Annotated in this window: 228 protein-coding genes, 10 tRNA genes, 3 rRNA genes, 2 other RNA genes, 2 pseudogenes and 1 CRISPR repeat array (2 of these 246 only partly in view); of the genes and pseudogenes, 191 read left to right on the top strand and 54 right to left on the bottom strand. The window is 48.3% G+C overall.

Going from position 1 to position 229,993, the window contains the following annotated elements:
• A protein-coding gene (locus tag SEML1_RS00265; protein ID WP_376754070.1) for an ABC transporter ATP-binding protein crosses the window boundary here: on the bottom strand, window positions 1-873 show its 5' portion. 63 nt of this gene lie to the left of the window's left edge; 873 of the gene's 936 nt are visible here — the first part of the coding sequence; it begins with the start codon at window positions 871-873; the stop codon falls past the left edge of the window.
• Window positions 874-989: 116 nt separating this feature from the next.
• Between SEML1_RS00265 and SEML1_RS00270 the strand changes: the two genes are divergently transcribed.
• From SEML1_RS00270 to SEML1_RS00295, 6 genes are all read left to right on the top strand, one after another.
• Window positions 990-1,079: transfer RNA gene (locus tag SEML1_RS00270), tRNA-Ser, on the top strand.
• 421 nt (window positions 1,080-1,500) lie between these two features.
• Window positions 1,501-2,166, top strand: a complete 666-nt coding sequence (locus tag SEML1_RS00275; RefSeq protein WP_376754071.1) for a hypothetical protein — start codon at window positions 1,501-1,503, stop codon at window positions 2,164-2,166.
• On the top strand, window positions 2,163-2,462 hold the full coding sequence (locus tag SEML1_RS00280; RefSeq protein ID WP_376754072.1) for a hypothetical protein: 300 nt from the start codon (window positions 2,163-2,165) through the stop codon (window positions 2,460-2,462). The genes SEML1_RS00275 and SEML1_RS00280 overlap by 4 nt, the downstream gene beginning before the upstream one ends.
• Window positions 2,463-2,491: 29 nt before the next feature.
• Entirely contained in the window at window positions 2,492-3,043 is a 552-nt protein-coding gene (gene orn, locus SEML1_RS00285) for an oligoribonuclease (RefSeq protein ID WP_376754073.1), read from the top strand.
• A gap of 3 nt (window positions 3,044-3,046) precedes the next feature.
• Window positions 3,047-3,925 carry a magnesium transporter CorA family protein gene (locus SEML1_RS00290; protein WP_376754074.1) on the top strand — a complete coding sequence of 293 codons (879 nt, stop codon included), beginning with the start codon at window positions 3,047-3,049 and terminating at the stop codon, window positions 3,923-3,925.
• Complete coding sequence (locus SEML1_RS00295; protein ID WP_376754075.1) at window positions 3,907-4,263, top strand: MmcQ/YjbR family DNA-binding protein; 357 nt, start codon at window positions 3,907-3,909, stop codon at window positions 4,261-4,263. Before SEML1_RS00290 ends, SEML1_RS00295 begins: the two co-directional genes overlap by 19 nt.
• Here SEML1_RS00295 and SEML1_RS00300 read toward each other — a convergent pair whose 3' ends face one another.
• A complete protein-coding gene (locus tag SEML1_RS00300) occupies window positions 4,264-5,247 on the bottom strand; it encodes an AI-2E family transporter (protein WP_376754076.1) in 984 nt (327 codons plus the stop codon).
• A 56-nt stretch (window positions 5,248-5,303) separates the two neighbouring features.
• On the opposite strand from SEML1_RS00300, the gene dnaG reads away from it, so the two are divergent.
• Window positions 5,304-7,046: a DNA primase gene (gene dnaG, locus SEML1_RS00305; RefSeq protein WP_376754077.1), complete on the top strand. Its 1,743-nt coding sequence runs from the start codon at window positions 5,304-5,306 to the stop codon at window positions 7,044-7,046.
• On the top strand, window positions 7,033-8,031 hold the full coding sequence (gene rpoD / locus SEML1_RS00310) for an RNA polymerase sigma factor RpoD (RefSeq protein ID WP_376754078.1): 999 nt from the start codon (window positions 7,033-7,035) through the stop codon (window positions 8,029-8,031). The genes dnaG and rpoD overlap by 14 nt, the downstream gene beginning before the upstream one ends.
• 94 nt (window positions 8,032-8,125) lie before the next feature.
• On the opposite strand, the gene SEML1_RS00315 is transcribed toward rpoD, so the two are convergent.
• Both SEML1_RS00315 and SEML1_RS00320 read right to left on the bottom strand, forming a co-directional pair.
• Window positions 8,126-8,563, bottom strand: a complete 438-nt coding sequence (locus SEML1_RS00315; RefSeq protein ID WP_376754079.1) for a hypothetical protein — start codon at window positions 8,561-8,563, stop codon at window positions 8,126-8,128.
• A 49-nt stretch (window positions 8,564-8,612) separates the two neighbouring features.
• Window positions 8,613-9,185 (bottom strand): AAA family ATPase, encoded by a 573-nt coding sequence (locus SEML1_RS00320; RefSeq protein ID WP_376754080.1) that lies wholly within the window; start codon window positions 9,183-9,185, stop codon window positions 8,613-8,615.
• Between the two features lie 30 nt (window positions 9,186-9,215).
• On the opposite strand from SEML1_RS00320, the gene polA reads away from it, so the two are divergent.
• The 6 genes from polA to holA all read left to right on the top strand — a co-directional run bounded on the left by polA (window position 9,216) and on the right by holA (window position 15,702).
• A complete protein-coding gene (gene polA, locus SEML1_RS00325; protein WP_376754081.1) occupies window positions 9,216-11,747 on the top strand; it encodes a DNA polymerase I in 2,532 nt (843 codons plus the stop codon).
• 105 nt (window positions 11,748-11,852) lie between these two features.
• The gene (locus SEML1_RS00330) at window positions 11,853-12,518 is read left to right on the top strand and encodes a hypothetical protein (RefSeq protein ID WP_376754082.1); all 666 of its coding nucleotides are present in this window, start codon (window positions 11,853-11,855) and stop codon (window positions 12,516-12,518) included.
• A 35-nt stretch (window positions 12,519-12,553) separates the two neighbouring features.
• On the top strand, window positions 12,554-13,168 hold the full coding sequence (locus SEML1_RS00335) for a hypothetical protein (RefSeq protein WP_376754083.1): 615 nt from the start codon (window positions 12,554-12,556) through the stop codon (window positions 13,166-13,168).
• Between the two features lie 13 nt (window positions 13,169-13,181).
• Complete coding sequence (locus tag SEML1_RS00340; protein ID WP_376754084.1) at window positions 13,182-13,757, top strand: HAD-IA family hydrolase; 576 nt, start codon at window positions 13,182-13,184, stop codon at window positions 13,755-13,757.
• Window positions 13,750-14,631, top strand: coding sequence for a bifunctional DNA-formamidopyrimidine glycosylase/DNA-(apurinic or apyrimidinic site) lyase (gene mutM, locus SEML1_RS00345; RefSeq protein WP_376754085.1), 882 nt, complete (start codon window positions 13,750-13,752; stop codon window positions 14,629-14,631). Before SEML1_RS00340 ends, mutM begins: the two co-directional genes overlap by 8 nt.
• Before the next feature lie 108 nt (window positions 14,632-14,739).
• On the top strand, window positions 14,740-15,702 hold the full coding sequence (gene holA, locus SEML1_RS00350) for a DNA polymerase III subunit delta (RefSeq protein WP_376754086.1): 963 nt from the start codon (window positions 14,740-14,742) through the stop codon (window positions 15,700-15,702).
• Between the two features lie 59 nt (window positions 15,703-15,761).
• Here the strand turns inward: holA and rpsT are convergent, their stop codons facing one another.
• Window positions 15,762-16,145: a 30S ribosomal protein S20 gene (rpsT, locus tag SEML1_RS00355; RefSeq protein ID WP_376754087.1), complete on the bottom strand. Its 384-nt coding sequence runs from the start codon at window positions 16,143-16,145 to the stop codon at window positions 15,762-15,764.
• Between the two features lie 164 nt (window positions 16,146-16,309).
• Here rpsT and SEML1_RS00360 point away from each other — a divergent pair, with 164 nt between their 5' ends.
• On the top strand, window positions 16,310-18,121 hold the full coding sequence (locus SEML1_RS00360) for a DHH family phosphoesterase (protein WP_376754088.1): 1,812 nt from the start codon (window positions 16,310-16,312) through the stop codon (window positions 18,119-18,121).
• Between the two features lie 71 nt (window positions 18,122-18,192).
• Here SEML1_RS00360 and SEML1_RS00365 read toward each other — a convergent pair whose 3' ends face one another.
• On the bottom strand, window positions 18,193-18,441 hold the full coding sequence (locus SEML1_RS00365; protein WP_376754089.1) for a hypothetical protein: 249 nt from the start codon (window positions 18,439-18,441) through the stop codon (window positions 18,193-18,195).
• A 124-nt stretch (window positions 18,442-18,565) separates the two neighbouring features.
• Window positions 18,566-18,763, bottom strand: coding sequence for a hypothetical protein (locus SEML1_RS00370; RefSeq protein WP_376754090.1), 198 nt, complete (start codon window positions 18,761-18,763; stop codon window positions 18,566-18,568).
• An 88-nt stretch (window positions 18,764-18,851) separates the two neighbouring features.
• On the opposite strand from SEML1_RS00370, the gene SEML1_RS00375 reads away from it, so the two are divergent.
• Window positions 18,852-19,604: a tRNA pseudouridine synthase B gene (locus SEML1_RS00375; protein WP_376754091.1), complete on the top strand. Its 753-nt coding sequence runs from the start codon at window positions 18,852-18,854 to the stop codon at window positions 19,602-19,604.
• Between the two features lie 79 nt (window positions 19,605-19,683).
• On the opposite strand, the gene SEML1_RS00380 is transcribed toward SEML1_RS00375, so the two are convergent.
• Window positions 19,684-20,631, bottom strand: coding sequence for a hypothetical protein (locus tag SEML1_RS00380; RefSeq protein WP_376754092.1), 948 nt, complete (start codon window positions 20,629-20,631; stop codon window positions 19,684-19,686).
• A 212-nt stretch (window positions 20,632-20,843) separates the two neighbouring features.
• Here SEML1_RS00380 and SEML1_RS00385 point away from each other — a divergent pair, with 212 nt between their 5' ends.
• The 9 genes from SEML1_RS00385 (at window position 20,844) to SEML1_RS00425 (ending at window position 29,485) form a co-directional block, all read left to right on the top strand.
• Entirely contained in the window at window positions 20,844-21,599 is a 756-nt protein-coding gene (locus SEML1_RS00385) for a YveK family protein (RefSeq protein ID WP_376754093.1), read from the top strand.
• Between the two features lie 23 nt (window positions 21,600-21,622).
• Window positions 21,623-22,237 (top strand): sugar transferase, encoded by a 615-nt coding sequence (locus SEML1_RS00390; protein ID WP_376754094.1) that lies wholly within the window; start codon window positions 21,623-21,625, stop codon window positions 22,235-22,237.
• An 11-nt stretch (window positions 22,238-22,248) separates the two neighbouring features.
• Complete coding sequence (locus tag SEML1_RS00395) at window positions 22,249-23,355, top strand: glycosyltransferase family 4 protein (protein WP_376754095.1); 1,107 nt, start codon at window positions 22,249-22,251, stop codon at window positions 23,353-23,355.
• Window positions 23,352-24,614 (top strand): hypothetical protein, encoded by a 1,263-nt coding sequence (locus SEML1_RS00400; protein ID WP_376754096.1) that lies wholly within the window; start codon window positions 23,352-23,354, stop codon window positions 24,612-24,614. The genes SEML1_RS00395 and SEML1_RS00400 overlap by 4 nt, the downstream gene beginning before the upstream one ends.
• The gene (locus SEML1_RS00405) at window positions 24,607-25,416 is read left to right on the top strand and encodes a glycosyltransferase (RefSeq protein WP_376754097.1); all 810 of its coding nucleotides are present in this window, start codon (window positions 24,607-24,609) and stop codon (window positions 25,414-25,416) included. Before SEML1_RS00400 ends, SEML1_RS00405 begins: the two co-directional genes overlap by 8 nt.
• A 3-nt stretch (window positions 25,417-25,419) precedes the next feature.
• Window positions 25,420-26,856, top strand: coding sequence for a lipopolysaccharide biosynthesis protein (locus SEML1_RS00410; protein WP_376754098.1), 1,437 nt, complete (start codon window positions 25,420-25,422; stop codon window positions 26,854-26,856).
• 103 nt (window positions 26,857-26,959) lie between these two features.
• Window positions 26,960-27,571: an NYN domain-containing protein gene (locus SEML1_RS00415; RefSeq protein WP_376754099.1), complete on the top strand. Its 612-nt coding sequence runs from the start codon at window positions 26,960-26,962 to the stop codon at window positions 27,569-27,571.
• 52 nt (window positions 27,572-27,623) lie between these two features.
• Window positions 27,624-28,073: a VanZ family protein gene (locus SEML1_RS00420; RefSeq protein WP_376754100.1), complete on the top strand. Its 450-nt coding sequence runs from the start codon at window positions 27,624-27,626 to the stop codon at window positions 28,071-28,073.
• 2 nt (window positions 28,074-28,075) lie between these two features.
• Window positions 28,076-29,485 carry an LCP family protein gene (locus tag SEML1_RS00425; protein WP_376754101.1) on the top strand — a complete coding sequence of 470 codons (1,410 nt, stop codon included), beginning with the start codon at window positions 28,076-28,078 and terminating at the stop codon, window positions 29,483-29,485.
• A 133-nt stretch (window positions 29,486-29,618) separates the two neighbouring features.
• On the opposite strand, the gene SEML1_RS00430 is transcribed toward SEML1_RS00425, so the two are convergent.
• The 4 genes from SEML1_RS00430 to SEML1_RS00445 all read right to left on the bottom strand — a co-directional run bounded on the left by SEML1_RS00430 (window position 29,619) and on the right by SEML1_RS00445 (window position 31,433).
• A complete protein-coding gene (locus SEML1_RS00430; protein WP_376754102.1) occupies window positions 29,619-30,083 on the bottom strand; it encodes a hypothetical protein in 465 nt (154 codons plus the stop codon).
• A gap of 156 nt (window positions 30,084-30,239) precedes the next feature.
• A tRNA-Arg gene (locus SEML1_RS00435) sits at window positions 30,240-30,316 on the bottom strand.
• Between the two features lie 54 nt (window positions 30,317-30,370).
• A complete protein-coding gene (locus tag SEML1_RS00440; RefSeq protein ID WP_376754103.1) occupies window positions 30,371-31,252 on the bottom strand; it encodes a hypothetical protein in 882 nt (293 codons plus the stop codon).
• Between the two features lie 88 nt (window positions 31,253-31,340).
• Window positions 31,341-31,433: transfer RNA gene (locus SEML1_RS00445), tRNA-Ser, on the bottom strand.
• 80 nt (window positions 31,434-31,513) lie between these two features.
• On the opposite strand from SEML1_RS00445, the gene SEML1_RS00450 reads away from it, so the two are divergent.
• Complete coding sequence (locus SEML1_RS00450) at window positions 31,514-31,672, top strand: hypothetical protein (protein WP_376754104.1); 159 nt, start codon at window positions 31,514-31,516, stop codon at window positions 31,670-31,672.
• 36 nt (window positions 31,673-31,708) lie between these two features.
• Window positions 31,709-32,266, top strand: a pseudogene (locus tag SEML1_RS00455) (GNAT family N-acetyltransferase); the annotation flags it as partial.
• Window positions 32,267-32,321: 55 nt separating this feature from the next.
• On the opposite strand, the gene SEML1_RS00460 reads toward SEML1_RS00455, so the two are convergent.
• Window positions 32,322-32,801: an NUDIX domain-containing protein gene (locus SEML1_RS00460; RefSeq protein ID WP_376754105.1), complete on the bottom strand. Its 480-nt coding sequence runs from the start codon at window positions 32,799-32,801 to the stop codon at window positions 32,322-32,324.
• 211 nt (window positions 32,802-33,012) lie between these two features.
• On the opposite strand from SEML1_RS00460, the gene pnp reads away from it, so the two are divergent.
• The 10 genes from pnp to SEML1_RS00510 all read left to right on the top strand — a co-directional run bounded on the left by pnp (window position 33,013) and on the right by SEML1_RS00510 (window position 45,077).
• On the top strand, window positions 33,013-35,133 hold the full coding sequence (gene pnp / locus SEML1_RS00465; RefSeq protein WP_376754106.1) for a polyribonucleotide nucleotidyltransferase: 2,121 nt from the start codon (window positions 33,013-33,015) through the stop codon (window positions 35,131-35,133).
• 43 nt (window positions 35,134-35,176) lie between these two features.
• Window positions 35,177-36,067 carry a hypothetical protein gene (locus tag SEML1_RS00470; protein ID WP_376754107.1) on the top strand — a complete coding sequence of 297 codons (891 nt, stop codon included), beginning with the start codon at window positions 35,177-35,179 and terminating at the stop codon, window positions 36,065-36,067.
• Window positions 36,068-36,284: 217 nt separating this feature from the next.
• On the top strand, window positions 36,285-38,399 hold the full coding sequence (locus SEML1_RS00475; protein ID WP_376754108.1) for a ribonuclease J: 2,115 nt from the start codon (window positions 36,285-36,287) through the stop codon (window positions 38,397-38,399).
• A gap of 91 nt (window positions 38,400-38,490) precedes the next feature.
• Window positions 38,491-40,716, top strand: coding sequence for an FtsK/SpoIIIE family DNA translocase (locus tag SEML1_RS00480; RefSeq protein WP_376754109.1), 2,226 nt, complete (start codon window positions 38,491-38,493; stop codon window positions 40,714-40,716).
• 100 nt (window positions 40,717-40,816) lie between these two features.
• The gene (rpsF, locus tag SEML1_RS00485; protein WP_376754110.1) at window positions 40,817-41,176 is read left to right on the top strand and encodes a 30S ribosomal protein S6; all 360 of its coding nucleotides are present in this window, start codon (window positions 40,817-40,819) and stop codon (window positions 41,174-41,176) included.
• A gap of 25 nt (window positions 41,177-41,201) precedes the next feature.
• Window positions 41,202-41,657 carry a single-stranded DNA-binding protein gene (locus SEML1_RS00490; protein WP_376754111.1) on the top strand — a complete coding sequence of 152 codons (456 nt, stop codon included), beginning with the start codon at window positions 41,202-41,204 and terminating at the stop codon, window positions 41,655-41,657.
• 12 nt (window positions 41,658-41,669) lie between these two features.
• Window positions 41,670-41,870: a 30S ribosomal protein S18 gene (gene rpsR, locus SEML1_RS00495; RefSeq protein WP_376754112.1), complete on the top strand. Its 201-nt coding sequence runs from the start codon at window positions 41,670-41,672 to the stop codon at window positions 41,868-41,870.
• A gap of 79 nt (window positions 41,871-41,949) precedes the next feature.
• Complete coding sequence (efp, locus tag SEML1_RS00500) at window positions 41,950-42,510, top strand: elongation factor P (RefSeq protein ID WP_376754113.1); 561 nt, start codon at window positions 41,950-41,952, stop codon at window positions 42,508-42,510.
• 13 nt (window positions 42,511-42,523) lie between these two features.
• The gene (locus SEML1_RS00505; RefSeq protein WP_376754114.1) at window positions 42,524-44,320 is read left to right on the top strand and encodes a serine hydrolase; all 1,797 of its coding nucleotides are present in this window, start codon (window positions 42,524-42,526) and stop codon (window positions 44,318-44,320) included.
• A 16-nt stretch (window positions 44,321-44,336) separates the two neighbouring features.
• Window positions 44,337-45,077: a TlyA family RNA methyltransferase gene (locus tag SEML1_RS00510; protein WP_376754115.1), complete on the top strand. Its 741-nt coding sequence runs from the start codon at window positions 44,337-44,339 to the stop codon at window positions 45,075-45,077.
• On the opposite strand, the gene ychF is transcribed toward SEML1_RS00510, so the two are convergent.
• Window positions 45,061-46,143 (bottom strand): redox-regulated ATPase YchF, encoded by a 1,083-nt coding sequence (gene ychF, locus SEML1_RS00515; RefSeq protein ID WP_376754116.1) that lies wholly within the window; start codon window positions 46,141-46,143, stop codon window positions 45,061-45,063. The genes SEML1_RS00510 and ychF overlap by 17 nt on opposite strands.
• Before the next feature lie 77 nt (window positions 46,144-46,220).
• Between ychF and pilM the strand changes: the two genes are divergently transcribed.
• The 13 genes from pilM (at window position 46,221) to SEML1_RS00580 (ending at window position 57,789) form a co-directional block, all read left to right on the top strand.
• A complete protein-coding gene (pilM, locus tag SEML1_RS00520) occupies window positions 46,221-47,273 on the top strand; it encodes a type IV pilus assembly protein PilM (protein WP_376754117.1) in 1,053 nt (350 codons plus the stop codon).
• Window positions 47,270-47,992 carry a hypothetical protein gene (locus tag SEML1_RS00525; protein WP_376754118.1) on the top strand — a complete coding sequence of 241 codons (723 nt, stop codon included), beginning with the start codon at window positions 47,270-47,272 and terminating at the stop codon, window positions 47,990-47,992. The genes pilM and SEML1_RS00525 overlap by 4 nt, the downstream gene beginning before the upstream one ends.
• Window positions 47,993-47,994: 2 nt before the next feature.
• Window positions 47,995-48,681 carry a hypothetical protein gene (locus SEML1_RS00530; RefSeq protein ID WP_376754119.1) on the top strand — a complete coding sequence of 229 codons (687 nt, stop codon included), beginning with the start codon at window positions 47,995-47,997 and terminating at the stop codon, window positions 48,679-48,681.
• Window positions 48,678-48,905 carry a hypothetical protein gene (locus SEML1_RS00535; RefSeq protein ID WP_376754120.1) on the top strand — a complete coding sequence of 76 codons (228 nt, stop codon included), beginning with the start codon at window positions 48,678-48,680 and terminating at the stop codon, window positions 48,903-48,905. Before SEML1_RS00530 ends, SEML1_RS00535 begins: the two co-directional genes overlap by 4 nt.
• Window positions 48,906-48,920: 15 nt before the next feature.
• Window positions 48,921-50,687, top strand: a complete 1,767-nt coding sequence (locus SEML1_RS00540; RefSeq protein ID WP_376754121.1) for a GspE/PulE family protein — start codon at window positions 48,921-48,923, stop codon at window positions 50,685-50,687.
• Window positions 50,688-50,702: 15 nt separating this feature from the next.
• Window positions 50,703-51,773, top strand: coding sequence for a type IV pilus twitching motility protein PilT (locus SEML1_RS00545; protein ID WP_376754122.1), 1,071 nt, complete (start codon window positions 50,703-50,705; stop codon window positions 51,771-51,773).
• A 3-nt stretch (window positions 51,774-51,776) separates the two neighbouring features.
• Window positions 51,777-52,985 (top strand): type II secretion system F family protein, encoded by a 1,209-nt coding sequence (locus SEML1_RS00550; protein WP_376754123.1) that lies wholly within the window; start codon window positions 51,777-51,779, stop codon window positions 52,983-52,985.
• Window positions 52,986-53,067: 82 nt separating this feature from the next.
• Window positions 53,068-53,532 (top strand): type II secretion system protein, encoded by a 465-nt coding sequence (locus SEML1_RS00555; protein WP_376754124.1) that lies wholly within the window; start codon window positions 53,068-53,070, stop codon window positions 53,530-53,532.
• Between the two features lie 139 nt (window positions 53,533-53,671).
• Window positions 53,672-54,547 carry a prepilin peptidase gene (locus SEML1_RS00560; protein WP_376754125.1) on the top strand — a complete coding sequence of 292 codons (876 nt, stop codon included), beginning with the start codon at window positions 53,672-53,674 and terminating at the stop codon, window positions 54,545-54,547.
• A gap of 36 nt (window positions 54,548-54,583) precedes the next feature.
• On the top strand, window positions 54,584-55,321 hold the full coding sequence (locus tag SEML1_RS00565; protein ID WP_376754126.1) for a type II secretion system protein: 738 nt from the start codon (window positions 54,584-54,586) through the stop codon (window positions 55,319-55,321).
• On the top strand, window positions 55,321-55,950 hold the full coding sequence (locus tag SEML1_RS00570; RefSeq protein WP_376754127.1) for a hypothetical protein: 630 nt from the start codon (window positions 55,321-55,323) through the stop codon (window positions 55,948-55,950). The genes SEML1_RS00565 and SEML1_RS00570 overlap by 1 nt, the downstream gene beginning before the upstream one ends.
• A complete protein-coding gene (locus SEML1_RS00575) occupies window positions 55,934-56,638 on the top strand; it encodes a PilW family protein (RefSeq protein WP_376754128.1) in 705 nt (234 codons plus the stop codon). The genes SEML1_RS00570 and SEML1_RS00575 overlap by 17 nt, the downstream gene beginning before the upstream one ends.
• The gene (locus tag SEML1_RS00580; RefSeq protein ID WP_376754129.1) at window positions 56,635-57,789 is read left to right on the top strand and encodes a hypothetical protein; all 1,155 of its coding nucleotides are present in this window, start codon (window positions 56,635-56,637) and stop codon (window positions 57,787-57,789) included. Before SEML1_RS00575 ends, SEML1_RS00580 begins: the two co-directional genes overlap by 4 nt.
• 49 nt (window positions 57,790-57,838) lie before the next feature.
• Here the strand turns inward: SEML1_RS00580 and xerA are convergent, their stop codons facing one another.
• Window positions 57,839-58,768, bottom strand: coding sequence for a site-specific tyrosine recombinase/integron integrase (xerA, locus tag SEML1_RS00585; protein WP_376754130.1), 930 nt, complete (start codon window positions 58,766-58,768; stop codon window positions 57,839-57,841).
• A gap of 135 nt (window positions 58,769-58,903) precedes the next feature.
• On the opposite strand from xerA, the gene SEML1_RS00590 reads away from it, so the two are divergent.
• The 9 genes from SEML1_RS00590 to SEML1_RS00630 all read left to right on the top strand — a co-directional run bounded on the left by SEML1_RS00590 (window position 58,904) and on the right by SEML1_RS00630 (window position 66,438).
• Window positions 58,904-59,410 carry a nucleoside-diphosphate kinase gene (locus SEML1_RS00590; RefSeq protein ID WP_376754131.1) on the top strand — a complete coding sequence of 169 codons (507 nt, stop codon included), beginning with the start codon at window positions 58,904-58,906 and terminating at the stop codon, window positions 59,408-59,410.
• A gap of 68 nt (window positions 59,411-59,478) precedes the next feature.
• Window positions 59,479-59,555, top strand: a tRNA-Arg gene (locus tag SEML1_RS00595).
• Window positions 59,556-59,580: 25 nt separating this feature from the next.
• Window positions 59,581-60,084, top strand: coding sequence for a PH domain-containing protein (locus SEML1_RS00600; RefSeq protein WP_376754132.1), 504 nt, complete (start codon window positions 59,581-59,583; stop codon window positions 60,082-60,084).
• A complete protein-coding gene (locus SEML1_RS00605) occupies window positions 60,038-61,123 on the top strand; it encodes a peptidylprolyl isomerase (RefSeq protein WP_376754133.1) in 1,086 nt (361 codons plus the stop codon). The genes SEML1_RS00600 and SEML1_RS00605 overlap by 47 nt, the downstream gene beginning before the upstream one ends.
• Before the next feature lie 44 nt (window positions 61,124-61,167).
• Window positions 61,168-61,245: transfer RNA gene (locus tag SEML1_RS00610), tRNA-Asp, on the top strand.
• 74 nt (window positions 61,246-61,319) lie between these two features.
• Window positions 61,320-61,395, top strand: a tRNA-Thr gene (locus SEML1_RS00615).
• Window positions 61,396-61,403: 8 nt separating this feature from the next.
• Complete coding sequence (locus SEML1_RS00620; protein ID WP_376754134.1) at window positions 61,404-61,784, top strand: hypothetical protein; 381 nt, start codon at window positions 61,404-61,406, stop codon at window positions 61,782-61,784.
• A complete protein-coding gene (locus tag SEML1_RS00625; protein ID WP_376754135.1) occupies window positions 61,781-63,475 on the top strand; it encodes a glycosyltransferase family protein in 1,695 nt (564 codons plus the stop codon). Before SEML1_RS00620 ends, SEML1_RS00625 begins: the two co-directional genes overlap by 4 nt.
• 695 nt (window positions 63,476-64,170) lie before the next feature.
• Entirely contained in the window at window positions 64,171-66,438 is a 2,268-nt protein-coding gene (locus SEML1_RS00630) for a hypothetical protein (RefSeq protein WP_376754136.1), read from the top strand.
• Between the two features lie 51 nt (window positions 66,439-66,489).
• On the opposite strand, the gene SEML1_RS00635 is transcribed toward SEML1_RS00630, so the two are convergent.
• Window positions 66,490-66,566, bottom strand: a tRNA-Val gene (locus tag SEML1_RS00635).
• Window positions 66,567-66,808: 242 nt separating this feature from the next.
• On the opposite strand from SEML1_RS00635, the gene thrS reads away from it, so the two are divergent.
• From thrS to SEML1_RS00660, 5 genes are read left to right on the top strand one after another with little or no spacing between them, the layout of a single operon-like run.
• The gene (gene thrS, locus SEML1_RS00640; protein WP_376754137.1) at window positions 66,809-68,620 is read left to right on the top strand and encodes a threonine--tRNA ligase; all 1,812 of its coding nucleotides are present in this window, start codon (window positions 66,809-66,811) and stop codon (window positions 68,618-68,620) included.
• A gap of 37 nt (window positions 68,621-68,657) precedes the next feature.
• The gene (locus SEML1_RS00645; protein WP_376754138.1) at window positions 68,658-69,002 is read left to right on the top strand and encodes an MGMT family protein; all 345 of its coding nucleotides are present in this window, start codon (window positions 68,658-68,660) and stop codon (window positions 69,000-69,002) included.
• Window positions 68,984-69,868, top strand: a complete 885-nt coding sequence (gene miaA / locus SEML1_RS00650) for a tRNA (adenosine(37)-N6)-dimethylallyltransferase MiaA (protein WP_376754139.1) — start codon at window positions 68,984-68,986, stop codon at window positions 69,866-69,868. The genes SEML1_RS00645 and miaA overlap by 19 nt, the downstream gene beginning before the upstream one ends.
• 33 nt (window positions 69,869-69,901) lie before the next feature.
• The gene (locus SEML1_RS00655) at window positions 69,902-70,498 is read left to right on the top strand and encodes a transcriptional regulator (protein ID WP_376754140.1); all 597 of its coding nucleotides are present in this window, start codon (window positions 69,902-69,904) and stop codon (window positions 70,496-70,498) included.
• Between the two features lie 10 nt (window positions 70,499-70,508).
• Window positions 70,509-71,144: an MBL fold metallo-hydrolase gene (locus SEML1_RS00660; RefSeq protein WP_376754141.1), complete on the top strand. Its 636-nt coding sequence runs from the start codon at window positions 70,509-70,511 to the stop codon at window positions 71,142-71,144.
• A gap of 87 nt (window positions 71,145-71,231) precedes the next feature.
• Here SEML1_RS00660 and rpmB read toward each other — a convergent pair whose 3' ends face one another.
• Complete coding sequence (gene rpmB, locus SEML1_RS00665; protein WP_376754142.1) at window positions 71,232-71,438, bottom strand: 50S ribosomal protein L28; 207 nt, start codon at window positions 71,436-71,438, stop codon at window positions 71,232-71,234.
• A gap of 90 nt (window positions 71,439-71,528) precedes the next feature.
• Between rpmB and SEML1_RS00670 the strand changes: the two genes are divergently transcribed.
• On the top strand, window positions 71,529-72,164 hold the full coding sequence (locus tag SEML1_RS00670; protein ID WP_376754143.1) for a site-2 protease family protein: 636 nt from the start codon (window positions 71,529-71,531) through the stop codon (window positions 72,162-72,164).
• A 176-nt stretch (window positions 72,165-72,340) separates the two neighbouring features.
• Window positions 72,341-72,693, top strand: an RNA gene (gene rnpB / locus SEML1_RS00675) — RNase P RNA component class A.
• A 47-nt stretch (window positions 72,694-72,740) separates the two neighbouring features.
• Here rnpB and rplT read toward each other — a convergent pair.
• From rplT to SEML1_RS00695, 4 genes are read right to left on the bottom strand one after another with little or no spacing between them, the layout of a single operon-like run.
• Window positions 72,741-73,088 (bottom strand): 50S ribosomal protein L20, encoded by a 348-nt coding sequence (rplT, locus tag SEML1_RS00680; RefSeq protein ID WP_376754427.1) that lies wholly within the window; start codon window positions 73,086-73,088, stop codon window positions 72,741-72,743.
• A 1-nt stretch (window position 73,089) separates the two neighbouring features.
• On the bottom strand, window positions 73,090-73,284 hold the full coding sequence (rpmI, locus tag SEML1_RS00685) for a 50S ribosomal protein L35 (protein ID WP_376754144.1): 195 nt from the start codon (window positions 73,282-73,284) through the stop codon (window positions 73,090-73,092).
• Window positions 73,284-73,865 (bottom strand): translation initiation factor IF-3, encoded by a 582-nt coding sequence (infC, locus tag SEML1_RS00690; RefSeq protein WP_376754145.1) that lies wholly within the window; start codon window positions 73,863-73,865, stop codon window positions 73,284-73,286. Before infC ends, rpmI begins: the two co-directional genes overlap by 1 nt.
• A 3-nt stretch (window positions 73,866-73,868) precedes the next feature.
• Window positions 73,869-75,383, bottom strand: coding sequence for a YifB family Mg chelatase-like AAA ATPase (locus SEML1_RS00695; RefSeq protein WP_376754146.1), 1,515 nt, complete (start codon window positions 75,381-75,383; stop codon window positions 73,869-73,871).
• Window positions 75,384-75,449: 66 nt separating this feature from the next.
• On the opposite strand from SEML1_RS00695, the gene ssrA reads away from it, so the two are divergent.
• From ssrA to SEML1_RS00715, 4 genes are all read left to right on the top strand, one after another.
• Window positions 75,450-75,846, top strand: a transfer-messenger RNA (tmRNA) gene (gene ssrA / locus SEML1_RS00700).
• A gap of 2,372 nt (window positions 75,847-78,218) precedes the next feature.
• On the top strand, window positions 78,219-78,596 hold the full coding sequence (locus SEML1_RS00705; protein ID WP_376754147.1) for a hypothetical protein: 378 nt from the start codon (window positions 78,219-78,221) through the stop codon (window positions 78,594-78,596).
• A gap of 53 nt (window positions 78,597-78,649) precedes the next feature.
• Window positions 78,650-79,069 (top strand): hypothetical protein, encoded by a 420-nt coding sequence (locus tag SEML1_RS00710; protein WP_376754148.1) that lies wholly within the window; start codon window positions 78,650-78,652, stop codon window positions 79,067-79,069.
• A 12-nt stretch (window positions 79,070-79,081) separates the two neighbouring features.
• A complete protein-coding gene (locus SEML1_RS00715) occupies window positions 79,082-82,141 on the top strand; it encodes a TraM recognition domain-containing protein (RefSeq protein ID WP_376754149.1) in 3,060 nt (1,019 codons plus the stop codon).
• Window positions 82,142-82,261: 120 nt separating this feature from the next.
• Here SEML1_RS00715 and SEML1_RS00720 read toward each other — a convergent pair whose 3' ends face one another.
• The gene (locus SEML1_RS00720) at window positions 82,262-82,843 is read right to left on the bottom strand and encodes a hypothetical protein (protein WP_376754150.1); all 582 of its coding nucleotides are present in this window, start codon (window positions 82,841-82,843) and stop codon (window positions 82,262-82,264) included.
• A gap of 27 nt (window positions 82,844-82,870) precedes the next feature.
• Window positions 82,871-84,478 (bottom strand): hypothetical protein, encoded by a 1,608-nt coding sequence (locus tag SEML1_RS00725; protein ID WP_376754151.1) that lies wholly within the window; start codon window positions 84,476-84,478, stop codon window positions 82,871-82,873.
• Between the two features lie 164 nt (window positions 84,479-84,642).
• Between SEML1_RS00725 and gyrB the strand changes: the two genes are divergently transcribed.
• The 4 genes from gyrB (at window position 84,643) to SEML1_RS00745 (ending at window position 91,277) form a co-directional block, all read left to right on the top strand.
• Entirely contained in the window at window positions 84,643-86,637 is a 1,995-nt protein-coding gene (gyrB, locus tag SEML1_RS00730) for a DNA topoisomerase (ATP-hydrolyzing) subunit B (protein WP_376754152.1), read from the top strand.
• A 1-nt stretch (window position 86,638) separates the two neighbouring features.
• Window positions 86,639-89,179 carry a DNA gyrase subunit A gene (gyrA, locus tag SEML1_RS00735; protein ID WP_376754153.1) on the top strand — a complete coding sequence of 847 codons (2,541 nt, stop codon included), beginning with the start codon at window positions 86,639-86,641 and terminating at the stop codon, window positions 89,177-89,179.
• 8 nt (window positions 89,180-89,187) lie between these two features.
• Window positions 89,188-89,616: a divergent PAP2 family protein gene (locus SEML1_RS00740; RefSeq protein WP_376754154.1), complete on the top strand. Its 429-nt coding sequence runs from the start codon at window positions 89,188-89,190 to the stop codon at window positions 89,614-89,616.
• A gap of 185 nt (window positions 89,617-89,801) precedes the next feature.
• Window positions 89,802-91,277: ribosomal RNA gene (locus SEML1_RS00745) — 16S ribosomal RNA — on the top strand.
• A 232-nt stretch (window positions 91,278-91,509) separates the two neighbouring features.
• Here the strand turns inward: SEML1_RS00745 and SEML1_RS00750 are convergent.
• Window positions 91,510-91,749 carry a hypothetical protein gene (locus SEML1_RS00750; protein WP_376754155.1) on the bottom strand — a complete coding sequence of 80 codons (240 nt, stop codon included), beginning with the start codon at window positions 91,747-91,749 and terminating at the stop codon, window positions 91,510-91,512.
• 76 nt (window positions 91,750-91,825) lie between these two features.
• Between SEML1_RS00750 and SEML1_RS00755 the strand changes: the two genes are divergently transcribed.
• The 6 genes from SEML1_RS00755 to SEML1_RS00780 all read left to right on the top strand — a co-directional run bounded on the left by SEML1_RS00755 (window position 91,826) and on the right by SEML1_RS00780 (window position 96,660).
• A tRNA-Ala gene (locus SEML1_RS00755) sits at window positions 91,826-91,902 on the top strand.
• Window positions 91,903-91,911: 9 nt separating this feature from the next.
• A tRNA-Ile gene (locus SEML1_RS00760) sits at window positions 91,912-91,988 on the top strand.
• Between the two features lie 24 nt (window positions 91,989-92,012).
• Window positions 92,013-92,089: transfer RNA gene (locus SEML1_RS00765), tRNA-Val, on the top strand.
• Window positions 92,090-92,479: 390 nt separating this feature from the next.
• Window positions 92,480-95,589, top strand: a 23S ribosomal RNA gene (locus SEML1_RS00770).
• A 179-nt stretch (window positions 95,590-95,768) separates the two neighbouring features.
• Window positions 95,769-95,877, top strand: a 5S ribosomal RNA gene (gene rrf, locus SEML1_RS00775).
• Together the 16S, 23S and 5S rRNA genes with 3 tRNA genes alongside form the textbook arrangement of a ribosomal RNA operon.
• Before the next feature lie 558 nt (window positions 95,878-96,435).
• Entirely contained in the window at window positions 96,436-96,660 is a 225-nt protein-coding gene (locus SEML1_RS00780) for a con-10 family general stress protein (RefSeq protein WP_376754156.1), read from the top strand.
• 35 nt (window positions 96,661-96,695) lie between these two features.
• On the opposite strand, the gene SEML1_RS00785 is transcribed toward SEML1_RS00780, so the two are convergent.
• Together SEML1_RS00785 and SEML1_RS00790 are read right to left on the bottom strand one after the other, a co-directional pair.
• Window positions 96,696-97,184: a hypothetical protein gene (locus SEML1_RS00785; protein WP_376754157.1), complete on the bottom strand. Its 489-nt coding sequence runs from the start codon at window positions 97,182-97,184 to the stop codon at window positions 96,696-96,698.
• Window positions 97,144-97,971, bottom strand: a complete 828-nt coding sequence (locus SEML1_RS00790; protein WP_376754158.1) for an ROK family protein — start codon at window positions 97,969-97,971, stop codon at window positions 97,144-97,146. Before SEML1_RS00790 ends, SEML1_RS00785 begins: the two co-directional genes overlap by 41 nt.
• A gap of 81 nt (window positions 97,972-98,052) precedes the next feature.
• Here SEML1_RS00790 and SEML1_RS00795 point away from each other — a divergent pair, with 81 nt between their 5' ends.
• From SEML1_RS00795 to SEML1_RS00820, 6 genes are all read left to right on the top strand, one after another.
• Complete coding sequence (locus SEML1_RS00795) at window positions 98,053-98,655, top strand: hypothetical protein (protein ID WP_376754159.1); 603 nt, start codon at window positions 98,053-98,055, stop codon at window positions 98,653-98,655.
• 136 nt (window positions 98,656-98,791) lie between these two features.
• On the top strand, window positions 98,792-99,862 hold the full coding sequence (locus SEML1_RS00800; RefSeq protein ID WP_376754160.1) for a 30S ribosomal protein S1: 1,071 nt from the start codon (window positions 98,792-98,794) through the stop codon (window positions 99,860-99,862).
• A gap of 61 nt (window positions 99,863-99,923) precedes the next feature.
• A complete protein-coding gene (infB, locus tag SEML1_RS00805) occupies window positions 99,924-101,696 on the top strand; it encodes a translation initiation factor IF-2 (RefSeq protein ID WP_376754161.1) in 1,773 nt (590 codons plus the stop codon).
• Between the two features lie 176 nt (window positions 101,697-101,872).
• A complete protein-coding gene (locus tag SEML1_RS00810) occupies window positions 101,873-104,161 on the top strand; it encodes an AAA family ATPase (protein WP_376754162.1) in 2,289 nt (762 codons plus the stop codon).
• Between the two features lie 13 nt (window positions 104,162-104,174).
• Entirely contained in the window at window positions 104,175-104,603 is a 429-nt protein-coding gene (locus SEML1_RS00815) for a hypothetical protein (RefSeq protein ID WP_376754163.1), read from the top strand.
• Between the two features lie 44 nt (window positions 104,604-104,647).
• On the top strand, window positions 104,648-105,082 hold the full coding sequence (locus tag SEML1_RS00820) for a DUF5663 domain-containing protein (protein WP_376754164.1): 435 nt from the start codon (window positions 104,648-104,650) through the stop codon (window positions 105,080-105,082).
• Window positions 105,083-105,151: 69 nt separating this feature from the next.
• On the opposite strand, the gene fmt is transcribed toward SEML1_RS00820, so the two are convergent.
• The 3 genes from fmt to priA are packed head-to-tail and all read right to left on the bottom strand — an operon-like array spanning window position 105,152 to window position 108,562.
• On the bottom strand, window positions 105,152-106,072 hold the full coding sequence (gene fmt / locus SEML1_RS00825) for a methionyl-tRNA formyltransferase (protein ID WP_376754165.1): 921 nt from the start codon (window positions 106,070-106,072) through the stop codon (window positions 105,152-105,154).
• Window positions 106,041-106,616, bottom strand: a complete 576-nt coding sequence (def, locus tag SEML1_RS00830) for a peptide deformylase (RefSeq protein ID WP_376754166.1) — start codon at window positions 106,614-106,616, stop codon at window positions 106,041-106,043. The genes fmt and def overlap by 32 nt, the downstream gene beginning before the upstream one ends.
• A gap of 11 nt (window positions 106,617-106,627) precedes the next feature.
• Window positions 106,628-108,562 (bottom strand): replication restart helicase PriA, encoded by a 1,935-nt coding sequence (priA, locus tag SEML1_RS00835; protein WP_376754167.1) that lies wholly within the window; start codon window positions 108,560-108,562, stop codon window positions 106,628-106,630.
• A gap of 51 nt (window positions 108,563-108,613) precedes the next feature.
• Here priA and SEML1_RS00840 point away from each other — a divergent pair, with 51 nt between their 5' ends.
• The 18 genes from SEML1_RS00840 (at window position 108,614) to SEML1_RS00925 (ending at window position 124,110) form a co-directional block, all read left to right on the top strand.
• On the top strand, window positions 108,614-109,270 hold the full coding sequence (locus tag SEML1_RS00840; RefSeq protein ID WP_376754168.1) for a phosphoribosyltransferase: 657 nt from the start codon (window positions 108,614-108,616) through the stop codon (window positions 109,268-109,270).
• A 92-nt stretch (window positions 109,271-109,362) separates the two neighbouring features.
• The gene (locus tag SEML1_RS00845; protein ID WP_376754169.1) at window positions 109,363-109,677 is read left to right on the top strand and encodes a winged helix-turn-helix domain-containing protein; all 315 of its coding nucleotides are present in this window, start codon (window positions 109,363-109,365) and stop codon (window positions 109,675-109,677) included.
• Window positions 109,674-111,308: a single-stranded-DNA-specific exonuclease RecJ gene (recJ, locus tag SEML1_RS00850; RefSeq protein WP_376754170.1), complete on the top strand. Its 1,635-nt coding sequence runs from the start codon at window positions 109,674-109,676 to the stop codon at window positions 111,306-111,308. Before SEML1_RS00845 ends, recJ begins: the two co-directional genes overlap by 4 nt.
• A 43-nt stretch (window positions 111,309-111,351) precedes the next feature.
• Window positions 111,352-111,567 carry a hypothetical protein gene (locus SEML1_RS00855; protein ID WP_376754171.1) on the top strand — a complete coding sequence of 72 codons (216 nt, stop codon included), beginning with the start codon at window positions 111,352-111,354 and terminating at the stop codon, window positions 111,565-111,567.
• A gap of 3 nt (window positions 111,568-111,570) precedes the next feature.
• Window positions 111,571-112,026 carry a GatB/YqeY domain-containing protein gene (locus SEML1_RS00860; RefSeq protein WP_376754172.1) on the top strand — a complete coding sequence of 152 codons (456 nt, stop codon included), beginning with the start codon at window positions 111,571-111,573 and terminating at the stop codon, window positions 112,024-112,026.
• Window positions 112,027-112,048: 22 nt separating this feature from the next.
• Window positions 112,049-112,600, top strand: a complete 552-nt coding sequence (locus SEML1_RS00865) for an adenylate kinase family protein (protein WP_376754173.1) — start codon at window positions 112,049-112,051, stop codon at window positions 112,598-112,600.
• The gene (map, locus tag SEML1_RS00870; RefSeq protein ID WP_146424966.1) at window positions 112,588-113,352 is read left to right on the top strand and encodes a type I methionyl aminopeptidase; all 765 of its coding nucleotides are present in this window, start codon (window positions 112,588-112,590) and stop codon (window positions 113,350-113,352) included. The genes SEML1_RS00865 and map overlap by 13 nt, the downstream gene beginning before the upstream one ends.
• A 35-nt stretch (window positions 113,353-113,387) precedes the next feature.
• Window positions 113,388-114,608, top strand: coding sequence for a cell division protein FtsA (ftsA, locus tag SEML1_RS00875; RefSeq protein ID WP_376754174.1), 1,221 nt, complete (start codon window positions 113,388-113,390; stop codon window positions 114,606-114,608).
• A gap of 60 nt (window positions 114,609-114,668) precedes the next feature.
• On the top strand, window positions 114,669-115,874 hold the full coding sequence (gene ftsZ, locus SEML1_RS00880; protein WP_376754175.1) for a cell division protein FtsZ: 1,206 nt from the start codon (window positions 114,669-114,671) through the stop codon (window positions 115,872-115,874).
• A gap of 15 nt (window positions 115,875-115,889) precedes the next feature.
• The gene (gene nrdR / locus SEML1_RS00885; protein WP_376754176.1) at window positions 115,890-116,345 is read left to right on the top strand and encodes a transcriptional regulator NrdR; all 456 of its coding nucleotides are present in this window, start codon (window positions 115,890-115,892) and stop codon (window positions 116,343-116,345) included.
• The gene (locus SEML1_RS00890; protein ID WP_376754177.1) at window positions 116,345-116,611 is read left to right on the top strand and encodes a hypothetical protein; all 267 of its coding nucleotides are present in this window, start codon (window positions 116,345-116,347) and stop codon (window positions 116,609-116,611) included. The genes nrdR and SEML1_RS00890 overlap by 1 nt, the downstream gene beginning before the upstream one ends.
• On the top strand, window positions 116,595-117,206 hold the full coding sequence (locus tag SEML1_RS00895) for a vitamin K epoxide reductase family protein (protein ID WP_376754178.1): 612 nt from the start codon (window positions 116,595-116,597) through the stop codon (window positions 117,204-117,206). The genes SEML1_RS00890 and SEML1_RS00895 overlap by 17 nt, the downstream gene beginning before the upstream one ends.
• Window positions 117,207-117,249: 43 nt before the next feature.
• The gene (locus tag SEML1_RS00900) at window positions 117,250-117,912 is read left to right on the top strand and encodes a LiaF transmembrane domain-containing protein (RefSeq protein ID WP_376754179.1); all 663 of its coding nucleotides are present in this window, start codon (window positions 117,250-117,252) and stop codon (window positions 117,910-117,912) included.
• Window positions 117,913-118,178: 266 nt separating this feature from the next.
• Window positions 118,179-121,115, top strand: a complete 2,937-nt coding sequence (ileS, locus tag SEML1_RS00905) for an isoleucine--tRNA ligase (RefSeq protein WP_376754180.1) — start codon at window positions 118,179-118,181, stop codon at window positions 121,113-121,115.
• Between the two features lie 42 nt (window positions 121,116-121,157).
• Entirely contained in the window at window positions 121,158-121,970 is an 813-nt protein-coding gene (locus SEML1_RS00910) for a sugar phosphate nucleotidyltransferase (protein ID WP_376754181.1), read from the top strand.
• A 78-nt stretch (window positions 121,971-122,048) separates the two neighbouring features.
• Entirely contained in the window at window positions 122,049-122,354 is a 306-nt protein-coding gene (gene rplU, locus SEML1_RS00915) for a 50S ribosomal protein L21 (RefSeq protein WP_376754182.1), read from the top strand.
• A 117-nt stretch (window positions 122,355-122,471) separates the two neighbouring features.
• On the top strand, window positions 122,472-123,236 hold the full coding sequence (locus SEML1_RS00920) for a ParA family protein (protein WP_376754183.1): 765 nt from the start codon (window positions 122,472-122,474) through the stop codon (window positions 123,234-123,236).
• Window positions 123,226-124,110 carry a ParB/RepB/Spo0J family partition protein gene (locus SEML1_RS00925; RefSeq protein WP_376754184.1) on the top strand — a complete coding sequence of 295 codons (885 nt, stop codon included), beginning with the start codon at window positions 123,226-123,228 and terminating at the stop codon, window positions 124,108-124,110. Before SEML1_RS00920 ends, SEML1_RS00925 begins: the two co-directional genes overlap by 11 nt.
• Before the next feature lie 2 nt (window positions 124,111-124,112).
• Here SEML1_RS00925 and lepB read toward each other — a convergent pair whose 3' ends face one another.
• Window positions 124,113-124,721 carry a signal peptidase I gene (gene lepB / locus SEML1_RS00930; RefSeq protein ID WP_376754185.1) on the bottom strand — a complete coding sequence of 203 codons (609 nt, stop codon included), beginning with the start codon at window positions 124,719-124,721 and terminating at the stop codon, window positions 124,113-124,115.
• A gap of 97 nt (window positions 124,722-124,818) precedes the next feature.
• On the opposite strand from lepB, the gene SEML1_RS00935 reads away from it, so the two are divergent.
• From SEML1_RS00935 to SEML1_RS00945, 3 genes are read left to right on the top strand one after another with little or no spacing between them, the layout of a single operon-like run.
• Complete coding sequence (locus SEML1_RS00935) at window positions 124,819-126,531, top strand: LCP family protein (RefSeq protein ID WP_376754186.1); 1,713 nt, start codon at window positions 124,819-124,821, stop codon at window positions 126,529-126,531.
• Window positions 126,532-126,561: 30 nt separating this feature from the next.
• A complete protein-coding gene (locus SEML1_RS00940; RefSeq protein WP_376754187.1) occupies window positions 126,562-127,341 on the top strand; it encodes a hypothetical protein in 780 nt (259 codons plus the stop codon).
• A 50-nt stretch (window positions 127,342-127,391) separates the two neighbouring features.
• The gene (locus SEML1_RS00945; RefSeq protein ID WP_376754188.1) at window positions 127,392-128,621 is read left to right on the top strand and encodes a S1C family serine protease; all 1,230 of its coding nucleotides are present in this window, start codon (window positions 127,392-127,394) and stop codon (window positions 128,619-128,621) included.
• A 2-nt stretch (window positions 128,622-128,623) separates the two neighbouring features.
• Here SEML1_RS00945 and prmC read toward each other — a convergent pair whose 3' ends face one another.
• A complete protein-coding gene (prmC, locus tag SEML1_RS00950) occupies window positions 128,624-129,451 on the bottom strand; it encodes a peptide chain release factor N(5)-glutamine methyltransferase (protein WP_376754189.1) in 828 nt (275 codons plus the stop codon).
• A 44-nt stretch (window positions 129,452-129,495) separates the two neighbouring features.
• Complete coding sequence (gene prfA, locus SEML1_RS00955; protein WP_376754190.1) at window positions 129,496-130,563, bottom strand: peptide chain release factor 1; 1,068 nt, start codon at window positions 130,561-130,563, stop codon at window positions 129,496-129,498.
• An 80-nt stretch (window positions 130,564-130,643) separates the two neighbouring features.
• On the opposite strand from prfA, the gene SEML1_RS00960 reads away from it, so the two are divergent.
• The 4 genes from SEML1_RS00960 to SEML1_RS00975 all read left to right on the top strand — a co-directional run bounded on the left by SEML1_RS00960 (window position 130,644) and on the right by SEML1_RS00975 (window position 132,016).
• Window positions 130,644-131,090, top strand: a complete 447-nt coding sequence (locus SEML1_RS00960; RefSeq protein WP_376754191.1) for a hypothetical protein — start codon at window positions 130,644-130,646, stop codon at window positions 131,088-131,090.
• Window positions 131,091-131,129: 39 nt separating this feature from the next.
• Window positions 131,130-131,363: a CYTH domain-containing protein gene (locus SEML1_RS00965; RefSeq protein WP_376754192.1), complete on the top strand. Its 234-nt coding sequence runs from the start codon at window positions 131,130-131,132 to the stop codon at window positions 131,361-131,363.
• Window positions 131,364-131,369: 6 nt separating this feature from the next.
• Entirely contained in the window at window positions 131,370-131,714 is a 345-nt protein-coding gene (locus tag SEML1_RS00970; RefSeq protein ID WP_376754193.1) for a CYTH domain-containing protein, read from the top strand.
• A gap of 86 nt (window positions 131,715-131,800) precedes the next feature.
• Window positions 131,801-132,016: a hypothetical protein gene (locus SEML1_RS00975; RefSeq protein ID WP_376754194.1), complete on the top strand. Its 216-nt coding sequence runs from the start codon at window positions 131,801-131,803 to the stop codon at window positions 132,014-132,016.
• Window positions 132,017-132,202: 186 nt separating this feature from the next.
• Here SEML1_RS00975 and SEML1_RS00980 read toward each other — a convergent pair whose 3' ends face one another.
• Together SEML1_RS00980 and SEML1_RS00985 are read right to left on the bottom strand one after the other, a co-directional pair.
• Window positions 132,203-132,610: an IS30 family transposase gene (locus SEML1_RS00980; RefSeq protein WP_376754195.1), complete on the bottom strand. Its 408-nt coding sequence runs from the start codon at window positions 132,608-132,610 to the stop codon at window positions 132,203-132,205.
• Between the two features lie 434 nt (window positions 132,611-133,044).
• Window positions 133,045-133,140 carry a helix-turn-helix domain-containing protein gene (locus SEML1_RS00985; RefSeq protein WP_376754196.1) on the bottom strand — a complete coding sequence of 32 codons (96 nt, stop codon included), beginning with the start codon at window positions 133,138-133,140 and terminating at the stop codon, window positions 133,045-133,047.
• A 333-nt stretch (window positions 133,141-133,473) separates the two neighbouring features.
• On the opposite strand from SEML1_RS00985, the gene SEML1_RS00990 reads away from it, so the two are divergent.
• Together SEML1_RS00990 and SEML1_RS00995 are read left to right on the top strand one after the other, a co-directional pair.
• Window positions 133,474-133,848, top strand: a complete 375-nt coding sequence (locus SEML1_RS00990) for a hypothetical protein (RefSeq protein ID WP_376754197.1) — start codon at window positions 133,474-133,476, stop codon at window positions 133,846-133,848.
• A complete protein-coding gene (locus tag SEML1_RS00995) occupies window positions 133,782-134,453 on the top strand; it encodes a uracil-DNA glycosylase (RefSeq protein WP_376754198.1) in 672 nt (223 codons plus the stop codon). Before SEML1_RS00990 ends, SEML1_RS00995 begins: the two co-directional genes overlap by 67 nt.
• Window positions 134,454-134,460: 7 nt before the next feature.
• Here SEML1_RS00995 and SEML1_RS01000 read toward each other — a convergent pair whose 3' ends face one another.
• On the bottom strand, window positions 134,461-134,862 hold the full coding sequence (locus SEML1_RS01000) for a type B 50S ribosomal protein L31 (RefSeq protein ID WP_376754199.1): 402 nt from the start codon (window positions 134,860-134,862) through the stop codon (window positions 134,461-134,463).
• Between the two features lie 159 nt (window positions 134,863-135,021).
• Between SEML1_RS01000 and SEML1_RS01005 the strand changes: the two genes are divergently transcribed.
• From SEML1_RS01005 to SEML1_RS01085, 17 genes are all read left to right on the top strand, one after another.
• On the top strand, window positions 135,022-135,987 hold the full coding sequence (locus SEML1_RS01005; RefSeq protein ID WP_376754200.1) for a hypothetical protein: 966 nt from the start codon (window positions 135,022-135,024) through the stop codon (window positions 135,985-135,987).
• Window positions 135,988-136,128: 141 nt separating this feature from the next.
• On the top strand, window positions 136,129-137,190 hold the full coding sequence (locus SEML1_RS01010) for a hypothetical protein (RefSeq protein WP_376754201.1): 1,062 nt from the start codon (window positions 136,129-136,131) through the stop codon (window positions 137,188-137,190).
• A gap of 614 nt (window positions 137,191-137,804) precedes the next feature.
• Window positions 137,805-138,173, top strand: a complete 369-nt coding sequence (locus SEML1_RS01015; protein ID WP_376754202.1) for a hypothetical protein — start codon at window positions 137,805-137,807, stop codon at window positions 138,171-138,173.
• 142 nt (window positions 138,174-138,315) lie between these two features.
• Entirely contained in the window at window positions 138,316-139,011 is a 696-nt protein-coding gene (rpsB, locus tag SEML1_RS01020) for a 30S ribosomal protein S2 (RefSeq protein ID WP_376754203.1), read from the top strand.
• A gap of 9 nt (window positions 139,012-139,020) precedes the next feature.
• Window positions 139,021-139,617 (top strand): translation elongation factor Ts, encoded by a 597-nt coding sequence (tsf, locus tag SEML1_RS01025; RefSeq protein WP_376754204.1) that lies wholly within the window; start codon window positions 139,021-139,023, stop codon window positions 139,615-139,617.
• 61 nt (window positions 139,618-139,678) lie between these two features.
• On the top strand, window positions 139,679-140,386 hold the full coding sequence (locus SEML1_RS01030) for a hypothetical protein (RefSeq protein ID WP_376754205.1): 708 nt from the start codon (window positions 139,679-139,681) through the stop codon (window positions 140,384-140,386).
• Between the two features lie 25 nt (window positions 140,387-140,411).
• Window positions 140,412-140,966, top strand: coding sequence for a ribosome recycling factor (gene frr, locus SEML1_RS01035; protein ID WP_376754206.1), 555 nt, complete (start codon window positions 140,412-140,414; stop codon window positions 140,964-140,966).
• Window positions 140,967-141,662, top strand: coding sequence for a polyprenyl diphosphate synthase (gene uppS / locus SEML1_RS01040; RefSeq protein WP_376754207.1), 696 nt, complete (start codon window positions 140,967-140,969; stop codon window positions 141,660-141,662).
• Window positions 141,663-142,823, top strand: a complete 1,161-nt coding sequence (locus SEML1_RS01045) for a M50 family metallopeptidase (protein ID WP_376754208.1) — start codon at window positions 141,663-141,665, stop codon at window positions 142,821-142,823.
• Window positions 142,820-143,554: a CPBP family intramembrane glutamic endopeptidase gene (locus SEML1_RS01050; protein WP_376754209.1), complete on the top strand. Its 735-nt coding sequence runs from the start codon at window positions 142,820-142,822 to the stop codon at window positions 143,552-143,554. Before SEML1_RS01045 ends, SEML1_RS01050 begins: the two co-directional genes overlap by 4 nt.
• A 49-nt stretch (window positions 143,555-143,603) precedes the next feature.
• Window positions 143,604-144,842, top strand: a complete 1,239-nt coding sequence (locus SEML1_RS01055) for a proline--tRNA ligase (RefSeq protein ID WP_376754210.1) — start codon at window positions 143,604-143,606, stop codon at window positions 144,840-144,842.
• A 94-nt stretch (window positions 144,843-144,936) separates the two neighbouring features.
• Complete coding sequence (greA, locus tag SEML1_RS01060) at window positions 144,937-145,392, top strand: transcription elongation factor GreA (RefSeq protein WP_376754211.1); 456 nt, start codon at window positions 144,937-144,939, stop codon at window positions 145,390-145,392.
• A 97-nt stretch (window positions 145,393-145,489) separates the two neighbouring features.
• Window positions 145,490-146,995 carry a lysine--tRNA ligase gene (locus tag SEML1_RS01065; RefSeq protein WP_376754212.1) on the top strand — a complete coding sequence of 502 codons (1,506 nt, stop codon included), beginning with the start codon at window positions 145,490-145,492 and terminating at the stop codon, window positions 146,993-146,995.
• Window positions 146,996-147,150: 155 nt separating this feature from the next.
• Window positions 147,151-147,642: a Maf family protein gene (locus tag SEML1_RS01070; RefSeq protein WP_376754213.1), complete on the top strand. Its 492-nt coding sequence runs from the start codon at window positions 147,151-147,153 to the stop codon at window positions 147,640-147,642.
• Window positions 147,643-147,832: 190 nt separating this feature from the next.
• Window positions 147,833-148,315 (top strand): NUDIX domain-containing protein, encoded by a 483-nt coding sequence (locus tag SEML1_RS01075; RefSeq protein ID WP_376754214.1) that lies wholly within the window; start codon window positions 147,833-147,835, stop codon window positions 148,313-148,315.
• Window positions 148,302-148,787 (top strand): hypothetical protein, encoded by a 486-nt coding sequence (locus SEML1_RS01080; protein WP_376754215.1) that lies wholly within the window; start codon window positions 148,302-148,304, stop codon window positions 148,785-148,787. The genes SEML1_RS01075 and SEML1_RS01080 overlap by 14 nt, the downstream gene beginning before the upstream one ends.
• A 16-nt stretch (window positions 148,788-148,803) precedes the next feature.
• Entirely contained in the window at window positions 148,804-149,388 is a 585-nt protein-coding gene (locus SEML1_RS01085) for a non-canonical purine NTP pyrophosphatase (RefSeq protein ID WP_376754216.1), read from the top strand.
• A 91-nt stretch (window positions 149,389-149,479) separates the two neighbouring features.
• Here the strand turns inward: SEML1_RS01085 and SEML1_RS01090 are convergent.
• Window positions 149,480-150,512 (bottom strand): annotated as a pseudogene (locus SEML1_RS01090) (zinc-dependent alcohol dehydrogenase family protein).
• Window positions 150,513-150,645: 133 nt separating this feature from the next.
• On the opposite strand from SEML1_RS01090, the gene SEML1_RS01095 reads away from it, so the two are divergent.
• From SEML1_RS01095 to SEML1_RS01110, 4 genes are all read left to right on the top strand, one after another.
• Window positions 150,646-152,493, top strand: a complete 1,848-nt coding sequence (locus SEML1_RS01095) for a DUF2207 domain-containing protein (RefSeq protein ID WP_376754217.1) — start codon at window positions 150,646-150,648, stop codon at window positions 152,491-152,493.
• 158 nt (window positions 152,494-152,651) lie between these two features.
• Complete coding sequence (locus SEML1_RS01100; protein WP_376754218.1) at window positions 152,652-153,053, top strand: PadR family transcriptional regulator; 402 nt, start codon at window positions 152,652-152,654, stop codon at window positions 153,051-153,053.
• Window positions 153,050-154,387: a PspC domain-containing protein gene (locus SEML1_RS01105; protein WP_376754219.1), complete on the top strand. Its 1,338-nt coding sequence runs from the start codon at window positions 153,050-153,052 to the stop codon at window positions 154,385-154,387. Before SEML1_RS01100 ends, SEML1_RS01105 begins: the two co-directional genes overlap by 4 nt.
• Before the next feature lie 39 nt (window positions 154,388-154,426).
• Window positions 154,427-155,263, top strand: a complete 837-nt coding sequence (locus tag SEML1_RS01110; protein WP_376754220.1) for an undecaprenyl-diphosphate phosphatase — start codon at window positions 154,427-154,429, stop codon at window positions 155,261-155,263.
• A gap of 89 nt (window positions 155,264-155,352) precedes the next feature.
• On the opposite strand, the gene SEML1_RS01115 is transcribed toward SEML1_RS01110, so the two are convergent.
• The 4 genes from SEML1_RS01115 to SEML1_RS01130 all read right to left on the bottom strand — a co-directional run bounded on the left by SEML1_RS01115 (window position 155,353) and on the right by SEML1_RS01130 (window position 157,008).
• Window positions 155,353-155,658, bottom strand: a complete 306-nt coding sequence (locus SEML1_RS01115) for a DUF5663 domain-containing protein (protein WP_146555271.1) — start codon at window positions 155,656-155,658, stop codon at window positions 155,353-155,355.
• A gap of 105 nt (window positions 155,659-155,763) precedes the next feature.
• A complete protein-coding gene (locus tag SEML1_RS01120; protein WP_376754221.1) occupies window positions 155,764-156,096 on the bottom strand; it encodes a hypothetical protein in 333 nt (110 codons plus the stop codon).
• A 50-nt stretch (window positions 156,097-156,146) separates the two neighbouring features.
• Window positions 156,147-156,296 carry a hypothetical protein gene (locus tag SEML1_RS01125; protein ID WP_376754222.1) on the bottom strand — a complete coding sequence of 50 codons (150 nt, stop codon included), beginning with the start codon at window positions 156,294-156,296 and terminating at the stop codon, window positions 156,147-156,149.
• Window positions 156,265-157,008, bottom strand: coding sequence for a hypothetical protein (locus SEML1_RS01130; RefSeq protein ID WP_376754223.1), 744 nt, complete (start codon window positions 157,006-157,008; stop codon window positions 156,265-156,267). The genes SEML1_RS01125 and SEML1_RS01130 overlap by 32 nt, the downstream gene beginning before the upstream one ends.
• Window positions 157,009-157,125: 117 nt before the next feature.
• On the opposite strand from SEML1_RS01130, the gene serS reads away from it, so the two are divergent.
• The 15 genes from serS to SEML1_RS01205 all read left to right on the top strand — a co-directional run bounded on the left by serS (window position 157,126) and on the right by SEML1_RS01205 (window position 173,766).
• Window positions 157,126-158,370 carry a serine--tRNA ligase gene (gene serS, locus SEML1_RS01135; protein WP_376754224.1) on the top strand — a complete coding sequence of 415 codons (1,245 nt, stop codon included), beginning with the start codon at window positions 157,126-157,128 and terminating at the stop codon, window positions 158,368-158,370.
• 3 nt (window positions 158,371-158,373) lie between these two features.
• Window positions 158,374-159,501: a quinone-dependent dihydroorotate dehydrogenase gene (locus SEML1_RS01140; RefSeq protein ID WP_376754225.1), complete on the top strand. Its 1,128-nt coding sequence runs from the start codon at window positions 158,374-158,376 to the stop codon at window positions 159,499-159,501.
• A gap of 77 nt (window positions 159,502-159,578) precedes the next feature.
• Window positions 159,579-159,953 carry a ribosome hibernation-promoting factor, HPF/YfiA family gene (gene hpf / locus SEML1_RS01145; RefSeq protein WP_376754226.1) on the top strand — a complete coding sequence of 125 codons (375 nt, stop codon included), beginning with the start codon at window positions 159,579-159,581 and terminating at the stop codon, window positions 159,951-159,953.
• 147 nt (window positions 159,954-160,100) lie between these two features.
• Window positions 160,101-162,728 (top strand): preprotein translocase subunit SecA, encoded by a 2,628-nt coding sequence (gene secA / locus SEML1_RS01150; protein WP_376754227.1) that lies wholly within the window; start codon window positions 160,101-160,103, stop codon window positions 162,726-162,728.
• A 1-nt stretch (window position 162,729) separates the two neighbouring features.
• Window positions 162,730-164,010 (top strand): M16 family metallopeptidase, encoded by a 1,281-nt coding sequence (locus tag SEML1_RS01155; protein ID WP_376754228.1) that lies wholly within the window; start codon window positions 162,730-162,732, stop codon window positions 164,008-164,010.
• A 244-nt stretch (window positions 164,011-164,254) separates the two neighbouring features.
• Complete coding sequence (locus tag SEML1_RS01160; protein ID WP_376754229.1) at window positions 164,255-164,863, top strand: hypothetical protein; 609 nt, start codon at window positions 164,255-164,257, stop codon at window positions 164,861-164,863.
• Window positions 164,864-164,951: 88 nt separating this feature from the next.
• The gene (gene murD / locus SEML1_RS01165) at window positions 164,952-166,259 is read left to right on the top strand and encodes a UDP-N-acetylmuramoyl-L-alanine--D-glutamate ligase (RefSeq protein ID WP_376754230.1); all 1,308 of its coding nucleotides are present in this window, start codon (window positions 164,952-164,954) and stop codon (window positions 166,257-166,259) included.
• 196 nt (window positions 166,260-166,455) lie between these two features.
• On the top strand, window positions 166,456-167,502 hold the full coding sequence (locus SEML1_RS01170; RefSeq protein ID WP_376754231.1) for a M48 family metallopeptidase: 1,047 nt from the start codon (window positions 166,456-166,458) through the stop codon (window positions 167,500-167,502).
• Window positions 167,502-168,584 carry a peptide chain release factor 2 gene (gene prfB, locus SEML1_RS01175; protein WP_376754232.1) on the top strand — a complete coding sequence of 361 codons (1,083 nt, stop codon included), beginning with the start codon at window positions 167,502-167,504 and terminating at the stop codon, window positions 168,582-168,584. The genes SEML1_RS01170 and prfB overlap by 1 nt, the downstream gene beginning before the upstream one ends.
• Window positions 168,585-168,591: 7 nt before the next feature.
• Window positions 168,592-169,077, top strand: coding sequence for a hypothetical protein (locus SEML1_RS01180; RefSeq protein WP_376754233.1), 486 nt, complete (start codon window positions 168,592-168,594; stop codon window positions 169,075-169,077).
• 74 nt (window positions 169,078-169,151) lie between these two features.
• Window positions 169,152-169,835, top strand: coding sequence for a cell division ATP-binding protein FtsE (gene ftsE / locus SEML1_RS01185; RefSeq protein WP_376754234.1), 684 nt, complete (start codon window positions 169,152-169,154; stop codon window positions 169,833-169,835).
• Complete coding sequence (locus SEML1_RS01190; RefSeq protein ID WP_376754235.1) at window positions 169,835-170,827, top strand: cell division protein FtsX; 993 nt, start codon at window positions 169,835-169,837, stop codon at window positions 170,825-170,827. The genes ftsE and SEML1_RS01190 overlap by 1 nt, the downstream gene beginning before the upstream one ends.
• A 73-nt stretch (window positions 170,828-170,900) precedes the next feature.
• On the top strand, window positions 170,901-172,055 hold the full coding sequence (locus SEML1_RS01195; protein ID WP_376754236.1) for a CHAP domain-containing protein: 1,155 nt from the start codon (window positions 170,901-170,903) through the stop codon (window positions 172,053-172,055).
• Between the two features lie 61 nt (window positions 172,056-172,116).
• Complete coding sequence (locus tag SEML1_RS01200; RefSeq protein WP_376754237.1) at window positions 172,117-173,334, top strand: S41 family peptidase; 1,218 nt, start codon at window positions 172,117-172,119, stop codon at window positions 173,332-173,334.
• A 42-nt stretch (window positions 173,335-173,376) separates the two neighbouring features.
• Window positions 173,377-173,766 carry a response regulator transcription factor gene (locus tag SEML1_RS01205; RefSeq protein WP_376754238.1) on the top strand — a complete coding sequence of 130 codons (390 nt, stop codon included), beginning with the start codon at window positions 173,377-173,379 and terminating at the stop codon, window positions 173,764-173,766.
• A 130-nt stretch (window positions 173,767-173,896) separates the two neighbouring features.
• Here SEML1_RS01205 and SEML1_RS01210 read toward each other — a convergent pair whose 3' ends face one another.
• Window positions 173,897-174,169 (bottom strand): 50S ribosomal protein L27, encoded by a 273-nt coding sequence (locus tag SEML1_RS01210; protein WP_376754239.1) that lies wholly within the window; start codon window positions 174,167-174,169, stop codon window positions 173,897-173,899.
• 135 nt (window positions 174,170-174,304) lie between these two features.
• Complete coding sequence (locus tag SEML1_RS01215) at window positions 174,305-175,531, bottom strand: TRM11 family SAM-dependent methyltransferase (RefSeq protein ID WP_376754240.1); 1,227 nt, start codon at window positions 175,529-175,531, stop codon at window positions 174,305-174,307.
• A 50-nt stretch (window positions 175,532-175,581) separates the two neighbouring features.
• Between SEML1_RS01215 and SEML1_RS01220 the strand changes: the two genes are divergently transcribed.
• The 42 genes from SEML1_RS01220 (at window position 175,582) to SEML1_RS01425 (ending at window position 211,938) form a co-directional block, all read left to right on the top strand.
• Complete coding sequence (locus SEML1_RS01220; protein ID WP_376754241.1) at window positions 175,582-176,658, top strand: lysylphosphatidylglycerol synthase transmembrane domain-containing protein; 1,077 nt, start codon at window positions 175,582-175,584, stop codon at window positions 176,656-176,658.
• A complete protein-coding gene (gene xseA, locus SEML1_RS01225) occupies window positions 176,609-177,727 on the top strand; it encodes an exodeoxyribonuclease VII large subunit (RefSeq protein ID WP_376754242.1) in 1,119 nt (372 codons plus the stop codon). The genes SEML1_RS01220 and xseA overlap by 50 nt, the downstream gene beginning before the upstream one ends.
• Complete coding sequence (xseB, locus tag SEML1_RS01230; RefSeq protein WP_376754243.1) at window positions 177,708-177,914, top strand: exodeoxyribonuclease VII small subunit; 207 nt, start codon at window positions 177,708-177,710, stop codon at window positions 177,912-177,914. The genes xseA and xseB overlap by 20 nt, the downstream gene beginning before the upstream one ends.
• Complete coding sequence (locus SEML1_RS01235) at window positions 177,883-178,434, top strand: class I SAM-dependent methyltransferase (protein ID WP_376754244.1); 552 nt, start codon at window positions 177,883-177,885, stop codon at window positions 178,432-178,434. The genes xseB and SEML1_RS01235 overlap by 32 nt, the downstream gene beginning before the upstream one ends.
• Window positions 178,435-178,458: 24 nt before the next feature.
• Window positions 178,459-179,121, top strand: coding sequence for a hypothetical protein (locus SEML1_RS01240; protein ID WP_146424820.1), 663 nt, complete (start codon window positions 178,459-178,461; stop codon window positions 179,119-179,121).
• 55 nt (window positions 179,122-179,176) lie between these two features.
• Complete coding sequence (locus SEML1_RS01245; RefSeq protein WP_376754245.1) at window positions 179,177-179,884, top strand: sensor histidine kinase; 708 nt, start codon at window positions 179,177-179,179, stop codon at window positions 179,882-179,884.
• On the top strand, window positions 179,881-180,246 hold the full coding sequence (locus SEML1_RS01250) for a response regulator (protein ID WP_376754246.1): 366 nt from the start codon (window positions 179,881-179,883) through the stop codon (window positions 180,244-180,246). Before SEML1_RS01245 ends, SEML1_RS01250 begins: the two co-directional genes overlap by 4 nt.
• Window positions 180,243-180,917: a DNA repair protein RecO gene (gene recO / locus SEML1_RS01255; RefSeq protein WP_376754247.1), complete on the top strand. Its 675-nt coding sequence runs from the start codon at window positions 180,243-180,245 to the stop codon at window positions 180,915-180,917. The genes SEML1_RS01250 and recO overlap by 4 nt, the downstream gene beginning before the upstream one ends.
• A gap of 35 nt (window positions 180,918-180,952) precedes the next feature.
• A complete protein-coding gene (locus tag SEML1_RS01260; protein ID WP_376754248.1) occupies window positions 180,953-182,305 on the top strand; it encodes a glycine--tRNA ligase in 1,353 nt (450 codons plus the stop codon).
• A gap of 258 nt (window positions 182,306-182,563) precedes the next feature.
• A complete protein-coding gene (locus tag SEML1_RS01265) occupies window positions 182,564-183,664 on the top strand; it encodes a hypothetical protein (RefSeq protein ID WP_376754249.1) in 1,101 nt (366 codons plus the stop codon).
• 55 nt (window positions 183,665-183,719) lie between these two features.
• Window positions 183,720-184,001: a hypothetical protein gene (locus SEML1_RS01270; protein WP_376754250.1), complete on the top strand. Its 282-nt coding sequence runs from the start codon at window positions 183,720-183,722 to the stop codon at window positions 183,999-184,001.
• 17 nt (window positions 184,002-184,018) lie between these two features.
• Window positions 184,019-184,306, top strand: a complete 288-nt coding sequence (locus SEML1_RS01275) for a hypothetical protein (RefSeq protein ID WP_376754251.1) — start codon at window positions 184,019-184,021, stop codon at window positions 184,304-184,306.
• Between the two features lie 5 nt (window positions 184,307-184,311).
• Window positions 184,312-184,635, top strand: a complete 324-nt coding sequence (locus SEML1_RS01280) for a hypothetical protein (protein WP_376754252.1) — start codon at window positions 184,312-184,314, stop codon at window positions 184,633-184,635.
• Between the two features lie 15 nt (window positions 184,636-184,650).
• Entirely contained in the window at window positions 184,651-185,466 is an 816-nt protein-coding gene (locus SEML1_RS01285; protein ID WP_376754253.1) for a hypothetical protein, read from the top strand.
• 199 nt (window positions 185,467-185,665) lie between these two features.
• Window positions 185,666-186,253 carry a hypothetical protein gene (locus SEML1_RS01290; protein ID WP_376754254.1) on the top strand — a complete coding sequence of 196 codons (588 nt, stop codon included), beginning with the start codon at window positions 185,666-185,668 and terminating at the stop codon, window positions 186,251-186,253.
• Between the two features lie 101 nt (window positions 186,254-186,354).
• Complete coding sequence (locus SEML1_RS01295) at window positions 186,355-187,197, top strand: hypothetical protein (RefSeq protein ID WP_376754255.1); 843 nt, start codon at window positions 186,355-186,357, stop codon at window positions 187,195-187,197.
• Between the two features lie 146 nt (window positions 187,198-187,343).
• The gene (locus SEML1_RS01300; RefSeq protein WP_376754256.1) at window positions 187,344-188,099 is read left to right on the top strand and encodes a glutamine amidotransferase; all 756 of its coding nucleotides are present in this window, start codon (window positions 187,344-187,346) and stop codon (window positions 188,097-188,099) included.
• Between the two features lie 132 nt (window positions 188,100-188,231).
• Complete coding sequence (locus tag SEML1_RS01305) at window positions 188,232-188,660, top strand: Hsp20/alpha crystallin family protein (protein ID WP_376754257.1); 429 nt, start codon at window positions 188,232-188,234, stop codon at window positions 188,658-188,660.
• Between the two features lie 199 nt (window positions 188,661-188,859).
• A complete protein-coding gene (locus tag SEML1_RS01310) occupies window positions 188,860-189,801 on the top strand; it encodes a hypothetical protein (RefSeq protein WP_376754258.1) in 942 nt (313 codons plus the stop codon).
• Window positions 189,786-190,727, top strand: a complete 942-nt coding sequence (locus tag SEML1_RS01315; protein WP_376754259.1) for a PHP domain-containing protein — start codon at window positions 189,786-189,788, stop codon at window positions 190,725-190,727. Before SEML1_RS01310 ends, SEML1_RS01315 begins: the two co-directional genes overlap by 16 nt.
• A 256-nt stretch (window positions 190,728-190,983) precedes the next feature.
• Complete coding sequence (locus SEML1_RS01320; protein WP_376754260.1) at window positions 190,984-191,565, top strand: hypothetical protein; 582 nt, start codon at window positions 190,984-190,986, stop codon at window positions 191,563-191,565.
• Between the two features lie 16 nt (window positions 191,566-191,581).
• Entirely contained in the window at window positions 191,582-192,001 is a 420-nt protein-coding gene (locus SEML1_RS01325) for a ribonuclease H family protein (RefSeq protein WP_376754261.1), read from the top strand.
• Window positions 192,002-192,188: 187 nt separating this feature from the next.
• Window positions 192,189-192,569, top strand: a complete 381-nt coding sequence (locus tag SEML1_RS01330) for a hypothetical protein (protein ID WP_376754262.1) — start codon at window positions 192,189-192,191, stop codon at window positions 192,567-192,569.
• A 33-nt stretch (window positions 192,570-192,602) separates the two neighbouring features.
• Window positions 192,603-194,132: an ATP-dependent DNA helicase gene (locus SEML1_RS01335; protein ID WP_376754263.1), complete on the top strand. Its 1,530-nt coding sequence runs from the start codon at window positions 192,603-192,605 to the stop codon at window positions 194,130-194,132.
• Between the two features lie 100 nt (window positions 194,133-194,232).
• Window positions 194,233-195,246 (top strand): Kiwa anti-phage protein KwaB-like domain-containing protein, encoded by a 1,014-nt coding sequence (locus tag SEML1_RS01340; protein ID WP_376754264.1) that lies wholly within the window; start codon window positions 194,233-194,235, stop codon window positions 195,244-195,246.
• 63 nt (window positions 195,247-195,309) lie between these two features.
• Window positions 195,310-196,587 (top strand): glycoside hydrolase family 1 protein, encoded by a 1,278-nt coding sequence (locus tag SEML1_RS01345; RefSeq protein ID WP_376754265.1) that lies wholly within the window; start codon window positions 195,310-195,312, stop codon window positions 196,585-196,587.
• Entirely contained in the window at window positions 196,574-197,575 is a 1,002-nt protein-coding gene (locus SEML1_RS01350; protein WP_376754266.1) for a gluconeogenesis factor YvcK family protein, read from the top strand. The genes SEML1_RS01345 and SEML1_RS01350 overlap by 14 nt, the downstream gene beginning before the upstream one ends.
• A 217-nt stretch (window positions 197,576-197,792) precedes the next feature.
• The gene (locus tag SEML1_RS01355) at window positions 197,793-197,972 is read left to right on the top strand and encodes a hypothetical protein (protein ID WP_146425423.1); all 180 of its coding nucleotides are present in this window, start codon (window positions 197,793-197,795) and stop codon (window positions 197,970-197,972) included.
• Between the two features lie 325 nt (window positions 197,973-198,297).
• Complete coding sequence (gene rsmH / locus SEML1_RS01360; protein WP_376754267.1) at window positions 198,298-199,188, top strand: 16S rRNA (cytosine(1402)-N(4))-methyltransferase RsmH; 891 nt, start codon at window positions 198,298-198,300, stop codon at window positions 199,186-199,188.
• A 240-nt stretch (window positions 199,189-199,428) separates the two neighbouring features.
• Complete coding sequence (locus SEML1_RS01365) at window positions 199,429-199,779, top strand: hypothetical protein (RefSeq protein WP_376754268.1); 351 nt, start codon at window positions 199,429-199,431, stop codon at window positions 199,777-199,779.
• 4 nt (window positions 199,780-199,783) lie between these two features.
• Entirely contained in the window at window positions 199,784-201,532 is a 1,749-nt protein-coding gene (locus SEML1_RS01370) for a peptidoglycan D,D-transpeptidase FtsI family protein (RefSeq protein ID WP_376754269.1), read from the top strand.
• Between the two features lie 19 nt (window positions 201,533-201,551).
• The gene (gene mraY, locus SEML1_RS01375) at window positions 201,552-202,586 is read left to right on the top strand and encodes a phospho-N-acetylmuramoyl-pentapeptide-transferase (RefSeq protein ID WP_376754270.1); all 1,035 of its coding nucleotides are present in this window, start codon (window positions 201,552-201,554) and stop codon (window positions 202,584-202,586) included.
• Window positions 202,514-203,899, top strand: coding sequence for an FtsW/RodA/SpoVE family cell cycle protein (locus tag SEML1_RS01380; RefSeq protein ID WP_376754271.1), 1,386 nt, complete (start codon window positions 202,514-202,516; stop codon window positions 203,897-203,899). Before mraY ends, SEML1_RS01380 begins: the two co-directional genes overlap by 73 nt.
• Window positions 203,832-204,992: a UDP-N-acetylglucosamine--N-acetylmuramyl-(pentapeptide) pyrophosphoryl-undecaprenol N-acetylglucosamine transferase gene (locus tag SEML1_RS01385; protein WP_376754272.1), complete on the top strand. Its 1,161-nt coding sequence runs from the start codon at window positions 203,832-203,834 to the stop codon at window positions 204,990-204,992. The genes SEML1_RS01380 and SEML1_RS01385 overlap by 68 nt, the downstream gene beginning before the upstream one ends.
• 16 nt (window positions 204,993-205,008) lie before the next feature.
• On the top strand, window positions 205,009-205,977 hold the full coding sequence (locus tag SEML1_RS01390) for a cell division protein FtsQ/DivIB (RefSeq protein ID WP_376754273.1): 969 nt from the start codon (window positions 205,009-205,011) through the stop codon (window positions 205,975-205,977).
• A 556-nt stretch (window positions 205,978-206,533) separates the two neighbouring features.
• Entirely contained in the window at window positions 206,534-206,764 is a 231-nt protein-coding gene (locus tag SEML1_RS01395) for a hypothetical protein (RefSeq protein WP_376754274.1), read from the top strand.
• Window positions 206,765-206,916: 152 nt separating this feature from the next.
• The gene (locus tag SEML1_RS01400; RefSeq protein WP_376754275.1) at window positions 206,917-207,099 is read left to right on the top strand and encodes a hypothetical protein; all 183 of its coding nucleotides are present in this window, start codon (window positions 206,917-206,919) and stop codon (window positions 207,097-207,099) included.
• A 723-nt stretch (window positions 207,100-207,822) separates the two neighbouring features.
• Window positions 207,823-209,502 carry a hypothetical protein gene (locus SEML1_RS01405; protein ID WP_376754276.1) on the top strand — a complete coding sequence of 560 codons (1,680 nt, stop codon included), beginning with the start codon at window positions 207,823-207,825 and terminating at the stop codon, window positions 209,500-209,502.
• The gene (locus tag SEML1_RS01410; protein WP_376754277.1) at window positions 209,499-209,768 is read left to right on the top strand and encodes a hypothetical protein; all 270 of its coding nucleotides are present in this window, start codon (window positions 209,499-209,501) and stop codon (window positions 209,766-209,768) included. The genes SEML1_RS01405 and SEML1_RS01410 overlap by 4 nt, the downstream gene beginning before the upstream one ends.
• 57 nt (window positions 209,769-209,825) lie before the next feature.
• A complete protein-coding gene (locus SEML1_RS01415) occupies window positions 209,826-210,134 on the top strand; it encodes a hypothetical protein (RefSeq protein ID WP_376754278.1) in 309 nt (102 codons plus the stop codon).
• A complete protein-coding gene (locus tag SEML1_RS01420) occupies window positions 210,073-210,852 on the top strand; it encodes a zonular occludens toxin domain-containing protein (protein ID WP_376754279.1) in 780 nt (259 codons plus the stop codon). The genes SEML1_RS01415 and SEML1_RS01420 overlap by 62 nt, the downstream gene beginning before the upstream one ends.
• A 132-nt stretch (window positions 210,853-210,984) precedes the next feature.
• Window positions 210,985-211,938: a hypothetical protein gene (locus SEML1_RS01425; protein ID WP_376754280.1), complete on the top strand. Its 954-nt coding sequence runs from the start codon at window positions 210,985-210,987 to the stop codon at window positions 211,936-211,938.
• A gap of 1,031 nt (window positions 211,939-212,969) precedes the next feature.
• Here the strand turns inward: SEML1_RS01425 and SEML1_RS01430 are convergent.
• From SEML1_RS01430 to dprA, 12 genes are all read right to left on the bottom strand, one after another.
• The gene (locus tag SEML1_RS01430; protein ID WP_376754281.1) at window positions 212,970-213,809 is read right to left on the bottom strand and encodes a DNA damage-inducible protein D; all 840 of its coding nucleotides are present in this window, start codon (window positions 213,807-213,809) and stop codon (window positions 212,970-212,972) included.
• A gap of 83 nt (window positions 213,810-213,892) precedes the next feature.
• Window positions 213,893-214,588: direct repeats of the CRISPR family, unit length 36 nt; unit sequence GTTTCAGTACCATTCAATATAACACTACTGTAAAAC.
• 53 nt (window positions 214,589-214,641) lie between these two features.
• On the bottom strand, window positions 214,642-215,331 hold the full coding sequence (gene csn2 / locus SEML1_RS01435; protein ID WP_376754282.1) for a type II-A CRISPR-associated protein Csn2: 690 nt from the start codon (window positions 215,329-215,331) through the stop codon (window positions 214,642-214,644).
• A complete protein-coding gene (gene cas2, locus SEML1_RS01440; protein ID WP_376754283.1) occupies window positions 215,328-215,648 on the bottom strand; it encodes a CRISPR-associated endonuclease Cas2 in 321 nt (106 codons plus the stop codon). The genes csn2 and cas2 overlap by 4 nt, the downstream gene beginning before the upstream one ends.
• 2 nt (window positions 215,649-215,650) lie before the next feature.
• A complete protein-coding gene (gene cas1, locus SEML1_RS01445; protein ID WP_376754284.1) occupies window positions 215,651-216,529 on the bottom strand; it encodes a type II CRISPR-associated endonuclease Cas1 in 879 nt (292 codons plus the stop codon).
• A gap of 1 nt (window position 216,530) precedes the next feature.
• On the bottom strand, window positions 216,531-220,550 hold the full coding sequence (gene cas9 / locus SEML1_RS01450; protein WP_376754285.1) for a type II CRISPR RNA-guided endonuclease Cas9: 4,020 nt from the start codon (window positions 220,548-220,550) through the stop codon (window positions 216,531-216,533).
• Between the two features lie 129 nt (window positions 220,551-220,679).
• On the bottom strand, window positions 220,680-221,123 hold the full coding sequence (locus tag SEML1_RS01455; RefSeq protein WP_376754286.1) for a GNAT family N-acetyltransferase: 444 nt from the start codon (window positions 221,121-221,123) through the stop codon (window positions 220,680-220,682).
• 141 nt (window positions 221,124-221,264) lie between these two features.
• On the bottom strand, window positions 221,265-224,030 hold the full coding sequence (locus SEML1_RS01460) for a type IV secretory system conjugative DNA transfer family protein (RefSeq protein WP_376754287.1): 2,766 nt from the start codon (window positions 224,028-224,030) through the stop codon (window positions 221,265-221,267).
• A gap of 155 nt (window positions 224,031-224,185) precedes the next feature.
• Window positions 224,186-225,235: a sigma factor-like helix-turn-helix DNA-binding protein gene (locus SEML1_RS01465; protein WP_376754288.1), complete on the bottom strand. Its 1,050-nt coding sequence runs from the start codon at window positions 225,233-225,235 to the stop codon at window positions 224,186-224,188.
• A gap of 315 nt (window positions 225,236-225,550) precedes the next feature.
• Window positions 225,551-226,648 (bottom strand): alpha/beta hydrolase, encoded by a 1,098-nt coding sequence (locus SEML1_RS01470; RefSeq protein ID WP_376754289.1) that lies wholly within the window; start codon window positions 226,646-226,648, stop codon window positions 225,551-225,553.
• Between the two features lie 138 nt (window positions 226,649-226,786).
• Window positions 226,787-229,171 carry a type I DNA topoisomerase gene (topA, locus tag SEML1_RS01475; protein WP_376754290.1) on the bottom strand — a complete coding sequence of 795 codons (2,385 nt, stop codon included), beginning with the start codon at window positions 229,169-229,171 and terminating at the stop codon, window positions 226,787-226,789.
• A 51-nt stretch (window positions 229,172-229,222) separates the two neighbouring features.
• Window positions 229,223-229,810 carry a CDP-alcohol phosphatidyltransferase family protein gene (locus tag SEML1_RS01480; protein WP_376754291.1) on the bottom strand — a complete coding sequence of 196 codons (588 nt, stop codon included), beginning with the start codon at window positions 229,808-229,810 and terminating at the stop codon, window positions 229,223-229,225.
• Window positions 229,811-229,859: 49 nt separating this feature from the next.
• Window positions 229,860-229,993 carry the end of a DNA-processing protein DprA gene (dprA, locus tag SEML1_RS01485; RefSeq protein WP_376754292.1) on the bottom strand. Its footprint extends 736 nt past the window's final position, so only the last 134 of its 870 coding nucleotides appear in the window; its start codon lies off the right edge, out of view; the stop codon is at window positions 229,860-229,862.

Raw genomic sequence — 229,993 nt, forward strand, 5'->3', positions numbered from 1 at the left:
GCCGTCTGGCTCAGATGGCTCAGGGTCGTTTGCAGCAGGCTGATCGTCGTTTTTTGCCTCTTTCGCCAGCTTCTTTTTTGCGGAGCGCGTTTCGCTCTTTTCTTCTTTGGCGGCGCGGCGCGCGTTGAGCGAGACTTTTACCGGTTTCTCGCTTTCATTGCCGCTCGCGATACGTATTTTGGTGTCGCTCGCGATTTTACCATCAAGCATATTGATAACGCGGCTAGCGTAACTCGTGAGATTCGGATTGTGCGTCACCATGATAATCGTGTTGCCTTGCTTGTGAAGCTGCGCTAATTCTTCCATGATGACATGGCTGGAGCGGCTGTCTAGGTTGCCTGTCGGTTCGTCTGCGAGAATAATGCTTGGTTTGCTGACGAGTGCCCGCGCGATCGCAACGCGCTGCATTTGTCCACCAGACAATTGCCACGGCATGTAGTACTCGCGTTCTTGCAGATGAAACGTCTTCAAAATTTCACTTGCGCGCTCCAATCGTTTTACGCGGGAAACGCCTTGATAGGTGAGGGGAAGCGCAACGTTTTCGAGTACCGTCAGGCGGTTTATTAAATTAAAACTTTGAAAGACGATGCCGATTTGCGTCGCTCGCGCCCGCGCACGCTGTGCACCCGACAACCGCGCCGCCGATGTGCCGTTCAAAGAATATTCGCCGCTATCAGGCCGGTCAAGCAGGCCGATAACATTAAGTAATGTCGTCTTGCCGCACCCAGATGGACCCATAACGGCGATAAATTCGCCCTGCTCAATTTTCAGGTTCACCGAGTCGAGAACATCGCGCGCCGTGTCGCCGATACCGTAACGCTTAGTGAGCCCTTTCAATTGAATGACGGGCGCTGTGCCAGTTTTCGCAATCATCTCCTTTATTATAAAAGCGTCATGCAAGATAAGGCAACCGTTAAATAATGTATAAAATACAACTTTACGCGGAGAACGGGCGATCCATAGCGTAATGCGTTATACTAAAAATACGCGGAGAGGTGACCGAGCGGTTGAAGGTGCACGCCTGGAACGCGTGTGTGCGAGCAATCGTACCCAGGGTTCGAATCCCTGTCTCTCCGCCAGGGCTTCTATCTGTATGCTCAACCCATAATTTAATTGACTAATTATCATTGTTTCTTAGTAATTATTGGTTTTATTATGGACGCGAAAAATATTATACTATTGAGATGCGTTCCGCAGTATAATACACAGCGGTTATGTGCGAGGTGGGTCGTGTAAGCGAAACACAGGTTACGCATAATATTTAACGTTGCGGGATGGTAAACATACGCTGGAACAGCAATTATTAACTGCATAGCATTTTGGTCATATTGCTGACGATTTTTGGTGCATATCAAACTAAAACGAAGCACCTAGTAAAAATACATATACGTAATGGCTAATTTGAGAGGAGATGGTTCGTTTTAGCTTACTGAACTTTAGTGCATCCAAGACAAAACTTATTATTTGACATATATGCCATTTAGTGTTATCATATAATCTATGCCTCTTACGCTCAATCACATTCCAAGCCCAAAAGACGCAATGCCATATTGGCTACGTCAATCCGCAGATAAAATGCTTATTGAACAAGCAGACTGCTCGCACGAAGGTTTATGCCAGATTACTCTCAACGAGGAGACACTTGAGCGTGCTAACCTGGGAGTCAATCTTGATGATATTCCTGTTTCTGGTGGCTTCCGAGGGGGAGCGGGGCGCAACGTGCTGCTGGCAGCGTTGTATGATGGATGCAGAACACGCCGTCCGCGCGACGTTGACTTTATACAAGTTTTACAAGCAGCTGACAGCGACTCCTCGCATGGTGCGTACGATACTCTTGAATTATTAGCAGAAAGATTATCTCCAGATGATTACTCGCATGGTCATGGCGTTAGTGTTGCAGAGACGCCGGAGCAGTACATTAACCGGCAGGATTTTACAATGAATCAGCTGCTCGTTTGCAGAGAAGGCGCGGATCAGTGGAATCTCTATACTACCGAACAGGCAGTATACGATACGGCAAATAATATCATTCGCCCGACACTGTACGAATTTAACGAGGATAGGGGATACCAATTAAGCTCTAAATTAGCACTTAAGGCGCTGCGATTATTATCGCAGATGGAAGTTGACGGTCTATCTGATGCGAGGATTGTGGTATTGATTTGAAAGATTTGCGCAATTTTTACCGCGATCCCGCGTGTGATTATTTCATGCAGCTGCTTCAGCTTGATAAGGCGCTCGAAAATGGGTATGACGTGGCGGAGCGATACTTGCAAAACCTACGTACATTTGACCTGCATCCATACAACAGCAGCTCAGAGGATGTTACCGTTGAAGAACTATACGAAGGGCTGTTACAGACAGTTGACGATTTCAATATGTCGGACGGCGCACGCTGCGCACTTGATAGAGGACATTGTATGGCGCGACTAACTCATAAGGTTGGCGACTATGCACCCTGAGCGTGTAGATAAAATGATATAATACAATCATGAAACACGCGTTTAAGCCGCAACGAATTTTGTGGGTTGATTTGGAAATGACAGGACTTGATCCGGTACACGATGAGATTTTAGAGGTGGCGGCGATTGCAACTGATTGGGATTTTCGTGAGATTGCAACGTTTGAGGGCGTTGTGCGGCATGAACCGACAAAATTAAAGCGATTGCTTGACCGCAATGCGGCGTTCTGGGATGCGAACCCTAAGGCGCGGCGCGGGCTTGAGGCGCAAAATGATAGCGGCAAAGCGCTCGCGGCGATTGAGCAGGATTTGCTAGCATTCTGTGATGAACATTTTGCAAATGAACCGAAAATTTTGCTTGGCGGTAATTCAATCCACCAGGATCGGCGATTTATTGACCAATGGTGGCCAGCGGTGTCAAGGCGATTGCACTACCGGATGCTTGATGTAAGCGCATGGAAAGTGGTGTTTGAAGGAAAATTTGGGAAAAAGTTTGCAAAGCCAGAAGAGCATCGGGCGCTTGACGATATTCGCGGTAGTATTCAGGAATTACAATATTACTTAAAGAAAGTGAAGATGTAGGCGATGGAGGCAACGGCACTTAGCGATATATGGCGCGATATAGAAACGACCGAGCCAAGCGATCGACGAAAGTTAGCAAAAGAGCTGGAATTGCCGGATTTACAAGCGCGCGTGTTAGTACAGGATCGGCAGTTATCCCAGGCGATTGAAGGCGACGATTGGCTGCTGATTCAATTAGAGCTACCGGAAGTGAAGCGGCGCGACGTCGTATTACGCAACCTGACGCTGCTGCTTGGCGCATCGCAGATTGTGACAATTCACGCCGGTGCGCTTGATGCGGAGATTGCTGAGCGGGTACAAACGCGCCATCGCGAGTCGCTGACACCATCGCTGATAGCGTCAATCATTTTACAGTACACGGTAGAGCAGTTTACGCCGATCTTAAATAAAATTGATGATGTAACCGATCAATTAGAAGATACGATGATCCGTACGCCGCAGCGCAAGCAGGTGCAGCAGCTATTTATGTACAAGCGGCAGTTGGCGGACTTGCGTAAAGTAGTATTATCACTGATGAATACGCTTAACGGTTTGAGCAGCGGGCGTTATGAGCTGTTTGAGGAGCGCTATGAATTGTACGCGCGTGATAGCTACGACTATGCCTGGCGTACGCACGAGCTGATTGATACGATGCGCGATTTGCTAACGAGTGCGCTTGATATGTATTTGTCGGTGGTATCAAACCGTATGAACGACGTTATGAAACGCTTAACGCTGGTGACAACGATTTTTATGCCGATCTCGTTCTTGACTGGGCTTGGCGGCATGAATTTTTCGCAGCTGCCGTTTCATGATGATACAGCGTTTGTAATTATCATGGTACTGATTGTTGTCATGCCTCTCCTGATGGTATGGTATTTCGTATGGAAAAAATGGTTATGACGCATAAGGAGCTAGAGGAGTTTTTATTAAGTTTGCCAGGCGCATGGCTTGATTATCCGTTTGGCGAATCGCCGGCAGTATATAAGGTTGGGCATAATGATGCGCCAGGGCAACGCGAAAAGATGTTTGCACTCATTGCCGAGGATTCTCAGCCGCTGCGCGTGAGCCTGAAATGCGATCCGCAGCTGTCGTTACATTTACAACAGAAATACGAAACGGTGCAGCCAGGATACCACCTGAACAAAAAACACTGGATCACGATAATCTGCAGCGGGCAATTAAGCAATGATGAAATCAAAGATTTAGTGCGGTTGAGCTATCGGTTGGTGACTGAGTAGCTATTGTTTGGACGCGCTGAATTTGCTGTAGGACGCGAGAATCGTGTCAATGCTCGTGATCGACGAGTTGCAAAACGCAGCGATTGATTTATTGTTGCCGCTACTGCGTTTGAGTTTGTTGACTTGGCTTTTGAGGATTGATAGTTCGTAGGTCATCGCGGTAGTATAGGTGCGATCAAGCGTGCCTTTTTGATGGGCATCGTCGAGTTTTTTTTGCAATTTTTCGAGATACGCTTTTTCTTCCTTTTTAACAGAGCCTGAAGATTTGAGTTTGCGCTCTTTTATGATAGCGTCAAGCTGCGATTTCATAGAAGTGAGCGTGGAGGATAATGATGCGTTGGCTTCAGAGATTTCAAGCTGGGTGAGCTTGGTAGTTTCGTTTTTCGAGACGCTAGACAGCGTGTTGATACGATCGGAGATAGTTGGGATTTGTCCGTTGGCATCCGGTCCTTGGCTGCTTACCATCACGACAAGCAGCACGATCGCGGATACGATCGCGGCGCCAATCAACCCGAAAACAGCAAACCGGTTGACGGTACGCTCCTCAAGCGGGGCGATCCGGTTGAGATAGTCGACAGTCGTGTAATCGTCGGGCGTCGCTGCTGGAGAGTTGAAATTATTTGGCGCTGGATTGGAAAATGGCGCTGGGTTTGAGCTTGCGCTTGGATTCGGATTTGGGTTTAGGCTTTGCGCCGGCTGCGATTGATACGGTGTTTGCAATGGCTGCGGACGGTATGAAGTTTGTGCTGGTTGCGGTATTTGCTGTGCTGGCTGCGGCCGCGGCTGAAGCGCTTGCAACTGTGGGTAGCCTGCCCGAGACCGGGGCGTCAATTCTGGTATTGGTTGCGGCGCTGAGCTGCTCGGTGCAGCGTATAGGTTCTGATTTGAGTTTTGGCTCGGCACTGGATTGAGTGGCGGCAGCGATGAAGATCCCTGCTGCTGTTGAGGGTTTTGTAGTGAACGATAGGGATCTTGCGGATTCATATGACTCCATTTAACCATAATCGATAACAGAGGTAAAGGGTGATATAATAAATTCTATGGATGCCAAAGAGGAAGTGCGCGCGCGGCTGAATATTGAAGATGTAATTGGCGAGTATGTACAGCTGAAACGAGCGGGGCGCAGCTTCAAGGGATTAAGTCCATTTACAAGCGAAAAGACGCCAAGTTTTTTCGTGAGTCCCGATAAAAATATTTGGCATGATTTTAGCAGCAACAAGGGTGGCGATGTGTTTGCGTTTGTAATGGAAGCCGAGGGTATGGACTTTCGCCAAGCGCTGGAGTTTTTAGCGAAAAAAGCAGGCGTTGAGCTGAGCGACTACGAACCAGCGCACGCTAAAGAACGCGCAGCGCGTAAGAAACGCTTGCTTATAGCAAATCAATTAGCGGCACGATTTTATCAGCAGTGCTTGCTACATAATCAACACGCGATGGAATATGTATTTCGCGTGCGCAGCCTATCTAAACAGGTTGTGGCAGATTTCCAAATTGGTTATGCGCCCGATAGCGGCGAAGCGCTCGTACGTGCTCTGGATAAAAAAGGGTTTTCGCGGTGCGATCTTAATGATGCCGGGCTGCTTAATCGTTTCGGCGGCGATATGTTCCGCGGGCGGATGATGGTGCCGCTGATGGACTCAAGCGGGCAGGTGATTGGCTTTACCGGGCGAATTATCGGTGATGTACCGAACGCGCCAAAATATTTGAACACGCCGCAGACGTTGCTTTATGATAAGGGACGGCATATTTTTGCGCTCAGCCAGGCAAAGCAGGCGATTCGTCAGGCAGGATTTATTGTGATGGTTGAGGGAAATCTTGACGTCGTAAGCAGCCATCAAGCGGGTATCAAAAATGTCGTCGCAACCGCTGGTACAGCAATGACCGAGCAGCACATTTGCGCCGTGAAGCGCCTAACAGGAGATGTACGGCTAGCGTACGATGGCGACAAAGCAGGCGTAGCGGCAACGGAGCGTGCAATTACGCTGGCGTCGCAGGCGGGCGTTGAGCTGACGATTATTAGTTTGCCGGAGCAGTATAAAGACCCTGACGAGCTAATTCAGGCAGACGTAAGCTTGTGGCAGCGGGCAATCGACACGGCAGAACCAGCGGTCGACTGGATACTACGGCAGTATGCGGCGCGGTTGGATTTAGACACAGCGGCAGGCAAACGTAATTTTACTACGGCAGCACTTGGCGTGATTCGCCTCTTGAGCGACCCGGTGGAGCAAGAATACTATCTAACGCGGACGGCAGAGCTGGCGCAAACGAGTGTTGAGACAGTGCGCGCAAAATTTGCAGGAGGCAAGACGCGCGAGAAACCACTTAAACCAGTTGCGCAGTCGGCGCAAGCGGTGGACGATGATGTATACATTAAAGAGGATAATGCGCTTGCATTAGCGTGCTGCGATCTACGTTGCCGCGACATGCTGCGCCGCATTGACGCCGCACATTGGCATGAGGCGTCTCGGCGTGTACTTGCTTTATTCCTACAGTCGCATGACGAGATTGTTCAGGCGGTGCCGAAGGAGTTGCAAGAATATGACATCTATGTAAAAATAGTACTATTACGCGCCGAAGAGCGGTATGCAGCTTGGAGCGGCGAGGATCGCCAGCTTGCGATGAGGCAGTTGCTGCAGCAGATAGAACATGAACATGCGAAACAAACACAGGACAGCTTACTCGCGCAGTTGCGAGATGCCGAAGCAGCCGGCGATGAACCGGCAGCGGAGCGTTTGCGAACTGCGCTCAACAATATAATCAAGGAGAGAGCACGTGGCAAACGATGACAATCAAGCGCAAGTAAAAAAAACAATTCCCGCAGCACCGGCGGATGATTTTTCAAACCAGGATTTTGACGGGCCGGCTGCTGATGAATTAATGGACGAAGATACGCCGGAAGATGTTTTGAATGCGCACCAGTATTTTGATGACATCTCAGATGATTCGGTGCGCCTGCATTTGCGCGAAATTGGTAAAATTCCGCTGCTCAGCGCCGAAGAAGAGCTAGCGCTCGCCCAGCGCGTGAAAGATGGCGACAAAAAAGCGAAAGACAAGATGGCGGAAGCAAACATGCGCCTCGTCGTGTCGATTGCGAAGCGCTATAGCGGGCGTGGGCTTGATTTTCTTGATTTGATTCAGGAAGGACACACGGGATTATTGCGCGCTGTCGAGAAATTTGATCCGGATAAAGGATTCAAATTTAGCACCTACGCTACCTGGTGGATCCGCCAAGCGATTACGCGCGCCATTGCCGACCAAGCGCGTACGATTCGTATCCCCGTCCACATGGTTGAAACGATAAATAAGCTGTTGCGCACGCAGCGCCGTATGACGCAAGATCTGAACCGCGAGCCAACGATTGAGGAGCTCGCCAAAGAGCTTGACATGGAGCCGGATAAGGTTGAATATGTCATGAAGATTAAGCAGGATATTTCCAGCCTTGATGCGGGCGTTGGGCGCGATGGCGAAGAAGACGGCGAGTCGGTGCTGGGCGACTTCATTGAAGACGAAGACACGATCAGTCCGGAAGAAGCAGCATCAAACGAGCTATTAAAAGAGCAGGTACAAGACTTGCTCGGTACGCTGAGCGACCGCGAACAAAAAATCATCCGTATGCGTTTTGGGCTCGATAATGGCAAAAGCCACACGCTAGAAGAAGTCGGGCAAGAGTTTGCGGTGACGCGCGAGCGCATTCGCCAAATTGAAGCGAAAGCTCTCGCTAAATTACGCAAGCACAAAGATGCGAAAAAATTATTTGAATATTTGCGCTAGGTGCGCTGCGCCCGCCGCTTAACAATCTGGAGCGCCCTTTAGTGAGAGCGCTCCGTTTTTTGTAATTCGTCTGGTGTCTAATCTGAGCAATCTACTAGTACAGCGTAGACGACGTATTAGCAGGCGCAATCGACGGATCGCTAAGCGCGATAATAAAAGCAGCGATAAAGATGATCCCCGCAATAAAGCCAATCACAACCTCAATAATTCCCCAAACCAAACTCACCGTGCCAATCGTGGTAGGCATACCGGCTTCGCGTGATTTATTGCGCGATAAAATGCCGAGAATGAGCCCGCCGATCCCGATGCCAAGCACGTTAAGAACGATACCGATAATACCGAGGTTCTGCCCTGGATTTTCGTATGCGTATCCTAGCTGTGCATAAGGTTGTTGATACGGCTGGCCGGCGCCGGGCATTTGATATTGCTGGTAGGGCTGTCCTGCCGGCGGAACGTAAGCTGGCTGCGGCGGTACAGGTGGAGCTGGTTGCGGCGGGGTTTGCTGCGCAGTTTGTTGTGTTTCGTTGCTCATACTAATTCTCCTTTACATCGTATTACATTTAATTATAGCGTACCGGTGGCTAAAAATGGATAATGGCGCAAATCTGGTCAAGCTGTTGGTGCAAAGTATCAATCGTGCCGTCGTTATGAACATAGTAATCAGCGATGGCAATCGGACCGCCCTTTTCGAGATTCTCAATCTCCGCCCAGTCGCGTGAGCTTGCTTCTTCAACAGTAAGCGGGCGAACGGGGCGCGCTGTTAGGCGGTGGTGGCGCAGACGCTTGGGCGCGACGATCGCCACGACGGCGAGGGCGCTAGAAAATTCGCGTTTTAAGGCTTTATACTCCGTCCATGTATACAATCCATCAGCGACGATGTGCCGCTGCCCAGCGTTAATGAGATTGTGAATCTCGCGAATGATACGCTTCACGACGAAGTCTTTACCTTCGCGTGCGCGAATATCTTCACGGAAAGCGCGCTCGTTAGCCTCGCTCCAATCAATACCGGCTTCTTTCATAGCGCTTAAGATAACGCCGCCGAAGTACACGCGCGGGTAGCCCTTGTTAATAACGTAGCTTGCGGCTTCGGACTTGCCGCTGCCCGTTAGCCCAACGAACGCGATAATTTTGATGTTTGCGGGAATTTCACTCATAACTTTATCATATCAGATATAATAAGGGTTATGGCGAAACGCTTCGTAATTATTGACGGCAAAAGCGTATTTTATCGCGGTTACTATGCGATGCCGAATCTGTCAACGGCGGACGGTACGCCGACAGGCGGCGTGTATGGATTTGCAGCGCTGAGCCTTGAGCTGATTCGACAGATCCAGCCCGATTACGTATGCGTGGCATGGGATAAACCGAAAACAAATATTCGTAAGCGTCTCGAAATCTACCCCGAGTACAAAGCCGGGCGTAAGCCGGCGCCACCGGATTTTTACGCGCAAATTCCGATTTTACACGAACTGCTTGATGCGTTTGGCTGGCCGCTCTACGAGTTTGACGACTACGAAGCAGATGACATTATGGCGACGCTTGACCGCCAGGCAGAGGCGCGCGGCAATATTGAGACCTATTTGATTACAAGCGATTTAGATGCGCTGCAAATTTTGGACAGTAATACGTTTTTGTATGCGTTAAAAAAAGGCGTGTCAAACATTGATAAATTCGACGTTGCGGAATTTGAAGCGCGCTACAAGATTCGAATTGATCAATTCCTTGATTTGAAGAGTTTGAAAGGCGACTCAAGCGACAATATTCCCGGTGTCGCGGGCGTTGGCGAAAAGACGGCAACGCAGCTACTGCAGCAATTTGATACGCTTGACGGTATTTATGAGCATCTTGATGACGTGAAAGAAAGCGTGCGCAAAAAATTAATTGCAGGTAAAGACTCGGCCTATATGAGTAAACGGCTTGCAGCGCTGATGTTTGATGCGCCGGTGGCGCTGGATCTGCCGGCGATGGATATCGCGCGGCTTGATACGGCGAAACTGAAGGCGATGCTAGTGAAATTGGAATTTCGCAGCCTGCTGCGCAAATTGCCGGACGCAATGAAAGATGACACACCGGCAGCGGTACTCGACACGAATGATGTTGAAGAAATTGAACCAGGCACAGCGCAGGCGGTTTTGATGATGGCGCCGGAATTAGTAGTTTGGGCTGACGGCGACGACGTGTGGCTTAGCCACGAGCGTGCTAAAGCTGCGCGTCTCCCTCGCGCCGATGCGGCGAAAATCCTTACTCACGTACCAATAGTCGGACATGATGTAAAAAAGTTCTTGAAGCAGTTGCTTGCCGACGGAATCACAACGTTGCCAGAAGTACAACACGATACGGCGCAAGGCTCGTTTCTCCTAAATCCGTTGCGAAAATCACGTCGGTTGGAGGATTTAGTTGGGCTAGAGTCAATTGATAGTCCCAAAAATGCCGTTCGCGCGATCTGGGCGTTGTATGATGAACAGCGGCAAGCATTTGAAGCGCTGCCTGACTTGTCGCGCGTGGCGCACGAGATGGATTTTCCGCTGATTGCGATCCTGGCGCGCATGGAACATCAGGGGATTCGCTTGGATGCGGGCGTGCTTGATGCGATGAACACAAAATTAACTCGCGAAATTGTAGACATACAGGCACAGGTGTACGATATGGTCGGTTACGAATTTAACGTTTCCAGCCCGATGCAGCTGTCTGAAGCGTTATTTACTAAGCTCCAATTGCCGACCGCTGGAATCAAAAAAGGACACACGGGATATAGTACCGGGCAAAAAGAATTGGATAAATTGCGCGGGCAGCATCCAATTGTTGAATTGATTGAACGCTACCGCGAGCTAACGAAATTACAAAACACGTATGTCGCGACGTTGCCGCACCAAGCCGACGAGCGCGGTTATGTGCATACAACATTTAACCAGGATGTTGTGGCGACGGGACGGCTGAGCAGTACCGATCCGAACCTACAGAATATTCCAATCCGTACGGCGCTTGGGCGGCATATTCGCGATGCATTTGTGCCGGCAGATGGAAATATGTTCGTAAACGCCGATTATTCGCAGTTTGAGCTGCGTCTTGCGGCGGTGATGGCGGGTGAGCAGGGCATGATTGACGATTTCAATAGCGATACCGATATTCACGCTAAAACTGCCGCCGAAGTGTACGGCGTGCCGCTTGCCGACGTGACGCCCGCGCAGCGCCGGCGCGCCAAAGTAGTGAATTTTGGCGTGTTGTACGGCATGAGCCAGCATGGGCTAGCAGCCGCGGCGCATATGAATTACGCTGAAGCGCAGCATTTTATTGATGAATATTACCGTATGCATCCAAGCCTGAAAGCGTATATGGCGAATACGATTCGAAAGGCGCACGACGACGGTTTTGTTGAGACGCTGTTTGGGCGCCGCCGCTGGACGCCCGACGTGAAGTCGAGTAATTTTGCTGTGCGCAATGCGGCAGAGCGTGCTGCCGCAAATATGCCGATTCAGGGCACGGAAGCTGATCTTATGAAACTTGCGATGATAAAAGTACAACAGTTGCTTGACCGCGATTACCCCGAGGCGCGGCAAATCCTGCAAATTCACGATAGTATCTTGGTTGAGTGCCCGCGCGCTGAGGCGAAGGCAATTGCGGCGCTTCTGGTCGACGCGATGGAGCAAGTCTATCCCAAACTTGGCGTTCGCTTGCGGGTTGATGTGAAAATCGGCGAGCATTGGGGCGATGTGTGACATTTGCACGATAATACCCGCAAAAACTATAAAACTATGGACTTTTTGCCAGGAAAGGCGTATGATGTAGGTGTCATTTTAACATAAGACAAAAGAGGCATTGGTATGTATAGCTCACCAGAAAACCCATTCAGCAACGGTAACACGCTAGGGGAGGGTGATGATGCATACGCCGAAGCAATAGCGTCGACAGAGCTATTGTCGCGCGAACGGCAGAATAGCTTAACGCTTGACTATGCGGATGTATTGCGGCAAAATGGCACACTTGATCATCATATTGAAGCTTTTGCTGTGTATATCGCCGAGCGCGAAACAACGGGCGAATCGCTTGGCTTCTCATTTGGACAGTTCGTAGCAAAAGATGGCAGCATTGTTGAAGTGCGAAACGATGGAAGCAGGAAAGATGAGCCGGACGGCTCTGGTTGGTGTATTACCCGCACTCGGGAAGGTGATGACGGATCGGTTCGTATCGGGGTAGATACTGTCGTAAGCAAGCAGACAAATACCCTTTTGCCACCGCCATTGGGGCCGAATGATGTCGCGTCAATCGAGACGCTAAACTGTGAAGGCGGTACGACATATGAAATTATATCGCTAAAAGATGAGCGCGGGTTTGTCGTTACCGATTCAAGCGGCAGCTTATATCTGCCGCTTGATACCGTCATGTCGCGTATTGATGATTATAAGAATATTGACGCGGCACTGAGTGCTGTTTGTGCTAAACCGGAAGTGAGCCGGTACGCGCCGATAGGCTGGCGGCATACAATCTGATTGACTTTTTACCCTAAAAATGTAAATATATTGATATGTATCGAGGATCGCGGCCGAGAATTTTACCTGTGTTTATCACGATCGTTGTGGTTGTGATTGTGATTGCTGTCGCTGTGACGCTTGTGCGCTCCATGCTGCAGGGCGGCACGCCAAATGATAACCAGCAGTCTGATCAGGCGCAAAAGCAAACACTGCAAATGGCGGCGGTTAGCCAAGATGCAACGCGCAGTGTGCGCTGGACGGTACGCGGGCCGATTGTCGCCGATGAGAAGTTCAAAAGCTATCAAATTGTTATTACGCCAACTGCCCGAACCTACACGGTTTATAACGGCTATCTCGACAAGGTTGAGAGCCAAAAAACCTACGACAACAATGCGACGGCGTATGAACAATTTACGTATGCGCTTGATAAAGCAAACATTGGCGTAGTGCGCGGCAAAGAAGACGATTCAGATATCCGCGGCGTGTGCGCTACGAACGGTATCGTGTATAAATTTGAAACGGTCAACGGCGCGACTGCCGATCACACGGTGTGGGGTTCAACCTGCAAGGATTCGCCGGGCACGCTTGGCGCCGACCCCTTGAAAATCCATGCGCTTTTTGTGAACCAAATTCCTGAATTTAAGTCGAGCTTTAACAACATTTATTAAAAGAAAGGCGGGCATGCGCGGCGTTATTTTTGATTGTTTTGGAGTATTGTGCGGCAGTAGCTTTGAGGTGTTGGCGGCGAAATGCCAGCCGGAGCGCGTGAAGGAATTGCGCGATCTGAACACGCAGGCGGACTACGGATATATTTCGAGTGCGGAGTATGTACGGGGCGTAGCAGCAGTACTTGGCTGGACGATTGACGAGGTGAGAGCAACGCTTAAGCAAGCGCGCGTACGCAACGAATCGCTTATTACGTATGTAAAGCAATTGCATGCCGATGGCATACCGCTCGCACTTTTAAGCAACGTGAGCAGCGGCACGCTAGATGGACTATTTGCACCAGGCGAGCTTGATGATATGTTTGATGTAAAAATCCTATCGTTTGCTGAGGGCTTAGCGAAGCCGAATCCAGCGGTATTTACGCTTGCGGTGGGGCGGCTCGGTATGCCGGCGGGCGATTGCATCATGGTTGATGATAAGCCGGAGAACTGCGACGGCGCCGAGGTAGCGGGGCTTGCGTCAATCTTGCATACATCAAACGCCCAGACGATGGCGGCGGTTCAGGCGTGGCTTGAGGCGGCACATGCCTGAGCTGCCCGAAGTTGAAACAATTCGCCGCGGGCTTGACCGGCTCATTGTTGGCAAGACGATCGCGCGGGCGCGCCACTGCGATTCACCGAAGAGTTTCCCGAACGATCCGACAGCGGTCGCGCACTTTTTGCATAACGCTCGCGTCACAGCGGTACGGCGGCGCGCAAAAGTTTTGCTCATTGAGCTAAATACGTGCTATACGCTTGTCGTCCATCTGAAAATGACAGGGCAATTGGTGTTTGTTGGTGCGGAGCGTTGGGGCGGCGGACATCCAACGGATAGTTTGATCCACGAGCTGCCCGATCGCCATACGCGCGTTATTATTGATTTTACTGATGGCACGCGCCTCTTTTTTAACGATCTGCGCAAGTTTGGCTGGATGAAATTGTATCCGACGGCAGAAGTGCCGAATATGCCATTTATGCGCCGCGTTGGTCCGGAGCCGCTCGGTGATTCTTGCGACTCGGCGGCGTTTATTTCGCGCATTCGCCGCCGCAATAATACGACCGTTAAAGCCGCAATTCTCGACCAATCGGTTATTGCCGGCGTTGGTAATATTTACGCCGATGAATCGCTATGGCAAGCGTGTATTCATCCGGCGATGCGCGTACATGCGCTGAGCGGCGAGCAGCTTGCTGTATTACTCACGAGCATCAAACAAGTTTTAGCGCTTGGTATTGAAACGGGCGGCAGTACCGATAAAAATTACGTTGACGCCGAGGGGAATAAGGGCAACTATTTGCAGTTTGCGCATGTCTTCCGCCGCGAAGGCCAGCCCTGTCAGCGCCATCCTGACAGTACTATTCAAAAAATTCGCGTCGCCGGGCGCGGTACGCATGTATGTCCAGTGTGCCAAGTGTTGCCGCTGGAGTAAGCAGACGACGAAAAGCTATCTCGTTTATGCATGCTGCGAGGCGCTCTTAACGGCAAGCGCTAGCCGGCGGTCTATACGAACGGGGCGCCGCGGCGGTATACTAAAATAGTGATTTATCTGATACTAGGTACAAATGGATACCGCGTGCGGCAAGAGATCGCGGCGCTTACGAAACGGCTTGGCGTGCGAGCAGAGACGATTGACGCGGATCGGCTTAGCCTAAACAGTTTGGCGGATATTGTGCGCGGAGTTAGTTTATTCCGGGAGACGCGGCTCGTTGTGCTAAGACAGCTATCGGAGCATAAGGAGTTGTGGGCGAAGCTTGGCGAGTGGGCGCGCGACGTTAGCGCCGATACGACGCTTGTGCTGGTTGAAGCAAAGCCTGATAAACGCACAAAGGCATACAAAACACTTGTGCGCGCAGGTGAAGTCATCGCCGCCGAACCGTTAACGGAGCGTACGCGCTCAGCAGCGGAAACGTGGCTGCGGGATTTAGCGCGGGCGCAGGGCGTGGAGATATCGCGGGCGCAAGCGGCTAATATGGTTTCACGGGCGCTCATACCGAATGAAACATCGCGGATAGCAGAAGTCGACCAATTACAGCTGGCGCACGCCGTGAAAGCGCTTGTAAATGTGGATACGGTGACAGATGAAGCTATTGCGGCAGTACTGCCGCCGGCGCGGGAATTCTCGGTGTTTGACATATTGGAATTAGCCGCGCGGCGCGATGTGCGGGCGGTGCAAAAAGCGCTTAGCGAATTGCGCGCAACTGATGATCCGTACAAGGTGATGGCGTTATTGTGGGTACAGTGGGCGCAGCTTGCGGCAGCGATGATGGCAGAAGGTGTTTCGTCCGCGCAGATCGCGAGCGATCTGGCGATCCACCCGTTTGTTGCCAAGAAGCTGCAGGCGCTTGCGCCGTATTTTAGTGCGGCAAGCGTACGCGAGTTGACGCAGTTGGCGGCAGAATTAGATTACCAATCAAAAACATTAGCGGTAGCGCCGTGGGATATTATTGATCGATTCGTGCTTACCGTTTCCACGCGAAACTCGCCCCAGGAAAACGAATAGCTCCTCGGGCGAGTTGTTGACTGGCGCTGCGGCTCATGCGTTGCGCCAATAAACCTATGCTATTTCTTCGTAGCGGTTTTTTTAGCCGCCGTCTTCTTTGCAGCTGGTTTAGTGGTTGTTGTCTTTGCCTTTGCCGCTGGTTTCTTTGCGGCGGGTTTAGCAGCGGGCGCTGCTTTCGCTGTCTTTTTCGCCGTTAACTTTACGCCGGCAGCTTTTGCAGCCTTAGCGAGTGCAGCTTTACGCCGGCTCGCGGTGCCTTTCTTCAGCAGACCCTTTTTGACAGCGGTATCAAGTTCGCTCTGTGCTTTACTCAGGCTCTCGGCGCTCGGGTTAGCGAGAAACGCTTTGGTTGCCAACTTAACGTCGCGCTTGATAGCGAGATTACGCTCGCGGCGCTTGGCAATCTGTTTCATGCGTTTAATGGCTGATTTGATGAGTGGCATAGGACTCCTTTACCTCTGTTGTTGCTTGCTATTTACGATCAATGTTAGATTATATCGCAAGTATCTCTGTTTGTAAAGTGGCAGCAACCACTTGACTATTGCAAACCACTTATGGTATAGTGGCAAATGAATAACCGTATAAAATATAAAAAATAGGAAACATAATGGCAGATGCGCTCACACAGATCGTCGAAAAGCTGGAAGAAAACAGCAATATTCTCGTGACGGTCAACACAAATCCGACGGTCGACGAGCTTAGCGCGGCGCTCGGTATCACGCTGCTGCTGAATAAACTTGATAAACACGCGACAGCGGTGTTTAGCGGTCACGTGCCGCCGGCGTTAGAGTTTTTGCAGCCCGAAAAAACATTTGAAGGCACCGTTGACAGCTTGCGGGATTTTATCATTGCACTGGATAAAGAGAAGGCCGACCACTTGCGCTATAAAGTCGTCGATGATATGGTTAAGATTTTTATTACGCCGTACCGCACGACGATTAACGAAAAGGATTTGGATTTTAGCCAAGGCGATTATAACGTTGAGGCAGTGCTGGCGATTGGCGTGCGTAGTACGGCAGATTTAGACCACGCGCTTGAGAGCCATGGGCGGATTTTGCACGACGCTGCCGTGACGTCGATTTCGCTGGACGAGCCGTCGCACCTGGGCGGGATTGAGTGGAATAATCCGCGCGCGAGCGGTTATAGCGAACTATTGTATGCGCTTGCCGATGTGTTGGTCGGCGAGAACAAGAAAATGATTGACGAGCAGATTGCGACGGCATTTCTGACAGGCATTGTGGCGGCAACGGAACGGTTTAGCAATAGCAAGACCAGTTCGGCGGTAATGCGGATCGCCGCATCGCTGATGGGGGCGGGCGCGAACCAGCAGCTGATCGCAACTAAATTAGAAGAGGGCGAGAAAAAAGCTCAAGCTGATGAGACTGCTCCGCGCAGCAAAGATGCGCAAGAAGGCGAGTCGGTGCGCGTTTCAGAGATGACAAATGGCAGCAAAACAAAAGCACCGCAAAAAGCTGCGCAAGAATCCGGCGTCGGGACGCTTGCGATTTCGCACGAGCCGGAGGGCGATGTCGATGAAGTGAAGCGGGCGATCGACGAGAAGAATAGCCAAGCGGCTCTGAGTGCCGCCGAAGCGGTGCTGGCTAAGCACGCGCAGCAAGTCGCTGAATTAAATAAAAAAGACGCCATAGCAGCGGAAGAAAAACTTGCTGAGCAATTAGCGACTGCGGCGCCGGCGTCTGCACCGGTCAGCAAATCTGCTGCGCCATCAGTCGAAGATATCCAGCGTGATATTGCGCGCGCAAACGAAACGCTCGACGAAGCGGCAGCGCAGCCGGTTATCCAAGAGAGAATTGAGACGCCGAAAACGCAATTGCCGGATGTCGTTGAACCGGCGCTCGGCGGTACGCTTAATGCAACGACCGAACAAGCCGCCGAAGATGCGCGCCGCGCAGCCGAAGACGACCGCAACAAAGTAATCTTGAGCCACGACGGTAAAAGTAAATATGCGTCCGATGCGCCAAGTACGCAAGCGCCGCTTAACGCTGTGATAGCGCACGCCGACGCCGAACCGTCGGTGCCTGATGTGCTTGCGCAGGGCGTCGTAACTGCGCCGACCGATCACGCGGCGGCAGTACAGCCGCCTGCGCCGGTCGCGCCAAGTGCGGTCGCGCCGCAGCCCACGCAAGATGATGCGCGCGCCGCTGTAAACGCAGCGCTCGCGGGCGCGCCAAGCGGAGTGTCAGCAACAGACGGGGCGTTACCGCCACCGCCGCCATTGCCGCCAATGCCGGACTTTTCGACATTGCCGCCACTCCCGTCGACGAATGATAGCACGTCTGGTGCCGCCGTGCCGGACACGCTTGAGACCGCGTTGCCGCCGCTTCCGCAGCAAGCAGTACAGGCGGCAGCGCCATCGGCGCCCGCCGATCCAGCGCAGTTCCGGATTCCCGGGCAATAAAGGGCAAATATGTTCAAAGGAAAATCCCCGCCACTGGTTGTGGTGGGGTTCCTTAACAAGAGAGGGAGGAACTAAGACGAACGTCCGTTCTCAAGCTGAGCGCGATCTTGTTCGCTCAGCGTAATAACCGGAGTAACGTCCGGTCCGGTGATAGCTAGGACGAGACCAACGCAACCATTGTGCCCCACTGCTTGGTCGTAGAGCACGCCAGCGAAGTGACGCGCTTTTACCCCACTCGGGGCGTTCTTATAGATTAAGAACGTAACCGACGAAGCAGAGGGGGTAATGTCGCGATCGCGGTCGACCTCATTACTCTGCACTGGGATAGTACAGGTAAGAGGGCTACCGCCCTGCGGCGGGCGTACGTGAAGGCTCATCTTCACAGCGTGCCCATCATACGTCGACGGGTCAATGACAGCCCAGACGGGCTGGTCGTCGCCGCGATTAGCCCCGACGGACAGAGGATAACTCTGCCTGGGCTTGATGCCCGAGGATTCCAGCGACTGCGCTCAAGACGACAAGCCAGACAGTGAGCATAATCCTTGACGCTCGCTTAAAAGTCTTAAACGTCACTACCCACATCACGATAATAATCGTGAAAGTAACAATGGTAATGATGATAGCAATAACCACGGGCGCCATGTGACGCGCTCCTCTCAAAGATAGTTGTTAAGGAACAAGCCTATCGTATCATATTTTTACAATATAGCAACTATAGTATACTGGTAGCATGAACGACGGCATCATCTTGATCGATAAACCGGCTGGCATGACAAGCTTCGGCGTGGTGGCGCGCTTGCGGCGGGTGCTATCGGCGTGGGCGGGCAAAAAGGTAAAAGTCGGGCACACAGGCACGCTTGATCCGTTTGCGACAGGTTTGATGATCATCGTGACGGGTAAGGCATGCAAAGATGCTATGCGCTATACGAAACTTAATAAAGTATACGAAGCAGCAATAATACTTGGGCAAACGAGCACGACAGGCGATCCAGAAGGAGAAATTTCGGTGTATGCTGGTGCTATAGACGGTGCAGGCGAGGCTTCCTCTAAAACAGCTGCACGGCGGACGAAAGAGCCCGCTCAGACCTCTGATTATTCCGCCAAAAGACCCGCCGCGCCGCCTCTTACGCAAGTTCAAGCAGTGCTCGCGCAATTTACCGGCGAAATCAAGCAGCGTCCGCCGATTTTTAGCGCGATCAAAATTAACGGCCAGCGGGCCTACAAACTTGCCCGCGATGGCAAGGAGGTCGAAATTTCCGAGCGAACCGTGCAGATTTACGCGCTTGAGCTATTGTCGTACAGCTATCCGGAGCTTGTAATTCGCGCGCACGTGTCGAGCGGCACGTATATTCGCAGTTTAGCGGTCGACATTGGCGCGGCACTCGGGACGGGCGCATATTGCCGGCAGCTGCGGCGGACGCGAATCGCTAATTACGACGTCGCAGCGGCGCAGCAATTGCGCGATTTTGGCATTACAGATTGAAAAGGTGTGGATAACCCTTATTATCAGGTGGAGCAGATTAGCGTAATACGTCTTTCGAGTAGACAAATGATGACGCGTTCTACGGTGTCGCCCACTGGCTCCATGCCGCCTGTTCGCTTGCAGAGAGTGAGCTCGCTCGGGCAACAGCGTCCGCAATGGTCTTTGAGTTAATTACAACGGTTTGTCCGACCTCAAGCGCCGGCGCGCCGGCCGCGCTAACTATATACGATTCAGCAGCGGCGCGTTGCTCGGGCGATAACGCCTGCTTGTTTGCCTGTAGGTATTTTGCGATAGCAGCGCGGGCGTGAAGCGTGTACGAGTCGCCAGGGTTTGCGGCCGCGCTATAATCGGCGCTCGCCGCGGCAGCTTGTGCGTTTGAGCCGTGAGAATCCTGCGTTTTTTGCGCGTCTATTTTCACGCCGGCATGCTGCAGTGCTGCAATAACGTCTGCGCGAGAAATCGTAACAGCCTGTCCGACGTCTAATAGAGGTGATCCGGCATTATTTGCCAGCTCCACCTCGGCTTGCAGCGTCTGCGCGGTGCTAGCTTGAAGCTGCTGATTGGCAACGACAGACGAGACCGCTTCACGCGCAAATAGCGTGTATGAGCTGCCTGCGCTCGCTGTGTATGCGAACGTGTCGCCTGTTTCTTTGGCTGCATTCGTATCGGTCGTCTTTTCTGATGTTACCGGTTTTTTATTATCCGTTTGCGCTGTTTGCGTTTGTTTGGCTGCCGGCGCGGTTGTGTTTGCGGTTGGCTGTCTTGTTTCTGCTGCTTGTTTAGGCTGCTCCGGTTGCGGTTCGCTTGCTTTCTTCTCGCTTGCTGGCGCAACAGACGTTTCCGGTTTCGCTTGCAGTACAGGCGAATTTTGCGTTTTGCTGGCAGCCGGCTCTACTTTTTTCTTCGGCTGCGGCTCAGTAGTAGCGCGCTTCTTTGCCGGCTCGGCATGCACGTTGGCGCTACCGTTTTGCCCGGCGCTGAACAACACGCCTTTCTGGCGCAACACCGTTACCGTTGATAATCCCACCAATATGACAGCGCATATTATAGCCACCCGACGCTGATTCAATCGAAACTTCCGCATCGTTTTTCCTTATACCCCACTAACTTTTTATAAAAGTAAGTAGTTTCATAGTAGCACTAACGGCAGGGCATTTTCAATAAGCTTTGACGATTTGGCAGAATAATGAGCCTGGATATTTACAAAACATATGTATTGTGATATAATGAAAAAGAGTAATGCAAAAGGAAGTGACCGTGGAAGAGATAAATTTGTACGACCTATTGAGGTTTTATATTAAAAAATGGCTAACGATAGCGATTTTCGTCATGATCGGCGGAATCGTCGGTATCGCGTATACGTACTACATTCAAACGCCGCAATACGAAAGCAAGGCAACGCTGCTATTGGTGGGGACGGATCATACGTCGGGCAACCAGGAATCAGTGGCGCTGAACAACTACGTAGAGCTATTCAAATCGCGCCGCGTGCTTGATACGGTCATCGCCGACCAGGGGTACGATAAAGATTACGATACGCTCGTATCAAACGTAACGGCGCGGGGCACGAAAAGCACAGATATTATAAATGTATCAATCAAGACGCCCGACGCGAAGCAAAGCAAAGCGCTGCTTGAAAGCGCAATTGAATCATTCCGCAATGAAGCCAAAGAACTGTACGGCAATAGCAGCATCAAAATCAACACGGTCGATGCCGCCAGCACGCCGAAGTCGCCGTCAAACGTGCGCCCGGCGATTCAAATCGGGCTTGCTACTGCTGCTGGATTTATGCTCGCGATCATCGGACTATTCTTCGTCTACGATTACCGCCACTCGCAGCCAAAGGCGGCAAAAGCAGATGAGTCGCGCAGTAATGAGCCAGCGCAGCCAAAAGATCAAACGGACGACGAGCCGGAAACCGATACCGCAAAGGAAGACACTCGCTGCACCACGATTTCGCATTTTTACACCGGTGGAGCGTACGAAAAAGAGTAGAACAGGAGAGGGATAATCTAATTATGTACGCACGTTTTATAAAAAGAGCCTTAGATTTTATCGGGGCGAGTTTTCTGCTATTTCTTTCAAGTCCGCTATTTATCATTGTGGCGATTATCGTCAAACTGACAAGCCGCGGTCCAGTATTTTTCAGGCAAGAGCGAACAGGGTTGCACGGCAAAACGTTTACAATGTGCAAGTTTCGCAGTATGGCAAAAGATAATGATGTCAACGACATGAAAAGCGGCGACAAAGTAACAAAAGTTGGTAAAATTCTCCGCGCAACTTCGCTTGATGAGCTGCCGCAGTTTATCAATGTTATCCATGGCGACATGTCGTTTATCGGTCCGCGTCCATGGATTCCAGCATATTATCAGCATATGAATGATAAGCAACGTCACCGTAACGATGTTCGACCAGGAATTACCGGACTGGCTCAAGCATATGGTCGCAATAACTTGAACATTTATGAGAAAATAAATTACGATCTTGAGTATGTTCGTAATGTGTCTTTTCGCAATGATATAAAAGTCATTCTTGTTACTATCAAAATGTTATTTAATCGTGAGGCATGCGAACTCGGTAAAGAGGGAATTCATGAAGAATTGGATATGCTAAAAAAGCAAAGCCTAAACTAGGGGAACGATTTATGCGTAATAAGATATTGTTTACTTCGCATGTAGCGAACTTCCAGAAATTCAACCGCCCATTCATGCGCATGTTGCGTAAAGATGGTTGGGAAGTACATTACGCGTCAATGGGCGAGGAAGAAATTTTAGATGCCGACAAATCGTTCACTGTCTCGTTCACGCGCAATCCGTTCACCATCAGCAATATTCGCGCATACAAGCAGCTAAAACAAATTATTGACCGCGAAAACTACGATATTATTCATACGCACACCCCTGTCGGGAGCGTAGTGACCCGCCTGGCGGCACGACGTGCCCGTAGCCGAGGAACGCGCGTTATCTATACGGCTCATGGTTTTCATTTTTTTACAGGTGCACCACTGCTGAATTGGCTAATTTATTATCCGGTTGAACGGTTTATGGCACGACATACCGATACGCTCATCACGATTAACGACGAGGATTATAAACGGGCGAAACGTACATTCAAGACAGATGTCCGCTACGTGCCTGGAGTGGGGGTAGATCCAGAACGATTCAAGCCGCGCCTCACGAAAAAACAACGCAATGACTTGCGCCGGTCGCTCGGACTTAAGCCGAACGATTTCGTGATGATTTATCCAGCGGAGCTTAATAAAAATAAAAACCAAACCATGCTCATAATGGCGATGGAAAAACTTACCGCTGCAAATCCACATATTCATCTACTCCTGCCTGGTCAAGACAGTATGAACGGTTTTCACTCAAAGCTTATTAAGGAAAAGGGTTGGCAAAATAATATTCACTTGCTGGGTTATAGAGCTGATATACCGCAGTTGCTGATGGCGTCGGATTTATCGGTATCGGCGAGTTATCGCGAAGGCTTGCCAGTACATATTATGGAAGCGATGACGGCAGGTTTGCCGGTAATCTCTACGAAGTGCCGAGGTGCTACTGAACTCATTGAAGAGGGCGAAAATGGCTACTTAGTGGATTTTGATGATGTAGAAGCGATGACCAATAGAATCATTACGGTTACTAATAATAGCAATAGTGCAGTGAAATTATCAAAAAATAGTACTAAAAAAGCACAAAAATACTATATGAATAATATTGTGATTGAAATGCAGAAGATATATAAAGTATGAAATATGCAAAAGTATTGTTTCTGATTTTTTTAGTACTAAAGCCTTTTTATATATTTGATTCGGGAGGTATTCAATTTGCTGATATTTTTCTCATACTATCAGCACTCATCGCGCTTCCGTTACTGTTTCTCAATCGTAATAAAAACGGCTTGATGAAAGAGATATTTCATGAAAATAAGCTTTTTATACTATTCACAGCTTTAGCTACGCTCGTAAACCTGTACTATTTCTCGACTTTAGGTAAAGTAAGTTTTGTACTATCGTTGCTGTACCTAGTATTTAACCTTATCGCAGTAATGCTGTTTTCATATCTGGGTAAGAGCAGGCAGTTTTTAGTAAAGATATCAATAATACTAGAAACTCATCTCATGCTACAGGTGGTAATATTTTTCCTTGGTGCCGGTAGAATGTATGATGATGTGCGGTATATGGGGATAATGAATGACCCGAATCAGTTTGGATTTTTCGTATTTATAGCATTCCTTTACATTTATGTGATTCATCGTTCACTTAATATCAATTCATTGCGCACAGGTCTGTCACTCGCCTTGACGGTGTTTCTCGTGTTTTTAAGCGGCTCAACCGGAATGGTACTGGGTCTTGGCGTATTCGTTGCAGCTATCCTATGTTATAAACTGCTGCAGATTGGACATACTAGGTATGTTGTTATCCAGAAAACTATGTACGCTCTCGCAATCTTTGTCGTGACTTTTATGCTTATAATTATACCAGCAGGATTGCTCGTAGGGGGTGAGTCTGTAGAAAAGATGATGTCAAACCAAGTGCTTGTTGAACGCGTGTCTAACAAGGTATCTAGTGGAGGCACGACAAACGATCTTACTTTCTGGGAAGACCGAGGGTATGATAAACTATATTTTTACCCACAGTATGCGATATTTGGTGCTGGCCAAGGTGAATACTATAGATTTAGTAAAGCTGCAACAGATATAGAAGTTCATGCTACGCTTCCTGAAGTCCTTTTTGTTTACGGAATCGTACCTTGTTGCATTCTCCTCTTATGGATGTATCAACGTACAAAGCGCGCCCCCATGTATGCTAAAATTGCACTTCTGGCATTATTAGTAGAAAGCTTTACGCTGCTAAATCAAAGACAAGCGCTCTTCTGGATGTTTATCGTGTTAACGGGAGTGATCGCTGCTCCTACGCTAAGCAAAGATAACTTGCCAATTGAGGGACTAGCTGTTAATAGTACGAAAGGTAGGGTCGGGTATAAAAAGATGGAGGTGCGTTGTGAGTAAGAAAACACCAAAGGTTTCGGTGATTATGGCTGAATATAACACTAGGCGGTGCGATCTTGAAAATTCAATTAAAAGTATATTAGAACAATCTTTTCAAGATTTTGAGTTTATTATCGTTGACGATTGCGGGAAAAACGATCTTGACGCTATAAATAAAAACTTTAACGATAAGCGTATAAAAATTATAAAAAATGTACGCAATAAGGGACTAGAGTATTCTCTTAATAGAGCAATAAAAAGTGCAAAAGCAGATTTTCTGGTAAGAATGGACACCGACGATATCGCGAAGCCTGCGAGAATAAGAAAGTTGTATTCATATATCACTCGACATCCCGAATTTGCTGTGGTTGGCAGTAGGGCTGTTGAGTTTACAGATAATGTAGAGATTGGCGTGTTGGGGAGATGCGGAGAAAAAACTGCAAAAGAGCTAGTATATGAACATGCGTTCGTTCACCCGAGTGTTATAATGAAAAAATCAGCCGTAGTGGACGTGGGGGGGTACGTGGACTATTATAAACGAGCTGAAGATTTTGCTTTGTGGTGTGAGCTTTTATTAAAAGGATATCGTTTATATGTTATTAACGATATCTTACTTAAGTATCGTGTCAATCCAGAAGATTATGATAAACGGAGGTTGAAAAATCGCATAGGGGAGATTAGGGCAAGATTACATTACTACCCGAAACTAAAAGCCCCTTTCCTCTGCTACTTTGTTATAGTTAAAAGTATATTTTCTGGTTTGTTTCCTATTAAATTTGTGCGGTTATATAGAAAAAATATTGTGGTGAGAAGAAATAAATAAGTTATGTCAAAACAAACTATACTCATAAAAAATACACTAATAATTGCGTTTGGTAGGATTTCAACGCAGTTTTTAACGTTTCTTTTACTGCCTTTATACACGGCATATTTAGCGACAGCTGAATTTGGTACTGTCGATTTAATAATGACGTATGTGTCCTTGCTCGCTCCAATAATTACAATATCGCTGGAGGCAGGTGTATTTCGTTTTCTGATTGATGCTCGTGGAAACGCTAAAGAACAAAAGAGGGTCATATCGTCTGTACTGAAATTTGTATCTTTGACAGTACTTGCCGCAGTATTTGTTTATCTATTTATTCAATCATTTTTAAACATACCGTATAGCCTGTATATGCTGGGTGTAGTCGTCGCTGTTATAATATCAAACGTATTTTTACAGATTACTCGTGGGTTTGGCAATAATCTTAAGTTCGCAGTTGGCGGTGTGGCATCTGGTGTAACTGCTATTTTAGCAAATGTATATTTTGTGGTTGTATTAAAGTCCGGAGTGCAGGGCATGCTAATCGCTACTATTTTGTCGAATATTGCTTGTGCAACATATTTGTTTATATCACAGAAATTATACCGATATATAAATTTTCGTATTCATGATAAAAAGTTGATGAGACAATTACTTAGCTACTCTATTCCCTTGATACCAAACAATGCTTCGTGGTGGGTAACCAACGTGGCTGATCGTACAATCATTTCAGTAAATTTAGGAGTATCTGCTAATGGTATTTATGCGGCTGCGTATCGATTCCCATGGATTCTGACTGGATTATTTTCATTTTTTGATATGTCATGGACGGAATCGGCATCAGTACACATCAATAGTCCGGACCGTAATGTGTTTTTCTCAAAAACGATGAATGCGAGCGTAAAATTATTTGGGTCGCTAGGCTTGGTTATGATTGCTGGACTGCCGATCGTATTTAACTTATTTGTCGGCACGTCGTTTCGTGAGGCGTATATGTATATTCCTGCGCTTATTGTCGGTTCATTCTTTAATTCTATCGCCGGTCTTTATGTTGCGTTATATATCGCAAAAAAGATGACAAAACAAGTAATGATCACCTCTGTTATTGCAGCCGTAGCGAGTATAATAGCGTCACTTGTAGGAGTTCATTTCATTGGACTATTTGCACCTGCAGCGGCAATGATATCAGCATCTTTGGTGACAATAGCGTATCGCCATTACAATATGAAAAAATATATCACAATTCGGTATGAAGCGAAGACGTTTGTAGTGTTGATGTTGTTGTATGCGGCGGCGATCTCGCTGTATTATATGAATACGCTAGCTAGCAATATTGTAAATGTTGTTATCGTTGGCGCAGCGGCGCTTGCGTTAAATCGCTCTGTCGTGGCGGTGCTGTGGAAAGGCGTGCTGAGCAAAGGGCGTGAATTTACAAAGCTACGCAGAAGAATAAGAATATAAATACCCTGTGATGTTGCAGTTGACATGCTTTAATTAGTTTGTTAAAATTTAGTTGTACCCCCGCGCTTGTGCTTTGCCTCGCGCGGGTATTTTAGGAGGGGATATGAAGAGGATTGTTTTTGTAGATGGCGAAAACTTAAACTATAAGTTGAGAGATTTTAATAAGAGCGAATGCGGCGATGGCGGACGCGATTTTCTACAGAACTTTAATTATCGTGGCATCATAGAAGAGGTACTAGCTGGGGTTAAAATTGATAAAATCTATTGGTTTGGTGCAAAAATAAAGGTACGTTCTAATAGACCTGAAATTATTGAAAAAGCAAATACTATAAAGAAGCGGCATGCCGAATTTAGTAATTTATTAAGGAAGCAGGGCATTGATTTTGTAAAAATTGGATTCCTGCGGGCTAGGGAGGTGTTTGATGAAGACGCTGGTGAATACCTAAGTACGAACTTGACAGAGAAGGGTGTTGATATTGGTATGGCAGTAAAAATGATTGAAGAGCGTATGAATGACTCTGATGTGGAGATTATATTCATTAGCGCTGACACAGATCTGTTACCAGCTCTGGAATATCTAAAAAAACTAAATACAAGATTAGTTTACGTTGGTTATGAAGATGGGCAGATATTTTCATTTCAAAAAATAGTAGGCTCTATGCGGGTGATAACAAAAGCTATGTTTTTGAATAATAAACAATTTATCAATTCGTAAACTTGGTGCATTAAAATAAAACATAATTTGTAGGGCAGTTTTGGCAAAAAATATGATCAAAAAACGAATTATTCTTTTTGCGCTCGTTATATCATGGATGATATTAATTTTTTGGTTTTCGAGCGCTGGGCATGAAGTGTCGAGCGGGCAGAGCGAGCGCGTGGTGCGAAGTGTGCAATATATTACAAATATCTCGTTTTCCGAGACGGTGGTGCGCAAGGCGGCGCATGTGTTTTTGTATTTCGTGCTGGGAATATTATTAACCCTGTTGGTGCGCACGTATGATGTACGCTGGCGTAGTGCTGTATTATGGGCGGTTGGCGTTGCGTGCGCGTATGCAGCGACAGATGAAACTCATCAGCTGCTTGTCGGCGGGCGAAGCGGGCAGGTGAGCGACGTGCTGCTTGATACGGCGGCGGCCTGTGCTGGCGCAGTGGTTATCGCCGGCGGATATAAATTGATCCGTAAGTTGCATAATAATCAAAAATGTGATAAAATTTAGCAGTGAAAGTGAGTAAAGAACAGAAAACGTCGCTGTTCGCGTGGCTGCAGCGGTTAGTTGGTGCGGGTATCATTGTGACGGCGATCCCTGCAGGAATTAACCTATTTGCGATGGGCGTGATCCCCGACAAGTATTTATATATCATCGCGCCGTTGTATGCGGCGGTGGCGGGCGTTGTGTTGTGGCAGTTGATACGCCGGTCGAAAGCGGTATGGCGCGGTGTGCTATTCATGGTAATTGGCATGGTGATGATCACCGTTAATGTTGCCGTGTACAAAAGCGGGCACTCGGTGAATTCGTTTTTGAACGCAGTGCAGCCGCCGCAGGTTAATTATGTAGAATACACGGTTATCGCGAAGAAAGACCGCAGCGTGGTACTTGATTCTGCTCGGTCGGTCGGTATGGTCGGGGCAGACACACTGCACGATAAAACAGCGAAAGCACTTGCCGGCGTAACGCCGGCGGCGCAGAGCAGCTATGACAGTTTGATGGCGCTGACGGAACAACTCAATGCTGGAGCAGTTGAATTGGCGTCAATCCGAACGGCGAATATGGGCGTATTGCAAGAAAATTACCGTGAATTTTATGACAGCGTAGCGACGCTTGCGACTTATAAGGTGCGGGATGATAATCGCCAGGCTGCGCCGAAAACTGACGTAACGAAGCCGTTTGTGCTGTACATCAGCGGCATTGATACGTATGGCGATGTGGGTGAGGTGTCGCGGAGCGATGTGAATATGCTGGCGGTGATGAATCCGGCGAAGCGGACGATGCTGCTCGTAAACACGCCGCGGGATTATTATGTGCAGCTGCACGGCGTGGCAGGTATGCCGGATAAGTTGACACATGCGGGCATTTACGGTATTGACATGTCGCGGCAAACGCTTGGTGATCTGTATGGTGTTGATATTCCATACTATGTGCGGTTGAACTTTACGTCGCTCGTGAAGATGGTTGATGTCGTGGGCGACATTACGGTTGATTCTGATTATGCGTTTCATTCGTTCCAGGCGGGCAAAAATACGCTTGATAGCAAGCGAACGCTTGAGTTTGCACGCGAACGCTATAGCTTTAGTGACGGTGATCGTCAGCGGGGACGTAACCAGCAGAAGGTAATTGAGGCGATCGTCGCGAAGATGAGCGAGCCGCGCAACCTGACACGATATAACGCAATTTTGTCGACGTTGCAAAGTTCGTTGCAAACAAACATGAGCCAGGAGACGATTGCATCGTTGATAAAAATGCAACTTAATGATTTTAAGGGTTGGCGCGTTGAGTCAATGAGCGTTGACGGTGCAGGCGCAACCCGCCAAACGTATAGCATGGGCGCGATGCCGCTGTACGTGATGATTCCTGACAGCGCGTCGGTAGAGCGGGCGAAAGAGCGGATTGGAGAGTATTTGCAGTCGTAGAGGTCTCGGGCGACATACCTCCGCAGTCGCTCCCCAGCAACTGGGCAACTATGACATCCAGAGATGATGCGCAGAGATAATGCGCGGGGTGTTTACTGTAAATCTATTCCCATAGAGCAAGGCTACGACAGATTTACGCCGCCGATCCTCGTGCTAAATCCGGAAACTTCGCCTCAACCAGGCGAAGGCGCTTATCAAGTGACTCGTAGTTTTGTTTCTGTTCTTTGGAGATTGTGTTGTCTACTTCTTCACGTGAGCCTTCTTCAATAAAGATGTCATGACGGAGACCGGTGATGTCGGCGCGGATGGTTAATTGTCCTGCTTCCAATGTTTCGAAGCTCTTTTCAAAACGTAGTTCCATATCTTTCACAGTATCCGTGAGGTTCTTGTGGTCTTTACGGATGTCGGAGAGTTGGGTGTCGATCGATTCGAAGCGTTGATCTATCTGATTAAAACGTTCATCAATTTGTTCAAACCTCTTGTCGATCTGTTCAAACTTAGCATTCATTGTTTCAGCTAGTGTTTTAACGGCACTTGCGAGGTCTTGAACCTGAACGGTTAGATCTTTTACTTGCGTAGCGAGTTCTTCGTTCGTCATGGTTATATTTAATCATAGGTAGGAGGGTGGAGCAAGAAGTAGGTTAATTTGCGTGGCGTATTCAAAAACTCCCATCCATGACGGATGGGAGCCCAGTGTCATCCTGCGAGCTACAGGAAAAAGACTCTCAGGTCCAGGGTTTGTATGACGAAATCGTGGTACACCCGATACGATTCGAACGTACGACCTCTTGCTCCGCAAGCAAACGCTCTATCCAGCTGAGCTACGGGTGCATACCACCTTAAATCATAGCACGATACCGGCAGGTATGCAAGAGGGGCTCGGCATTACAAACGGAGTTTTGCGAGTAGTTTATCAATAATGTCCGGGCTTGTCTCCTTCATTGGCAAACGTGCCGCCAACATATCGACAAGTTTTTCACCGATTTCAGTTGGGAAATAGATATTTTGTCCTAGCTGAAAGCGTTTACGCGGTATAAGCACAACATGATTCGTCGTTTCCTGCCTCACGACACTGAACGACTTGAATTGATCAAACGTATATAATCGATCGTTGACGTGAATTCCTTTGCGGCTCACCGTGTAGTCGATCGTCGCGGGCGGGCGGCGAACGTATAACGCTAATGCGACCGCCATTACCGGCACGAGTACTGCAAATGTTGGCGATTTGAATACAAAAATTGCCACCGCAATGAGTATAAGCACGGTAGCGCCAAATCCGATATACCAAATCGGCTCGTGCTGGTGCTGCATATACTCAAGCGCCTGCCAACGGATGAGAATCTCGTCATCAGGAAGACCGTCAGCCGTCATGTCATCCGTAGTGTCGGGCTGATCTGGTGATTCTTGAGCGGGTGATTCGGTAGCTTGCTGCGCTACTGCCCTAGCGGCAGGCTCGGAATATTCAGGAGAAGACAGAGAAGCCGCGGATGCTTCGGAAATGATGGGCTGTGAAGCTGTTTGCGTTTCTGATAGAGGCGTATTTGCCACCGTTGGCATTTCTTCTGGCGCTGCGGGAGACTCGGCGGATGGAATTGGCGCTGGAGACACTTCGGACACCGCCGCAGGTCCAGCAGATGACGGCAGTGTTTGGGACGACGGTACCGTATTTGTCGCCTGTGTCGTATCTTGAATTGGCTGGTACGCTCCGTGTGCAGTTGATTGCGCTGGTTGCTGCCAATCTTGGGTTTGCGGCTCTTGGTCTTGCATATCTTCATTGTACCATGAGCAGGTTTGATTCGTATACCCACGGCTATCACATCAAAAAATGACCTGACTTAGGTCATTCTCTTGCTCCTGGCGGAGGAGGGGAGATTCGAACTCCCGCTGCAGGTCTCCCCACACTAACGATTTAGCAAACCGTCCCCTTCAGCCACTTGGGTACTCCTCCATTTGCAAAACAAAATACTTCACTAGTGTAGCATAATCTTAGGCTGTTGCCTAGAGTGAATGCGTTGTAGTGGTGTTTGCATGACTGCTTGTGCCGAGGCGCCTAGTCCGTTGCTGATTAGTCGTGTATACTTTGAAAGAGAAGCGAGTGAAAGGAGCGACTGTATGGCATTTGGACCAATCATGAAGTTAACGACCGAATCTGGACTGAAGCTAGAGCTTGCACCGTTTACGCGCTAAGAGGCGACGACGTTTGCGGATGGTTTTGCACATCACTCAGTTATTCAATATGTGACAAACCGCGTGCAGACGAAAGAAACTGAGGAAGAGTGGTATGACAAGATGATTAAGGACAGGACCTCGCGCGTGTGGGGGATCTGGGTGGTTGAAGATAATGAGCGCCGGCTTATCGGCAATAGCGCATTGACGGATATGGAGCTTCGTAAACATATTCGCCAGGCGGTTAGTGGTTCAGTGATCTGTGATGCAAGCTACTGGAGCAGGGGAATCGCGAGTGCGTGTCACAAAGCGCGAACATATTTCGCGTTTGAACAATTGGGGCTGCATCGTATAAAATCGGCAGTGCTACAGCCAAATGGCGGCAGCCGAAAAGCACTGGAACGCAGCGGCTACACGCTTGTCTACACTGAACGCAATGAGACGTTCATTAATGGCGCGCTCGTCCATATGGACTGTTTAGAGTGTCTTAATCCGGCAGACTGGGCATGGCGGCAGTGGTGGGGCAGCGACCGTCCAACTCAAAAAAGCCTGGAGGCGCGTAAGAGAACCGAGGCGGCGTTAGAGTGGGCGCGGGAAAACGTTGAATTAGTATAAGTTTGCGGCTGTATTAGCACGCGTACCTTAAAATGCCGGCGGAAAGAGGGCTTTGCTAGTTTTTATGTATTTCATGCAAATTATCAATAACAAGTGCTGGACGGTCGTTATTGATATAATCCACAAGATCAATTGACTGCAAAAACTCGGGATAGAGCGTGACACTAGCAGGATCGACGAATTCGCACACGGCGAGTTCTTCAGCGCCGTGGCTGGTGGTTTCGAGGTCAATATTAGTGAAGTCATCAGGGTTTTTGACGGTAAAGAAAAATTCTAACTCTTCGGCGTAGCCGGCGTGCGCGGATGGGAATTGCTGAATAAATAATAGATTGCCAATGACGGCGTTTATGCCTGTTTCTTCGCGCAGCTCGCGTGCTAATCCGTCGACTAGCGATTCGTGCGGATCAAGTCCGCCGCCGGGCACAGCGTAATAGTGCGATATATCCTCGCCGTGCTTGTGCTTAACGGCAAGTAGTTTACCATTTTTGTAAATGATAGCGCGCACATTAACGCGCCGTCCGGTGTAGTATTCCATAGATTCTCCTTGGTTTTTTTAGTGATGATAACCAGAGGAACAGATGTTCATTCGTTACGACTCATTGTAGCAGATACGCGGCGGGTGCGGTATAATAGGAGTACAATAATTAGCAGAAAGTGATGGATATAAATTTTACTCTTTGCCTAATAGGCAAATCGCGTAAAGTTTGTACCTGTTACTCTTCTGCTGCAAGAAAGGAGCTCTGAATATGAGTATTATTAACCCGAGCGGCAAAGAAATTTTCTCTGTCACGACTGATTTTTGCGGCCGTCCGCTCACGCTAGAAGTTAACCGCGTCGGTTTTCGTACGACGGGCAGCGTGTTGGTGCGCTACGGCGATACGGTGGTGCTGGGCAGCGCGCAAGTTGGTTCGCGCCCAGTGACGCTGGATTATTTCCCTTTGAGTATTGATTATGAAGAAAAATTTTATGCAGCCGGCAAGATATCAGGCAGCCGATTTATTAAGCGCGAAGGCCGTCCGAGCGACGATGCAGTGCTGGTCGGGCGGTTGATTGATCGCCCGATTCGCCCGCTATTTCCGAAAGGCTATCGCCAGGAGGTGCAGGTGGTAGCAACGGTGCTAAGCATGGATCCGGCATTCCGTCCTGATGTAATCGCAATGATTGCGGCGTCAAGCGCACTTATGCTAACCGGCACGCCATTTGACGGACCAGTGGTGGGTCTGCGTGTTGGGCGCGTGAACGGCGAGTTTAAAGCGTTCTTAACACCAGAAGAGCGTGCAGCGAGTGACTTAGACTTAGTGGTCGCCGGCATTGAGCATGGTATTACAATGGTGGAAGCAGGTGCTAAAGAGGTATCGGAAACTGTGATTGTCGATGCGATGACATGGGCGCACCAGATGATGCAGCCGGCAATACAATTACAGAAAGAATTAGCGGAGAAAGTCGCGCCTACCGCACAAGAATACGAGCTAGTGTTGCCAAATGAAACCGTTCAGGCAACGGCTGACGCGTGGGTTGACGGCAAGCTGGGCGAGAAAATCCGCCGTCCGTACCCAGAGCGTAATGAAGTCGTCAACGAAATTCGTTGGCAGTTCCATGAGGAGATGGCAAAAGCCCTTGACGATGAGGTTGATTACGATGAGGTTCGCGATGAATACGACGAGGCCTTCACGATGGCGCTGCATAAAGACGTGCGTCGTGGCATCGTTGAAGATGGCATGCGCCCTGATGGTCGTGCACTGACAGAAATCCGTCCGCTGTCAAGCGAGGTTGGCATTTTGCCGCGCGCCCATGGTTCGAGTCTGTTTACGCGCGGTGTGACACAAGGCATGAATATCGTGACGCTTGCGCCGCTTAGCTACGCACAGCTAGTTGATACAATGGAGCGGACTGACGACGAACGGCGTTATATGCACCACTACAATGCACCAGGCTATACTGTCGGTGAAGTTAAGCGCATGGGTAGCCCGGGGCGCCGCGAAATCGGACATGGCTATCTGGCAGAACGTGCGCTTACTGCGGTTTTGCCGAGCGTTGAGGACTTTCCGTACGCGATTCGCAGCGTAACGGAAATTATGTCGCAGAACGGCTCAACGTCAATGGCGGCAACGTGTTCAAGCTGTCTCGCATTGATGGACGCTGGCGTGCCGCTGACGGCGCCAGTGAGCGGCATCGCAATGGGTTTGATGATGGATGGCGAGACGCCGTATGTGCTAAGCGATATTGCTGATGCCGAGGATTTTGCAGGCGATATGGACTTTAAGGTGACTGGTACGAGCAAGGGCATCACTGCCTTGCAGATGGATATGAAAGTACACGGTTTGCCGGTTGACGTGCTGCGCCAAGCGCTTGAGCAGTCAAAGTCGGGGCGCGCCTTTATCTTGGAGCATATGCTAAGTATTCTACCAGCGCCGCGCGAAACTCTCAGCCCGTATGCGCCGCGCATTGAAAAACTTAAGATCAATCCGGAAAAAATCGGTGCGGTTATTGGTAAGGGCGGCGAGGTGATTAATAAAATCACTGCCGAGACAGGCGCTGAGGTTGATATTAAAGAAGACGGCTTAATTACGGTGGCAAGCCCGGATGGCGAGTCAATTGCGAAAGCGGTTGCGTGGATTAAGCGTTTGGTTGAGGAGCCAGAGGTTGGTAAAACGTATAGCGGTACAGTCGTTACAATTAAAGATTTCGGTGCGTTCGTCAACATCTTGCCCGGTGTTGATGGCATGCTTCATATCTCACAGCTATCAAATAAGCGCGTCGGCAAGGTAACGGACGTGCTGAAAGAGGGGCAGCGCGTACGCGTGAAGCTAACGGATATTGATGACCGCGGGCGTTTAAGCTTAACGATGAAAAATGTCGAACAGTAGAGTATAATAAACTCTATAGCAATGTAAGCGAGGAAATAGGGATATGAATAAACAGCCAACACCACCAACGCCTCCGAAGCCAACGGCGCCTGCTGCGCCGCTTCAGCCTGCGATGGCGCCTGCCGGTATGGGCATGCCGCCGGTTCGTCCAAACGGCGGCAACAAGACAGGTTTGATCGTCGGAATTATTAGCGGCGTAATTGCACTTATTCTGCTAATTGTCGGGATTATCGTGGCGTTTGTTGTTTTAAGCAAGCCAAGCACGAAAGATTACGCGGCGGCAGCTCAAGAACTAAATAAAGTGACGGAATCGTATAACAAGGCGTCGTCGGCATTTACATACTATTCAACAGCGTCGTCACAAAGTACTGCGCAAGCACAGGCAAAAGCTGCGACACTGAGTGAAACGCGTAAGGCGATCAATGACGGTATTGATAAGTTGTCGAAGATGCGGGCGATTACAGGCGATAACGACGTGAAAGAGCGCTTTGAAAAATTGAAAGGTAAGCAAGTGGCATTTAACGAAGCGATTGATGGACTTATTGAAGCGTATAGTAAGATCGCTCCAGCATTCGACACGAGCTTGCTCCGCTTGTCATCGTCAGAAGACGCGCTTTCGCCTGTTCGCACGATGCGCACGAAACTTGATGGTGTGAAAAACGACATCAAGAACCAATACAACAAGCAGTTCGTAACAGATATTACTGCAGCACTGAAGTCATACGAAAGCGCTATTGAGAAATACGTTGCGATGCGCAGCTCAGGACATTATGATAGTAGCGCGTATAGCGAGTACAGCGCTGCGTATCGCAAGATTAATACTATTGCGAATGAGTGGGCGCTAAACATGAGGGCATCTGGTGAGCGTGGTGAAGTCCGTACTGAACTTAATAGCGTAGTGAGTATTTTGAATCGCAAACAATTCCAGCGCTAGTAAGGGCTTTTATACAGCTATACAACATAATGTCTCTGCAGGTGGCAATCTGCAGAGATATTTTACGTGGCTGTTTAAGCACAATTGACTCTATAGCGCTGATTTGTTATACTAAAAATAGTTAGCAAGCGGTAGGTGTTTCTCTTTATGCATAATGAATGCCGCTGCACTCTGAGTTTTGAATTTTATACTATGATAATCAAAAGGAGTACTATCTATGGGTCAGCAGCGACTCGCAAAACCACAGGCGGATGACGCATCTAAGCGTCCGCAACAACGTAAAAAAACCAATAACACCGTACTTGACGCTACGACAACACGCAAAGGGGAAGTTTTTCGAGCACAACGCCGTACGAGCGAGGGCGTGCAAGCGCAAGCATCACAACATGTGATTAACGTGCCGGTGAACAAGTCTGTATATAATGGCTATGGCGGCAAACAATTTAGCCTGACAATGCAGCCGAAAAAACCGCGCGCGCCGCGTCCAACACTGAAGATTATTCCGATCGGCGGTGTTGGCGAGATGGGTATCGGCAAAAATATGACCGCGATTGAATACGATAACGATATTATCGTGATCGACATGGGTTTTTTGTTTCCAGGCAGCGATTACCCAGGCGTTAACTACATTACGCCGGACATCACCTGGCTTGAGGAGAATAAACACCGTATCCGCGCGCATATTTTTACACACGGACACTTAGATCATATTGGTTCATTCCGGCATTTTATTCCGAAGATTCCTGCGCCAGTATATAGCACAAAATTTACGATTGGCATGTTGCAGCGCACGATGGCAGAGACTGATAGTGCATACGAACCGGAGTACCACGAAATGAACCCGGAGAACCACGACATTATTCAGCTTTGCGACTCGTTTAGCGTGGAGTTAGTGCGCGTAAACCACTCAATTCCTGATTCGGCGGCGGTCGTGGTGCGCACGCCAGTCGGTAACATCTTAAGCAGCGGCGACTGGCGCATTGAAGAGAACCCGGTAGATGGCAAGAAGTTTGACTTTGACCGTATTCAAGAAATCGCGAGAAACGAAGGCTTTTTGGCATTCCTGAATGAGTCGACAAACTGCGAGTCGGCAGGTACGCACACGCATGGTGAGTTTGATATCCAGCATAGTATCGGCGAAGTGATGGATAAGTGGGCGGGCTCACGCATTATCATTAGCAGTTTTTCGAGTCAGCTGCATCGTATCCAGTTAATTTTGGATGAAGCGCAGCGGCATGGACGTAAAGTGTCCTTTGCCGGCTTTAGTATGATTCAGAACCTTGAAGTAGCACTGCGCACGGGCGTGATCAAGGTGCCAAAGGATACGGTCGTCAAAATGGAAGATATTATTAAATTGTCGGATAATAAAGTGACAATTATCTGTACAGGCAGCCAGGGCGAATTCAACGCGGTGCTCAACCGTATGGCGACGGGCGCGCATAAATATGTAAAGATCAAGGGCTCGGATGTTGTCGTCTTTAGTTCAAACCCGATTCCAGGTAACGAAAAATATGTCGTGCGTACCGTTGACGGACTGATGCGCGAGGGCGGCGAGATCATTCAGAACGGCAAGACGCACCTTACGGGCGTCGGGCCGCTACACTTGTCAGGGCATGGATATTATGATGATCACGTGCGGGTTATCAACGCAGTGAAGCCAACGTATTATATTCCGAATCACGGCGAATTTCATATGTTAGTGCACAATGCAGAGTTGGCAGAAAAAGAGTGCAGTATTCCGCGCGATCATATCTTTGTGTGCGACCCGGGCGATATTATTGAAATCACCCCGAATGGCGCAAAGAAAATCGGGCGTATTCATGCTGGCGGCGTTATGTATGATGATGCAGGGGAAATCGTGAGCGAAGTCGTGTTAAAAGACCGCATTCATATGAGCCAAGAGGGTATGTTTGTCGTCGTGCTAACAGTGCAGCGCGGTACAGGACGACTGCTTACGAGCCCAGATATTATTAGCCGCGGGTTTATTTATTTGCGTGATAATGAAGAGTTGATGGGCATGATTCGCCAGTATCTTAAGCAGAAGGCGTCGCGTAGTTTTGCTGGGCGATATGACATTGAGGTCATTAAAAAAGAAGTTCGCGACGAAATTACGCACATTCTCTACGACCAGACGCGCCGTACACCGATAGTGATTCCGGTTATCAATGAAGTTGGCGTGAATAAAACGATTGCGCAGCGCCCGCAGACGAATGCGCGTACAGCAAAACAGCCGCTTATGCCCGCGCCGTCGAAACGGAAATTTCCGCGCAAACAAGTACCCGACACCGAAACTGTCGTGCCGCGCGAACGACCAGATAGCCGGTCGTACTAGTGATGAAACTATTGCATATTGTAGTAATTTATGCTACAATATAAGCGTAACCATATAAAAACGAACGGAATCAGCGTATACTATATAAGTTATGGCAAAAAAGAAATCAACCAAACGCGCGGCAGCGCGCCGCAAATCAGTAAAGGTTTCGGCGCCGCAGCATGAGCTGCCGGCGGGCTATTGGCAGCAGGCAGCGGCAGTACTGCTCATGGCGTGTGCGGTGCTGATTATTGTGTCGTGGTTTGGCGCGGGCGGTCCGGTGTTGGATTGGCTGCAGCATACGCTGCAAGATATGATTGGCTGGGCGGTGTATGTTGTGCCGATCGTTGCAGTCTTCATTGCGGTGGAAACGTTTCGCGCTGAAGATAATAGGCTGCCGTTTAGTGTGAAGTTTACGTCGCTGCTTGCGGTTGTATGGTGCAGCGGTATGTGCGGGTTGCTGATGGCGAAGCAAGGCAATCGTCCGTCGGGCGGCGGTTTGCTGGGCGACAGTATGAACTCGTTGATGTTGTCGCTCGTGAGCGCGCCCGTCGGGATCTTTATATACATCTTGCTGCTTGTGTTCACGACGACATTCATATTCCAACTGTCATTTGATAATGTGCTGCAGTTTTTCAAAACGGCGATAATGTCAAGCAGGGAAAAGGTGGAAAATGAAGCAAATGTTGAGATAATGCGCAAAGCTGCCAAGCCGAAAGAGATGAGCGAATTCAAACTCAACGAAGGCGTCCCTACGATGACCGAGGCGGATAAGAAGAAGTCGAAGCTCGCGGCGTTGCGCACTCGTGAAAAGAAAGATGAGCCGGAAGAAAAAGCCGCGATGCTTGCGGTGAGCGATCCGAACTGGCAGTTTCCGAGCCTTGATTTGCTTGAAAAGAGCCAATCGCCCGCTGATGTGGGCGATATCAAGCAAAACGCGGGTATTATTCAGGATACGCTACATGAGTTTAACATTGACGTCGAAATGGAGGGCGCAAATATTGGTCCGAAGGTGACGCAATACATGCTGCGACCGCCTGCTGGCATTAAGCTAAATCGCATTACAGCGCTTGAGACAAACATTGCGTTGAATCTAGCAGCGTCAAGTTTGCGCATGGAAGCGCCAATTCCAGGTAAGAAGGCTGTCGGTATTGAAGTTCCAAACAAAAAAGCGGCTGATGTGCGCCTCTACGGCATTCTAAACAGCAGCGAGTGGCGTAAGAGTAAAGCACCGCTCAGCATTGCTATTGGCAAAGACATTTCGGGGCAGCCGTTTGTTGGTGAGCTTAATAAAATGCCGCACCTATTAGTGGCGGGGCAAACGGGTAGCGGTAAGTCGGTAATGATTAATACGCTGTTGTGCAGCTTGCTATACCGAAACGCACCAAGCGATCTAAAACTCATCCTTGTTGACCCGAAACAGGTCGAAATGGCGCCTTATCAAGACATTCCACATTTGTTAACGCCGGTGATCGTCGAGCCGGAAAAGACGGTAAGCGCGCTAAAATGGGCTGTGAATGAAATGGAGCGCCGCTACACGCTCCTCGCAGACGAACGCGTGCGCGATATCAAGACATATAATCAGAAGGTTGAGTCGAAGGGCAAGAAAATCGGCGTTCAAGATGAGGCAGGCAACGTGCAGCAAGTTGACGGCGGCAAGATGCCGTATATCGTGATCGTGATTGACGAGATGGCGGACTTAATGATGATCGCGAAGCGTGACGTTGAAGCACTGATCGTGCGGATCGCGCAGAAAGCGCGTGCAGTAGGCATACACTTGGTGTTAGCAACGCAGCGTCCGAGCGTGGATGTAATCACCGGACTTATTAAAGCGAACGTGCCGGCGCGCATCGCCTTTACTGTGGCGAGTCAGACGGATAGTATTACAATTTTAGACCAAGCAGGCGCAGAGAAGTTGCTGGGGCAAGGCGACATGCTCATGAAAACTGCTAGCATGCCGAAGCCGAAGCGCATACAGGGCGCGTGGGTGATGGACAACGAGGTGAATAAAATTACTGATCATTTGCGCATGCAGTCGGCGCCGCAGTATAACAATGAAATTATCAGCCAGCCGGTGCAGCTTAACGGCAAAGGCGGTGTGGTGATGGATTTTGGCAACGAGGGCGGCGACGATATGTTCCGCGATGCGGTGAATGTCGTTGTGCAAATGCGTAAAGCATCGACAAGTTTGTTGCAGCGCAAATTGCGCATTGGCTATTCGCGGGCGGCGCGTATTATTGAAGAGATGGAGGAGCAAGGAATTATCGGACCGGCGGACGGTTCGCGTCCGCGTGAAGTGCTCATCAGCAGCGTCGATGAGCTTGATAATGGCGCCTAGACAATTACGCGCGAAGTTGCTATAATTACCCTGATATTAAACCTAAGGTTGCGTGCGATAGCGCAACCATCCGTACGGATACCAAAGGAGGTAATAACGTATGAAAGAGTACGAATTGACCGTGTTAATTCGTCCTGATCGCGAGGCGGAGCTTGATAAGAGTTTAGGCGTGGTCAAAAAGCTTGTGTCCGACAATGGCGGCAAGCTGCTGTCGGAAGATAATTGGGGTAAAAAACGCCTCGCATATAAAATTAAAGGCGAAGATTTCGCCGTCTATGTGCTGTTGAATGTCGAATTGCCAGCCGCGGCGCCGCTGAAAATCAGCAATGCGCTTAATATTAGCGATGACGTGATTCGCTATCTGCTCGTGAAAGTCGACGAAAAAGCGCGTACCGCACTCGCGGAAGCAAAAAAGCGCGCTGAAGAACGCGGCGAAGCGAGCAGTGATTCGGAAGCGTAATAGTAAACCATAAGGAGGAGGTCTTATGGCAAAGGGGTTTAATAAAGTAATACTCATGGGCAACCTGACACGCGATGTTGAGGTGCGCACGACGGCGAGCGGGCAAAGTGTAGCAAACTTCAGCCTTGCTATTAGCCGCAGCTGGCGCGGGCAGGACGGTCAGCAGCAAGATCAGACCAGTTTTATTAACTGTGTGGCGTGGGGCAAAGTTGGCGACATTATCGCGCAATATGTGCATAAAGGTTCGCCGCTGCTCGTGAGCGGCCGCTTGGATCAGCGTAGTTACCAAGATAAGGACGGTAATAAGCGTTCAGCGGTTGAAGTCGTTGTCGAAGATTTCAATTTTGTCGGCAGCGGACGCAGCGATAATTCGTCGCCCAGCGCGCCAAGCAGCAATCAATCAACCAATAGCAAATCACAAGATGTCGTGATTGAGGATATCGACGATAAGCCGATTGACCTCAGCGAGATCCCATTCTAAGGAGTTTTCAGTATGACAAAGCGGTTACGCAAGGACGTGCCTGTCGCGTTTGATTACAAAGATGTAAAAACACTGTTGCGGTTTATTGACCCGTACGGTCAGATTGAGCCGATTGGCAAAACCGGCTTGACCGCCAAGCAACAGCGGCAGCTAGCACGCGAGATAAAACGTGCGCGCCATTTGGCGCTGATGCCGTTCGTATCGCAAGGGTAACGGTGGAAAATTTTTCAGCGCATGGTTATGCTGATCGTGCGCTGGCGAGTATTTCTACAGGATAAACAAAGGAGGCGTTATGTATCAACCAACCGATTTGAAAAAAGGTGTCGTTTGCCAAATTGACGGGCAGCCGTACCGTGTTACGGAATATAACCAAAAAGTTATGGGGCGCGGCGGCTCAATCGTGAACGTGAAATTAAAGAATTTAATCACAGGGGCGGTGATTCCTAAAACATTTAAGGGACAGGAAAAAATTGAACCGGCCGAGGTGGCAAGCCGCCCAGTGCAGTATTTATATAATGATGGATCGGCGTTTTTCTTCATGGATCCAGAAAGTTTTGAGCAATTTGAGTTGCCGGCAGACGTTGTGGGCGATGCAAAACAATATTTGAAAGAAGGCGACGAGTTAGCGCTGCAATTTTTCGGCGAGCGCGTTATTACTGTTGAGTTGCCAAAAAATCTGTATCTGGAAGTGACTTATACCGAAGATGTTGTTAAAGGCGACACGACCTCAAGCGTCTTGAAAGATGCGACGCTTGAAACGGGCGCTGTCGTGAAAGTGCCAGCGTTTATTAAAGTTGGCGATGTAATCTCAATTGACACGACAACGGGCGAATACCGCGAGCGCAAAAAGTAGTATACTAAAGAGCATGGCGACGAAGCCGAAACAAACAGCACATGCGTCAAAGCACCGTTTAACTACGCTTCGGCGGCGCGCGGCGAAAACGAAAGAGCATTTTAGCCGGCACTATTATTCGCTCATGCCCGAGAAAAAACGCCACCGTGTGATGGTGTGGACGGTGTTTTTGCTTGTAGCGAGTACAATTATTGGACAGATGATGTATCCGATTGATCGCGCGTTGCCGTTTGTCCGGCTAGGCGATCAGATGGTTGGCTGGCAGACTGACCTGGAGCTGCAGGGCCGCGTCAACAACCGGTTTGCGACGGCGTATGTAAGGTTCTCAAGCGAAAATACGACGTCGAAAGAATGTACGTTAGCAAGCGTTGGCGTAGAGCCAAAATCGACCGATATGGTGGCAAAGCTTATGGAATATCCGTTTTGGCTGCGGTTCGTGCCGGGATCAATACTGTGGCAATTGCCAGCGGTGCGTGAGTGGGATCTGCAAATTTCTGACGCGCCGCTACGCGAATTTAGCCAAACGCTGAGCGCGGAGCTAACGCGCCCGCCAGAAAACGCCGAGCTATCAATTGAGAACGGACAATTGGTCGCGAAGCATGATTCGCTGGGTGTGCAAGTGAGCGCGGAGCAGGTGCAAGCGGCGGTACGTTCGGCTGTGGTTGCCTATAACGGTACGCCAACAATTATGGTAGCTGGGACGGTGCAGCAACCGGAGAAAACCGCGGCAGCGCTGGCTGATGTTCGCGCGCAGGCGGAGCGTGCGCTTGCATTACCGCTCCAAATTCAAGCGAACAACATTACGTTTACGCCGTCGCGGGAAGAAAAAGCGCAATGGCTGATGCTTGGGACAGACGCATCAGGTAAGACGACGCTGCGGATTGACGACACGAAGCTCCAAGCGTACCTCGCGGATGTTGTGACGGTGCGTGCTGGGCGTGTCGCTGGCGTGACGAAAATTCAGCTGCAGAATGGCCGCGAAATACATCGCGAGATAGGCGAAACTGGTTTGGGCGTCAATGCGCCGCCGCTCATTGAGACGCTTACAAAATACCTGCTGCAGCATACAGGACATTCGCCGTTCGTTGCTGATATGGTTGAGATTCAACCGAAGGTTGCATATAGCGGCGACTATACGACGACGCGTGATGGTTTGCAGGCATACATTGATAAAAAGGCCCGTTGGAATACATGGATTAGCATTCAGCAGCTTGACGGCGAAAAATGGTCGCTTGGTGCGCGCGATACTGAGAGTGTCGTGAGCGGCAGTACATATAAATTATATGTGGCGCTGTATCTATTCAAAGAGATGAACGAAGGCAAGCGCGATTGGAATACGCCAATTCTCGGCACGACGACGAACGCGTGCTTTGACCGCATGACGATTGCAAGCACAAATCCCTGCGCCGAAGAGTGGTTGAACCAATTTGGGCGTACGAACTTGAATAACTATTTGTATAACCGCGGCTTTAGCACGGCGACGACATTCACGCACCCAGAGGCGGCGCATACATCAGCGCGCGACCTGACGAACTATATGATTGGTCTTGAGCGCGGTACGCTTATTGGCGGTGCGCAGCGCGAGCGGCTGCTGAGCTCGCTGAGCCGCCATCCATACCGCTACGGTATTCCGGCGGGCAGCAAAGGAAAGGTGTGGGATAAAGTCGGATTTGTGTGGGATTATGTCAATGATACAGCGATCGTACATCATCCGCGCGGTACGTATGTGATGACGATTTTAACGCGCGGGCAATCGTATGGCGCTATTGCTGCGATGACGCGCGACATTGAACGGATTATGTATCCGTGATTGGTATAATGAGGCTATGAAACAACGGCTTGATAAAATGATGGTTATACGCGGACTAGCGGCAACGCGTAGCGAGGCGGCAAATTGGATTCAGCTAGGGCGCATACATGTGAATGGGCGGGTTGCGGTAAAGGCGGGCGAATTCGTTGATGAAGCAAGCGATGTGACAATGAACGCGCCGGAGCGCTACGTGAGTCGGGCAGGGCTCAAGCTTGCGAGCGTTGCGCATAAACTTGCCGTGTCGTTTGATGGCGCGGTTGTGCTTGATGTCGGCAGCAGTACGGGCGGATTTACCGATTACGCACTGCAGCATGGTGCGCGGCTAGTCTATGCGGTTGATGTCGGCACGAACCAGTTGCACCCGAAATTACGCGAGGATAGACGCGTTGAATTACATGAAAAAACCGATATTCGCGATTTTTCGCCCGCGCAAACGCCCGACATTATTGTGATCGACGTATCGTTTATCAGCCTGCGCCAAATTTTACCGTATATCCGTACGCTAGCTGGCTTGAACACAAAAATTATTGCAATGGTAAAGCCGCAATTTGAAGCAGGGCGCGGACAACTTGGCCGGAGCGGCGTAATTAAAAATAACACGATTCGCCGCGCGATTCTCAAAGACTTTGAACTATGGGCGCGCTCGTTTTTCCGTATCCTAGATAAAGCCGATAGCACTGTAAAAGGCGCGCACGGCAACCAAGAACGATTTTATCTATTTGCATCCGGCGGTCTAAACGCTAGCGCGAAACATTGAACCGAAACTCAACGACATCGTCGGGCTGCATGACGTAATCTTTACCTTCGGTGCGGATTTTTCCGGCGGCGCGTGCGGCTGCTTCCGAGCCGGCAGTTACAAGGTCGCGGTAGTTAACGACCTGTGCGGCGATAAATCCACGCTCAAAATCGCTGTGGATAACGCCAGCGGCTTGCGGCGCGGTCCAGCCCTGGTGAATTGTCCAGGCGCGCACTTCTTTCGGCCCGGCAGTTACGTAACTTTGCAGCCCGAGGATATCATAAGCGGCGTGAATCATTTGCGTTAAGCCAGTTTCGGAGACTTCGTAACTTTGCAAAAGCTCAAGCGCATCACTTTCGTTGAGTCCTTTGAGCTCGTCCTCTAATTTAGCGCAGATGAATAAACTGCGTGATTTTGGCACGAGCGCGCGTAATTCTTGCTTAGCTGCGTCGTTTGATAACGTTTCTTCGTTAACGTTAAACACATAAATGACAGGTTTGGCTGTTAGTAAATGTAGGTCGGCAATGTCTTCCGCTTCAATGTTTGATTGTTCGTTGATTGGCTTTCCAGCTTTAAGTTCGGTAACGATTGCCCCCAAGCGGTTGACGCGATCAAGCGCTTCTGGATTAGCTTTGGCTTCTTTGGTGAGTTTGGCAAGGCGCGTCTCGATCGTCTGAATATCAGCTAAAATTAGTTCGGTATTGATCGTTTCGATATCACGCGCAGGATCGACGTTATTTTCCACATGAACAATGTCGCCGTGCGCAAATGCACGCACAATGTGCACAATTGCGTCGCAGTTTCGTATGTTTGCGAGAAATTTATTTCCTAAGCCTTCGCCGTTTGCTGCGCCTGCGACGAGTCCTGCGATATCGACGAACGTCACGGTGGCGGGAATTATTTTTTCGGCATGGTACATCTCTGCAAGAGTTTCCAACCGTTCGTCCGGAACGGGCACGACGCCAGTATTCGGCTCAATCGTGGCAAATGGGTAATTTGCCGCTAAAATATCATTGTTTGTTAACGCATTAAATAGCGTAGACTTGCCGACATTAGGCAAGCCGACGATTCCAATTGATAGACTCATATTCCTTAGTATACCGCACAGGAGAAAACTGGTGAAATGCTTGTGTTTTTCGAAAAACTTATGCATAATAGAACCATATGAAATTTCAAAAAGGGCTGGGCGATTTTTTTGCACTGGATATCGGTACCAACGCAGTGCGCGTATTGCAGCTGTCTGCAGCCGGCCAGAATAGTTGGAATCTTGTGGCGCACGGCTACGTACCGGTTGACCGCAAGGTGACCGCGAGCGACTCACCAGAGGCGCGCCGCCAGCTTGGCGAAGTTATTATGACTGCCGTCGGGCAAAGCGGTATTAAAACAAAAAATGTAGCGATCGGATTGCCGTCGGGCAAAACGTTTACGACGGTTGTTGACATTCCGACGATGTCCGACGCCGAGCTAAAAGCAACGATGAAGTACCAGATCGATCAGTATGTGCCGATGGGCACGGACGATGCTAAAGTCGACTGGGCGCTTTTAGGCAGCTCGCTGCGAGCGCAGAATCAAGAAGAAGTCTTGATAACAAGCGTGTCAAAGGATTACAGCGAGGAGCGGCTTGAGTTGGTTGAGTCGCTTGGATTGAATGTGATCGCTGAAGAGCCGGATCCGCTCGCGATGGTGCGCGCGCTCGTACCAGCGAATGCAGCAAATACTGCGTTGATGCTGGTTGATATGGGCGAACTTTCGACGGACATTGCGATCACTTACGGCGATACGCCGCGGTTAATTCGTACGATCCCGACGGGGTTAAATTCGCTCGTTAAGGCTACAGTACAAAACTTAAGCGTACAGGAAGACCAAGCACGCCAGTTTATCCTGAAATTCGGACTCGCGAAAGACCGGCTAGAAGGACAAGTATACCGTGCGATTGAAATGACGCTTGATAGTTTCGCTTCGGAACTGTCAAAATCAATCAAGTTTTTCCAGACGCGCTATCCGAATGTCAATGTGTCGCAAATTTTGCTTTCGGGCTTTGGCTCGATGATTCCGCAGCTCGACGCATATTTCTCGGATAAGACAAACACTCCTGCGTCGCCAGCGAACCCGTGGCAAAATATTCAGATGTCGCAATCCGAGCAGCAGGATCTGGCGGCGGTCGCGGCTGAATACGCGACAGCTATCGGTTTAGCAAAAAGGAGGAATCTTTCATGATTGAAGTAAACTTGATTCCAGATGTAAAGCGCGAGTATCTGCGCGCGCAGCGAATGCGCAATATGGTGGTATCGGCATCAATCATGGTAATGATTGTTGCGGGCGGCGCGATTGCGGTACTTGGCGTCGGACTCGGCGCGATCAGTGCAGCGGGGTTAGTAAAAGACGGCGAGATTAAGTCGGGCTACCGCCAGCTGAGCGGACAGTCGGGCGTGAATGATATTGTGACGATTCAAAATCAGTTAGCGCATGTGTCAGAGTTGGATAAGGCACGCGGTATCAATTCGCGTGTGTTCGAGGTTGTGAGTGCAGTTAATCCGCCAGCACCAAATAATATCAAGATTTCGACGATTCGATTTAAGCCGTCGGAAACGTCAATTGCGATCGACGGCTCAGCGGCAAATAGCTTTACGGCGACTGATATCATGAAAAAGACGATTTTGAATACAAAAATTCAATACCGCGACGATTCATCGACAAAAGAGGTGCCGCTTGCAAGTGAAGTAACGATTACAAACACGACGTACGTGCAGGAATCTGACGGCTCAACGGCGCTGCATTTTACGCTGACGTTCTCGTATCCGAAAGAATTGACGTCGAATGAGTACAAAAATGTGACGATCGTGACGCCGACCGGCAGCATTGATGTGACCGACTCAAAGACGCACGTACCGGACGGATTATTCTCGTCAAATTCGTCGAAAAAGGAGGAGAAGTAATCATGCCAGAGGTAAAAAAAGATCAATCAGCTGGCAAGCGGCAGCAAATTTATAAATCGGGCCGCACGATGTTTGCCTGGGTGGCTGGTGCATCGGTAATTGCCGGTTTTGCGGTCGTGGTCGCGGGATTCTTGATACAGCGCATCGTGTTTGAATCGAAAGTAGTAGTAGAAAAGCAAAATACCGTCAATACGCTCCAGGCAAATAACAAAGCAGTCAATAAGCTGCGCGACGAAATTCGCGTATTGAACACAAATGCGGCGCTTAGCTCGGTGAAGTTGAATGACAACGAAGAGCCGTTGCGTGTCATATTAGATGCTTTGCCGGCAGACAATAACGCGCTTGCGCTCGGCGCGTCAGTGCAGAGCTTAGTAGCGCGGACACCGGATGTGAAGCTTGAATCGTTCCAGGTTGGTGAAGATGCTGCGACGGACGACGGCACGACGGCAACGTCGGGATCAAACGTCAAAGATGTGCAGCAAATTCCATTTACGATGTCAATATCGGCAGCGAATCCCGATGCACTCCGCGATGTATTGAAGAATCTTGAAAAATCTATTCGCGTGGTCGATATTGACTCTATGACAATTGAGCAAGGCGACTCGCGCGTTGTCATGACGATAAACGGGCATGGATACTATTTGCCGGCGAAAACTATTCAGTTAACAAAGAAAGAGGTAAAGCCGTGAAAAAAACCGATATTGCGATGCTTGTGCTGATCGCTGGAATATCAATGTTATCGGCGTTTTTGATCGCTGATAACATTCCGGCGCTCAAGGTGTCGCCAAAAGGTGCGCAGGTTGACACAATCGAAAAAATCAGTGATACTGTCGAAAAACCAAGCGAAGATACGTTTAACTCTAAAGCAATCAACCCAACAGTTGAAACAGTTATCGGACAATCGTCGAGCTAACCGGAGCATATTCGCATGGCGTTGATGACCGATGATATGCAAGAGAAGCTCATCAAGCTCTTAACGGACGAAGGGCTTGTTTCTCGCGATGTCATCAAACAAGCAACGCAAACGGCGAAGCAGAGTAATACGCCGCTCCTCGCGACGCTCACGTCGAACGGAACGATTGATGAAGAGCTGTTGACGCATGCAATTGCGCAGGTGTCGGGCGTGCCGTATGTTAATTTAACATCAAGTATCATTGATCAGAGTATTTTGTCGCTGTTGCCGTCTGATATTGCTGAGCGGTTCATGGCAGTACCGCTTGCCGAGGTGCAAAACCGTCTCGCGGTGGCGATGATTGACGCAAATAACGTGCAGGCGGTCGATTACCTGGCGAACCGTATTCAGCGGCCGCTGAAAGTCTTTATGGCGTCCGAAGCGGGCGTGCGGCACGTACTTGACCAGTATAAGACCGATCTATCAAGCGTTGATGAGGCGGCGCAAGTCTCACAGGCAGAAGCGGCGCAAGAAGCGGCGCGCGATATTAAGACAATCGTGCAAGATTCGCCGATTAGCCGGGCGCTGAGTACGGTGCTTGAGTATGCCGTGAAAAGCCGTGCGAGCGACGTTCATATTGAGCCGCTTGAAAAATCGCTGAAGATCCGCTGCCGTATTGACGGCGTGCTGCGCGAGGTGATGCAGTTGCCGAAAAGTATTGAGCCGGCGCTGGTCAGCCGTATAAAAATTTTGTCCAACCTAAAGATTGACGAGCATCGTATTCCGCAGGATGGACAATTCACAGTGCGCGTGAGCGACAAAGAAGTTGACTTGCGTATTGCGATCAGTCCGGTGGTATGGGGCGAACAGGTTGTTATTCGCCTGCTTGATAAAGCGGGAAATTTGTTTGATCTGGAGCAGATGGGCTACGCTGGGCGTTCGCTGCGCGCGATCCGCAAAGGCATTCAGCGTCCGAATGGCATGGTGCTGACGAGTGGTCCGACAGGGAGCGGTAAATCGACGAGCTTATACGCGTTGATTAAGGAAATTAAAACGGACGCGATTAATATTGTCACGCTTGAAGACCCGGTTGAGTATAAGATGGACGGCGTGAATCAGATCCAGGTTAATACTGACGTCGGTCTGACGTTTGCAAATGGATTACGCTCAATTTTGCGCCAAGATCCAGACGTGGTGATGGTCGGTGAGATGCGCGACGGCGAAACTGCGAACCTTGGTGTGCAGGCAGCGCTGACAGGGCATCTGGTGTTCTCGACATTGCATACAAACTCGGCGGCGGGCGTGTTGCCGCGTTTGCTGGATATGGGGATTGAACCATTCTTGATCGCGAGCACGGTTAATACAATTATCGGCCAGCGGCTGGTGCGGCGCGTGGCGAACCGGCGCGATGCGTATTGGTCGACGCCGCTTGAAACGCAGATGATCAAAGAAACGGTTGGGCATTTACTACCGAAGACGAAAGAGGAAGTTGCGAACGTTTCAGCGGATTTAGGCTATAAAGACTTGCCACTTGCCGGCCAAACCGCTTATACTTTAGTGAAAGGGCGCGATACGCCGGCAACGCCGCATGGGTACGCTGGGCGCGCTGGTATTTTTGAAGTGATGGATGTGACCGAAGCAATTCAGAATTTAATTGTGAAACGCGCTACAAGCGCCGAAATACAGCATAAGGCAATTGAGCAAGGCATGATCACGATGCGCCAAGATGGCTATCTGAAGGCGCTAACAGGAATCACTACGTTGGAAGAAGTTAATCGCGTGACGTCGGCAGACACCACATAAAAGAAAGGGAAGGCTATGCAAAACGAAGAACTCATGATGGAAATATTACTTGAAGAAGTCGTCAAGAAACGTGCGAGCGACTTGCATATTCAAGTTGGACTACCGCCGATGTTGCGCGTTGACGGTTCACTTTCGCCGGTTGCGGGGACGCAGCCGCTTGATGAAGCGACGGTGGAGCGTTTGGTATTTCGTATCCTTGACGAAGACCAGCAGCAGATTTTGCTGAAAGATAAAGAGTTTGACTTTAGTTTCGCGTTTGGCGAGCTTGGACGTTTCCGCGTGAACGCGTTCCATGAGCGCGGCAATCTGGCGGCGGCGTTACGCTTAATTCCGAATGAAATCAAGTCGGTGCAAGAACTTGGGTTGCCGCCGGTGGTCTTATCGTTTGCAGACTATCCGCGCGGGCTTGTGCTCGTGACTGGGCCAACTGGTTCGGGTAAGTCGACGACGCTTGCAGCGCTTGTTGATAAAATCAATAGCGAAAAAGCGCAGCACATTATTACGATTGAGGATCCGATTGAATTCACCCATAAATCAAAGAAGTCGGTAGTAGTGCAGCGTGAAGTCCATTACGACACCTATTCGTTCTCGGCGGCGCTGCGTTCAAGCCTGCGCCAAGATCCGGATGTTGTGCTGATTGGTGAGATGCGCGACCTTGAAACAATTTCGGCGGCGATCACGATTGCTGAAACGGGGCACTTAGTATTTGCAACATTGCACACCAACTCGGCGGCACAAAGTATTGATCGTATGATCGACGTCTTTCCGCCGCACCAGCAGCCGCAAATTCGTGCGCAGCTTGCAAACATTTTGATGGGTATTTGTTCGCAGCGCTTAGTGCCATCAATTGGCGGCGGGCGTGTCGTTGCGGCTGAAATTTTGGTAGCAAATCCGGCAGTCCGCAACGTTATTCGCGAAGGTAAAAGCCACCAGCTTGACGCAATTATTCAAACTGGTGCCGAACAGGGTATGCAGACGATGGATCGCACGCTTGTAAACTTGGTGCAAAGCGGTACGATTACGTATGATAACGCACGGGAATTTGCTGTTGATCTGACGGAGTTTGAAAGGTTGATGAGGGGGTAAAGCGTGAAAAAGTTTAACTACGAAGCGCGCGACAAAGCGACGGGTAAAATCGTTAAGTCGCTTGTACAAGCGGATTCTGAAACATCAGCGGCAAAAGTGCTGATTGAGCAGGGTTACATGCCGCTCACAATCAAAGAAGAGGGCGGCGATAACAATGTCTTTGCGCGGTTTGCAAATCGTATTACTAACAAAGACAAAATCGTATTTTCGCGCCAACTTGCGACGTTGATTGGTGCAGGATTGCCGCTCACGCAGAGCTTGCGTACTGTACTCGACCAGACAAGCAACAAGCGTATGCAAGAGGTTATTCAAGAGATCGTTGCTGATGTTGAGGGCGGTAAAACTCTATCAAGCGCATTTTCAAAGCATCCGGAGGTGTTCAATAAAATTTATATTGCGCTCGTCACTGCCGGCGAAGCATCTGGTACGCTTGATGAAGCGCTCAAGCGTATAGCTGCTCAGCAAGAAAAAGATGCCGCTATGCTTAGTAAAATCCGTGGTGCTATGGTGTATCCAGCAATTGTGCTTGTCGTGATGGTTGCCGTCATGTTGTTTATGATGTTTACGATTGTGCCGCAAGTTGAGAATCTTTATCATGATATGAAAAAAACATTACCAATTCTCACGGCTATCCTGATAGCGGTATCAAATTTCATGATAAAGTTTTGGTGGCTAATGCTTATCGTAGTTGTCATTATTGTGTACTTTGTACGGCAATATTTCAAAACAGACGCGGGTATTCGTGTGCTTGATACACTCAAGCTAAACATGCCACCATTTAACGGTATGATGCGCCGCTTGTACATGGCGCGGTTTACGCGCACCGGGCAGACACTACTGGCGACAGGTGTGCCGATGCTTGATATGCTTAAAATCTCGTCCGAATCGGTGAATAACGTTATTATTAGCGAAGAGATTACGCGCGCTGCTGGTAAAGTACAAAGTGGTAAGGCACTTTCGGCGGCGCTTGAGCATGAGGATTATATCTTACTCATGGTGCCGCAGATGATTAAAATTGGCGAGCAGTCCGGTAAAATCGACGAAATGATGGGTAAAACGGCACAAGCCTACGAAGATGAGTTAGATGAGCAGATCAAGGCGGTCTCTACGCTCGTCGAGCCGGTATTGATGGTTATCCTAGCAATTTTTGCGGGTGGTTTGATTGCGGCAGTGCTATTCCCAATTTACGGGTTGGTAAATTCTATTCGATGATAACAAAGACTAGACAGCAGCGCGATAGTGCGCTATGCTAGATGTAACCATAAGAAGCGTTAAGGAAAGGTGGAATGGGGGTATGAGCAGACAACAACTTAAGGAGCGCGGATTTACGATCATTGAAGTCGTGCTAGTACTGGCGATTGCGGCGTTGATCTTCTTGATGATATTTATTGCGCTGCCGGCACTGCAGCGCAGCCAACGCGATACAGCGCGTAAGAACGACGTGAGTATCGTGTCGGCGGCAGTAAACAGCTATGCGAGCGCAAACCGTGGCAATCTACCAACAACCCATGACGAGCAGCGGCTTCGCGCGTATGTTACGAATTTGTCGGGTAACTCAGCTAGGGATCGCGTCATGGTTCGAGCATATAATAATACTATGACTGTAAATGACGGTGAAATCATTGTTGTCTTACGTGCGCAGTGTGGTGCTGCCGGTGTAAATAGTACAACTCAACAGCTCAGACCGGGCACACTCCGCCAGTACGCGACGATCACGCATCTCGAAAATGGTAACTCGACGTACTGTATGGAAGCTTAGTATAATAAGTGTAAAATAGGAAAGAGGTTTCGAATGATATAGTTTGAGGCCTCTTTTAGTTGTGAGGTTGCTTGCATCTTGTTGATCGCTACCGTTATTATGCCTCGCGCAAATATCATTCATAGTGTACAATAGCGGTATGGATGCGATCATCACTGCAATACTGTTTGGTGTTTTCGGACTTATCATGGGGAGTTTTGCTGGCGCACAGGTATGGCGGTTGCGTGCACGGCAGCTATACGAAGATAAAGAAGCGCATGAACCTTATGACAAGGTAGAGCTCAAGCGGCTCAAACCGCTCCTGGGCAAAAAAGGTAAGCGCGATCGTTCGTGTTGTCTGCAATGCCGTCATGCACTCGCCTGGTATGATTTAATCCCTATTGCCAGTTGGCTGTCGACGGGTGGAAAATGCCGCTATTGCCGTAAGTCGATTGGCTGGTTTGAGCCGGTCATCGAGCTGATGACGGCAGCACTCTTTGTGGTGTCGTACGTGTGGTGGCCGTTTCCACTTACTGGTGCCGTAGGCTGGATGTCGTTTGTTCTGTGGTTAGTGTCGCTCGTGCTGCTCGTGATGCTCGCGGCCTACGACCTAAAGTGGCAGTTGTTGCCGAATCGCCTCACTTGGGCGTATGTAGCGCTTGCACTTATATTTGTCGTACTGCGGTTTGTGTTTGTGCATGATATTGACATATGGTCGCTGGCTGGCGCTGTAGCGATTATGTCGGGATTGTATTTCGTGCTGAGCGTTTTATCACATGGCGCGTGGATCGGTGAGGGCGACGTGAAGCTCGGGCTCGGGCTCGGACTTATGCTCGCCAGCTGGGAAAAGGCGTTTTTAGCGTTATTTTTAGCGAACTTTATCGGCTGTATCATCGTGCTGCCGGGACTTATCGGCAAAAAACTCAAGCCAGGCAGCGAAATACCGTTTGGTCCGCTATTTATTCTCGGTATGCTGATCTCGTATTTTGCAGCTAATCCTATTGTGACCTGGCTGTTCGCAGTGACAACTTTCTAGTGTTAATTCTGTTATGCTTATGGTAAAATAATCAGTATGAAGAGGGCATCGCGCGGGTTTACGATTATCGAAGTTATGCTGTTTCTGGCGGTGACGGGTGTGCTTGCGGTAGGGATTTTGGCGTCAGTTGGTTCAACGCTCGGGTTGCAGCGGTATCGCGACGCAGTCGATGGGTTTTCGTCGTATATTCAAGGGCAGTATGGACAGACAATCAACGTACGCAATGATATTGATGACCACCGCGAATGCGCGGCAGACGGTACGTTTTCCATAGCTCATTCTGCGCCGCCCGGCACGAGTGAGACATGCGTGATTGTTGGGCGTTTAGTAACGACTGCAAATGGGCAGACGTTCCAGTCGCAACCGATCTATATGTCTGGAGTGACAAATACATTTTTGAAGTCTGGTGTTGGTGACGATGTAGTTTTTACAACAGATACGGCGGCGAATCGGCGGCTGTTTATTGATAGTAGTGCTCAGCCGCAGACGTACCAGCTTGATTGGGGTGTGCGTACACAACCGCCAGCAACAGGCGATAATGCGTGGGCGATTGCAATTGTACGTTCGCCGATTAGCGGGGTAATTCATACTTATACAATGCGTCGAGCGTCGGTAATGCTAGATCAGCTTGTTGTAGAGGGTAATCGTCGTAATGATTCGGTCATCTGTATTGATCCATCTGGTTGGTTAGCGGGGCAGACGCTTGGCGTTGTGATTGCGGCAGATGCGCCTGGCGCAAGCGGCGTTGTTACGCGTACGGAGGGTTGTAACTGATGAAGCGATTTGCACGCGGTGATACGGTGATTGAGGTGATGTTTAGCTTCACGGTGCTCAGTATGCTCGTTGTCGGTACCTATGTACTGATGAATCGCGGTATACAGGTAGCGCAGCGTTCGCTTGAAATTACGCTTGTACGCCAACAGATTGATTCGCAAATTTCAATGATACGCTACATCCAGGCGCATCATACCGACGCGTGGCAACAAATCCGTAGTCGATATGTAATTCAGTCGGCGAGCCATGGACCGCATATTAATGTAACTGATTTCGTTGAAAAGAATAATAACCGATGCCCAACACTTGAAAATAATGGATTGACAAATAGCAGTAAGGCATTTTTCTTGGCACAGAACCCAGCTCGCAACGATGTACGTGTTGTTGACGTGACGACGTCGGCGGCGTATGCTGAGCCGGCTGTGTTTGCGCGCGTTGATTTGTCAAATGCGAATGCGCCGCGAGCTCAGGGGCTGTTCATTCAAGTTGTCCGCTCGGAAGCGCGTAAGCCTGGAGAAGAGACAGGTAACGCATACGACGTGTATGTTAATGCGTGCTGGGATAGTGTCGGTACGTCCGTGCCAACGACGATAGGAACGATAACGAGGATTTATGATGGCAAAAACTAAGAGGGCGACAAATAGAGGGTTTACATTGGTTGAATTGTTGCTCGCGATGGCGGGTGTTGCAGTACTGTTGATATCAATTGCAGTAACGACGATTCAGCTAACAAATATGTACCATAAGGGTATTACGATAAAATCAATTAACCAGTCCGGGCGCGAGGTTGGCGACCTGATCCGGCGCGATGGTTTGGTGGTCGGGCAGGGCGAGGTGCGGTTTGTCGCCGCTGATACGCAGGGTGCCGGCGGGCTCGGGCGGTTGTGTATCGGTTCTCGCGCTTATTTATGGAATAAGCCAGAGAACTTGCGCTCAAATGACCCGTCGGCGGCAGTCCGCTATAACAGTACAGGTGATGCGATTATCTTGGCGCGCGTGGCTGATCCGCTTGGTACATTTTGTATTCCGCAAAATGGCGTGTACGCGACCGATGTCTCGACGACCGGTACAATGCGCGCAACGGAATTGCTCAAAGGGCAGGCTGATTTGGCTGTGTATCGGATGGACGTGACGCCGATCTTTGATCGAAACGGCGATCGCGCCTTTAATATCTCCTATACGCTCGGCACGAACCAAGGTGAAGAAATCAACACGACCGACCAAACGTGCCGTACGTCAAATGAAGCTGAAAATAACTTTACGTTTTGCGCAATCAACCAGTTTAATGAAATTGTAATTATGGAGAAGGCATCATGAACCGGCAGTCTGAAAAGGGCATGGTTTCGATTATCGTTGTAATGTTTACGTCGCTTCTATTGGTAATCATATCAGTTGGCTTTGTGCGGTTGATGTCGCAGGAGGAAACGCAGGCATCTGATAATAATTTATCACAAAGCGCTTACGATTCGGCAGTTTCTGGTGTTGAGGATGCGAAACGCGTCATTACGGCGTGTGCAAACGGAAGCACTGCGAGTGCGGCGTGTACGGCTATTTTAGCGCAACGATGCGATACTGTGCAGAAAGCCGGCATTGCTGCGTCGACGACCGACACGCGGGTGACAATCCGCAGCAATGGTGCGCCGGCTGATAGCACCCAAGGGCAGGCGTATACGTGCGTCAAGATTGAAAGCACAACAGATGATGTGAAGCATACGCTTGAAGAGGGCGTGTCGAAAGTGATTCCGCTTAAAACAACGAATGATACGGATCATATTATGGTGCAGTGGACGCTTAAAAGCGACGAGACGCCGGCAATCGCTAATCCGAATGATACAAACCCAAATCATCTGCCGCAGCATGATGCGTGGGGCGCGGATGCTCCAGCAATGTTGCGCGTGCAAATTGTTGCTCCTGAAAAACCAGATGGCAGCATGGAGCAGGTCGACTACGACAGTAGCCAAGTGATGACGGCGCTCTTGCGACCGACCAGTGTGCGCGGATCAAGCGCGATGATTAATACGATTTCGTTACAGGCGACGCGTGCGGCGGGCTCGCAGACGAACGTGACAGTGTCGCCATCGCCGGTATTATGCTCGGCAGCTCGCTTCAACGCGAACCAATATGCTTGTGCGGCAGTCCTTACTATCCCGAATGGGCGCCAGCTAAAGGCTGGTTCACGGATGGCATTTATGCGGGTTACGAGTTTGTATACGCGCACACAACTTCGAGTATCGTTTGAGGATGCTAGCGGCAATGCAACAGCGCAGTTTGATGGCGTGCAACCGCTTGTTGATTCAACCGGTCGTGCCGGCGATGTTTATCGCCGTGTTCTGAGCCGTGTCAGTCCAGACGGGGCGTTTACGTTCCCTGAATATGCTGTTGATACGACGGGTAGTTTGTGCAAGGATTTCTCAGTGAGCGACACAGCCGCTATCAGTGGCGTATGTGATCCGCGTCCGAAGAAATAGAGTAGTTTCGAATAACCGTAATCGGCCTAGCTTTCAAGATATATAAGTATCATGCCTCGGTATTATCGCTGTGAAAACGTTCATACACATCCCGCAAATGTTGGTCAGTGACGTGCGTATATACTTGCGTTGTGGCGATACTGCTATGCCCGAGCATACTTTGCACGCTGCGAATATCCGCGCCGTTCATAAGCAGGTCGGTCGCAAAGCTGTGGCGCATCGTGTGCGGACTGACGTGCTTGGTGATTCCAGCAAGCCGCGCGTACTTTGCGACCATTCGCTGCACGCTGCGCTGGTTGAGCCGTCGGTAGTCGCCGCTCGTGCTCGGCGCTTGAGTATTGCGGCTGTAGCTTAAAAATAATGGGATGAGCGAGTCTGTCCGCGCGCGAAGATACAGCTCTAATTGAGTTGCTGCGCTCTTGCTGATAAATACTGGGCGGTCTTTTTGGCCTTTTCCGCGCACCGTGAACTCTCGACGTGTAGTGTTGACGTGATCGCGGTTTAGCCCGATGAGCTCTGAGACGCGCAGTCCACTTGAGTATAGTAGCTCTAGGATTGCTCTGTCGCGCAGATGTGAGATCTCGTCGTCATCCGGTACGGCGTCAAATATTCGCTCAACCTCGTCGTTGTATAAAAATGTTACTTGTTTTCTATGGACGCGTGGTAATTCAATTTTATTTGGTGCCATGCTTGGAATGCTGCGTTTACTGAGGTAGTTAAGAAACCCGCGTAGCGCAATGAGGTGATAGTTCTGCGTGATGAGTGCGAGTTCGTTTCCGTTGTCGTCTTTTTGGCGGTTGAGCCACAGACGGTATTTGCGGATAAGCTCTGGTGTGATTTTGTCAACAGTAAGGTCCATGCCGGCAAATTGTAAAAAACGCTCAAGGTACCGGGTGTAATTTTCCGATGTGCGGCTTGACCGACCGCGTTCAATCTCAAGATATTCAGCGAAATCTAGTAATAGCGCAGACATTTCCATGCTTCTAGCATACCGCAATTTGGGGTAACTGTAAAAATTGTCTGAATAACTTTATTGTTCAGTGGAATACCAATAGAGAAACAAGACAATATTTGCTACAATACGAGCTAGAAATAATAGGTATAGGAGGATTTAGTGGCAGGAATAGTAGAACGAACGTTGATTATATTTAAGCCCGATGCTGTGCAGCGCGGCATTGTTGGTGAGATTTTGACGCGGTTTGAGCGGGTCGGGTTAAAAATCGTCGCAACAAAAATGATTGCGCCGACTAAAGAGCATTATTATCGCCACTACGAAGAAATTGGACAGATGATTACGCGCCGCGGCAAAGAAAAATTTGACATCACGCTTGACATGATGGTGCAGGGGCCAGTGATTGCGATGGTGCTTGAAGGAGTTGAGGCGGTGCAATTAGTACGCAAACTTGTCGGTACGACTGAACCGAAAAGTGCTGCTCCTGGGACAATCCGCGGTGACTACTCACATATGAGCTTCGTGTATGCTGACGCTGAGCATAAGGGCGTGCCAAATCTTATCCACGCTAGCGGCAATGACAAAGAAGCGATTGAGGAAATTGGACACTGGTTTTCAGACGACGAAATTTTTGAGTATAAGTCGCTCAACGATAAATTTACCTTATAATAAAATATCGCATATACCGCTTGATTCGTATTACCATTTTACGAGCTCAAGCGGTATACTAGGTATATGCCTCGGTAGCTCAACTGGATAGAGCAGATCCGTCCTAAGGATAAGGTTGTAGGTTCGACTCCTATCCGGGGTACCAGATAGCAACAGTAGACAAGGTAGGTATGGACGCGACGTTTGAAGGTCAGCATGCGGATGAAACAATTCTTTTCGTTTTTCGGCGCCATATTATTGCGATGCGTAAAGGATTCTATTCGCTACTCATTCCACTTGCAGTCGGGTCAATTCCGCCGCTTATTTGGCAAACGAAACTCGAGCTATTTCTGTTACCGCTTGCCGGACTTGTGCTTGGATCAATCCTATTTTTTTACCATTTTCTGATGTGGTACTTTACTGTGTACGTCGTGACGAACGAGCGGATTCGTCAGATTACGCAGCGCGGTTTTTTTGGCAAAGATGTGGTAGAATTGAGCCTGGATAAGGTGCAGAGCATCAGTTATAATATACCAGGGTTCAGTGGCGAAGTTTTTAAGTTCGGCACGATTATAATCCAAACATTTGTGGGCGATCTCGTTATCCGTATGGTTGAGCACCCGAGTGAGATATATAATAAATTGCAGGATGCGGTTTACGCTGCCGAAGCGAGCCGCCGGAGCACAGATGAATAGAAAGTTATCAATTAAGCGCAAGAATAAAAAGCAAGCGAAAGTCCCGCCGCGTATTACAAACGAAACAGTCGCGGAACACCGCGAGCAGATTATTGCGGGCGGGCGTAAATTTAAGTATCCGATTCAGTATGCTCGTCACCGTTTAGTATTCAATGCGATTATTATTGCAATCGTGGGTGCGTTCCTGTTCCTTGTTGCGGGCTGGGTGCTGATGTATCCAATGCAAAATTCAAGCGGCGTTGCATACCGTATCTCGCGCGTCATTCCATTGCCAGTCGGATCAATCAATGGCGAAGCGGTTTTATATAGCGATTATCTTGCATCGTATCGTTCGTCGGCATATTATTTGAATAAAAACCCAGAAGTGCGGCTCAAAAACGATGGGCAAGTACAGCTTAACCATATCAAGCGTCAATCGCTTGACCTCGCGGAGCGTGTCGCGTATGCGCGTCAACTAGCTCGCCAACATAATATTTCAATCTCTGATAGCGATGTCGACACGGTGATTGAGCGGGAGCGTATAACAGCAAACGGGCGCGTCTCGCAGGATACGTACGATGCTTCTATCAAGATGTTGTTTGGTGAAAGCGCGAACGATTATCGGTTTAGGACGGCAAACGCGATGCTTGAAAGCCGTGTGGCGTTTGCAGTTGATGTAAAAGCGAAGCAGCAGATTGAAGCGGTGATGGCAGCGCTTAAACAGGGCAAGTCATTTGACGAGGCTGTGGGCAGCGCGAATGCATTGTCTGGCGGGAAGGCGAATGCAGGGAAGAGCGGATTGATTGATGTGACAAGTAAATTCAATGGATTACGCGTACAGGGTATTGCGGGGCTAAAAAAAGATGAGATCTCTGGTATTATGCAGAGTGCGACGGCTGATGGATACTATATTGTAAAAATTACCGAAAAAACTGAAAAGAAAATTGCTTTTGATTACGTTCATGTTCCGCTACAAGAGTTTACGGCGCAATTTGCAAAGCTTAAGGCGGATGGCAAAATTCAAGAGTATATTTCCGTTCCTGAGTCGCAGCAGCCGTAGTTGCAATTTAATGCGCCGTTTGGTACACTACGTCTAGCATATTTGCGCTCGTAGTGAAGCTGGTCTATCACGCCTCCCTGTCACGGAGGAGATCGCCGGTTCGAATCCGGTCGGGCGCGCCATAGAGAATACCTCACGAGTTTGTGAGGTATTTTCTATAGTATAAACATATTGTTTCTGATATAATAAACGCATTGCCGTCTTAGCTCAGTTGGTAGAGCGGCGCATTCGTAACGCGCAGGTCGCCGGTTCAATCCCGGCAGACGGCTCCATGGCATCTATGAATAAGAATAGTACGATACATACTATCAAATCTGCGATAAAAGACCGCTCTTTGGCGTGGATGCTAGGCGGTATTGTTATTGCGGCACTTATATGTAGTATATGGATTGGCGTACTGATTCATCCGAGCGATATTACAGTATATTCACGCTATAGCGCTTTTGGACAAGCTCATTTTTACAAAGAACACTGGCAATATTTTTTCTTGTTTGTTGCGTTTTTTTGGGTTGTTGCGGTATTGCATGCTGGTATAATGATTAAATTTGCCGCGCTTAACCGCAAGCGTACGAGTGGGGTTGTATTTTGGTACACGCTTGCGGTGTTTGCAGTGGGTTTAATGTATGTACTAAATGTTATATCTCTTGGACAAGCGGCATGACGCGTATCGTAGATGACCGAGAGCTACCACTCGGTAAGCGTACGAAGCTATATCGATTTTTCGAAATCCTTCCGGGCTTTCTAACGTACTCCATGCTAGCGCTTGTTGTTATTTTATCAATTGTGCAGCCGCTATGGGCGGCGATTTATATTTTGCTTGTGATACTAGCGATGTTTGTGCGTGCGATTGGTGTTGCGTATCGGACGATCCATGGGCATCAAGCGCTTGTCGCGGCTCAAAAAGTTGATTGGAGCCAGCGGCTTCATGATTTAGCGCAGGCATATCGAGGAAAGCTGCCTTCACACAAAGCAGATTCACGAGTATTTGAATCGCGGCGCCATGCAGCAATCGTGCGTGCGGTGGTTGATAGAAAGCTAAGCATACCAAATCCAGAGTTAATCTATCATGCGGTTATTATCGCTGCGTATAATGAGTCGTACGACGTCATTAAACCAACTATTGAGTCGGTTCGGGCGACGACATACGACAATGATAAGTTGATCGTTTATCTTGCATACGAAGAGCGCGGCGGCGAAAGTATTGAAAAAACGGCGCAGCGGCTTAAAAAAGAATATGCGTCGGCATTTAAGACATTCCAGATCATTAAGCATCCAAAAGATTTGCCTGACGAAATTCCTGGAAAAGGGCCAAACATTACGTACGCAGGTAAAAAATTACAAGCGTGGTGTGACCGGCAACATATTCCGTATGACGATGTGATTGTTACGACGCTTGATAGTGATAATCGTCCATACCCGTCATATTTTGACTATGTTAGCTATGAATATCTTGTGCGCCCGAATCGCGAGCGGTTATCATATCAGCCAATTGCGTTGTATTTTGGTAATATTTGGGATGCGCCAGCGCCGATGCGCGTACTTGCGACCGGTAATTCTTTTTGGACAGTGATTAGCAGTATGCGCCCGCATACGCTTCGTAATTTTGCCGCACATAGCCAGCCGCTCTCAGCGCTTGTCAAAATTAATTATTGGAGTAAGCGCAGCATTGTTGAGGATGGTCATCAGTATTGGCGCAGTTATTTTTATTATAATGGCGACTACGGTGTCGTCCCGATTCATGTGCCGATTTATCAAGATGCGGTGATGGCTGATACATTTAGAAAGACAGCTATCGCACAGTTCAAACAGCTCCGTCGCTGGGGGTATGGTGCTTCCGATATACCGTATGTGGCTGTTCGTATATTTACGCGTGCTCGTACTGTGCCGTTTTGGGAGGGCTTTGCACGGTTTTGGCGCTTGCTTGACGGACACGTTAGTTTATCAACATCGGCGATTATTGTTGCGTTTGGCGGTTGGGTGCCACTGTTGTTAAATCGAGAAGCATCACGAAACTACACAGTTCATTCGCTACCAATTGTCATTAGCTATATACAGTCAATCGCGTTGATCGGGTTGTTTATTACTATTTTACTGATGATGAAAATGCTGCCGCCGCGTCCCGCGCGCTATAAGCGGCGGCGTACGATCGCGATGATATTGCAATGGTTTCTCATGCCGGTTACTGCCATTTGTTATGGAGCACTTGCGCCGATTAATGCGCAAACGCATTTATTACTTGGAAAATATCTTGAAAGTTTTGATGTAACTGATAAGGCAACATTCGCCTCACGCGAAAAGGCAAAAAAGAATAAGGGCCGTCGACGTATACGTATGAAAAAGCAGCGAAAATAGATAATAAAAGGCGATCAGAGATTATCGGCGAGCAGCCTAGTTCTATGCCAAAATTTGTAGCTAAAGAGTGACGGTAAGGGTCTGGTTGTTGTATTGATGTCTCTTTGTTTTGAATCGGATTACATAATAAATAGAATTAATTCATGGTTAGCTTAAACTTGTTTGCAGCAATAATAATCTTGAGTTGTGTCTTGCTAGGTTTGACTAATCAGTTTACTGGCGTTAAAAGTAAAAACCTGCCTGAAAACTATAAATAGGTTATATAAACCTAGTAATAGTCTTTCGTCATTAATGTTTTCGGTGAACTATTTGTATTGGCTTATTGTATTCAAACGCAATGGCATAACGGTCAAGTTTTGATCGCTTTTGGTGCATTCTTTTTTGTTCTTCAGACATGATTTTATATTAACATAAGCATAATTTTTTGTCAACCAAAGAATATTCTTCTAATATATCACCGTGTGGGTAAATAGTTTTGAATAACTAGATTTTTCATGTGGAAAACTATAGTAAAAATAATAATGCACTGGTGCCGTGTTAACTAAAATTCTCTTAAAAAATATTAGTAACCGCTAGCGTATTATTCTAGGGTCGTGTACCATAATAATTGTATGGTCAGCAAAAACTTTAAGTGCTCTTTTGGATGGCGTTTAGCATGTTTTGCTCTTATTGCTGTTTTTGTTATTTCAATTAGTATGGTATTAAAAGTTTTTGCTGTGGATGACGGTGAGGGCACATTGGAACAGAAGAATGCTGAGTACAAGAATGCTCTTGCAAAGTATATTGAATCGTTGTGTGCTACAAGCGGTGACAAAGATTGCAAAACCACTTACGAGAAAGAAATAGAGCCTTGTGTAAAAGAAGCGCGAACAAAAATTCGAGAAAAAGAAAGTAAAGGAGAAAAAGCTGCTGCGGATGGAAGTGATGAAAGGGATTTTTTTGCAGATTGCTATTCTGGGAAAACGAAATTGTCAAAAGAAGACATTCTTAGAGTTTTTACTGGTAAAGAAGGCACTAAGGAAGAAGGCACTAAGGAAGAAGGCACTAAGGAAGAAGGCGCTGCTAGTGAGAAACGGAGTGATCAGGAAGAAGAATGTGAGGTGGCAACTGGAATTGGTTGGCTTGTCTGTCCCTCTATTAGCTTTCTCTCCACCATCAACGACTTCGCCTATAAGTTCATATCCTCCACATTTCTTGAGACGGATAAAGATATCGTGCAGTCAGACGACCTAAAGGCTGCATGGAGCGGTTTTCGGGATGTTGCAAACGTTGCATTCGTTATCGCGTTCCTTATCATTGTCTATTCGCAGATTACCCAAGCCGGTCTTAGCAACTACGGGATCAAGCGTATGCTGCCGCGGCTCTTTATCGCCGCTTTGCTTGTAAATGTATCGTTTATATTCTGCCAGCTTGCTGTAGACTTAAGCAACATGCTTGGATATAGCTTAGCAGGCTTCTTTGATGGTTTCGCTGTCGGGAGCGGAGACGATAATGTCAGCGAGATCCAAACTGCGGGAACAATCCTCACGTGGGTCGCAATCGCCGGCGTCGTGCTAGCAGCGGCTGCTGGAATTGCACTCGCATTTCTGGGACCAGCGCTTATGTCGTCATTACTTGCGCTCCTTATGATCGTACTTATCTTGGTTGCACGCAAAGCGCTTATCGTTATCCTTATCGCGATATCGCCGGTCGCATTCGTTGCTTATCTGCTGCCAAATACCGAGCAGTGGTTTAAGAAGTGGCAAAAGACTTTCTTGTCACTCCTTATGTTATTCCCAACAGTTGCTGTCGTATTCGGCGGCAGCCGCCTAGCAGCGAAAATTATCGCAAATGCTGCCGGCAAGGAAGACTGGCTGCTCCAGATGACAGCCCTCGCGGTTGCATCAATACCGTTCTTCATCGTGCCAAGCCTGCTGCAGAAATCTATGGAGGCCGCAGGAACTCTTGGAGGAAAACTCACCGGACTTTCGCAGGCAGCAAATAAAAGAGCTGGTAAGGCAGTAAAGGAAAGATCAGCCCTAGGACGGTACAAACAGGCGTGGGATCTTAACCGGAAACAAAAACAAGCGCAAATATTTGCCGGACAGTACCAAGGCGGAAAACGCAACTTCCTCGCTAACGCTGCCTCAAGGGGGTTTAATAAATTCAACCAAGGCAAACACGGACCGTTTAAGGGTGCACGGCAAGCAGCTGGACAGCAGGCGGCTGAGCAGGTGAAAAAACTCAATATCGACAAAGTTGAGGCAGCAAAGGCGCAAATTGAGCAAGCAAATCTTGATTCAGCGGCACTCGCCAAGCTAGCGAGCGGCGAAAGTGTTGGCGGCATAAACGGCAAAGACAAATATGCACAGGCTGCTGCTGCGAGCGCAGCGCTTGATCGCGGCGACCATGAAGCAGCAGCAGCAGGCTGGGATAGTGTAGCAGAAGCAGATCAAAGCACGCGCAATGTCTTTGCGGACGCCATGAGCGCATCGGACAGCCGGCCAGCCTGGATGACGGCGGGCGAAATTGCCGAGATGCGTTCGGCGGAAGATTCAAAGACAAAGGGCGAAGGCCCAACGGTAACAAAAGCAGACGGTTCAAAAAGTGGTATTCATAAGTACGACGAAATGGCAACAGGGCAAATTAAACAAAATGTTTATTCGCCGCAACGGATGGCTGCAGCCTCACGGCAAGAGCTTGAGTATGCCCGAAAGGTAACAAGCAACGATCCGGAAGCTCAACAAAAACTCAAAGACACGGCAGAGAAAGTCGTTGGAGACGAAAAGCTTAGTAGGGGTCTCGGAAAGAATAGCGAAGCCATACAAGGTCTTGCAAATCTAACAGTTACGATGCCGTCATCGTCCACACCGCCACCGCCAGCAGCACCGCCAGCGGCGTCAGGAGGAGGATCTTCAGCCTCCACACCACCATCACGAGGCTTTACACCGCGAGGATCTGGAGGATCTGGACGAGGACGGTAGCGGATGGCGGAGTATAAGGTTGCGCAGGATGTATGCGCCAATTAAAATTCCTGGTGGGCAATAGAGGATTCGAACCTCTCACCTCTTCAACGTCAATGAAGCGCTCTAGCCAAATGAGCTAATCGCCCTGATGAATTTATGGTAGCAAATATATTATATTATTGCAACACGAAGCGCTCTATTGTACAATGATTTTAAGCGGCGAAAGAGCCTAACCATCTCTGGAGCTTCGTGGTAGCGGACGCGGAACACGTAAACTTTCCGGGTCAAGAGAAATAGCCAAGGTGGAACCTCCTGAACGATCGGGACCGAGGCACGCACGTCATACATCGTACTGCGTGCTTTTATTAATTCAAAAAAGGAGGCAATTGTGAGTGAAGAACAATTATATGCGATGCGACATAGTTTAGCGCATGTTATGGCTGCTAGTGTAAAGCGATTATGGCCGGAAGCCAAATTTGGCGTTGGACCGGTGGTCGAGGATGGTTTTTATTATGACATTGATCTTGGTAGCGTAAAAATAAGCGAGCAAGATTTCAATAAAATTGAAGCAATGATGCGACGTATTATTGCTGAAGACCAAGATTTTGTGCGCGAAAAACGTCCGATTGACGACGCGATCGTTTGGGCGAAGGAATCGCAACAGCCATACAAAGAAGAATTACTGAACGATCTTAAGCGTTCTGGCACAACAGTGGCGAAAGATTTAGACGCCGCTGAGATGGGTACGATCGCTGATGGCGACGCGGCTGTGAAGGAGGTGACTTTCTACACAAACGGCGATTTTACCGATTTGTGCCGCGGTCCACATGTGGCAAATACGCAGGAGATCGGTGCGTTTAAGCTGATGCGTGTAGCGGGGGCGTATTGGCGTGGTAACGAAAAGAATCCGCAAATGCAGCGATTGTATGGTATCGCATTTGCGACGCAGGCAGAGCTGGATGAATATTTGGAGCGTTTAGAGCTTGCGAAGCAGCGCGACCATCGTAAGCTCGGTAAAGAATTGGATTTGTACACGATGTCGCCGCTAGTTGGCATTGGGTTGCCAATGTTTACGCCGCGCGGCACGGTCTTGCGTGATATAGTAGCACAGTACTCGAATCAACTACGACAAAAATATGGTTTTCAGAAAGTTTGGACGCCGCATATCACAAAAAAAGATTTATATGAAAAATCTGGTCATTGGGCTAAATTTGGCGATGAGTTATTTTTGGTGAAAAGCCAGGAAACGAGCGATCAGATGGCGCTGAAGCCGATGAACTGTCCGCATCATACGCAGATTTTCGCATCAAAGCCGCGTAGCTACCGTGATATGCCGGTGCGCTTTTTAGAAACGACAACTGACTATCGTGATGAAAAGACTGGTGAACTTGGTGGCTTGAGTCGAGTACGTTCACTGACGCAAGATGACAGCCATGTTTTCTGTCGACCAGACCAGATTGAGCAGGAGATTAATAATCTTTTGGCGGCAGCGCGAGAGTTGTATGGGCAAATTAACATGAAATTACGTGTGCGGTTGAGCTACCGCGATGAATCGGATGGATATCTGGGCGAGCGTGCTTTATGGAATTCGGCACAAGCACAGCTCAAGGCTGCTGTTGTTGCAAATGGGTTAGACTATTTTGAGCAAGATGGCGAGGCTGCATTCTATGGTCCAAAGATAGACTTCATGGCGACGGATGCAATTGGTCGTGAGCATCAAGTTGCAACTGTTCAGCTTGATTTCGTTCAGCCGGAGCGGTTTGAACTAGAGTATGCAACAGATGATGGTAAATTTACAACACCTGTCATGATTCATTGTGCGCTTTTAGGTTCAATAGAGCGGTTCTTAAGTGTATTTATTGAGCATACTGGTGGTTGGTTTCCGTTTTGGGCAGCGCCAGAGCAAATACGTATTCTGACAATTAATGAAACAGTCACAGATTACGTAGACGAAATAACAACGATACTGCGCGAAATTGTACTGATGGCGCCAATAAAATATAATGAAGTAAGATTTACAGTAGACACGCGCAATGAATCACTGGGCAAGAAAATACGAGAGGCGACAGCTATGAAAGTTCCAGTTCAGCTTATTGTTGGGCCAAAGGACAAGAGCGCACGGCAAGTTAGTGTTCGTACACGGGACAGTGAGCAAAAAATTGCACTTGATGAGCTGAAGACATACATCAAGAAACTCTAAGAGGACATGCGATGATGATAGAAGGTCTGTATGTCCAGTGTCGGCGAATGTGATGGGTGATAATCAGCTGCCAATTGCAAGTTTGCGCGATCGCGTTTATGCGCTGATGTCTGAGTTACCGAACGATAAAGTTACGACTTATGGTGATTTAGCGGCGTTAGCTGGATATCCATATGCAGCGCGACGTGTTGGTGAAATTGCACATGGCGGTCCGACTAATTTGCCGTGGCATCGTTTAGTGAACGCAAAAGGTGGGCTAGCGATTGGCTTTCCGGAAGGGCGAGTGGCGCAGAAACAGTTACTTGCCCAGGATGGTATAGTCTGTGATGAGCGTTGGCATGTGATTGAATTTGAGGAGCGACGATGGCGACCAGAACTGTGAACGAGGCTCCACTCGTCGTAATCGTTGGTCCGACAGCAAGTGGTAAGACGGGTTTAGCAATTAAGGTTGCTCAGCGGTTTAGAGGTGAAATAATCTCCGCAGATTCTCGAGCGATATATCGCGGGCTTGACATTGGAACGGCAAAGCCGAGTATGAAAGAGCGCGACGGGGTCGCACATTGGGGTTTTGACTTAGTGAACCCTGGTGAGCGATTTACGGCTGCAGATTTTAAGCATTACGCCGATGCGAAAATAACTGACATACGATTACGAGGCAAAGTGCCGATTTTAGTTGGGGGGACAGGGTTGTATGTTGACAGTGTTGTTTATGACTATACATTCACGGCTGTATCAAATGATTTAGAGCTACGCGCAAAATTTGAGAAAAAATCTCTTGCAGAGCTACAAAATTATTGTAATAAGTACAATATTAAATTACCGGAGAATAATAAAAATAGGCGATATGTCATTAATGCAATCATTCGAAAGGGCGCTCTACCGCAGAAGAATACTGATAAATATAAAGACAAGATACTAGTCGGAATAATGACGGATAAAGCTACGCTTAAAGAAAGAATAAGAAATCGTGCAAAAACCATTGTAAATGATGCTACGATAAATGAAGCGATACAGGCAGCACGAACTTGGGGTTGGGACAATGAAGCTATGACTGGAAATATCTATCCGCTGGTTCGAAAGCATGTAGCGGGAGAACTGACACGCAGTGAACTAGAAGAAAAATTTTGTACGCTTGATTGGCGTTTAGCAAAACGACAACTGACATGGCTGCGTCGTAATTCTGAAATAGCATGGTGCGATCTTGAGCATGCGTACAGTTATATTGCTCAACGGTTGGCTGATAGATAGTGGCCGTGGTACTATAGAGTAAGAGATTTGATCATGATTGATGCATTATTTGGTTCAAAAACTCGTGTAAAGTTACTCTATTTATTCCTTAACAACCCAGGGCAAGCGTTTTATGTGCGTGAAATTACGCGGTTGATTGGCGAACAAATCAACTCTGTGCGAAGAGAGCTTGCAAATATGCTTGAGGTGGGTATTGTCGCGAGTAATAATATGGACAACAAGCTGTACTATGAAGTAAATCAGCGGTATGAGTATTACGTGCCGATGCGTGCTATATTTGCAGGGCAGACGTCAAAATCGGCTGCAAATGAAGCGCAAGCGGAAGTGTACGAAGATATTATTCGCCGTACAGCCGGTGTCCGTGTTGCTATTGTAGCGGGGATCCTGGTAAGCGGGTCTGTGAGTAAAGTTGATTTACTGATGGCAGGCGCTATCTCGCGCGCTAAGATTAAATCAATTGTCTCAACGATTGAGCAGGCAGTGGGGCGTGAGATTACTTATAGCGTGCTCTCGTATGACGAGCTATACTATAGATTGAGCGTTCACGATAAATTTATTAGTGATATGCTGAATAATAAGCACCGTGTCATTGTCGACACTGGCAATATTATAAAAACAGAGCGGCAGTAAAGGAGGCGAGATGTTTGATATTGAATATAAGGGTGGAAATGCGGTCGTTATTGCAAGTAAAAAAACGTCGCTAGTCGTAGATCCGAAAGTGTCATTGCTTGGGTTAAAAGATTTAAAGGTAAAGGATTTAGTTGAATTTGTCACTGAATCTCGTTTTGCAACTGGTAAGAGTGATGCACAAGTTATTATAAATAGCCCTGGCGAGTACGAGGTTGGCGACTTTACGATCATTGGTATTGCTGCGACGCGTCATATTGATACCCCTGGCGACGAAAAACATTCAACGATTTACCGTGTTGAGTGTGGCGAAGTATCGCTGGGAATTATTGGGAATATCGCACCCGGGCTAAGCGATGAGCAGCTTGAAGCGCTTGGTGTGATTGATATTTTAATCGTGCCTGTTGGTGGCGGCGGATATACACTTGATGCAACAAGTGCTGTTTCAATTGTTCGAGCGATTGATCCGAAGATTGTTATACCAGTTCATTATCGTGATGCCGCCCTTCAGTATGAAGTTCCGCAAGATGAAGTTGAAACGTTTATTAAAGAGCTAGGCGCTCCGGTTGATAATGTAACCAAATTCAAAGTTAAAAATGATAGCTCATTGCCGTCGGTTTTAACGACGGTGGTAGTTGCGCGCAGCTAATATGTCTTGAGTTCTGCATGCTTTTAATACAAAACACCCCTATAGTAAGAGGGGTGTTTTGTATTTCCGTAAAATATAGAAAAGAGGCTATTTTACTGGTTGCGCAATAATACCTTTCTTCTTGAGCGTACGGATTGCATGTGTAGAAAGCGTCATCGTTACTTTCTGCCCGTTAACAACAAACGTCTTTTTTTGAAGATTCGGTTTAAAAACGCGTTTAGTGCGACGCAAAGAAAAACTTACGTTATGACCGAATTGTTTACCTTTGCCGGTTAATTCGCAGCGTGATGCCATATTTTTCCACTTCTTATAATTAGTTGATATCAATCTTTTTTAGTATACGCTAGTTTTGGTCTTGCGTCAAGGACTGTTACAATAAGGGGCATGGATTTTGGTAACGTTATTGCTGTTTTGGTAATTATTTTTGTATCGATGACACTCCATGAGTTGATGCATGGAATTGTTGCCCATAGACTTGGCGACGATACGGCGCGCCTCATGGGGCGCTTAACGCTAAATCCGTTTAGGCATATTGATCCTATTATGACAATTGCGCTTCCGGTGATGATTATTTTTACAAATGCATTAACAGGAGCGGCTATGCCAGTTTTTGGCGGTGCGAAACCTGTGCCATTTAATCCTGAGAATCTAAAATATGGCGAATGGGGAATTGCAATGGTGGCGGCGAGCGGGCCGTTGGTGAATTTATTGCTCGCGTTTATATCGTATGCAATAGCGGCTTATGTAGGCGATGGAAATGCGGTAGGAAAACTATTGGCTACTTCAGTAGCTGTTAATTTAGGTTTTTTTGCTTTCAATATTATTCCGATTCCGCCGCTTGATGGCTCGCGAGTCTTTTACGTAATAGCTCCCGACTTTATTCGTCGATTTTTCGAAGTAGCGGAGCAATATGGTATAGTGCTTGTCTATATTGCAGTACTTGTTTTATCACCGGTTTTGACGGTTTATATGCAAGCCGTTATTTACGGGTGTGCCAGCCTGTTCTCTTTGGTTATATAGAAATCACATGATATACTAAGGTCAGCCTCTCTTGGGCGTATATGATTTTCCTAACATCATACGATAGGGACTCTAATACCGTTATTCCCGTGGGAATAACGTGCGGAGACCCACCTTTGCAACAGCAGGGGAATATCAATCGTTTAAGAGGGGCTTTAATGATATAATAAGTAATGGCAGATTATCGGATAATCGCTCGCTTGGTTATAGCGAGAGGAAAGTCCGGGCAGTATAGAGCATGGCAGTCGCTAACGGCGACCGGAGGTGACTCTAGGGAAAGTGCCACAGAAACGAAACCGCTATCTCAAACCTAGCTAGGCGACCGATAGTAAGGGTGAAAGGAGCGAGGTAAGAGCTCGCAGCGACGCACGGTGACGTGCGGAGGAGGTAAACCCTGTCAACTGCAAGGAGGCATGTCTATAGAATTGCTCGTTCGGGCGTGCCGCTATCCGCTTGAATTATTCAGCAATGAATAATCTAGATAGATGATTATCCTCGACAGAACCCGGCTTACAGATGACCTGCCAACTAAAAAGACCGTATTTGCTACGGCCTTTTTAACTTTGTCCGATCAAGCTATTTTGTAACTTGCTTGACAATAGCAGCAAATGCCTTTGGTTCGTTTACTGCTAATTCCGCAAGTATTTTGCGATCAATTCCTACATTGGCAGCGCGTAAATCGGCAATGAGCTTACCGTACGTCGTACCGTTCTCGCGAGCAGCGGCGTTGATGCGGGTGATCCAGAGACCGCGAAGATCGCGCCGTTTATTGCGGCGATCTCGGTATGCATATTGTAGCGATCTGATAACGGCTTGTTTCGCAAGCCGAAAACTGCGTGTACGGTTGTGCTGCATGCCTTTTGCAGCTTTGATGATTTTTTTATGCTTTGCTGAAGCAGTAACTCCTCGTTTAACTCGCATAATCCTATACTCCCAGTGCTCGTTTTACGTTTTTCGCCATGCCGCCTTTAACAATAGCGGTAGTTTTGATATTACGCTTGCGCGATTTGCTCTTCTTAGAGAGCATATGATTTCCGAACGCACGGCGACGGATGAGTTTGCCGGTACTGGTTAGCTTAATGCGCTTAGCAGTGCCCTTGTGGGTCTTTATCTTTGGCATTATTTACTCCTTATTACGATGCTGAGGTTACGCCCAGCCATCACTGGTTTCTGTTCAAGTATTGCCTCATCTTGCAGCTGTTCAAAAACTTTGTTTATGAGTTCGTATCCCAGCTCTTTGTGCGCCATCTCGCGTCCGCGGAAGAACATCAAAATTTTTACTTTGTGTCCTTCTTTGAGAAATGAGCGGATTTTCCGTAACTTTATTTCTAGATCATTGCTACCGATCTTTAAGCCGAAACGCATTTGTTTTAGTTCGCTAGCTTTACCGTTGCGTCGAGCTTTTTGTTGCTCTTTCATCTTCTGGTATTGATACTTTCCCCAGTCAATGATTTTTGCAACAGGCGGATCGGCTTTTGGTGAAATCTCCACTAAGTCAACCCCTGCCTGCCGCGCAGCATTAAGTGCGTCTGTGCGGCTCATGACACCAAGTTGCGTCCCAGTTGTGTCTATGACACGAAGCTCTTTTGCTCGAATGGTATCATTGATACGAATTTTCGTATTGATTGCAATCTCCTTTAAAATTACGTTAATGAGGTAACACTCGCACCCTATATTATCAGAGGTGGGGTAAAAATTCAAGCGCTACATTTGTCTATATTGCAGTGCTTCCGCAATGTGGCTCGCGGTGATGTTGTCTGAGCTGTCAAGGTCGGCAATTGTGCGCGCAACACGGATGACTTTGAAATAGCCGCGCGGACTCAGCTTGAGCGCATCAGACGCTTTTCTGAGTAAAATAGTTGATTCGTTGTTAAGTTTTGCAAATCGTGAAATTTCTCTATTTGTTAGATTATTGTTGTATTTGCCACTACGGTTATATCTGTTATTTTGAATATTTATCGCATTTTGAATCATTTTTTTCGCCAAAGATTGTTGATTTTTTGACGACGAATTTGAGGATAATAGTGAATCGTTTGATATGCGCGATACGTGGACGGTGAGATCAATACGATCAAGCAGGGGTCCAGAAAGGCGTTTTTGATAATGTTCAATTTGAGTTACCGAACAGGTGCATTCTCGTGCGGTATCGCCATAGTACCCGCATGGACATGGGTTCATTGTCGCGACAAGCATAAAATTAGCGGGGTAGGTAGCTCGTCCTCCAGATCGAGTGACAGTGACAATATGATCTTCAAGCGGCTGGCGAAGCGATTCAAGCGTCGATCGGGTGAACTCTGGTATTTCATCAAGATATAGAACGCCGAGGTGAGCAAGGCTTATTTCGCCGGGCTTAGGGCGTGGTCCACCGCCCATAAGCGAAGTGCGGCTTGCGGTATGATGCGGCGATCGAAATGGTCGCGTCGTGATGATATTGTCAGTCGCTGATCCTTCAAGGCTATATAGCTTTGTCACCTCAAGCTGTTCGTTGATTGACAATGGCGGTAAAAGACTTGGTAGTGTTTTTGCGAGCATTGATTTACCAGCGCCGGGTGTGCCAGAAAGCAGCAGGTTGTGGTGGCCTGCGGCTGCGATAACGAGTGCTCTTTTTGCTTGCTCTTGACCGAGAATGTCGTCAAGCGTCGTGCTGTCGTTTGATGTGCTGTTGTGATGAACGGGTGATGCTGTGCGCTGTATGGGCGTGATAAGCGATTCTTTTTTCAGGTGTAGATATAACTGTTTTAATGAATCAACAGGTATAATTGTAATGTCGGCAACAAGCGCTGCCTGTTCGGCATTTTTTGTCGGAAGATATATTGTTTTTACATGAGCGTTTCGTGCAATTTCGATAATGCTAATTGCGCCAGAAGTGGGACGAATAGATCCATCAAGTGCAAGTTCGCCGGCAAAAAGGCTATTAGCTATATCCGTTTGCGCCAGCTGCCCGCTTGATAGCAGAATTGCTAGGGCAATCGGAAGGTCATAGTGCGTGCCATCTTTGGGAAGCTCGGCGGGCGCGAGATTAACAGTGATGCGCTTAGCTGGATATTCAAGTAAGGAATTTGATATGGCGCTTTTGACTCGCTCTTTTGCTTCGTCGATCGCTTTGTTGCCGAGCCCGACAATTTGTATGCCCGGCAAGCCTTTTGTCGCGTCGCTCTCAACCTCCACAACACTACCATCAAAGCCAATAGGCGCAGCAGTTAATACTTTCGCAAACATACCCATTTACATAAAGTTAACCATATTGCTTTTGGTATGTAAATAGTGGTATAATAGGACAAACGCGGGGCTGATATAGCGTTCGACATTTGGACTTTAACAGGCTGTTTTGCGTACCGATTTCTGACGTAATCAGAATTAGTAATTGCAACATTTGCAAAGAAAGCAAAAGCATTTGTCGCATCATTGATGCCGAAGCAAACTGCTTTTGCGCTTGCTGCGTAATATACTGCAGCCATGCTTAGTTCCGATGCTTGCTAGAAACTAAGTGTGTCATATTCTGCAAGATCGATTCATACGCATCCGCTTGAGTGCGGTGAATTTAAATTTTTCAGCTCGTAGTAGTTGTATGTTTGTTTGGCTTCCGGGCAGCTACTGTGGTTATTGTAAAAACCAAACTATGTGCGTAGACGAACAGCGTGTTACCAAATGGACCCGGGGGCGGTACCCGGCAGCTCCACCATGTAAGATTAGCGACCAATTGGGTCGTATTTTTTATTGCGTGGAATTAAAAACAACCACCTGCGAGTAGTGGTTGTTTTATCGTGGAGTTTTCGGAAATATGTTTATTTTTGGTTCTTGCACAATTTTTTTGCTCAAGAACTACCCCTATAATATGACGGAAAAGTGCTTGTGTCAATAACTTTTTGGAATTTAATCAAGTAAAAAATACCACAAATTATAGCAGCTGTTCTTGGTGTGATTTTGAAACTTTATTTCTAGGGCGGGGCGAGGACGGCGACAGTGATAATTAACTGATACCTATCTTCATAATGAGAAAAATGTTAGCATCTCGGTTGTGCTATAGGTTTGAGGATTGGATTGATTGTGTACCAAAAATGATAGTTTCTTGATTTCATATTCAAAAAGCGACACCTATTTTTGTACGATGAAAATCTATAGGATCCTCTCGGTATTCTGTCGTTTGAGACAATAATCTAATATAGAGGAGTTCACTGACTCATGCTTATACTACTCGGAAATGCTTAGTAAAATTAATCTGGAAAAGTTTAAGTAGAGTAGCAGTCTATGTTTAAACTTTTATCGTAACCACGCCTGCTATATCAGAAAAGCTTGTCTTCAAAGTATGGTAATATCGCAAACTCAATAACATCAAAGCTAAAAGGCTACTACTATATATTCAACAAGACTGTAAGTCCAGAACAAACCAGGAGGGCAGAGGGGATCAACTAGGAGGTATTAGGGGAGAACGTTGGATAAGTAAATATCCCAGAAACAGCCAGATCAGCACCTAGCGTATGGCTATTGGGAGGGACGCTGTGCGAGAAAAGCTATAGCGGTTACCTGGTCATGTTTGCTGAGAGAGGGGTGGTCGGATTGGGGTTTTGTATAAAAAGTCATCAAAGAGAGAAGAGAGAATGATAAACGCGTCCTTGCTCGTCTATCAAAGTATTTGAAGCCGAAGCATCATGTTAGAGATAATGGCTTTGAAGTGAACGACTATAAATAAGGCTATAAAATCTTAAAAAAAGATATCGGCGAAAATACCTACTTCGCTTCGTCCGGACGCTCCTGGGGCAAGTTGCAACGAAAACTTCAATTGACTCAATGAGGACTATTGCATCATTTTTTCGAAACGGATACGTTTTAGTAGTTGCCGAGCAGTAGGTTGACTCTACGAACGATCTGCTTAATATTAGACATAAAAACGACATCTGCGGATGCAGCAAAACAGACTGTGTTTTTGCCGCATAAATATGAGTGTTTTCGCTTCAATGTACAGCGTACGTGGCGCTAATGTTTTTTTTGATTTGTATATAGTAGCGATATTGTTGTGTACGAAAATAAATCAACATAGAATGCAATCCGTCTTGTGCGCTTTGCTGAAGAATAGGTCGCGTCGCGTGTGCACTAGTTTTTGATAGACGTTTATTATTAAGGCATGTCTTAATGTAGCTAGGATCTATGGCATGCAAGCTCATCGGGTCGCGCAAGGGCTAAGGACCGGCACAGATGGATGTGAACTCGAACTAAATTCCATATTTATTGGACATAATATGGCAAAGTTGTGTGAGTTGATCGTTCTTTGTTTGATCGATTATTTTCTTAAAAATATATAGGAGCGTCACCAACCTTGACGCCTTACGACTCTGCTTTTTGTTCTACTAAAATAAGCATGATACCTGCTAGTAGAAGTAAAATGTTTCGTTGTAAAATAAACAAATATCTCTCTAAGTAGTGTAAAATGGTTGAATAAACGACAGAAATTTTCTTATTGTTGTTAATTTAGCTATATGTAGGTTAATCTAATACAAATAACACAAAACAGGGGTAATATTGATGAATATAATACAACATAGTAAATATATCTACGAATTTAATACCGAATATATTGACGTATGGCGTTGTTTGTGCTAATATTGAAACATAGCTTTGACAAAAACAAAAAAGCGACAAACATTAACAATTTAAAAATACAACACCTTGTGAAAGTTACGTTGTGCGACGGAAACTAGGTGGCAGCACAGATGCTATTTTATGAACGTTCTGTGAAGAAATTTTTCATAAAATAAAGTTCGTATTTTATACGATACGTGATACCACCTAAGCTCCGCCGGGATATGCATCCTTGGCGTTGTAGCGCGCGAAAGCTTGAGCGCTGCGCACCTGATAAATCCTTGACGAAGCGATCGTCGGCGAGAATCAGGTGCGTAGATAATAGACTCGCAATCGCAAGACTAGATGCTCGCGTCACGCGAGCGGTCAATTAGGCTATAAGCAGCTAGCGGCGACCCTAATAGTTGTTTAGAAAGGTGTTTCGTTTTTTTCGCGAAACTGCTTATATGCCTTTAAGGGCGGTGGTATCATAATATTATGTTGAAACGCATAGTAGCTTTTATGACGGTTTGTTCAATCGTCGGGGTTCTCGCCATCATGCAGTCGTCTACTCCTTCGCATTCAAGCCCATTGATTATATTGTTGGTATTTCTACTTTTATACGTGTCGGTATGTGGAGCGTTGACATTTTTGCTATATGGCGTACGGCTTGCTGTCGTGCGTATCAGTAAGGGCAAATTGAATGATCACACTAGCACTCTTTTCTCTCGGTCAATCGCATACGGGAGTGTTTTGGCGTTCTCGCCGATTATTCTTGTGGCCGTGCAATCTATCGGCGGGCTGAAGTTGTATGAAATTATACTCGTTGTTGTGTTTGAGACGGTGGCAATATTCTATGTTTATAAACAGCAGTAAACCTTTGTAAGCGCTAGTAATATTGGTTGCTCTTATGGTATAATTTAACAGATATGGAACCTAGGCAGCAGGAACAATTAGCGCCAACTGGCGAAATTCAGCCGACAGCGTCTCAATATGAGGCGGGTGCGGCGCAAAATTCTCCTGAAGTGGCGCAGAGCGGTGTTGAAAATCGCCGTGAGATTGGGTCTGTTCGGGCGGAAGCAGTTCAAGCTGCGATGGCAGCAGCTCCTGCGCTTCCTACTCCGGTATTGTCTGCGCAGTCGGATAATAATGCGGGCGCTGTGGACGATACGACGGTTATGCTAGCGAACGATGACGATCTGATTGAGAAGGAATGGGTTGATAAAGCGAAGAAGATTCTAGCTGAGACGAAAGATGATCCATATCGGCGCGAGTACGAAATAAGTAAGCTGCAAATAGAGTATATCAGGCAGCGCTATGGGCGAGTGATAGGGCAGGCGGAAGATTAGTATGGGGGCAGAGTGGGCGCACTAATAGTACTTTTTGTTACAGCGGCATTGATTGCGGCTGGTGCAACAGTTATATTTTTCGTGTATCGCGGCACATTGCGTGAAGCAAAGAATTACGAGCGCGGATTGAAGATGGTGCCGATTTTAATTCATCTGCCACCGGCGAGCGACGACATTGCAGGTGAAAATCGCGACAAGCGCGACTTGACCGAAGAGGTGTTGTCGCAGGCGCAAGTGATGTATAACATTATTGCGAGTACTGCTACGAAAGGATTTAAGAGCCGAATCTATGGTCAGCGTCATTTATCGTTTGAAATCGTGGCGCGCGACGGACTTGTGTATTATTACGCTGTCGTACCAACGGTCCTTACGAGCGTTGTGCGCCAGGCGGTGGCAGCGGCATATCCATCAGCGCGACTTGAAGAGGTAACGGAGCACTCGGTGTTTAGTAAAGTGGGAAAGATGAGCGGGACGATTGGCGGTGAATTTACGCTTAAGAAGCATTACTCATATCCGATTGCAACTTATATGGAGTCGAAGCGTGATGCGTCGCGTGCTTTGCTGAATGCGATTTCGGCAGCAGGACGTGAAGATGGCATTGGGCTGCAATTTTTGATTCGCCCAGCGCGCGACAACTGGTCGAAGGTCGCTGTGTCAATGGCTGAGAAAATTATTAAAGATAAACAGAATGGCAAGAAGTCTCCGCTTGGTTCGTTTTTCTCGCCAAACGAATTGATGGAGGCGCTATGGAAACCACCGACTGGATCGACTGACGGCAATAAAGGTCCCGGCGAAGAGAATAAGCAATTAAATGCAGTTGAGCAGGCAACGGTTGAGGCTATTCAAGAAAAAACGCGGTACCCTGGCTATGAGGTTTTGGTTCGCGTGGTCGTGTCGTCGAATACAGCGGCACGTTCGCAGGGTGTTTTGAAAAATATTGTTGCAGCGTTTGCATTGTTTGACTCGCCAACGTTTAATGGCTTTAAATTTAACCTATCAAAGAATATTGAAGAGCTAACCTCATCGTTTATCTTTAGGTTCTTTCCGCAACAGGTTAACCAGAATATATTGAACAGTGTAGAGCTGGCAACGCTTTTTCATCTGCCGGATCAAAACAGTATACCTACATCGCAAGTGAAGCGGCAGATGAGCAAGCAGGTTGATGGTCCGACGCAAGTCATGGAGACGGGGCTATTGCTTGGCTATAACGAGTTTCGCGGCGTGAAAAAGCCGATTCGTTTGAGTGATAAAGACCGTCGCCGTCATATACATGTGATTGGTCAGACTGGTGTTGGAAAGTCTGTATTGCAAGAGAATTTGGCATATCAAGATATGCTAGATGGCCGTGGCTTTGCGTTCGTTGATCCGCACGGTGACTCAGCAGAGGCACTCTTAAGCAAAGTGCCGAAGGAACGCGTTGAGGATGTTGTTTATTTTAACCCAAGTGACATGGATAATCCGATCGGATTGAATATGTTTGAGTTTGACCACCCCGACCAAAAAGACTTTTTGGTGCAGGAGGCGATTGGGATGCTATATGGACTGTATGACCCTGGACATACGGGAATCGTTGGTCCACGTCTTGAACATATATTCCGAAACTGCGCGTTGCTACTGATGAGCGATCCGGGCGGTGGTACGTTTATTGATATTCCAAAATTGCTTATCGATGATGCATTTATGAAGAGTAAGCTGAAGTATGTTACCGACCAACAAGTGCTTGACTTCTGGACGAAAGAGTTCCCGGCGTCGCAGCGGTCAAGCGAAGCGGGTGAAGTTATTAGCTGGGTCGTATCAAAATTTGGGCCATTTATCTCTAATGATGCGATGCGAAATATTATCGGGCAAAAGAAGAGCGGATTTAATTTTGCGGATATTATGAATAATCGTAAAATTTTGCTCGCAAACTTGTCAAAAGGAAAAATGGGAGATTTGAACTCGAAACTCCTTGGTATTATTTTTGTGATGAAATTTCAGGCGGCGGCGATGGCCCGCGCAAATATACCAGAGGAAGAGCGCAAAGATTTTACGTTGTATGTCGACGAGTTCCAGAACTTCGCGACCGATAGTTTTGAAACGATCCTTAGCGAAGCGCGTAAGTATCGGTTGAGCTTGGTACTTGGCAATCAGTTTATGACGCAGTTGCAGGAAAGCTTGCGTGAGGCAATTTTGGGTAACGTTGGTACGACGATCACTGGGCGTATTGGTATTACCGACGCGGAGATTATGGTAAAGCGCTATACTCCGGTGTTTGATGCGGAAGATTTGACGAAGTTGCCGAATTTTGAGTCGGTTTGCGTGGCGCAGATAGAAGGTGTGCCTTCGGCGCCGTTTAGTATGAGCTGGGTTCCGCCCATGGGGCAGAGCAATCAGCAGCTTGGTGATGCGCTGAAGCGGTTGTCTGCAGTGAAATACGGACATCCGCGTGCGCAGGTGGAACGAGAAATCTTCGAGCGGCTCAAAACAGCAGATGCTGCGCAGTCCGGACCGAAGACGGGAAGAGCAGGTATGGTTTCATCCGCTGGGGCGAAGCCTGGTGGTGTTGGCGCGCCAAAGTCTGGCGGCTCGTCATTTTTAGACGAGTGGCTTGCCAAGCGTAAGCAGATGACAGGAGGGAGCGGGCGCTCACCGGTAGCGAGCGCTGCGAGTGCTGCGGGCAAAATGATGTCGCCACAGCCGGTCGCTTCGCCAGTGAGTCCGTCTCCAGCGGCCGCTTCTGGGGCAATGAGTAATCCATTCCAATCAGGTACAACTTCGGGAGTGAGCGGCTCTCCGTCTACTAACCAGTCGGCGACTCAATATGGCAATAGTAATATACCTCCGCAGCAAATGCCGCGTCCCGGGTTGGTAAATCAGCCGCCAGCCTCTCTATCGCAACCGGCGAGTAGTCTAATGCCTACGTCAGATACCGCTAGCTTACGAGACAATTTCAATACTGTCACGCCGCCCCCTGTGTCGCAAGCTGGGATGACAGTATCGTCGCCACAACAACCATTGCAGCGGTCGTCTGATGGGCGTATAGACGCAATATCATCCCGCCAGGACGATGAAGTGACGATAAAATTGCGGTAGTTTACCGATGTAAAGGCAGTAAACCTGTAAGAGTTTTTAAGGATAGAAGACGAAAAAGCGCAACTATAGAATCAGTCTACCTTGCGAAAGATAATTTCCTAGGATTTTTAGTCTGGCACCCTACCTATCTTTACCAATAATGAGTAGCCGGAAATAGTCGTAGACGAGCCCGACGACCCACCCAAGACCAAAAGCAGCAATCGTTTCAGTGCCTGATAATTGGTAACCGTATGCGCGCGCTACGAGATAGGTGATGAGCACGAGAACGAACGAGCAAACGGCTCCTGACAAAATAGCGTTTGGTCGCGCAACAGAATTACCGACAACTTCGCTAGTCTTTTCGACGGCTTTGTTATGAATAATTTTGCTGAAGGTGCGACTTGGCGCTGACATGTGAGATTGCACTTCGTCCATCGTTTTTGCGAACGCTTTTTCCCGTTCCTGTTTAGAGATTGGTCCTTTACGTCGTTCGGCTGGTGATGGTTCGCTCTGCTCTGTCTCTTTGCGATTCTCTTTTTCGGCTTTTGCAACAGCCTCAAGCGTCTCGCGGCGCGCGTTTTCAAGCCTTTCTGCTTTACTTTCACGAGTCGATTCTCGTTCACGGTTCTCGCTCGTAGCTTCGTGCTGCTCGGCGGCGAGCTCGCGTAACCCGTTTAATGACTCTCTTTTTTCGGTTGATCCTGGTAACTTTTCGTTGTTCATATACCACCCCCTTGTTCTGAATATGTGTTAAATTGTGCCAGTATTAAAGTCGCGGCGTATTAAGCGTACTTCTTTTTTCAGCTGACGCGAGCGTGCGTAGAAGAATGTAACGACGGCGAATATAATTGCTGCGAATGCGATGTTCTCGTTGGGACCAGTATGCGGCAGCTGGGCGACAACTGACTCAACTTTCTTTTGGACAGGGCAATCGACGTTGATATTGACAGTGTTTCCGAACGTGTTTGTCATGACGCAGTCGTAGGAATTTGGGTTGCCTGTGCCAGCGCCTTTTGCAGCGATCGTGCTCGCGAGTTTTACGCTAAATATGCGCGTTTGTGTTTCGCCTGGTTTCAATGTTACTTTTGGCCATGTCAGCAGTGTTTTTGTCGCGATTCCGTCCGATGAATTGTCGTCTGTAAGCGTGCCGCCACCGGTGTTTTCTAAGCTTGCATATTGCAAAACGTCGGCTAGATCCTCCTTGATCGTATATTCTGTCGCTTTTAGCCCTTTGTTGGTGACGTTAATTTTGTATACAATCTGATCAGTGGCCTTTGCTGCAATCGTTGTGGCATCGGTGTTGTTCTGTGACGTATTTTGTGCGGTCTTGGTTTGAATAATTTCAGCATTACATTTTGCATCGTTGATCCAAATCGTTGAGTCACCGGGACATGGCTGGCAGTTTGGGTCTGTTTTGAGTAGGGCTGGGTTCTGCGGGCACTTTGCTGGCGGGGCGATTGTAAAGCCTTTGGTACACCCAGCACTCGTTCTATCGCCAAGTGATGTCTTGATTGTTAATTTGACCGAGTAACTGCCGGGGGTTTTCTCCGTATAAGTTGCGACACTTGAACTACTCTCTATCGTCTTAACCAGTGTGTTATCGCGATATACCTGGAATATATACTTTGAAATCGTTGCGCCATCCGTAACAATCCCGCTGCCAGTGAATTGATAGGTATCTCCGTTCTTTTTGATGTCAAGTGCTGAGCACGTTGAGGTTGGGTTTTTAGGTGGCGTTGAACAGTTAGGATAGGTTCCCACTTGACCTGGAGGGCACGCTGGTCGCGGCGGGATAGTAAACGTGATTAAGTTGCCGCACGAGCGCATAATGCCGAACCATAAGCCAGTTGACGAGGACCGCCCGACGTAGGCAGAATAAGAACCGCTATTTCCCCAAAGTCGTTGTGGTCGGTAATAAAATGTACGCGTGCCACCGCTCGTTTTCACGGTATAACTTCCTTCGCCGCTTGAAGCACCAAAAACAGGCTTCATGCCCCAGGAATACAACCCTTCGCTGCTGCGGTGATATTCTAAATTACCAGTTGCCCGTTGGATGTCGGCGCGAGAAATGCCAATAGCGGTATACAGATCGCGAATGTTGTTGACGTTCTGGTCGTAGCTGGACATGACGGCGCTTGGCGTGTGAGTGCCGCCGTATACCATGTCAGTCGCATCGGCTGCGCTTGCTGGTTCTGGCGCTTGAAGCATTGTAAATGACTGGACAATAAGCGCAAGGGCGGTGAATATAAGCCCAAGGCGGCGTGTTGTCTCTTCTTTTCTCAGACGCTTAGCATAAAACCCTAGTTGTCCGACGAGTGCAGGGCTAAATGAAAGGTTTGATACGAGCTTTCTAAACATAGTGCAACCTTTTTGTGTTAAAATTTCCGAGATAAATCTCTTTTGACTATTAGTTTAGCATATGCGTTTATAGATAGCAATAACTTGAATGAACAATTTTTTTTATGGTATAATCGGTGTAGAAATGAATAATCTGAGTTGACAGTAAGCGAGGGAGATTCCATATGGCTAAACAAAAAGACGACGGTTCTTATGATGGTTCGCAAATTCAGGTCCTTGAAGGTCTTGACCCGGTTCGCAAGCGCCCAGGCATGTACATTGGAAGCACGGGTTACGACGGTGTTCATCATTTGATTAAAGAAATTGCCGACAACTCTATAGACGAAGCAATTGCTGGTCACGGCACACGTGTTGACGTGCGAATCCTTGAAGATGGTGGTATTACGATTACCGATGACGGGCGCGGTATCCCGGTAGATAAGCATCCGAAAACTGGTTTGAGTACGCTTGAGACAGTATTGACTGTGCTACATGCTGGCGGTAAGTTTGGCGGCGGCGGTTATAAGGTTTCGTCTGGATTGCATGGTGTTGGCTCAAGCGTGGTGAATGCTTTGTCGAGCCGAATGATCGCTGAAGTCGCAAAAAACGGTTCAATATATCGAATTGAATTTGAGCGGGGCAAAACAGTCGTGCCGTTTAAGAAAAGCCGTTTGACAGACGAGAATTGGACGCGCGGCACGCGGATTACGTTTTATCCCGATCCTGAAATATTCAAAGAAACGACGAAATTTGACTATAGATGGGTCGTGAGTTATCTTCGCCATCAGGCCTATCTGACAAAAGGCGTGTATGTAACGGTTTATGATGAGCGCACCAAAGAGCGCCAAGCGTTTTATTTTGAGGGGGGCATTCGCAGTTATGTGAAGAACCTCAACGTCGGCAAGGATGTTCTTGGTAACGAAATTTTCTACGTTGAAAAGCAGGTTGACGATTCAATGGTTGAAGTAGCAATTCAGTATAATGATTCCTACGTTGAGACAGTGAAACCGTTCGCAAATAACGTGTTAACTCCAGATGGCGGTACGCATTTAGCTGGTTTTCGGTCGGCGCTCACGCGCGTTATAAACGATTATGCGCGTAAAAACAATCTGCTAAAAGAAAAGGAAGATAATTTATCTGGCGATGATATTCGCGAAGGTTTGACGGCGGTGATTTTAGTGAAGCTGCCCGATCCGCAGTTCGAAGGCCAGACGAAAAATAAGCTTGGTAATCCAGAGGTGCGGCGGTATGTCGAACAGGTGATGAATGAATACTTTGCGTATTTTCTGGAAGAGAATCCAGCGGTTGCGAAGAAAATTGTCAATAAAGCGTTGCTTGCAGCCCGAGCGCGCAAAGCAGCCCGAGCCGCACGCGATAACGTGATTCGCAAAGGTGCGCTTGATGGCGCTAGTCTACCTGGTAAGTTAGCAGACTGTTCAAGTAAGAATCCAGCTGAGTGCGAGCTCTATATCGTTGAGGGTGATTCGGCTGGCGGCTCGGCGAAGACGGGGCGCGATAGTCGTACGCAGGCGATTTTGCCGCTGCGAGGCAAGGTTCTGAACACTGAACGGGCTCGTCTTGATAAAATGTATGCAAATCGCGAGATACTAAGCTTGATAAAGGGCATGGGTGTCGGTATTGGCGATGCGTTTGACATGCGCGGCTTGCGTTATCATCGTGTTGTGATTATGACCGACGCTGACGTTGACGGTAGCCATATCGCGACGCTGCTTATGACATTCTTCTTCCGGTATATGCGTCCGGTCGTTGAAGGTGGTTATATCTATCTCGCAAAGCCGCCATTATTTAAGTTGAAGCTATCGCAGCATAAACAGGAGTATTTGTATAATGAGGAAGCGCTTGATGCGAAGTATCAGGAATTGATTGCTGCTCGCAAAGAAAAAGGCGTCGCGATTGATCCGAGCGAGCCGCTCGTTCGACAAGCAGGGTTGAGCGAGTCGTCGTTACAACGCTACAAAGGTCTTGGTGAGATGGATGCTGATCAGTTATGGGAAACAACAATGAACCCGGAAAATCGTGTTTTGGTGCAGGTTCGGCTTGAAGATGCAGAGCGTGCTGATGCGATTTTTACTAAACTGATGGGTAATGAGGTCGAGGTGCGCAAAAACTTTATTCAAGCAAATGCAAAGAAAATGAGTCTTGAGGAATTGGATGTCTAATATGAACGAAGATAGTGCAATGCAGCAACAAGAACATAAACCGGTAGAGGGCGAGGTGCTGACGCAGACTGACCATAGCCATTCAAAGACTGTTGAAATTCGTACCGTTGAAGATGTCATGGAAGACAATTTCCTGCGGTATTCAATGTCGGTCATCGTTGATCGTGCGCTGCCTGACGTGCGCGACGGCATGAAGCCGGTGCATCGTCGTATCGTGTATGTGATGGATAAAATGGGCATTGGTCCGGCCTCAAAGACAGTTAAGAGCGCTCAGATCGTCGGTGAAGTGATGGGTAAATATCATCCGCATGGCGACTCGTCGATCTATGATGCAATGGTGCGTATGGCGCAGGATTGGGTTGGGCGCTATCCGCTTGTGCAAGGCCAGGGTAACTTTGGCTCTATGGATGGGGATCCGCCGGCTGCAATGCGTTACACTGAAGCAAAAATGACGCGTGTGTCCGAGGCGCTTTTGGCGGATATTGACAAAGAAACGGTTGATTTTCGCGATACATACGACGCGACGCATCAAGAGCCTGTTGTATTGCCAGCGAAGTTGCCAAATCTGCTGCTTAACGGGCAAGTTGGCATTGCTGTTGGTATGGCAACAAACATTCCGACACACAACCTCGGCGAGATCGTTGACGCAACGGTAGCGTTAATTGATAATCCAGAGGCAACGCTTGACGACTTAATGAAGTATATTAAGGGTCCTGACTTTCCAACAGGGGCGGTTGTGTATGGCGGTGCGCCAATGCGCCAGGCGTATGCGACCGGTCGCGGCAGCGTGACGATTCGTGCAGTGGCAAATATTGAGGAAGCAAAGCGCGGACGCCATCAAATTATCGTAACAGAGATGCCTTACGGTGTTAACAAGGCGACGCTTATTGAAAAAATTGCTGATCTAGTACATGACAAGAAACTCACGACAATCAGCGATCTGCGCGACGAATCGGCGCGTGGTAGCGTTCGCGTAGTGATTGAGCTAAAAAAGGATGCATATCCAAAGAAAGTATTAAATCAGCTCTATAAACTAACGGCGTTACAGACGAATTTCCATTACAATATGCTAGCGCTTGTTGAGACGGGTACGAATCCAGTGGCATTGCAGCCGCGAGTGCTTGGTCTGCATGATATCCTGCATGAATTTATCAAGCATCGCCAAAAAGTGGTGCGGCGGCGTACGGAATATGAACTGCGCAAGGCAAAAGAGCGGGCGCATATTTTAGAGGGCTACAAAATTGCGCTTGATCATATTGATGAAGTAATTCGAACGATTCGCGCCAGCAAGACACAAGATGAGGCTGAAAAGGCGTTGATTGAGAAATTTGGTTTGAGCGTTATTCAAGCAAAGGCAATTCTTGCGATGCAACTGCGTCGTTTGACAGGCCTAGAGCGCGAAGCGATTGAGAATGAGCTGGCTGAACTGCGTAAGAAAATTGCATATTTCGAAAAAGTCTTAGCGGATGAGAATGAAATTTTGCGCATTATTAAAGAAGAACTTCTTGAGATTAAAGAGAAATATGGTGATGAGCGTCGTAGTAAAATTATCAACACAGAAGTTGGTAAGTTCAGTGATGAGGAATTAATCCCAGAAGAGGATACTGTTGTATTGGTAACAACAGAAAATTACATTAAGCGGACACTCGCGAGCGACTATCGCCGCCAAAACCGCGGTGGTAAGGGTAAACGCGGCATGACGACAAAAGAGGAAGATGTTATTGATCAGCTTGTGCCGGCCAGTACGCACGATTGGCTGCTGTTCTTCACGAATAAAGGCCGCGTGTTCCGCCTCAAGGCGTATGAGGTGCCGGCAGCGAGTCTTGCGGCTAAAGGCGTTGCAGCGGTTAACCTGCTTCAATTGCAGCCTGAAGAGAAAATTACATCAATCATTAACCTCGCGAAAGATGCGGGAAGTGATGGCTATTTGTTCATGGCGACAACTAAGGGTACTGTAAAAAAGACAGCAGTTTCTGACTACGCAAATATTCGAACAAACGGGTTGATCGCGATAAATCTAGATGATGGCGATGAACTGCGCTGGATTAAACAGACTGACGGTAAAAGTGATGTTATTATATCAACATCTGCCGGTCAAGCGGTGCGGTTTAACGAAGAAGAGTGCCGACCAATGGGGCGAGCGGCGCGCGGCGTGCGCGGCGTGCGGCTGCGTCCAAATGATAGCGTAGTTGGCATGGATGTTGTAACATCAGCAGATCAAACGCTCCTGGTCTTGAGCGCAAATGGCTATGGAAAAATTACGAAAGTAGCGAATTTCCCGAGTCATAAGCGTGGCGGCGTTGGCATTAAGGCAGCGACAGTTACAGCAAAAACTGGTCCGATCGTTACTGTGCAAACGCTTGAATCAGACGCGGTTGAAGCGATTATTATCAGCCAGGGCGGGCAAACGATTCGTGTCGGGCTGGGCGACATACCAACGCTGGGGCGTACAACGCAAGGCGTGCGTGTGATGCGGCTTAGCGACGATGATAGCGTATCGTCAATCGGTATTATGCGCGATTCAGGAGAAGACGAAGGCTAGCGTGTAATATGACGATATCTCCATATTTAGTAGCGGTTGCTGTTGGATGGATTATTGCTCAAGGCGCTAAATATATTACGGCAGCGGTAAAAGCGCACAGTCTGCAGGTGTTTGATCGGCTGTATTTGTCCGGTAATATGCCAAGCGCACACAGCGCAACGGTTGTGTCAATTGCGACACTTATCGCGCTGCGAGATGGCGTTGATAGCGGGCTATTTGGTCTCGCAGTGGTTCTGGCGCTTGTTGTTATGTATGATGCTATGATGGTGCGCCATTCGGTTGGTGAGCAAGGAGCGGTTATTAAGCACATCTTGAAAGAGTCAAATATAGCAGTAAAAGAACCTCATGTAGCGGATGGACATACGCCGCTTGAAGTGATTGTCGGTGTGTGTATTGGTATGCTTGCCGGTATTGTTGTATTTTACACTACAAAATAGCCAAAAAACAGTGTTGACTTGCTAAAAAAATCGCGCTACAATGATGGACAGTCTAGTTGCGAGATGGAAGAAACTGTAGTTCTATTATGTAGTTAGGCGTAGTGCTATTTAACAATTTAATTGTGCAATAATCATCGTCAGTCTATTTTTGAGTAAGATAGACGTTTCAAATCAATGAAACATCTTTTATGGAGAGTTTGATCCTGGCTCAGGATGAACGCTGGCGGCGTGCCTAACACATGCAAGTCGAGCGGCAGCGAAGGGTGCTTGCACCCTGTCGGCGAGCGGCGGACGGCTGAGTAACGCGTGGGAACGTGCCCCAAAGTGAGGAATAACTGCCCGAAAGGGTAGCTAATACCGCATATTATCTTCGGATCAAAGGATTTATCCGCTTTGGGAGCGGCCCGCGTCGGATTAGGTAGTTGGTGAGGTAATGGCTCACCAAGCCGACGATCCGTAGCTGGTCTGAGAGGATGACCAGCCAGACTGGAACTGAGACACGGTCCAGACTCCTACGGGAGGCAGCAGTGAGGAATCTTCCACAATGGGCGAAAGCCTGATGGAGCAACGCCGCGTGCAGGACGAAGGCCTTCGGGTTGTAAACTGCTTTTATAAGTGAGGAATATGACGGTAACTTATGAATAAGGATCGGCTAACTACGTGCCAGCAGCCGCGGTCATACGTAGGATCCGAGCGTTATCCGGAGTGACTGGGCGTAAAGAGTTGCGTAGGCGGTTGTATAAGTGAATAGTGAAATCTGATGGCTCAACCATACAGGCTATTATTCAAACTGTACAACTCGAGAGTGGTAGAGGTCACTGGAATTTCTTGTGTAGGAGTGAAATCCGTAGATATAAGAAGGAACACCGATGGCGTAGGCAGGTGACTGGACCATTTCTGACGCTAAGGCACGAAAGCGTGGGGAGCGAACCGGATTAGATACCCGGGTAGTCCACGCCGTAAACGATGGATACTGGCTGTTGGAGGTATCGACCCCTTCAGTAGCGAAGCTAACGCGTTAAGTATCCCGCCTGTGGAGTACGGCCGCAAGGCTAAAACATAAAGGAATTGACGGGGACCCGCACAAGCGGTGGATCGTGTTCTTTAATTCGATGCTAAACGAAGAACCTTACCAGGGCTTGACATCCAGGGAAGGTCTGCGAAAGTGGACTGTGCCTTTTGGAACCCTGTGACAGGTGATGCATGGCCGTCGTCAGCTCGTGTCGTGAGATGTTTGGTTAAGTCCATCAACGAGCGCAACCCTTGTGTCTAGTTGTATTTTTCTAGACAGACTGCTTCGGTAACGGAGAGGAAGGAGGGGATGATGTCAGGTCAGTATTTCCCTTACGTCCTGGGCTAGAAACACGATACAATGGCTAGTACAATGCGCAGCGAAGCCGCGAGGTGAAGCAAATCGCACCAAAGCTAGTCCCAGTTCGGATTGGAGGCTGAAACTCGCCTCCATGAAGTCGGAATCGCTAGTAATCGCAAATCAGCAAGTTGCGGTGAATACGTTCCCGGGTCTTGTACACACCGCCCGTCAAACCATGAAAGTGACCAACACCCGAAGTCCGATTCGTCGGCCTAAGGTGGGGGGCATGATTGGGGTTAAGTCGTAACAAGGTATCCGTACCGGAAGGTGCGGATGGATTACCTCCTTTCTAGGGAGTAACGATGCCTGGTAGTTGAGAAATCATTACCAGAGCTAGGTCGGTCTCGTAAACATACTAAGCTTATGTGTTTACTATAGCCCTTTAGGGCGAGACAAAGCTTACGAAAAATCTCGAAAAGTCTGATAGATTATTGTACAATTAAGTTGTTAGAATAGTAAATAATAAAATAAGAGGTTCTAGATGACCTCTTATTTTATTTGTATGAACGCCAGGACAGATCTTATCTATTACCGCCGAAGAACAAACTGAAGAACGCGACTAGAAGCAGCTCGTGCAAGTTGACCATAACGACAATCCCGACGCCGCATGTAATCAACCCGCACAGTTGGTAACGGCTATAGCTGCCAACGCCCCCGCCAAACATATCGGCGAGCTGCCTGTGCCATAGCGTGACTGCACCGCCCGCGCACAAAATCATGAAACCGATAATAAATGATGTCCAGCTAAATGTATATGTCATATTTTTAGTATACCACTTGATATCGTAGTCTGCATAGAGTAAAATAATTAAAGTTCATGTACATTAAATATTTTACGGGGATATAGCTCAGTTGATTAGAGCACCTGCTTTGCAAGCAGGGGGTCCAGGGTTTGAGTCCCTGTATCTCCACCATAGGATCATGGGCGATTAGCTCAGCTGGTTAGAGCGCGTCACTGATAATGACGAGGTCGGAGGTTCAAGTCCCTCATCGCCCACCATGAACTGATTATCATACACCGTATGGGCGCTTAGCTCAGTTGGCTAGAGCACCTCGTTTACACCGAGGGGGTCGGGGGTTCGAGCCCCTCAGCGCCCACCATACAAACTGCCTCGCAAAAGTTAGCGGGGTTTTATTGACACAAAAGCATCCCGTCTGGTACTATATATGTATATAGGCGAATGTTCTTAGCTATAAGAACCTCTGGCGGTTGACGAATCAAATCGTGGAGAGGTGTTTTGGTAAGTCAAAATTACAACAACTTTTTCCAGTAGAAACTATAGACAAACAGCTATCTAAATGCTACGATGGATGAAGTTGGAAAACCACCACAGCTTGAACGTAGATTGTACGTGCGCCGGTTGTTATGACGCTGGTAAATGTGCGCTCAAGTATGACGGGAGGAGCACATGTTATTTAACAATTTAGTGATGTAAGAAAAGATTGACGGCACTAGGGTTGTGGATAACAATTACTAGTTAAGTCAATGCATAAAAAGGTACTCAAGGGCACTGTAGTGGATGCCTAGACGTATATTACCGATGAAGGACGTGGAAGACTGCGATAAGCTTCGGGTAGCTGTCAACAAGCTTTGATCCGGAGATTTCCGAATGGGAGAACCTAGCATGAGTAATGTCATGTTGCCTCGCGCTGAATACATAGGCGTGTAGAGCGGGAACCAACTGAACTGAAACATCTTAGTAGGTTGAGGAAGAGAAAGTAAATAACGATTCTCGGAGTAGTGGCGAGCGAAACGGGAAGAGCCCAAACCTTATAAGTTTTTGCCTGTTCGCAGGCAAATAAGCTGATAGGCGAATGCTTACAAGGGGTTGTGATATAACACACGACCAAGCCAGAGAACTTGAATTTTTTCGAGGTATCTGGTTTGCGACTACTGGCTATCAACGGTAGGTAAGGTAAGAAAACGGCGTGGTTAGCAGAATAGTTTGAATGGCTAGCCAAAGAACGTGAAAGCCGCGTATGCAAAAACGACGCTGACCTTATATGTGTTTTATCGAGTAGGACGGGGCACGAGAAACCCTGTTTGAATCTGGCTGGACCACCAGCCAAGGCTAAATATAATATACGATCGATAGTGAACTAGTACAGCGATGGAAAGGTGAAAAGAACCCCGGAAGGGGAGTGAAATAGATTCTGAAACTCAGTGCCTACAAGGAGTCGGAGCCCAGCTTGCTGGGTGACGGCGTGCTTTTTGTAGAACGATCCAGCGAGTTAATTTTTAGTGCGAGGTTAAGCCAGTTGGCGGAGCCACAGTGAAAGCGAGCCTGAATAGGGCGACAAGTACTAAGGATTAGACCCGAAACCGGGTGACCTAACCATGAGCAGGTTGAAGCCACTGTAACAGGTGGTGGAGGACCGAACCAGGATACGCAGCAAAGTGTTTGGATGACTTGTGGTTAGCGGTGAAATGCCAATCGAACTCGGAGATAGCTGGTTCTCCTCGAAACAGTTTTAGGACTGGCGTCATGTGGTAGCAGTCGGGGGTAGAGCTCTGTAAAGGACTGGGGGGAGCAATCCTACCCACCCTTAACAAACTACGAATACCGACTGTGGAATCATGGCAGTTAGAACGGCGGAGCTAAGTTCGTCGCTCGAAAGGGAAACAGCCCAGACCATCGTCTAAGGTCCCTAAATTTACGTTAAGTGGGAAACAAGGTGAAATTTCTTAAACAGCTAGGATGTTGGCTTAGAAGCAGCCATTCATTTAAAGAGTGCGTAACAGCTCACTAGTCAAGAGATTTTGCGTGGAAAATGTAACGGGGCTAAACGTAATACCGAAGCTATGGGTTCATACATTTGTATGGGCGGTAGAGGAGCGTTCCTATCAGCGGTGAAGCAATATTGTAAAGTATTGTGGAGCGTTAGGAAGTGAGAATGCTGGAATGAGTAACCATAAGAGGGGTGAGAATCCCCTCGGCCGTAAGAGCAAGGTTTCCTGAGCTATGGTAATCATCTCAGGGTTAGTCGGGCCTAAGCCGAGGCGCATAGCGTAGGCGATGGACATCAGGTTGATATTCCTGAACCGGCGTAGTTTGTACACTGTTCACGGAGAGATATTCGGAGCGGATTCATGGTATGTATTCGTCCAACCGAGCGGGAACGCAAAGGGAGTGAAAGTTACTCTACGGAGTGACGATTCTGAAAAAGGCTCTGGCTAGAAAAGCAGGTGTACGCGTGACTATGTCCGCCCGTACCGCAAACCAACACAGGTGCTCGAGTCGAGTAGACTCAGGCTTACGAGAGAACCTTCGCTAAGGAACTCGGCAATACAGCGACCGTAACTTCGGAATAAGGTCTGCCCCCACTTCGGTGGATATGTTGTCGGTTTCAAAGCTAGCGGGTGTGGTTGAAGAGTATCTTTAATACATCAATTCTTCTTGAGATAGAACCAATAGCTTTTGGAACTGAAGCTCAACGCATCTAACGATGTGGGGGCCGCAGCAAAAGAGCCCACGGAACTGTTTACCAAAAACACAGCTCTCTGCTAACACGAAAGTGGATGTATAGGGGGTGACTCCTGCCCGGTGCTGGAAGGTTAAGGGGAACGCTTTACGGTGTGAACTGAAGCCCCAGTGAACGGCGGCGGTAACTATAACCGTCCTAAGGTAGCGAAATTCCTTGTCAGGTAAGTTCTGACCCGCACGAATGGAGTAATCATGTGGGCACTGTCTCAGCGAAGGACTCGGTGAAAGTGCATTGGCGGTAAAGATGCCGTCTGTCCATACCAGGACGAGAAGACCCCATGGAGCTTTACTACAGCTTTACATTGAATACGGTTTCAACATGTGTAGCATAGGTGGGAGACGTTGAAGCAGATACGCTAGTATTTGTGGAGTCGCAATGTGAAATACCACCCTTGTTGTGATTGTGTTCTCACGCTGGCCGTTATCCGGTTAGCGGACCGTGTATGGTGGGTAGTTTAACTGGGGCGGTTGCCTCCTAAAGAGTAGCGGAGGCGTTCAAAGGTTGGCTAACTTCGGATGGAAATCGAAGTGATAGTGTATGCGCACAAGCCAGCTTGACTGTGAGGATCACAATCCAATCAGAGACGAAAGTCGGAGCAAGTGACCCGCTGTAAGTACTTTGTACAATGTATGTGGGAACGACAGCGCACACGGATAAAAGTTACCCTGGGGATAACAGGCTTATAGCGCCCAATAGTTCACATAGACGGCGCTGTTTGGCACCTCGATGTCGGCTCATCACATCCTGGAGGGGGAGCACCTTCCAAGGGTTCGGCTGTTCGCCGATTAAAGTGGTACGCGAGCTGGGTTCAGAACGTCGTGAGACAGTTCGGTTTATATCCGGTATGGACGTTAGGAAATTTGAGAGGATCTGCCCCTAGTACGAGAGGACCGGGGTGGACGTACCTCTGGTGTACGGATTGTAGCCACCTGCTGCATTGTCCGGTAGCTATGTACGGATCAGATAAGCGCTGAAAGCATATTAAGCGCGAAACTGACCTCAAGATAAGATTTCCCTATGAGGACACAGAGAGACTATCTGTTTGATAGGTGCAAGGTGGAAGTGTGGTAACATATGGAGCCGAAGCATACTAATAGTCCCATTGCCTTTTTATGTCCTTATCTACGGCGCGAATGTTTGCATTTGTATCGTAGATAAGGTAGACTTAACTAGTAATTGGTGTTCATGAGCACCACTGTCAATCTTTTACAAACCGGCTAAAAACGGACATCGAAGTAAGGGGTTTGGCCCACCAGCGAAGCTATACTGGGACCAAGCGCTTTAAACCCCTTTCTTCGGTGCCCATGGCGAGGAGGAAACACCTGTTCTCATTCCGAACACAGAAGTTAAGCTCCTCAGCGGCGATTATACTGCGAAAGTGGGAAACTAGCACGGTGCCGAATTATAAAAAGACCATCCGAATAGGGTGGTCTTTTTTGATTGGCGTGATTATCTACTGCCGCAAGATATAGAAAATTAACTAATTCAGAGAAAAACTATACATGATTTATAAACTATTTAATTTAGCAGAATCCGGATTTGGTGAGTCCTTAGTCTCTTAAGTATCGGAAATTTGCTCGCTAACTATAAGGACAACTCTTTTTAAGCTGCAGTGAGATTAATTTAAGTCTCGTCGTGTAAACCAAAAGTAAGCCCGAAAGGGGCTTACTGTATCATTCTCGAATCTCGCAGAAAACGAGAATTGTTGTGGTGAACCTTATGGTTTTTGATAAGATTCAAACAGGTGCATATCTATAATATCGCACCGGATGCATAAGTGCAATAGTTTTTATATCATAATTTTGTATTCTGTAACCATTGACAGTTTGAAGTGTTTGTGCTAAAATTAAATCATACATATAACATATGTGAGGTAAAGAGAGGGTTTTGGTAATCTTTTGTGAAGAGATTCCCGGGACCCTTTTTAATATATTGCCTACAGGGCAGGGAGGATTAGATATATGGCAGGAACAAAGGCAGGCGGCAAAAAAGCAGCACAGAAAAACTTAGCAAAAGACCCTAATTTCTACGCGAAAATTGGCGCAAAGGGCGGTCGCAACGGACGTACGGGCGGCTTCGCGGCAAATCCGGCGTTGGCGCGTATCGCTGGCGCAAAGGGCGGTCGTATTTCGCGGCGCGGTAAAAGCAAGAATGTAGCGCAAGACGACGCGACGCTTGCGGCGTAAATACATATCACTTGTATGAAAAATACCCCGGAAACCTATGGGGTATTTTTCGTTGCGCGATAGCGTCGTAGCTGACATGTGCGTGCATCATTAACGCGCCATGTATGTAGACAAGCAAGGCATTGATAGTGGTGACGTTTGGTTTGTACGCCCGTTGCAGCGCAGTGAGGGCAAAGTGATCGTGCATGGAGCCAATCGCGGTAGGTATCAAGTGTTTCTTCAATATAGCCTTCGTGTATCTGAACATTAAATTCGTGCGCCAATGTGATTGCCTGATCCCACGCGGCGCGTTCCATGGCGAGCAACTCAATATCTCGTAGATATTGCTTATGATTTAGCAGTGCGTGCCCGAATTCATGTAGAAGCTGCGCTTCGGCATATCGAGCCGATGCGTCATATGTAATAGCACAAGCAGTATGATTCCAGCAAAACATCTCGCCTGGAGTGATGGTAAGGTGTTGTAAGTGCGGTATGCCTGCTGCTTTAACGCGCAGTTTTGGCAAGAGCCAAGTAATCTTTTCCATAGTAATAACATCCATACACAACTGCTTCTTCAGGGTGTTTTGCTTGCACAATCTTTGGGCAAGGAATGTGCGGCGGCAAATGGTCGGTTAATATTTCGGACAGAAATTCGCCGTAGCGTTCAAAGTAAGTACCGACGCTGCCGCCGATAATAATAACGTCGGGCTGTACGATAGGGACGACTGCTAAAAATCCGCGCGACATGCGCCCGGCGATTTGCCGCCATGTACGTTTATTTTTAATGTCGCGGGCGAATTTTTTGTAGTCACGGACGATGGCGCGCCCCGAAGCGAAGCTCTCCCATTGCCGGACTTTGCCTTTGTATTCGACAAGCGCTCGTCCAGCTTCGCTATAGCGCAAGCCGGGGTCTATGTAGCCGTTCGTACAGATACCGCTCCCGATACCGGTGCTGATCGTAACGTAGAGTGATGATCGAGGAATACTGCGCAGTGCGCGCGTTTCCGATAGTCCGGCGAGATTAGCGTCATTCTCAATAAGTACAGGAACGCCTGGTAAAAGGTTCTTGAGCGCCGTATGCGCGCTAAAGTTTGCCCAGCCGAGATTTTGACACCAAACAGCAGTGCCATTACGAATGATTCCTGGCAGTGCAATAACGATAACGTCGACTTTTTTGTCCGTGTAGCGTTCACGTATAATTCGTTTTAGCTCTGCGGTGTACTGGGCTGGTTCTTTTGGCGTGGGGAATTTGATCGAGTCGCCCATTCTGCCGTTGTTTGCAAACGAGGCGACGAGCGTTTTTGTCCCACCGGTATCGATCGTAACTATCATATATCTAGCATAACACAGTTGATTTTTATGCAGAAAAGATGGTATAATAGACAAAAGGAGTTTTTCGGAAAGGAGATGGTGATGGCGCATCAGAAGGAAAAAGGAGCAGTTATCGGATATGTGCTGGTTGGCGCGCTACTAACGACGGCGCTTGCTGGCGGCGTGTATGTAATGCGCCACGGTGCAACATCAACAAGCGATACCACGCAAACGGCTAAGACCGATGAAGCAGCGAAGACCGATGCGGCGGATACGAACAAGAAGGAAGAGGCAAAAAAATCAAGCACAGCAACGCCAGACGATAAAACAAGTAATAAAAAAGACTCAGTTGACACTGTCTTGAAACAGCAAGCAGATAAGAATAAAGCCGATAACAAAAAAACTGAGGATAAAAAGCCGACCGAAGTAAAGACTGAACAAAAGACTGATGCAAAGGCGGGTACAACGACGACACCGGCGCCAGCGCCAACTCAGACTCAGCCTAGCAATCAAGCGAACGCGACGCCAGCAACAACGCCGACAACAAGTACGTCGCCAAACTCCGGGCTGCCGCACACGTCGACTGCGCCGGCAGCGAACCAATTACCAGCAACTGGTCCTGGCGAGGCGGTTATTGCGGCGGTTGCCGGCGTCATTCTATTGGGTGTCGGTATGGCGTATATTCGCTCACAGCGGCTTATCTAGACACTAGGGGTGAAATACGCTATACTAAAACGCAGTTGATGGCATAGCTATTTTAGTGTGTCTTCAGAGAATATTAACGTTAAGAAAGGAGTATTGGCGGCTTTCTATGATAGATGGCGGCTAATAACGAGTATTTATGGCAGAAGCCACGATTACAATGGATGACCTTTTGAGCGGCGACGGCGGAAAACAGCTTGTTGCAGGCGAAATGGTTACCGGGCACGTGCTAAGCGTGCGAAAACACGAAGTATTGATTGATTTGGGTGCGCATGGCGTCGGTTTTGTGCCACGTCGCGAAGTTGGTTATGGTCGGCAACTGGCGGTTGGCGATGAAGTTGCGGCAAGTGTCGTTGATGCGGAGCTTGAGAACGGCTATAGTCTTTTGAGTCTGCGTAAAGCAGCGAAAGACCGCGGCTGGGAGGAGGTTCAGGCAAAGATGGACGCTGGCGAGATTATTGAGGTGACGCCGCACGACGCAAACCGTGGCGGTTTGCTGGTAGAATACGAAGGCGTGCGCGGTTTCTTGCCGGTGTCGCAGTTGTCGGCGGAGCATTATCCGCGTGTTGGCAGCGCTGATAAAGATGAAATCTTGTCGCGGTTGAATGCGTTAGTTGGACAAACGATTCGAGTTCGTATCCTAGATTGTGACCGCAAAGCAAATAAGCTAATTTTCTCGGAAAAAGAGGCGATCAAGGACGGTCTAGCGGAGCGGTTTGAGAAACTCAAAGTTGGCGATACGGTCACGGGCGTGGTCACGGGCGTGGTTGATTTTGGTGCATTTGTGAATGTTGATGGCATTGAAGGCTTGATTCACATTTCGGAAATCAGCTGGGAGCGCGTTAATAATACGTCTGACTATGTGAAAGTCGGACAAAGCGTTGAGGCGAAGATTATTTCGATTGACAAAGAGCGCTTGAGTTTAAGTATGAAGCAACTGACGAAAGACCCGTGGCTTGATGAAGTCGATAAATTCAAGAAAGGCGATAAAGTTGAGGGTACGGTTACGCGCATTACGCCGTTTGGGGCATTTGTGCAGATTAGTCCGGCAGTTGAGGCGCTGGTTCATGTCTCGGAGATCGGCGGTGGTAATGATGTTGACCCGGAGAAGGTGTTTACGCTCAATGCGCGCAAAGGGTTTGTCATTTTGGATATCGACAAAGAAGGCCGCAAAGTTAGCTTGACGCTGACTGATAAGAAAAAGAAATAGCACCCATGTAATTATTCATGGATAATTGTCCCGGCGAGGTGCGGGCGGAAAGGAGCAAGAAATGAGCAAATCCGAAAAAATATTGATGATTGCTGATTCAATTACCGTAGGAGAGCTCGCTGAAACGCTCAATTTGCCAGTTGCGCAGCTCGTCGGTGAATTATTCAAGAATGGTATCGTGGCGACGATCAATCAGCGCATTGATTTTGAGACGGCAGAAATTATCGTTGACGAGTTAAAGCTGGATGTTGAGCTGCGGCGTAAAAAAGTTGATTCGTCGCCCGTGCAGCGGTTGCATAGACCATCGGCAAATGCGTCGGTACGCCCGCCGATCGTTGCCGTAATGGGGCACGTTGATCACGGCAAGACGACGTTACTTGACGCAATTCTTGATACGAAAGTAGTTGAAGGTGAAGCAGGCGGTATTACGCAGCATATTAGCGCATACCAGACGCGGCGGAATGACCGTACGATTACTCTACTTGACACGCCAGGACATGAAGCGTTTGCAGCGCTCCGCCAACACGGCGCGGCACTTACAGATGTCGTAATTATCGTAGTGGCGGCAGATGACGGCGTGATGCCGCAGACGGTTGAAGCGATTAAATTTGCCCGTAGCGCCAATGCGAAAATCGTTGTTGCAATCAACAAGATCGACAAAGAGGGCGCGAATGTTGATCGCGTGAAAGCGCAGTTGGCAAGTGAATACCAGCTCAATCCGGAGGAATGGGGCGGCGATACAATCATGGTGCCGGTAAGCGCAAAAACGGGCGAAAATCTTGATAAACTTCTTGACATGGTGCTGCTTGTGGCTGATATGGAGGAATTGAAAGCCGACGCTGATGTGCCGGCGGAGGGTTTGGTGATTGAGGCGCACATGGAAAAAGGCCGCGGTTCTGTAGTGAATTTGCTCATTGAGCAAGGGCAGCTAAAGCCGGGGCATTTTCTCGTGGCAGGTACGTCGTACGGCAAGGTACGCACACTGCTAAACTACAGGGGGGAAACGATCAAGTCGGCTGGTCCGTCGACGCCGGTCACTGTAACGGGATTCAAAGAACTGCCGCAATTTGGCGATATATTCACTGTAGTGAAGAACGAAAAGACCGCACGCTTAGCAGTGGAGCGCGCTAAGGTTGAAGCCGAAAAGCAAGCTGCCAGCACCAATGTGACGGGTGCTGACCTGTTGAAAATGATGACAAGAAAGCACGATAGCCAAGAGTTTAATGTCGTTGTGAAAGCGGATGTGCAAGGCTCGCTCACCTCGGTGATGGACAGCTTGCGCCTGGTAGATACGGGCGACGCGATTGACTTGCGTGTGATCGGCAGCGGCGTGGGCAATATTAACGAAAGCGATATTCGTTTGGCGAATAGCTCGCAAGCGATCGTGTACGGCTTTAATGTTGATTTACCGCCGGCAGTGAAGCGCCTTGCGATGCGCGATCGTGTGCAGGTGCGCTTGTTTAAAGTTATTTATGAGCTGCTAGACGACGCGCGCCAAAGTATGGAGCAAATGCTTGAACCAGATGTTGTTGAGACGGAAATTGGCGTACTTGATGTGAAGGGCGTATTTCGTACGATGCGCGACGAAGTGATTTGCGGCGGCATGGTAGCAAAAGGCAAGGTTGTGGCGCACACGTTGGCGCGCGTTAAGCGCGGCGGCAAGCAAATCGCCGAAGTTGAAGTGATGTCAGTGCAGCGCCAGCAGCAAGAGGCAAAAGAAGTGTTTGAGGGCGAGATGTGCGGGCTTAGCATACGCACGCACAAAAAACTTCAACTGGAGATCGGCGATACGCTGGAACTATTTACGCGCGAGTTGGTGAAACGGACGTTGTAGCAGGTAAAGTCCATAATTATTTGCATAAAACACCCTTGACGTTGTTGCACGGCGCGTCTATAATAGGTGGCGAGGATGAGTAAAAAGCTTGCATTTTTGTGTAAGTTGGTGTATAATATAAAAAGTTTGATAAAATTTAAATAGGATTGGACGTTATAACAATGAGCGAACGTAGGATGCACAGGAAGTCTGGACTAGGTCCTGCTGGGGAGTATCAACCTAAGCGCGCCGAAAGCGATGTCGTACAACCGACAGACCATCCCGAGTCATTATTGACATCTGGAGGCATAGAATCAGAAGTCGCTGAGGCTAGTTTCGCTGATAAGCGTAGTAGCTCATCTGATTCTTCTACTGACAGTGTTCCGGAGATTCCGACGGGATATACTGTTATGCATGATTCTTCTGGCAATATTGTCAATCCTCCGTTAGGCCCAGACGCTGATCTTGATAGTATTTCGGCTGGATATGACGACCATGATATATCTGCGGCAAACGATACTCCTACAACAACCTCAAAGGACCATAGGGAAGTTGTAGTCAAAGGCCAAACTGTACCGACGCTGGAGGCTGTAGAACCACGAGGGGCATCCGTTTCAAGTTCTAAGGAGCAGGTTGATAGCGACAGCAGCGTTGCGCCAGTGACAACCGAAAATGGTGAGGCCTCCTCTGGATCAACCACAGAGACTCGTTATCAAGAAAAAATTGATGATATTTACAAGAAGCTTGCTGATCCGACTGTGTCAGAGTCTATAAAAGATTATTTACGATACAAAATGACTGTTATTGAGTCGAACGCACAACAAGAACAGACCGAACAAAAAAAAGATAACAGTAGCGAAGTCAAAGCTGAAACCGTAAGTAAGACTCATGAGGAAGAGGTTGAAGACGAGCGTAGTGAAATTTCATCAAAGATAACTCATCTTGATGAGCAAATAGAGGTATACGACCATGCGATAAACGGCAAACCTCTTCGTGAAGGTCATGAGCGTGCCGCTAGAGATCAGAAACAAAGACTCGAGGACGAGAAAAAGAAGTTGCAGAAGCAGCTAGAAACGTTTAATGAAGGTGAGAAGGGCAGGGAGCTCGTTCTATATAGCGAGAATGATGACGAGCCTACTGCTCGGGATCAGGATTCAGATAAACATCCAGACAATCCGGATAAAGCAGAGGAAGGTCTGGAGCATGAGCAGCAACGAGAAGCGTATGATGCTGCGGTCGCTGAGCTTGCGAAATTACGGGCTGACGCAGAAACGAAGAGCGGAAATTTTATCACATATAAGTTCAAGAAGCCAATTAATTGGATTCTTCGCCGTTTTGGTAAGCAAAATCTCAGCATAATTGGTCGTGAGAGGCGAGAGCAAAAGCTCCGTGAAGCGGAGGATAAGGTGAAGGAGTGTGCACTTGCGCTCGCGAAGAGTCGGGCTGAGAATATTGAGAATACAGCAGATCTTAGTGAAGATGAAATTGCTCAGATGAAGTCGGATATCGCGTTTGGTGAGTTGCGTAGTCTACTAGATGTAAATGTACGCCAAGCGATCAATGATGAGCTGACAGAACGGCAAGAGAAGCGGCATTTTGGCGATAAACTTCTTGCCTCTGTCGGCAAGTGGCTAAATGGCGGCAGCAAATGGGGGCGTCGGCTTCGGAACTTTGGTCCTGGTTTTGCTACCGGTGCGCTTTTACCTGTTTTTGGAGTTGGTGTACCAGTGCTAGCGGGAGTAACGACCGGAGCTGGCATGCTTATCCATCGTGGTTCACGGTTGGCCGCTGCCGACGAGAACCTTAAGCATCATCAGGATGACGAAGGCAAGGCGAAGGCGCAGTTTGATACTGCGGAAGTTACAAAGATGCGTGAAGAAGCTGAGGCTGCGCATAGAGTCGATCCTCGTAAAGAGGCTATAGGACATTTTGCTGACTGGATGATGCACGGTAGTCGGCAGAAAAGTTACGAAGATGCTGACCGTGCTGCAAAAGAGGCGGAAACGAATGCGGGACTGTTTGCTCTTGGCGCTGGTTTGGGCAGGTTGGCAAACCTCGGTGCTCATACTGCATTGGAGAAATGGTCAACGGATGCCTCGGCAGCAAGCGCCCCTGAGACTGAAGCTCCGTCGTCAGGAAATGAGACCGCGAATGCCGATCTTAGCCCAAGCGGTGACAGCGGCAATAATAAAACTTTGAACGATGCGATGGACAGGCTTATGCACGGCTCTGGTGACTCTGGTGGTGAGGCTTTGACAAATGCAGACTTTAGCGCATACGAAGATCAGTTCCCATGGAACTGGGCGGCAGATAACTTTGGTACTGAAAATGCTGCATCGAAATTGCATGAACTAGCCGATATGGCTGCACAAAATGGTTACGATGTAGAATGGCACGGAAGCGGCGCAAATGAATGGGTGTCTATAAACGGTGATAGCAATACTACGTCTGTACTGAAAGTATTGAGTCAATATGCCAAAAAATAAAAGGGAGGGGTAAATGTTTAATATTGATGACGCTCTGCTGACAAAAATCGGCTACAATGTAGCGATGCTGACAGAAGAGCAAAAAGATAAATACAAGCGGGAAATTCAAGAGGAGCTAAATCGGCGCGTGGCGGAGCGGTTTTTGCCGGAGCTGAGCGACGACGAAATCATCGAGTTTGAAGATGTGCAGGGTAATCCCGACCGCACACGGCGCTGGCTGGCAGAGTTCCACAGTGATTACGCGACGCGCGAGGACTACAAGACAGTGCGTCAGCTGATGGATAGTGACGAGGAGGCGATGAGTTTTTACGCAGCTGCACTGTGGCTGCGTTATGCGATTCCTGGATATGGCAAGATGATGCAGGAAGTGTTTGACGAGTATGTTGAAGAGCTGATTGATATGCGCAACGAGGTCAATAAACAGCTCGGACTTATTGCATAAGCGGAGTAAGCTCTATATACTAGAGGGAGAGAAACGGAGGGACAATGTTTCAGTTAGATGATAATTTTTTGCAAGAAGTGGGGCTCGGTAGCTTACCGGACGACCAGAAGCAGGCGTTCTTAGCGCATTTTCGCGAGCAGTTAGAGATGATTGTTGGTACGAAATTGAGCGAGGGGCTAAGCGACCAGCAGCTTGGTGAGTTTGAGTCGTTCATTGACCGCAAGAGCGACCGCGTCAGTGCGTGGCTGGCAACGAATGCACCAAACTATGAGCAAGACGCGGTATACCAGCAGCTTCGCGCAAACGCGCCTGATAATGTGCCGGCGGATGTGCTATTGGCTGAATATGCAAGCCTGAAATGGCTCGGGATGAACCGCCCGAATTATCGAGACGTTGTCGCGCAGACGATGAATGAGCTGAAGCAGGAAATTATCGCGAATCGTGATGCAATCTTAGGCGGCGACGCATCCGCTGCGTAGATGCTGTCCTCCTTCCTTTTGTAGGTTTAGAAGCGGCATTGGATAACCGTCTGGTGATATGCTGTGCGGTTATTTAGTTTTTGGTCGAATTAAATAGCCGCGCAAGAATTCGCCAGCAGACATAGCCTTGCCGCTAGGGGCAATAAGCTCGTCGATTGATAAAAATGCGCCGTTTGCACATGGTAAATCAAGAGGCGTTTTTGCATTCATAATAGTGTGCGCTTTGGTGACGATGAGTTTATATGAGCCGATGGTGACGCGCGAACGCGGAAACCCGAGATGGGCGCGAATGCGCGCCTCGGTCTGGACAGCGGTAAGCGCGGTTAGATCAAGGTCGGTGTCACTGCGGCTTAGCAGCTGGCAGTAGGTGGCGTTGGCGTCGTCTTGAGGTGCTGGCTGAAGCGCGCCGCTCAAAATATCAGGTAGTTTCGCAGCGAGAGCCGCTGCACCGAGTTGGCCGAGCGTCTTGTATAACTCAGGACGAGTCTCGGATTGGTCCAGACTGTGGCGTGTTTGATAATAAATTGGTCCGGCGTCCATGTCTTTCGTAAGCTGCATAAGCGTCACGCCTGTGGTTTTGTCGCGATTGGCGATAGCGGACTCAATTGGTGATGGACCGCGGTACTTTGGTAGGAGAGAAGGATGAACGTTGATGATGCCAGGAGTGAATAAATTAATAACACTTTGCGGAATAATTTTTCCGTAACTGACAAGCACGCCGGCAGGATTTTTTATTAATTTTATATCATTTATGATATTTTTGAGTTTAGTCGGTTGCCATACGGGTATATTATGCTCTGCGGCGTAAACTTTGACGGCGGGTGCAGTGAGTACGCGATGGCGCCCACGCGGCGTGTCTGGTTTGGTGACGATGGCAGCAACATTAAATCCGTTTTCGATGAGCGCACGCAAACTGTATAAGCTGAAATCTTCAGTCCCGAAAAAGATAAGCGGCTGCTTAGTCCCAGAGGTCGTGGTTATCTTTGACATGCGTATCATAGTCGAGCGGATCAAGCTCGCCCTTGTCATTTAGCCGGTAAAATGCATCGGTTTTATCGCGGATGTGGTCGACAAATACGATACCATTGCAGTGGTCGATTTCATGCTGAATGACGCGTGCTAAAAATCCTTCGGCTTTGATGCGAATTTCGTCGCCGTCGACATTCATCGCTTTGACGCGGACACGGCTATAGCGCGGTACCTTGCCGTAAAAATCGCGCACGCTAAGGCAGCCCTCGTAATCTTCAACAAGCTCGCCTTCGTATTTTACAATTTCTGGATTAATGAGAGCGATAAATTCTTGGTTTTCTTTGTTTTCAAAATCGTTGCGCACGATAATGACGCGGTGAAGCCGGTCAATTTGCACGGCGGCGAGCGCGGCGCTGATTTCGTGCGGACGCGACGCTTCCCAGTCAATACTTGCGTCAGTCATATCCTTAACGAGCTGGCGAACTTCTTCGGTGATGACGTGAACTTTCTGCGACTTTTGGCGCAGATGGGGATTTGGTAGAGTAATAATAGATTCTTTCTTCACAACTCTGTATATTATAACAGATTCATCGGGTCGATGTCATACTGCCAGCGCGTGGGCGGCAATTGTGCGATGATGTTGAGCAGGGTGGTGCGCGTTGGCGATTTAACGACGATTTGCCAGCGATAGGTGTCGCGTTGCCGTTCGTAAAAAGCGGGAGTTGGACCAAATATATATAGATTTGGATAATCTGTGCGAAGTTTTTTAGCAAGTATTTGGGCGTTATTGATGGCGGCTTTTTCGGTTTTGTAGATACACGTGAGTTTGAGCAAATAAGTGAATGGCGGAAAATGGCTTTTACGTCGCCTAGCAAGTTCGGTAGTATAGAAAGCAGCATAATCCTGTGCAGCGCCAGTACGGATTGTTTCGTCGTGTGGTTGATATGATTGGATGACAACATTAGTTTGCTGGTTGGTGCGCCCGACACGCCCGACGACCTGCGACAATAGTTGAAAGGTACGTTCGCGCGCCATGAAATCGGGCAAAGCGAGCCCGGCGTCCGCCTGAATAACGCCGACGGTGCCAAGGTGCGGCAGGTCAAGCCCTTTAGCGACGACTTGTGTGCCGATAATAATATCAATTGTGCCGTCGTAGAGTTCTTGGTAACGCTTTTCAAGCGTATGCGCGGCGGCGGTATCGCCATCAAAGCGCGCAACGGTTGCGTGCGGAAATAATTTCCTAATCTCCAATTCAATAAGTTTCGTGCCGATGCCTTTATGAACGATATCAGTTTCGTGGCAATCAGGGCAAGAAGTTGGTACGGGCGCCGTGTTACCGCAAATGTGGCATTGCAGTATGTGCTTGTCGATATGGAGTGTGAATGGCACGAAGCAGCGCGGACAGATTGCAGACCAGCCGCAGTTAGTGCAGAGTGTCGTACTGGCGCTACCGCGGCGGTTGTGAAAAAGTAGGATTTGCTGCTTGTGTTCAAGCGAGACTGTAATGCGGGCGAGGAGCGAGTCGGATAAAAAACGATGTTGAACAAAATTTGTTTTTGATGTCATATTTATGATGTCGACGTGCGGCGGCGGAGCGGCTTGTGCACGGCGAGGGAGTGTAATGATCGAGCTATTGGTGTGTGTGGCAAGGTAATACTCGTTGATGAGCGGCGTTGCTGAACCTTGAATAACGGGCGCGCCATGATGCGCACCAAGCGTGGCGGCGACGCGCAAAGCCGAATAGCGTGGCGATTGATCTTGCTTGAAACTTGGTTCGTGCGCTTCGTCAATAATGATAGCGCCAATGTGGGTAAGCGGCAGAAAGAGCGCTGAGCGCGGACCAACGGCGATACGCGGAATGGTGCTTTGAAGGGCATTGAGCCAAATCTGATGGCGCGCAGACTCGGTTTGCTGCGAATGGGTTAGTAAGATGTCGGAAAAATGCTGTTCAAACTCTGCGATAAGCTGCGAAGTGAGGGCGATTTCTGGTACAAGGATAATGACGGATTTTTGCTGCGCCATAATATGCTTGGCATAGGTGATGTAAACAGCGGTTTTGCCGCTGCCGGTAACGCCGTGCAGCAAGGCTGTTCCATTTGTACGCTGCGTGAGCGCATCAACGGCGGCTTGCTGGTCTTTGTTGAGTAAATAATGTGTTCGATTCCGCGAAATCGTTTGGCGGGAATATGCTGCTGCGCGTCGCTTTTTTGCGAGGCCGCGCGGCAAAATTGTCTGCAATGTGGTCGCAAGGGGTGCGGCGTAGTAGCGAGCCATCCATAGAGCAGTTTTGAGCAATGGATTTGGCAGCGGCGGGATATCAAGCGCAGATGTAACAGCACGCGTATCGTATGCTGGTTTTCGCGTGTGTTTTATAACGACGCCAGTTAGCAGTAATTTGCCGACTGGGATTGTCACGAGTTGTCCAATTTGTAGAACTTGTTCGCTGCAGTAGGTAAAGTAATCGCTGCCAGCGCGAACAATCTTGATCGGTGCGACGTCGTAATAGTGCATACATGGTATTATACCTTGCATAGACGAGAGAGCGACTGCTACTATAAACGTATGTATTTTGAAAGCAGGGCACAAGCTGGGCAATTACTGGCTGCACAGGTTGTTGATAAGTATCGGTACGAGAACTGCGCGGTCGTAGCACTGACAGAAGGCGGCGTGTTGGTCGGCGAGCAGATTGCAGCGCAATTACACTGTGTGCTGATGATGCTTGTGACAGAGAATATTGATGTACCGGGCGAGAATCTGAGCTTTGGCGCGGTATCGCAGCGCGGAAATTTTACATACAACAGCGAATTTTCAACAGGAGAAATTCAGGAGTATACGAGCGAATTTCATGGCTACTTAGACGACCAGAAGCGTGAAGCGTATAGTCGTATCAACCGGCTGATCGGTGATGGCGGCACAATTAATGATATGATGCTGAAAGATCGTATTGTATTTTTGGTGTCGGATGCGCTAGCTGATGGTGCAGCGCTGAGCGTAGCATTTGATTTTTTGAAACCGATTCGAATAGAAAGACTGGTTGTAGCCACGCCGATTGCAACGGTGTCGGTGGTGGACCAGTTACACGTTACGGCGGACGAATTGCATGTGCTTGATGTGAAAGAAAATTACTTGGGAGTGAATCACTATTACTCCGACAATACGGTTCCGACACGTAAAGAGGCAATTAAGAAGATCAGCCAGATTATTTTGAATTGGCGGTAAATATAGCAGCCAAGTGGCTTGAATTGCATCTAGAAAAAATGTAGAATAAAAAGCAACAGTGGTATTAATAAAAAGCAAGAAAGGCTGTTCACGTGCTTGATGTATTTATAACCTCCAGGGTTCGGCGAAAGATCGTGGTGGTATACGCAAAATATCCAGATTTTCGTACGCATGTGCGCGGTCTCGCTAAGCTGATCAAAGAAGACCCGGGTAATATCCAGCGTGAGTTACGCCGGCTTGAAAAGGTGGGTTTTTTGATGGCTGAAAAACAGGGCAATACACGGATTTATTCAACCAACAAGCAGTTTCCGATTTTTAAAGAGCTACAGAGTATCGTGATCAAATCGCAGCAGCAAGCGAGCAGCAATCGGTCAAAACGGACGACCTCTGATATCCAACCGCGATGACGTTGTTTGAGCAGATCCTGGCAGCACGCGGATTAAGCGACGCGTCGGTACGCCAGGCATTTTTATCGCCTGACTATGCGGCAACAAAATATGACCCGTTTTTGCTATCAGAGATGGATAAGGCGGTAGAGCGGTTGGTGCTGGCGCGCCAAAAGCAGGAAAAAATCGTTATTTATGGTGATTACGATATTGATGGACTGAGCGCGACGGCACTATTGTTGGATGCGTTTCATAGTTTTGGATTTCAACGCCTAGACGCGTTTATTCCAAACCGGTTTGTTGAAGGCTATGGCATGACGATTGGCGCGGTCAATAAGGTGCGCGATATGGGCGCGCAGCTGATTGTAACGGTGGACTGCGGTAGTTTGTGCCACACGGAGATTGCGTACGCAGCTGATCTCGGTATTGATACGGTGGTGACAGACCACCATAATATTGCGCCGACGCGCCCGCCAGCGATTGCGACAGTTAATCCAAAATATGCTGATCATGAGTATCCATTTCGTGATTTGTGCGGCGCGGGTGTGGCGTTTAAGCTTGTGCAGGCACTACAGACGCGGTTGGACGGGCTGCCTGATGGGTACGAAAAATGGCTGCTTGATTTAGTGGCGTTGGGGACAGTGTGCGATATTGTGACGTTAGCGGATGAGAATCGAGCAAACGTGTATTGGGGGTTGGAAGTGCTGAAGAAGCAGCGGCGTACCGGGCTAAAAGCATTGATGGCGGTGAGCGGTATTGAGCCGGAGATAGTAAATGCACGGCATTTGGGGTTTGGGTTAGGTCCGCGTATGAATGCGGCGGGACGGCTAGATACGGCGCAGCATAGTTTGGATATGCTGACAGCAACAGACGGAATAGAGGCACTGGCGGCAAGTGAAAAATTGGAGGCGTTTAATGTTGAACGGCGTTCAATTCAGGATGAGATTTTTAAGCAAGCTTGTGAACAAGCGGATGGCATGGCGGATGACCGCGTGCTGGTGGTGGCGAGCGAAGGCTGGAATCATGGCGTGATTGGCATTGTGGCGTCGAAATTAGTCGAGACGTATAAAAAGCCGGTATTTATTATTGGTATTCGCGGTGATACGGCGACAGGTTCGGCGCGTAGTTTTGGTAATTTTTCAGCAGCGGATGCGGTACGTGCTGCCGACGATATTATCTTGCGCGGCGGTGGGCACGGCGCGGCAGCAGGCGTGACACTTGAGACGGCGCAGATCCCAGCGTTTCGCAGGCGGGTCAATGAGTTTTATGATAGTTTGAATCTGACCGACCAAGTGCGATTTTTGCAGCCAAGCGCTGACGTTGAGGTTAAAGATTTTGCAGAAATAACAGAAGAATTAGTTGAGCAAATCTCTCGGATGGAGCCGTTTGGCAACGGCAACCCTGAGCCGATTCTAAAAATTGCGCATGCGGTAGTTGCAGGCGTACGGCGTATGGGAGCAAACGGGCAGCATGTGAAAATAGCACTGCGTGATGCAAGTGAAAAGACGCTACAGGTGCTCGCATTTAACGCGCCGGAATCGTTTTTCCGCGAACCGGGCGATGAGATTGCGGCATGGTTTCAGCCAAATATTAATGAGTGGAACGGTGTGCGCACGGTTGAAGGGCGATTGTTGCATGTTGAACTACGGTAGGTGATTGTAAAAGCTCTCGCCATCTGGTATAATGATAAACGATATGGTACAAGTTACACGGAAAGATGAACGCGAGGCGAATGAAAATATTCTTCGCCGTTTTAACCGCCGCGTGTTGCAAAGCGGAAAACTCGCAAAAGCAAAGGCTATGATGCGCTTTGAGAAAGCGATGAGTAAAACTGATCGCCGCAACAAAGCGATCCTTCGCAAAGAACGAAAAGCGGAAAAGCTGGCGAAGATTCGCTTAGGAGTGCGCTAGCCAATGGCGTTAAAGCAACGCATCAGAGATGAAATGAAAGCCGCCCTACTTGGCGGCAATCGTTTTTTGGGCGATACGCTGCGTAATTTAAGCGCAGCAATCTTAGACGAGGAAGTCAAACAGAATAAGCGCGGCGATGGTTTGAGCGACGAAGCAATTGAAAAAGTGATCGCGCGCGAGGTCAAGAAGCGGCGTGAGTCGGCGGCGATCTATCGTGAGAACGACCGAGTTGATTTAGCGGAGCCTGAAGAGAAAGAGATGGCGATTTTACAGGCGTACTTGCCGGAGCAAATGACTGAAGTAGAGTTGCAACAGTTAATTAATGAGAAGATTGTGAAACTTGGCGTGAGCGATCTGCGCAGTATGGGGCAAGTGGTTGGTGCGGTAAAAGCGGCAGCCGGCAGTAAGGCTGATGGTGCGGTGGTCGCGAAATTAGTTAAACAAGCGCTAACGAAATAAATAAACAAAGGAGATTGTAGCGATGATTTTATTGTTTGGCCCGACGGGCGCGGGTAAAAGCATGCAGGGGCAAATGTTAGCAGTGCGCCAGGGGTGGAAGTGGCTTAGTACTGGCGAGATGCTGCGCCAGAGCGATGATCCGGCAGTAATTGCGACGCTGAAAAGCGGTGAATTGGTAAGCGACGAACTGACATATCATGTATTTGAGCGTGCCGTACAGGATGCGCGTGATAAAAAATACCAGAATATCATCGTGGATGGTTTTCCGCGCACGAAAGAGCAAGCGGCGTGGCTTGATGACTATATGGAGCGCATAGACGAGAAGATAGATATCGTCGTAGTGCTAGAAGTGCCAGAACAAGAAATCATGCGGCGCCTAGAGAAGCGCGGGCGCATGGAAGATACGCCTGATACGATTGCGCGGCGTATGACTATATACCGCCAAAAGATGTATCCGGTGCTTGGAATTTTTGCTGAAGCGGGCGTGAAAATTATCCACCTAGACGGTACGGGCAGCGCTGGCGAGGTGCACGATAGGATTTACGACGAGGTGAAGCGCGTATGTCCGAATTAATTACCGGTTTAAAAACGCCTGAGCAAATTCAAGCAATGCGCGAAGGCGGCAAGATTTTGGCGCGGATTTTTGCTGATATCCGCGGATTTGTGCATGCTGGGCAAACTAAACGCGAGATAGATAATTTTGTTGCGCAAAAAATTGTTGGGTATGGCGCGGAAATAACCTATAAGACGCCAGAAGTGAACTTTCCAGGTGCGATTTGTATTAGCGTGAACGACGAAATTGTGCATGGTGCACCGAATGACGATGTGTTGCAGAAAGGCGACGTTGCTAGTTTTGATTTAGTGATTACCTATAAAGGTATGAAAACTGATTCGGCGTTTACAATGGTAGTTGACGACGAGCCGAAAGGAGCGGTGAAGCATCTGCTTGCAGCAACCGAACGCAGTTTGTATGCAGGAATTGATGCGGTAAAAGGGTCAGTTCGGACGGGCGATATTGGTGCAGCAATTGAGAAAGTGTTGCGGAACGGCAAACTTGGGATAGTGCGCGAGCTGGTTGGGCATGGCGTAGGGTTACATATGCACATGCCGCCGGACATCCCGAACTACGGACGCAAAGGAACGGGTGTACTGCTGCAGCCAGGCGATACGGTGGCAATTGAGCCGATGGCGACGCTTGGTGGCGAACGGATTATCCAATTGGACGACGGTTGGACGTATGCGACGCGCGACGGTAGCCTAGCGGCACATTTTGAGCACACGATTTTAATCACTGAACACGGCGCGGAAATTATTACGCGGGCGTAGGCGATTTTATACGGGTTATGCTATAATAGCCCTATATGCAAGAACAATCTCGATATGCAGTTGGTATTGATGTTGGCACAACAATGGTTCGGTGTGTCGTTGGCCATATTGATCCAACGACGGGTACGCCGACGATTGTTGGCGTTGGCCAAGCGCCAAATAGCGGTATGCGAAAGGGTACGGTATCGAATTTGAACGGGCCGGCGCAGGCGATTGATCAGGCGCTTGGCGATGCAGAGCGTATGAGCGGTTACGAAGTAAACGCGGCGACGATTAGCGTGAATGGTTCGCATATTGTCAGTACGAAAGCCGACGGCATGATTGCAGTTGGTATGGCAGATCATGAAGTTGTTGAAGAAGATGTACTGCGCTTGGAGGATGTAGCGACAACAGGTAAAGTACCGGCGAATCGCGAGATTCTTGAGGTTGTGCCGTTTAGCTATACGCTTGATGGGCAGGGCGGTATTAAAGACCCAGTTGGCATGACAGGTACGCGTTTAGAAATTAATGCGAATGTCGTGTCGGCAATGGCGCCATATGTCGCGAACTTACAAAAAGCCGTTGAACTTGCGACAGTGAAGCCGCACGCAACGATTCCGTCGGTGATGGCGGCTGCTAAGGCGGTACTGAATGAATCGCAAATTGAAAATGGTGTGGCGGTCGTCGATTTAGGTGGTGCAACAACAAGCGTGGCGGTGTTTGAAGAAGGCGATCTACAATACGTCGGGGTTGTGTCGATGGGTGGCGTTAATATTACGAATGATTTGGCAATTGGACTGAAAACTGATCCGGAAGTTGCTGAGAAAGTAAAGCTGCAGCACGCAGCGGCAATAGCACGCAGCGAGCCTCGTAAAGTAAGCATAAAACATGAGAAGGAAACTCTGTTTTTTGACCAAGCAGAGATTGATGAAATCGTAGAAGCACGACTTGAAGAAATTCTTGAATTGGTAAATAAAGAGCTCAAAAAAGCGGGGCGTGCCGGTCAGTTGCCGAGCGGTGCGGTACTGACGGGCGGCACGGCAAACTTAAAAGGAATAGCGGAGTATGCGAAATCGCAGCTGGGCGTTGCTGCACGCGTCGGTAAGCCGCATGGATTTGGCGGTGTAGCAGACGAAATTGATAAACCGCACTTTGCAGCAGCGGTTGGGCTGATGTTGGTTGATGCTGAGGCGGCAACGGTACGTCCGCATGGTGGCAATACGTCGAAAAAGTCGGGTGGATTTATTAAAACGCTTCTGAGCAAATTCAAGCCGTAAGCAAAAGAGTGGTATACTAGTAGGTAACGTGAGGAATAGTAAGGGGTATAAGGAGTTGCAATGCCGGAAGTAAAACCAAGTGAGATTGAGACATTCGCAAGCATAAAGGTTGTGGGCGTCGGCGGCGCAGGCGGGTCGGCGGTAAACCGGATGAAAGATGCCGGGTTAGTTGGCGTGCAATTTATCGCGATGAACACTGACGCACAGGCGCTGCATAATTCAAAGGCTGATGTTAAAATCCACCTTGGTCATAGTACGACGAACGGCTTGGGTGCAGGGGCGGATCCAGCGGTTGGCGAAGCGGCAGCGCGCGAATCAATTGATGAAATTCGCGCAGCGCTTGAGGGTGCTGATATGGTATTTGTGACGATTGGCGCTGGCGGCGGCACCGGTTCGGGCGCGGGGCATGTAGTCGCTGAAGTAGCGCGCGACTTAGGTATTTTATGCGTTGGTGTTGCGACGAAGCCATTTAGTTTTGAAGGTGAAAAACGCCGGCAGAATGCCGAATGGGCGATTGCGCAATTGGGCAAAAGTGTCGATACGCTCATTACGATTCCAAATGACCGGTTGTTGCAAACGATTGACCGCCGGACGCCGTTGTTGGAAACGTTTAAGATCGCGGATGACGTGTTGCGCCAAGGCGTGCAGGGTATCTCGGAGCTAATTACCGAGCACGGGCTTATTAACCTGGACTTTGCCGACGTGAAAGCGATTATGAGCAATGCCGGTTCGGCGTTGATGGGTATTGGTCGAGCGAGCGGCGAAAACCGTGCAGCGCAGGCGGCGCAGCAGGCGATTGAAAGCCCGCTGATTGAGGTGTCGATCGACGGCGCGAAAGGCGTGCTATTTAACGTCACTGGCGGCTATGATATGAGTATGGCGGAAATTCAAGAGGCGGCAGAAATTATTACGAGCGCTGTGTCGCCGGACGCGAATATTATTTTTGGCGCGACTCTAAAGCCCGAGCTTGAAGACGAGTTGATTATTACCGTAATTGCAACGGGTTTTGATAGCGAGTTTTTCCAGCAGCAAGCCGAAGAATTAGAGCAGCCGGCAAGTTTGACGCCGGCGGCGCCTGTTGCGCCAACTGAAGACTCAAGCACTCCGGTTGATGATATTGATATGAACTTGTCGCACGCCGACGCTGCAGCGCAGTTTGCCGGCGAGTCAACGACTGATATTTGGAATCAACCGATGGATGACGATGATGATGACACGCCAGCATTTTTGCGCCGCCGCAAGAAACATAAATCATCCGATGAATAGGAGAAGTTTTTCGCGATGCATACGATAAAAATTGGAAATAGCCGCGTCCTTGAGTCGCGCGAGTCGGCGGACGGAATCACAATTCGCCGCCGCCGCGAAACGCTTGATGGCAAGCATCGGTTTACGACGTACGAGCGTGTTGAACGCCCAAATTTGGCGGTAATTAAAAAAGATAGTTCGCGCGAGTTGTTTGAACGGACAAAATTGGCAAACGCAATTCGCCGTTCGGTTGGAAAGTTTTTCAAGTCGGAGGTTGAAGTCGAAGAGATTATTGATCGGGTCGAGGATAGACTGTATGGTTTAGGTGAAACCGAAATACCGTCGCGCCAGATCGGCGAACTTGTGCTTGACGAGCTCGCCGCCTGCAACGAAGTAGCGTACGTTCGGTTCGCGAGCGTATTCCAAAAGTTTGAGACGCTTGATGATTTTGTGAAAATTCTTGAACAGCGTAAGCGGAGCAAGCAATCCTGATGCGTGTCGTTGTTGTTTCAAAAGACGATACTGATTATAGCCGCCAAGTTGCGACCTTTGTTGATGATATGGCGCGCCAGACAGGACATGAACTTGAGGTGCTTGATCCGGAATCGCGCGAGGGCGAGTCGTTTTGCCGGGCGTATGATATTGTTGAGTATCCAACGATTGTTGCGTTAAGTGCAGATAGCCAGCTGCAAGCTATGTGGCGCGGTTTGCCGTTACCGTTGATTAGCGAGGTAAGTTATTATGCCGTCCAAGACTAGCGCTTTGACAGACCGCCAGCGGGTTATCGTGTTTGGCGTGTTGCTTATTGGATCGGCAATTGGGCTTGTAGCATCAATCGTATTGTCGCACGAAGCGCTAACGATCGCAAAGGACAGCAGTAAAGTGCTTGACTGCGATTTGAACGCTGCGATGAGCTGCAGTTCGGTAGCAAAACATTGGTCGGCGCATGTTGTCGGCGATATTCCGAACAGTTTCGTCGGCATGGTGGCGTACCCGGTATTTATCACAATTGCTGTTGCTGGACTGGCGCGTACGCGATTTCCGCGTTGGTTTATGTGCGCCGCCGAGGCTGGCGGATGGGTGAGTCTGGGTTTTGCGGGCTGGATGTTTTATATGAGCTACATTGTAATTGGTGCGTTGTGCCCGTGGTGTTTGGCGACAGATGCAGCAGTGCTGCTCGTGCTTTTTGCGCTTATTCGCCATAATGTACTGACGGATAGCCCGATGATTTCCGCAAAATTGGTGCCGTCTAAAAAATGTGTTCAGCAAAATTACGATGTTGTCGTTTTTGTTGCTATCGCGGTTGCGATATGCGCGTTGATTGTGCTTAAATATGGCGATAAGTTAGTATAATCTGGAAACTTTCTTTTTACGCGGCGTATGCTATACTGAGTGCATGAAGCATAATATAGTTATACGAGCATATCTTGGTCTTGCGGCTGTAGCGATAGGGTTGCTTTTATTGTTACGTAACCTTCATGTTATCTCTTTTGACTACTGGGGAGAGCTATGGGGCGGGTTCTTGTCGCTTTGGCTGATCCTCGTGGGGTGCATGATTCTTGTAAAGCGTTCGCGGTGGATTTGGGGTTTGTTATTCTTGTCTGCAGGGGCAACGATCGGTCTCCGTGCACTTCACATTGTTGATGTTAACTTTTGGCAGATTGTATGGCCAATTTTGTTTATCGCTGTCGGTTTTGCAGTGTTGTTTTCACTCGTGAAAGACGGCAAAATATCAAAAATGAAAGTCAAGCATATGGCAGCGGCATGGTCGGGGCAAAGTGAAAAAGTAGAAGGTGAATATACTGGCGGGACTATTTCTTCGGTATTTAGTGGTGTTGATCTTGACCTGCGCCAGGCTGATATTCAGGACGGTGCGGTTATTGAGCTGTTTGTTCTGTTTGGCGGCGTTGATATTATTATACCGAACGACGTGGTTATAAAAAATGAGGTGACTGCTATTCTTGGCGGTGTTGATGATAAGACTAGTCCTGGTGTGAAAGCGAAAAAGACGCTGTATATTCGCGGTGAATGCTTTTTTGGCGGCATTGAATTGAAATAATATCGTTGCTTTTCGCTAAAAAAGCCCGTACAATTAAAGGCGAGGCATCTGAGCGGTTATCGCCCGCGATCTCTCATACGGGAGAATGCCCCAGGAAGAACAGCCTTTAGCTCAGTAGAACCTGGCGTTCACTCGGCGTAAACGAGTAATTAAGCGCTGAAAGAATCACTTCTTTTGGAATCGAGATGGTACCGTCCGCATGCATGCTTCTCGCGGATTCTCGAAGTCAAGAGAGGTGATTTTTGTTTGTAGAAAGGAGAATACGAATGAAATTTAAACACGGTACACGCCGGCGGGCAGCAGAATATGAAAAAGATTGGGTGAAGCGTTGGAAAGTCGACAGAACATTTGAAAAATCGGTCGAACAGCGTTCAGAAGACAACCATTATGTATTTTATGACGGCCCGCCATTTATCACTGGCGTACCGCACCATGGCACATTGCTTAGCAGCATTGTCAAAGATGCTGTGCCGCGCTATCAGACTATGAAAGGTAAGCGTGTTGAGCGTGTGTGGGGTTGGGACTGCCATGGATTGCCGGCGGAAGTGTTTACCGAGAAGAAACTAGGTATTAAAGATCGCCGCGATATCGGTACGACGATTAGTCTGGAAAAGTACATCACGACTGCGCGTGAAAATATGGTGCAGACCAGTAGTCTGTGGAACGATACGATTGATCGGATTGGTCGCTGGGTAGATATGGATAATGCCTACAAAACCATGGACAAAGAATACATGGAGAGTGTTTGGTGGGCGTTTAAAGAGCTGCATAATAAAGGCAAAATTTATGAGGGTGAGCGAGTGCTCATGTATTGCACGCGCGATGCGACGCCGCTGTCAAAAGCTGAGGTGACGATGGATGCAGGCGCATACCAAGATGTGACCGACCCAAGCGTATATGTGCGCTTTCAACTGGAGGACGGGAGAACGCTGTTGGTTTGGACGACAACGCCGTGGACGCTATCGGCAAATACGGCTCTAGCAGTGAATGCTGATTTGACGTATGCTGAGGTTGAAGTTGAAGGCGAACGGTTTGTGTTGGCGAAAAACCTGCTTGATAAAGCATTGACGAATGAAAAACATGAGACGCTGCCGTATACAATTATTACTGAGTACTCTGGCGAGTCGCTCGTTGGCCTGAACTATAAGCCATTATTGGGCGTAAATCGCGGCGAGCACGCACACAAAATTTATTCAGCTGGATATGTGTCGGCTGATGATGGTACCGGCATTGTCCATATTGCGCCGGCATATGGCGAGGAGGATTTTAATCTTGCTCAAGCTAATAATATTCCCGTTGTGCACGTTATTGACGAAAACGGCTTCTTCACTGAGGGCGACTGGAAAGGCGAGAATGTTTGGGAAAGTAATAAGCGCATCGCTAAAGAGCTGAAAGAGCGCGGCGTCGTTTGGAAGATCGACTATATTCGCCACAGCTATCCGCATTGTCATCGCTGCGGCACGCGCTTGATGTATCGGGCGCACCCGAGTTGGTTCTATGACGTGCAGGGGCAGAAGGAGTTGATGCTTGCGAAAAATTCCGAACAGATTACGTGGTTTCCTGAGCACCTAAAGTATGGGCGGTTTGAGAAAAATATTGAACAAGCGCCAGATTGGAATTTGTCGCGCGATCGTTTCTGGGCAACAGCGATGCCGGTTTGGGAAGCGGTTGACGCGGATGGTAATACGCTGCGCGATGAACAGGGTAATAAGCGGCAAATTGTTGTCGGTTCGTATGCAGAGTTGAAAGAATTGAGCGGCGCAGAGCTTGACGACTATCACCGTCCGTGGATTGATGCGATTGAGTTTGACTTGACGCCTGAAGGCGATGTGCCGCCGGCTGATTATCAGGGCGAGCGTGTTCATTATATACGCATTGATAAAGTGCTGGATGGCTGGTTCGAGTCGGGCAGTATGCCATTTGCGCAGTTTCACTATCCGTTTGAGAATAAAGCGAAGTTTGAGGAAAATTTCCCAGGCGATTTTGTAGTTGAGTATATTGGTCAGGTGCGGGCGTGGTTCTATTATATGCATGTCGTTAGCGTTGGTTTGTTTGGCGAAAGTCCGTTTAAGCATGTGGTGACGACTGGTGTGGTGGCAGGCAACGACGGCCGCAAAATGAGTAAAAGCTACGGTAACTTCACTGACCCGAATGAGCTGATGGATAAGTTTAGCGCTGATAGTCTGCGTTTTTTGCTGCTATCAAGCCCGCTGCTTAATGGCGAGGATTTTGCGCTGCACGATAAAGATGTTGGCGACGTGGCGCGCAAGCTCAGTATGATTTGGAATATGTACGATTTCTTCACGATGTATGCAGAGGTTGATGGTTGGGAATTTGACGGCGCATTACAGGATCCGCTTAACGATTTAACAAACCCGCTAGATATTTGGATTGTCAGCCGCCTGCATCAGCTGGTTGCTACAGTGGAGAAGCATATGGACGGATATAATATTCCGGACGCGCTTAGTCCGATCCTGCCATTCTTAGACGATGCAAGCAATTGGTATGTGCGCCGCAGCCGCCGCCGCTTCTGGAAATCGGAAGACGACGCGGATAAGAACGATGCGTATAAAACGCTCCATTACGTGTTGGTGCGGTTAAGCTATTTGCTTGCGCCGTTTACGCCGTTTTTAGCGGATGAGTTGCATCATAATTTAACAGGCGACGACGAGTCGGTTCACTTGAAAGATTGGCTGCCGGCAGGCACAGTGAACGAATTAGTCATTGATGAAATGGCGCGCGTGCGCGAATACATCAATGAAGGTTTGAGCTTGCGTGCTAAGGCTGGAGTGAAAGTACGCCAACCGCTCGCGTGCGTGACGGTTCCCGAGAAAGGTAAGACATTTGATTTTACGCCGATTTTGCTGGAGGAACTGAATGTCAAACGTGTATTATATGGCGATAATGTTGCAATAGACACAGAGATTACTCCTGAGCTCAAGCGCGAGGGCCTGGCGCGCGAAATTATTCGCCACGTCCAAAGCGCGCGCAAGAAGGCCGGCTTGAGTGTCGATGATCATATTATTTTAGGGTTAAGGTCCAATGACAACAAGTTGAACAAAGCTATTGATGAACACGCGAGAATTATTGAAGGCGAGACGTTGACATTGAAACTCGGACCAATATCAGATGATATGTACGAAGAAGAAGTGAAAATTGAAGGAAATAGAGACTTGAAAATATTTTTGAAGCGTACAGCGTAGTTATCAGCAAAAATAACGATTATCAAATGAAAAGGAGACTTGATGGCGGAAATCATTAAAGCAATTATTCCGGTGGCGGGTTGGGGAACGCGTATGCTGCCGATCACCAAAGCGATTGAAAAGTGCATGCTGCCTGTTGGCAAGCGCCCGATTATTGACTATGTTGTGCAGGACTGCTTAGCGGCGGGTATCCGCGAGTTTATTTTTGTCGTGAGCGAGCAGAGTTCGCAGCTTGAGGCGTACTATCGCAGCAATATTCATCTAAACGATTATCTGCGGCGCAAGGGCAAAGAGGATATGCTGCCGCTTATCGCGCCGCTCAAAGCTAATATGCACTTCGTGACGCAGCCGAGCTACGGAAAGTACGGTACGGCGGTGCCGGTAGCCCTCGCGAGCGATTACATTAACACGGATGAATCAGCGGTTGTGCTGATGGGTGATGATTTCATGTATAATCCTGATGGCTCAAGCGAAGTAGCGCGCCTTATCGCGGCGACGCCGGCGGGCGAGTGCAGCATACTGGCGAAAGAAGTACCGCATGAAAGTATTAGCCGTTACGGCGCGATTGTCATTGACGAGAGCGGTCATTTTCGCGAAATTGTTGAGAAGCCGCGCCCTGAAGAAGCGCCGAGTGATTACGCTAATATCGGTAAATATGTTTTGACTAAGCAAGTGATCGACTCGTGCGCCGATATCGCAGTATCGCCGCGGGGCGAATACGATCTAACCGATGCTATTACGCAGTTTGCGCAGGCTGGTGGTGCGGTGAAAGTCGTGCCGGCAGTTGGGCAGCATCTGGACGGCGGGTCGCTTGATGGTTGGCTGTATGCGAATAATGTTGTGTGTGGCTTGTAACTATTCCGCCATTGCAATAACCTCAATGCTCTGCTACAATATAACAGATCTGAATTAAATTAACGTTTAAGGAATGAAATGAAAGCAGTCGTAAAGATCTCTGGCAAGCAGTATCTTGTCAGCGAAAAAGAGACCCTACGGGTGGACCTCCTCCCGGAAGGAACGAAAGAGCTCGCTCTCGACGCACTCATGACCATTGACGGCGATAAAATCGCGGTTGGTAATCCTGTAGTGAAGGGCGTAAACGTAAAAGCGAAAGTTGTTGAAGCGTTGGTGAAGGGCGATAAAATTCGCGTTATCCGCTACAAGGCAAAAAAACGTGTCCACAAAGAGAACGGTCATCGCCAAAAATACTCGCTTATCGAAATTACAGCGATCAAGTAGCAGTGAAAACTCCTCGTATAATCTTTCCGAGGAGTTTTTTCGTGTCTAGAGTAATTTTTTGTCTTCTTGGTTCAGCTCATGGTATAATAGAGTCTAAAGAGAGGGAATAGAAACAGCGTGGCAACGATTATCGCAGTAACTAATCAAAAAGGCGGCGTCGGCAAAACAACGACGTCAATCAATCTTGCGTATTATTTAGCTAAGAACGGTAAGCGGACATTATTGATTGACTTTGACCCGCAGGGTAATGCGACGAGCGGGTTGTCGATTGACAAGCAATCGCTTGATACGACGATGACGGAAGTGATTATGGGGAAAAAAAAGCTCATTGATGCAGTAATGCCGACCGAGTTTACTAATCTGTGGATTGCGCCGACGACGCCGGAATTAGCAAATGCCGAGGTGGAACTGACGCAGGTGCAGCACCGGTTTAGCCGGCTAAAATATGCGATTCAATTGACGCCGACGCAGTACGATTTTGTTATTATTGACTGTCCGCCGAGTTTAAGTTTGCTGACGGTTAACGCGCTGATTGCGGCGCAGTATGTGTTGCTGCCGGTGCAGGCGGAGTTCTATGCGCTTGAGGGCTTAGGGCAGCTGCTTGAAACGATGAAGCTGATTCGTAAAAATCTTAACCCGACGCTTGACCTGATTGGCGTGCTGCCGACGATGGTTGATAGCCGCACGTCGCTGTCGACGCAAGTGCTTGATGAAATTTCTAAGCATTTTCCAGCGAAAGTATTCAAAACGAAGATTCCGCGCAATGTGCGGCTCGCCGAAGCGCCGAGCCATGGGCTGCCGATTGGCGCGTATGATCGGTTTAGCAAGGGTGCGCGCGCCTATAAAGCAGTGACAAAGGAGGTGCTTGATCGTGTCGGCTAAAAAGGGTTTGGGACGAAGTTTTGATTCATTGATTCCGACGGAGTTGCTGGACGAGTCGTTTGATCCGACATCTGAGCAGGATGACCGTGTAAGTGATTTGCGCTATATTAAGCTCAGTGAGATAGTACCAGATCCGGACCAGCCGCGCCGCGCGTTTGATGAAGTGTCGCTTGACGAACTGGCGGCGTCGGTAAAGGAGCATGGCGTGTTGCAGCCGATCGTTGTGGCGCCGGATAAGCAGGGCTATAGAATTGTTGCGGGCGAGCGGCGGTTTCGCGCATCGCAGCGAGCGGGGCTTGAAAAAATTCCGGCATTAGTACGGACGTTATCGAGCCAGCATAAGTTAGAGTTATCGCTCATCGAGAACTTGCAGCGCAGCGATTTGAACCCGCTTGAGACGGCGACGGCATATCTAAAATTGCGCGATCAGTTCAACTTAACGCTTGAGGAGATCGGACAGCGCGTTGGCGGCAAAACGTCGGCGGCGGTTAGTAATACGCTGCGTTTATTGCGGTTGCCAGCGTCGGCGCGCGACGCGATTATAGCGGGCGATATCCGCGAAGGGCAGGCGCGCCCGTTGATTGGCTTGCCGGAGGATGTGGTTGACGAAATTATTCCGCGCATTATAAAAGAGGGCTGGAGCGCGCGTGCAATTGAAAGCTATGTGCGCCGCCAGAAAGCGAATGGGTTAAGCGGCCGTACGACGCGCCAGCCAGCGCCGCGTAAACCGCGCTACGTTAAAGAACAGACTCGTTTTGCCGATCGATTTAAGACGCCGGTTGAGGTGCGAACAAATCGCCGCGGTTCAGGACAAATCGTTATTTCATTTCAGGATCACGCGGATTTTGAGCGGATTTCGAAATTGCTTGGCTAGAGTTAGAAAGTCGTTATTTTTGAGAAAGGAAAGAGACGCACTGAAACTGGTCCGACGACGTCGTGGTTAGGAACAAAGCCGAGTCCAGTGCGCGAGTCGTACGAGCTGCTGCCGATACGATTGTCGCCAGCGACAAACAGTACGCCTTCAGGTACGGCTGTGTCGACGTCGCCGCTTGACGGGCTCTGCGGTCCGACGCCGCCTCTGCGGTACTCGTCATCGGGGTGAAATCCGTTTGGATGCTCGCGATTGTATACAGTAAGCGTGCCGTCTTTGACAGTAACGCGCTCGCCAGGAAATGCGATGACGCGCTTCACGATAAATTCATCATGCATGCCGGCTAAAAAACGCGGGTTTTTGAAGACGATAATTTGCCCGCGGTTTGGCACGTACGGTTTATTTTTGAGTAAAGCCGCAGTTACAGGCAGCCGGTCGACGATAAGCCGGTCGCCATCGGCAAGCGTATGGTCCATACTGTGTCCAGATACCGAAAAACTGCGAAATACGTAGGTGTTGATCAGCAGCGTGCCGATCAGGACAAGCAGAACAAATCCAATGAAATTAAGTATGTCCTTCAACCGTGGATGACGCGTTAAATAACTTGCTTCCATCTTTCTTACTATACCCGCCGCGTCCCAAAAAAACAAACGGAAACCATAGCCGCGATGGTTTTATTTTCTGCGCATTTCCGCTATAGTAAACAGGAGTATGAGTAAACGAGCAGTAGACGGTTTTGTTCCGCGGCGCCAATTGCCGGAAGTATCGGCGGAAGGCTTAGGGCGTTCGCCGAGCGGCAGCGGCGTGCGGCGGCGTATCGCGGTGTCTGGTGCGAATCACGCGGCATCGCCGAAGCCGTTATCTTCGCCGGCGATATCGCGAGCAGCACAGCGTCCGTCGACTATTAGAAACTCCGATCGCGCAGATATTGACGCGTCATTGCGAGAGATTGGCAATCTGTCTGATCTTGATGCGCCGACGGCACCGGACGGTCGAAAAAAACGCGGCAAAAAATCTAAAAAACCAATATCTCGTCGCCGCAAAATTATTAAACGCGGGATTATCGCGTTCATCTTGATTATTGTACTGACCGCCGGCTGGTTTGCATATCGTGCGTTAATGGCGAGCAAGTCGGTCTTTAAGGGCGACTTGTTTGGGCTGGTGCAGCAGAAACCTCTCAAGCAGGATGCGAACGGTCGTTCAAATATTCTTATTCTCGGTACATCTGAAGATGACGAAGGGCACGAAGCAGGGTATCTAACTGACTCAATGATGGTGTTGAGCATCGACCAAAACAAGAAAAACGCGTATATGGTTAGCGTTCCGCGCGATCTATACGTGAAGTACGGACGCGCCTGTGACGCGGGGTATGCGGGCAAAATTAACGTGTATTTCAATTGCGTAAATAACGACTGGAAATCGGATAGCGCGGAAGACGAACGCCAGAAAGAAACGCGTTCGTTTGTGGGTGAAATTTTAGGCATGGATTTGCAGTATAGCGTGCATGTAAATTATTCGGTAATGCGCGACTTGGTAAGCGCAATCGGTGGCATTAAAGTGAATATTGAAAGCCGCGATCCGCGCGGAGTGATGGATAGCAATTTCGACTGGAAATGTGGTACGACGCGGGCGGAGAAGCAGGAGCGTTGCCCGCGCGGACATTACATTAGCTATCCGAACGGCGAGGTTGAGCTTGATGCTGAGCATGCGCTGTATCTTGCAATGGCGCGCGGCGATATTGCGCCAACCTATGGATTTGAGCAATCGAATTTCGACCGCGAGAAAAATCAGCAAAAAATTATGATGGCGATCCGCGAAAAAGCGCTTAGTACAGGCACGCTCACTGATTTCTCGAAAGTCACAAAGCTTGTTGATGCGATTGGCGCGAACTTGCGTACAAACTTTGAGACAGGTGAAGTGCGAACACTTGTTAGCTTGATGCAGTCGATCAAGCAGGATGAAATCAAAAGCGTCAGCCTGATTGATGCCGAACCGGCAATTCTAACGACCGGCACGGTTGGCGGTGCGAGCGCAGTGATACCAGTGGCGGGTACGTACAATTACAGTGGTTTGCAGGCGTATATTAAGAAGCATATTTACGCAACGGCGATTACGAGAGAAGAGCCGCGCGTCGTTATCCTGAATGGTTCTGGAATTGCAGGAGCGGCGCAGGCTGAGGCGACTAAGCTTGAGGAGCTTGGCATAGCAGTTAATACGGTTGGCAATGTGCCGAGCGGGCAAACGTATTCGTCAAATAAGATCTATCGTGTGGGCGAAAAGACAAAATCAGCAACTGAAGAGAAGTTGAAGTCACTCTATCATACGAGTGTATCGCCAAGTAATGAATTATCGGGCGTGACATATAGCGCGAATACTGATTACGTAATTATCATTACGAAGGCGCAAAGCTCAAAAAGCCGGTAATTAAACGCGATTCATAGTATAATAAAAACGATGGATTTGATAAAATCACACAAACGCCGTTCGCGTATTAGCGAAGCGATGTATATTTTGCTCAATGTGCTGCTCGCGCTTGCGATGTTTGCTGTGACCTACGTATCTGGATCGCCGTGGATTGCCGTAGCACTTGTATTTATGAGCAAATGGCGTGTTTTGGCAGTGCGTCCGCGGTTTTGGCTGGCGAATCTGATTGCGAATACAGTCGACCTTATTGTCGGGCTAAGTTATGTGACGCTTGTATATTGTATGACGGGGTCGGTTGGTGTGCAGGCGGCATTGACGGTGCTCTATATCGTGTGGTTATTGATCATCAAACCGCGTTCAAAACACACCTACGTTGTTATACAGGCAGGAACGGCGCTTTTCTTGGGGTTGACTACCGTTTCGATGATGATGCACGAGTGGAATCCAGTGTGTTTCGTTGCGGCGTCGTGGATTATCGGCTGTATCGCTATGCGTCATGTGATGAATACGTATGATGAGCCGTATAGCAATTTATACAGTTTTGTTTTTGGCGTTGTAACAGCAGAATTAGCGTGGATTTCGTATCACTGGATGGCGGCGTATGCAATTCCAGGCGTTAGCCCGATTCGATTATCACAGTTTGCGTTGTTTACAACGCTGTTTTATTTTGTTGCCGAACGGGCATACTATAGCTACCATGCGTACGGCGAGGTGCGCCGTAACGACATCATACCGCCCGTTGCGCTTACTGCGCTTGTCGTGATTGCTGCCTATGTGCTTGCCGCTATCTATGGCAGCGACGCGCTTTAAGGCGGTTTTAAGCCATATTTTTGAAAATGGTTCAAAGAAAGGTGAATAGTATGACAGATACGAAGAATACAGCAAAAAAGGCAAAGCATGAAACGGCTGCGCCAAGTACCGCGCCGACGTCTCCGGCTTTGGTCGCTAGCCCGCCAGTTTCACCGCCACTGAAGCAACCGCGCCGTGCGCTTCCGTGGATTGTTATATCAGCTATTCTCTCTATTGTGCTTATTACGAGTGTGGTATCGGCGGGTGTGTATCTATATGTAAACACTCATCGTAGTACTACGTTGACACCAACGCGTGATGGCAATACGACGGCAACAGCGAGCGAAGCGTCAGTCTCGAACGTGATAGAAAAAGTATCACCGAGCGTGGTGTCGATAGTGACGAATACAACTAAGCGGACTATATACGGTGCGGCGCAAGCTCGGGCGGCAGGAACAGGAATTGTCATTAGTCGCGATGGTTATATTCTAACGAATCGTCATGTTGTCGCTAACGCAAGTACTGTGCAGGTTGTGCTGGACGACGGCACGGCGTATGATGATGTGAAAATTGTCGGGGTAGATCCGTTGAATGATGTAGCCTATCTGAAGATTAACGGCGTTACTAACCTGCGCGCTGCCGAAATCGGCGATTCATCTACGGTGCGTACAGGCCAGCACGTTGTCGCGATCGGTAATGCGCTTGGGCAATACCGCAACACAGTGTCAAGCGGTATTATCTCAGGCAAAGGGCGGTCACTTTCGGCAAGCGATGAAGCGGGCGGATCAAACGAATCGCTCAGTGACATGTTCCAGACCGACGCAGCGATCAATTCGGGTAACTCGGGTGGACCGCTGTTGAATTATGCCGGGCAGGTTATCGGCATTAATACGGCGGTTGCTTCGGGTGCGACAGGGATTGGTTTTGCAATTCCGATTAATGCCGTGAAAGGAACGATGAAGAGCGTGTTAGCGGGCAATCGTGTCAAGCGTGCCTATATCGGTATTCGGTATGTTGACATTACGCCGGCATTGGCAAAACGCTATCACTTGCCAGTGACAAAAGGCGCGTACGTAGCAAGCGATAATAGCTCAAGCGTACAACCTGGTAGTCCGGCGAGCAAAGCAGGTATTCAAGACGAGGACATTATTACGAAGGTAAATGGCACGGCAGTAGGCGAGAGTAATGGGTTTTCTAGCCTGATTGGCCAGTACACGCCAAATGACGTCGTGGAATTAACAATTTTGCGTGGCGGTAAAGAGCAGACTGTTAAGGTTACGCTAGGTGCCTACGCTGAATAATTTTAATTATATTTTTGAAACACGAGGCAAAATCCATCAGTGGCACGATGAACGAGCTGTAGCCTTGATGCTCTAGCTATAATTGCTGTATGCTGTCGCGGATCGGCTTCAAGGTAAAGCCATCCGCTATTATTCAGCGCGGTACCCGTTTGAGCAAGCAGCTTATTAATCAGCGCTAGCCCATTGTTGCTCGCAAAGAGTGCCTCAGCGGGTTCGCAATTTGTTTCCGGCGAGCGCTCCCATGACGCGTCAACGTACGGAAGATTCGCAATAATACCGTCAAACGTACCGAAGGTGGCGCTCAGCATATCGCTTTGTATAATGTCGACGCGCGCGCGTAGCCTCGCTGTATTTTCGCGCGCTACCGCAAGCGCATGGCGGCTATTATCGGCAAGTACGACGTCAAGTGCTGGTATTTCCAATTTTGCCGTAATTCCCAGGCAGCCGCTTCCCGTACCGACATCGATGAGGCGTCCAGTATGCGGTCCGTAGTGGCGTAGGCAGGTGATAATTGCCTCTGATTCTGGGCGCGGGATTAGTACGCTTGGCGTGACTTTGAATAGCCGTCCGTAAAACTCTCTATGTCCGATGATATAGGCAAGCGGTGTTCGGTCAAGCCGCAACTGCAGCCTCGCGTTAGCGATTTCGAGCTGGCGTTCGGTCAGGCGCTCGTCGCGATGCGCATGCAGCCATGTACGATTTTTGCGCACAGTGTGTGCTAATATCAGTTCAGCGTCAAGCAGCGCGCTTGTAATGCCGGCATCTGCAAGCATTTCTGCGCTATCGCGCAGCCAGGCTTGAATTGATGTCGGGATGTTCGTGGCTGCCATCTTATGTGGGATTGTACATGATGTGCGTGGGCAGGGCAAATCTTTTATTGCGCGTGCTGTGCTTTTAATTCGCGTTCATATGCTTGCAGCCGCTCAACGATATCATCAATATCGCCGTTCATCGCTGCCGGAATATTACTGCGGCTATAGTGAATGCGGTGGTCGGTGATGCGATCCTGCGGGAAATTGTACGTGCGAATTTTTTCACTGCGATCCCCCGTACCGACGAGCGCGCGCCGTTCAGCGGACAATTTTGCATTATCTTCGTCGATTTTCATTTGGAGTAGGCGGCTGCGCAATACGCTCATCGCTTTTTCGCGGTTCTTGATTTGCGATTTCTCGTCTTGGTTTTGTACGACCAAACCGGTTGGCAGGTGAGTGATACGCACAGCAGAATCGGTCGTGTTGACGGATTGCCCGCCGTTGCCGCTTGAACGATAGATATCAACGCGCAAATCTTTCGGGTTTATCTCAATGTCGGTTTCCTCGGCCTCTGGTAGTACTGCGACGGTGGCGGTACTAGTGTGAACACGCCCTTGGCTTTCGGTGACGGGCACGCGCTGTACGCGGTGAACGCCGCCCTCAAACTTAAGCTGCGCATACGGTGCGTCGCCGGATATTTTGAAGATAACTTCTTTGTAGCCGCCGGAATCGTTGGCAGAATCGCTCAGCAGTTCGGTTTTGTAACCGTGCGCCTCGCACCAGCGCAGATACATGCGGTACAATTCAGCGGCAAACAGACTCGCTTCGTCGCCGCCTGCACCCGCGCGAATCTCCATGATGGTGTTCTTTTCATCGTTCGGATCTTTTGGTGTAAGTAATATAAATAAGTCCTCTTCAAGTTGTGCTAATTTTGCTTCGTCTTCGGGAATTTCTGCTTTGGCAATTTCGGCAAGCTCATCATTACCGGTGGCAAGCTCTCTCGCTTCGGCAAGTTGCTGCTCAACCTGCTTGCGCTCTGTTGCTTTAGCAATGATTGTCTCAAGTTCGCTGAACCGCTTGTTCTTAGCGGTAAACTGCGGGTCGTTATATGCGTCGGGTTGCGCCAAAAACTTACTCAGTGCTGAGTATTCGACCTCTAGGGCGGTCAAATCAAGAGTAATACGAGCCATGCTCTTCTATTGTACCATAAAGTAGGCGCGGCAACGACGAATGCTTGATTTCCTCCTTTAGCTACGCTATATAATACTATATGCGTCCCAAGGAGTTTATAGGCAGCAAATCACACGAAGATCATGGATTAGATAGCAAAGTACCCCTGAGCTTTGCAGAAATGATAGACCTCGATAGCATTAATGACCAAGACATCAAAGACTTGATCATTAAAGAACGGGCCATTCCAGTTACGATCAGTATAGATGAAGGTATTAGACCTAAAATTATCGACTCCTGCGGAATGACCTGCAGTTTTTGTCATAACGAGGGAACCCCTGTTGCAAGCGCCTATAGCAAAACAACCCTATTACCCAACCCACGATACAGGGGACGCAGTGATGTTAAAGGCGTGACAATATTTAGCCCTATTGGCAAAGCCATACTTGATCTATCAGTTGGCGACTCTACAGAAGTAACCATCAATAACAAAAAAATACCAATAAGTATCACCAGGATTCGTAGCCTTAGTGAACTTTCAGCATAACTTTTAGTAAACCAACTTAATACAAGGAATGTGACTACAATGAAAACCGAGTATGAAGCTAAATTTGTCAACATAAGTACCTCTGAGATTCGGCAGAAGCTGCGGTCTCTTGGCGGATCATCCGAAAAGCCTGAGCGGCTAATGCGGCGAGTGACAATTGACAGCCCCGAAATGAAGCAGAACAAAGGCTATTTGCGCGTCCGCGACGAGGGCGACTGCGTGACGATGACTTACAAGCAATTTGACAAGCTATCCGTTGACGGCGCCAAATAGTACGAGGTGAACGTCGATAATTTTGAAGAAACCATCGCTATCCTAGAGGCTGCTGGTCTCCCATATACCTCTTTCCAAGAGTCCAAACGCGAAACGTGGCGGTTAGGTGATGCCGAAATTGTCATCGATGAATGGCCATGGCTAGCGCCGTATATCGAAATCGAAGCGAACGATGAACATGTAGTCAGGGAAACCGCCGAGGCTCTCGGTCTTTCATGGGGCGATGCAATTTTTGGCGATGTTATGGCGGCTTACCGAGCACAATATCCCCACTTGACTCCATTTGATACCATCGCCTCAATACGAAACGTCACCTTTGATTCGCCCCTACCAGATATGCTTAAAAAGTAACTACTGTATTTGTTGCATGCTTAGTCTAGTTTCGTCTACAAATATAAACTCATAGCAGACCGCCAATTTTCCTGTAAAATAGGTCCTTGAAACTCTACAACACCCTCACGCGCCACAAAGATGAACTCCAGCCGCTCGATGGGCAGACGGTTCGCATGTACACCTGCGGGCTGACGGTTATTCGCAGCCGCACATCGGCAATTGGGTCGGCTATATCTATTGGGATGTGTTGGTGCGACTATTACGCTGGCAATATATTCCAGTTGTCCGAACACAAAATATCACCGACGTTGGGCATTTGACCAGCGATGATGATAATGGCGAGGACAAGATGGAGAAGGGGGCGCGCCGCGAGGGCGTCATACCATCAGGACGTCGCTCACTCATTAGTAACAACATTATACACTATATTGTTAATACTGTCAATGCTTATGCCGTAGCTAACAGGGGAGTAGGACTATGGCTTTGATGGTACTTAACTTAACACCCTAACCACAACAATTTGCCTTAAAGACTTCAAGCGGGGTTAAGCCGCCTAGACGCTTTCTGGGCCTGTTGTTCAATAGATTTTCTAGGTCTAATATACATTGAGCCGTAAGCTTTTTGAAGTCAGTGCCTTTAGGATAAAAATCTCTAATTAGCCCATTAAAGTTTTCATTCCTGCCGCGCTGACTGGATTTATACGGGTCAGCAAAGTAAATATCTACAGCCAGTGTTTTCTCAGTGGCACGCCAGCTGCTAAACTCAGCCCCATTGTCGTAAGTAATGGTGGCAACATTACTTTTGCCAAAGACTCTTTCAATATCCACCTTGGTTTGTTTGGTAATACTGGCGGCATTGTAGCCAATAACTAAACTAATAGAGCCTAATCCGGACTTATAACGGTAGATGGCCATGTGGGATACGGGGCGAAGCCCCATATTTCCTGTCCAGCCATCGTTATCTTTAAGAGTTTGATCTGCCAGTAGGGCATCTATTCGCAGGGAGATTTGTTCCGGTGACCATCGTAACTTGAGTTTAGCCTTGATATATGCCAGTGTCCGGGCATATATTGGTTCAGTCAGTTTCTTGCTAGCCCTGCAGACGCCCGAATGGCGTTTAGTAGCATATTCTCGGGGCTAGTTTAGCACTGTAGCTATATAGCTTGCTATGTAGCCTCTGGCGCCTTTTAACACCCTCTTTAGCCTTACGAATGGTACTAACCATAACTTGGCCGCGGTACTTGCGGCTATCTAGGCTGGCAATGGCCGGTATATTAACACGCTGTCTATTCTTATCCCGTTTTCGACCCGGCAGTCTTTGTATTTGCTCCTCAATAAAGCTATTAACCTCACTGAGAGATAGTACTGGTTGAGCGTCCAAGCGACTTGGCAATGGCAGTGTATGATTCACCATTCTTTAACCTATTGACTTTCCAAAAATCCATTAAACCACGGGACTAAAATTGAAACGTGTCTTTATTAAGCTCATCCTTTGCAGTTGAGGTGTTAATGGAGGATGGCGGTTGCTAAAATTATAAAAAGTGGTAAAACTACTTGACGAAATCAGAGAGAGTACTATAAACACCGGATCAGTAATTATTCTAATAAGAAAGTGTAGGTTTAGTTGAATTGTTATTCATCAATTTAGACCATACGACAGACAGACTTCCGATGCTCATCCTGGTGCAGAATTTGAAACGACCGCAGTAGCGTTTGATGTATATGATGAGAAAGATAGTTTGCTGGATAACAATAGGAAATCCCACCAGTCGGGTTATATGGTGCTGTTCCGACTGGGTATTGCTGGTGAAAAATTAGATGAAGATACTATTGGTATCGGCGAGAATGCTCGTTATGGAGCGCTCGTTGAAAATGGTTGTCTGACGCCGTTGCGCTTAGACGCTGTTAAGGGGTATACTGCATCTTCGCTAAACCGGTTAGTGTCAGTTGTCATGCTAGACGATAACGATCCTGGCTACAGCGAAGTTCTTGACGAAGTAGATCGTTTTCTTGATCAGTGCGGTTCGAAAGAATCAGAGAATAGCAAGCGTTGTTGTTCCGTAAAAGGTCGTGCTACACTGGAGGCATGGCATTTTCTTCTTGGCGCCAATTTGTTGAGCATGAAGCCGAGCAGCCGTACTTTCGCCGGCTGATGAATCGGGTAGACGCCGAACGCAAAGTTAAAGACGTATACCCGCTCAGACCAGACATGTTCTCATGTTTTGCTCAGTGTCCGCTTGAAACGACAAAAGTCGTAATCATTGGGCAGGACCCGTATCATGGGCCAGGGCAGGCGCATGGCATGTGTTTTTCGGTGCGACCGGGTGTGCCGGTGCCGCCGAGTTTGCAGAATATTTTTAAAGAACTGCATGATGATTTGGGGTGCGATATTCCTAAGAGCGGTTTTTTAGAAGAGTGGGCGAAGCGCGGCGTGTTGCTTATGAACACGTCATGGAGCGTTGAACGCGGCAAGCCGGCAAGCCACGCTGGTCTTGGTTGGATGGAATTCTCTGAACACCTCTTAGAATTTTTGAATGAATTTGAACAGCCATTAGTGTTTCTGCTGTGGGGTGCGCATGCCCAAAAAGTGGGGCAGAAAATCACTAATCCGCGCCATCTAAAAATTGCGAGCCCGCATCCGTCGCCATTTTCCGCCGACCGCGGTTTCTTCGGCAGCCGGCCGTTCTCGCGGGCTAATGAGTTTTTAGAGAAAACCGGCCGCGGCGCGGTTGATTGGCAAATCCGCGAACGCGAATAAGAAACCCTTACTTATCGTTGTCTTTGTTATCTTTTTTTGCAGCTTTAGTTTTCGCAGAAGCCTTTTTGGTTGATTGCTGATCATCGTTAGTGGCTTTAGCCTTGGCGATTTTTTTTGCATTCTTTTTCTTCGCCTTATTTGCTAACTGAACGCGATGTGCTTCTGCGGCAGCCTGGCGAGCCTTGAATCGATCGACGCGGCCTTCGGTATCAATAATCTTTTCCTCGCCTGTGAAGAATGGGTGCGAAGCCGATGAAATATGGACTTTAACAAGCGGATAGGTTTTACCGTCTTTCCACTTGATTGTTTCTGTTGTTTGCGCCGTTGAACGAGTCAAGAACGCGAAGCCTGCTTGTTCGTCGCTAAATACGACCAGGCGATAGTCTTGTGGGTGAATACTGCTTTTCATAGCTGTCTATTCTACCAAATAACTCAGTAAAATACAACCGTTTAACCGTTCGTATTCATGATATTATTTATAATAATAGGAATAGGCATAAAGTAAATGAAATGTAAGACATGAGCAAATCGTGCCTGCGCCTAGCAAGCATGAAACATTTTTACAATCATGAATAACAACAAAATAAAAACTCCTCATGATTTTCCAAGCTACTTGACGGGTGACGTCAAGATTGTGACGCCTGCGCAAGAACAGCTCAATGAGTTGCAGTGGCGAGTAGAAATGGTTCGGTCTGAATCTGATACGATCAAGGAGCTGTATAATGAGGTAGCTGAGCAACAAAATTCAACACCGGAAACTACAAACGAAGCGGTAGATAGTATCGTGGCGGATGTAGTGATGGATGGTGCAAAAAGTATAGAGTCTGGCGCAAAGGAAGCGGCGATCGCTGCGGTAATAGCAGAGGTTAGCCTCCCGGGAGACCAGCCGAAAACCGCTGAACAGCTAGAGGCTATTGCAGCCGCTAATATAGATAGCACAGAAGCCGTTGTTAGTGTAGTAGAGCAGGCCGGCGTGGATACTGATGAGGTAGCGCGGGAACTGCAAGAAAAAGAGCATGAAAGAAAAATAAAGCCGGAACTTTTTTCGGATGGAGTACAGCTGATAGATAGAAAGCTGGTAGTAAAGACTTACGATGGATACGTAGGAGGCTACGACCATAAGCTGTATAAGGAATATTATAAAGAAGCTCAAGATTTAATGGCTATTCCCGAGGAGCAGCGGCTTGGCACAGAGATTATTGATGAATTTGGCGAAGCGAGGTGCCCGATCATAGACATAGAGTTATTAGATGAAGAAGACGTCAAGGATGTCCAAGAGCAAGTAAATTTAAGAAAGAGCGGATTTAATAAGATTGAAGAGTCTCTCTTGCAAGTTGGTAGTAACAGCGAGCACGATATTGATGGTGAGCTAGCTCACCAAGTGGCGGATATAGCACTAAAACACGATATTATTAGACCTGACAGTCAAGGAAAACTGACGACTATAGCAGATCTGTATATTTCCGAGACGGATGTTCGCCAGATGCAGCAGATAGACAAAATGGTGCACGATCTCACTGGTGGTGATTACTGATACCATGGCAATTATGTAGACACGGCTGCCAAAAGAGCTATAGGACTAACTGAATTTAATTTATTGTGCTCGGGGACGGTGATGGTTTACTCGGGCGATTATATAGCAGTCACGGAAAGTGGCGGACTTTTGCCTCGATCTATGAGGGAAGGTAATGGCGCACAAAAGGAAGGCAGCTCATCTGGAGGACTCATTCATTTTACCGGTGATAGCACGCGTTGCTTCTATGGCGATAGTTGTTTTGGCATTACAATTGATGATGTAGTGAAAAAGACGCCATATTTATTCTACGAGCCGGGTATCGTTATTGATAACAACGGACAAGGCCACTCAAACGATCGGGCAGGTGCTGCACAAGAAAGATGTGGCACGTGGCAGCAAGGAATGTACGGTACATCGCAAAGGATGAGCAAGGTTGTGCTAGGCAAGCATGGCGGAAGAATGCCGGAATTTGTCCAGGCGCGGTTAGACTCGGCGGCGACGCGTGCAGCAGAAGGACTCGCTGGAGCTGATATAGGTATAGGCGAGAGAAATAACTTTTCGTTTGCGGCATCAGAAGACAAAGAAACAGCGGCTAACTATACATATGAACTTGGCGATGATTTATTTGCAATCTGTAGGATGGAGGATGATGGAAATGTGCGTGCTCATGTAGATACAGAGACTGTTTTTATGCCGGTGTCGTATAAACAAGTTAATTTTTTAGAGAAAAGCAGGGAATTGAATGAAGTAGGCATGGGCAAGTACGAGTTTACGTTAGAGAATCTTGATAAGTTTAACAAGGGCGCTGTTGTATTTTGGGCGGAAGAAATAGCTGAAAAGGCTGGTTTTTCGGAGGAGGCATTTAGTCGTTTGGTGCAGTATGGGAAATTAGATTTGGGTTACTCTAGTTTGGGAGAGATTTATGTCGGAGTTTGGCGCGCAAAAATACCTAACATTACTATCAGAGACGTAGATGATGGTATAAGAGACATTGTTGTTGATAGAGTTCAGGCGTTGCCAGGAGAGCAGAGAGACAAGCTTCTTAATAGATGTTACTTAAAGTTTATGTTGCAGGGATCTTTGGATGAGTCTTTCCCGTTTTCCGAAGACGAGCTTATTCATGCGCATGAGCGTGTGGAGGCGCGTAAAAAACAGGACGAGAACCAAGATGTTCCAAAAAAAGGATTTCCTGATGGGTTTGACGGCGGTATGGCGTTTTAGCTTATCGTATTGAAGATTGAATTTTAGCGGCGTAGACGCTAGGGCGAAACAGCAGGGCGCCAACAGTACTCTTTAGCAACTATATTGACAATTAAACAATAATCTGCTAGTATACAAGCATAACAATCTAGTAAAACAAACACAATCAAAAAAGGTCTTTTATAATCATGAGAAACTTCAACCGATTTCCAGCCGCTAATGCATCGTGGAGTGCGGGGACAGAACAATTAGCAGCTTCTTCGGGGGCACACTTTGACAGTGTTCCGAATGCTTTTGGCACTGGTAGAGCTGGGCAGTCTGAGCAAGTTGGATCATTTCCATCATTTAGCCGAGAGCCGGCGACGTCATGGGGAAACGGGTCGTTTAATAATGCCCCGCAGCCATCAACTGTAGATCGGCCAGCCTCTTTTGGATTTGGATCGCCACGCGGCGCTGTATAGGGCAGCCTGGTAACTTTGTAGGGCAGCAGGCTCCGGCTGAATCAAATGATGGATTTGCAGCAAGAGTCGCAAGTGCTATAGATGGAGCTGCTGACAGAATGGGGGGCTATCCGTGGAAGTAAAGCATTCCAATTTGCAGAAAGACACAGTAATACTGTTGCGGCTGTAGGGAGTGTGATTGATACGGTTGGGGATGTGTCGCAAGCAGTGAGAGGGTATAGTGCGCAAGATATCTACGAGAATCGGGAGCAGCTAGCGAGTCGTGGTATCGCGGCGGCTGGCGATATGCTCCGTGAAGGCGGCAAGGCTGCTGTAAGAGAAGCGGCTAGTACACTTGGAGAGAAATATGGTATAGATGTTGAGAACCGCAGAGTTACGAGCAAGCGTAAGTTGGGAATGGGAGTTCTCCGCGTAGTAACAGGGGTGGGGATACAGCATGATCTAATGACATCCGCGGCTGCTGGAGTCCGTGCTGGCGCTGGTGCGGCTAAGGAGGCGGCTGTTCGCCACGCTACGGCACCTTCTTCTGAAAGAGGATGGTAAAACGATCCGACTCCAATAGCGGTGGCTTTTCTAGCTATTGATAAAAATTGTGCACATGGTATAATAAAAAAGTAACTAAATTTTAACGACACAACCCGCCAAAACTCCATATCGTGGCGGGTGAGGCAAAGGAGTAATAGATATGACCGTGCAGGTAGATATCAAAGCTTTGTTTGAAGCTGGCGTCCATTTTGGGCACAAAACAAGCCGGTGGCATCCAAAGATGGCACCATATATTCATAGTAAGCGGCAAGGGTCGCACATTATTGACTTAACAAAAACGGTTGAAGCGCTTGATAAAGCGTTGCCGTTTTTGACGAAAGTCGCAGCGACAGGTAAGCCGATCTTGTTTGTTGGTACGAAGAAGCAGGCAAAAGCGATCGCAAAGGCTGCTGCCGAGCAGACTGGTATGCCGTATGTTACTGAACGTTGGATCGGCGGTATGCTGACGAACGTCGCAACAACAAACGCCCAGGTGAAAAAACTTAAGGATTTAGAACGCCGCATGGCGTCGGGCGATTTAGAAAAGCGCTACAACAAGCTGGAAGTCCAGCGTTTTCAGGAAGAGATTGATAGCCTGAATCTGAAGTATGACGGCATCAAGAATATGAACGGACGCCCGGCAGCGCTTGTCGTGTTTGATGTTCTCACTGATGCGAATGCGATCAACGAAGCGCGCAACCTCAATATTCCGGTGGTCGGTATTGTTGATACGAATGCCGATCCATCGCGTGTTGAATATCCGATTCCAGGCAATGATGATGCAATTAAGGGGCTGCAATTGCTTGCGGACTACTTTGTGCAGGCAATTGCCGAAGGCAAGAATAAAGAGAATTAGGAGGGCGTCGTGGCTGTAACGATTGAAGATATTAAGAAACTGAAGGAATTAACCGGCATCGGTTTGACAGACGCGAAAAAAGCGCTGGTTGAGGCAGAGGGCGATTTTGACAAAGCGCTTGAAGCGCTGCGCAAAAAAGGCTTGACCAAAGCAGAGAAAAAAGGCGACCGCGAAACGCGCGAAGGGTTGATTGAAAGCTATGTGCATTCGGGGCGGATCGGCGTGATCGTTGAGGTAAACTGCGAGACAGATTTTGTAGCGCGCTTGCCGGAATTTAAGGAGTTTGCTCATCAAATCGCTATGCAAATTGCGGCGATGGCGCCGAAATACGCTACAATGGACGATATTCCGAGCGACGTCTACGAAGCGAAAAAAACTGAATTGCTTGAAAGCGAAAGCCTAAAAAGCAAGCCAGAAGCTATGCGCGAGCAGATCGTCGACGGACAGCTTAAGAAGTACTTCGCTGAGCAAGTATTGGCTGAGCAGGCGTTTGTGCTTGACGATAGCAAAACGGTCGGCGAACTCATCAAAGAACAAATTGTGCTGCGCGGCGAGAATGTGCGCGTCAGCCAATTTAAGCGGATTGAGCTTGGCGTGACAGAATAACGACCTGTTAAGATTAAGATACCCCGTGATTTTACGCGGGGTATTTTGATATGATAGAGATATGCCGCGAAGCTTTGAGAGCAGCTTTAATTTCACTCCGAATCCGGAATGGATACCTGATGAACACGAGTCGGACAAAGACGACGTTGATTTGCGTCATGAAAGCGAGGTGTTTCTTGACCATGAGCGGATTGATAATCATAAAGATGTTGATGATGAGTTGGCGCAGTTACGCGATCAACTGAGCGAAGATACAGACGGAATTATACATCTTGATATTCCGGCGTATCAATATGATTTTGCCAATAATCCGTTCGTTGGCATGTCGCCAGATCGCATCAAAACATACGAGATTTCGCGCTATATTGATATTGTATTTCTGCATAGATATATGTATCAAGATATAATTGTATGCGGTTTGCAGTCACGGAAATTTGTGTCGGAACGCGGGAGAGCCGCATTTGTTAAGAAAATAAAAGAGGCGGGCGGACTGCCATACACGATTGACCACAAAAAACCTTATGATATTGTCGGTATTCCCTTTATACCGTTTATGACATTTCATAGCACTGATGCGTTGTTTCGCTTATACCACACAATTGGACAGCGTGTGGCGGAGCGCCCGCATGTTCCGCTTGATATATGGCTGATTTACGATGCGCGGGCGTACCGCGAAGTTCCGTACCATGAAGACTTTCGTTCGGCGTATGTACTACGCGACGGATATAGCCGGCGAGCGTCGTTACTGGGAATTGCGCAAATAAATTAGTATACTAGAAGGAAATGGAGGTAACATGTTTAGTACGGACGAATATGAATTAAAAATGACAAGCGCGTTAGAGCATTTTGAAGCGGAACTTGCGAAGATTCGCACTGGTCGGGCGCACCCAAATATGCTTGATGGTATCAGAGTAGAGGCGTATGGTACGCTGATGCCGCTCAATCAGGTGGCAAACGTGACGGCGCCGGAAGCGCAATTGTTGCAGATTACGCCGTTTGATCCGAGTAATATTCAGGCGATTGCGGCGGCGATCCGCACCGATCAAAGTTTAGGATTTAATCCGAGCGATGACGGCCGCATTGTGCGCGTGCCTGTACCGGCACTCACCGAAGAGCGGCGCAAGCAACTCGTGAAGCAGGCGGGTGAAAAGGTTGAAGAGGCGCGGATTGCTCTGCGCAATGTTCGCCAGGAAGGTCTAAAAGAGGCGAAGCGTATGAAAGAAGCGAAAGAGTTGTCCGAAGACGATCTGAAAACGATTGAAAAAGAATTTGACCGTTTGATGAGCGAATTTCAAGACAAACTGGAAGCGACGTTCAAGGCAAAAGAAAAGGATATTTTGACAGTCTAAATGAGCGAGCGAGGCAGTACTCCGACACACGTCGGTTATATCGTTGACGGCAACCGGCGCTGGGCAAGAGCGCGCGGGCTTGCTTCGCAAACGGGGCACGAGGCCGGGTACGAGAAAGTCAAAGACATCGTGCTTGATACAATCGACCGCGGCGTGCCGTACGTGAGCGCGTATATATTTAGCACCGAAAATTGGCACCGAAGCGGTCCGGAAGTAAAATATCTGATGGATTTGGTCGTGAAATTGCTATCGGAAGACTTGCCGGTTTTCGTTGAGCGCGGTATACGGCTGCGTGTAGCAGGAACGCGCATACGCTTAAGCCGGCGCGTCAAGAAGGCAATTGATAAGGCAGAAGCAGCGACGAAAGACTTAACAAATGGTACGGTCATTTTATCGTTCAACTATGGCGGGCACCAAGAGATTATTGATGCAGTGAATCGGTTGCGCAAAACATTGTCGGCGCAGAAAAAAGTTACGGCGCAAATTTTCGAGCAGTTCTTATATACGCCTGATGTGCCGCCGTGCGACTTGATCGTGCGAACAAGCGGCGAGCAGCGCTTAAGCAACTTTATGCTATGGCGCAGCGCTTACAGCGAGCTGATCTTTATTAAAAAAGCTTGGCCCGACATGACAAAGCGCGACGTAACCGCTATACTAAAAGAATACGCAAAACGATCACGACGATTTGGAGGATAAATGAATTTAGTGTGGGGTATTGTGATAGGAGTTATTGCACTCACGATTTTGGTGGTGTTGCACGAATTAGGGCATGCGCTGGTGGCGCGCCGGAACGGCGTGCGCGTTGAGGAATTTGGTATCGGATTTCCGCCGGCGGCGTACAAAAAGAAAGTAAAGAAAAGTTTTTTGGGCAAAAACGTAGTATACAGCGTGAATTGGCTGCCCCTTGGCGGGTTTGTGAAATTACAGGGCGAACATGACGATGATAAAAAACCTGGCGATTACGGTGCGGCGACGTTTTGGCAGAAAACAAAAATTTTGCTCGCTGGCGTAGCGATGAATTGGCTGACTGCGGCAGTATTGCTGATGCTATTGGCATGGTTTGGCCTGCCGCAGCTTGTTCCGCATCAGTTTACCGTGGCGGGCGATACGCGTGTCGTCTATAATCCCGTTGTGCTTGCGAGTATTGAGAAAGACTTGCCGGCAGAGAGCGCGGGGCTGAAGTCGGGCGATGCGGTTATTTCCGTGAACGGCGAAAAAATTGAGACGAGCGCGCAGCTTTCAGAGGTGGCTGCGACGCATAAGGGCGAGATGGTGCGTGTGGCGTATAAACGCGATGGCGCGGAACGGGTAGCGCACGTAGCGCTTCGCAACACGAATGACGACAAGCGCGGTTATTTGGGCGCCGGCTTGTCGCAGGAGCGATTTACGCAATCAACATGGTCGGCGCCGATTGTCGGCATTGGCGTGACAGCGCAGCTGACGGGAATCACGCTGCAAGGATTGGGGCAGGTGATCGGCGATGGCGTGTCTGGCTTAGTTATGAAACTGATGCCAAACGACTCGGCGCAAAAACAGGCAAATCAAAAACTAAGTTCGGCGAGCCAAAGCGTCGGCGGTCCCTTGAGTATATTTGGTATCCTGTTTCCAGCGGCGGAGCGCGCGGGTGTGCGTTATGTCGTGATGATGACAGCGCTTATTTCGCTCACGCTTGCTGTGATGAATATACTACCGATCCCAGCGCTTGACGGCGGGCGATGGTTTGTGACGGCGGCGTTTCGACTATTGAAAAAACCGCTCACCAAAGAGCGCGAAGAAAAAATTCACGGCACAGGATTTTTAGTGCTTCTGCTCCTGGTTGTGTTTGTAACGGTGTCGGATGTGGCGAAATTATTATGAAAGTAGTACTAAAAAGACCGCACCTTACATTTAATAAAAAGCAATGGATTGGCGTATTGGCATGGATTGGCGGTGTAGTTGCTGCGTATGTTGTAGCGGCGTATCTGTCGAGCGGATTGTTCTGGGCGCTATTAAAAATCGGCGCTTTGCCGTTTGCAAACCAGACGGTGTTAACGTTAGCGCAGCGCGTCGTGGTGTATATGATTATTGTTGCGTTTTTGCTTGCGGGCGCTTGGCGGCTGCAGCAGGCTCTCTCGCGCCGCGATATGGGATTATGGCGGCTGCTTGATTGGCGTGATATCGGGCTAAGTATTGTCGGGGTATTTGCGTATCTCGTATTGACTGTTCTGCTACTCGCGATTGCGCGGTCAGTTCCGGGGTTTGATATCAACCAGGCGCAGGATACGGGGCTCGGCAAGCTATATTCGTATGATTTATTAATGGCGTTTTTAGTGCTTGTTATCGCGACGCCATTTTTCGAGGAATTACTGTTTCGTGGTATATTGTACGGACGGCTGCGTTCGCTGCGATTGCCCTGGTGGCTGGCGGCAATAATTATAAGCGCATTGTTTGGAGCGGCGCATATGCAGTGGAACGTTGCGGTTGATGTATTTGCTCTAAGCCTGGTAATGTGCGTATTGCGCGAGAAAACTGAAAGCATTTGGGCGGGATTTTTAGTGCATGTTATCAAAAATTTCGTTGCATTTTATGTTGTGTTTGTAGCGGCGTGATATGCAGAGAGGCTAGGCAAGCGCTAGAGAACAGGGTACAATACAGAATATGCGATTATCGAAAAATTTCACTAGAACAACAAAACAAGCGCCTGCCGATGAGGTGGCACGCAATGCGCAGCTGCTGATTCGTGCCGGCTTTGTCTTTAAGACGATGGCCGGCGTGTACTCGTATACGCCGCTTGGTCTACGTGTACTTGAAAACATCAAGCAAATTGTGCGCGAGGAAATGAATGCGATCGGCAGCCAAGAGTTAATCATGAGTACGTTGCAGCGCAAAGAGTTATGGCAGGAGACTGGACGATGGAGTGATGAGTTGGTTGATGTGTGGTTTAAGTCTACCTTGCAAGATGGCACGGACGTTGGGTTTGGTTGGACGCATGAAGAGCCGATCGTTGAATTGCTGCGGAGTTATTTAAAAAGCTATAAGGATTTGCCGATCAGTGTGTATCAATTCCAGAATAAACTGCGCAACGAGCTGCGCGCCAAAAGCGGTATCATGCGCGGGCGCGAGTTTATTATGAAAGATATGTATTCAGTGCATGCGGCGAAAGAAGATCTAGATGCGTACTACGACCAAGTGATTGAAGCGTACAAGCGGTGCTATGATCGGTTTGGCATCGGTGATGATACGTATGTGACGTTTGCCAGCGGCGGCGCCTTTACAAAATTTAGCCACGAATTTCAGACAATTTGCGAGGCGGGAGAGGACTACATTTACTTGCATCGCGGTAAGAATATTGCGGTGAACGAGGAAGTGCTGGACGACGCTGTGAAAGAGCTTGGCATTAAGCGTAATGAGCTAGAAAAAGTCAAGACGGCGGAAGTCGGTAATATCTTTAACTTTGGCACGCAAAAATCCGAAGAGATGAATCTCGTTTTCACAGGCAGCGATGGCGTGCAGCACTATGCGTATATGGGTAGCTACGGCATTGGTATTACGCGCGTGATGGGCGTGATTGTTGAAAAATTTGCTGACGAAAAAGGATTAATTTGGCCGGAGAATATCGCACCGGCGCGAGTCTACCTGGTGCAAATTGGCGAGAAATCGCGCGCTGCAGCTGACGAGCTGTATGAGACGCTCGGGGCGCAAGGCGTTGAGGTTCTATACGACGAACGCGATGAACGTCCGGGCGTTAAATTTGCCGACGCCGAGTTGATGGGTATCCCGCTGCGCGTGACGGTAAGCGATCGTTTGCTTGATGGTAAAAAATGGGAAGTTGCTATGCGCGCAAGCGGCGAACGGCAGCTCTTGACGACAGACGAACTGCTTGCTACACTGAAGTAATCTTATCAAGACGGCTCGAAACTGCGAGAAAACAACACTAGTCAGATAGATTAGGTCTTCTCTTGGCGAGGTCTGTAAATAGGAGGTAATAAGTATGAAGAAAACGTATCAGATTACACAAGCGGGACGCAACGAGCTAGAGGCGGAATTGGCGGATCTGAAAGGCCGCCGCGGCGAAATTGCCGATAAAATTGCTGAAGCGCGCGAGTACGGCGATTTAAGTGAAAACGCCGAGTACGATAGCGCCCGCGAGGAGCAGGGACTCGTAGAAACACGTATCGCTGAAATTGAAGATATTTTGCAAAACGCCGAGGAAATCAAGAGCGGCGCGAACCATACGGTGTGTCTTGGCAGCCGCGTGGCAATTGAAGCGAACGGCAAGACAATGGAGTATTCGGTGGTTGGACCGGTCGAGGCTGATCCGATCAGCGGTAAAATTAGCGATGAATCGCCGCTTGGCGCTGCGTTGATGGGCAAATCGGTCGGTGAAACCGCAACAATCACGACGCCAAAAGGCGAGACGGTGTATACGGTTAAATCAATCGCGTAAGTTCCCGAGCAATAGATAAAACATAAGCGGTCGCTTATGGTGCTGTGCGGCCGTTTTTATGCGGGCGAATAGCTAATCTGCTATACTAAAGATAATTATGGCGACACTACAAGATTATCGAAATGAACGGTTGCGGAAATTAGCTGCGCTACGCGAGCTAGGCGTTGATCCGTATCCGGCGCACGCTGAGCGGACGCATACTTGCGCCGAAGTAGTTGAAAAATTTGACGAGCTAATAGGGCAGACGGTCAGCGTGGCGGGGCGGATCGTGTCAATTCGCAGCTTTGGCAAATTAGCGTTTATTAAATTGCGCGATGCGAGCGGCGATGTGCAGTTGTATTTGCAAAAAGATGATGTGGCAGGGTTGGATGCAAGCCGCGGCGTACTGGGCATGAAGCAGCTAAAATTACTTGATACTGGCGATTTCGTTCAGGCAACAGGGGAAATGGTGGTCACGAAAACCGGCGAAAAGTCGGTAGGCGTGCATGAATTACGATTGTTAACAAAATCTTTGCGCCCGATGCCGGAGAAACTTGACAATAAAGAAGAGCGATTTCGTCGCCGCTATGTTGATATGAATGTTAATCCCGAAGTGCGCCAGCGCTTCATTCGCCGCAGCAAATTTTGGCAGGCAACGCGCGATTATCTCAATCAGCACGGCTTTACCGAGGTGAATGTGCCGGTATTAGAGCACACTACCGGCGGCGCTGACGCCAACCCGTTTGTGACCCATATGGACGCGCTGGACGACCAGCAGTTTTACTTGCGTATTAGCCATGAATTGCCCCTCAAGCGTTTGATTGGCGCCGGTTTTGAGAAAGTCTACGATCTCGGTCCGCGCTTTCGCAATGAGAACTACAGCGACGAGCACTTGCCGGAGCACATCGCCATGGAGTGGTACGCTGCCTATTGGGACTGGCGGCAGGGCATGCGCTTTATGGAGAATATGTACAAGGATGTGCTGCAAAAAACTTTCGGCACGTTACACTTTCGGCTTGGCGAGTTTGAGGTTGATATGAGCGGCAAATGGGATGTCTGGGATTATGCTGAGGTGATCGCTCAGCATTACGGAATCGATGTGTATCATACGACAATTGACGAAGTGGCGGCGAAGTTGAAGGAGCATAGTCTCGAGGTCGAAAAGACCGATTCCATCCCGCGCGGCATTGACAAACTTTGGAAAAATATTCGTAAAAGTGTGGCGGGGCCAGTCTGGCTGGTTAATACGCCGAAGTTTATCTCGCCGTTATCTAAAGCAAACCCAGACAACCCACAGTCGGTGGAGCGCTTTCAGCCAATTATCGCTGGCAGCGAGCTAGGCAATGGTTTTTCGGAATTAAACGACCCGATCGACCAGTTGAACCGCTTCGTCGAGCAGCAGCGAATGCGCGACGCTGGCGACGACGAGGCAATGATGTTAGACATTGATTATGTGGAGATGCTGGAATACGGTATGCCGCCGGCGTGCGGCTGGGGCTGGAGCGAGCGTGTGTTTTGGATCTTTGAAGGTGTAACAGCTCGCGAGGGTGTACCGTTCCCACAGCTGCGCCATGAGATTGACGAGGTGACCAAGGCGATTTATTCAGAAGCAGAATTACAGTGAGTGTATGTAAGTTACAATTCGCGGCAGTCTCCTTTTGATGTTACTGCCCTCGGTTCCAAAAGGCCATTGAATCGCGGCTTTATGATGAATACCCTAATATTGATTATCCTTGGGGAATATTCATCGCTAGAAAAAATCATGAGCAGGAGAAAAATATGTTGATTCTAGCAACAAAATCAAGCACGAAACGTAGTTTGATGGATAGAAACGGATTAGAGTATATAGCTATGCCGGCTGATGTTGATGAGTGTTCTATCGAAAATGCCCACCCCAGTCTAAACGCTAAAGAAACGGTAATATTGCTGGCGCGAGCAAAAGCCAAAAAGTTATCTTTAGTGTATCCTAATGAGTTTATCATTGCTGCTGATACATTTGGAGTTTTACCAGATGGGTCGCGGTTGCATAAGGCTAAAACTACAGAAGAAACGATGAAGATGTGTTTAAGCCAATCTGGCCAAACAGTCACAATTTATACGGTCATATGCGTTGCTCATCGGAGTAAATTTCATACGGACACTACCGAAACGAAAATAACTTATACGAATTTTGGTAGAACAACACTAGAAAAGTTTGGGCACGTGTGGCAGGCTCAGTTCGGCGTAATGCGGCACTCGGTTTCCATGTTGATGCGCCCGGATTCACGCTAGTTGAGAGGATAGAAGGGTCGTATTTGGGCGCACTTGGCTTGCCGCTTGACAAGGTGCGATTATTGTTGCACCAAGTCGGTTATAAAAATATTGATTATACTTGAGAGTGGAAGCTGAAGTGAGATTCTGATAAGGATTTGTTAGACATAGAGCTAATTGATAATTATCGATTTAATTAAAAGGAGTAATCATGACCAAATCTATAATTTGTAAAGACGTCTTTGGTAGTCAATATACCGTGCCGGTCAACGAGCTAAATATTCGCGTTGGCGTGTATGCTGTTATTATCGAAAATGGCAAAATTTTGTTGACGCGTCAGTGGGACGGCTACAGCTTAATTGGCGGCGGCGTTGAAAAAGGCGAAACAATTGAAGAGGCTATTATTCGCGAAGTCAAAGAAGAGACTGGGCTTGCCATGATGCCAGATAAAATTATCCATCAGGCGACGACCTTTTTTAAGCGTAACGCCGAGTCAAAAGCTAATCAATCGATTCAGCTTTATTTTACACACAGCCAGTTACGCGGCGAAATCAGTAACGACAGAATTACCGCGAGCGAAAAAACTTACACGCACGGTACGCCGGAATGGGTAGATTTGAGTGAAATTGATAAAATTAATTTCCGTCACAGCGTGAGTCTGACGACGATTTTACGGGCATATGGTGAGAAGTAAGGAGGTCAGCTTCGGGTACATTAAGTCAGAAGGGATTGATGGCGCATGCGAGGCGGAGGTTCGTAGACAGTTGGAACAACAAGATTTAGAGCTTATTTGGACAAAAGACGTTTTCATGAGTTATCTAAATCTACGCGAACATCAACCAATCTTATTTGATATCAGGGACGATTTGAACGATATTTGGAAAATTCAGGGCGCTGCTCGTTTGATCGGCACAACGGTGCGAACTATGGGCGTATTGGGAATTGAAGCAATTGATAGACTGATGGATGTTAAGTTGTCAATTCGTGATCAATTTGCTCTACCCTGTGAATTCGACCGCGAAAAACAAATGAGTTACCCTAATTACATGCATGCCGCTGACGACCGTGAGCAAGTTGAGCAAGACGTTAAAATACTCGTCCCTGAAGAATTACCAATCGTACAGCAATACAACGGTGTTAATCGATTGACGAAGCGGGTGTGGTAGTTAATAATTAACTTAAATGAACAATATAATTTATTTCGCTACCTCAAATTCGCAAAAATTCGCCAGCCTGAAAAATCTTCTCGTACCACTAGGGGTTGATCTACGGCAGCTAGAGTACGACTTCGACGAGGGGCGCGACTTGGATATCCGCAAAATTACTGAAGCGAAGCTCATACAAGCTAAGCACGCTTTTCCAGGCAAGCGATTAGTAGTCGACGACCGCGGCTTTTTCATTCCGGCGCTGGGCGGTTTTCCGGGTCCATTCGTTAAATTGCTATTGGACAGCTTTAGCTATAAAGGTTTAATTAAGCTCATGGCAGGTGAAACCGATCGCCGGGCAGTATTTTCGTTTGGGCTCGGTTATTTCGACGGCGAAAGCGACACGATTCTAACAGCGGACGAGGTCGGATTTATCACCGATGAGCCGCGCGGCGATAACTTGCACGGCTGGACGGAGCTATTGTATGTATACGGTTATGATACTTTTCCAGGCAGGAGTTTGGCAGAGTTGGATGACGATGAATGGCAGGAATATTTAGCGTCAATTGAAGAGGCCGACGTGTTTGCAAAACTGCGAGATTCTTTAGTAAAGAAGTCGTGATGAAACCGTCGCCGCCCAAAGTCCATATGCGCGGTACTCGAAAAGTCTGGCAGTAAATCGCTTTGCGTCTTAAATAAAACTAAAAACTAATCTAAACTTCGCTAATTTTTAGCAGCGATTTAATTGCTTGGCGCTGATCCATTTTTTTGGTAGGCTTCGTTGATATTATCAAGCGTGGTCGCGTAAGTGAAAACTCGCCCAGGATTGATATCGCCTTTGAGTACAGCATCAAGCAGTAATGGCGCATATGCTCGTGTCGGGGCCGGACCGCCATGGATGCCAACTGTACCAAAGAAAATTTTCTCAAACGGGATTGTTACGTTGTGCGGTATTCCGACAGTCCCGACCGTAGCGCCAGGACGGGCAATATTGATAGCTGTCTGCATTGAAGCATCGCTACCAACACATTCTAATACTGCATCAACGCCGACACCTTCATCGGTTAGGTCCTTTACGCTGGCTTCTCCAGCTTCGCCGCGCTCAGGTATAACGTCGGTGGCGCCAAATTCGCGGCCCAGGGCTTGGCGATCGTCGTGCCGGCTCATTAAAATAATCCGTTTAGCCCCCAGCATTTTAGATGCTATCACGCCGCATAGTCCTACTGCGCCGTCGCCGACGACCGCTACGGTGTCGCCTGGCTTAACGCGTGCCATAACCGCGGCATGATAGCCGGTTCCCATGACGTCGCTAACGGTGAGGATAGAGGCGAGCTGCTCGTCGGAGTAATTGCCGTCGGGGATTTTATACAGTGACCCATCGGCAAGCGGTACATACGAATATTCGCTTTGTCCGGTGTGATACCAATCGCCATGCAGACAGTTAGTCTGGCGCCCAGCGCGGCAATTCGCGCATGTACCGTCGCTTAGCCCAAACGGGATAATGACGAAATCGCCTGGTTTGAAATTTTTGACGTTTTCGCCGACTTGATCGACGACGCCAATGCCTTCATGCCCGACTTGACTACCGCTCGGCATTTCGCTGATGCCGCGGTAAAACCACAGGTCGCTGCCGCACACGCACGCCCGCACCACTCGGATGATAGCGTCGGTCGGTTGTTGTATCGTTGGCTTGTCAATGTTTTCGCATACGACTAAGCCTGGTTGTTTGAAAATTGCTGCTTTCATAGTATCCTCCCATCTTCTGTATCTATTATAACGCTTATGGTAAAAATTAACGTATGCAAAGATTGTTTTTTAGAGATGATGTGTTTTGATCTGTTATTTGGTTGGCTGATCATTCAATAGTATACTTAAGCATATGAAGCGGGTGATCTTCGGTGGTATTATCATGGTAGTGTTTGTACTGTTGGGCGCGAGTTGCGCGATAGCGGCGCACGGCAATACGCGCGATACAAACAACTTTACGATTACGAATTATGACGTACGGTTAGAGCTGGGGCGCGACCGCAATAATCATTCAACACTCAAAACGACCGAAACGATTACTGCAGATTTTCCGCCGGACCAAAACCACGGTATCACGCGCCAATTTGTGAAGAAATACGATGGGCATGCGACGAATTTTACATTAGAGTCGGTGAAAGACGAACGTGGCGTTGATCTTGAATATCATCAGAATGGCAACACGCTTCGCGTCGGCAATAAAAACGCGTATGTCAGCGGCACAAAAACATACGTTATCACTTACACGCAGCGCGACGTTACACGATACTATAGCGATACGCAAAAAGACGAATTCTATTGGAATGCAATTGGAGTAGACTCTCCCGTACCAGTGGCGTCGGCAACAGTGACACTCAAACTGGACGCAGCACTTGCTGGCAAAGCAAAAACAAATATACAGTGCTATTATGGTGCGCTGCAAGCAAAAAATACATGCGAATCGACAATCTCAGGCTTGGAGTATTCGCTGCACGCGAATAACCTCGGGCAGTATCAGGGTGTGACGATCGCGCTTGGATTTGAGCCGGGAACGTTCGCCGCGTACCAGCCGTCGCTGCGCGAGCGGCTGCCAAATATTATTTTGACCGGAATGGCAGCCATGTTCGGCGTGGGTATTGTCGTACTAGCATTTTGTTCGCGCAAGTGGAAAAAGAAATTTGCTGAAGAATTGGCACAGGCGGCCGCGATCCGGCGCCAGCCGGTTGCGCCGGAATATGTCCCACCCGCCGATCGCTCGGTTGTTGAGTCGATAGCAGTTTTAGGGTGGCATAATTTCGGTAAGGCGCTGTCGGCGCAAGTGGTTGACTGGGCGGTGCGCCACATTATTGAAATTCGTCAGACAGGCACGGGCAAGCATGATTATATGTTTGTGGTAAAAAAATCGTTCGCCGGCACAACCAAACATGAACGAACTCTTGCTGCGTCAATATTCGGCAATGATTTGGCCGTAGGAACGGAGCGGACATTTAGGCAAATTAAGCAGAAAAGCTACTCTGTATCGTCGCGGTTCTTGTCGTTATGCCGTAGAATAAAGCGGGGTGAATTATTCTTGTACAGCCGCAAAGAGGTGTCGTTTTATACAGCGTGGCTGTCCGCATCATTGGCGTTTGTTGTTGCGATATTCCTCATAATACTATGGCTATCGGGTGACGATGCTGAAGGCGGGAATATTTCGCCTCTTGCGGCTATAGCATGTGCTGGTGCTGCTATTCTAAACGTTGCTATTGCAGCTATTATGTCGCGCTGCGCGCAGAATCGGCTGAGCGTGCAGGGCGAAGAATTAAAACGCTATTTGCGGGGGCTAAAACTGTATATTAATGCCGCCGAAGCCGACCAACTGCGTATGCTGCAAAGTCCGGAAGGGGCGGACAAAGTGGGCGACGTAGCGAGCGATAACGGCGCGCTTGTGCGGTTATACGAACGCTGCTTGCCGTACGCGATCATTTTTGGCTGCGAACGAGAGTGGAATAAGCGGCTTGGGCAGTTGTACGAAGAGTCGAACGAGTCGCCAGATTGGATAACGGCAGACGACGTATCACTTGGCGTAAGTATCGCAATTCTTTCTCAATTGACATCGGATTTTTCGGAAATTGGCGCAAGCAGTATGGTCAGCAGCGTTAGCTCGTCGTCAAGCTTCGGCGGTTCATCGGGCGGTGGATTTGCTGGCGGCGGCGGTGGAGGAGGCGGCGTCGGCGGCTGGTGATCTTGCCGGCTGCACGTAATGAGAGAAACTCGAGCTAAAAGGTGACGGTGCCGGTAGCCTAGAACAACAAAAATACACTGTTGCTTGACTTTTTATAATACTATGTATAACATAGAACTAACGAAGACAATCTTCGGATGATAACGAAAGGAGTATGCATGGATCAAAATGCAGATTCTAGCGGCGCAATCAATCAGCCGCCGCAGCCAACCAAAAGCGCAGAAGGCTACGCCGATCAACTCGCGACGCAGTTGCGCAAAGGATTTTTGGCGTATTGCGTGCTTGTGATTTGCGCGCAGCAGCCGCACTATACAGGCGATCTCATCAAGCGGTTACATCAAGCAGAGCTTGTCGTAGTGGAAGGGACAATTTATCCGCTCCTTGGGCGGCTGCAGCGTGATGGCTTGTTGCGCTACGATTGGCAGGAAAGCGAACAGGGGCCGCCGCGCAAATATTATGCCCTCACAGAGTATGGACAACACGTCATGATTGAACTAAAACAGCGTGTCAAGACGCTAAATTCGACGCTAAAAACGCTAGAGAAAGGAGCGAAGTCGTGAAAGAAGTTACCAGAATGCACTTGGCGAAAACGCCGTACAGCGTAGAAATCGATGCGAAAAAAGCACTTGAAAAGTATTTAGCTGCAATCGAAAAAACAATGCAAGCCGAGCCGGAGGCAATGCGGGAAATTGAGGCGCGCATGGTTGAGCTGCTAGCGGAGCGCGGCGTCGCAAAAGATGGTGTTATTTCGCTTGATGACGTCAATGCGTTGAAAACGCAGATGGGCGATCCAAAAGAATTCTCGGAAAACGGCGAAACGCGCGAGTCATCGGACGAAGCCGCAGAATCTCCAAATGATACGCGCCATAAGCCGCCGAAACGCCTCATGCGCGATACGCAGCAGGGTATGCTCGGCGGCGTATGCAGCGGCTTGGCGGCATATTTTGGTATTGATGTTGTGCTCGTGCGGCTTATCGCGGTCGGATTATTGTTTGTGTCGTTTGGCACAGCAGTGCTTGTCTATATTATATTGTGGCTCGTGGTTCCCGAAGCGAAAACAGCAGCCGATAAATTACAGATGCGCGGTGAACCAGTTACGTTGGACAGTTTGAAGAACTTTTCAATGGGCAAAATAGCGAGTCAGGATATTGCCGGCAATGGTAGCGAGATTGTGAGAAAATGTATCGGCATCACGACGGGTGTGATTGCATTAATAATGATGGCAGGCTTCCTGATTGCGCTTGTAGTCGGCGGTTGGTCTGGTTTCTCAATTATCGGGTTGCTCGATGGCTTTACGGCGCAGCCGTATGTATTAGGCATGCTGATATCGCTGATCATCGGCGGTATAGCACTCGTGCTGCTGTGCGGTTTGTTTGCAACGATGGCGTTGACATGGCGCACGCGCCGGCCAGTAGTACTGGGTATGCTGGCGGCGTTGATCATCGGTTCGCTCGCGATTTCAAGTACAGCGATCTTCGGACTACAAGCGAGTACGGAATTACCGCGCGACGTAAAACGCTTAACAAGAGTAGTAAAATTAGATTTGCCAGATATGACGAGCGTAAAATCTATCAGAATGAAAGATGACGCTATGCATCTTAGCTTGCAGTATAAAAAATCAAGCGAACCGACGCGCGCCGAACTGCACTACATGGATCTGAAAGGCGCGGAAAAGCCAGAAGTCAAATTTGATCGACGAGGCGACGTATTGTACGTTGATGTCAGTCATAAATACAGTGGCCGGTGCGTAAATGGCTCTGCTGGCGCAGCATTTTTGCTTGGCTCGCGCACCGGCATGCTGTGCGGCAGCGGCTTTAATTGGGCGCGTGTTGTGTTCTATGGCCCGGTCGATATTATTACGGGTGATACGAATCAATTTGAACTTGCCGAGTAACTTGGTTATAATACGTGAAATGAAGAGGCAGTTTTAGTTGTGGCGTGGTGGCAAGCGATCATCCTGGGAATTGTTGAAGGCATTACGGAGTTTTTGCCGGTCTCTTCAACGGGCCATTTAACGATTGTCGAAAAGCTAATGGGCATGAACCTGAACGATGCAAGCTTAACGGCGTTTACTGCGGTGATACAGATTGGTGCGATTGCTGCCGCGGTCGTGTACTTTTGGAGCGATATTTGGCGCGTGCTGAGTGCATGGTGGCGCGGTTTATGGTGGGGGCGTGCTCGGCGTAAATTTGATTATGCGTATGGCTGGGCGATTATCATTGGCTCGGTGCCGATTGCAGTTGTTGGTCTAGCATTCAAGGATGAGATTGAGACGGTACTGCGCAGCCTGTGGTTCGTCGCATTTGCGCTGATTGGCTGGAGCGTTGTGATGTGGCTGGCAGATGTGTATGGTAAAACAAAGCGTGCCGAGACTGACACAACGTGGCACGATACGTTGATTATTGGTGTAGCGCAATGTCTCGCGTTGATTCCTGGCGTGAGCCGTTCTGGCGCGACGATTTCCGCTGGCTTGCTGCGTGGTTTTGATCGTGTAGCGGTAACAAAACTAAGTTTCTTTCTTGGTATTCCAGCGCTTATAGCGGCGGGTGCGCTGCAAGCAGTTACTGAGCACAAACATATCGCTGCTGGCGTGGGGTGGGGAAACACGCTGCTTGCGACGGCTGTATCAGCTGTTGTTGGTTATGCTGTCATTGCGTGGCTGCTGAAATATGTTGCTCATAATAATTTCTCGGCGTTTATTTGGTATCGCGTGGCACTTGGAGGATTAGTGGTTGTATTGCTCGCGCGCGGCGTGATATCTGCGGTATAGCTAAAATCAAACAAGATCTAGAATCATAATAAACTAAAAACAGGGTCAACTGCTGTGGTTGTTGACCCTGTTTTGGCTAGCGCTAAGTTTTAGTTATTGTTACCAGCAATATTTTCGCTATTCTCAGCAATCTCGCCGAGCAGGATGTCGACTTCGTCGGAGACAATATCTGCAAAGTCCGGTACGTTTGTTTGCAGCCATTGCACGATTTCACTATCGCCTGCATCTCTCATTGAGGCAAGCTCATGCGCCTGTTCAGGCGATAACTCGTAAGCGATTTCGTCAAATACTCGCGTATCAAGCGTTTCCTCAAAGTGTTCGGAGAGGGAAGCGAAAGCTTCGTCGCTTAGGTTAATTCCTAGATTTGTGAGAACTGTTTTGCTAAGTACTGGCATAAGAATATCCTTTTCTGGTTATTTATAGGTTGATAGGTGGGTGTGGCTAATTAAGTATCATTACGTCTACGGTTTTGCTCCTCTTTGTTAGCGTGTGTTTTGCGGCTACTCTTCTTCCTGGAGCGCTCCACGGACCGCTTTTTGATAGAGGTCAGCTCGTGCAGCGGTTTGTTCTTGCATCGTTTGCTCTTGACGATCAGCTTCTTCCCACGCTTCTGATCGTGTTTGCGCTGTTTGCTCCAATGAGGCTTTTTCTAGTTTGGGGCTTTTTAATCGTTTTTCGTATAGCGCGATGTTATCTTTAATTGCCGCCACTCTGTCCTTTGCCGCTTGCAGCTCCTCCGTCTTCTCTGCGGGTGACCATACACCGAGTGCCACTCCATTTTTGTCAACCTTTCCTCCATTAGTGAGCTCATCTACCTCAGCCTGTGCTTTCACCAAAGACTCTTTCAGTTTATTAATTGTATAGTTGTAGTCCTCAATAGTACCTAGTTTTTCTGCGATACTGGCTCTTTCTGCGCGAGCTTCGGACGCAGCAGCACTGGCGGTGTCAGCGTCTTTGCTAGCAATAGCATGCTCAATAGCGGCTCTACCGACATTCCGTTTTTACTCGTCGGGTATTCCGGCGAGGATTTCACGAACTTCCCGGCGAGAAGCTCCTTGTTCTCGTAACTCATGCCGCAATGCCTTGCGTGCTTTAGCGTCGACTGCACGGTCTGCGAGCTCTTTGATGTTCTCGTTTCGTCGCTGCTCGGCATTTTCTCCGACAGTTCGTTCGCGGGCGAGCATAGTCTCTTCTTGTGTATCTCGATCTTTCGAGATACTCTCTTTGTGCTTTTTTGCCGCTTCGAGCTTACTCCTGCGGCGTTGTGCAAGACGGCTATCTTCGCCCGTTTTTTTGACGGCGTCCTCGTATCGTTTATTTTGGCGCGCAACGCGACCGTCAGCGAGCCAGTTACGAAAGTTAAGGCGAAGTAATTTTGGCGTTTCTTTTAAATTGGTCCAAGCCATCTTAGCGCCTTCAATTAGCTTCATGCGCTGATTATTTGCCTCTTTTACCATTTGGCGTACCGGGTAACTTCGGCCGAGGATTTCTTTATCAGTGAGTTGATCCGGAGTCATGGGCTCACTGTCAGCTTGCGCAGTTTCTTGCTCAGTGGTGTTAGTGTCTGTAGTTTCTTGCGAAGAAACGTCGGATGTTTCTCCTGAGATACTGCTTGATTTATCCTCTGCGGATGGTGTTTGCGCCCCTTGCTCTGCATATGCTTGGTATGCGGTATCGTCTTCTGCCGTCCAGCTACCCTCTTGGTCGTTTATCTCTTCTGCTCCTCTTGGAGCTGGTGCTATCATATTTGGTGATCGCATAGTTTTTCTTTCTATTTATTTGCTAACTTAGCGTCCGCTATATCATAAGTGCAATGAAAAAGCAATACCAGCCGCCCGTATGTACTATGGTAAAATAAAAGCATGTTAGATATTCGGTTCATTAGAGAGAATGCGGAGCGCGTACAGACGGCAGCGACGCAAAAGGGGTATCAAGTTTCAATTGCGCAATTGCTAGAGTTGGATGATTCGCGGCGAACGTTGCAGCGGCAAGTTGATGAGTTACGTCAGAAGCGGAATGAAATCGCTGCAAAAATGAAGAACGGGCAGCCAGAGAAAAAATTGATTGATCAGGGTAAACAGATAAAGACTGAACTTATTGAGCTTGAGGAGCACCTAAAAAAGGCTGACACTGAATGTATAGCACTGATCAAGGCTGTGCCGAACGTGACCGCTGATGACGTTCCGCTCGGCGGCGAAGCTGATAGCGTGGAAGTTAAGCGCTGGGGCGAGCAGCCGACGGGTGCGATTGACCACCTGGATTATGCGACGAAGCGCGGTTGGGTTGACTTTGAACGTGGCGCAAAGGTTGCCGGTGCGAAATTTTATTATCTAAAAGGTGATTTGGCGCTGCTTGAAAACGCGGTGACGCAATTTGCGCTTAACTTTCTGATCACAAAAGGTTTCACCTATATGACGGTGCCGCACATGGTAAATTCACGCACCGCTGAGGGTGCAGGGTTCGCGCCGAAAGGAAATGTGAGCGACGACCAATATTTTGTTGAGGGCGAAGATCTGACGCTGATTGGTACAGCGGAAATGCCGCTCACTGGATATCACGCTGATGATGTAATTGATGAGAAAAAAATGCCGCTTTATTACGTCGGCTATAGCCCGTGTTACCGCAAAGAAGCGGGTACGTACGGCAAGCATGCACGTGGATTGTTCCGCGTTCATCAGTTTAATAAGCTGGAGATGTATATCTTTTGCACGCCCGAGCAATCGCTTGATATGCACGAAAAGATTTTATCGCTTGAAGAAGAAATTTGGCAAGCTATCGGCATTCCATACCATGTGGTGAATATTGCAGCAGGAGACTTGGGCGCGCCGGCGTTCAAAAAATACGATATTGAATATTGGTCGCCGGTCGACGGTACGTACCGCGAATTAACGAGTTGCTCAAACTGTACGGATTTTCAGACGCATAGCCTGAATATTCGCGTGCGCCGCCCTGACGGTTCGCTTGATACGGCGCATTCGCTGAATGGTACGGCGGTGAGCTTGGCGCGGAGTTTGGTAGCAATTTTAGAGAACTGCCAAACAGCAGACGGCAAGCTGCGTGTTCCTGAAGTACTCCGACCATATATGGGTAACCGCGAGGAAATTTAGACAGTGAAGCGAGTAATTCGCAGACTGAGCCGGCAGGGCTATAAACATATCGCGAAGCCGTTATTATTCCGCGAGCACCCGGACAAAGCGCATGCGCATATGATTATAGCGGCGCGCGGATTGCAGAAAGTGCGGCTTACTGGTGTGCTGAATGTGTGGCGCTACCAAAGTCCGCGATTAGAGCAGGAGCTCCTCGGGATTCGCTTCAAAAATCCGATCGGTATGTCGGCAGGGCTCGATAAGAATTTTGATTTACCGCCAATTGCAAAACGAATCGGACTGGGGTTTGAGATTGGCGGTTCGACGACGGCTCATGTGTGCGCCGGTAATCCGCGCCCGTGGTTTAAGCGGTTGCCGAGCGAGAAATCAATCGTCGTTAACGTTGGGTTGGCAAACAATGGGATTGAGCGCAATATCGAGCGTATTCGTTCGTATCCTCGGAAATTATGGCGTGATTTTTCGCTGAGCGTGTCGGTTGCGAAAACAAATTCGCCGCAGACGGCGACGGATGATGAAGCGATTGAAGATTATTGTGCAAGTTTGCGGTTGCTTGAGTCGGCAAACGCCGTGCCGCTGTACGAGGTGAATGTTAGCTGCCCGAATACGTACGGCGGCGAGCCGTTTACAACGCCGGCACGGTTAGAAAAATTGCTTTCAGCAATTGACGAATTGCGCTTGACAAAACCAGTGTTTATCAAATTGCCGACCGATAAATCGTGGACGCAATTCAAAGCGTTGCTGCGCGTCGCAGACAAACACCGCGTCGCCGGCCTGACGATTGGAAATTTGGTGAAAAATCGAGCAAAATTAAAACATCCCGATGAACTTAGCAATGATGTAAAAGGCAACTTGAGCGGACTACCGGCGCAGAAAATTACGACGGAGCTGATTTATAAAACATACGAAGCGTATCGCGACCGGTTTGTAATTATCGGTGTTGGCGGCGTGTTTACGGCGGCTGATGCCTATGAAAAAATTCGCGCAGGCGCAAGCTTGGTTGCGATGGTAACGGCGCTTATGTTTGAGGGGCCGCAGGTTGTAGGCGAGATTAACGAAGGGCTTGTGAAGCTGCTTGACCGCGATGGTTTTGCGACAATTACCGAGGCGGTTGGGTCGGCGCATCGCTCGTAAACCTTTGCTGCGTATTCTCGCCGCAAAATCATGCTATACTAAAGGCATACTAACGGTTAAACGAAAGGATCTTAGAAATGATCGCAGATGTCGAAGTAGCCGGTATCGGGGGCTATACTCCTGATGAGCCAACCAAAAAATACATTCGCAAAAAAATCGGCGCCCTTGATAGGCTTGTTACGCGCCACGCTCGCAAAACAATCAGTGCCGTCGTGAAAATTGAGGAAGTTAATCGCGACCATGGCAATAAGTATGAGGTTGAGGCGGTTTTGACCGTGCCGGATAAAACGATAAAGGCAAAAGACTCGACGGTTAATGTGCTCGCTGCGACCGATATTGTTGAGCAAAAGTTAGCAGCGCAGTTGCGTAAATACAAAGAAGACCGCGTGCCGCACGTTGGGCGGCGCGGGCTTTTGGCGCGGTTTAAGCGTAGTTACGACCGCGAAGCGTAAGATTTTAATAGTGATAATCGTAAACAGCTCGCGTGCCGATCAGCACCTTGAGCTGTTTTTCTTTTGACAACCCTTTATTTATAATGCGCTCAATAGTATAATAAAGCGTAGATTTTCTGAACTAGCTAGCAAATGGAGAGGGTTTGAATGGTTACGAGAGACAAAGCGTTGACAAAAGTGTTCGGCGATCCGCAGAAGCGGATTTTGAAGCGTTTACAAAAAAAAGTTGACGAGATTAATAAGCTTGGTCCAAAGTATAAAAAAATGTCGACTGACGATCTGGCGGCGCAGACTAATGTGCTACGCAAAAAACTTAAGAAAAAAAACGTAACGCTTGATACGATTTTACCGGATGCGTTTGCGGTGGTACGCGAAATGGCTGACCGTGTGATCGGCGAACGGCATTACGATGTACAGTTGATCGGTAGCATGGTGCTGCACGAAGGTAATGTCGCCGAGCTAAAGACTGGCGAGGGAAAAACGCTCATGTCAACGCTGGCGGCATATTTGAATGCGCTTGAAGGTAAGGGCGTGCACATTGTGACGGTGAATGACTATCTGGCGCAGCGCGACGCCGGCTGGATGGGGCAGATTTATGACGCGCTTGGCATGACGACGGGTGTTATCATCAACGATGCGTCGTTTTTATATGACCGTGAATACGACAATGAGAACCACACCGACCCGCGCATGAAAAAGTTGCGCCCTTGCACGCGCAAAGAGGCTTACGAGGCGGATATTACATACGGGACGAATAATGAGTTCGGGTTTGATTATTTGCGCGACAACATGGTGAACGAAATCGGGCTGGTGCGCCAGCGCGAACTCAACTTTGCGATTGTTGACGAGGTCGACTCAATTCTAATCGACGAAGCGCGTACGCCGCTTATTATCAGCGCGCCGGCCGCTGAAAATCCGGATAGCTACTATCAGTTTGCGAAAATTGCGTCGCAGCTGACGCCTGACGACTACACGCTTGAGGAAAAGCATAAGCAGGTAGCGCTAAGTGATCAGGGTGTTGAGAAGGTCCAAAAGATGCTTGGTATAAAAAATTTGTACACACCGGAATATGTGCGCAGTGTGTATCATATGGATCAGGCCTTGCGCGCACAAACATTATTCCATCGCGACAAAGATTATGTAGTGACGAACGATGGCGAAGTGATCATCGTTGACGAGCATACTGGTCGTTTGAAGCAGGGTAACCGCTACAATGAAGGGCTGCATCAGGCGATTGAAGCGAAAGAGGGCGTACCGGTCCTGCAAGAAAGTATGACGCTTGCGACGATTTCATTCCAGAATTACTTTCGGTTGTATAAGAAATTAAGCGGCATGACGGGTACGGCTTTCACCGAAGCCGAAGAGTTTCAACAAATTTATTCACTTGATGTCGTGGTCGTGCCGCCGAACAAACCAATTACTCGCAAAGACCACGAAGATCTGATATACAAAACTGAAAAAGGCAAGTTGAAGGCAGTAGCGCAGGCGATTAAAGAATATCACGCTGAGGGGCGTCCCGTGCTTGTTGGTTCGGGCAGTATTGCTAAAAATGAGATGATTGCCGACTACCTGGATAAAGAAGGGATTAAGTATGAGATTCTCAATGCGAAAAATAATGAGCGCGAAGCAGAAATCATTGCGCGGGCAGGCGAAAAGGGTGCAATTACGCTTGCAACAAACATTGCTGGGCGCGGCACTGACATTAAGCTTGGCAAAGGCGTAAAAGAGCTTGGCGGGCTCGTGGTGATTGGCAGCGAGCGCCACGAATCGCGCCGTATTGATAATCAGCTGCGCGGACGCGGCGGCCGCCAGGGAGATCCGGGTGATACGCAGTTTTACGTATCGACCGAGGACGACTTGATGCGAATCTTCCAGGGAGAGCGTATCGCGGCGCTTATGGAACGTTTAGGGGTCGACGAGGAGACGGCGATTCAAAACAAAGCTGTGTCAAAGACGCTTGAGGCGGCGCAAAAGCGTGTTGAAGGTTATAACTTTGATACGCGTAAAAATGTTGTTCAATACGACAACGTGATCAATCGCCACCGCAAGGTTGTTTATACGATGCGACGCAAGATTCTTGAAGGCGATAATATCAAACCAGAAATCCAGCGGCTGCTTGGCGTTAAGGTAGCTGAATTAACAGATGTGCCCGCTAAGAACAACCCGAAGTTTGCCGAGGAATTTGAAGAGATTATTCCGCTTGATTCGGAAGAAATTAAGAAGATTGGTGCGATAAAAAAGGACCGCGTACGGCGTGAGACAGCGCTTGAGGCGGCGCAAAAACTGTATGCCGAGAAAGAGTCGGAAATGGGCGAAGATCTGATCCGCCGGATTGAGCGCGAAGTGTATCTTCAGGTGCTTGATACCTTGTGGATGCAGCACTTAGAGAACATGCAGCATTTGCGCGAGGGCATTCACTGGCGCAGTGTTGGGCAGCGCGACCCGCTGGTTGAGTACCGCAGCGAGTCGCAGAAGTTGTTTGACAGTTTGCAAGCGACGTTACGCGACGAAGTGCTGCGGGCGATTTATCATGTGCGCCCGACCGATGCAATCAGCCGCGAATCGGTTGATGATGACCACGAAACTGAACTGACTAAACTTGCGGAAACATCAGTTGAGCACGGCGTGAACGAAATTACCGGCGGCGAGGAGAATCGCGATCGTGATTTTACCAAAGTAAAAACGACCAAAACTAACGCCGACATCAACCATAAACGCAACGTTGCGCGCAAGAAGAAAAAGGCGCAGCGCCAAAACCGTAAGAAGAGGCGATAAGATGAAACATACGGTATCAGAGGTGCGCTTAGCAAATGGCGCGCGCGGATTGTTGATTGATGTGCCAGGCGCGACGGTGATGAGTTTCCGCTTTCATTTTCGTGCCGGCAACCGCTATGTCGGCGATAAAAATGTGTACGAAACAGCACACATCATGGAGCATATGGCGTTTGGCGCGAACGCGCAGTTTGCGAACGAACACGCCTACGAAGCAGAATTTACAAAGAATGGCGCTTACCATAATGCAATGACAAGCGATTTGTCGATGGTGTATGTGGCGGAATGCGCGGATTTTGAATGGGAGCGAATCCTGCGCTTGCAGCAAGTTGCGATTTGCCAGCCGCGGTTTAAGCAAGAGGAACTTGATGCCGAAAAAGGCAATGTGCGCAGCGAGCTTACGGGTTATTTGAACAATAATGGGTATGTATTATGGCCAAAAATTCAGCAGCTGATGGGCGAGGATGTTTATACGTTTCGGCAGCGCTTGCGGCTGATAGATAATGTGACACTTCAGCACATCCGTCATCATCATACGTTAACACACACGAGTGATAATATGCGCTTTGTTATTGCCGGAAACCTGCATGGGCGTAAGGCGCACATCCAGCGCATGCTTGAAGCGTGGGAACTTCCGCGGGGTAAACGTTTTGACGTGCCGCGTGATGAATTAAGGAAGGCTGGTCCGACCTTGATCCGCCGCAAAGAGGCGAGTAATTTGACTTTTGGTTGGAGTATGGCGTTGCCACGTGAGTTAGATGATGATGAAGATGAGGCGATGGCGTGTTTGAACCACATCTTAACCGGCACGATGCACTCGCGTATTTTTGGCGCCGCGCGCAAGAAGGGCTTAGCATACGGCATGTTTAGCGAAACATCGACAGGATTCTACGATAGCGGCTGGGATTTTGGCGGGCAGGTTAATTTAGAGACAGCCGATAAACTATTTGATATTATCGCGCGCGAAATCCGTGCGGTGCTGAATGGTGAAATTACCGAAGAGGAACTTGATGCCGCAAAATCATACGCGCTTGGGCGCTATCAGATGGGCGCGCAAACGGTTGCGCAGATTAGTAATTTTTACCGCGGGCGCTATTTCGGCGATGGCTTCGTAAAAGATTACGAGCACGTGCCAGATGAAATCCGTAACGTATCGCGCGAGCGTATGCTGCGTACGGCGCGCGAGTTTATTGATGCAAATACTTGGGTGTTCGCGGGCGTCAGTAGTGGCGCGAAGGACGACATTGTGCGAATTAACAATAAGCTTGAGACGTTGTTCAAGTGACATTATTAAAATTTGCTTTTTGTGTGATTCTATTGTATCCTAGAACCTAGACAATACACCAACAGGGGGTGTATTGTAGATCTTCTTGGGAGGGGTAATGAGCTTTACTGCATCCGGGGCTGGGCTGGCTTTTGCAGCTATAGGCATATTGGTAGGTTTCCTCGCTGTTGCGGGTTTAGCATATGAAAGCGGTGTAGATGATCATCCTGGGCGGATTATCATCAGAGATGTTTGCGCGCTATATGTGATAGCAAACGTTGTCGTATATAGTATGACGGCGCTGCCGCCGCGTTCGGAATCCGAGACACGTGCTGCGACGATCGCAGAGATCTCGTCTCATTTCGGCCTGGAATCGGGTAAAGAGTATCCACTCCAGCTGGGCGAACGTTTCGCTGGCACGTCTGGTGATATGCGTGTCGTTGGCGCGCTTTTCTACACTTACGGTTCAGGCTCATGGAATCCGGCGACGGGGCTTTCGATTGGGTTCTCTGCCGAGGATGGCAGATCCTATATCCTTGAGATTCCGACAGCGAAAGTGACATTTGTTCAATCTGAGACAGCTGAACCGAGCGTTAAGTTGGACATGGGTGGTGGTATCTGGTCTAACGAGCGTGATGCTCGTGTGCTCATTCATCGCGAGATGTCAAGCTGTTCGGTTGTTATCGATGCCGGATGGTGGACTTGTCATCGAGACACTCTGTCGGAGACGAAAAACTATGAGGTTTCCGACGATCTTGATCGGCAGGGGCTTGCTCCAGTCGTAGCAAGCGCTTTCGGACGTCACGGCAGCGATGCGTCTGCAATTGTTACGCTTTCACCACAGGCGTACAATGACCTGCCGAACAGCAGGTAAACGCTCAAGAGGGTTGTGTTCCCGCCAGAGTGTCAGAGTAAGCACTTTGCTCTGGCGGGGTGTTTACTTTTTTTGGTAAAATAGAAGCATGAAGATTGCGATTGCAGGATATGGCGTTGAAGGGCGGGCGAGTCTGAAGTATTTCCGGCGCAAGTATCCGCGCGCTGAGTTTCTGATTGTTGATCAAAATGATATAAAAAACCCGGCTGACGATATAATTGTTCACACTGGTACGAATGTCTTTTCGGAGCGGTTGAATGATGTTAATCTGGTGATTCGTACGCCAAGTATCGCGCCATATCATATTCACACACTGGGAAAAATTTGGTCGGCGACAAATGAGTTTTTCGCCGAGTGTCCGGCGCCGATTATTGGCGTGACGGGAACGAAAGGCAAGGGAACGGTATGCAGTATGATCGCGGCGATTTTGCGCCAGGCGGGCAAAACGGTGCATACGGTCGGCAATATCGGTACGCCAGGGCTTGACGTGCTGCCGCAGATTACACCGCGTGATGTGGTGATTTATGAGTTAAGCAGCTTTCAGCTGTGGGATTTGGAGCGATCGCCGCACATTGCGGTTGTGCTGATGATTGAACCGGATCATCTGGATGTTCATCGGACGTTTGATGAATATATTGATGCGAAATCAAATATTTGCCGGTATCAGCAGGCAAATGATATTACAATATATCACCCAACGAATATTTATTCGCAGCAAATTGCGCTCGCGTCGGGCGGCGAAGGGCAGGCGTACCGGTACGGTATTCCTGATGACTTCCAGGTGTATGTTGACGGCGTGTACTTCATGTCGCAGAATCGCCAAGTATGCCCAACCGATGCCGTGCAATTGCCGGGTGGCTATAATCTTGATAACGCGTGTGCGGCAATGAGTGCTGTTGCGATGACGTTTCCGGGCATTCCGCTAGAAATGTATTACCATGGACTACGCTCATTTACGGGCTTGCCGCACCGCCTGAAACGTGTCGCTGAAAAAAGCGGCGTGACGTATTATGACGATAGCATTGCGACGACGCCGGGAAGCGCTATCGCGGCGATTGGCGCATTTGCGCAGCCGAAAGTTTTGATTCTAGGCGGACACGACAAAGGCGGCGATTATACAGCGCTTGCTAAAGAAATCGCCCGCAGTAATATGCGCGCCGTGATATTAATGGGCTCGAATGCTGAGAAAATTGCTCAGACGATATATAGTGTTGCGCCACAGGCTAATCTGATTGTCAAAGGCAAAGTTCCAATGGCGGAAATCGTACGCACCGCAGCGACAACAGCGCAGGCTGGCGATGTAGTCATTTTATGCCCCGCAGCGGCAAGCTTTGACCAGTTTGCTTCGTATAATGATCGCGGCGATCAGTTTGTGGCGGCTGTACAGGCGTTGTAGCGAAGCGATGATTGGCTTGATTTGTATAAAACCCCTGCGGAATAAGGAGTGATATGCAGAACATCAGGCTTGCTGCTCGGCACGCGGGTAATTGTCATGAGCCGGCGATATTGTTATACTAGAGGAAGTAAGCGCGAGCTTTGGGGTTATCAACCATGATGTGCGGTACGTCCGCAGGTAGAGGAGTCATCAATCAATGCAGCAACAGCCATACCAATATACGAAAGGAAAAATTGCCGTGGAGCGCGCACGTATGTCAAGCGACAATGTCGTGCTAGGCGTAACGTTTGGCGTTTTCTTTTTGCTGACATTCGGGTACTTTATCTATAGCTATTTTGATGAAGTCGCTAAGCATCTGGGCGGCGTCACGTTTCTTGGTGGTGTTATCGGTCTCCTTATTGCGCTTGTGCTCGGCTGTGTATTTTTGGCGGTTTCGCTCGGTATTGGCATGTTTTTGACTCGTATGATGCGCCAGCAGATGCTTGGTAACTCGCTTGAAGTGCAGTATAGCGCGTACGCTTGGCTGCGCGATTGGTCGAATGAAGTTGCGGCGGACTTAGAAATGCCGCAAGTTGAGATTTTTATTACGCAGAATCCGGTGATTAATGCGTACGCATTTGGATTTGCGCGTCCATATGCGATTGTGTTGCATTCAGGTTCAATTCGCTATCTAACGGAAGACGAACTGAAAGTGATCGTTGTCCATGAGATGGCGCACATTAAATACAAGCATACCGACGCATCGGTGTATTTGATACCGTTTTTGATCATTCCGATCATCAATATGGCTGGCAACTGGATTGCAGGATTCTGGCGCCGCCGGACTGAATTTACCGCCGATCGTTTGGCATTGGCGTATATTGGCGACGCGGCACTCGTGAAGAATGCGCTCATTAAAGTGCACGTCGGTCCGGACACGGCGAAAGACATGAACGATGTTGCGCGCCAATGGCTGCAGTATAAGGCTGAACGCCCGATGAATCGTTTTGCACAGACGTTTAGTGATCATCCGTATTTGGTGCGGCGCTTAAGCCAAGTAGATTATTGGGATACAGCGTTTCACGCGGCGCAGGCGCAACCGGTTCAAACAGCATCCGCTACTCCTGTTCAATCCGCGCCAAATGGAGAAATGGCGGCGCAGTCGTCGGCAGCTTCAACTCAAACACCGAAACCGCCCGTGCCGCCGCGTAAACGTAAAAATTCGCAAGGATCGCCAAAAGGCGACAATGCGTCAGAAGCTTAATGCAACCGCTGAAAAAGCGCGCGAGCGATCTGTCGGAGCAGATCCGCAGCGCATACGAAACATTGCATATTGATGCGAAAGCAGAAGAGCTAGTTGCGATTGATCGCCAGCTTGCCGATAGCAATGTGTGGGCGAACGTTGAGCGCGCGCAGCAGTTGTCGCGCGAATCGGCGGCATTGCGTACTCAGATTGAGCCGTGGCAGGTATTGCGTTCACAAACAAACGATATTGTTGAGCTGATGGATTTGGGCGATGACTCAATGATAGCTGAGTTTGATGAGCAGATTAGCGCGCTTGAAACGGAGTATGCGAATCGCCGCCGCGATTTGTTATTCCAAGGCGAGTACGACGACTATGCGGCTATCGTGAAACTAAGCAGCGGTGCAGGTGGCACTGATGCGCAAGATTGGACGGAAATGCTTGAGCGTATGTATCTGCGCTGGGCGGAAAAACATGATATGCACGTTGAACTCGTAGAGCGTTCGGCGGGGGATGAAGCGGGGATTAAAAATGTAACGTACATTATGCGTGGAATATATACTTATGGCTGGTTGAAAAGCGAGCATGGCGTGCACCGTTTAGTGCGTCTTAGTCCGTTTAATGCTGATAATTTGCGGCAAACCAGTTTTGCGTTGGTTGAGATTATGCCGGAAATTGCCGCTCCAGACGAAGTACAGATTGCCGACAAAGATCTGCGTATTGACATCTACCGCAGCGGCGGTAATGGCGGACAGGGCGTGAATACGACTGATAGCGCTGTGCGCATTACGCATATTCCGACAGGAATCGTGGTTGCAATTCAGAATGAACGCAGCCAAATCCAGAATAAGGAAACAGCGCTTAAGATTCTGAAAAGCCGCTTAGCACAGATGCAGCTTGAGCAACACGCGGAGACGCTTGCTGATTTACGTGCGGGCGAATCAGCAAGTTGGGGTGCGCAAATCCGTAATTATATATTGCACCCATATACCCTTGTGAAAGATACACGCACGAAATACGAGGATCGCGACGCTGCAGGTGTGTTGGATGGCAAGATAGACGGGTTTATGAGTGCGTATTTGACGTGGGCAGTGGATTCGTAGCATAATTATGGGACGTGAACCAGTAAATCGTAACAACAATCCGTATTCAAATGAGCTATCTCTTGAAGAAGCGAGGCGGGCGGGCGATAAATTCCGGGAATTCTTTATTGATGTATGTGAGAACCCAGGGCTGCCGAAGAGGGGGAGAATGAGAAGGCGAGGCGGAAGCTCTGATTGGTTTCAGGCTAGTGCAAACTTACCTTCAGGAGAGCATGAAGGTGTGTCTATTGATTTTGTCGTTGAAGCTTCTGATCTAGACGGAGATTTTAATGCCCTTGTCATTTTTCGTGATAGTGAGGACAAGGGAGTTGTGTATTCGTTGGAGGGCAAGTATAAAAGTGGGTATAACGTCGTGTGTCGTGAGTTCCTTGAAGTTGAAATTGGGGAGGACGGTTGTAGAAAGATAGTCCAAGGCGAAGATGGGGTAATTGTTGGTATCGGTGAAGTTGACTGGCTAGTGAAATATACCCAGGATCGTTTAGAAGAGAAGTAGACGCTGTAACTTTGCGTGAAGGCGTTTGATGCAGTTTTTCTTTTTTGTGCGTAAACCTGCTATACTGGTTACGTATGATTCTGTTGGATAGGGTGACGAAGTCGTACGGCAAAAATGCGAAGCCGGCGTTGAATCGGGTGAGTTTGCATGTTGAGCCGAAGGAATTTGTAATTATCGTTGGGACGAGCGGTGCGGGTAAAAGCACGCTATTAAAGTTATTGACACGCGAAGAGAAACCAACGAGCGGCAAGATTGTCGTTGGCGGTATTGATTATGACACGCTGAAAGATAAGCATGTGCCGCTGCTGCGCCGCAAAATTGGCGTCGTATTTCAGGATTTCAAGCTGTTGCCGCAGCGGACAGTGTTTGAAAATGTGGCATTTGCGCTGGAGATTGCCGGCATGACGAACCGCGAGATCAGGAACACGGTGCCGAAGGTAATTGACCTTGTAGGATTGAAAGGTAAAGAAAAACAGTTTCCGCATCAGCTGTCGGGGGGCGAGCGCCAGCGGGTGGCGATCGCGCGGGCGGTAGTGCGCCAGCCGAAGATTTTGATCGCCGACGAGCCGACGGGGAATCTTGACCCGAGGCATAGCTGGGACATCGTTCGCTTGCTAGAAAAAATCAATCGCTATGGTACGACGGTGCTCTTAACGACACACAATGTTGAGATCGTAAACCGGTTGAAACGGCGCGTGATCACGATTGACCATGGCAAGATTACAAGCGATCAGGCGCAAGGGAGTTATAAACAGTAATGGCAAAGCCGGCAAAAAAGGTAAAGAAGAATACGCGCGCACTTGCACAGCAAAAACGCCACCGCCGGCAATGGTTGACGTTTGTACGCATGTGCCGTTATGGTATCAATAACTTTACGCGCAACGCTTGGCTGACAGTGGCGGCAACAGCAGTAATGACAATTACGTTGCTTATTATCTTTGCGACGGTAATTGCGAGTAATGTGCTCGCCGATTCGGTGGCGGAGTTAAGCAAAAAAGTTGATATGTCAATTTATCTTAGGACGGGTACAACCGAACAGCAGGCGAAGCCGGTAATACATGCGCTGAGGCAGCTATCAAACGTTGAAAATGTCACGTTTATCTCGTCGGAACAGGCGCGCGCGCAGAACGCGCAAAATAATAAAACCGATCAAGACGTGCTTGAAGCAATCAGTCAGGCGACAAACAAGCTGCCAGCGGTTATTCGTATCAATCTGAAAAATATTAACGATACGGCGCAGCTTGACGAATTTGTGAAGAAAAATAAAGAGCTGAAACCGATTGTCGATCTGAACCGTGCGCCATCGTTTGCCGGCTCGCGGCGCAACGCGATCGAAAACATTGGTCGGTGGGCGAATTTTGCACAGCGTGCAGGGTTAGCGGCAAGTATTCTGTTTGTTGTGATTTCATCGCTGATTGTGTTTAATACGATTCGTATGGCGATTTTTAACCGCAAGGATGAAATTGAAATGATGAAGCTGATCGGCGCCGAAAAAAGCTTCATTCGCGGACCGTTTCTGGTTGAGGCGGTAGTATACGGCTGTATTGCGGCGGTGCTGGCGACGATGATCGGCGTGTCGTTGTTTGTGGCGGCAAGTGAAAAACTGCAGTCATACGGAATCGCGACGGCGAATACTACGAATACGTTGACAATGTATTTAGGGGTGGTGCTGCTTGTGATGATTGGGTTTGGCGCGCTGATTGGTGTTATTTCATCGGCACTCGCAACGCGGCGATATTTGAAGATTTAGATAAAATATAAAAATAAAAAATGTACCGTTTCCGCGCTTGACATGGCGATTATGCTTTGATACATTAGAAGTAATGAAACAGCGGTCCACCACACCAGTTTCGTCAAAAGGCATCGTCACACGCTCGGCGCTTGTGGCAGCAGCCGTTTTGATGGGCGCAACAACTCCTTTAATGCTTGCGGGGCGAGCGTTTGCCGACCAATACGACGAGCAGATTAAGCAGTTACAGTCAGAGTCCGACAACTATAAGCAGCAGGCATCTGCTTTAGGCGTGCTGGCGGGCAACTTGCAAGCAGAACTTGACAAGTTAACGGCGCAAAAAACTGAATTGCAGCGGCAAATTTCGCAGAGCCAAGCTAAGCGCGATAAGCTTGACCAAGACATCGTGTCGACTAAGAAAAAGATTGCCGATACGAAAGATGCGCTCGGCGACATCGTTGCTGATATGTATGTGGACGATTCAATTTCGCCGCTTGAAATGCTTGCGAGCAGCAATAATATCGGCGATTATGTTGACAAGCAAGAATATCGTTCATCTATGCAAGAGAGCTTGAGCAATACGATTAAACAGATTAACAAACTCAAAACGCAGCTCGAAAAGCAGAAAAAAGACGTCGAAAACGTCATTAAAGACCAAGAGGCGCAAAAGCAATCGCTTGCTGCAAAAGAGGCGGAGCAGGCGAAGCTTGTCGAGGAGACGAAAGGGCAGGAGTCTGCGTATCAGGCACTTGTGAGCCAGCGTTCAGGCGAAATTGAGAGCCTGCGCGCGCAGCAGGCGGCAGCGATGGCAGCGGCGGCGCGGCGCTATAATATTAACATTGGTTCGGGCTCGGCGAGCGGCGGCGGCTATCCGTCGGTTTGGGCGAATGCAGAACAAGACACGATTGTCGATAGCTGGGGTCTGTATAACCGCGAATGTGTGAGTTATGCAGCGTGGAAGGTCGCAAGCACGGGGCGCTTCGTGCCTCACTTTGGCGGCGCAGGCAACGCGAACCAATGGCCGTCAACGACAGCGCGCTACGGTATTGCGAATGGTTCAACGCCAAAAGCCGGCTCGGTTGCGATTCAATATGTCGGCGTGTATGGGCACGCGATGTATGTTGAGGCGGTGAACGGCGACGGTACGATTACGGTCAGCGACTACAACAATAACTCTGACGGGCTTGGCTGGGGCCGGTATCACCACTATTCGCGCTCGGCGGCTGGTTTGACATATATCTACTTTTAGGCTTATGAGGTCCGTTTGGAATGTATAGCGCACGCGTCAGGAGTGCGCTATAATAGTGCTTATGACTTCAGAGGGGAATGAGCGGACAAGCTCAAAAAAGAATGTGCGGCGTGGCGTACCGCAGTCGGTATTCGTAGCGTCGCTGACGCTTGCGGTGATTGTCGCATTTGTAGCGGGAACACGAAGCGATGAACTGTATCGGATCGTTGCGCCAGTGTTTGGCGTGAAAGTTGCTCAGCGCGATCTTGACGTGTCGATACTTAAAGAAACGTATCGCGAATTGGTGAGTAATTACGATGGTGAGCTTGATGCGTCGAAGCTATCCGATGGTGCAGCGCGTGGCATGGTTGAAGCAGCCGGCGACAAACATACGGTGTTTATGGATGGAAAGGAAGCGGCGGAGTTTCAGGAAAGTCTGAACGGCGATTTAACAGGGATTGGCGCAGAGATTGGCGTGCAGAATAATCAGCCAACGGTTTTGCGTGTTATCAACGACTCTCCGGCGGCAAAAGCGGGGTTGCAAAAAGGCGATGTGTTCGTATCTGTGAATGGCGAGTCGATGAACGGCAAAACGGCGGCAGATGTTGCCGGTAAAGTTCGCGGCGATGCCGGTACGACAGTGAAACTCGCAATGCGGCGCGGCGAGACGAAGCAAGAATACGCTATCACGCGCGCGCAGGTAAATGATCCGAGCGTGCGTTGGGATGTTGTTAATAGCGTTGGTGTGATGACGATTTCTCGGTTTGACGAGCAGACGGGTATGTTGGCACGGCGTGCGGCGCAGGAATTTATTGATAAGCAAGTCAAGGGTGTCGTTCTTGATTTGCGTGATAATGGCGGCGGGTATTTAACAGCGGCGCAGGCACTTGCCAGCGTGTGGCTGAATGATCAAGTTGTCGTGACAGAGAAGACTGGTGGTAAAGTGGTTGATACGGTGAAAACAGAGCGGCATGCGTTGCTTGGCGATATGAAAACAGTTGTTTTAACGAATGGCAACACGGCTAGTGCAAGTGAAATCGTTGCGGGCGCGCTGCAGGAGTATGGGAAGGCGACGTTGATTGGTGAAAAGACATACGGCAAAGGTACGGTGCAGAAAATCGTTAATCTGTCGGACGGGCGTATCCTCAAAGTAACGACGGCGCGCTGGTATACGCCAAAAGGTAAAAATATCACGAAAGAAGGTATCACACCGGATACAACGATTCATATTACGAAGGACGACGCAAATGCTGGAAAAGATACGCAAATGGAGGCAGCTCAGTCGGTATTGGCGTCATAGCACTTGTGCTTATACTGAACCTGGTATATTATAAAAGCAAGTATGGAAGCAGCGAAGAAAAAGATTTTGTTGGTTGAAGATGATGCGTCGCTCGCTGCGGTGTATCGCGCCCGGCTTGAACTTGAGGGATTTGATATTAAAGAAGTGCATAATGGCGAGGATGCACTGTCGGCGGCAGTATCGTACCGCCCTGATCTGATATTGCTTGATGTGATGATGCCGAAGATCAGCGGGTTTGACGTGCTTGATATCCTTCGCAACACGCCAGATACAACGAATGTCCGCGTTATTATGCTAACGGCGCTCAGCCAGCCAAAAGATAAGGAACGGGCAGAGAAGCTTGGCGCAGACGATTACCTCGTAAAATCGCAAGTTGTGATTAGCGATGTCGTTGAGCGAGTGCGCCACCACTTGGGTATAATGAACGATTAGGGTTAGTCGCGTTCTTGCGTTCCAGTACCGGTAGTATCGTAATAGCATCACGCTCTCTTGTGCTATCAGTCATAAAATAAAGCCCTTACGTCTTGAAGAGGGCTTTATTCTGGTCTATGTCGGTAATTTATTATTGAACTACTACTTGCGTACGTGGATGTGTTCGTCCAGTGAACGATCGTTTCCTAACTTTGACAAAACTGACGAAGCCGTCTTTGGCGGCATGAATAGTGAAGTTGCGGCTCATATACGTGCCTTTGCCGGCGATTTTTGTCGCGCCGGTCTGGCGAACGAGTACTGCACCTGCATGGACTCTCTGCCCGCCGAATCGCTTGACGCCTAGGCGTGCGCCCGCATTGTTGTGGTTATTCTTGCTTGAGCCTCCCGCTTTAACGTGTGACATACGACTCCTTTACGTACTAATAAAATATAAAAAACAATCTGCTCTATTGTACACCGCTTATTGGCTGCCGTCAATAGGGGAGGCTGCTGTTGGCGAGATTACAGAAGCGGCTGGATAATATATAGTAGTATCGTATTAGTATCGCATACTTTTTGTGCTTGGGCTTTTCGTAAGAATAAGGATTTCGCGGGCGACGACTTGGTTCTCGCGGTAATATAAGAGTTGTTCAGGGTGAATGTGATGCAGGGGAATGCGTTGATACCCGAAATCTGCGAGATGCTTGATAAGCGGCAGGTGAGTGAAATGTCCACTGTGATCGCGCCAGGCGGGCACGGCGAGGACAAGCGGCGCCGCATCGCCGAGCTGCGAATGAATATTACGTAAAAATGTGGTGATGATATGATTGCAATTGCCGGCGACTTCGTGCAGCTTTTCGAGGCGAGGCGGCGCAGAGAACGGCTGCCCTAGGTAGGTCTCGCAGACGACGGCGTTGATAGCGCGCGGCGGTTTCCACTGAAAAGTGGTAGCGTCTGCTTGCTGCAGGGCAATAACTTCGCCCGTTGTCCGGAATTTTTGGCGCAGCCATGCTAGATTTTCAGTCGTGTAATCAATCATTTTTTGGCTTAGGTCGGTACCAACAACAGAGTAGCCATTGAGGAGTGCTTCTTGCAATACGGTGCCCGTACCGCAGAAGGGGTCAAGAATGCAGAGCCTAGATGTGCTTTCTGCTGCTGAACTATCAAATTCTTCAGGTAACCCTGTAAAATTTACCATCATCCGCGCTAGCTTTGGCGGCAGCATGCCGACAAATGCGTCGGTGCGCGGCCGTACTTGGTCGCGGGCGGCAAGGGCGGAAATATTCTGCGCGCCGATACTCTCCGCAATGATGACGCGTCCAGATGTGTTGCGTACGATAAGCAACTCAATTTTATGCGGCGACAAGCCAAGCTTGTTGTGGTGCGACGCGGCGGTGTTAAGGGCTGGCTCGGTATTCGGAATGAGTCGCAGGCTAACACTGCATTGCTGCAGCTGTTTTTTTAATAAAAGTCCGGTTTTCTGTACGTCGCGCGATGAAATACGAAAACCGTACGCGCTTATACCAAGTGTTATTTTGTGTGGTATGCCGTACCATTGTTTAGCGTAGCGGTCTACGACTGTGCGACTTATCATCTGCCAATTACCATTCGTCTGCAAGATGATGCGCCCGGCTTTTAGGCTGCCGCCCAAACGATTAAAATCAAACGCATCTGATTCTATAAGCATTGCGCGATCGGAGAACCAGCGCGTACGATCACCGCCATACAAACGTTCTAGTTCGGTAGCGCCGAGTGCTGGCTGGCGGCCTAATATCGCGATAAACATAGTGTTATTATACACCGTGCACCGAATAGCTCGTGGTATAATGATGAACGATGACGTCGAAAAAAACCGTAGGGGCAATGAGGTCGCCGCGTGCCATCTTGAGCATTGTGACAGTGGCAGTTCTAGGCATAATTGTCTATGCGTCGCGCCACGAGTTGCAAAAAGCTTGGGAGCTATTTGGGCAGGCAGATGTGCTGCTGCTATTATTGCTTGTGCCGTTTCAGATCGTGGTGTATTTTTCAGGCGGCGAGATGATCTTTTCGTATTTGCGCGATAAGCGCGACATTCACCATGTGTCGCGGTTTGAGCAAACACGGATTTCGCTTGAACTTAATCTTGTCAATCACATTTTTCCGTCAGGCGGCGTGAGCGGTATCTCGTACGCGACATGGCGCATGCACAAATTAGGCGTTAGCACGTCTCGTTCGACATTCGCGCAGGTCGTGCGCTATGTAACGGGGTTTTTGGCGTTGGTTTGCTTACTGGTTTTATCGGTGGTGTTCTTGGCGTTTGACGGCCATGTGAACCGCTATATTGTGGCGTCAAGTTTCGTGCTCGTGTTGGTTGTCGTGGCTTTAACATTTGGAATTGTATATGTTTTTTCGTCGAAGCCTCGTATGCGGGCAACAGCGGCGAATATAACACGCTGCGTAAATCGTACCGTGCGGCTCGCGACGCTTGGTAGAAAGCGGCGGTTATTAAAGTTTGAGAATGCTGAACAGTTCTTCGCTGAAATGCAAAGTGATTTTCAGGATATGTGGAATCGCCCGCGGTTACTCGCAAAGCCGTTTTTGTGGGGCATTGTCTACACTCTCTTTGATGCAGGCATGTTCTTCCTTGCGTTTTTGGCGCTGGGTACGCCGATCAATCCGGCGATCTTGATGGTTGGATACGGCGTAGCATCGCTTGCGAGCGTCGTTGCGTTTACGCCGGGCGGTGCGGGTGTGTATGAACTGATTATGATTTTTTTCTTAAGCATGGCGGGCGTGCGCTCAGATGCGGCGATCGCAGGCATTGTGCTGACGCGCGTTATTTTGCTAGCGGGAACGATTCTGTTTGGGTATATATTTTACCAGCATGCACTTATCAAATACGGAAAACCGCATGACACCGCGATTCAGCGTTAGCGACTTTTTAGCGGTTGTCAACCAGTCGCTTGAGGTGGCGTTTAGTGCTGTTGAGATAGAAGGTGAAGTTGCGAGTTTCAAGGTAAATCAAAACAAATGGGTATTTTTCGACCTGAAGGATGAGAATGGCAGCGTGGGCTGCTTTATGTCGGTGTACGGCTTACGTACGCCGATAGCAGACGGTATGAAGTTGATTGTGCGTGCTTTGCCGAAAGTGACAGCGTGGGGGAAATTTAGCGTGACGGTGCAGTCGTATTACCCGAGCGGCGAGGGCAGTTTGCATAAAGGATTTGAACTGCTGCGCGCGAAGCTTGATAAAGAGGGGCTGTTTACGCCGGAGCGTAAGCGCGTATTGCCGGCTATTCCGGCGCATATTGGCGTGATCTCAAGCACGCAGGCGGCTGGCTACACGGATTTTATCACAATTTTAAACGAGCGCTGGGGCGGCATGCGGGTTGATGTCGCACATGTGCAAGTGCAAGGCGAAGCGGCAGCCGACCAAATTATCGCGGCGATTCGTTATTTTAACGAGTCGGAGCATCCGCCCGAAGTGCTTGCGATTTTGCGCGGCGGCGGAAGTGCCGACGATCTAGGCGCGTTTAACGACGAGCTGCTTGTACGTGCGATTGCATCAAGTCGAATTCCGACACTGGTTGGCGTGGGGCACGAAATTGACACGACGCTCGCTGATCTAGCAGCTGATGTGCGCGCTGCTACGCCGAGCAATGCGGCACAAATTATCATGCCTGACAAGCGCGAGTATATCGCAGCGGCACACCATCAAGTATCAAGGATTATAGCGCAGTTTGACAGTAACATTGATGTAACACGGCAGGAAACGAGACGTTTGCTGGCGCGCAGTCTTGAGGCGGCTGAACGGAGAATCGACATGTCGTTAAATCAGACTGAACAACAGTGTCGTATGCTTGCTGCCTACGATCCGCGAGCGGTGTTAGCGCGCGGCTATGCGATTGTACGCGGTGTAGCATGTGTTGGCAGCGAAATTACGATTCAGCAGAGTAAACAAACGATAACAGCGGAGGTGACGCATGTCGCAGCAAACGAATAAATCGGTATCAGAAAAAATGGCGCAGCTTGGCGAATTGGTCGCGTGGTTTGAAAGTGATGAGTTCGCGCTTGAAGACGCGATTAAGAAATTCCGCGAAGCAGAAGAATTGGCGAAATCAATTGAAAACGACCTAAAAAACATCAAAAATGATATAAATGTTATCAAAAAGCGGTTCGACGAGGTATAAGCGCGTCGTGTCGTGGCTACTCTTTGCAGTTCTTGCTATTATTATCCTGGTTGGGTTTAGCGCGTTTACAGGAGCGCCGTACGTGCCGTCGCACCGGCGTGATGTCGCGCGGGCGTTTCGCGAATTGTATCCGTTAAGCGCCGGTGACGTTTTAGTTGATATTGGTTCGGGCGATGGTGCTGTATTGCGCCAGGCGAGCAAGTGCGGCGCGCGGGCGGTCGGCTACGAAATTCATCCGCTGCTCGTTTTACTCTCGCGGTGGTTGTCGCGCGGCGATACCCGCGTGGCAGTGCACTTTGCAAATTTCTGGCGTGTTGATTTGCCGAATGACACGACCGCTGTATATGTGTTTGGCGATAACCGCGATATGTCGCGCATGGTGCGGTATGTTGAGGTGCAAGCGGCGAAAATCGGTCGTCCACTGCATCTCATTAGCTATGGATTTCAGGCGAATGGTTATAAGGCAGCGAAATCAGTCGGTGCGCATCATTTATATATCATTAACCCTTTGCATAAATAGCCGCGACCACGTATAATCATAACCATGAAGACACGACGAAACAGTGAAAAAGGAGCAATCAAGGGTAGCATTGTTGCTATCGTGGTGCTGGTGATTTTAGTAATCGGGTTTGGCGCGTTTAGCGTGTGGGCATATTTGCAGTATATGGATCAGAAAAAAGATGTTGATGGCAAGATTGATGTCGCAACCGCTGAAGCAGTCAAGAAGAATAGCGAGGAAATGCAGGCGAAGTTTGAGGCGGCGGAGAAAGAGCCGAAGCGCCAGTTTGCCGGGCCGTCTGACTATGGCAGCCTTACATTTGACTATCCAAAAACCTGGAGCGCATACCAAGCGACCGATATCAGCAAGGGCGGCGGCGTGACGTATGAGGCGTACCTGAATCCAGTACTTGTACCGCCGATCACGCAGACGTCGAAATTTGCGCTGCGTATTACAATTGAGCAGAAAACATATGATCAATCGGTGGCGCAATACGATCCATACGTTAAGCGCGGCGATTTGAAATCAAGCGCGTATAGCGACGGTAAGCGCACGGGCGTGAAGCTCGTTGGTAACTTTACGAAAGATATTTATGGTACGGCGATTTTGCTGAAAATGCGCGACCGCACCTTGACGATTCGCACCGATGGCGACGTGTTCACTGAGGACTACGAAGCGCTTCTCAAAACCGTGAAATTCAACGAATAATTAAATGTGCTTACGCTAGAGCTGATGCTTACCCGCGTGCTACACTGGAAGTACGATGCAGGAGGGTAGAACGCGAGAACCGTTTCGGTTACCGTTGGCAGCAGCAGCGCACGAGCTGAAAGCGCCGTTAGCGCTTGTGCGACAGCTGTCGTTAGCGCTTGAAACAGGCGATTATACTGATACGGAGCGGGCGGTTTTGCAGCAGCGCATTACGTTGACGGCTGAGCGCGCCTTGCGGCTAACAACAGATTTAACGCGTGCTGAACGGCTTGACGACGGACTGTTTAAAGTCGAGCCGCTTAATCCGATCGTACTATGCGAAGAAGTGGCGGACGAATTATCGCCGCTCTATGCGGCGCACGATCGGACGATTGGCGTGAAGCCGCACAGGCGGCAGCTGTTAGGACTTGCGAACCGCGAGCTATTGCGGCGGATTTTGCTTAATTTTACCGATAACGCGCTTCATTATAGCCGTGATGCGCCGGTGTATATTTCGGCGCAGCAGCGCCAGCGCGGTGCTGTGATCCGGCTCGGCGTGCGCGACTATGGACCGGCGGTACCGGCAAACGTATGGCGGCGATTGATGCAGAATTTAGGCCGGCCGCAGCCGCTGCACAACCGTCCGGCAAGCAGCGGGCTTGGTATGGTAGTGGCGCATGAATTTGCCGCCGCAATGGGGGCGTCAATCGGCGCGGTACGCCATCGCGATGGCGCGACATTTTACGTTGATATCATGACGTCGACACAGTTGAGGTTGCTATGAAACATGTACTAATTATTGACGACGATCGGTGGCTTGCTGAGCTGTTGGCGAAACAGCTGCGGGGCATAAACGTTGACGTGCAAATCGCGGCGCATGCGCTTGAGGCGATGGCGGCAATTGATGAACGTCCGCCTGCTGCTATTATCCTTGATATTTTTATGCCCGGTCCGAATGGGTTTGTGCTGCTGCAAGAATTGCAGTCGCATAGCGATTTAGCACAAATCCCGGTGATTATTTGTACAGCAAGTACAGGCGAACTGCGGATGGAGGACGCGGCGGCATACGGAGTGCGCCAGATTCTCGATAAATCGACGATGACACCGCAATCGGCTGTTGCGGCAGTGCGAAAGGTATTAGTATGAGCGCGGAGCGAACGCAGGCGATTGTGTTGCGGCGTACAAACTTCGGTGAAGCGGATCGGATCTTGACGCTGTTGACGCCGCTTGGGCAGCGCAGTGCGATAGCGCGCGGTGTTCGGCGCGAGAAAAGTAAGTTGGCGGGCGGCATTGAACTGTTTGGCGTGAGCGATGTTGTACTGCAGCAGGGGAAGGGCGATCTCGCGACGTTAACATCAGCGCGCCTCATTCATTTTTATCGGAATGTTTTGGCGGATTATGATCGGCTGCAATTTGGCTATGAGGTAATTAAATCTGTTGAGCGGGCGAGCCGCGATATTGATGAGCCGGAGTGGTTTGATGTCGTGCAGTCGGTCTTCGCAGGGCTTGACGCGCTGTCGGTGCAGCTGCAGCTAACGCAAATATGGTTCTATATTCATTACGCGAGCTTGACGGGATACGATTTAAGTTTTTCGCGCGACATAACAGGCGTGCCACTCAATCCAGAGCGCACCTATATGTATGATATTAGCGAACGCGGGCTGCGGCCGAGCGTGCAGGGTGATATTTCGGCTGATCATATTAAATTTTTGCGCCTAGTGGCGAACAAGCCGCTCGCGGCTGTGGCGCAAATTGGCGGCGTGGAGCGAATCTTGCCGGATTGTTGGCTGCTAGCGCGGCAGCACGCTGGCGTGTAGCTGTTTGCTGAGCCATGGTATAATTAACGGTAGTTATGGGAAAGCAGATCAAGAACGAGAAGATGGAAACTTTAGTAAGCTTGTGTAAACGCCGTGGTTTTATTTACCAGGGCTCGGATGTCTATGGCGGCTTGAGCGGCACGTGGGATTACGGCCCGCTTGGTGTAGCGCTGAAGCGGAATATTATGCAGTTGTGGTGGCGGCACTTCGTTGACGAGCGCGACGACATGTACGGTGTGGATGCGGCGATTTTGATGAATCAGAAGGTGTGGCAGGCGAGCGGGCACGTTGATACGTTTGTTGATCCGCTGTGCGAAGATACGGTGAATCACCGGCGCTATCGGACAGACCATATTTTGAAAGATAATGGCGTTGATTCAGACGGCATGACGATGGAGCAGATGGATGCGGCGATTCACGAAAAGGGAATTACAAGCCCGGATGGCAATCCACTAAGTAACTCGCGGACGTTTAATATGATGTTCAAGACTTACGTTGGTGCCACGGAGAGCGAAGACAGTATCAGCTACCTTCGCCCTGAAACTGCTCAAGGCATCTTCACCAATTTTAAAAATGTCGTTGATGCTTTTTATCCAAATTTGCCGTTTGGTATCGCTCAGCAGGGCAAGGCATTTCGTAATGAAATTGCGCCGCGCGACTTCATTTTCCGCAGCCGCGAGTTTGAGCAGATGGAGATTGAATATTTTGTTGATCCAGAGCGCTGGCAAGAGGCGTTTGACGAATTGCTGGCAGCAACGCACGAGTTTCTCGGTAAGCTTGGTTTGAGCCGCGAGCATATCCATGAGCTGGACGTACCAGCCGAAGATCGGGCGCACTACAGTAAAAAAACCATCGACATTGAGTACGATTTTCCAATCGGCTGCGAGGAGCTGATGGGCATCGCTTACCGCACTGATTTTGACCTCGGCAACATCCAACGCGTCAGCGGCAAGAGTATGGAGTATACGGTGAAGGGTACGAACACGAAATTTGTGCCGCACGTCATCGAGCCGAGCTTCGGTGTGGAGCGGGCATTGATGGCGGTGCTGAGTGAAGCGTATCGCGAGGACGAAATCAACGGCGGCAAGCGCGTCTACCTGGCGCTGCCTGAGCATTTAGCGCCAGTGCGGTTCTGCGTTTCGCCGCTGCTCAAAAATAAACCTGAGCTAGTCGAAAAAGCCCGCCAGGTCTACCGTACGCTCAAGGCAAAATATGGACGCGTCATGTGGGACGATAATGGTAATATCGGCAAGCGCTACCGCCGCCAGGATGAAATCGGCACGCCGCACTGCGTGGTTATCGACTTCCAAACCCTAGACGATGACACCGTCACCGTACGTGAACGGGACACAACCGAGCAGCGACGGGTGAAGATTGAGGAGCTGTAAGGCACTGTTTGTACGCAGACTCAAGTTGTATTTAGCGAGGAATTGTACTCAGGTATTTTCTTGAAAGCGACAGCGGTTACCTGCGGCGTTGTTGCCGATCATCTGGGAATAGCGGATATTTCTGGTTGGTTGCGGGCGCGTGCGGGCAAAAAAGAATTACAATAAAAAGTCTTGCTATACATTTCGTTTTGTGATAAAACTGAAATAATCGCATCAATTGATGCGATATCGCTCCTTTAGAGAATGAGGTGAATGTGTATGGCTCGGGACACCGAGCTTGACCGCCTGAAGGCGGCTCAAGATCTTGCATTCCAGCGCAAGCAGCGTGCATACGAAACTATGCAGGCGGCATGGCAGCGCAGGTCTTCGGCGCGCGACGAGATGAATCGCGCGTTTGAAGTGAAGCAGTGCGCTCACGAAGTGCAAGAGGCTTCGTGGCGGGATTATCAGCGGGTTAAGCGGGCAAATGGCCCGCGAATTGACCAGCTGAATAGCCAGCAAGAGTCGGCGTATCAGAATATGCGCCGTGCGTTCGACAACGCGTCTATGGCGTATGATCGCCGTGATGGCGCTGCTGCGCGCAGTCATGCGGACGACGGGCATGCCTTTAAGGCGGAGGCTCGGCGCTGCGTTGAAGAGCGGCGCCGTCTGGTTGCTGAGATTCGTGCCGCGCGTGATCGCCACGCGGGTCCGAAAGCAGACTTTCAGCGAGCGAAAGCCGATTTTACTGCTGCGAAGCAGCGGTTTGATCAGGCAAAAGCCGAGCACGAGCGCGCAAAGGACGAGTTCCAGCGCGCTAAGCGCGAGTTTGACGCGGCGCGTCAGGCATTCAAGGCATGTCTCGATAAGGTCCGCGCCGAGCGCAACCGTCGTCGCGAGGACAAGCGTGCTATCGCCGAGAGGGCTGGTGTGCCATCTCAGTATCTCGACGACTTGTGGGTCTCCAGGGATTCAAATGGTAATACCAACATCTACTTCGGTGGAGTTGGTAAGTCAAACGGACCTGGGCATGGTCACTACGTTATCGATCGCAACGGTCGAGTGACGTATCTCCGCAACCCGAACGATCCGCATGGGTCGCAGAACTTTCAGCATGATCCTGCGCTTGAATCTCGTTTGACTCAAACTGCGCTCAAGCTGATTAATATGGACAGAATAGCTATGGGTCCGCGTAGTGTGCAATATCACGATGGAACAGTGACTGTGAAAGTCAAGTCTGGTTACGATGTGCGTACGGACACTGTCATCACCGATGTTATCATCATTGATCGCGCAGCAAATCCGAACGAACACCTTCACCTGGGTATCAGCGAGATTGACGGTTCCATCATCTTCCAGAATTGGAACAAAAACCACTAAGAAAGGGAGTGGTAGCCCTGCGTAAGCGGGGCTTTTCTCATGGTATAATTTTATTATGGACAGTGAGCTTGCGGCTATCGTGCAACGCATAGGGAATATACTTAAAAATAAAGAAAAAGAACCTTTGCGTGTACTGGGTGGCTATATCGTTGGCGCAACAATCGTGCGTGATGACTGGGAAGAGAAATTTCAAGCGCGTTACCCGCTGTTGAATGAGATTGCCGAATTGGGCGCGGATCTGGAAGTTACTGACGATTTGAAACGTGCTGGCGAAATAGTAAAACAGATACAAGATAAGTTCACACAGCTTCAACTGCCGCAAACTGGTGTATCTTGATGTAATAATGTCTTGCTATGAGTAAAAAGAGTTACCCGCAGATGACTTACGAGCAAGTAGTCGAGCACTGCCGGCAGTATGCGGATATAATTAGAGCTGATGGCATTGACCTTTTCTTGTCGGACATTGGTGAGTCTGCGGTTATCTCAGACATGCTAGGATACCCGCTTGAGATGCAAAATTGGATCAATAAGAAGCAGTACCCATTACTTTCGGAGATAATAGAAGCTGCAGCTGATGTAGATCGGTATCATGCAAAACGAGAATCCTGGAAAAGATTACTAGATTTGATTGATAAATTGTAGGTAGTATGGATCGCAAAGTTATTGAACAATTTTATGAACACGTAATCTTGCCAAACTATCATAAGCTTGATGCAGCGACAATTCGCTGGAAAGATCATGGTCGAATTGGACTTGATGCTTGGGTGCATTATTTTGAAGACGCAAAGGGTCGTGAATATGTGCTTGTTTTTGAAGACTTTCCTGGCGATACATTTCTTGATGACGGGCTCACTCATGAAGTGATATCTCTTAATGGCGAGGTTTCTATAGAGTTTGGTGTCAAGAATAAAGAACATGCCCAATATGTGCCGAATATAACAGGCTACTTTACTCTATATAGGGAGCGATAATTCGTTATACTGCAAATGAATAAAGATGTAGTAATAAACCAGCTCAAAAAGTACGCATGCCAAAAGGTAGCGGACTTAGCGCAACATAATAACGATTTACGACCGATTAGCTATTTATTGCAGAATAATTTTGCCGACATACCCTCAGATACGTGTCTGATTACTGATGACGAGGCATATTCTTTGACGATTATTCCCACTAATACGAAAGCGCTTCCTCCTTGTGTGTTTGATGTAAAAACGCGTAGCGCATGCCTTGATTTAGCAGAAATAATTTGGTGTATTGCTGCCGAAACTAGGAATTGCCATGACATGGTACATGTCGCCAAAGCGGTTTACCCGTTACTTTCACAGGATTCTGCAACGTTCAACGGCGGATTCGATTTAGTAGAATGCATGGATTGGTATTTTGACGACGATGTGCCGACAGCAGAAAAGCGTCAATATGCCAAAGAGCTTACCGATGAACTCCGAACAGTCGTTACAAAGACCAATGCTCGTTTTACGGATTTTTTAGCGAAGGTTACGTGTGTGGTTGCGAAAGCTGTAAATACGCCTATAGAGGAGCTCTGCGAGCGTAGCGACTACACTCAGACACATGGAGTGCCAACGAAGCCTGGCGAACTGATAGCGAGTGAGCTGATCGGCCTTATTGCACCGCGTACTGATGCTGAGCTCAAGGCAACCGGTGACGAGTGGCTTTTTGAGGATATCCTTAAGATAGCTGGTCGTCTTGACATTAGTGTCGAACGAACGGAAGACTGGCGCTTATTGTGTTCATACCTGCCGCGTTTGCGGGCGTTGCAACACAGACACAATAGAGAGGGGTGAGCTTTGCCCCGCGTTAGCCAAGAGTAGCGTGGGGCTCTTTCACTTTGGTATATTTTTGATAAATTATGAGCATTTATTGAAATTTCTCGCATGATATAATCAATTCATGAAAGAGGCGTGAAAGGCTCTCGGAATAGTGGCAATGGTGAAAGAATGTGGCAAGAAATGAAGGACTTAATTGCGAAATTGTAGTGACTGTATGGACACTCAATGGCAAGCCACTTTAGCGCAGGATATCATCCATGCAGCGCGCGCGTATCATAGCGACGCTCAAGCGCTTGAATATTTAGCTGATTTTGCTTTTTCGCTTGCGCGCTGGTTGAATGACGCGAGCGTTGTCGAATGGGATAATATTCATTCTGTGTGCGAACAGCGATATGTCTCGCTACAGTCCGGATCAGGAACTTGTTTTGATGAAAACATGCTTGGCCGGTGCGAAGCATATATCGCAAAGCATACAAAGAGGGCGCAGCGCGTTCGGCAAGACATAGGGCAAAACAACTTTCAATATACGTATCAAGCTATTCTTGCGCGTGATATAATTTCAGCAATAATTCAATATCAGAATAACATCCAAATGTTTGCATATTTGGCACGGTTTATAGATAGTATTGTCAGCGGTATACGAGTTGCGCCAGCTATTGATTGGGCGGATGTGCGTGCAATTTGTCGGCATCGGCTTGAATCGCTGCGCCAACAACGTAAGCCGGTGCCGCTTGATGAGAGTGTTCTCATTACTTATCAAACGGCGCTTATGCCGCTTATTCATAAATTTTTATCTTCGTAATATATAAAAAATTCAGCGAAAATGCGAGAGGAAAATAGAACGCAGCTACCAGCATGAGAGTAACTACTGCGAATGAATGCGTTTCCGAGTATACTATAAGCATGGCTGTAAAAAGTTCCGCGCCGCAAACCATTAAGCGCTATTTGAAATATGCGCTCTACCGGTATCGTGATAGTGACAACAGCGAAGTGGCATATTACTTCGCGCAGCTTGCGTTTTTGCTGATGTGCGTATGCGGCGATACGCTTGCTAAATGGCGCGGCGTTTTCCGCGAGTACGACGCATCGGACTACCGCGATAGCAAGCAGCAACCTGAAAGTGCACAAATGACGTATGAGCAGGCGATAGCGCATTGCAAGAAATCAGTCAAAATGATCGCGAAAGATGGGATTGATACACTTTTAGCAGACGAGCATGAGGCATTTGATGAGGCTGATGTGCTAGAGTATCCGCTTTATCAACAACGCTGGATGACGCTACGCGATTACCCGGTGCTCTATATGATATACGAGGCCGCGGACGAGGCGCTCGCTATCCGTACGACGCGCTTGATGTGGCAGAAAATTCTACTGTATGCTGATATGCTTGACGCACCGCTTGAACATCCCGCCGCACATCTTGCTGACGCTTATCGCGCTTGTCTGAAATATTTTATTATTCTGAATACAATCGGCGTACTGCGCGCATATAAGAACGACCTGGCGGTGCTGCGCGATGTTTGTACGGCGGTATCACTCGTGGCAGATCTACTAGCTAATGACGAGGTGGTGAATTGGCGTGAAATTTCAGCCATCTGCGACCAGTGTGCCGCCGCTTTCCGCTACAGCGATGACGTTGCTCTATATCGGGATTACTTGAAGACGCTGCGTGCTACGTATCAGCGCGCGGTGAATGTATATTTTGATGATACCTATCAAGGGGAAGCTCCGCGCTGTCCAGGATAGCAGCTCTTGAACTGTGAGGCATCAGCTTACTCATGCCGGTAATCTTGATACTGGCAGGATCAAGCATATGGGAGTAGAGTGGTGTTTGCTGCAGGATCGGCTAAATAGGTGCTATTATAGTATATGTTCTAGAGAATAGTAATTAAGTGGACAAGGATAGAATCGGGATGCACTCTAAAAAGCCTTTTCTCTTACTTCAATCGCGCTCGGAAGACGAAGCGTCGGATGATGAATATCAAGCATTTTTGAAATTTGGCGGCTTGAAGCCGGCAGAGTTGACGCGCTTACGGTTGGATATGGGTATGCAGCCACAGGTTGCTTTAGATGATTACGCTGGTGTGCTGATGGGCGGCGGGGCGGCAAACTTTGCGTATGATGATGCGCAGAAATCGCCTGAGCAGCGCGAGTTTGAGGCGTATATTTTGCCGCTGATACAGCGGATTGTCGCTACCGATACACCGTTTCTAGGTGCATGTCTTGGCGTCGGTGCACTTGTAACAGCGTTGGGCGGGCGAACGAGCTTTGACTATAGTGAAGCGGTCGGCGCGGTTGATATTAGGCTAACTCCGGAGGCGAAGAATGACCCATTGCTAGCAGGTATGCCGGCAGAATTTCGCGGCTTTGTTGGACATAAAGAAGGCGTCGTAGAACCGCCGTCTCGTTGCGTGGTGTTGGCGCGGTCAAGTACTTGCGTGCAGATGCTGCGGGTTGGTCGTAACGTGTATGCGACGCAGTTTCATCCGGAACTTGATGCTGATGGGCTTGCACTGCGCATTAATATATATAAGCATGCTGGCTATTTTGCACCAAGCGAGGCGCAGGCCCTTATTGATGTTGTTCGCTGCGAACATGTTACCGAGCCGGTTAAAATATTGCAGCAGTTTATCAAACGGTATAAGTAGTCATTACAATGGAGGCTAAGTTTCCAATAGCGCGAAAAATGTAGACGCCTAATACTCTTGACGCTTAAACATGAACGGGCGTACACTAAAGATAAGCGGTATCAATATCGCGCTAACCAAAGGAGGATTAGTATGAGTAAACTTGTCAAATTTGATCCATTCGCTGAAATGGATGCGTTGCAGCGCCATTTCTTTGACAATGACGTTTGGCCGCGCCAAATGCGCAGTGTTGCCGTGCCGACAACCGACGTCTATATGGACGGCAGTAATCTTGTGGTTGAGGCGCATTTGCCGAAGTTTGAAGATAAAGACGTCGATATCTCAATTGAACATGGCAACCTGGTAGTTCAGGCGCAGCGCCATGAAAAAGAAGAAGATAAAGGTAAGAAGTACGTCGTACGCGAATCAAGCAGTAGTTTTTATCGTAGCGTACAGCTGCCAGAGCGTGCTGATACGGATGCAATTGAAGCACATCTGGAAGACGGCGTTCTGAAAGTCGTCGTGCCGGTAACGCCCGCTCCTGAGCCAAAGAAAATCGCAGTGAAGGCAAAGAAGAAATAACTAGTCTAGCAAGAACTTCTGCGGCTGCCGACTATTTTGGTTGGCGGTCGCTTTTGAAGTTCATCGCAGCCAAGTATATCCATTGTGCTGAAAGTTAGGCGGCCGTGACGCCGCTGAAACCAAATTCATCTGCCAGAATCTATGAAAGAGGATAGCTTATAAACATAGACTTTTACATGCTTTATGATATAATATGCGAGTGAGACGTGCATTTTTCCCAGAGACAGAGTATGATTTGGCTGCAATTTTACGTGTTAATCAAAAGAATGCAGATTATCTAAATGGTGCCATTGATCCTTCAGGCGAAGGAATAAGAAATATGGCAACATGCGCCCTAAGGGAGATAAGAAGAGATGTTGATGGTTTCTGTGGCGGTTATGGAACAGGTTTCCCGTACCATTCATCAGGAAAGGACCATCAAGTTATTAAGGATCAACCGGAATTTACACGCTACACTGGCGAATTATCGAATTTGATACGCAGAGAGATGGCTGTTAGGGCTTTATGGCCATGTCCGAGTTGTCAGTTAGGAGCTGATTTTACTCCGTCGCAATGCGTCGACTGTAACATAACCCCACTGAAGCCTCGTACTATCATGAAAGTCATGCCGGATATGGATACTTTCGTGATCTGTGATGAGAATGACAAGAAAACGCGTGACGCTATTTGGTCGGTCGCCCAAGACAAAGGGTTTACGCAGTCTGATTTCAATACCAATGAGAGTTTAACGCGGATTGAAGGGGTGCTTGATGCGTGGGTAGAGGGGCGTAAACCGGCAAGTTATTTACCAATAGATCTACATGTTATAGATAAGAATGATTTTATACAGGCTTGCGCTGATATAGGCGACGGCAAACTTACTCATTCGACCATATGGTCGATGCATGCAGAATGGAAAAATAATAAAAGTATTGATTTTTGGTTTGATTTTGTGTTTAGCATGACGCCTTACTCAAGAGTGACAGATACTGAAATATTAGATGCGATTGATGAGGCTCGCTCAAGACTGACGAGATGTTATAGCGTTGATCAATTGGTTGATATTGTAATGAAGCGAAGCTATCGTGCTCGTCAACTTTTGCAACATGAACCAACGATGGAGGCGCTGAGAGAGAAGTTAAGTTCATGGCAGCAGATCTGATAGACCTACACACCCACACAAATTGTTCGGACGGCGATTATGCTCCGGCCGAATTGCTGCGCTTAGCGAAAAAGCGAGGTATAAAAACTATTGCTATCACTGATCACGACACGGTTGATGGCTATGATAAAGAGCTATTCTTGCTAGCGAAAGAGCTAGAAATTGAGCTGATTCCAGGGATTGAGTTCTCGACAATTGATGAAGAAAGCGGACAGAAAATTCATGCGTTAGGTTTGGGGATTGATCTGGAAAACAAGGTACTGAGGGAGGAATGTGCACAACTGCGCGCCGATCGAATCAAGCTGATGGGGCAGATTGCAGAAAAATTGGCGAGCTGCGGTTTTGTTTTGCGGTTAGACGAGTTGGTGGCGTCCGGTGAGATTATCACCAAGGCGCACATCGCGCGCGATGTTTTGGCAAATGAAGTGAATCGGTGCCGGCTGATTAAAGCGCACGGAAACATGCCGCTGCAAGGTGAATTTATTGAGAAGTGGTTGATCAAAGGCTGCCCGGCATTTGTGCCAAAAGCGAAACCATTACTAACTCATGAGGCGATTGATATAATCCATCAGGCTGGCGGGATTTCGTCGTGCGCGCATCCGAGTTTTAATGTCATGAAGGGCTTTTCATTTGAGAATATGAAACAGTTAATCTTGCGCAATAAATTTGACGCGGTTGAAGCGGTCAATATACAGTATGATAAAGAAAACGGCGATCAGCGATTTGATATGATCCGAGAATTTACGCAATTTGCGAAAGAAAACGATCTGCTGGTCACTGGCGGCTCGGATTATCATAGTGACAATCACGAACTTTGGGGAAATATGCCGAGCCTGGGTATGGCGGATGAGGCAGTGCGCTCGAGGCAGGAGATGGTAGATAACTTGAATCTGCTTACCGCTTCTCGCGCTACGACTGCCGAGTAGCCGGATTTGGGAATTATTACTACGAATCTGCAGAACGAGGCTACCTTAGGCTATTTGTTTCGTGCTTGCTCTCTGGAAAGGGTGAAAGCGGTGCGGGGCTATTTTTTATGGTACGTTTTTTGCAAATTAACACTAGTCTAGTGTTGGTGCTGGGTTGTGCGCAATTTTTCCACTAAACCATAAACACTAGATATGGGCACGCTATATATAGCGTAGGTGTAATGCGGTATACTAGAATAGAGAAAAGGAGGATGATATGGGTTGGTTGCGAAATTTCATATTTGGTACAGATCCGGCGTATGATGACGCCGGTTTGCCGAAGCAGGTGCGTGATTGGGAGGAAGCGAAAAACAGCGATATGTCGCTGCAGCCGGATAATGTGGCGGGCGATGAAAGAGAAGAAGGGCGGCATGGCGGCGACCAGCGCACGGAGCCAAACGCCTATCGAACCGTATCGGGTACGAAAGTGCTGCCGACACTCACTGTCGATCGCGTTGAGCCGCATACGTCGAATAATCTTGCAAATTTAGAGCTATGGATTACGCTACATAATCGCTCGCCGTACGACATTGAAATTACCAAGGTTGATTTGTTGAAGCAAAGCACCGATCCGGATCGATTTTTGCGCGCTGGCGAATCGCACGAAATCCGTGTGTACCACGGACAAACGCCGCGCGACCGCGCATACACTAAAGCGTATATTGACTTAAAAATTACAGGGACGGGCGACTATTTCCGCCAAGAATATATGATTAACTACGACCTGAAAACGAGCGGCGGTGCAAGCTGGTATGTGCCGGATGCATTGCGAAAATCATTGCCGCCGCGAGACATTTAAGTGGTACGATAAAGTAATGAGAATTTTTTATACTGATGGCAGCGCTAGCCCAAACCCGGGACCGGGCGGGTTTGCGGTAATAGAAAACGGCAAGCCAGTAGCACTTGGCTCGGAGGACGGCGAAACGACGAATATTCGCATGGAGGGATTTGCGCTTGTAGCGGCGATGCGGCTAGCGGCAGGGGAACCGTGCGAAATTCATACCGATAGCGAGTTTTGGATCAATGTATTAACGAAATGGGCGCCAGGCTGGGAGGAAAAAGGTTGGCGCAAAAAAGGCGGCGAAATTAAAAACCTTGAACTCGTGCAGCAGGCGTACAAATTATACTGTACGACACGACCAAAGCTTGTGTGGGTGCGCGGACATGTCGGACACGAACAAAACGAGCAGGCAGACGAGTGGGCAAATAAAGCGCGCGAGGGCGTGCGGCTATAAGCGGCGGTAGGAAGCAATATTGACTTTAATTTACAGTTATGATATAATAAAAAACATGAATTCAGAGACACCAGTGTTTGTTACAGTGCGTTCATGCTTCAATGAGGAGTCGGACCCTGATGCATTTCGCACCTCTGTGGTTTACGATGTCAAAGTATCGGAAGGGGACGTCTTGAAAGAAGTGAATATGATAGTGGGTGATTCGTCTGGGCATGGTGAGCTGCTAAAAGAAGCCATTGATGAAATAGATGAAATTAGCACATCGGGCACATTTGATACTTCGTCAGAGTTAGCTTGTGATGAGATTGCTGTACGCTCTTGGGGTGATCCGCAGGACAGCCAGGGAAATCCTGGGTATGGCGAGACCATTATCGGTATTGGATATGAAGATGAACGCCAAGAAATTAATCATGCAGATCAAGCGGTGTTAAAGTGCCTCGGTAGCGTAGCGGCTTTTGTGACTCTTGACGTGCCGATGCAAAAGCTGATGGATGATGAAGTTATTGTGGTGTCGCCTGATGACATTGAAGAGGCGAACGAAAAATATCCCGTAGAAATCAGTCAGTAGGCTTACACTCCCAAGTAGTCTATACTAAAAAGAGTGAAACAATCTCTTGCACTCGAAATATTACTAAGTGGCGAAAGTGCATTGCTAACTGGACCGGCAGGGACGGGCAAGACGTTTGTGCTGAATCAATTTATTCGTGCGAGTAAAGATGAGGGAAAGTATGTGAGCGTGACGGCAACGACTGGGCTAGCGGCGACACACCTGGGCGGCACGACGATTCACGCTTGGGCGGGGATAGGCGTACTGGATTATCTGCCAGATCAATTTGTCGATCATATTGCGAAGGGACGGCGCGAAATTATCGAAAAAACAGATATTTTGATCATTGATGAGATTAGTATGCTGCACGACTACCGCTTGGATATGGTTGATGAAGTATGCCGTCTGGTGCGTAAGGCGCCGGACGTACCGTTTGGCGGTATTCAGGTGGTGATGTCGGGTGACTTTTTCCAGCTGCCGCCAGTGAATCGGGCAGGCAGCCGCGAGGGCGGTTTTGTGGTGCATTCGGATGCGTGGCGCGAGCTGAATCCGGTGATTTTGTATTTGGATGAGCAATTCCGCCAGCGCGAGGGTGATGCGCTCCTTGATATTTTGACGAGTCTACGGGCAAATAACCTGCGTCGTCATCACGCCGAGAAGCTGCTAGAGCGCACCGGATACGAGCCGCCAACGGACGCTGACTTGACAGAGCTTCATACGATGAATGTTGACGTTGATCAAATCAATGGGCGAAGACTAGCAGAGTTAGCAGGCGACGAAGTGCAATATACGCAGCATACCACCGGCAGCGCAAACTACGTTGAAAATTTGCAACGCAGCGTGCTTGCGCCGGTGGAATTAGTACTCAAGCTTGGCGCGCTTGTTATGGCGGTTAAGAACGATCAGAGTAAACGTTATGCAAACGGCAGTATCGGTATGGTAGTTGATTTTGAGCCGGCAACAGATTATCCAGTAGTGCAATTCCGTAACGGCAGAACGGTAGTAATGCAGCCGGATACGTGGGAATTGCGCGATGGCGACAAAAAGCGGGCAAGTATCAGCCAGATTCCGTTGCGCTTGGCGTGGGCGATTACGGTACACAAGAGCCAGGGTATGACGCTTGATGCAGCGCGCATTGACTTACGCAAAGCCTTTGTACCGGGCATGGGCTATGTAGCACTCAGCCGCGTGCGCGATATTGATAATTTGTACTTGACGGGTATAAACCGTACGGCACTCCAGATGAGCGACGAAGCGTATACGATTGACGAGCGGTTGAAAATGCGTGCGGCAAACGATCGCGAACGATTTCAATACTTGCAAAGAAAAGCTGAGGAGCGTGCCGCTAAACCGCTAAAAAACCCGAGCAAAAAGAAATCCAGCAGCTGGTCTGAAAAAATCGCTAAAATGCGCGAGATCCACCCGAATGCGTACAAACCGTGGCAGCCGCAGGACGACGAAGCACTAAAACTTGGATTCATTAACGGCGAGTCGATCAAGCACTTGAGTACACAGCTCGGCCGCCACGAAGGTTCAATCAAAATGCGGTTGCAGAAACATTTTGGGGAAGACGCGGTGCAGTAATGGGCGTAAAGCCTTTGTATAAGTGTTTTTCGCGTTAATATTGACTTTTATTAAATTTTAGTATGAATAAGATGAGCCTTTTTTCTGCTACAATAAAGCCATGAATACAGAACCAACTAACACGACTGAAAACGAGATGCAAGAGTCAACTGATATTTTTTTGTGGGCAAACCAGGCGGATGCACACAAAGAGGCGCTTGAGGTTGACCTATTTTTGTTTACAAAAGGCTATACGGTGTATGCCACGAATTATGCCAAGGAATTAAAGGCGCAGCTGAAAGTATTATTCTTGTACGATATGATCAGCCAAGTGCAGACAGGGGCAGCGACAGGCATGCACGTGCGCGATTTTGAAGCGGCGGCTGCCGAAGAGAACGTGCTGGAGCGCACGACGCTTGATAAAGTTGATCACGCGCAAGAGGTAATCGAGCAGATTCGCTACGGCGAGGAAAGTTTGGAAGTGTTCCGCGAAGGCGACCACGAGTTCAAGAAAGTAAAAGGGATTGTGGCGCGGTTTAGCCGTTCAGGCGCGGAGCCGTTTTTTGTGGCGAAGATACTGCCGCAATCGCAGGTGCTGAAAGGCGCAACGGCATGGATGTATAACGGCGATTCATTTCAGCCGTTTAGTGCTGATGCGGGCTTAAGGATTACGCCGGATAATCAGGTTCTAATCGCCGGTAATGACATTTTTGCATTTAGCGAGTCGAAATTCATCCGGTTATTTGGGTACGACGCTAAACAATTTGCGGTAGCAGAAGAAAAAATCGCCGAAATCGAGCAAAACTTTAAGCTGAAGTTCCCTGAAGGTATGACGTTTGACGCGCTGGTGCGCGACACAAAGTCGCTGGTGGGTAAGCTCCAAAAAGTCAATGTTGGACTAGTGACGCAGGATCAAGTGATTAAACAAGCGGACGAAATGGGCCTAGAATTGATGACGGACGAAAACACGGGCGAAATTATCATTATGGATGCGAAAGACGCGGCGAAATTCGTGAATTTGCTCAACGACGATTATGTGACGAGCGATATGACCGGTATTCGGTACGAGCTTAAAGGCAAAAAAGAACTAAAAGATGCCGCGCCAGCCGATCTGGGAGCGCCGGCTGAACTGTAGCGCTTACTATGTTGCTTATGCGTGGCAGCGGGCGCATTGCTTAGCTCTGGTATAATAGAGCTCATGAGCGAGCGGAGATTAAAGCTAAAATTTCCGAAACGGTTTTTGTGGGGCGTCGCAACGTCAGCGCACCAAATTGAAGGCGGACTGCATAATAACTGGACGGTTTGGGAGCAGGAGAATGCGAAATCGCTGGCAACGCAAGCACCGTACCAATACGGCGATTTAGATAATTGGAATGCGGTAAAACCGGCGGCAAAATCGCCCGATAATTATATTTCTGGCAAGGCGACAAATCATTACGAATTGTATGAGCAGGATTTAGATTTAGCGCGCAAGATGAATATGAATGCGTTTCGTTTGAGCATTGAATGGTCGCGAATTCAACCTGAAAAGGGCGCGTGGAACGCAGCGGCGGTTGAGCATTACAAGGCAGTGCTCGCGGCATGTAAACAACGCGGCATTGAGCCGATTGTGACGCTGTTCCACTTTACATTGCCGGTATGGTTTGCAGAGATCGGTGGGTTTGAGAAACGCGCCAATGTAAAATATTTTGTCGAGTTTGCCGAGCATATTTTGCAGGAATTAGGATCGCGGGTGCGCTATATTATCACAGTGAACGAACCGTGCGTGTATGCGCATGAGAGCTACCTGCGCGGCAGCTGGCCTCCGCAAGTGCAAAATCGGCGGCGCATGCGTGCGGTGCTTAAGAATCTTGCGGCAGCGCATAACCGTGTAGCCGACATCGTGCATAAAGTGAATCGGCGCTACAAAGTGTCGGTAGCGAAAAATAGTGCGTATGTCTATCCGGGCGACGATGCGGTCCTGACGGTGCGCGCAGCAGGGATTATGCAGTATTTGCAAGATGATTATTTCTTGAAAAAAGTTGTAAAGCGCTGCGACTTCATCGGCGTGAATTATTACCAAAGTGCGCGCGTGTACGGCTACCGTGTGCATAATCCCGACATTGAGGTGAATGATTTAGGCTGGGATATGCAGCCGCAGCACCTGCAACAGGTGTTAGAGCGGCTGTATGACACGTATCACAAGCCAGTGTTTGTGACGGAGAATGGCGTAGCGGACGCGGGCGATCGATATCGCAAGCATTGGTTGGCGCAGTCAATTATGGCGATGAACCAAGCAATTGAGCATGGTGTTGATGTGCTCGGTTATTTGCATTGGAGTTTAACCGATAATTTTGAATGGGACAAGGGATTTTGGCCGCGCTTTGGACTATTTGATGTGGATTATACAACGTTTACGCGGATGCCGCGACCAAGTGCACTATGGCTAGCGCGGTTTTTGAAGCAGCAGAAGGAGATGCGAGATGGCAAACGATGAAATCACCGGCGTAAAGATAGTCGTCATCGGCGGCGGGACGGGCAGTTTCACGCTGCTACAGGGCGTTAAACGCTACGCGAAGCATGTGACAGCGCTCGTTAATATGGCGGACGATGGCGGTTCGACAGGGCAGCTGCGCGATGAGCTGGGCGTGCTGCCGCCCGGCGATGTACGCCAGTGTTTGGTGGCGCTGAGCGATAGCCCAAAAGTGCGCGACCTCTTTAATTATCGGTTTGATGAAGGCAGTTTGAAGGGTCATGCGTTTGGTAATTTATTTTTGACGGCGCTTGAAAAAATGACAGGCAGTTTTGGCGAGGCGGTTGAACTGGCGGGGCGCGTGCTGAATATTGAAGGACGCGTTGAGCCAGTGACACTAAGCGATGTTACGCTGTGCGTTGAGGGTGTAGACGGGCGTCCAGTGAAAGGGCAATTCACGATTGCGCACCAAGAAATTGCGAAGCGGCCGAAGATTTGGTTGGAGCCGACAGCGGTGGCGAATCCTGCGGCGGTGCGGGCAATCTTACGGGCGGATTTAGTCGTTGTCGCGCCGGGAAATCTGTATGGCAGTTTAGCGCCGGTGTTGGTGATTGATGGAATCCGGCGCGCGCTGCACGAGACGCGCGCAAAATGCGTGTATGTGTGTAATTTAGTGACAAAACCTGGCCCGACAGACGGATTTACCGTAAAGGATTTTGCGAGCGAAATTGAACGCTTGGCGGGCGGCGAGTTCTTAGACTATGTCGTGTTTAATAATGACGAACCGTCGCCGGAATTGATGGAAAAATATGCGCACGGCGGGGAATTGGTCGTGAAGTACGATCTCAACGAGCTGCGCCGGCAGCATTACGAATTTCGCGGCGTACCGATTCTTGCGAAACAAGCGTGGACAGGGGCGCAGGCGAGCGACCCGATCGCATCGGCGCGCAGTTTCATCCGGCATGATTCAGACGCGGTAGCGCGGCAGCTGATGCGCCTGTACTTTGCGTAATTTTTTAGGAAAGGCTGGGCGGCTTTCGCGCTGCTTGATAATACGTAAGCAGCAAAATGTAGCAAAAAATGCTACGCTACATCATTGATAATTTGTAAAAATACCTCTGTTATTATCTTGATTTTTCCACAGTTTTGTGGAAAACATAACCACGTTGTTTCAAAAAGTCAAAAAAGAGGCTTGCGAAATACCTATAGGCCGGTGTATCATGAAACCAGTGGCAAAAGCATTACCGATACACGGTAAAAACAAACACCACAAAGTAACAATACAGAAAGAAAGCAGGGGAATTATGACGCAAACCATGGTGAGCCAGTCGGTAGATTCGGTAGTTGGCGCTGTGATTCGTGTTCCTCAGACCCGGGTTTCACGCGTATCGCTTGCGCTTGGCGTATAGCGGCGTCTGTTTGATGCACCTTTACAATTTGTCGGCATCCTCGAGATCAACAATCTGGTAGTGAGCACGTGGATTATCGACCCACAATATAAAAATAGTCGAATGCACCTTACTCTAAAACACCTCCCAAAAACTCCACCTCACACACAAGTCTCTCAAAAGGCACCGCTTCTTAAGGACTATGAGTTGTTTGACAATTCTCCTATACTAAGCGTTGCCCGACTTTTACAAAAACAAACACTACCTATGCGAAAACAAACAGCTCGCTACTGGTTTGGTGATCTCGAGTTTCTCTATCGTCGCCGAGAGTGGTATGATGGAGAAAATGAGTATTAAAGAACATCCACCACTTCATGTTCCAGTTCTGCTTGATGACGTTATCGCGTTGCTCACACCCCGTTTAGGCGAGACCTACCTTGACCTAACTGCGGGCTACGGCGGGCATGCGCGGGCGGTATTAGCGCGAACGCAGCAGTATTCCGGCACCGTACTGGTCGACCGGGATGAGTTTGCTCATACGAATTTAAGCGAGTTTCTAGCGAAAGGAGCTCAGCTTTTGCATACCGATTTCGTGTCGGCTGCGCGCCAGCTGATTGAACAGGGTAGGCAATTTGATATGATTCTACTTGATTTGGGGGTGTCGTCACCACAGCTCGACCGAGCTGAGCGAGGATTCTCGTTCGCAAAAAGCGGACCGCTGGATATGCGAATGGATCGACGCCAATCGTTAACTGCTGCCAACGTTGTCAACACGTGGACGGTGGAGCGAATCGCGCAGATCATTCGTGATTTCGGCGAGGAGTCTCCGCGCGCTGCTATGCGATATGCGCGTAGTATCGCGGCGGCGCGGCCGCTTGAAACAACGACGGATCTTGCTCGCGCGGTAGAGCAGGCGTATCGTGGGCCGTATCGGCGTACGCATCCCGCCACTCGAGTCTTTCAGGCGATTCGAATCGCTATTAACGACGAACTCGGGCAAATTCAAACGGTCATGCCATTGCTTCCGGCGTTGCTTACATGCGGCGGAAGAGTGGGGGTGATTAGTTTTCACAGCCTTGAGGATCGAATCGTGAAGCGGTATTTCGCTGAACAGGCTGCCGCCGGCTACGAGGCAAACCTTCGTATTATTACGAAGCGTCCCGTTAGCGGTGCAATTAACGATGTTCACAATCCGCGTTCGCGTAGCGCTAAGCTGCGCGCCGCTGTGAAAATATAACACAAACAGAAAGGGGGATGTAACCATGACGCGTCACATCCAAGTCCAAGACAAGAACGAAGCTGTGCGCAGCGTTGTTGTGCGCCGCAAGGTATAGTTTTTGCACTTTCACACGCTTAAGCGCCCCCGAAAAAAAGGGGTGCTTAAGCTGCCGAGAGGGCTATACAATGAAACGAACAGAAGCACAACCGATACCGTGTTGCTATAGTATTAACATAAACATGAAATAATTCCACCACCATGCCATATCATCGAACAGTACAATTTAATAGCCGGCGCCAAGGTAATTATGGGCGTAATCGCAATACAGTTGCTTTTGCATCGGCTGTCAAGCTTGGTCCCGTGTCGCATACAGTGATCGTTGCTTTGATGATTACGATTTTAGGTCTGATATACTTAACACAGGCGACACGCGTATCGAGCTATGATTACGCGGCGAATACTATGTCTGATAAAATTTCGTCGTTAACTGAGCAAAAGAATGATTTAGCGGTCGAAAATGCTCGCTTGACAGCGCTTCAGTCGGTGAAGGGGAGCAGTGTCGCGCAAGCAATGACATCGCCAGCCGATACGCAATACGTGAGCAAATAAGTGTATGAATATAGGTAGTCGAGGCGATGCGCGGATTGGCGTGTTGGGTGTTTTGACGCTTGTAGCACTGCTGGTAATGGTGGCGCAGCTTTTTCGTGTGCAGGTACTGCAGCATAATTATTACGTTCAGCTGGCAGATAAAGAGCATATCAAAAAATTTACGCTCCGCGCGGCGCGCGGGGAAATCTACGCGATGGACGGCAATGCGCCGGCGAAACTCGTGATGAATACGACGGTGTATACGGTTTGGGTTGATCCGACACTCGTGACAGACAAGCAGAAAGTAATCGATGTGATGAACCGTGTGGCGGGCGGCAATGTGCGCAAAGACTTTCGTCAATATTTAGATGCAAAAAATACGCGCTATCAAGTGATTGCGACGAAAGTTAACCGCGTGCAGGCGCAGAAAATCAAAGACGAGAAGCTTGCCGGCGTCGGATTTGACGCATCAACGCAGCGTGTCTACCCGGAAGGAGCGCTTGCGAGTCAAGTACTCGGTTTCGTGAATGGCGAAGGGCGGGGGAAGTACGGTTTTGAGCAGGCAAACGATGAAACGCTTGCCGGTAAAGACGGCGAGCTAAAAACTGTGACCGATGTACGCGACGTACCGCTGACTGTGACCGATAAAAATATTAAAAAACCAGCGGTAAATGGCAAAAATATGGTGCTGACAATTGATCGCAATGTGCAATCAAAAGTTGAAGAAGCCCTTGCGGCGGGTGTAAAGCGAAGCGGTGCGACGCGGGCGAGTGCGATCGTGATGGACCCGCAAACGGGCAAAGTGCTCGCGATGGCGAATGTGCCGACGTACGATCCTTCTAATTTAAATGTGAAGGACGTGGCAGTCTTTAATAATAGTACAATTTCAAATCCATATGAGCCTGGTTCTGATATCAAGACTTTTACGGTTGCGACAGGTATTGACCGCGGCGCGATTACACCTGATAGCACATACGATAACACCGGTAAGATTAAGGTCGAAGACATTACTATTAACAATGCAACAAAGAATGCGGCAGTGACAGGAACTATTACGATGCAGACAGCGCTAAATTGGTCGCTTAACACTGGTATGGTGACGATCGCGCAGCGTTTAGGTAATGGTACGTATATTACGCGTGCGGCACGCGATACGATCTACGAATATTTTCATGATAAGTTTAAGCTGGGCGAGTTGACCGGTATTGAGCTTGCGAATGAAGCGAAAGGCACGATTATTTCGCCGCTGCAGCAAGAGGGCAATGCGGTGCGCTATAGCAACATGGTGTTCGGGCAGGGTATGGACGCGACGATGCTGCAAGTGGCGAGCGGCTTTTGCGCAGTGGTAAATGGTGGAACGTATTTTGCGCCGACGATCATTAACGGTACGATTAGCAACGATGGCGTTTTCGCGCCAGCAGGCACAAAAGCTCAAGCACGCGTCATTACTGAAGCAACATCAACGACGGTGCGTGAGATGGTTCACCAATCGCATTATGCAACGTACAATCCGAAAGACGGTTCGGAGCGCTATCTTGTGGGCGGCAAGACCGGCACGTCTGAAACAATTGTGAACGGCAAATATGCCAGCAATCAGACGATTGGAACGTATTTGGGCTATGGCGGCGAGAAGGGACAAACTCCACGTTACGTTATCATGGTTGAAATCGCCGCCAATGGCAAAGACATGGGCGGCGGTAGCGACGCGAAGCCGATTTTCAACGACATATCAAATTGGATGCTCAATTATTTAATGTTAACGCCGCAGGGCTAGACGGGGTATACTGGATAGTATGACGATCGTAAATTTCTCGAATGAATTGAATCAAACTTTCGCGTTGAGCGTGGCGGCGTTCTTGTTGGCAATGATATTAACGCCGGTTTATACGCATTTCGCATATAAATATAAATTCTGGAAAACGCAGCGCAGCGCAGCAGTAACAGGGGAGCGGCTAAAGATTTTTAATATACTGCACAAAGAGAAAATTGCGCGGCACGTTCCGACAATGGCGGGCACTATCGCGGTGGTCGCCATTACGGCGATTACGTTGGCGCGCAACCTTGACCGGGCACAAACTTGGCTGCCGCTCGCGGCATTGCTTGGTGGAGCATTTGTCGGGCTGATTGATGATGTGCTCAATGTGTTCGGCTCGAATCGTAAAGATGCCGGACTGCGCAGCTGGGTAAAGTTCGCGATGATTACTGCAATGAGTATTGTGCTCGGCTGGTTCTTCTACACAAAGCTTGGCTACAATACGATCCATATACCGTATCTTGGCGAGTGGCAAGTCGGCGCGTGGATTATTTTCTTTTTCGTATTGGCGGTGGTGTCAACGGGTAATGCGGTGAATATCAGCGACGGACTTGATGGACTGGCGGGCGGGTTGTTGGTGATGTCTTTTTCAGCGTTTGGTGTAATTGCGCTACTGCAGGGGCATATTAAGCTAGCGGGATTCTGCTTTACGGTAGTAGGCGCATTACTGAGCTACCTGTGGTTTAATATTTACCCGGCGCGGTTTTTCATGGGCGATGTTGGCAGCTTTGCATTTGGGACAAGCTTAGGTGTTGTTGCGATGATGACGAATACGTTGTTCTTGCTGCCGATTATCGGGGTTTTGTTTGTTGTTGAGGCTGGTTCAAGTTTACTACAAATCATCAGCAAGAAACTATTTCATCGTAAGATATTCATCTCAGCGCCGATTCATCATCACCTAGAAGCGACAGGCTGGCCGGAAGTAAAAGTTACGATGCGCTTTTGGGTGATTGCTGGCGTGGCGGCGTTTATTGGCATGCTGATGGCGCTGAGCGGAGGGCATATTACATCGTGAGCGGTGGCCTAGTCTCATCACGCCGAGAAACGGTGCGTGCTCGTACGAACCGTCAAAGACAGCGGCGGCATCGTCCCGACTATATGATCGTCATGTGCATGGGCGTGCTGATGCTCATTGGTTTGGTTGTGATGTATGCGATTGGTCCGCAGCGCGCCAATGTAATGAATGCGGCGTATAATGGCTCGTATTCGGCGACATACTTTGCAGTTAAACAATTCGCTAGTTTGCTCATTGCGCTTGCTGCGTTTGTCGTATTGGCGTTTGTGCCGTTCTCGGTGCTAAAAAATCAAGCGGGAAAGTTTATGGCTGCGGCACTTATTGCGTCCGTATTACTGTTTTTGGTGGGAAACGTTGCGCATATTGATACGCTCGCGCAGGCAACGCTCGGCGCGTATCGTTGGTTTAACTTTGGCAGCTTCGGCGGATTCCAGCCGTCTGAGCTGATGAAGTTTGCCGTCGTTATATTCATGGCAGTGTTCCTAGGCAACCGTTACCAGCAGGGCAAAATTAACAATCCGAGAGAAACAGTTTATCCGATGGCGGGACTATTGGCGTTATTGCTGTTTATCGTCGTTGTTGTTCAGAAAGACATGGGCACAGGCGTGGCGATTGCAGCAACGGTCGTATCGATGTTCATTGTTAGTACGATGAATTGGCAGATCCTGGTAAAAATTGCAGGCGTTGGCGTTGTTGTGGGGCTTGTGCTGGTCGTGTCGTCGCCGCACCGCATGGAGCGCATCGGCACATTCTTTAGCTCGAGCAACGATGTTGCTGCAGCAGATGAACGCGATAATAACTATCACATCAAAAACGCGATGATTGCTCTAGGAACGGGCGGGTTGCTCGGGCGTGGGATTGGCAAGAGTATCCAGGCGACTGGATATTTACCCGAGGCGGTCAATGACTCGATTTTTGCAATTATGGGCGAGATCTTTGGGTTTGCCGGCACAGTTTGTATCATCGGGTTATTTGGTATTTTGTTATTCCGCATCTTGCGCATTGCCGACCAGCTCCCCGATATGTCTATGCGGATCGCGGCAGCAGGCGTGTTTGGCTGGCTGCTTGCACACGTTGTAATGAACGTTGCTTCAATGATCGGGCTGATTCCTCTCACAGGTATTACGTTGCCGCTGCTTAGTTTTGGCGGAACGAGTATGATTTTTATGAGCGGCGCGCTGGGTGTCGTGTTTCAACTTTCGCGGTATACTAATCATAAGTCAGTTAACATGAAGGAGGACGCTCGTGCGGATTTTGGCAGCAGGCGGCGGGTCGGGCGGACACGTTACGCCGGTCGTCGCAGTATTGCGTGAATTGCGGAAAATAGAACCAGACACGGAGGTTCGATTCTGGGTTGACCATGCATTTGAAAAACAAGCGCGTACTGTCATGGGCGGGTACGATGATTCAATTCGTGTTGATACAATCGTGAGCGGTAAGTTGCGCCGGTATCATCACTTGAAGTGGTGGCAGCAGTTGATGAAGTTTCGTACGATTACGCTGCCTAATATCATCGATGCGGTTAAGGTGGGTGTTGGGTTTGTGCAGTGTCTATGTAAGCTAATCGCGTGGCGTCCGGACGTCGTTTTTACGAAAGGCGGGTACGTGTGTTTGCCGGTTGGTTTGGCGGCGCATGCACTGAGGATTCCGCTTGTTATTCACGACTCTGATGCGCACCCCGGCTTGACGAATCGCGTTTTGGCGCGTTGGGCGGACGCAATTGGTACGGGTGCGCCGCTAAAATTCTACCCATACCCGCGCGAGATCTCGCAGTATGTTGGTGTGCCAATTATGGAAGATTTTGTGCCGTATAGCGATGAGCGGCGGCGTGACGTCAAAGTAAAGCTTGGATTTGATCCTACGCGGCCGCTTGTTGTTGTGACAGGCGGCGGCCTTGGTGCGCGGCGTATTAATGATGCGGTTGTTGCAATGCTGCCGCAGCTTACGAAGTATACTAACGTTATTCTCATCACTGGCGCACAGCAATATAGCGATATTCGCGCACGCGTTCCGAATGATACTAGCAAGGTGCATATTCATGATTTTATTAGCAGCGGGCTGGTTGATATGCTTGGTGCGGCAGATATCGTTGTGGCGCGTGCAGGCGCAACGACGATTTTGGAGCTTGCGGCGCTCGCTAAACCAACGATCTTAGTGCCAAATGGCTACCTGACGGGCGGCCATCAGCTAAAAAACGCAGCGGTATACGAGGAAAAAGGTGCGGTGAAAGTAATTGATGAACTGCAGTTGGACGACCACCCCGAGGTGCTTGTTCAGGCGATTGAAGCGTTGCTCGCGGATCGTGCGGCAATGGCGCGTATGGGCGCCGCATTTTTGACCTTTGCTCATCCGCACGCGGCGCGCGATATGGCTGAGATGATCGTCCGAACCGCTAAGCGTAAGTGATATAATAAAGATATATATGCTAGGAAAACTCGGAAAAGCCGTGCTGCGACGCCGCCCGCCGCAGCCAGTGCGCCGGCGGGCAATTGATAGCGATGATTCGGCGCAGCCGGGTGATTTAACGACAGCGAGTAGCTATGCTTTCCGGCGCAACCGCACGCTGACCGGCAGTCTGCTTTCCGAAATTTCGAGCCCAAGTGAACACCGCGCTGATCTTAAGTCGCCGCGCGTGCAAGCGCATACATTACGCTACCGTCGTCGTAAGCTTGTATTACGATTATTTGTGCTTTTGGCGGGCATCGCTGGTCTCGCATGGATACTTTATCAATCAGTTGTTTCGCCAAGTGTTACGCTTGTTGGTGTTGATTCGCCGCCTACCGAAGCGACGCGGCGTTATGAAAAGACGATTCAGGATTACCTCGCGGCTCGTCCATTTGAGCGGTTGCGCGCGTTAATAGATGTCAAATCCCTCGTTGATTATCTGCAGCATGATTGTCCGGAGGTTCAGTCCGTTGAGCCGACGATTGCCTTTGCCGGGTTTGGACGCGCGAAATTTTCTATCGTCGTGCGCCATCCGGTTGTGTCGTGGCAAGCGGGTGCGACTCTCGTGTTTGTCGACTCTAGCGGCGCGGCGTTTTACCGGAATGTGCCCGAGTCGCCTGTCGTGCAAGTCATTGACCGTACGGGCGTTCAAGCGACGACAAATAAGGTCCTTGTAAGCAATCGATTTTTGGAATTTGTCGGCAAGGTCGTTGGGTATTTCTCGGCGCAAAAGTATACTGTTTCAAGCGTGATTTTACCTGAAGGTACAACGCGTCAAATAGAGGTGAAACTTGAAGGGGTAGGGTATCCGGTTAGGATGTCGATTGATCGTGCGGCAGCAAGCCAGGTTGAAGATGCGGTACGCGCTATCCGATATTGCGCCGAGCACTCAGTTGACCCAACGTATCTTGATGTACGGGTGAGCAGGCGAGCTTTTTATAAATAGAAGAGGTCGCTTCTCTTGCCAATTGGGGTATGTTCTATTTTTGTTCGTTTTATCGTGATTGAGCGAGTGAGAGGAAAAACTATATAAAAATATAAAATCGTATAAAAATCAAATAGGGCAGAAAAGCCAAAAAAGATAGTGGGGGAATGTTTTTAACAAAAATGCAAATTAGCGTTAACCAGATATTTTTGTGGATAACTTATGCGAGGACTAATTTCTAAGTATATGTTATATGTTGTTGTGAGTGCTACTAGTAGCACTCTAATGAGAGCTCTCGTATGATTTTAATTGAATGCGACTGCCGCCATTTAGGTGTATTGGCGCATGTTTAAGTGATAGAGATGTAAATCCCCTACGAAAGATAAGAGTAGTTTTTTTTGTAAAGTAAATTAGCGCTCACAGCAGATGGATGCTAATTCATATTCTTGCACGATATTTTAAGTCGTAAAACGGACATTGTGCGACGTTAACTCCACTACAACCCTCATCTTTCAAAATCCCGTGTTATGATAGCCTCATCATTAACTAACCTGTACGAAAGGATGAAAATACTCGTATGGACGAAAGCACTAACTCCCCTCTAAATTCAGATAATTTGTTGTCTGTAATATCACGCGTTTGGGCTACAAAAGAAGTTTCTAAGCGCACGAATAATCCCTATTATCAAATTCACATTGCATTTGGTGATACCTACACGTTTGAGGCGTTTCTCACTAAGGAGCAACTCGCGCTGATCGGTCTTGCGCAGGAACGTCGCAGAAAGGCTGAAATTGATGCCATGATTTGATCTAATCATGTTCCCCCTTTGTTCTTTTACAATAATCAACCCATGGGCTTCCAGGATAAAAGCCCTCTAAACACCTGGGTAGCCTTATTTGCGCGATAGGGCGGGCTGCTTCTCCACCATAGCATTAAGTCGCGCAAGAAAGGTGTTTGGATATGTTGCAGGCTTTTGGCGCAGGCGAAGCTGTGTTCCCTGCCGATACAATTACAACGTTCACCACTGCGGTGACCGGTGTACTCTCGGCGAACATTGGTGTGGTGATCGGTATCTTGGCATTCGTCTTTGGTATTAAATTCATCATGCGTCTCTTTAACAAGAGCACCCGCGGTCATATGTAAACCGTGTGCCCATAACATTAACGTTGTGGGCTAAATATCTAGATTTCGTTTTAATTAATTTAACTATGATTTGTTTCTTGACCTCTTTAGAAATCTAGATATTTAGCTCACAAAGAAAGAGCAATTATCAATGAGTTTTCTACTTTTATTATCACTTATCATTTTGAACTATCAGATTTATAAGTTATCACAGCTACTTATTGTGATAGATGAGCAACGTGTTGATATTGCTCGTTTTCAAAATGATAAGTCCTCTGTGGAGTCGGACAATGGCAAACACTGAGGTTATTAATCTTATATTGCAACTGACGAAAGAAATGTTAGTTTACATGCTTCCGATTATCGGTTTACTTTCTGGTCTCATGCTTATTTTGTCGTTTTTACTTCACGTTACTATTAATGCTGTAAAGAAGTTCTGATTATGTGGGATGTCGCAGTTGCACATTCGTTTGCGCAAAAAGTAGCTATTGTGATTACTTTTGTTATTGTTGCATTCATTGTTTATCAATTTAGGTTTACGCGTCATGATTAAGTTATTTAAGTTGTTATTCCCCTACCCTTTTTCTTATACTTCTCGATTTACTCAGTTATACGTTGTGTTTTGTTTTGGTTTTTTGTCTGCTTTTCTTGTCATTGGGGTTTTTAGATTTATTTTGTTGTTAGTTTTTATATTAATGTATTCGTGTTATCGTACAGAATTTTCTAGATATAGGAGTAATCATCATGACGAGCATTAAGCGGTGTATGTTAATTGCTTTAGCGGTATTATTGTCGTTATCTAGCGTTATTGTGGTTTTTTCAGAGGAATCGTTTGCAGCTAGTAAGTATGACGAAGTGTATCGTAAGGCTGAGAATCTTGAAGTTCATTATCCTACTGGTGATAGTCGTTTTCCTAAAGTTGATGTTACAGACTCTTGGGGTCCTATGATTTTTTCCACAGAGTCTAAGATAGTGAATCGTGATTATGGGAATTTTAAGTTATCTGATGTTTATCATAAGATGTATGATAGTTGGAATAAGGCGCTTGCTAATGGCTCCTATGCGGTTTCACTATTCGAGTCAGAACCTGTGGGTGTTTTCGGCCGTTTTACACAGGTTGTTATTCACTGGACTGAAGATAAATCTTTATCTCTTAAGTGGCATGAAAATAGTATTTCGTTATTTTCTAAGGGTAATAAAAAGCCTGTTTATCAGGCGCATTTAGCTTATCTTTGTAAAAAGGCTGTATGTAGTGAGGGTGATCCACCTCGTGACTATGTGGTTGGTGTAGTTCCTGAATTTGATACTAATACTGGTGAGTTAGATACTTCTTCTGCTGGTCGTTTCTTTTCATCTCGGCGTGGTTATCATTTTTTAGGTTTTTTGGCTAATGTTACTGATGAAAATATGAATTATCCTGATGGTTATGAGGGACAAGAGATTAATAAGACATATAATAAAAAGTCAGTTCTTCGTCCTGATTTTAAGTATGATTTGAATGGTATGACTTTGGTGGCTACTGATCATAAAGAGGATTTGCCTAAAGTCGCAAAAGATTCTGATATTGGGTATTATAAATGGACAATTTTATGGTCTGTTTTTATTTGTCCTGATGGTTGGGATGATCATAAGTCGAGGTGTGATACTCATGGTGATGCATATGATACACAACGTACTAATAAAGATGACACGTTTACGTATACATTTGATAAAAAGATGGACTACGTTATATCTGCTGAGTATGTGCCGGTGTTCTGTGTAAGAGAAGTGTTGAATGGCTCGCCCTGTAGAAGTGTGTCATTAGCTGAGATGGCTGGTAAGCAATATGCTGAGGATTATGAACTTGGTTGGACATATGTGCATTTGAAAGTTGATGGTAGTATACAATCTGGCGATACTCGTGACGCTGAGTGCAATGAGATTGGTTATTGTAAGCCAAAGTCCCAATATGAAGATTGCTCGAAGTATGGTGTTGATAAGCTTGTTGATCTGGTTGGCTGTTGGGTGCGTAATGCATTGATTTGGTTTTTGTCATTCATAAAGTGGCTAATAGTACCCTCTACTTCTGATTTACAGCGTTCGGTGGATGATTTAGGTAAAACGTTAAGCGGTAAGCTTGGTTTTTTGTGGTATCCATTTGAGTGGATTTTTAAGTTATTTACTCAGTTTACACGTTCCGCTAATACTTGTTCATTTGGTGCTAGTGGTATACCATTTGCTGATATAAACGGTAGATTTTTCAATAATCGCGTACATTTGTCTGTGTGTTCTGCTGAACGCGATTTACCTCAAGTTTATAATGTCTCGGTGTTTTTTATACGTATAATTACAGTGTTTGGTTTGTTATATGCGTTATACCGTCGTATTATAGCAATGCTTTCTGTTGATCGAGCAATATCATTTGCGAGGGGTGATCATAAATGATAGTTAGTTTATTGCTGTTTGTTGCAGTGGCGATTTTGAAATGGATTTTATCTATTCTACCTTCCCTTCCGTCAATGCCGAAAGCAATTACTGATGTATTGGATTTTCTTCATACGTTCTTGGGCTCTATGTTTGGTTTTGTTGTTCATATTTATGGTGTGCCGTTAGTTTTTGTGGTTGTTTCTTTGCTAGTTTCGATATTTTTATTTAATCAAGGTTATATGGTTGCTGTATGGATTTTGAAACGTATTCGTTTATGGAGATAGGAGGTTGTGGTATGCTAGTTGTATAAATAACTGAAAGGTAAAATAAAAATGCAAAATATGGTGTATGATAGTGCTGAAAACTCTATTCGTGGTGATTTAAGTACTAATACTAATACAACAACTTACGTATCAAAAGCTGATATGTCTAATAATTTTGTTCCTGCTATTCTTGCCTCTGGTTTGTTTTTGGGTGTGATGTCTTTGGTTTTGTTTTTTGTAGTTTTAATTAAGTTTTGGAATATGATGTGTGATGTGAAAGATATTAAGAGTCAGTTGCAAGAGATTCTGGACAGAAAGGATTGTAATGCCCAATTATCTGCCTCTATTAACCAAATCCAAGAAAATAACGATTCAGACAATTCTTGATGATATAAATTCTCGAAAGGATAAAGATTTATTCCGTCCATCTGGTACACAAGTGTATGTTGGTCGTCAAGGTTCTGGTAAAACTGTTTCTGCGGTATATCACGCTATAAAATTAAAAAAGCGTTATCCGAAGTGTATTATTGTTTCAAATCTTAAATTAAACTTTCTTGAGGCGGTTGACGCGATTGATTATTTACGTGATTCTTCCCTTTTTAATTCAAAAAAACAATATGTATTATTTAATTCAATGTACACGCTTGAACGTGTTTTGGTTGGTGTTAATAATGGTAAATTTGGTGTTGTTTATATCATAGATGAGATACATACGTATTTTAATGCGTTAGACTCGAAAAACATTCCGATGTTTGTATTTACGGAGATATCTCAGCAGCGTAAGCAACGAAAGCTTATAATTGGCACGTCACAGCTATTTATGCGCGCTGCTAAGCCGTTACGCGAGCAATGTGATAATGTTATCGTCTGTAGTACTTTTTTGGGCGTCCTGACGCTCCAAAAAGCTTATGATGGTGAAACTCTTGAGCAAGACTATAGCGGGCGTCTGATTGGCGATAAACGTAAAACTGGTTTCTTTATTCACACAAGAGAAATACGGAATGCTTATGATACGTATCAAAAAGTTGTATCTGGTAAAGACCAGCTCGATGCGATTGAAAAACCAGTTCAAATTGAAATAAATGGAAAATTGCTAAAACGATAAAATATTTGTCGGGTGATGTCAAGGTTACCTTGACGAGCCCGACAATGTGTCCCTACTTGATAATAGGGACACATTGTGCATAGTAGACACGCGATGTCTATAATTCATTACGCTAATTTGGGGGTATAAATTATGTCATACTATAGTAAAGAGTCTGATGTTCGTGTAGTGTCAGATGTTGTGAAAGAGTATCCTCATATGATTCGTATCTACATTTATCATAATTCATTCCCTATCAACCCTGCCCCTAAGTTGATCGTAAGTCGTAGAAAAGATAAGCCCGACGATGTTGATATTATTCGCTCAATTCGTCGTACGCGCACAACGATTTATGATTTAATTCTATCTAATAAGTTCGATTATTGGTGTACATTTACTTTTTCTGCAAAAGTTGGTGACCGTTTCGATGAAAAGTATTGCCGTCATACTATGATGGTTTGGCTGCGTAATCAGCGTCGACACTCTCCTAACTTGAAATATCTTGTTGTTCCTGAATATCATAAGCGGTGTGAGGATTGCGTGAATGCTAAGGTTAAAACTTGTATTCATCCTGATCGACCAAAAGCTGTGCATTTTCATGCTCTTATTGCTGATTTCAATGGTGCGCTTCGTCTTACGAAATTACGTACAAAAGCGGGTCAAAAAGTATATAATGCTACTGGTTATCGTTCTGGTTTTACAAAGTTTGTTGAGTTGTACGATACTGAGAATCCCGAAAAGCTTGCAAATTATATGACAAAATATATCACAAAAGATATGCCAAAGTTTGGCGGTAAAAAACGCTATTGGGTGTCTCAGAATTTAATTCGCCCGAAAAGTACAGTTAATGGAATATTCGCGTTTCGGCTTGAAAAGCTTATTTGGAATAGGATGCCTAAGTGCGTTACTAACGATTTCGAGGTTATGGAAATTCCGAAAACTTCAGGTATTGCGCTTACGCGTGATGTGCAGGGTCACTTATTAGAGGTCTCTCCGACAGCCTCTACGGATGAGAAAAAACGCCTGGCTGCAATGCGCAAGAGATCGCGCGAGGGCGTGGATATATTTGCGCATTCACCAAGCGTTTGTACTTCAATTAGCCGTTAGGCGTATTGCGAGCATGAAAAAAGGCGCTCAAGCGGGTTGCTCAAGCGCCTACTTTTATTGTAGTATTTCGTACCAAATTTTTGTTGCTTGTTCTATTTGGCTACGTCGTTCCCTGCTCTCTTGATACAGGTTATGCATGTCTGGTGTTGTCTCTCCATAGAGCCATTCCCACCAGCTTAAGAGTAGATTGTATAGTTCTAATTCTGTTCTTGGTGTTTCGTCTGTGTTGACGTTTATCCCCAGCCCTGTGTTTGTGAATATTCTGATTCTCATAGCATAAATCCTTTCTTATTATTCTTGCTATGCGGTCGGGTTATAGGGTTTCAAAATTAAAAACATATGTGGAAATACAGAGGATTATGCAGCAACTAAAAATATAAAATTAATAATCCCCTGCTATTCGACATTGTTTTTTATTTTAACCCTATATAATAAATCGACAGCAAGAATAAAAACGTTTGGTTGTAAATTCGTCAAGTATTTTTGTAAATTTTACATTCTATATTGTACGACGCTACATAACAGAGGTAGTCAAGGTTATCACACCGGACATTGTGCGACGTTAAGTCTATGTGCAAAACATGAATGAAATTGCGTCCCTTTTGTTACTTGTTTGGTTGATTCCAAAGATTTATTGCCTCACAACTTTTTAGTTATTTTATATTTACCCTGCCTTTTATGTATGTATGAGATTTTGTCTTTATGCACGTATTTGTTTGTATTTTGCCATCTTTATGCTAGTTTTTCTCAAGCTTATTTTATTAGATTTCATTATGTATATATTTATTGTAACTACTTACATCTACAAAAATCCAAACTTTTGCGTTTGAGCTTCCTGAGCAAATCGTTAAAATTAAAATGTTCTATATTTGTTCTAAACCTGTTGGTTGCTGGACAAAATATAGATAGGTAGGGCTAGTCCTTGTCGCTTATCGATTAGCTTTAGCAGAGTCTCGCTTACTCATGCGATAAGGTTATACATCACAAAGACCAGCTCTCTAAATAACACTCCAAATTACTATAAGCATAAGTTAGATGTTAGAGCTATCAATTTTAGGTGTACTCTGGTTTTCAATGCGGCGCTGTATTTTTTCAGTATCTTCAGCTGCTGGAAAATCCTCTGGGTTCATACCTTGCTGATTGCGAATAGTTGTTCTAACTGCGTCATTATTATCGTTATTGTCATGAAGCACAGCGTTATACGATGATATCCCGTAATTCTCTATATTAGCTGCCGTCATTTCGTTCGCCAATGTTTTACCTGCCAGCACAACGTTGTGGGCTTTGTTAGCCCAAGGTTTGTTTCCGGTATTTAGTTTCTCTTTCATCTGCTTATTAGTTTTGCCACCAAAGAAGGATTTGTCGCCATCGTTTTTTATTCTAGCTAACCCTCTCGGGCTAATGCCTGCTTCTATAACGCTGGAGGATAATCTCTTGTCCGACTCAGAAAATTCACGCCGACGCGCAAGTCTATCTATATCCTGATGGTACTTCTCGGCAATTTCTTGTTTGCGCGTTTGTGTTGCAAAATAATTCTGAGCTTCCGCAACTCTAGGTTTTTTGGTTGGGTTACCGTTTTGAGCGATAAGATAGCACGCCAGTCTTGTCAATCTAATGTCACCAATATTATTGCTGTTACCATAGCCTATCGAAACCATTTTCCCTACATGGGAAAAATGGTTTTCCACAGGTACGCCAGTTGTATGGAGTGCAATCTTAGTGCGCTCAACCACCTTTCTGAAAGAATCCCATTTTGCATATTCGAGAACCCCTTGGAGCTCTCTAGCATACCAGAACTCACCTTGCTTATCTTCATGCTTGATAGACTCAAAAATGCTATCACTTTGTTTGATTTTTAACTCGCTTGTCATATCTTTATTATACCAAAAAGCTCACCGTGATTATTATAACACTACTGTAAAACTACTTTCTGTAACGATAGCTTTTTCGCTTTGTTTCAGTACCATTCAATATAACACTACTGTAAAACTTCCGCAGGTTGTTGACGAGGTCAAAGTGCGTTTCAGTACCATTCAATATAACACTACTGTAAAACATGCTGCCATCTCTTACACCCCTTTCTGTTGTTTCAGTACCATTCAATATAACACTACTGTAAAACAGTCCACCGCAACGCTACGGTCAATACCATGTTTCAGTACCATTCAATATAACACTACTGTAAAACTTCTCGTAACCGTGTTTTACGTTCTCCTGGGTTTCAGTACCATTCAATATAACACTACTGTAAAACAAGTCCTACGTCGCGGTCTTTGTCATACATGTTTCAGTACCATTCAATATAACACTACTGTAAAACGATTTACACCAGTCGTTGAACGAATGTTTGGTTTCAGTACCATTCAATATAACACTACTGTAAAACCCTTACGATGAATTGATTGTCGTAAGAGGCGTTTCAGTACCATTCAATATAACACTACTGTAAAACGGAACGTAAAGCCGGCAATATTCTTGCCGCGTTTCAGTACCATTCAATATAACACTACTGTAAAACGCTCGTCGGACAGAGCTTCTGGCCGCTGTGGTTTCAGTACCATTCAATATAACACTACTGTAAAACAAGTAAACCTGTCGGGCTCCACAACAGTCCGTTTCAGTACCATTCAATATAACACTACTGTAAAACCTCAATTGTGAAGTCTTACAGGGGTGAACGTGATAGCGCTTACCCTGTTGTTATTATGAATTGGTACTAAAATCATATAAATCGTCATCAATAGCGAGAATATTCTCCTCGTTTAACTTGTCTTTACAGTTTTTCTCAATAAAAAGTACTGAAAAGTGATTGTTTTCTAGATATTGTAAAAGAGCTTGCAACTCGCTGTGCGACAATAATTGGCGCTGGTTTATCAAAATAACTAAACGTTTTGATAATAATTGCTGCGCTGAATCTATAATACCATAAAGTTTATCAAGATAGTTATTCCCTGTGTTGGCTTCTAGTCCTACGTGTGCCATTTTCAAGAGGTCATTGATAGATATTTCTGTTTGATAGTTCAGATTTTGCGAGAATCCAGTATTTATGGCGCCGAGGATATCCAAAATACCTGTCTCTATTTGTGCTAATTTTACTGCGTCGATGTCGCTGTTGTCTTGAATATTTTTGTAGAGGACCGCCGTGATGGTTCGATTTGCTAGATCGTATGAATATATATCGGTGACAATCAGAATGTCTTTTGCGAAATTCAGAGGGTCGTGGTTGCTATCGTAAATAACGGTACGATTGTTCCCTTCCTTCTTAGTGTATGCGTCAAGAATGTCTTCAACAACTCTCCTGAAGAACAAGTCATTGCAGATTACTAAGGTTGCGATACCACCATCGCTTGGTATGAATAGTGTATTATCGAATCCTGAAATGCTAATATTCATAAAACCACTGTCCTATCGGTACTTTGAATCGATAACTCCTCATACTCCCCTGCTAAATATTCCATTGAGGCGAATTGCCGCTCGGTTATCGTCAGTAGCTGGACGACACCGTTATCGGGTATAATTTTCCTTAGCCTGTCGTAGGTTGATTTTTCATTGGTGGAGTTGAGTACCAGCTTGCTATAGACGGATTGTTGCATCATGACAAAGCCTTCTCGGGTAAGCTGTTTGCGGAATGTCGCGTATATTTTGCGCTCGCGATCGCTAACCATTGGTAAGTCAAAAAATAAAATCATTCTCATATAGCGTACTTTCATAATTATGTTAAATCGTATTCAGGTAGCTCTTTTTCGCTACTCTCTTCCATCGCTCTAAAAAATAACTTGACGTAGATATTGATCGCGTTTGATAAGAACTGTTCTTTGCCGAGAATGACAACTTTGTGATTGAGGATGTCAATGAGGCGGCTCTTGAAGAAGTCGTCAAACGCAAAGCTCCGGCATTTATACACCTCACGGTCAACAACAGGACGAAACGGCTCCATGAGGTCGCAGGTGAGATTAAAAGGATTGTATTCGTTGCAATGATTAACTCCCATGGTTGTCGAATAGCCGGCGGCGGTTATCTCCCTATTGAATGCCGAGAGAAGAATTGCATAGCCATAGTTGAGTGCCGCGTTTATGTCGCTGGAGCTATCGCGCGAAAACTGCGGACCGAACAATTCCTTGAAATAGAGTTTGGCGGCGTGTGCCTCGCGATTGGTGGTGTCTCCTGGTAAAACTGATGTGGCAAAGTTCATAAGTATTTCGCATGTTGTTTGATTTGCAGTCTTTTTATAAACTACTTGAGCTTGTTTAATGATTTTTTGAGTGATAATTCTCTGCCATATGCAGTCTTTGGTTGATTGTGGCCACTGGCTTTGGCGACGCATTTGTTTGCTGGCATTATGCGCGCCGTAATACGGTATTATCTCGCTGTATGGATTGCGCTGGTGATCGCAGAATATTATTTTCACCTTGTAGCGAGCCAACTCACATAGCAAGTAGGCTGTTAAATTAACAGCGGTATTTTCAATTATCAAGGTACCAATTTCGCTAATATGAAGAGCTTTTTCGCTGCCATCACTGATGATAAGCATGTAGTCGTTTTTATAGCTTAGTTTGCAGCGATTCTTGACGATGGCGGTTCGCCAGGACATTTTATTGATCCCGTTCTAGTAATTTTCCGTCTAATTTGCGACAATGCAATCCAGTGATAGATTCGTAAACGAAGGTCAGCTTGGTTGGATCAAGGGATTTGCCCGCCATACGACCAAAGGAGTTTGGTAGACCTAGCTCTGGAAATACAGGTTTCTTTTCGCTGCCTTTCATATCTACCCTATCGGAACCAGCATGCGTAGCTCTTAAGACCAGGCCAATGACTTTGATTTTATCATCTAGTGATAGTTCGCTGTATTCAACTAATGCGCTCTGGGCATTATGGCCAGCATCACCAAATTGCTGGTATTGATTAGCGAGCTTCTCGGCATAAATTCCCCAAAACTTCTCTACTCCGCTAATAACTCTATCTCTTTTTTCTATTTGTCTATTGCGCTTGCGTTGTAGTTTATTGTCGTCGGCAGCCTGTTCTTCTGAAATTGTCACATGCGGAATTCCTTGTTTCAATACTATTGCTATAGCGTATTCGATGTCATAGGGCAATTTCAGTTGTTTGGCATTAGTGACCTCGCTGCTGCCAACGATGAATTGCTCATTGCCGTCATATTCAATTTTCTGGTTTATTGGTATTTTTGGAACAAGAACTATAACCTGCCTGTAATTTTTACGAAGATATTCATTGATTGAGCCTGGTTTGGTTTTTTCTAGCGTGTAAACTTGAGTTGGCACGCTGATAATCTCGTTTACAAAAACATCCTTGTTACGCACCTGCTTAAGATATCTTATGACCATAAAATAGGCTGCTTTTCTCCCTGAATATCCACCGTATTTATCGACCGGCAGGTTCGATTTTCTAGTAATCATGGTGGCGCCAGAATCTTTACCGTAAATAGTCTGGTCGTAGAATTGATTGTCGCCAATTTCAGTTTTCTTTGTAATCAGGCAGTCATTGTATTTCATCGTTCGGTCTATGACATCGTGTGCGGTTTTACTCTGCCAGATAATTTCACCGGTATTTGTATTAGTAAAGTCATAGTTCATTGACGCGAGGATAAAGCTGCTACGATCCGTATCGGTTTGTCCTTTAGATTTGAATTTCATGTATTCGCCGTAGATAAATGCGTTATCTAGTTTTGGATAGCGAATTTTTACGTACTGAGCCAGGACGGCGGCTAGATAGGCGTCTTTAGCGTGATGCAGGTCGTTAATTTCTCGGCATTTTGGCAAGTCATGGATGCGACGGTACTCAGAACTCATGCCGGCGCGGATCGTGAATACCTCTGTTGATGAATTGTGGTATTTTTCGGTCAGCATTCTGGCGAGATGCTTGGTGATTTGCCGTGTCTCGACAAGCTGACGGTTTACGAAACCAGCAACGCGGTCTTCTGACAGTTGCTTTTGGCTCGCTAGACGTTGAAATTTAAGCTGAGACATAAGCTTAGTATTTTTGAGAGATATCCAAATCGGGCGCATATGGTTTTGGACATCGGACGCGATAGGATAATCATCAAGTTTTCGCTGGTTTTCTTTGCGTAGCACCAACACAGTATTGTCTAGCGAATCGTCTTTGGTTAGCGATCGCGGCAAGATGTGGTCAATCTCACTGTCTCGGAGGTCGTTTTCAATATCAAGCGGCTCGCCTGTATAAGCGCATTTGCCATTCTGGAGGAAGTATAGGTAATATTTTTTCCGATCAAGTTTATCTTTATAATCAGCTAATTGCGATTTTATATCAGATTTAGTATATTCTTTGCCGTAAAGCTCCTTGTACATTTTTTCAAGCTGGCTATATCTGCTTTTGGTCCTGACCTTTTCATCTTCATTGCGTGCCATCTCGATGCTAATCAACTTTGGTTCGTAGCCAATCGTATCGACAATCTCGTCAATAATCCTAACGCTTCGCCACAAAGCACGTTTGATGCCAGGAGAGCCAGCAAGATTCTTGATATCATCGTAGGTTATCTCGGTGTGCTGGTTTGCCGATAGGATATCATCAATAATCTTTTTGAACTCGTATCGATCGCTTTGGATGATCTGTATAAAATTATCTTTGGAGTGGCGCATCGTCTCTATGACGGTTAGTTCGCCGTAAGGCGTATGTGCGATAATGCCGTCAAGAAGCTCGCGAGACAGTCGTCCCCAGCCGCTATAATTTAGCTTCAAAATAGCGCGAAGCTGGTTCTCGTTAAAGATATTGCTATACTTTCGTAGCTTCTTAGCTAGAATCTTTTTATCTTCAAACAAAGTGATCCACTTGATAATCTCTTCAATTGCTTTTTGATTGGTTGGCGTAATTTCAACACCGATTTTGTTTGTAAAATCAAGATAAGACTTACGCGATGAAGCAAACGATTTCTCTTTGGCTGTTCCAGAAATAACAAGAGAGTCAGTGTTGTATATCTGATTGTCATAGAGATATTTGACGAGCTTTTTGTAAGTAACTGAAAGCTCTTTGGTGAATAACTCGTCAACTATGCGGTTCTGAATGTCAGGACTTAATCTCTCGCCATTGACGGTCACACTCTTCAGCTCGTTCCGAACTTCATATTCTTGATAAAGCAGCGAATTTTTAGGGAGGACTTCTTCGTCTGGTAAATACGTACAATTGTTACGCATTCGGTTGATGAACTTCTCAGCCGAAGCTTCATCATCTATCATCTCATCGAAGTTCCATGGATAGATCACGCCATCTTTCTTTTTGACTGACCATGCAAAATCACCACCAGTTTTGAGCGGTCCGATATAGTACGGTAATTTGAATGTGAATATACTAATGATTTTATCGCGATTTTGAGCCAAGAACGGGTAATATTGCGCTTGGTTGTCGATGATTCTTTCAAGCTCATATTGGTGAATCTGATGCGGGATAGCGCCGTTATCTCGGATGCGTTGCCTAGAGAGAAATTCCTCTAGCTCAGCCCGCTTCTCAAATCGCTGGTAGCGCGGGTCATCCTTGGCAACTTCGCCGAGCTGTTTTTTGATAGATTTGTATAAATCATCGAGATTTCGCTTGTGGTTGTTATATAGCTCAAATTCGGCGGCGTCGCCATGAAAAAACGTCTTGTACTTTTGGGGTAGAAATTCGTGAAATAGCGCTTTAAGGTCGGATAAATCTTGGCGGTAATCATCGTATTTCTCGACCATAATGTCGGATAGACAGCTATCTTTTCTGATGAATTGACTGAAAATTGTCCATTGGTAGACTGATTCTAAAGTTTCTACGAGTTCGTAGCGATCGTCACCGATTGCAGCCGCAATTTCATCGCGTTGCTCCTCGTAATTTTTATTCGAGAATTCCTCTTTTACTTCGAGAGAGTCGTCCTCGAATAGTTTATTGGCGTTCCATTTTAGACCGATAGCTGCGCCGACGGCTTCGCTGACAGCCCTCTTGTTGTCAGGAGATGGCTGTAGTAGATTGATGATGTCTGATTTTCTGGCACTACGTGATAGGGAGCGGTCAAGCAAAATTGCCTTAATCTTTTGGACCGTAGAGTCGTCCGCGCCGATAAATTCCATGAAGGCTTGCAGGCTTTGGTTATCAAACGAAGAGATTACATTATCGACTCCACCTTCGATTAGAAAGTTGCCGCGGTACTTGATAAGGTGATGAAGTGCTAGATAGACTAAGCGAATATCCTGTTTTTTGGAGTCGTGAAACAGGCTGCTTCGCAAATGATAGATCGTTGGGTATTTCTCTCTATATGATTTGTCGGTGAAAGAGCGGTCGGCGAATAGAATGTTGGCGTCTAATTCTAGCGTAGAACTTTTATCGCCAACATGGAGCATTGATTCGGATAAGCGGGGGTAGAAATGCGGGTCGACTTTCTGCATCTCATTGTCAAATATTTGTTGGAGTAACGTAATACGCCGTTTTCGCCTAGCAAGCCGGCGGCGCGATGAGCGAAATGACCGTCGAGTGGCTGCTTTTTGCGCCTCATCAAACAAATGGGCACCCCACATGTTTTGGTGCTTGTATTTGCGCAGATCAAAACCTTCATTGATAACTGCCCAGCCGACGCTGTTTGTGCCAATATCTAATCCAATAGAATACGGTTGTTTCATCGTAAGTCCCCTTTTAATTATTTTTAGTATATCGCTTATTTTTGGGGTTTACAATATTGTTTTAATTGGCTATACTTCTACTGTACCGTTTCGGTACCTCAATATAACACTACAGGTTAAAATAAAGCATTAGCTAAAATGTTTCTGTAAAGATTCGGGCGGTAGGCCCGTTTTTTGTTTGTTATCTTTTTCTTTCAAATCTTTTTTATATAGCAAAAACAAAACCCCGCCCTCGCTCTCTTCCATGCGGCTGAAATAGAAGCCGTTTCCTGCCAAGAGGTTCTGTAGGCCTGGCATTCTCTGGGGCGCTAGTGTTTGTAATTGCGTTGCGCCGCGTAATGCTGCTTCGGCCTCGACTAGTTGTAATAATCGCGTACCAACTTTTCGGCGGCGGTATTTTTCTCGTACGGCGATTAGTTCCAAATTTACTATTCTAGGATCGTCTGAGTCTTGGCTATAGATAACTGTACCAACTGGTTTGATGGTATTGCTGCTTTCATCGATGTATCTGGCCAGTGCAGTGGCGCACTCACCCAAGTATAAACGCTGCGTTAGGTCGGTAGATGCTTCCATGAAAGCATCTCGGCCTAGTATGTCTGAAATTGGCCCGCAGATGCTGGGCTTACATAATAGATCGATAATCTCGCCGACTTGAGCGTCATGAGCATGCGGCGTGGTGGCTATTTCTAACGGTAGAGGCATAGCAATAGTTGATTACGAATTGGAAGTAGCTGCCGTTGGAGTTTTGCGCCGGCGGCTGCGAGTGCGTTTGCGCTTTGGTTTCGCGGCGGCGTCATTGCTTTCAGATTCACTCTTGCTTGGCGTGGGTTTTGCCGGCGTAGACGAAGTGCTTGCGGCTGCCTTTGCTGACGGTTTGGCGCGCCCATGGTCAATCTGTAATACGCTAGACTCAATGGTTGGCGATAGCGCCTTTTTCGAAACGTTCACCTCTCCTGCTGGTTGTGGCTGGGTTTGGTTTTGTGCTTGCTGGCGGGCGGCGCGATCGGCGGCGCGCTGTTCGGGCGTTTTTGGCGGCGTGTAGGCTGGACCGGGACGCTTGACGGTGAGATTCTCAGGCGGCAGCATACGCTCGTTGATTTCGGCTTCAATTTCGGACCGTTGGCGCGAATAATGCTCGCGCGTCCACTGGATGATCCGCCCCGTATTGTCGTCTTGGTAGGTTGGCAGATTTAACGTTTTCGCGCTAAACGCTGGTGCTTTTTCGCCATTGATCACCATGTTGATGATGAAATTGCGGTTATGCATTTGCAGGAGATCGTTTGGTTCAAACTGCGGCTCAAATTGTTTAGCGAGGATCGGGCTGTCGTCGGCGGAGACGCGGAATGAAATCATTGTACCAACGTTGCCGAAGACGGCGTCGCGCACCGTGTCTTGCATTTGGCTGATGTATTGATTCGCAACCGTGAGATTGAGCCCGTATTTGCGCGCCTCGGACAAAATCGTTGCAAAGCTATCAGTGGCGAAATTCTGGAACTCGTCGACATACAAGTAGAACGGGCGGCGATCTTTAACATCGGGAATGTCGCTGCGGCTCATAGCAGCGAGCTGAATTTTTGTGACGATGAATGAACCTAAGATGCCGGCGTTATCTTCGCCGATTAAACCTTTACTTAAGTTAACGATGAGGATTTTGCCCTCGTCCATGATTTGGCGAATGTTAAACGTTGACTTTGGCTGACCAATAATATTACGAATGATCGGGTTCGCCGTAAAGGCGCCGACTTTGTTGAGTACCGGCGCGATTGCTTCTGCTTGGAACTTATCCGTCCAGCTGGCAAATTCAACATTCCAAAATTGCAATACGACAGTATCTTGGCAGTAACTAAGCGTTTCTTTGCGGAATTTTTTATCGGTGAGCATGCGTGTAATGTCAAGCATCGTAGTTTCGGGGCGGTCAAGAAGCGCGAGGATTGTGTAGCGCAAAATATATTCAAGGCGCGGCCCCCAACTTTCGCCAAACATACGCTTCAATACGCCAATAACTTCTGAACTGATATTATTTTTTTGCTCAGGATTTGTCACTTCAAGCGGGTTGAAACCGAGCGGAAATTGCGTATCGGCTGGATTGAAATAGACAATATCTTTCAGGCGCGATCCTGGGATGAAGCGCATATTGTTAATTGCAAAATCGCCGTGCGGGTCAATAATCGCATAACCTTGCCCGTGGAAAATGTCGCTAAGTGCAAATAGTTCAAGCAACCCTGACTTCCCTGCTCCCGTTTGCCCGATGATGTAGACGTGGCGCGAGCGGTCGTAGCGCAGCATGCCGAATTGGTGGTTGATGCCGCGAAAATTCGTCATGCCGAATGCCGAAATATTTTCGTCTTGCGCTGGATCGCCGGTGAGAACTGGCAGCTTTGCCGGCGGCTCGGCGGTTTTGGTGCTTGCCCAGACGATGTTTGGCGTCTCAACATTGGTGTGCGGCAAATGGAATACGCTTGCGACCTCCTCAATATTCATCAAATAACCGCGGTCGGCAAACAACCGCGTTTTGTATTTAGCAAGCGCTTCTTTGGCAAAACTGTCGTTTGTCATCATCTTGAAGCCGTTGAGATTGGTTGAATTAAATTGCTTAAATGTGCCAACAATCCCCTGCATACGCAGACGCGCGTCGCTGACGCTTTCTCCCAGATAAGCAACGCGGATTTTTACCTGGTAACCAAGTTTTGTGGCTTTTTTCTCAGCCTCGGCGATGCGTGTTTTATCGCGCTCGGATAATTCTTTCGCTGTGCCAGTTCCCTGCTCTGGCGGCGCCCACAATGCCTCAATCAAGCTGGCAGCCCATCGTCCGCCGCTGCCTTGTCCGAATAGATTGAAGCCGCCCGTTTTGATTGATGTAATCCAGCTGTCTGCTGCTTTGTGCCAGTCGTCGCGCACTGGACGTACGAGCATTTGAATCCAGATTTCCTCGTCGGTGTCTTCAAGTTTGGCAAGCGTGCCGGTAATACCGGCGAGCGGGTCGACTTCAAAGCTCTGGAACGTTTTAATCGGCAGGAATTCTCGATCAGTTAGCGATAGCTCTGACGTATAGACGACGGTATGGTGGCGCTCGTGCGTGACGTAATCTTCTTCGGCGGTGTGAATTTGTACCTGTGGATACTGCGCATAGATTTGTCCTTCAACGAAGCTTTGCAGCGCCTTCGGCGTCCAGACGTAGAATTGAATGCGTCCGCCGACCGAGGCAATTTCAAAGCTGAGGTGCTCTTGGTACCCGCCATTCGCCCTGAGTTCGCGCGCATCGCGCAAAATACCGTGCAAGCTCGCAAACATTTGTTCGGCGGCGAGCTCTGACTTGTCGTTTGTTTTTGGAATTTCAAGCATCAGCAGAACGCTTTCAATGTTCTTCACGGCGTCAATACTGCGGTAGTTGCGCCAGGTCATATACCCTAAAATGAGTACGATTGGCGTCCAAACGTACCACTGCATGAGCAAGCTGACGACTGACAAAACGAATGACATAATATTCTTTTATATTATACCATAATATCTGCGTAGTGAGTACTGCTTGCGCTTTTTCGCTTGCTTTAACCGCTCGGGCAAAATCAAAAAGCTTATCTCGTCCGCCGCATGACTATGTCTCGGTTTTTTAAGAGAGCGAGCCTGTTTGCGTGTTTCTACGCGGCATCAACGAGCGCGTATGTCGCTTTGGCGACGCGTTTGAATTCCGGTTTGCTCTGCAGATTGAGGAGGATCGTCGTTTCTTTGACGCGGCGGCTTTTGAGTACGCGCCTGACAATCTCGTCGCGGTGCAGCGGCTCGCCGGCGTCTTTGAGTACGTTTGCGATGATTTCTGATACTGTGCCGCGCGAGTAGCCCCATTCTTGCAGCGCGTAAATGCCGCGGCCGATGAGCACGAATCGTTTGTCCTTGATGAGTTCGTTGTGGATTGCCTGCGTGGTAACATTCTTGCGCTTGAAATCGCTTGTTTTAATCGCTTTAGCGATTTCCGAGAAATGCAACGGTTTGCCATTACCCACGAGGATGACGTAGATTTTGTCGCGGATATTTTTTGGATTGACGGTTGGCCATTTCGTAAGTCCCCAGACGTCTTTTAGGCTGGCGAGCTGTTTCGACAGGCTTGCGAGAGCGCGGACTTGCGCCGGGCTTTCGTAGGTGAGCATGCCGTGGAGCGTTTCTATATCAATAGGTTCACCGTGCTTTTTGATCGTTTTAACAATGGTATCAATATTGCTGCGGATTTTCTTCTCGTCGCCGTTTTCAGCGATACTGATACCCTGGTGGTAATTGTCGGTTTCGTTGATAGTTGTGAGGCGCGGCGAGAGTTCGGCGATAAAGGCGATGTGCGTGCGGATAGCTGCTGCCTTTCCGGGCGATAAGCGTTCAGCGATATCGTTGACGCGCCCGATACGGCCATTTTCCGACAAATCGCGGACGATAAGGCGCTCGACGGTGCGGATGGCTGGAATGTCGCCCTCCTCTGCTGCAATTTTTAGACGAATGAGGATCGCCTTCTCAAGCTGGCGTACGCGCTCGCGAGTGATACCGAGAAGCTCGCCGATTTGTTCAAGCGTTTCTTTGCGGTCAAACAAACCAAAACGGCGCGTAATAATCTCGCGCTCGCGTTCTTGATCGATCGTTTTCAAAATGTCTTGAATGGCGGTTTTGATTGTCGATGCGGTGTCGGTGCCAGTAACTTCGGTCATATAGTATCTCCAGCCTCCGCCTCACCCGAGGCTTTTACGTGTTAGGTTAATATAAATGATTTAATGTTAATTATAATATATAGTGTTATAGATGTCAAACCCTCACGGTTCTATAAATATTGTATCACAATATCGACGCTTATGGTAAATGTTTTTTTGGCACTTTTTTTACTGAAAAAGAATGATAAGGCTGGAAATATTTTTATATCCTGTCAAATTACCTCTGTTGAATTGCCGATAACATGTACAAGACGACGATAAATCCACATCATAAATATCATGATAAGTAAAATATAGGTAGTATTACAGTACGGTTTAGGACTGAGGACCTAGTAGCGGTGTAGCGAAATTAAAGATGGGTACAGTGCTTGCGGGCGTATGCGGGTACCGCGGTGTATCAATGTCGGTTGATATGTCAATCGCTGGCGGCGTGGACAAGAGCGCTTGCGTATCGATATCGTCAATGTCATCAAATACGCCGTCCTCCAGGTTGATTCCGGTATGCTCGGCGGCGAATTTCACAATAGTCTCGCGGATTTGCACTCGCGTTAAATTCGACGCGCCAGTAAACTCGTGTCCAGCGTGCGATATGCGAATGAAACGGCTGAGCGGTTGCCGTACGACGATACGTTCATACAATAAATGCGACTGGTCGGGTGATACGACCTTGTCCTTGGCACCATGCAGAAATAAGAACGGCGGCGGCGTGCCGGCGATTTTATGGTAGAGCGGGCTGGCTTTTTTAGCGGTTGCAAAGTCGGCTGACCCGAGATAATTAAAGGCATTCGGATTGCGCCGGCGCCCTAATTTGAGTTGGCGCACTAAATCAGTTGTGCCGTATAGGCTCACGACGCCGCGGATTGTCACGGGCGGCTTGGCGGTAGAAAGTGCGTAGGTACTCACTAAAAAACCGCCGGCGCTGTCGCCTATTAGAATAGCTTTGTGCGTGTTAATGGCGTACTGGGGCGCGATCGCGGCAAGCGTGTTGATGGCGCAAGCAGTGTCGTTATTCTGCACCGGGTAGCGGTGCTGCGGCGCCAGGCGGTAATTAATTGACGCGAATGCGAATCCGGCGCGTACCAAAGCGGCGCCGTAGAAATCGGCGATTGCGTTGCGTTTATCGCCTTTACTCCAGCCGCCGCCATGAACGTAGATAGCGAGTGGATATGGCGTATGGGTACGAGCCGGACCGGCCGGTTCTGGCGGCAGGTATAAATCAATCGTTTGTTCAGCGCTGCCGCTACAATACGGTATGTCGTGAATGATGCGTGCTATTTTGCCTAAGCGGTACATAGCGTAAAAATTATCGGCTGGATTTTTGATCGATAGCGAATAAATCGACGTAATACAGACGGCGAACAAACAAAGCAGAAGCCAGTGGCGTACCTCGCGGAGGCGTTGACGAAATGTCATATTTATGATAATACACTGTTACGATAATAGCGTCAAGGCGCGGTTTTTTGGAGTAGCTTAGCGACCGCAAGCGCGCCGCGCGGGCGACGGCTTTTTTCGCGTTTACGTTCTATGGCAATGTGGTAATGCGGCAAGAAGCTACTTTTTCTTTGCCTTTGCTGATGAAGTGCGCGGTTTGCCGGCTTTTTGCGCAGTACTGCGCCGTCCGCGCGCACGTTTGGCGGGTGCAGCGGCAATCATCTCGCGTGCTTGTTCGGCTGTGATTGTTTTCGGGTCGATGTCTTTCGGGATTTTTGCGTTCTTTTTACCATCGGTGACGTATGGTCCGAAGCGCCCGTTGAGTACTTTGACATCGCCAAAATCGGCGATATGTTTTTCGGCTTCGACTTGCAGTTTTGCGGCGTATAACTCGCGTGCTTTTGCTTCGGTAATTTCGCGCGGGTCATCTTCTTTTAGGCTGACATATAGCTTGCCGACTTGAATGTATGGTCCGAAGCGCCCGATATTGGCGTTAATATCTTGCCCGTCCTCGGTCGTGCCGACAAGCCGCGGCAGCTCGAACGCTTTGAGTGCTTGCTCTAATGTGACGGTGCTGATTTTTGTACCACGCGGCAGTGGCGCGAAGTGTGGTTTCTCGTCGCTATCGGTGCTGCCGAGCTGGAGCATCGGCCCGAAGCGTCCGAAGCGCGCGATGATCGGCTTGCCGGTTTTTGGGTCAGTACCGATGTCGCGCGAATCGCCAACCTTGCTGCGGTCAATTGCGCCCGATTGCTCGATGCGGGCATGAAACGGCTCGTAAAAGTTATGCAGCATGGCGTTGCGCGTTAATTTATCGCTCGCGATGTCATCGAAATCTTTCTCGACGTTGGCAGTAAAACCGTAATCAACAACTGGCTTAAAGTGATCGGTAAGAAAGCCGCTAATGAGTTCGCCCGCTGGCGTTGGTACGAGTTTGCCTCGGGTCGAGCCGGTTTTTTCGGTCTGGATGCTGCGTTCAACATTCCCATCAATACGCTGCAGCACGATAATGTCGCGCGGCTCGCCTTCGGATTCGCCGCGTTCAGCGTAACCGCGTGTTTGGATTGTATTCATGATCGTGGCGTAGGTGCTTGGGCGGCCGATACCGAGCTCTTCAAGTTTCTTAACGAGCGTACCTTCAGTATAGCGCGCAGGCGGACGGGCAAAGACTTGGCGCGCCTCCATGGAATATTCGCGCACAAGATCGCCAGCGGTGAATGTTGGTAGGATTGCATCGTCTTTGCCGCCGCCGTAAACGCGCAAGAAGCCGTCGAAGACGATGGTGTGCCCTTTAGCTTCAAAAACGAGGTTGTCTACATTAGCAGTACTATTGATCGCTTGCTTGGTGTCTGCTTGTTCGATCCGGATCGTCGCCGTTGTGTTCTTTATTTTGGCGGATGCCATTTGGCTGGCGAGTGTACGCCGGCGGATGAGGTCGTAGAGCTTTTGGTCGTAGCCGTTGCCGCTGACCGATTCGCGCGTGACATCGGTTGGGCGGATCGCTTCGTGGGCTTCTTGCGCGCCGGCAGATTTCGTTTTGAATGTGCGGACGTGGCTGTATTCAATGCCGTAGAGCCGCTTGATGTAATCGGCGCTAGCGGCAATTGCCTGTCCTGATAGGTTTACGCTGTCGGTACGCATGTATGTGATGTGTCCCTCTTGATATAACTTTTGCGCGCTTGCCATGGTGGCGCGGCTGCTCATACCTAGCTTAGCGTTGGCTTCTTGCTGCAACGTGCTGGTGGTGAATGGCGCGGCAGGGTTGCGGGTTGACGGCGATGTCTTTATATCGTCAATGGTGTATTTTGCGTTGTTCAATGACTCTAGGAAGGCGTGTGCATCAGCTTCGGTGTCGAACCGCTGCTTAAGCTCGGCTTTGACTTCTTGCCCGTCGTATACAAATACGGCAGTGACCTTGAACTGAAAACTGCCCGCGAATTGCTCAATTTCATGCTCGCGCTCAACCAGCAGGCGTACAGCCGGACTCTGCACGCGTCCGGCGGATTTACCGCCTGGGACTTTTTGCCAGACGACAGGGCTTAGTTCAAAGCCAACGAGGCGGTCTAAAATCTGTCTCGCCTGCTGCGCTTCAACGAGCTTCATGTCAACAGTGCGCGGGTGTTGGATCGCTGCCTCAATTGCCGGTTTGGTGATTTCGTGAAAGGTAATGCGCTTAGTGGTGGCAGGGTCAAGATTCAAAACTTCGCATAAATGCCAAGCGATTGCCTCCCCTTCGCGGTCTTCATCGGTAGCGAGCCAGACGTTTGCTGCGCCGACTGCCTTGACGGCTTTTTTTAGCTCGGTGATAATTTTTTTCTTTTCGGGGTCAATTTCGTATATAGTTTTGAAATCGTGCGCGACGTCAATCGGCGGTGTGCCGTCTTTGGTTTTTTTTGCAATAGAACGGATGTGTCCTACGCTTGACAAAACATGGAAATCATGTCCAAGATATTTTTCAATGGTTTTTGCTTTTGCCGGCGACTCGACGATAACGAGGTTCTTCATATTTGTCTATAATATAGTGCATTGCGAAAAATGCCAAATTGCTTGAGGCGGCTATTGGGTAGCTTGCCGCACGTACGCGTATGAGGAATGAAGCGCACATGGCAGCGATGCAGCGAAAGCGAGCCCGCCAACAGCCCGAGAAACTGTCGCGATCGTTTCGTGGCCGCTTCGTTCTGCTGCGGCGCCGATACCGTAAGCGAATATTGATGTCATCTCTCCAGCCATCGCGAGTTTGCCTGATGTTGTCGGGCGGATTGATTTGCCGGGATATTTCAGCATGGTCATGGTGGTTGCAAGCGCATTGGCGGCTTGTAAGCTGGCGAGCGCGGCTGCGATTTCCTTTGGCATGATACCTTTCTTCGTGAATTCGTATATAATTTTTGCGGTTGCGATCTTATCAAGACTGGCGTCTGTCAATGCGCCGAAATTGCTCGTTTGTCCGGTGGCGCGCGCCACCTTGCCGTCAAGCGCGTCAAGCCCCCGCCCGGCGATAAGCATAGCAGTTCCTTTGGGTGTTTCCGCGGTTTCGGCGCCTTTCCAGGCGAGCGCTGCGCCGCATAGGCTTATTGCGTTCGGTATCGTAAAAATGTCGCGTGTAGCGACGAGCGGTTTGTCTTCTGGTGGGCGGTCGTGTTTCATTGCAAAACTGTAACGCAAACAGAGGCAGTTTTGCAAGCGTGAGCGATATCTAGCGCAGCGTCCACTGATTTGCGCCGAGCGAGCGGATGACGCCGTTGATTTCAAGGAGCGTGAGCGTGGTGCTGAATTCGACAGCGTTTAAGCTGGTCGCGCGCTGGATTTCGTCGCCGTCGCGTATGCCGG

The organism is Candidatus Saccharimonadaceae bacterium ML1 (assembly GCA_030253535.1).
GTDB classification, from domain to species: domain Bacteria; phylum Patescibacteriota; class Saccharimonadia; order Saccharimonadales; family Saccharimonadaceae; genus Saccharimonas; species Saccharimonas epibionticum.

Excerpts from the sequence above, each read along its gene's own strand:
- SEML1_RS00995 (WP_376754198.1), top strand. The coding sequence starts at position 133,782 with ATGGCATTTTCTTCTTGGCGCCAATTTGTTGAGCATGAAGCCGAGCAG.
- pnp (WP_376754106.1), top strand. The coding sequence starts at position 33,013 with ATGAGTATTATTAACCCGAGCGGCAAAGAAATTTTCTCTGTCACGACT.
- SEML1_RS01050 (WP_376754209.1), top strand. The coding sequence starts at position 142,820 with ATGAAAGTAGTACTAAAAAGACCGCACCTTACATTTAATAAAAAGCAA.
- map (WP_146424966.1), top strand. The coding sequence starts at position 112,588 with ATGTCCGAATTAATTACCGGTTTAAAAACGCCTGAGCAAATTCAAGCA.
- SEML1_RS01425 (WP_376754280.1), top strand. The coding sequence starts at position 210,985 with ATGTCATACTATAGTAAAGAGTCTGATGTTCGTGTAGTGTCAGATGTT.
- xseB (WP_376754243.1), top strand. The coding sequence starts at position 177,708 with ATGTCGCAGCAAACGAATAAATCGGTATCAGAAAAAATGGCGCAGCTT.
- SEML1_RS00790 (WP_376754158.1), bottom strand. The coding sequence starts at position 97,971 with ATGATAGTTACGATCGATACCGGTGGGACAAAAACGCTCGTCGCCTCG.
- SEML1_RS01055 (WP_376754210.1), top strand. The coding sequence starts at position 143,604 with ATGCGATTATCGAAAAATTTCACTAGAACAACAAAACAAGCGCCTGCC.
- prmC (WP_376754189.1), bottom strand. The coding sequence starts at position 129,451 with ATGGCAGCCACGAACATCCCGACATCAATTCAAGCCTGGCTGCGCGAT.
- SEML1_RS00410 (WP_376754098.1), top strand. The coding sequence starts at position 25,420 with ATGTCAAAACAAACTATACTCATAAAAAATACACTAATAATTGCGTTT.
- rpsF (WP_376754110.1), top strand. The coding sequence starts at position 40,817 with ATGAAAGAGTACGAATTGACCGTGTTAATTCGTCCTGATCGCGAGGCG.
- gyrB (WP_376754152.1), top strand. The coding sequence starts at position 84,643 with ATGGCTAAACAAAAAGACGACGGTTCTTATGATGGTTCGCAAATTCAG.
- SEML1_RS00605 (WP_376754133.1), top strand. The coding sequence starts at position 60,038 with ATGCGGTTTACGCTGCCGAAGCGAGCCGCCGGAGCACAGATGAATAGA.
- SEML1_RS00720 (WP_376754150.1), bottom strand. The coding sequence starts at position 82,843 with ATGAACAACGAAAAGTTACCAGGATCAACCGAAAAAAGAGAGTCATTA.
- SEML1_RS01100 (WP_376754218.1), top strand. The coding sequence starts at position 152,652 with ATGGATCAAAATGCAGATTCTAGCGGCGCAATCAATCAGCCGCCGCAG.
- SEML1_RS01210 (WP_376754239.1), bottom strand. The coding sequence starts at position 174,169 with ATGTCACACGTTAAAGCGGGAGGCTCAAGCAAGAATAACCACAACAAT.
- SEML1_RS00810 (WP_376754162.1), top strand. The coding sequence starts at position 101,873 with ATGCACAGGAAGTCTGGACTAGGTCCTGCTGGGGAGTATCAACCTAAG.
- SEML1_RS00335 (WP_376754083.1), top strand. The coding sequence starts at position 12,554 with ATGTATCGAGGATCGCGGCCGAGAATTTTACCTGTGTTTATCACGATC.
- infB (WP_376754161.1), top strand. The coding sequence starts at position 99,924 with ATGAGCAAATCCGAAAAAATATTGATGATTGCTGATTCAATTACCGTA.
- SEML1_RS00630 (WP_376754136.1), top strand. The coding sequence starts at position 64,171 with ATGGTATTAAAAGTTTTTGCTGTGGATGACGGTGAGGGCACATTGGAA.
- SEML1_RS00390 (WP_376754094.1), top strand. The coding sequence starts at position 21,623 with ATGTACGCACGTTTTATAAAAAGAGCCTTAGATTTTATCGGGGCGAGT.
- greA (WP_376754211.1), top strand. The coding sequence starts at position 144,937 with ATGAAGAAAACGTATCAGATTACACAAGCGGGACGCAACGAGCTAGAG.
- SEML1_RS00935 (WP_376754186.1), top strand. The coding sequence starts at position 124,819 with ATGAGTAAACGAGCAGTAGACGGTTTTGTTCCGCGGCGCCAATTGCCG.
- SEML1_RS01430 (WP_376754281.1), bottom strand. The coding sequence starts at position 213,809 with ATGACAAGCGAGTTAAAAATCAAACAAAGTGATAGCATTTTTGAGTCT.
- SEML1_RS01215 (WP_376754240.1), bottom strand. The coding sequence starts at position 175,531 with ATGTTTATCGCGATATTAGGCCGCCAGCCAGCACTCGGCGCTACCGAA.
- SEML1_RS01075 (WP_376754214.1), top strand. The coding sequence starts at position 147,833 with ATGACCAAATCTATAATTTGTAAAGACGTCTTTGGTAGTCAATATACC.
- SEML1_RS00900 (WP_376754179.1), top strand. The coding sequence starts at position 117,250 with ATGAAGCATAATATAGTTATACGAGCATATCTTGGTCTTGCGGCTGTA.
- SEML1_RS00490 (WP_376754111.1), top strand. The coding sequence starts at position 41,202 with ATGGCAAAGGGGTTTAATAAAGTAATACTCATGGGCAACCTGACACGC.
- SEML1_RS00620 (WP_376754134.1), top strand. The coding sequence starts at position 61,404 with ATGAATAAGAATAGTACGATACATACTATCAAATCTGCGATAAAAGAC.
- SEML1_RS00990 (WP_376754197.1), top strand. The coding sequence starts at position 133,474 with ATGGTGCTGTTCCGACTGGGTATTGCTGGTGAAAAATTAGATGAAGAT.
- SEML1_RS01220 (WP_376754241.1), top strand. The coding sequence starts at position 175,582 with ATGACGTCGAAAAAAACCGTAGGGGCAATGAGGTCGCCGCGTGCCATC.
- ileS (WP_376754180.1), top strand. The coding sequence starts at position 118,179 with ATGAAATTTAAACACGGTACACGCCGGCGGGCAGCAGAATATGAAAAA.
- orn (WP_376754073.1), top strand. The coding sequence starts at position 2,492 with ATGAAACACGCGTTTAAGCCGCAACGAATTTTGTGGGTTGATTTGGAA.
- rpmI (WP_376754144.1), bottom strand. The coding sequence starts at position 73,284 with ATGCCAAAGATAAAGACCCACAAGGGCACTGCTAAGCGCATTAAGCTA.
- SEML1_RS01320 (WP_376754260.1), top strand. The coding sequence starts at position 190,984 with ATGGGTTGGTTGCGAAATTTCATATTTGGTACAGATCCGGCGTATGAT.
- SEML1_RS00560 (WP_376754125.1), top strand. The coding sequence starts at position 53,672 with ATGGATGCGATCATCACTGCAATACTGTTTGGTGTTTTCGGACTTATC.
- SEML1_RS00965 (WP_376754192.1), top strand. The coding sequence starts at position 131,130 with ATGAAAACCGAGTATGAAGCTAAATTTGTCAACATAAGTACCTCTGAG.
- SEML1_RS01190 (WP_376754235.1), top strand. The coding sequence starts at position 169,835 with ATGGCAAAGCCGGCAAAAAAGGTAAAGAAGAATACGCGCGCACTTGCA.
- SEML1_RS00385 (WP_376754093.1), top strand. The coding sequence starts at position 20,844 with ATGCAAAAGGAAGTGACCGTGGAAGAGATAAATTTGTACGACCTATTG.
- SEML1_RS01315 (WP_376754259.1), top strand. The coding sequence starts at position 189,786 with ATGGCAGCAGATCTGATAGACCTACACACCCACACAAATTGTTCGGAC.
- ftsZ (WP_376754175.1), top strand. The coding sequence starts at position 114,669 with ATGCCGGAAGTAAAACCAAGTGAGATTGAGACATTCGCAAGCATAAAG.
- SEML1_RS00510 (WP_376754115.1), top strand. The coding sequence starts at position 44,337 with ATGAAACAACGGCTTGATAAAATGATGGTTATACGCGGACTAGCGGCA.
- SEML1_RS00375 (WP_376754091.1), top strand. The coding sequence starts at position 18,852 with ATGAACGACGGCATCATCTTGATCGATAAACCGGCTGGCATGACAAGC.
- SEML1_RS01250 (WP_376754246.1), top strand. The coding sequence starts at position 179,881 with ATGAAACATGTACTAATTATTGACGACGATCGGTGGCTTGCTGAGCTG.
- SEML1_RS00945 (WP_376754188.1), top strand. The coding sequence starts at position 127,392 with ATGACAGATACGAAGAATACAGCAAAAAAGGCAAAGCATGAAACGGCT.
- SEML1_RS00475 (WP_376754108.1), top strand. The coding sequence starts at position 36,285 with ATGGGTCAGCAGCGACTCGCAAAACCACAGGCGGATGACGCATCTAAG.
- priA (WP_376754167.1), bottom strand. The coding sequence starts at position 108,562 with ATGCACTATTACGACGTCGCACCGATCAAGATTGTTCGCGCTGGCAGC.
- SEML1_RS01095 (WP_376754217.1), top strand. The coding sequence starts at position 150,646 with ATGAAGCGGGTGATCTTCGGTGGTATTATCATGGTAGTGTTTGTACTG.
- SEML1_RS01350 (WP_376754266.1), top strand. The coding sequence starts at position 196,574 with ATGGCAAACGATGAAATCACCGGCGTAAAGATAGTCGTCATCGGCGGC.
- SEML1_RS00890 (WP_376754177.1), top strand. The coding sequence starts at position 116,345 with ATGCGTGTCGTTGTTGTTTCAAAAGACGATACTGATTATAGCCGCCAA.
- topA (WP_376754290.1), bottom strand. The coding sequence starts at position 229,171 with ATGAAGAACCTCGTTATCGTCGAGTCGCCGGCAAAAGCAAAAACCATT.
- SEML1_RS01085 (WP_376754216.1), top strand. The coding sequence starts at position 148,804 with ATGAACAATATAATTTATTTCGCTACCTCAAATTCGCAAAAATTCGCC.
- SEML1_RS00785 (WP_376754157.1), bottom strand. The coding sequence starts at position 97,184 with ATGGAAAAGATTACTTGGCTCTTGCCAAAACTGCGCGTTAAAGCAGCA.
- SEML1_RS00525 (WP_376754118.1), top strand. The coding sequence starts at position 47,270 with ATGATTGAAGTAAACTTGATTCCAGATGTAAAGCGCGAGTATCTGCGC.
- gyrA (WP_376754153.1), top strand. The coding sequence starts at position 86,639 with ATGAACGAAGATAGTGCAATGCAGCAACAAGAACATAAACCGGTAGAG.
- miaA (WP_376754139.1), top strand. The coding sequence starts at position 68,984 with ATGGCGACCAGAACTGTGAACGAGGCTCCACTCGTCGTAATCGTTGGT.
- cas9 (WP_376754285.1), bottom strand. The coding sequence starts at position 220,550 with ATGAAACAACCGTATTCTATTGGATTAGATATTGGCACAAACAGCGTC.
- SEML1_RS01295 (WP_376754255.1), top strand. The coding sequence starts at position 186,355 with ATGGCTGTAAAAAGTTCCGCGCCGCAAACCATTAAGCGCTATTTGAAA.
- SEML1_RS01155 (WP_376754228.1), top strand. The coding sequence starts at position 162,730 with ATGAAACATACGGTATCAGAGGTGCGCTTAGCAAATGGCGCGCGCGGA.
- SEML1_RS00480 (WP_376754109.1), top strand. The coding sequence starts at position 38,491 with ATGGCAAAAAAGAAATCAACCAAACGCGCGGCAGCGCGCCGCAAATCA.
- SEML1_RS01275 (WP_376754251.1), top strand. The coding sequence starts at position 184,019 with ATGAGTAAAAAGAGTTACCCGCAGATGACTTACGAGCAAGTAGTCGAG.
- SEML1_RS00840 (WP_376754168.1), top strand. The coding sequence starts at position 108,614 with ATGTATTTTGAAAGCAGGGCACAAGCTGGGCAATTACTGGCTGCACAG.
- SEML1_RS00340 (WP_376754084.1), top strand. The coding sequence starts at position 13,182 with ATGCGCGGCGTTATTTTTGATTGTTTTGGAGTATTGTGCGGCAGTAGC.
- SEML1_RS01470 (WP_376754289.1), bottom strand. The coding sequence starts at position 226,648 with ATGACATTTCGTCAACGCCTCCGCGAGGTACGCCACTGGCTTCTGCTT.
- polA (WP_376754081.1), top strand. The coding sequence starts at position 9,216 with ATGGCGAAACGCTTCGTAATTATTGACGGCAAAAGCGTATTTTATCGC.
- rpsB (WP_376754203.1), top strand. The coding sequence starts at position 138,316 with ATGACCGTGCAGGTAGATATCAAAGCTTTGTTTGAAGCTGGCGTCCAT.
- SEML1_RS01200 (WP_376754237.1), top strand. The coding sequence starts at position 172,117 with ATGACTTCAGAGGGGAATGAGCGGACAAGCTCAAAAAAGAATGTGCGG.
- recO (WP_376754247.1), top strand. The coding sequence starts at position 180,243 with ATGAGCGCGGAGCGAACGCAGGCGATTGTGTTGCGGCGTACAAACTTC.
- recJ (WP_376754170.1), top strand. The coding sequence starts at position 109,674 with ATGACGTTGTTTGAGCAGATCCTGGCAGCACGCGGATTAAGCGACGCG.
- SEML1_RS00300 (WP_376754076.1), bottom strand. The coding sequence starts at position 5,247 with ATGAATCCGCAAGATCCCTATCGTTCACTACAAAACCCTCAACAGCAG.
- SEML1_RS01260 (WP_376754248.1), top strand. The coding sequence starts at position 180,953 with ATGGGAAAGCAGATCAAGAACGAGAAGATGGAAACTTTAGTAAGCTTG.
- rpsT (WP_376754087.1), bottom strand. The coding sequence starts at position 16,145 with ATGCCACTCATCAAATCAGCCATTAAACGCATGAAACAGATTGCCAAG.
- SEML1_RS01010 (WP_376754201.1), top strand. The coding sequence starts at position 136,129 with ATGAGGGAAGGTAATGGCGCACAAAAGGAAGGCAGCTCATCTGGAGGA.
- SEML1_RS01170 (WP_376754231.1), top strand. The coding sequence starts at position 166,456 with ATGCAGCAACAGCCATACCAATATACGAAAGGAAAAATTGCCGTGGAG.
- SEML1_RS01395 (WP_376754274.1), top strand. The coding sequence starts at position 206,534 with ATGGACGAAAGCACTAACTCCCCTCTAAATTCAGATAATTTGTTGTCT.
- SEML1_RS00370 (WP_376754090.1), bottom strand. The coding sequence starts at position 18,763 with ATGGCGCCCGTGGTTATTGCTATCATCATTACCATTGTTACTTTCACG.
- SEML1_RS01345 (WP_376754265.1), top strand. The coding sequence starts at position 195,310 with ATGAGCGAGCGGAGATTAAAGCTAAAATTTCCGAAACGGTTTTTGTGG.
- mutM (WP_376754085.1), top strand. The coding sequence starts at position 13,750 with ATGCCTGAGCTGCCCGAAGTTGAAACAATTCGCCGCGGGCTTGACCGG.
- SEML1_RS00725 (WP_376754151.1), bottom strand. The coding sequence starts at position 84,478 with ATGTTTAGAAAGCTCGTATCAAACCTTTCATTTAGCCCTGCACTCGTC.
- SEML1_RS00600 (WP_376754132.1), top strand. The coding sequence starts at position 59,581 with ATGGACGCGACGTTTGAAGGTCAGCATGCGGATGAAACAATTCTTTTC.
- SEML1_RS00580 (WP_376754129.1), top strand. The coding sequence starts at position 56,635 with ATGAACCGGCAGTCTGAAAAGGGCATGGTTTCGATTATCGTTGTAATG.
- xseA (WP_376754242.1), top strand. The coding sequence starts at position 176,609 with ATGCACTTATCAAATACGGAAAACCGCATGACACCGCGATTCAGCGTT.
- rpmB (WP_376754142.1), bottom strand. The coding sequence starts at position 71,438 with ATGGCATCACGCTGCGAATTAACCGGCAAAGGTAAACAATTCGGTCAT.
- SEML1_RS01235 (WP_376754244.1), top strand. The coding sequence starts at position 177,883 with ATGTTATCAAAAAGCGGTTCGACGAGGTATAAGCGCGTCGTGTCGTGG.
- SEML1_RS00570 (WP_376754127.1), top strand. The coding sequence starts at position 55,321 with ATGAAGCGATTTGCACGCGGTGATACGGTGATTGAGGTGATGTTTAGC.
- ftsE (WP_376754234.1), top strand. The coding sequence starts at position 169,152 with ATGATTCTGTTGGATAGGGTGACGAAGTCGTACGGCAAAAATGCGAAG.
- SEML1_RS00360 (WP_376754088.1), top strand. The coding sequence starts at position 16,310 with ATGGCAGATGCGCTCACACAGATCGTCGAAAAGCTGGAAGAAAACAGC.
- SEML1_RS00895 (WP_376754178.1), top strand. The coding sequence starts at position 116,595 with ATGCCGTCCAAGACTAGCGCTTTGACAGACCGCCAGCGGGTTATCGTG.
- SEML1_RS00400 (WP_376754096.1), top strand. The coding sequence starts at position 23,352 with ATGAAATATGCAAAAGTATTGTTTCTGATTTTTTTAGTACTAAAGCCT.
- SEML1_RS01205 (WP_376754238.1), top strand. The coding sequence starts at position 173,377 with ATGGAAGCAGCGAAGAAAAAGATTTTGTTGGTTGAAGATGATGCGTCG.
- SEML1_RS00625 (WP_376754135.1), top strand. The coding sequence starts at position 61,781 with ATGACGCGTATCGTAGATGACCGAGAGCTACCACTCGGTAAGCGTACG.
- SEML1_RS01370 (WP_376754269.1), top strand. The coding sequence starts at position 199,784 with ATGAATATAGGTAGTCGAGGCGATGCGCGGATTGGCGTGTTGGGTGTT.
- SEML1_RS00470 (WP_376754107.1), top strand. The coding sequence starts at position 35,177 with ATGAATAAACAGCCAACACCACCAACGCCTCCGAAGCCAACGGCGCCT.
- SEML1_RS00695 (WP_376754146.1), bottom strand. The coding sequence starts at position 75,383 with ATGTTTGCGAAAGTATTAACTGCTGCGCCTATTGGCTTTGATGGTAGT.
- SEML1_RS00750 (WP_376754155.1), bottom strand. The coding sequence starts at position 91,749 with ATGACATATACATTTAGCTGGACATCATTTATTATCGGTTTCATGATT.
- SEML1_RS01130 (WP_376754223.1), bottom strand. The coding sequence starts at position 157,008 with ATGATAGCACCAGCTCCAAGAGGAGCAGAAGAGATAAACGACCAAGAG.
- SEML1_RS00440 (WP_376754103.1), bottom strand. The coding sequence starts at position 31,252 with ATGCAAGACCAAGAGCCGCAAACCCAAGATTGGCAGCAACCAGCGCAA.
- SEML1_RS01270 (WP_376754250.1), top strand. The coding sequence starts at position 183,720 with ATGGACAGTGAGCTTGCGGCTATCGTGCAACGCATAGGGAATATACTT.
- ychF (WP_376754116.1), bottom strand. The coding sequence starts at position 46,143 with ATGAGTCTATCAATTGGAATCGTCGGCTTGCCTAATGTCGGCAAGTCT.
- SEML1_RS00985 (WP_376754196.1), bottom strand. The coding sequence starts at position 133,140 with ATGGATTTTTGGAAAGTCAATAGGTTAAAGAATGGTGAATCATACACT.
- SEML1_RS00295 (WP_376754075.1), top strand. The coding sequence starts at position 3,907 with ATGGAAAAAATGGTTATGACGCATAAGGAGCTAGAGGAGTTTTTATTA.
- rsmH (WP_376754267.1), top strand. The coding sequence starts at position 198,298 with ATGAGTATTAAAGAACATCCACCACTTCATGTTCCAGTTCTGCTTGAT.
- SEML1_RS01330 (WP_376754262.1), top strand. The coding sequence starts at position 192,189 with ATGATAGTGGGTGATTCGTCTGGGCATGGTGAGCTGCTAAAAGAAGCC.
- xerA (WP_376754130.1), bottom strand. The coding sequence starts at position 58,768 with ATGGAAATGTCTGCGCTATTACTAGATTTCGCTGAATATCTTGAGATT.
- lepB (WP_376754185.1), bottom strand. The coding sequence starts at position 124,721 with ATGGAAGCAAGTTATTTAACGCGTCATCCACGGTTGAAGGACATACTT.
- SEML1_RS01030 (WP_376754205.1), top strand. The coding sequence starts at position 139,679 with ATGCCGCGAAGCTTTGAGAGCAGCTTTAATTTCACTCCGAATCCGGAA.
- SEML1_RS01115 (WP_146555271.1), bottom strand. The coding sequence starts at position 155,658 with ATGCCAGTACTTAGCAAAACAGTTCTCACAAATCTAGGAATTAACCTA.
- SEML1_RS00460 (WP_376754105.1), bottom strand. The coding sequence starts at position 32,801 with ATGGAATACTACACCGGACGGCGCGTTAATGTGCGCGCTATCATTTAC.
- SEML1_RS00860 (WP_376754172.1), top strand. The coding sequence starts at position 111,571 with ATGGCGTTAAAGCAACGCATCAGAGATGAAATGAAAGCCGCCCTACTT.
- SEML1_RS00815 (WP_376754163.1), top strand. The coding sequence starts at position 104,175 with ATGTTTAATATTGATGACGCTCTGCTGACAAAAATCGGCTACAATGTA.
- SEML1_RS01480 (WP_376754291.1), bottom strand. The coding sequence starts at position 229,810 with ATGAAACACGACCGCCCACCAGAAGACAAACCGCTCGTCGCTACACGC.
- cas2 (WP_376754283.1), bottom strand. The coding sequence starts at position 215,648 with ATGAAAGTACGCTATATGAGAATGATTTTATTTTTTGACTTACCAATG.
- SEML1_RS01410 (WP_376754277.1), top strand. The coding sequence starts at position 209,499 with ATGATAGTTAGTTTATTGCTGTTTGTTGCAGTGGCGATTTTGAAATGG.
- dnaG (WP_376754077.1), top strand. The coding sequence starts at position 5,304 with ATGGATGCCAAAGAGGAAGTGCGCGCGCGGCTGAATATTGAAGATGTA.
- SEML1_RS01045 (WP_376754208.1), top strand. The coding sequence starts at position 141,663 with ATGAATTTAGTGTGGGGTATTGTGATAGGAGTTATTGCACTCACGATT.
- SEML1_RS00865 (WP_376754173.1), top strand. The coding sequence starts at position 112,049 with ATGATTTTATTGTTTGGCCCGACGGGCGCGGGTAAAAGCATGCAGGGG.
- murD (WP_376754230.1), top strand. The coding sequence starts at position 164,952 with ATGAAGATTGCGATTGCAGGATATGGCGTTGAAGGGCGGGCGAGTCTG.
- cas1 (WP_376754284.1), bottom strand. The coding sequence starts at position 216,529 with ATGTCCTGGCGAACCGCCATCGTCAAGAATCGCTGCAAACTAAGCTAT.
- SEML1_RS01405 (WP_376754276.1), top strand. The coding sequence starts at position 207,823 with ATGACGAGCATTAAGCGGTGTATGTTAATTGCTTTAGCGGTATTATTG.
- SEML1_RS00450 (WP_376754104.1), top strand. The coding sequence starts at position 31,514 with ATGACTGCTTGTGCCGAGGCGCCTAGTCCGTTGCTGATTAGTCGTGTA.
- nrdR (WP_376754176.1), top strand. The coding sequence starts at position 115,890 with ATGCATACGATAAAAATTGGAAATAGCCGCGTCCTTGAGTCGCGCGAG.
- fmt (WP_376754165.1), bottom strand. The coding sequence starts at position 106,072 with ATGTCAAAGATAACCACGACCTCTGGGACTAAGCAGCCGCTTATCTTT.
- rpsR (WP_376754112.1), top strand. The coding sequence starts at position 41,670 with ATGACAAAGCGGTTACGCAAGGACGTGCCTGTCGCGTTTGATTACAAA.
- SEML1_RS00530 (WP_376754119.1), top strand. The coding sequence starts at position 47,995 with ATGCCAGAGGTAAAAAAAGATCAATCAGCTGGCAAGCGGCAGCAAATT.
- SEML1_RS00940 (WP_376754187.1), top strand. The coding sequence starts at position 126,562 with ATGGATTTGATAAAATCACACAAACGCCGTTCGCGTATTAGCGAAGCG.
- SEML1_RS00780 (WP_376754156.1), top strand. The coding sequence starts at position 96,436 with ATGGCAGGAACAAAGGCAGGCGGCAAAAAAGCAGCACAGAAAAACTTA.
- SEML1_RS01390 (WP_376754273.1), top strand. The coding sequence starts at position 205,009 with ATGCTAGGAAAACTCGGAAAAGCCGTGCTGCGACGCCGCCCGCCGCAG.
- SEML1_RS01465 (WP_376754288.1), bottom strand. The coding sequence starts at position 225,235 with ATGACCGAAGTTACTGGCACCGACACCGCATCGACAATCAAAACCGCC.
- SEML1_RS01080 (WP_376754215.1), top strand. The coding sequence starts at position 148,302 with ATGGTGAGAAGTAAGGAGGTCAGCTTCGGGTACATTAAGTCAGAAGGG.
- SEML1_RS01455 (WP_376754286.1), bottom strand. The coding sequence starts at position 221,123 with ATGGAAGCATCTACCGACCTAACGCAGCGTTTATACTTGGGTGAGTGC.
- efp (WP_376754113.1), top strand. The coding sequence starts at position 41,950 with ATGTATCAACCAACCGATTTGAAAAAAGGTGTCGTTTGCCAAATTGAC.
- SEML1_RS00800 (WP_376754160.1), top strand. The coding sequence starts at position 98,792 with ATGGCAGAAGCCACGATTACAATGGATGACCTTTTGAGCGGCGACGGC.
- SEML1_RS00555 (WP_376754124.1), top strand. The coding sequence starts at position 53,068 with ATGAGCAGACAACAACTTAAGGAGCGCGGATTTACGATCATTGAAGTC.
- SEML1_RS00290 (WP_376754074.1), top strand. The coding sequence starts at position 3,047 with ATGGAGGCAACGGCACTTAGCGATATATGGCGCGATATAGAAACGACC.
- SEML1_RS00705 (WP_376754147.1), top strand. The coding sequence starts at position 78,219 with ATGTTGAAACGCATAGTAGCTTTTATGACGGTTTGTTCAATCGTCGGG.
- frr (WP_376754206.1), top strand. The coding sequence starts at position 140,412 with ATGTTTAGTACGGACGAATATGAATTAAAAATGACAAGCGCGTTAGAG.
- SEML1_RS00415 (WP_376754099.1), top strand. The coding sequence starts at position 26,960 with ATGAAGAGGATTGTTTTTGTAGATGGCGAAAACTTAAACTATAAGTTG.
- SEML1_RS00795 (WP_376754159.1), top strand. The coding sequence starts at position 98,053 with ATGGCGCATCAGAAGGAAAAAGGAGCAGTTATCGGATATGTGCTGGTT.
- SEML1_RS00575 (WP_376754128.1), top strand. The coding sequence starts at position 55,934 with ATGATGGCAAAAACTAAGAGGGCGACAAATAGAGGGTTTACATTGGTT.
- SEML1_RS01070 (WP_376754213.1), top strand. The coding sequence starts at position 147,151 with ATGTTGATTCTAGCAACAAAATCAAGCACGAAACGTAGTTTGATGGAT.
- SEML1_RS01000 (WP_376754199.1), bottom strand. The coding sequence starts at position 134,862 with ATGAAAAGCAGTATTCACCCACAAGACTATCGCCTGGTCGTATTTAGC.
- SEML1_RS01340 (WP_376754264.1), top strand. The coding sequence starts at position 194,233 with ATGAATACAGAACCAACTAACACGACTGAAAACGAGATGCAAGAGTCA.
- mraY (WP_376754270.1), top strand. The coding sequence starts at position 201,552 with ATGACGATCGTAAATTTCTCGAATGAATTGAATCAAACTTTCGCGTTG.
- prfB (WP_376754232.1), top strand. The coding sequence starts at position 167,502 with ATGCAACCGCTGAAAAAGCGCGCGAGCGATCTGTCGGAGCAGATCCGC.
- hpf (WP_376754226.1), top strand. The coding sequence starts at position 159,579 with ATGATCGCAGATGTCGAAGTAGCCGGTATCGGGGGCTATACTCCTGAT.
- SEML1_RS00320 (WP_376754080.1), bottom strand. The coding sequence starts at position 9,185 with ATGAGTGAAATTCCCGCAAACATCAAAATTATCGCGTTCGTTGGGCTA.
- SEML1_RS00820 (WP_376754164.1), top strand. The coding sequence starts at position 104,648 with ATGTTTCAGTTAGATGATAATTTTTTGCAAGAAGTGGGGCTCGGTAGC.
- SEML1_RS00565 (WP_376754126.1), top strand. The coding sequence starts at position 54,584 with ATGAAGAGGGCATCGCGCGGGTTTACGATTATCGAAGTTATGCTGTTT.
- SEML1_RS00275 (WP_376754071.1), top strand. The coding sequence starts at position 1,501 with ATGCCTCTTACGCTCAATCACATTCCAAGCCCAAAAGACGCAATGCCA.
- prfA (WP_376754190.1), bottom strand. The coding sequence starts at position 130,563 with ATGGCTCGTATTACTCTTGATTTGACCGCCCTAGAGGTCGAATACTCA.
- rplU (WP_376754182.1), top strand. The coding sequence starts at position 122,049 with ATGAAAGCAGTCGTAAAGATCTCTGGCAAGCAGTATCTTGTCAGCGAA.
- SEML1_RS00395 (WP_376754095.1), top strand. The coding sequence starts at position 22,249 with ATGCGTAATAAGATATTGTTTACTTCGCATGTAGCGAACTTCCAGAAA.
- serS (WP_376754224.1), top strand. The coding sequence starts at position 157,126 with ATGTTAGATATTCGGTTCATTAGAGAGAATGCGGAGCGCGTACAGACG.
- SEML1_RS01365 (WP_376754268.1), top strand. The coding sequence starts at position 199,429 with ATGCCATATCATCGAACAGTACAATTTAATAGCCGGCGCCAAGGTAAT.
- SEML1_RS00910 (WP_376754181.1), top strand. The coding sequence starts at position 121,158 with ATGGCGGAAATCATTAAAGCAATTATTCCGGTGGCGGGTTGGGGAACG.
- SEML1_RS01400 (WP_376754275.1), top strand. The coding sequence starts at position 206,917 with ATGTTGCAGGCTTTTGGCGCAGGCGAAGCTGTGTTCCCTGCCGATACA.
- uppS (WP_376754207.1), top strand. The coding sequence starts at position 140,967 with ATGAGCGAGCGAGGCAGTACTCCGACACACGTCGGTTATATCGTTGAC.
- SEML1_RS01285 (WP_376754253.1), top strand. The coding sequence starts at position 184,651 with ATGAATAAAGATGTAGTAATAAACCAGCTCAAAAAGTACGCATGCCAA.
- SEML1_RS01245 (WP_376754245.1), top strand. The coding sequence starts at position 179,177 with ATGCAGGAGGGTAGAACGCGAGAACCGTTTCGGTTACCGTTGGCAGCA.
- SEML1_RS00980 (WP_376754195.1), bottom strand. The coding sequence starts at position 132,610 with ATGGCCATCTACCGTTATAAGTCCGGATTAGGCTCTATTAGTTTAGTT.
- SEML1_RS00855 (WP_376754171.1), top strand. The coding sequence starts at position 111,352 with ATGGTACAAGTTACACGGAAAGATGAACGCGAGGCGAATGAAAATATT.
- SEML1_RS01305 (WP_376754257.1), top strand. The coding sequence starts at position 188,232 with ATGAGTAAACTTGTCAAATTTGATCCATTCGCTGAAATGGATGCGTTG.
- SEML1_RS01420 (WP_376754279.1), top strand. The coding sequence starts at position 210,073 with ATGCCCAATTATCTGCCTCTATTAACCAAATCCAAGAAAATAACGATT.
- SEML1_RS01290 (WP_376754254.1), top strand. The coding sequence starts at position 185,666 with ATGGACACTCAATGGCAAGCCACTTTAGCGCAGGATATCATCCATGCA.
- SEML1_RS01415 (WP_376754278.1), top strand. The coding sequence starts at position 209,826 with ATGGTGTATGATAGTGCTGAAAACTCTATTCGTGGTGATTTAAGTACT.
- SEML1_RS00710 (WP_376754148.1), top strand. The coding sequence starts at position 78,650 with ATGGAACCTAGGCAGCAGGAACAATTAGCGCCAACTGGCGAAATTCAG.
- SEML1_RS00670 (WP_376754143.1), top strand. The coding sequence starts at position 71,529 with ATGGATTTTGGTAACGTTATTGCTGTTTTGGTAATTATTTTTGTATCG.
- SEML1_RS01180 (WP_376754233.1), top strand. The coding sequence starts at position 168,592 with ATGGGACGTGAACCAGTAAATCGTAACAACAATCCGTATTCAAATGAG.
- SEML1_RS01005 (WP_376754200.1), top strand. The coding sequence starts at position 135,022 with ATGAATAACAACAAAATAAAAACTCCTCATGATTTTCCAAGCTACTTG.
- SEML1_RS00420 (WP_376754100.1), top strand. The coding sequence starts at position 27,624 with ATGATCAAAAAACGAATTATTCTTTTTGCGCTCGTTATATCATGGATG.
- SEML1_RS00960 (WP_376754191.1), top strand. The coding sequence starts at position 130,644 with ATGCGTCCCAAGGAGTTTATAGGCAGCAAATCACACGAAGATCATGGA.
- SEML1_RS00330 (WP_376754082.1), top strand. The coding sequence starts at position 11,853 with ATGTATAGCTCACCAGAAAACCCATTCAGCAACGGTAACACGCTAGGG.
- secA (WP_376754227.1), top strand. The coding sequence starts at position 160,101 with ATGGTTACGAGAGACAAAGCGTTGACAAAAGTGTTCGGCGATCCGCAG.
- SEML1_RS00655 (WP_376754140.1), top strand. The coding sequence starts at position 69,902 with ATGATTGATGCATTATTTGGTTCAAAAACTCGTGTAAAGTTACTCTAT.
- csn2 (WP_376754282.1), bottom strand. The coding sequence starts at position 215,331 with ATGAATATTAGCATTTCAGGATTCGATAATACACTATTCATACCAAGC.
- SEML1_RS01240 (WP_146424820.1), top strand. The coding sequence starts at position 178,459 with ATGAAGACACGACGAAACAGTGAAAAAGGAGCAATCAAGGGTAGCATT.
- SEML1_RS01265 (WP_376754249.1), top strand. The coding sequence starts at position 182,564 with ATGGCTCGGGACACCGAGCTTGACCGCCTGAAGGCGGCTCAAGATCTT.
- SEML1_RS01325 (WP_376754261.1), top strand. The coding sequence starts at position 191,582 with ATGAGAATTTTTTATACTGATGGCAGCGCTAGCCCAAACCCGGGACCG.
- SEML1_RS00545 (WP_376754122.1), top strand. The coding sequence starts at position 50,703 with ATGCAAAACGAAGAACTCATGATGGAAATATTACTTGAAGAAGTCGTC.
- SEML1_RS00540 (WP_376754121.1), top strand. The coding sequence starts at position 48,921 with ATGGCGTTGATGACCGATGATATGCAAGAGAAGCTCATCAAGCTCTTA.
- SEML1_RS01195 (WP_376754236.1), top strand. The coding sequence starts at position 170,901 with ATGAAACAGCGGTCCACCACACCAGTTTCGTCAAAAGGCATCGTCACA.
- SEML1_RS01460 (WP_376754287.1), bottom strand. The coding sequence starts at position 224,030 with ATGTCATTCGTTTTGTCAGTCGTCAGCTTGCTCATGCAGTGGTACGTT.
- SEML1_RS00505 (WP_376754114.1), top strand. The coding sequence starts at position 42,524 with ATGGCGACGAAGCCGAAACAAACAGCACATGCGTCAAAGCACCGTTTA.
- SEML1_RS01065 (WP_376754212.1), top strand. The coding sequence starts at position 145,490 with ATGGCGACACTACAAGATTATCGAAATGAACGGTTGCGGAAATTAGCT.
- ftsA (WP_376754174.1), top strand. The coding sequence starts at position 113,388 with ATGCAAGAACAATCTCGATATGCAGTTGGTATTGATGTTGGCACAACA.
- SEML1_RS00430 (WP_376754102.1), bottom strand. The coding sequence starts at position 30,083 with ATGACGAACGAAGAACTCGCTACGCAAGTAAAAGATCTAACCGTTCAG.
- SEML1_RS01280 (WP_376754252.1), top strand. The coding sequence starts at position 184,312 with ATGGATCGCAAAGTTATTGAACAATTTTATGAACACGTAATCTTGCCA.
- SEML1_RS00660 (WP_376754141.1), top strand. The coding sequence starts at position 70,509 with ATGTTTGATATTGAATATAAGGGTGGAAATGCGGTCGTTATTGCAAGT.
- SEML1_RS00740 (WP_376754154.1), top strand. The coding sequence starts at position 89,188 with ATGACGATATCTCCATATTTAGTAGCGGTTGCTGTTGGATGGATTATT.
- pilM (WP_376754117.1), top strand. The coding sequence starts at position 46,221 with ATGAAATTTCAAAAAGGGCTGGGCGATTTTTTTGCACTGGATATCGGT.
- SEML1_RS00315 (WP_376754079.1), bottom strand. The coding sequence starts at position 8,563 with ATGAGCAACGAAACACAACAAACTGCGCAGCAAACCCCGCCGCAACCA.